Here is a 230,686-nt window from a genome sequence, read left to right as displayed (position 1 = left end):
CCGTAAATCCCGGAAACCACAGCAACACCGGAAACGCCGCTGCCTTTTAATTCCATCAGATTACTTTCTTTCACGCCTCCGATAGCTACCACCGGAATGGAAACGGCCCGGCAAATGGCCTGCAGCTCTTCTCTTGCAACAGGCTTTGCGTCCTTCTTGGTAGAAGTTCCAAATACAGCTCCCACGCCCAGATAGTCTGCACCCAGAGCTTCTGCTTTTCTGGCATCCTCCACAGTCCGGCAGGACACACCAATGAGTTTATCCGGCCCCAGTATTTCTCTGGCTTCCAAAAGCCCCATGTCCTTCTGCCCCAGATGAACACCGTCCGCCTGCACCTTCCTGGCAATTTCCACGTTATCATTAATCACAAAGGGAACTTTGTATTTTGCTGCTAACTGCCGGATTTTTACGGCTTCTTTGAAAAATTCTTCTTCTGCTAAATGTTTTTCCCTCAGCTGCAAAAAGGTAACTCCTCCTTCCAGAGATTCTTCCACCTGTTCTTCAAAAGACTTTTCTCCCACCCAGGTTCTGTCTGTCACTGCATAAAGCTGCATATCTTCTTTTTTACATTTCATGTCTTTTCCTTTCTTTCGGAGACGTAAAAACCGGGAAACGTCAGCACGTCTCCCGGTTTTCACATCTCCCTACGCTGGCATTACCCATATCAGGTTAAAGGGTCGAAGTTTGAGCACTTCCTCTCAGCCCGCCTACGGGCTCCCCTGACTGCATATGAAATTGTTTTTATGCATTTTCCAGCTTTTCTGTCCATTCTTTCTCCTTAAAGCCGGGAAGTGCAAAATCTTCGCCCACCAGAATCGGACGCTTCACCAGCATCCCATCTGTGGACAGAAGTTCCAACTGCTCTTCTTCTGTCATGGAAGGCAGTTTGTCTTTTAAATGAAGTTCTTTGTACTTATTCCCGCTGGTATTAAAAAATCTCTTTAAAGGAAGTCCGCTTTTTTCATACCATTCTCTTAATTCTTCCTTGGAAGGTCTGTCCTCCACAATATGGCGCTCTGAAAATTCCGGATTTCTCTCTTTCAGCCATTTTTTTGCTTTCTGGCAGGTGGTACATTTTGGATATTCCACAAATAATAACATAATTTTGATCCTTATAATCTCTCTGCATTCGATGCCATGAATTTGTACTCCGCTACAGAACGGTCAAAGCCTTTGATGTGGTCAAAGAGCCAGTCCACAACATTTTTCTGTACCTGTGCAACAAAAGCTTCTGTAGGACCTTCTTCCTCTTCCAGCATTTCCTGTAATTCTTTTACTGCTTTTTTGAATTCCGCATGTTTTTCCTTATGTTCTTTGATACCCGGATATTCCATTTCTTCCTGCAGTTTCTCCTCTGCACTAAAGTGAAATTCTGTATAGTCCAACAGGTAATCCAGCATTTTTACTGCTTTAATTTTACCCTGTCCGTCTTCACAGCTTTCCAGAAGCTGGTTAATTCTGCCAATCAGTTCTTTATGCTGAGAATCTATCATCTCATTTCCTGTTACTAATGTTTCATCAAATTCTGCTCTCATAGTCTTAAACCTCCTCTGTGATTAGCTATAGTGTACCACATTTTTTCCGGTTTTCCAATCTAAATTTCCTTTTCCAGAATCACTTTCTGACACCGAAGTCCATAATTTCTGTAAAATTCCAATACCGATTGATTGAAATTCCACGCTGTCAGTTCCAGTTTAAAAATATTCCTGCGTCTGGCTTCCGCTTCTGCCTCTATAAGCAGCAGTTTTCCGATACCCCGGTTTCTATATTTTTCGTCCACGCAAATTGCCTCCACATAGGCTCTCTGCCTTTTTCTGGTAATACTGCCTCCTCCGGCTGTATGATACTTTATCTCACACATGCCCACCATTTTTCCGCTTACGCTGGCTGCCAAAAACAGGATTTCCGGGTTAGCCATGTCTTCTGCAAACTGCTCCAATGTATAAAAATGCTGCACATCTTTATAAATATCCGGTCTGGCCTGGCTGTGCAAATCATGCACCTGCTACATAAATCCCGCGATTTCTCTGTAGTCCTCTTTCTCCGCCTTACGAATCTTTGGCTGTTCCTTCGTATCCTCCATATCTCTCCTGCTCCTTCCTCCTGCAAATTTCACCCCACTGGCAATGCCCGCAGATTCCCTCCCGTCTGCCTGGCTTCAGAATACTCTTCTCCACCAAATGAAAAAACTCTTCCCAGGAAATGACACAATTTTCTTCCAGTCCACATGCAAGCAGCACCTTTCGGTCATATTCTTCCACTTTATCCTGGCTAATGCAGATATCTTCCCTTAAATTTGGACATTTCTTACATAGAATATCCCCTGTTGTCACAATTTGCAAGATTGGATTCTGCTCCATGCCTGCCAGAACGTTTTCCATATGCGCTGTAAATCCGTCACTATACCCTTTTCCCTCAAAAAAAGCAAGGCACATACCATGATGTGCCCGCAATCTGAGAAGCCTTTCTTCTCTCATCTTCTGATAACGCCTCCCAGTCTCTTTGTCAAAACCATTGCCAACAAAATTTTCAGCAAATCCGGAATAATAAAAGGAATGACACACCAGCCTAATACTGCGCCGATTCCCACTGGACCTGTCTGGCTGGTATACACGACCAGAAACCACAGAGTTCCTACGGTATAGCAGGCCAACAGTCCTGCAAGCATGGAAAAGAACAGCGCTGCCTTTCCTCTTCCGAAGAATTTTTCCATCCCCCACATCACCAGTGCAGAAACCAGAAATCCCACAATATATCCTCCGGTAGTTCCTGCCAGAACTCCAATTCCTCCTGTAAATCCTGCAAACACCGGAATTCCTATGATGCCAAGCAATATGTAAATCAAAACCGCCATGCTGCCTCTTCTTCCGCCTAAAATTCCCACAGCAGTAAAAACTCCCATAGTCTGCAGTGTAAATGGCACCGCCGCCGGAATGGAAATCCAGGAGCATACTGCAATTAATACTGCAAAAATACTCACATAAACCAAATCTTGTGTCTTATTTCGTTCCCCTGCTATTGTTGTCATATTCTTTTTCCTTTCCTGTTGCTGTTTTTCAATTTTTCTTCCTACACTTTACCATAGGGTAGCAATAATTGTCAACCTTATTATACTTTTAAGTTTACAATATACTTTTTGTTTACAATAAATGTGGCACAAAACAGCTATGGAAAAGAAAATAGGAAAAGCATTTTCATTCTCCATATGGTTTCGTGCCACATCTTCCTCTTGTATTTCTTAGTAGTTCTCTTCGCTCCACTTCAGGAAGGAACCTGTATTCGCGTCAATTTCAAACTCATACTCTGTCTGCTGGTAAACAATATCTCCCTCGTAGATATATTGCCCGTCATCCAAATCCAGTTCCATGCGCAAATCTTTTTCCTCTGCTCCGGGAACACGTTCTAAAGCCGCTTTTTTCGCGTCTTCCTGGCTGACAGCTACCTGAACGTTCTGTGCATCTCCCTGGGAACTGCTTTCTGCTGTGTTCTGCTGGTTTGCTGTATCCTGTCCCTCTGTTGTCTGTGTACCGGAGGGTGTCTGTGTCTCATAAGAATCACGGACGTCTGTTTCCTCACTTAAAACGGCTCCGTCACTGGCCCCGATGTCATAACTGTACTCCTTCTCTCCTGCATCAAACTCCACTTCGTAAATACTTCTTCCGTCATCTCTGTCCTTGCTGACTTTTAATCTGGAAACCTCATCTTCCGTAACCCCTGCCTTCTCAAATGCAATACTTTTGGCAGATTCCTGTCCAATATCCTTTCCTTCTGCTGCTCCGCATCCTGCCAGCAAACCTCCTAAAACCAAAACAGCTGTTATCCTTGTATATTTCTTCATAAATAAAATCTCCTCTCTGTATTTGATGAAGTCAGTATACCCAGGAAAGATTAAAGAAACATTAAAACCAGAAAATATTTTACTTTTTTTCTCCACTTTCTTCTGTGGGCAGCCAAAAGGTAAACACACTGCCCTTGCCAAGAGTACTTTCCACCTGGATTTCTCCCTGGTGGGCCTGCACAATCCATTTCACCATAGGCAGCCCCAGCCCGGAATGACTGTCCTGTATTCTGGCCTTATCGACCCGGTAAAACCGCTCCCAGATATGAGGAAGGTCTTCCGGGGAAATTCCCTTTCCATCATCCTCTATACTTCCCCAAATTTGATTTTCCATACCCTGCAGACGGATTTTCACATAGCCCGGTCCTCCGTGATAAGCAATGGCATTGGAAACCAGGTTCACCACCATACGGAGGTAAAGACTCTCGTCCACTTCCGCAAAAAGATTTTCCTCTATCTGCATTTCCAGCCGGATATTTTCTTTCTCTGCCAACAGTTCCATCTCCAAAGCAGCCATTTCCGTCAATTCACTGAGGTTTACCCGCTCTTTTTGAATTTCCTGCCGTCCCTGGTCTGCCCTGGACAAAAACAGGAGGCGCGAAATCATGTCTGACATTTCAAAAGCTTTTTTCTGAATCCTTTGCAGCTGCGTTTTCTGCTCCCTCGTCAGATTTTCGTCTTCCAGCAACTCCTCACACTGCGCCAGAATCACTGCCGCCGGCATACGAAGTTCATGAGAGACATCCGAGGTAAACTGCTTTTCCCTCTGAAATCCCTCCTCTATCTGCGCCAACATTTTATCAAATGTTTCTGCCATCACATAGACTTCATCTGTGCCGCGGCCAAGACCTACTCTTCTGGACAAATCCCTGTCTTTCTGTATCTCCTGTACGGTTTCTGTAATCTGCCTTACCGGGCGCAGCGTCCTTCTAATGAAAAAATACCCCGCTGTTCCTGTAAGCGCTACCAGCAGAGGCAACAAAATCAGAGCCAGACGCTGAACGGTTTTCATACTGTTTTCTGCACGATTAATGGAACAGACACCCCGGATATACACGTCCTGAAATTCTCCCGGCCGATACTTGATATCAAAAACATACCACCGCGCGGCGCCTGTTCCCACAGTCTGCATACTCCCATCTGCAAACACCGTCTTTTCCTGAAAACCATAAGGCACTCTCCCAAAGAGAAAGGTTCCCGTTTCATCATATAAAGCCAGGTAAATGCCATCCTCCAAATCATAAAAATCCTGTTCCATATCCAGTTTACCATTTTGCACACTTACTTCATCCATACTTTCATATACCCGCTTTTCCAGTTGAGCCTGTACAGAACCTAAAATTTCCTGGCTACTGAGGGAAAACAACAGCCCCAGGGAAATGCAGGTTAAAAGCGTCATGAAAAAAGTAAACATAAGCGTCACTTTTATTTTCAAAGATATTTTTTTCATGCTTTCTCCTTCAGCACATATCCGGCGCCCCGTACAGTGTGAATCAGCTTAGAAGTAAAGCCCTCATCAATCTTTTTCCGCAGGTAGCGGATGTACACGTCAATCACATTCGAGCCTCCTGTATAGTCATAATTCCAGATATGCTGCTCCAGCTTTTCTCTGGACAGCACGATTCCCTGGTTCTGTATCATATAGCGAAGGAGGGAAAATTCCTTTCCGGAAAGTGTAATCTCCTTCCCGCCCCGCAGAACTTCATGGGTATCCAGGTGTACTTCCAAATCCGCCACACGGCACACGTTTTCCTTCTCTCCTGTTCCCCGGCGCAAAAGCACCCGGATACGCGCCAGCAGCTCTTCCAAAGCAAAAGGCTTCACCAGATAATCATTGGCCCCCGAATCCAGTCCCTTCACCCGGTCTTCAATGCTGTCTCTGGCTGTCAGAAGCAACACCGGAACCTGATTTCCCTCTTTTCTGATTTTTGTCAGCACGCTCAGACCGTCCAGCACCGGCATCATAATATCCAGAATCACTACATCATATTCTGCACCGGCCAGATAGTCCAGCGCCTCTTCTCCCTGAAAACAGGTATCTACACTGTAATGCTCTTTTTTTAGCCTGGATACTAAAATCGCATTCATATCTCTGTCATCTTCGGCTACCAGAATTCTCATAAAATCACGTCCTCCCTGTACTTTCTAAATGCCTTTTTTCATCTAAATGCACATTTTTCATAGCAACAATGAGCCATACAACAAACATATTTCTCTGCTCTTTACTCATTTTTTCTGTATCATAAAATTGTCTTTCGCGAAACAGTTCAGATTCATTTTCAATTAAATCTTCTGCAAGATAGTTTTATCAATGGATTATCTCCCCTTCCATATCATATAGTTCTGTTCTTCACTTTGATTATATCAAATATTTTTATTTCGTACATAAATTTCCGTTCAAATTTATCGATAAAAAATATGTTCTGAATACTATTGAATGGCAATCTAAAAATTTATTGGAAATAACTTATAGGGAGGGATAAGTTAATGAAGTACGCAAAAGGTATAAAATATTCTTTGTCATTTGTAGCACTTTTGTATATTTTAGGTATTTGCTTTGTTCCTTTTGTGAAGCCACTAAAATATAATTGGACTGCATGGTTAGTTTTTGGAATATATTTATTAAATCTTGTTTTTTTGTGGGCTATTGATGGAAAGAAAACAACTATAATGGATGACAAGGAAGAAGCAACAAAAGAGGCGAAAATATCTCAAGAATTATTAAGAGACAGAAATAAATGGATTGTATAATGTTACGTCTTGATAGTTCTATACTAAAAGTAAAGTGGAAACGGGGCGTTGCAAAATAGGTGAGTGAGTATCTATGGAGCAACCCCCTTTTTTTGATAAAGCATCAACCAGTTCCATTCAAAAATTCTCGAAATTTCTCGCTATGTTCAAAAACGGCATTATAACTGCCTGCCATTTCAATTCCACCATCTACAAGAAAGATAATTTCATCATATTCTTTTAAAAGCGGAGAATGAATATCATGCGTAATCGACAGTAATGTCACATTCTTCCTACTAAGAAGCCGTTTCTCTATATCATAAGCACTTTTCTTATCAATCGCCGACATTCCCTCATCAAGAATCAATATCGGCTTTTCATGATAAACAGCCCGTGCCAATGCTATTTTTTGCTTTTGCCCTCCTGACAAGTTTGCTCCATTCTCTTGTATTACCTGCTCCAGCCTACATTTCTGATCTTGTATCAATTCCAAGACTCCACTGATTGTGCAGGCATCCACCAAACGTTTTGCATCTTCCTTTTCCGTAAGTGTAATATTCTCTTGTACGGTTGAATGAAACAAAAAAGTATTTTGACCAACTGTTGCAAACAAATTGATATATTGACGATATTTGTTTTCAATACCGCATCCGTCTACCAGAATATTTCCTGCGTTCTGCTTATAAATACCGTTAATAAGATTGATTAATGTTGTCTTTCCTGCACCGCTGCCTCCTACTACTGCATATTTCTTACCTTTTCGTATTTTCAAATAAATTTCATGTAATATTTCCTTCTGCCCTTCATAAGAAAAACTGATATTACACAGTTCAATGTCTTTTTCAAAAAGAAGTAATGCAGATTCTTCTTTTTGGTTTCCCCTATCATTTTCATCTACAGTCAATATGCTTAAAAATCGTTCCTCTATTGCCCGGCCACCAGAAATCTTTGGCAAATTTGTCATAATGAGTATCAACGGCTGAACAAATGCACCTGTCAGCTGCATCACCGCAACCATTTCCCCGACATTTAATATATTCATAAACACAAATTGAGCCGACACAAACAGTACCAGCAATTCTGTCGCAACGGACAGAACGGAGGAAAATGTCTCACTTTTGGATAGATTTTTATCCAGTGAATTCTTTTTTTCATAATATTTTTCATTCGCAGAATCAAATTTTTCTCCTGCTTTTTCCTGATAATTGTATGTACTAATCACATAAAATCCTTCCAAATAATCTGACGCAGTCCCAGTTATAAGAGCAAGTCGTTTTGAAACCTTTTCCTGTGCCAGAGAAATCTTCTTATTAAAAAGACGTGGCAAAAAATAAATAATTACTGTACATGTAATAATCAGAAAAGTGATACTTATGTTTGTGCCCAATAGAGCCAGCAGTACAATTGTTGCTGATATGACATTTTGTACTACACAGAGTTTACTTCTCACTATTCCTTCCTGATAAATCTGAATATCATTTGTGAGAAGTGACAAATAATCTGATGTTGAAGATTTCCGAAAACCAACAAACGAATATGACATTATTTTTCGAAACAAAAGACTACGTAATTGTCCTATATAACGATTAATCATTCTCTGCATGTAAAAATTCCTTAGATAGTTAAATCCAAAATATAGCACTATAAAAATCAACGCACCAAAAACAATCCTCCTAAAGTCATCCATCTGCTCAGTACTTACTATATTAATTGTCAGTTCAATAATCAGTGCGATTGCCACGGATAAAACAGCTGTTATAATATTTAATACCATGTAAATAAACAAGGAGTTTTTAGAATGTCTGCAGTATTTATTCATCTAACTCCTCCTTCTCTTTCTCATTAACAGGAGCGGAAATGATTGAAATATTTCTGAGTTTTGCTCCCGGACTGTTTTTCCTATAATATTTCTGGCATAATTTTTCATGCTCTTGGATGAACTGCTGATATTCAGCATCCGTAAGCAATAAGTAATCTCTCCCTGCAAACAACATATCTTTTGTGGGATCAGGTTCCTTTTCGTAATACTTCTGGAAATCTGAAAGCAAAGATAATAAGAAAGTCAATATTGCATTAAAGTCATTGTTTTTAGCCACTTTTTTCAGCGAATATATCTTTTCTATGGTCCCTCGGATTCTATTTTCCTGCACCACTTCTATAATCTGATTCTGCTCAAGTAATCTAATATGATTATAAATGGATGCCTTTGAAACGGCTGGTAATGAAGATATAATCTCACTTGTGGTAGCTTTTTTGTGTATGCACAAATACTGCAAAATGCTTAATCTTACCGGATGTATTAATACTTCTGTTTTATTCATCCCTTCCCCTCCAGTCTACTTATTTTTATTATTATATTTATTTTTATTATTCTATTTATTTATAATATTACACTTGATTTATTCGTTTGTCAATAGATTTATGAAATCAGGAAATACAAACGGAAAAAGGAGACTGCCGCCAATACAGTCTCCTCTCACAAAAGGGCCTCTTCTGTTAGTTTCTTCTAGATTCCCAGTGCTGCTCTCTTCTCTTCAATCCGGGCAATCATGGCATCTCCCAGTTTTTCAATATCCTTTTCCACCGTGTAGGAAGCCTCTACCCAGTCCCGTACGCCTTCCGTCAGCCAGTAAACCATTTCCGAAGAACCGCTGACCTGAGGGTCTACGCCCAGAAAGGTATCAATACCGGTTGCCACAACATAGTTGCCAATGGACACTGCCTTTTCAGACATCCATTCCGGCGCGCAGCCTACCAGAGGCAGCTTGGAAACAGGAAGTCCGGAGTCTATGGACAGCTTAGAAGCCAGTACCATCATACGGCTGATATCCACACAGGAACCCATGTGCAGCACCGGCGGAATATCTGCCAGTTCACAGACTCTCTTCAACCCGTCTCCGCATAAGTCCTTGGCTCTTTTATCCATCAGGCCTGCTCTGGCTGCTGCCTGAGCAGAACAACCGGAAAGAATAACGAGAATATCGTTTTTAATCAGTTTTTTCATTAATTTTATATGCGCAGAATCCGGACGTACTCTGGGGTTATTACAGCCTACCATAGCTACTGCGCCTCTCAATACACCTGAGGTAATGCAATCCAGCAAAGGTTTGGTAGTGCCCAGCGCTTCTCCCTGTCCTGCTGCCACACCATCCAGTGCATGGATAATAGCCTCTACAGAATAACCGACTGTGGCTTTCTGCTTCATCTGGGGAATATGTACCAAATCCTGCTTTCTGTTGACAAAGTTTTCTACTGCCATGCGTACAATCTGCTTTGCATTTTCCCCTGCTGTCTTGGCATTAAAACGGATAAAATCAGAATCCGGCATCTGTGCGATGGGAGAAGTGGTGATAAATTTCGTATGGAAACATTTGCTCAATGGACCCAGGGCCGGAAAAATACACTGCATATCTACCACAATGGCTTCGCAGGCCCCCGTCAGTACCACGTTCTCCTGCTGCAGGAAATTTCCTGCCATAGGAACACCTCTTCGCATAGCGACTTCATTGGATGTACAACAGACACCTGCCACTTGAATACCCGTCGCTCCCAAAGATTTTGCAAGGGCAATCATTTCCGGGTCTTCTGCATATTCGCAAATCATTTCTGACAGACTTGGATCATGTCCATGAATAATGATATTGACCTGGTCTTCTTTCATAACCCCAAGATTTGCTTCCGTGTCCACTGCTTTTGGCGTGCCGAACAGCACATCGGAAAATTCCGTCCCGCACATAGAACCACCCCAGCCATCCGACATACCTGCACGCAGAGCCTGTCTTACCAGTGCTTCCGGTTTGGAGGAACAGCCCATATGGGTCATGTGCATAGCGGTAGAAACTTCCCGGTCAATGGCTCTCGGCTCCAGCTCTGCGGCCTGCCACAGTTTCCGGGTGTGTTCCGGCGCTCTGCTTAACCAGCGCTGTACGCCAAATGGCTTTCCGTACTCCAAAAGAGCCAGTTCGGACATCTCATGTGCCAAATCATAAATGTCTTTTCCCTCTGTTTCCACGCCCCATTCTTTTGCAATGCGCATAAGTTTTTCCGGATCTTTTACCTGGTAATTGCCATCCGGGGAAGCTGCGTGAAGGGTATGGCAGATTTCTCTTCCGTGATCTGAATGAGTTGCTGCGCCTCCGGCTGTAAAACGCAGAAAATTTCGTCCTGCAATACCGTGGGCATCACAGCCGCAGATACCTCTCGGTGCCTTTTTGGTAATACGGCATGGGCCCATGGTGCAGATACGGCAGCAGATACCCTCTTCTCCAAACTTACAGTGGGGCGTCTGGTTCTTCACTCTGGCCTGCCAGGAATCCGCCCCTACCTTCTGTCCTGTTTCCAGAAGTCTTTCCGTGGCCTGTTCAAATTCTTCAATGGTTGTCAATCTGAATATACTCATCTCTACCTCCAACTATTTTTGTTTGTCTATATTATAACAATCTCCGTCAAAGTTTCCTATCAACGGTTTATTGAAGGTATCAACCAATGATTGATACAAAAGTATTTGACTTTTTTCCGCTATACAGCCAACTGTCCCTTATGGTACAATAAGATATAAAAAGTTCAGGAAAAATAACTGCTTCGAGGAGGATTCAAAAACTATGCGATTGACCAATTATGTTGCGGCCATGGACTGCTGGAAAGGCCGGGTGGACAGCACCACAGATTACGATGCTTTCCGCTGGCATCAGTGGGTACAGCCATTAGATTTAAACGAAGTTACAGAAATAGAAAACGGGAAACTTGGATTTGCGTTTATAGGCTTTTGCAGTGAGCAGGGGGTAAAACGAAATAAAGGCCGTATAGGAACCGCTCTTGCACCGGATTTTATCCGGACACAAATGTCAAATTTCCCTTGTACATTTTCCCAGGAAGTAAAGTTCTACGATGCCGGAAACATTCTCTGTGAGGAGATTTGCATGGAGGAGGGACAGCGTCTTTTGGGACTTGCTGTGGAGAAAATTCTGGATATGAACCTGTTTCCCATTGTTCTGGGCGGCGGCCACGAAACCACTTTCGGGCACTTTCAGGGACAGTTCGCCGATTTGAAGAAAAAAAAGGAATCCCTGGATATGGGCATTATCAATTTTGACGCGCATTTTGATTTAAGACCTTATGAGCATGGCCCGTCTTCAGGCTCCATGTTCCGTCAGATTGCAGATATTTATAAAAAAGAACAAGCTGCTTATCACTATCTGCCTCTGGGAATCCAGGAACACAGCAACACGGTCAGCCTGTTCAAATACGCGAAGGAAATCGGAGCGGATTATATTCTGGCAAAGGAAATTCAAACCTCCAATTATTCGGTCGTTTTGGAGAAAATCGACACTTTCCTGTATGAATGTGATTCTGCTTATATTACCATCTGCACGGATGTATTTTCTTCTGCATTTGCGCCAGGCGTAAGTGCCACACAGACCCTGGGACTGGATCCGGAAGCGGTGCTTCCTCTGCTGAAACATATCCTGAGAACCCGCCAGGTCAGAGGCTTTGACATCTGCGAAATTTCCCCTCGGTTTGACCAGGATAATACTACGGCCAAGCTGGGGGCTGTGCTGATTTTTGCCGTGGTAAACACGCTGTGCAAGCTGAATAATCTGGCAATTGATGTACTTACCCATTAAGTATTTGTCCATACAGACACGGCAGGTTCTTAGAGGACTTATACAAAAAAGGAGAAGCTATTTCACTATAACAGTTTCTCCTTTTTCTTCATAATTTCAAGTGTACTACTATATTTTATTGTTTCACAATAAACCAGGCAAAGTCTGCATAATCCTGGCTTTCTTTTCCATAAGCGGAAGCATACATTCCCATTGTACACCCCACAAAACCGCCTGCGTATTCAGTACTATAAGGCCGTAAGTCCACTGCTTCCGCAACAGGCCGTGTCTCCCCGTTTTGTACTATGTAAATCCTTCCCACTTGTTCCTCTGCCTGAAACAGGATTTCTATCAGTCCTTCACAGATAGATGCAGTACCCAATACCCGTTCCTGCCCATCTATAGTTTCTATTACACTGATGGTACGCTCTTCATTCTCATTCCGTATTTCTGCCCTCAAAAAGTTCCGATGATTTTGGAACAATAAAACTCCGGCTCCACTATGGCTGTCCTTGGGTATAAATTCCAATCCTGCAGATACTGTGAAGGTATAGCCCATTTGCCGCACACCCAGATAAGTGCTTCTGGCTTTTTCCCCTACGTGATGTCTTCCTGCCTGTAAGCGCAGAAAACCTGGCCTTGCATGTAATGAATACATATGAGAATCTCTTCCGTAAATACTCACCAGTTCTTTCGGCAGTTGGTTTCCGTAAAATTGAAAAAACAGATTCTCTCCCGCCTCTCTTGGGAAACGCACAGGTTCTTGTGGCAGTTCCAACCACTCTTCCAATTTTCCAATACCTGGATTGATTACCGGCCAGCCATCTTCCCACTGGACTTTCGCCAGAAAAGTTTCCCTGCCCATGCTGCTGCATCCCTTGCATCTTCTGCAGGCCAGCATTACTATATACCAATTGCCCTTTCCATCATCTACTAAATCCCCATGTCCCGCACATGTTACAGGATAATTCCGTCCTAAATGCCGGTGGGTAAACACTGGGTTGCGGGGACATCCTTCAAAGGGCTTCTCAAGACTTTTAGTTCGTGCAACGCAAATACAGTGCTCCTCTGCTGTTCCTCCCTCAGCATGGAACAAATAATAATATTCCCCCATTTTATACAAATGAGGACCTTCTGGCCAAATAGCATTTTGCATGGCACCCTTCCAAATAGTTCTGCTTTCCCCTATAAGGCGCATATTTTCCAAATCTAATTCCTGAAGCCAGATTTCCCAGTCTCCGTTATATTGAACCCCATTGCTGTTTGGTCGTGTTCCCACATAATAACAGGTTCCATCTTCGTCAAAAAACAAACTGGGATCAATTCCTTTGGCGTTCTCTCCCAAATAAAAAGGATCAGACCATGGACCCTGTGGTGTCTTAGATGTAACCACAAAAGTTCCCCCCTGATCCACATTTGTAGTAATCATATAAAAAGTTCCATTATTCCAACGAATTACCGGGGCAAAAATGCCTCTGGAAATTTCTCCCCCGTCTAAGGATAATTGCTCCGGTCTGTCCAGAATATTTCCTATTTGTTCCCAGTGAGCCAAATCTCGGCTGTGAAATAAAGGAACTCCAGGAAAATAAGAAAAGCTGGAGTTTACTAAATAATAATCTTTCCCTACCCTACATATGGATGGGTCGGGATAAAAACCTTTTAAAATGGGATTATTGGTTTTCAGCATATGTACCTCCTAAATATTGACGCTTTATTTTACATAGCCGAACCCAAGAATGGTAAAATTCTTTCTTTCCTCTCCCTGTGCCGGCCGTATAGTTATGTTATGTGTTTTTGTCTCTTTCCCTTTAAAAAGAATGACTGCATTACAATGTGTCCAACCATTTTCGAGGGGATTTGCTGTGAGAATCTGTTTGTGATCCACATAAACCTCTGCCTTACCTGCATTGGTTTCCCCAGAATCTTTAAACACCAGAAGAAGGCTTTTACAGGTAATCTCCATGGTAAATGGAATCATCTCCCGTATAAGTTCTTCTCCTCTGTACTGCCAGTTATAGGGAAACTGGGGTGTGGGTGTAAGATCCAAATCCATTTCTACACACTGCAAATCACAGTCTGTACCATCAAAACTGCCACAGCAGATAACAGCATCCTGGCATAAGCTTTTCCGGTCTAAAAGTTGTACATCCTGAAAGTCGCAGCCTAAAACAGGAGTACATTTTTCCTGTAAGATACTGCTGTCTTCGCTTCCAGCCAAACTGTTATCTGCTGCTTCAAACAGATAATCCAGGCATTTTGCCATAATTAGGTGTCCCAGATTCGATGGATGAAACATATCATAGAAAAATTGATTTCTGGAAATCACCCCACCCTGCTCCTTTGGCAATCCAAATTGGGGAGATACTGCATCCCGGACACTGACCATAGGCAAATGATAATAATATCCCACCGGACTTAACCGCTCCTGCAGGTTCCAGTCATTTGCAAATACGGAAAACAACAAGATAACTGCCGGATTCCAGGGAAGCTGCAAAACCTTTCGTACCAGACTTTCATAGCATACACCCTTTGTCTCATCCCCTTCATCGTTCACGGCAAACTCTATGACAATCAAATCCGGCTTCTCCTGTTTCCTTAGCACATCTCTTTCAAACCGTATCATTCCCAGTTCCGAAGGAGTCCCCCCTACTCCTGCTTTCAGATAATGTACATTTTCCCCGACGCCAAATCTATCTTTGAAAGCACAGCAGGTCTTCCATGCATAGCATTCCCGGTGAATAGGCACCGCACCGGCCCCCTGAGTAATCGAGCCTCCTATAAAAGCCAGGGTGACATCCTCTCCCTGTTTTGCTTTTTCTATGACTTTTTTCATACGAAAAGGATTTCCCAGTGACAAAAGAGATCTGGCAATCATAGATTCTGCTGCTTCTCCTGTCAGATTCGGTGTAACTTCCTCACCTTGTTCTGGAACCTGGAATCCATTCTGTACATAAAGCATCACACTTACTTTCGCCTTTTGGCCTGGTTTTGGGAATCGAAACCGAATCTGCCCAGGTTCCTTGTCATCCTCAGACCATTTAATTTGCTCCAGTAAAATCTTCTGCTCTATGCCATTTCCCTTTAAAGATAGTTTTATAGCAGTCCCGCCGCCGTAAAGATTCTGTTTTCCATACATTTGAAATACAAATTCAATATCCTCTTCCGGTGTTTCGGCGTCTATGCTTACCCCAATACTATGCACCAGACTCCGAAATCCTTCTACACTTTTTAAACAGCTCAGCATTTCTTCGTCCTGTATATTTCCCACAATCCTGGCACTGTTTACTAATCTCCCATCTGATTCATATAAAAACTGGACGCCGCTTCCGTCTTCCTGAGGTGCGCCGAAAACTTCTTTTTCTCTCATAATATAAAAACCCGCCCGCTTTTTTTCCGGATTTTTTGGTGCCACAGGTCCTCTCATATTCCCATTCCTCATTTCCAAATACGATAATTTCCACTTAGTGCCATTAGTGCGAACAGATACAGGAAATTGTCATAATATCTCCTGTCTCCTGTTCGAAGGGGTGTGTTCCAGAATTTTTCCACACATTCCCTGGAATATGCCCCATCTGCTGCAAGAGATGCCTGAGCATTTACTGCAACTACAGCTACCGGATGCAGAGCTTTTTCTTCTAATCTTGTTCCATCGATAAGAAACACACCATCCCAGTGGCCTTTTTGCTTGACACAGTAAAATTCCTGGAAAGTCTGAGCAATTTCCTTCTGCCATGGGTCTTTCCCAAACCATAAGGTATCTAAACCAATGTTTGCTATCGTACGATAAGCATCACTATAGTACCAGTCGTGGCGCCCAAACTGTTCTACATGTCCGGTATGAGGTTCTCCATTGTATTCACCATATTCTGGTGACAATCCTGTATCCGGATGACAGGCACAATGAAGATATGTTCTGCTGGCCTGTGCTGCCTGTCTCCAAAACTCCCTGTCTTCTTTGTTTGCCCATAATGCAAATAATTCATAAAAATGTGGAAGATGGTAAGAGGGGTCTGTAAAGTCTACCCCTGGAATAAATTTAATCAATTTGTTTTCTCTATCCCACATAGGTTCTCCCAAATTTCCATTTTCTCCTTTGTGTACACATTCTTTTAAAATGTTTTTCGCTTCCTGGCTATAGTTAAAAATTCCTGTACCGTCACCCCAGCGGTGAGAAGCAAAAAATAATGACATAGCAAAGAATTCTTCTCCATCCGGAGCCGGGCCATCAGAATTCGGACTTCCCTCTGTGCTGCAGGACCAGCGGAAATAATAGCGTCCTGCGCCTTCGCTCATCCACATATAAGTTTTTACCCATTTCCAGATACGGTCAAATTCCTCTTTTTTATTTAACTGAACACAAACCATCATTCCATAAGACATTCCCTCTGTGCGGACATCATGATTTCCTGTATCTTCCAGATAGCCCATATCCTCCCCGACCTCATGATAAAACCGCTCTGCCTCCGTTCCATAAAAAACAGTTTCAAAAGCATCCTTCAATTTTTTCTCAATTTTTTCTTCCGGATAGCCATACTCTTTGAATAAATTTCTATAATTTTCTGTTTCAAACGCTCCTGACATCTTCCTGATTCCTTCCTACTCTGTAATCTGATGTTTATGTATAGATAAAATTGGTAAATCCAGCACTTCCCCCAGTAACACGTGTAGAATACATGAAAAGTGCAAACCGGCATCCGCAGAAGTGGTCCATTTTAAAATACAGCTTCTGTGTTCTTCCAATTTTCTTCCATCCTTTTGCTGTCTCATAAAAAAATTCTGCTTCATCTTTCTTATATTCAAAATCAATTGCTACCTTTAATCTCACATAATCTGACGGTATTCGTATTTTTTCATACTCTGTGCCTGCATCCCAGTTTTTCTTTCCATTCAGGGATTCATCCTCTTCCTGCTTTCCTACCATAACCAGAGACATATGATCTTCTTCTTTTTTCAATGCCACAAATCCGAAACATCCTAAAAATGCACTAATTCCGGCATAATCTCCCACATTCATGTCGCTTCCATTTATCGTCACTTCTGCTTCACACTTAGGATATCGTGTTCTCTGAGTAAGTGTGTTGACTGCCTCTTCCAGTTTTGTACAGAGTTTATCAGACTGGATTCGAAATTCCCCATCTGCAATTGACCAGTGCAAGGAGTCCGGCTGATGGTTAAATTCCCACACTTCCTTTAATGAAATTTTTCCATTTTTGTCTGGAAGATACTGAAAATCATCACTGGAAAATAAAGGAGTATATTGATATTCGGGCCTGCTACTTTTTGTTTCAATTCGTTCCGGTACTCTGCCATGTTTACCAAACACAGGAAAGTCATTTTCCCATTTCACAGGAACCAGTACCGGAATTCTTCCCACTGCACCTCTGTCCTGAAACAGAACCCCATACCATTCTCCATCCGGCGTATCCACAATTCCTCCTTGTGCAATACCCTGATGGCAATAGTTTAAATCATCTGCCAGAACATCTCCTCCGGTAAAGGTTCCTTCGATACTGTCCGATACAAAACAGGCCTCCCGTCTGAACCATTCTTCACCAGATGAATGTATGAGGAACACATAATATTTTCCATGAATCTTATAAAAATGCGCTCCTTCATACCCTAATCTATAGGTTCCCTGTTCTTTCACAATGATTCTGTCTATCCCATTCTCTTTCGGCCCTTTTAGATTTCTATCCAGTTCTGTTAAATGAATCTCTGTATTGCCGTATACAAGATACACTCTGTCATCATCATCAAACAACAGAGAACAGTCATGATAAAAACCTTCTATTTCTTGTTTTTTCCAATTACCGGAAATGGTGTGCGAGTGGTACAGATAGGTTTTCCCTGTGTCATTTGCCGCAAAACATACATAAAATTTATTTTTATGATACCGTATAGAAGCAGCCCACATACCTTTCCCATAAATACCTCTCTTATCTTGCAGACGCTGTCCTTTCGTACCATCCAGACTGTCATAAATATGGCCGGCAATCTCCCAGTTTCTTAAATCATAAGACCTGAGAATCACACATCCTGGCATAAAATGCATGGTGGTACTTACCATATAATAGGTATCCTCTACCCGAATCACATCCGGGTCTGGAAAATCCATGTTCAAAATAGGATTTATACTCATTATTTACTCCTTTACCCCGCCAATGGTAAGTCCTGTTACAAAATATCTCTGCAAAAACGGATACAGACAGATAATCGGTAGCATGGTTAAAATAGTAGCTGCCGCACGGACGGAAGTAGGAGTTACGGTTCCAATAGCATTTTTCATGGCTTCTGCTGAACTTCCTTGATTGGTTACAGAAGACAGCAGTTTCATTAACTCATACTGAAGTGTAGTAAATTCCGGACTCATTCTGTTATAGAGCATGGCATCAAACCAGGAATTCCATTGGCCTACTGCTACAAACAATGCCACGGTTGCATAAACCGGTTTGCATAATGGTGATATAATCTTCAGAAAAATAGTAGTATATCCTGCTCCGTCAAGTTGTGCCGATTCTTCCAGACTATCCGGTATGCCATTCATATATGTACGGATTACCAGCATATTAAATGCACTGAGCATTCCCGGGATTACATAAACCATAAAGCTGTTGGTCAAACCTAAATTCTTATACAGCAAGAAAACAGGAATCATTCCTCCATTAACATACATGGTAATAACCCAAAATAAAGAAAGGGAACGCTTAAACAAAAAGCGCTTTCTGCTAACAATAAAGGCCAGAATTGCATTACTAAACAGCGCCAGCATAGTACCAATAATAGTTCGCAGCACTGTAATATAAGCTCCTGTAATCAGATTATCTTTCTGCAAAATCGTAATGTAGTTTTTCAGCGTCCATTTTCTTGGCAATAAGTAGATACCTCCCCTAAGGGCGTCTGTTCCGTCATTGAGTGAAATTGCCAGTGTATTTAATACCGGATATAATGTTATGGTTACAAAGACAATCATAAAAATCGTATTCAAGACAACAAATACCTTATCCGCTGTCGATTTTTTCTTCATTTATTTATCCACCTCTTTCTGTCAGAATAATCGTTCTTCCCCGTGCCTTTTAGCAATTTGGTTGGCGATAACAATAAGAACAATACTTACAAGGCTCTTGAAAATACCTGCTGCCGTACCAAGTGCATAATTTCCCTGGCTGATACCCCATTTCAATACATAGATATCAATGGTCTGAGATACACTTTGTACTAATCCGTTTCCTAACAGATACTGGATTTCAAAACCTGCATTTAAAACATTTCCAACGTTCATGAGAAGCAAAATCATAATCGTTGGCTTAATGCCAGGCAGTGTTACATGCTTGATTTTTGCCCAACGTCCTGCACCATCCATACTGGCAGCTTCATACAAAGATGGATCAATGGCGGTAATAGCAGACAAGTAAATAATGGCGTTCCACCCTGTCTCTTTCCAGACATTTGCAAATGCTACAATAGGCCAGAAAAATTTAGGATGAGCGAAAAAGTTTAAAGGCTGATCCAAAATATTCAATCTCATAAGGATTTCATTTACAATTCCAGTCCCTGATAACACATCATGAAGGATACCAGTTACTACAATCCATGACAAAAAGTGAGGCAGGTAGGAAATGGTCTGCACTACTTTTTTGCCACCTTTTGCCTTTACCTCATTTAGCAAAATAGCAAATACAATCGCCATCACAAAGGTAGATGCCAAGTTAATGACTCCCATGGCCAGTGTATTCCGGATAACTCTCAAAAACGTTGCATCTGAAAACAAAAATTTAAAATTTTCCAGTCCTATAAACGCAGAATGAAACAGCCCGTCTTTTGGTTTATAATCCTGAAAAGCCATAATCCATCCGCCTAAAGGCAGATAGCAGAAAATAATTCCATATATTACAATCACCACTGACCATAAAAGCAGCACTTTTTGTCTCTTTATTTCTTTCCACGTAATCTTCGGAACCGGATCCATCACGTTTTCTTTTTTTCTACGTTTTGCCGCCGATGTCATAATGTCACTCCTTTTCTTTAAAGGTAAGGCTGTCACATTAAAGCGACAGCCTCTATGTTCTGTTTTCTATTTTTTATTCGTATTTTTCATGTTCTTCTATTCTACGTTCCAGTTCCGCCTGCATTTCATCTAAAAATGCCTGTGGATTGCAGTCTTCATAAACCTTCATATAATCATCCCATGCCTGATCGAAGTCTTCTGCCATCACAACTTTAGGTAAATACTCATGTTTGACCTCTCCCATCTTGGTCCATGCTATACCTCCCGGTGTGCTGGTTGTCAATGTACCACTAAAGGAATACAATGGATACCATGGTCCGGGAGCTTCGCTTGTTCCCAACATATCTACATAAGTTTCCGCTCCATATGCTTCAAAGCATTTTTTAACGTCATCATTTAATCCGTCAAAAAATTCTCTTGGCTGATTCTGTGGTGACATGGCATTGATGCCATCTCTGCTGGTTCCTGAATATTGTGGAAAATATGAATACGTGCACAAATGAGAGGCTTTATAAGCCGTATCAGAGGCCTGAGTCCTCATTTCTTCTGTGCGATAATATTCTCCATTCTCGTCTACATCATAATCTACACCTTCAACGCCCCAGTAACGTAAATCATGAACTTCCTGTCCTAAAAGGTCGTTAATAAACTGAAGCGCGCCTTCTACATCGTCACAGTCTGTTGTAATAGCCAGTCCGCTTGCCACATTGAGAACGCCTCCTGAGTTGTGCCACTGGTTTTTCATTCCTTCTTCAATGGTAATTGGAAGCGGTATGTAATCACAGCCCTGATCATTTAATCCCTGCTGCTTCAAAGAATCATTTACAGAGTATGCAAAATCCCACCACTGATCAATCATTCCCAGAACACGTCCCGTAGATAATTTTGCAATATATTCATCATAAGTCTGTGTAAAGGATTCCGGGTCTATAATTCCTTTTTTGTACTCTTCATTTAATTTCTGGAAATATTTTACAGCTGTGGGAGACGTATTATAATCCATAACCTGAAGTTTGTCTGTATCTACCATAACGCATCCATCATTTGGATAACCATCCAGGAACATTGGTGCATTTTCCAGGCAGAAATATCTCCAATCATCACAAAGAATGGTATATGGAATATTCTCCGTTCCATCTTCCATAGTAGGATTTGCTTCCTGGTATGCCTCAATTAAGTCAAAATACTGATCCATAGTTTTTACTTCTGGGTATCCTGCCCATTCCAGCACACGAGCCTGAATCCAGAATGCTTCATCATTATGGGTAGTTGCTTTTTCCTCTCCATAGATATGTCCGAACTGCTGAATCCAATAAATATGCCCATCATCTTTGCGAAGTTTGTCCCACTCCTCTTCTGTATAATATTCTTTGATATTAGGATAATCGTCTATGTAATCATCCAGTGGAACTAATGCTCCTGCTTCATATAACTGTTCCATGGCATCGCCACCGTCAATAAAGTCCGGATATTCCCCACCTGCAATCATGGTTCCAACTGCTTCTTCTGCTGTCTGTCCGGTAAGCCAGGTTTCTTTACATTTCGCCCCGGTAATCTCTGCGATTTTTTCCTGGATTTCATTATCATCATTGATTTCTGTACCAGGTACAGCGAAAAACGCTGTAAACTCTTTTATTCCTCCTTCTTCCTTTTCCTTGTCCTTTTTTTCTCCTCCACATCCAGCGAGAAGTGATGCTGCCATAGCAATTGTAAGTCCAAAGGCTAACATCTGTTTTCTTTTCATATTACGTTCCTCCTGTTTTTTGATACTCTAATTTTAACAGTTTTGTTTCTCCTTACAACCCGACAAACAACAGCAAAAAGCAGGACAAATTTCAGTTCTTTATAGAATCATGAAAATTTATCCTGCTTTTCACATACTTATACCCCACATTTTGCCTTTTTTCTATAGTTGGTAGGGGTACATCCCTTCACTGCAATAAATTTATTAATAAAATAATCTAAATCTCGGTAGCCTACCTTATCTGCAATCTGATAAATCTTATCATCCGTATGCAACAGACAGTCTGCTGCTTTTTCAATTCTATAATGATTCAGATATTCTTTAAAGGAGACCCCATATTGCTTGCGAAACATCTGCCCCAAATAAGCACTGTTGACAAAATATTTTTTACTGAATTCTTTTAAGGTAAGGTTCTCCTGATAACGTTCCCGTATTTCCTTTTCTACACATCCCAAAACTCCTCGTGAAGTGTTTTTTCGCAGTTCTCCTAAATATTCTCCATATTCCTGCATAAACCTCTGGAAATTTTCTTTCCCGCCTCTAAGTACACTGTTTTCAAATACATTTTTCTGGATATATTGTATAATTTCATCCTGATTCAGACTGTCATCCTGCCCCAATCCTAAATGAGCCAAATTTACCAGCAGATAATTCATATTCATCTGGGTCATTTCTAAATTCATATTCTGCTGATTTAGTTCTTCATATACAATCCTGGCTTTTTTCTCAATCTTCAAAGCATCATTTTCTTCTACTGCTTTTAATAATTCTTCAATACTAGCCTTATTAATAATCTTTCCACCAGCTTCTGTTTTTTCTTCTGAATAATACAGAATATTTTTATCCACTTGAAATACATGAAAGCTTCTGGCCAGAATAGCAGTCCGGAAAGATTCAGAAATGTCTTTCACCGAACTTACTGTATCCCCCACATAACTCCGAACCTGAATAGGCAAATCCTGGCTAATGTTCCCGAGAAAACTCCTTAAATATTCCTCTTCTTCCATTCCAAACTCATGAGCAATGCTTACGTCATATAAGAACCCAATATCCAGCCATTCCTTACGCCCTACAATATCCATAAACACCAAATCTTCTTTTTCTGGCCCCAGATAAGCTTTGCAATTCTGATACACTGCTTTTTGATAAGTCCTCATTTTCTGAAATTCCAGACTGTGTTCCTCATCTTCTAACTCCATGTGAATATACCGAATCCGGTCAGAAAAAGAGAGTTTTTTATTCACATAAACCAATGCCTCCTCATCTCCACGGCCCAACAGTAATGCCTGAATATATCTTACAAAATAGGCTCGGCCCATTTTTTTCTGCTCTATTTCTTTTCGTTTCTGTTTTTTATATAAAGTGCTCACTTTCTCCAAAAGCGAATATAGCTGTTGTCTCTGGATAGGTTTTAAAATATAGTCTGTACATTTATACTTAATAGCCTGCTGTGCATAAGCAAAATCTCCATACCCACTTAAAATAACAAAAAATGCCTCTGAAATTTCTTCCTCCCGGATTCTTTTCAAAAGCGTAATTCCATCCATAACCGGCATCTTAATATCAGACAAAATCAAATCCACCTGAGTATCCTGCAAAAAATCAATTGCATCCTGTCCATTATAAACAGTACCTGCAATTTCATATCCACAGCTTTCCCAGTCAATTAACATGGAAAGTCCTTGTGCAATATATTGCTCATCCTCAACAATCAGAACTTTTAGCATCTTTCTCTGCCTCCCTATTTAGAAATTGCACCGGAACGGAAATGGTCACTATGGTTCCCACATTTTCTTCACTTTCCAGCGTAAATTTTACATTTCCATCTGTAAACATTTTTAATCTGAGACATGCATTCACTACGCCCACTCTTCCGCTTTGCTTCAGCATTTCAATACTTGCATGTTCCATCCTGTCTCTGAGTGTGGAGAGGTATGCCTCTGAAATTCCACTTCCTGTATCTTCGATTTCCATATATAAATACTCTTGTTTTGTAAATACTTTTACAAAAATCCAACAATGCGCCGCCTTATCTTCAATTCCGTGGACACAGGCATTTTCTACAAACGTTACCAACGATAGTTTGGGAATCTTATATCCGCTGCATTCCTGCTGAATTTCAATAGAATAAGACAAACGGCTTCCAAATCGGTATTTTTGCAATTTTAAATACGATTCCACAAACTGACTTTCCTCTTGAATTGTCAGTAAATCGGTTCCCCACTCTACATACTGGCGCTCCATAATAGAAAGCTGCTCAATCATCTCTGCTGTTTCGTATTCCTGTTTTAATACACTTCTCATTCTTATATTTTCTAACACATTGAAAAGAAAATGAGGATTAATTTGACCATGAAGAGCTAAAAGTTCTGCCTTCTGTCTGGCAATATTAATTTCCTGCTGTTTCAAACGGCTTTTATATACGGTTTCTATAAGGTGATTATTTTCCTGCACCATACTGTTATAATTACGCATAAGAAATGCAATTTCATCTGTACCCTGAATCCCCTGAATTTCTTCTAATTTTCCTTGATTCCTATAGCTCAGGGTTTTGTTTAAAATTTCCAACCTGTCTGTAAAGGTTCTTCTAAGAGGCCGTAGCATAGCATAAGGTATAAGTATATTTAAAGAAATCAAAAGAGCAATCGCCGGCCAATGTCTATAAATCCCACGGAAAAAACTATCCTCCTGGGGTACTGCATAAATCTCTAATTCTTGTCCAAACAGAGAAAATTCTTCCACATACTCTTCTTCTTTTCTACGGACATCTGTGATTTTCTCAAAATCCTGCTGTGTGTTCATATCGTAACGATTAGAGAAAATAATCTTCTCACCATCACATACATATACCTCATCCTCATAATTTGACTGCACCAGATTTTCATTGATTCCTACATAGTCCAGGTCAATTTTAAGCAATTTCTCATACGGATCTCGTTTATAGCGGTTCAGTTTTCGTACAAAAGAAACCTTCCGAATAGACGCAAACTTTGTAATTTGAGAATTGTCATAGTAAAAATACATCTGCATTTCCTGCTGCGACTGTGTAAATTCCTGATACCAAGATTCATTCGTAATGCTTTCCATTTTCCAGAACTTCCCTCCGTTTACTACAGTCGGATTATCTGTATACATAGTAATCACAACATTGCTGATTCCCAGGGAACTTTCAAACAAAGAATCTTTTAAAAGTTCCTGGTATTGATTATAATAATCCAGCCCTGATGAAAATTCTTGATTCAGGAATTCGTTAATATATTTATTGAAATATATGTTTTCAGATAAGGCTGCTGCCTTATCTGCATCACCGCTTAACATATATTCCACGGATTTCACCATATTTTTCAGTCTGGTTTTTCTCCCCTCTTCTTCATCATGAATAAACATCCCGCAAATAACGGTGTCTGTAACAACTAGGGGAATCATTATACAATAGAAATAGAGGAGAAAAATCTTTTTCTTTATTTTTATGTTATTTAAGTACACATCTAATTTCTCTATTATCTTTTTCATCAAAACCCTTCTTTTTTATCTCAGTTAGGACATACAAAAACTCCTGCGTTTATTATTTCTCACCCCGTATAAGCCTCTTCCACAGTATTTTTAAAGTTTTGTTTTTCAAGCCACGCGCTCTCTTCCTCTGTTTCAGGAATATCAATTCTTTCAATTTTGAAAATAACCGGTCTGGTGCCATCATTACAGCAGGCAATCATCATTCGCTCATCGTTTGTCCATTTATGCATGATTGAACCACCCTGCAAAGCTGTGTACACATATCTGCTGATGGCATCCCATGCCTCGCCACAGAATTTCCCATTCATCAAATGATAAAAATCATCACGTTCACTGGTTCTTTTTAAGACAAAGGTATCTCCCTCTTTAAAGCAGGGACACGGGCCTGACCGGGGATTCGCCAGATATTTTTCCTGGTAATCTGTAAATACTTTTGTCTCTAATACTGTTATTTTACATTCATGCTGCATCTATAAGTACCTCCGTAAATTGAAAATTTTATCTCTTCTCCATAACAAAATTTGTAAGGAAAATCCCCTGTCTCTCTACCTGCTGCTCACGAACCACCTGAAAACCTCTTTTCTCGAAAAAAGGTTTTGCTGTAATCGAAGCATGGGTAACAATTTTTCCTGAAACGGCCTGCTCCAACTCCCGGCAAAGAGCCGCAGCAATCCCTTTTCTCTGATAGTCTGCGTGGACATATAAGTGGTCAAGATATCCCGTTTCATCGATATCTCCAAAACCTGTCTGAACTCCATTTCCCTCTGCAACCACGCTGTAATGCTCTTGAAATCTCTGATTCCATTCTTCTAAGTTTACCTGTCCTGTAGCCCATACGTCTAACTGTTCTTTTGTATAATCTTTCGCATTGATTGTGTGAACCGTATGATAGAATAACTCTGTCAGTTCTTTGCAGTCAGAGGGCTGATATTTCCGAATCACCATTTTCTTTTTCCTGCCATAATCTAACTTTTATCACTTGTTCGTGTATTGTATTATTGTTCTGATTATACCACACAGCCGCAGGATTTTGTAGCTATTCTTTCCGCAAATCGGCCACAATGACATCGCAGGATTCTTCGTTTTCGACGCATAAAGAAACCGCCGCCAATCCCGGCGGCAGTTCCTTTTAAGAAGTATATTATTTGTGAATTCCTCTTTATCCTATCATAGCCTTCCCTTTTTGATAAGCAACAAAGGGTTGTACCCCCTAAACAAATTCGTGATACCCCTTCTGCAAATTCCTGCGGCTATCGTATCAGTTTCTTCTCAGCTATCATTTTCAGCCAGCGCATGACATGATTGTGAAAGAGCAAAATATCAGGATTTGGCACACTTCCTTTCCGGGTGAGCATATAAGTAGACCAGAAATACTCCCCGTCTGAAAAGGGCAGCATGACTAAGGAATCCTGTTTCATGTCCTCAAAAATAAAATCTACGGTTACGGAAATCCCCTTGTTTTGCTGCACCATCTTATGGCACAGGCTGAAACCGCTGGTTTCAAACACAAGGTTCGGTTCAAACCCCGCCTCCCGGCATTTGTCCACAATCAGATGATGAATACTGAATTCCGGGCTTTCAAGATACAGACGCTCTCCCTTTAAATCCGCAATGCTCACAGATTCCTTTTTTGCAAGAGCATGCTCACGGTTTACCAGCAGCTTAATCTCAAACTTTTCCATAAAAGTAGCATCCATATATCCGGTGCTGGAATCTCCCACCGTAAACGCCACATTGCCCTCTCCCTGCAGGAAGCGCTGCTCAATGCAGCGGATTTCACTGCAGATATGATGGTAAGGTACAAGAAAATCTTCCAGATGTTCATACAGATATTCCCCGGATTTTGTCAGTGTAATACCGGAAGAAGTTCGATTTAAAAGCGTGGCCTCCAGTTCATTTTCAATATTTTTAATAATCTTGCTCAGTCCCTGGGGCGTCATATACAGGGCATGGGCTGCTTTGGTAATGCTTTTCTGCTGACACACCATTTTGTAGTATTCCAATTCCCGAATATTCATGATTCCTTTTCCTCCTTTACTGCCGTTCTGGCCTTCTGGGTAATCTCTTTTCCTCCTGCCGCATACCACTCTTTCACGAAAGTATCAAAATAGCCCACCGGTTTTTCTCCACATATAATCTGAATAAAAGTCTGCTGTTCCAGCTTCAGAAGGTCTTCCTCCGGTCCGGGATTTTCCCCTTGTAACGGCAGAGACTGAGCCGTTTCAAAACCGGAATCCGCCAAAAGCCCTACTGCTGTAATGCGTGAAGTATACGCCGCCCAGGCATTGGCTGTAGTCAGGCTGCCGTCCAGATAGGCTTTGCAGGTGGTGTAATAAGACTTTTCCAATCCGGACAACGCCTCCGGCTTTTTCTCTCCCTCAAGAGCTTCTCTGATATGCCTGGTGGTACGATACAAGGCATCTTTGTAATCCACATTGATATTCATGGGTCTTGCCGTAGGGTCTACGTTTAAGGAAAAATATTCGTTGACTTCATTTGCATTTCCATCATCATACCGGGAGTAATCAAAAATCACGCTGATATATTTTGCAGGAATCTCCGGATGTTCGTAGCCTTTTCGCACAGCTACATACAAAGTGTCATCATAAGTTTCGTATTCCTGCACCTGATTTTCGTCTTCCTCCGTGAGAAAATAAGGTTTCCACACGGCTTCCTTATCTCTGTCGTAGGACTGCATCAAAGGATTGTTAGGCGCCCACCACTTACCGAAAAAAGCGCCGCATTTTCCTTCGGCAATGAGTTCCGTCAGGTTGTCTTCTGTGCGCAGGAGAAACTTGCTGTCCAAAATTCCTTTTGTGTACAGACTGTTCATATAAGCCAGTGCACACTTGGTCTCTTCTGTAACAGAGCCATAGGTAATCTCTCCGCTCTCTCCTGCTATCCATTTCCTCGGCTTTGCGTGAAACATGGTGAAAATCCCATCTGCCGAATATTTGGCATTACTGCCGGTTACCAGCTGGGTGTTGCATGCCAGCCCGATGGTTTCCCCGTTTCCCGCCAGGTCTTTTTCTACAAATTTCCCAATACAGGCCATGGCGTCCTCCATGCTCTCCGGTTCCTGAAGTCCCAGCTTATCCAGCCAGTCTTTCCGCATCCATAACAACGTGGGACCATGGTCAATAACCGTGTCCGGAAAACCATACAAACGGCCTTCAAAGCGGGCAGAATCCAAAAGCCCATGGGAATAGCTTTCATACATTTCTTTGATTCTGGGAGTCGTACACGTCTCATACACAGCCGTCAGATCTTCAATCCGCCCTTCCCTGGCTAACTTCTGTAAGGTATCCCTGCCTTTTACCACCAGAATATCCGGCATGTTTTTGTCCTTAACTGCCATTTCCACAGCTTCCTCATACTGGCTGCCTTCCTCCAGTTCAAAAACATCTTCATTCTGAATATTCAGCATTTTTCTCAAATACCGGGTATAGCCATTGTCCTCATAGGTATCCCCTGCCGGAAGATTAGAATTATCCCGTCCCGAAATTTTTCCCAGGGTATAGTATACGGTTTCCGGATAAGCCCCATAAGGTGTGTGTGCAGCTTCTTCCCAGGATTTCTCCCTATCTTTTTCTGAAATTTCTGTTTCTTTCCCCTCTGCCTTTTCCTTTTTTAAGGAATCTTTCCAAAAGAAAAAACTGAAAAATCCAAGACACAACACGCCTGCGCCAAGTATCAAAAATTCACGAATTTTTCTGTTTTTATTCATACGTATGCTCCTCCCGGTCTGCCGGAAACCGGATTTCTACTCGGGTTCCTTCTCCTTTTTTGCTGTAAATCTTCAGCCCGGATTCTTCTCCATAGAGCAGCCGGATTCTGTCATGGACATTGCGCATGCCATAGCCTTTGGACTGATACGTCAGCATGGACTCCGCCTGTTCTTCTTCCATTCCTGCACCATTGTCTTCCACAAAAAACACCAAATCTCCCCCTTCTAAAAGCGCAGAAATTTTCAGCTTTTTCTCTTCTTTTTCCGAAACATCCAATCCATGTTCAATGGCATTTTCCACAAGAGGCTGCAGAATCAATTTGGGCACAGAACAGCTTAAAATCTTTTCCTCTACCTGCTTTTCCACCTGAAAACTGTCGTCATGCATGACCAGCTGAATGTGTAGATACGCCTCAATATTCCGCAGTTCATTGGCCGCAATGGTCATCGTTTCCCCTTTGTTCAGACTGGTACGGTAATAAGTGGATAAGGCCAGCGTTACCTGGCTGATTTCATCATTTCCCGCTTCAATGGCCTTCCAATTAATAATAGACAGGGAGTTATAGAGAAAATGGGGATTTATCTGTGCCTGCAAAGCCTGCATTTCTGTTTTCTGCAGATGGATTTTTGCCTCATACACCTGGGAAATCAGTTTATTAATCTCGTTCATCATTCTCCGGAATGTACGGATAAGCACGCCGATTTCATCTTTGGAATCGCTGACCACCGTTACCTGCCGAAGTCCCAGGTTAATCTGGTTCATATTCTCTGTCAACTGCTCCAGCCGTGCCACCATACCTCTGGAAAAGAAATATCCCAGCAGGAAAATCAGTACCAGACATCCGGCCAGTACAGGTACATTTCCCCACATTAAATTTGCCACTGCAGCATCTATCACCTGTTGGGACTGATAAAAGCAAAAGTTCCAGCCTGTAGTCTCCGCCCTTGCTTCGGTACACACATAATGTTCCTTCAGATAAATCAGAGAGGTTTTTTTTTCCGGCGTCAATGACGGTTCCATATCACGGCCGGAAAAAATCACATTTCCCTCTTCGTCTGTAATCAGTCCGCCCTGGTTATTTTCCAGCACAGAGGCAAAGGGTTCTAAAAGTTTGTCATAATCCAGGGTAATGACTAACAGTGCATGGATTTCTTCCTGCTTATAAAACTTCCGCACTGCCAGAATTTCTTTTGGATTTCCCTGGCGCACAATCCACTGTATGGTATCCTGAGGATATATCTGTGCATACCACTGCTGGCTTTGGGCGGTGGACAAAGGAGCCAGCGTAGAACCATGTTCTACCTGAATATTGGAGGCATACAGCGTAATTCCCCGGATTTCCTCATGATAGAGCTGAGGCATCGTAAGAAGAGGGTCTGCTGTTTCCGTATACTCCAGATAAGCCTCATAATCAGACTCGTACTGTTTCTCCATAATTCTGCGTAAATCTGAGGAATAGGCCAGATAATGCAGCAGATTCCCATAAATCTCTGCCTTATTTTCAATGCTCTCCATGGACTGGTTTACCACCTGCTGCAGGGTATCTTTCTCCTTTTCCCGCATCATATCCACCGTGCGCAACAGCGTATAAGCACTGATAACAGCAGCCGGTATCAGGCTGCATAAAATCATAATTACAGTAAGTTTATAGCGGTATTTTAAATTTTTATATTTCTGCAGCAGCTTCCTCATCTTTTCCCAATCCCTTCCTGCATGCTTCCGGAGTCATGCCAAAATGCTCCCGGAAACTTCTGCAGAAATAGGAGTTATTGGAAAATCCCACCTCTCTGGCTATCTGAGAAATCTTCTTCGGGCTGTATTCCAGCAGTTCTCTGGCCTTGTCCATACGGTAGCCTTTGATAAACCGGTTCAGGTTCATACCTGTCTCCTGTTTAAAGATACTGCTTAAATATCCGGGAGACAGATATACCTTTTCTGCCAGCATATCAATGCTTAAATCTTCCTGATAATTCTCATAAATATAATTTTTCACCTTGGTGACTTCGCTGCGGGTTCCTTTTGTATTTTCTGCCAGAAATCCCTCCAAATCTCCCACTGCTTTCTCTGTAATATCCAGCACATCTTTTAAGTGACGGCAGCGGTAAAGACGGTCAATTTCCCGGCTTAGCTTTTTCTCATCCGGCAAATCCATCACTTCATAAATCCCCTTCACAATACTGGAAAAGAGAAATTTCACATACATTTCCGAATAGGATTTTTCCGGATGATAGACTTCCCGAAGGGTTCGAAAATGCTTCTTCAAGTGCAGCATATCTTTGTTATGAATGTCTTCCAGAATCTTTTTCAGAAGTTCTGAATCCTGCAAAGAAGAGATGTCCTGCTGCTCTTTTTCCTGTGCTTCTAAAGAGAATATATGCTTTCCGGGCTGGTAAAACTGTTCTTCCAAAAGCTGCTCCAGGCCTGCAAACACCTGAGGAAACTCCTGAAAATTCTGGATTTCTTTACTTACAGCAAAGCAGCACTGCGCTTCATAATTCTGCCCAAAAAACTGATACAGCTGCCTGCACAGCAATTCATAATCACTGGATTTTTCCCGGAAAAAGAAGAGAGATTCCCCTGCATTTAGATTCAGATAATAAAAATTCCGATGAATTTCCGCTTTTAATTTTTCCCGAAAAATCTCTTCCTCCACCTCAAAAAAGCTGCTGGAGGTTTCTGCCAGTACCATGTAATGATACGGCTCCCATTCTTCTGTATTCCACTGTCCCTCGCCCTCAATTTTCCCGGTATACAGATAATTCTGAAGAAAAAAACGCTGCAGATAATCCTGTTGTCTGGTCTGTATCATCTGTTCCTTTCTCTGTCCGTTAATTTCTCCCACTGCCTTTTGTATGGTTCGGGAAAATTCCCCCGGATCTACCGGTTTTAAAATATAGTCAGACACCCCGTAGCGAATGGCGCTCTGTGCATAGGAAAAATCGCTGTAGCCGCTGAACATAATCATTTTCATGGCCGGGTGTTTCTCAGACACCTGCCGGGCCAGTTCCAGCCCACTCATATAAGGCATTTTAATATCTGTCAGAAGAATATCCGCCTTTTGTTTTTCTAAAATTCCCAGAGCCTCTCTGCCGTTGGATGCCTCCAGTATCTGAAATTCTTCTGCTTCTCTTTTCAAAAGAAATTTCATTCCGTTTCTCTCTATCTTTTCATCATCTACAATCAAAATCGTGTACATGGTTCTTTCCTTCCTTTTCTTTTCGCTAACGGAAAATACAGACAGAACCGACACAGAAAGCTGCGTCAGTCCTGTCTGTTTTATTGTAACATGATTTCCATTTCTGTCAACGCGTCAGCCCTTTACGGCTCCTGCCACCACACCCTCAATAATGTATCTCTGACAGAACAGATAAAATACAATAATCGGGATAATGGAGAGTACCAGCACGCCCATCATAGCCCCCATATCAATAGAACCGTATCCGCCTTTTAAGTACTGAATGGCAATGGAAATGGTCTTATATTTTTTCGTATCCAGTACCAGCACAGGCAGCAGATAATCGTTCCAAATCCACATGGCATCCAGAATGGCTACGGTAATGCAGGTTGGCTTCATCACCGGAAGCACGACCCTGAAAAAGCATTGCAGAGGCGTACAGCCGTCAATCATACTGGCTTCTTCAATTTCCAGGGGAATGGACTTCACAAATCCCGTAAACATAAAGACCGCCAGCCCGGCTCCAAAGCCCAGATAAATCATCACCAGCCCCCAGGGATTGTCTAGTTTCAGCATATTGGCGATTTTGGACAACGTATACATTTCCATCTGGAAAGGCACAACCATGGCAAAAAGGCACAGCGTATAAATGATTTTTGTCCCCCGTGTCTTCACCCGACTGATATACCAGGCACACATGGAGCAGCACAGAATAATCAGCGCCACAGAACACACCGTAATGAGCACAGTCCAGCCAAAGGCCGGCAGAAATCCTGTTTTTTCCAGTCCTCTTACGTAGTTTTCCAGCCCCACAAACATCCTATCTCTGGGAATCCGGAAAGGATACCGACTGATATAGGCTTTTTTCTTAAAGGAGTTTATCACAACCAGCACAATGGGATACAGATACAAAACACTGACAATGGAGAAAAACAGGGTAAGAATCCAGCCATGTTTCGCTTTTCTTGCATGGTTCATTACTGCTGCACCTCCTTTTTCCGGCTGATTCTGTTCTGTACCAGCGCAATGACGGCAACCAGTACAAAGAATACAACGGCCTTGGCCTGACCCACGCCTTCATAGCCTGTTCTGCCATAGAAAGTTCTGTAAATATTCAGAGCCAGCAGTTCCGACATATTGGAAGGCGCGCCGTTGGTCAGCGCCAGGTTCTGATCAAAAAGCTTAAAGCCATTGGTCAGCGTCAGAAAGGTACAAATTGTTACAGAAGGCATGACCATGGGAATGGTTACATGGCGCAGAAGCTGTCTCTTGTTTGCCCCGTCGATTTTTGCCGCTTCTATGAGTTCTCCGGGAATATTCTGAATGCCCGAAATGTAAATAATCATCATATAGCCCACCTGCTGCCAGCACACCAGAATCACCAGACCCCAGAATCCATACACGGAAGAATAGGTCAAGGTCTTTCCATACTGTGCCAGAATACCGTTTAGCAAAAGCTGCCAGATATAGCCCAGGATAATGCCGCCAATAAGGTTTGGCATGAAAAATACGGTACGGAACAGGTTGGTTCCCCGAATCCCCTTCGTAAGCAGCATGGCCACAGTAAAGGCCAGTACATTAATGAGAATCACGGATACAACGGTAAACAGTACCGTGTACCACAGTGCATGTATAAATTCTTTATCATTGCATATTTTCAGGTAATTGCTGATACCCACCCATCTGGCGTCTGTGACTGTGGTAAACTTGCAGAAGGAAAGATAAATTCCCAGTGCAAAGGGTGCCACAAATCCCAGAACAAAGGCCAGCATGGTAGGCAGTACAAAAACCGGAAAATATTTTTTAATGGTTTTTTCCACGATTTCTTCCCCCTTTTTCTAAGAAGGGCTTATTCTGCATGGGCTGCAGCGTATTCAGAAGCCCAGCCGTCTACAAAGGCCGTCCGAACTGCGTCCCAGTCACCGGTTCCCTGTGCGTATTCCAGCATAGCGGAGCCCACTTTGTTTTTCCATTCTTCAGAAGGCATAGTGGTAAAGTTCCAGCTTACCGGAGTTTTGCCTGCTTTCGTGTATTCATCGTTGGCTTTTACCAGAGGATTTTCCGGCAGATATTCATCAAAAGTAGTAAACGGTGTGATGAATCCCATTTCGTTTGCCAGCATGTCTCTTCCTTCATCGCTTTCCACAACCCAGGTCAGGAAGTCCAGAGTAGCCTGAATATCTTCTTCGGACGCTTTTTTATTTACACACCAGTAGTTTTCAGAACCGGTGCAAAGTCCCTGATTTTCCTCACCTTCGGCACCGATGTAGATGGGCAGCATACCCATGTCTTCGTCTGCCACCTCCATATCTTTGATATCGTTGTAAGCCCAGGTTCCGTTCTGATAGAATACAGCTTCCCCAAGAGCAAATTCGGAAGAGGCGTCCTCACCTGTTTTAGAGGAAATCATAGACGGTTCACAGGTGGAATCTTTCAGATACATATCCCAGACATTTTTGAAATTGTCCAGATAGGTTCCCTTTATTGCTTCTGATGAGGTCACGCCTTCGTCCTTGTATTCATAGTATACCGGCAGATTTGCCAGATGCGTTTTGAATCTCCAGTCAGAGGAAGAATCCATACCTGCGGAGGTAAAGGCTCCCATAACTCCTAAATCCTCTTTATGCTTCTGAATACCATCTGCTACTTTTTTCAAGGCGTCGAAACTATTTAGTTCCTCTATGGATTTGATTTCTGCATCCGGCAGTTCAAAATATTTTTTTAACAGTGCCTTGTTGTAAATAATGCCATACGTTTCAATGACATAGGCAATACCCTGTACTGCGTCTCCGTCTTTCAATACATAGTCATCACTGCTGACGTCTTTGTAAATCTGGGAATCGGATAGGTCATAGCAGTAGTCTTTCCAGGAAGCCAGCCCCACCGGACCGTTTACCTGAAACAGAGTCGGGGGCTCGTCCTTTGCCATTTCGGACTTCAAGGTAGACTCGTAGGTTCCGGAAGCGGCTGTCTGGACTTCCACGTCCACCCCTGTCTCATCTGTATACTGCTCCGCCAGTTCTGTCCACTGGTCTGCCTGTTCCGGTTTAAAGTTCAGATAATACACCTTACCGTCTCCGCCCTTTTTCGCTGTATTGCTGTCTTTTTCCGAAGACTTGTCCTCGCTTTTGGTTTCGGAGCTCTGGTCTGTGCCGCTTCCTCCGCAGCCGGCCAGCATGGATGTCATCATAGCAGCTGTCAGCAGCATTGCAAATACTTTTTTAAATTTCATATGTTTTACCTCCCTTATTGTAAAGCTCTCTTTTGTTTGTCTATATTATATCTATTCCTCTTTTCAAAAAATATGATAAAAAACCCGGAAACATGTTCAATTTCCATGTTTTCGGGTTTTTGTGTTTTCTTTTATTGGGAGAACTGCTTATACAATAATCAGATTCTGATAATTTGCATAGGTTTCGTCCGGCATACAGTCTGTAATAATCTGAGCTGCATGGAACTCACCGAAGCTCACCGGGCTGACCTGGTGAAATTTCCTGCTGTCACACAGCACATAAGGCCGCTGAGTGTGTTTCATGGCACACTCTTTTATCATGGCCTCATTGATGTCCGGGGTCGTAAATCCGGCCATGGGATTGACTCCATTGGCGCCCCAGAAGCCTTTTGTAAAATTGTATTTTTTCAGATTGACATAGGCTTCATTTCCCACAATCGCCTCCGTGGCTGCTTTTAATTCTCCGCCGATTAATATCACCCGGAAGCCGTTCTCTGCCAGCATCAGCGCATGGGAAACAGCATTTGTAACAAACATGGCCGTGCGTTCCGTCAAATAGGGAATCATGTAGCCCGTGGTGGTTCCCGCATCCAGATAGATAAAATCATCCGGCTCAATCAAAGATGCCGCATAGCGGGCAATCCGCAGCTTTTCTTCTCTGCTCTGCTCTTTTCTGAGAGCCACTTCCTCTTCCCTGGTGTTGATTCTGGATTCTGTCTGCACCGCACCGCCGAAAACTTTAATCAGAGCTCCCTTTTTATGGAGTACATTCAAGTCTCTGCGAATCGTGGATTCCGATGCCCCAAAGACATCTTTTAATTCCTGTACGGTCACACTGCCTTTCTGCTCCAACATCCGCAGTATTTCTTCCTGTCTTGTTTCTGTCAGCATTTTCTTTTCCCTCTGGAATTTCCATTCCTTCCTTTCCCCATCCTGCTAAAAGCATTGCTGCCCCTTTCCCTATATTCTACACAGAAAAAGGGATTGGGGCAACCGATATATTTTATAAAAATGTTTGTAAAAGCTTTTCTCTGTCTTCTTCCACTCTGGTTTCTCTGATAATCTTTCTAAGGGGCAGAACCTTGCCCGGAGATACGGACAGTTCATCTACGCCCATAGCCAGAAACAGACGGGTAAGTTCTGTATCGCCGCCCAGTTCACCGCAGATACCGCACCAGATGTTTTCCTTGTGCGCATTCTGCACCGTCTGGTAAATCATGCGGAGCACAGCCGTATGGTGCGCGTCATAAAAGCTGTCCAGTTCTTCATTCTGGCGGTCAATAGCCAGCAGATACTGGGTCAAATCATTGGTTCCGATACTGAAGAAGTCCACTTCCTTTGCCAGCAAATCGCTGATAATGGCCGCTGCAGGAGTTTCTATCATGATTCCCTGCTCGATTTCTCCAAAGGCCAGATTTTCCTGCTGCAATTCTCTTTTGACTTCTTCCACGATTTCTTTGATTCTGCGGACTTCCGCTACAGAGGTAATCATGGGATACATCACAGCCAGTCTGCCGTATGCGCTTGCCCGGAAAATAGCCCGCAGCTGGGTTTTGAAAATCTCCGGTCTGGTCAGGCAGATACGGATAGCCCGCAGTCCCATGGCTGGATTTTCTTCTTTCGCAAGCTGGAAGTAATCCGCCTGTTTGTCTGCCCCGATATCCAGGGTACGAATAATCACTCTCTTGCCTGCCATGGTCTCGGCAACCGTCTTGTAAATCTTAAACTGTTCTTCCTCTGTAGGGTAGGTATCGCTTTCCAGATAGATAAATTCACTTCTGAAAAGTCCGATTCCCTCTGCGTCATTTTGCAGCACCATAGCCAGATCCCGGCTGTTTCCGATATTTGCATAAGTCAGCACCTTCTGGTTATCCAGCGTAACGCTTTCCTTTCCCTTCAGGGTCAGAAGAAGTTCTCTTTTTTCCTTTTCCTCTGCCAGTTTGCCTTCCATAAGTTTCATGGTTTCTTCATCCGGCTCCACATAGATACAGCCCTGATTGCCGTCTACCACCGCCATTTTTCCGTCTATGGTGTCATCCAGGGGCAAATCTGTACCGATAAGTGCCGGAATACTCATGGTTCTGGCCAGAATAGCGGTATGAGAATTTACAGAGCCATGTACGGTAACAAAGGACAGCACCTTGTCCTTATCCAGCTGTACCGTCTGGCTGGGAGCCAGGTCGTCTGCCACAATAATCACCGGCTCCTCTGTCAGAATTTTACTCTTGTCCTCTCCCTTTAAGGCAGCCAGGACACGTTCGGAAATGTCTTTTACGTCTGCGGCTCTTTCCCGCATATAATCGTCATCCATAGCGGCAAACATAGCAGAAAAGTTATCGCTGGTAGCCGCCACTGCATACTCCGCATTGACCTCCTGGGTACGGATAATATTCTCAATGGATTCCAGATAATCCTCGTCCTCCAGCATCATCTGATGAATTTCAAAAATTGCCGCATTGGCTTCCCCTACTTCGGTGAGCGCCTTCTCATACAGTCCCTGAAGCTGCTCTATGGCCGTTTCACGGGCCTTGTGAAAACGTTGGATTTCTCCCTCTACGTCCATGATTTTGCTGCGCTTTACCTGTTGCTCATCTTTTTTGTAAACGCAGATTTTTCCTATGGCAATGCCGTTAAATACACTTTTTCCCTTGTATGTTTTCATGATTTTTCAGCCGCCCTCTGCTCTTATAAATTCTCTTTCAGGAAAGTTTCCAGTGCTGCTGCAGCAGCTTCTTCGTCTTCACCTTCCACATCAATTGTCACTTCTTCACCCTGTTTTACGCCAAGTCCCATAAGGCCGAAAATCTTCTTAGCGTCTACGGTTTTGCCGCCCTTTGTGATTTTTACAGAAGAAGCAAAGCCTTTTGCTGCTTTTACAAAGTCTCCTGCCGGACGTGCGTGGATTCCTTCTGCGTCTGTGATTACATACTGAAATGATTTCATAATTTTTTCCTCCTGAATGTACTTTTATATTTGTTTTATTCTGTTACTTTCTTTTTCAAAATGCCCAGAAGCAATGCTCCTGCTGCCGTACCTGCTGCCAAAGCTGCCAGGTAGAACAAAGCATGGTCTACAACCGGGAACACGAAAATTCCACCGTGAGGCGCCATCAGGGTACAGCCAAAAGCCATGGACAGCGCTCCCGCCAGTGCAGAGCCTATCATACAGGAAGGCAGTACACGAACCGGGTCAGAAGCTGCAAAAGGAATGGCTCCCTCGGTAATAAAGGCCAGTCCCATAATAAAGTTTACCGGACCGGATTCTCTTTCTTCTTTTGTAAATTTATTCTTAAACAACAAGGTAGAAAGTGCAATGGCACAAGGCGGAACCATACCGCCAATCATAACGGCTGCCATAATATCATAATTTCCTGCAGCAATGGAAGCTGTTCCAAATACGTAGGCGGCTTTGTTGAACGGGCCACCCATATCAATGGCCATCATGCCCGCAACAATAATTCCAAGTAATATTTTACTGGAACCGTTCATATTGGTCAATGCTGTATTTAACGCTGTGTTCAATGCGCCCACCGGAGGCTCAATGATAAAGTTCATAATCAGTCCCATAAGCAGGATTCCCACAAAGGGATACAAAAGCACAGGGGCGATTTTTTCAATGGCCTGAGGCAGTTTGTCAAACACCTTTCTCAAAAGCAGAATCAGATAACCTGCCAGAAATCCGGCTGCCAGCGCACCCAGAAATCCGGATTTGCCGTTTGCTGCCATCATACCGCCTACAAATCCCAAAGCCAGCGCCGGACGGTCTCCAATACTCATGGCAATAAAACCTGCCAGTACCGGAAGCATAAGTCCGAATGCAATGCCGCCGATTTCTTTCAGCATGGCAGCTACAGGAGTAATGGTACCGAAGTTTGCTCTCGCTTCTGCGGAAAGACTGTTCATATCCACACTTAAACCATCAATCAGAAAGGCCAGAGCAATGAGGATACCGCCGCCTACTACGAAAGGCAGCATATGGGAAACGCCGTTCATCAGCTGCATGTAAATCTTGTGTCCGGTTCCGCCGGAAGTCTTTACCGTTTCTGCCTTTCCTGCTGTTCCTGCCTGATAAACCGGCGCGTCTCCTTTGATAGCCCTTTCCACTAAAGCATCAGCCTTGCTGATACCATCTGAAACCTGACATTCAATCAGTTTCTTTCCGTGGAAACGTTCCATAGGCACTTTGGCATCTGCTGCTACAATGATACAGTCCGCCTCCTGAATTTCCTTTTCTGTCAGCACATTTTTTGCGCCGCCGGAACCTCTGGTTTCTACTTTGATAAAGCAGTTAGCTGCTTTGGCTGCTTTCTCCAGACCCTCTGCTGCCATATAAGTATGGGCAATTCCCGTAGGGCAGGAAGTAACGGCCAGTATTTTACACACCTTTTCGTCCTGAGCCGTTTCGCTCTGGGCTGCAAGCTGTTCGTTCAGATCCGGTTTTTCATCGTCTGCCTCATCCACCACCTGCAGAAATTCTTCCACATCTTTTGCATTTTTCAGTTTTTCCACAAATTCCTCATCCATCAGAAGCACGGACAGCTTGCTCAGTACGTCCAGGTGAATGTTGTCTTTTGTATTGGGCGCTGCAATGAGGAACAGCAGATGTACCGGCTCTCCATCCAGAGAATCAAAATCCACGCCGTCTTTGATGACCATGGCTGCCAGACCCGGTTTCTCCACGGCATCACATTTTCCATGGGGAATCGCAATGCCTTCACCGATTCCCGTAGTGCTCTCTTCTTCTCTTAAATAAACCTGCTTACGGTAAGCTTCCTCGTCCCGGATTTTACCGCTTTTTACCATTAATGCCACCGCTTCGTCCAGGGCTTCGCTCTTAGAATGTGGGCAGCTGTTTAACGAAATACTTCTTTTATCCAGCAAATCTGTAATTCGCATATTTTTTCTCCCTCTTTCCTGTTATTCTTCTTCCAGACGGTTATAAACCGCTTCTACTTCTTCTCTTGTGGCCAGAAACTCTGAAAAAGCACTGGCGCTTCCTGCGGAAACCCCCATTTTAAATGCATGTCCGTAATCTTTTTTCTCCAGCCATCCTGCCAGAAATCCGGCTACCATGGAATCTCCGGCGCCTACGGCATTGACCAGTGTTCCCCTAGGTGCAGGCAGCGCGTAAACCTGTCCATCCTCTGCTGCCAGCACAGCGCCTTGTCCTGCCATGGACACCAGTACGTTTCTGGCTCCTTTTTCCTGCATTTTTCTGGCATAAGGCACAGCCTCTTCTCTGGTACGGATTTCAACTCCAAAGATTTCTCCCAGTTCATGATTGTTGGGCTTAATGAGGAACGGTCTATATTGCAGAACATTTAACAGCAGCTCCCCTGTAGCATCTACTGCAAAGTGGATACCTTTTCCCTGCAGTTTTGCCATAATGTCACGGTAAATGGAATTGGGCAGGCTTTCCGGTATGCTGCCGGCCAAAACCAGAACATCTCCCGCTTTCAGCTTTTCCAGTTTTTCCAAAAACTGCTCCATATCTTCTCTGCAAATCCCCGGTCCTTTCCCGTTAATCTCCGTTCCGTCAAAATCCTTCAATTTCACGTTGATTCTGGAAAATCCTTCTTCTGCTTCAATAAAGTCACAGCAAAATCCCAGCTTCTCTACTCTGCGCTGAATCTCTGCTCCTGTAAACCCTGCGGTAAATCCCAGTGCAGTGTTTTCTATGCCCAGATTAGCCAGAACTGTGGATACGTTGATTCCTTTTCCTCCGGGAAGCATCTGTTCTGTCTGGGTACGATTGGTCATTCCCATCTGAAAATCTTTTACTGAAACAATATAGTCCAGAGAAGGATTAAAAGTAACTGTGTAAACCATTGTTTCTTTCCTCCTGCGTCCTTTGTTTTATAGCCCTATTATATAGTCATATTCCGTCAATTTCAATCATATTAATTTACAATTTTTTTCCTGTTTTCTTATGCAATTTTCACAATCAGTCATACTTATTCACTTTTTTATCCCCTTTCTTTCATATTCCGTCATTTATACTGTCTACCCTTTTCTCCTCTTTTTCCTTCCACAAAAAAAAGACACTCCTCCTTTTGAGAAATGTCTTTTGTGTCTAGTGTACAGTCTGCCCTTGATCTGCTTTTTTATACGCGTCAGACATGGAAGGCATCGATATCGATTTCCTCTTTTTGTTTGATTTCATCCAACACCCACCGTTCATTCCGGTACACAAACTTCCAATATTCAAAAAAAGCCTCGGGCCGGTTTTTTCCCCGGATAATTTCCCTGGTATTTTTATTTATGTAAAAACCCGTCATCTTTCCATGAATCAGATACCAGATAACATCCTGATCCTCTCCCTCTTCATCCTGCACGCCTACCGGGATGGCACTAAGAAGCTTCACTTTTTTCTGCACGACCTCTTCCCCACGCATATGCATCCACTGCAGTTTTACATTAAAATCCTTTTGCAGCCGTTCACTCATATAAGGCACGCCGTAAGTAACATCCATTCTTCTCCAGCATTCCTGAATCTGAAAATAGGATTCCTCCACCTGTTTCTGAACCTCTCGGTAATCCCAGTTTCTTCCGCTTTCGGAAAATACCGCCATGGCCCGGTGGGTACGGCGCCTTGCCCTGCGGGCTTTCAAAAGCAGCACTGCTGCACCGGCTCCTCCGCTTGCCACGAAAACTCCCAGTCCAAACTGCGCCGCAGACACAATATCAGAGGTTCCACCGCCGGAACTTCTACCGGAGTGATAGGAACTGCCTCCTGCACTTCCACCTCCTCCGCCTGAGCTTCCGCCTCCGCCGGCTCTTGCCCACACCGGCACGGCACAGAGGCAAAGAAGTATACACAAGATTCCCAATATCATTCCCTTTTTCTTCATACTAAAACCCTCATTGTGTTTCTGAAAACCCTGTTTTAAAGTACTCTGCAGGGGTGCGAAACTTCCATGGTTTCCACCTCCAAATCCGGTGTCATCTTCCGCAGCTCCTGTTTCATGTATTCCATAAAAATGTATTCGGTACCATAGTGACCTGCGTCGATGACCGCCACTCCCTGCGCCACCGCATCTATGGAGGAATGGTAATCCATATCTGCTGTCACATAAACCTGTGCCTTCTGTCGGAGTACCTCTTGCATCAGGCTCTTACCGGAACCGGTACAGACTGCCGCTTTGCGCACTTTCTGTTCCGGATTGCCATACAGCTTTACAAAAGGCAGGTCGTACTGCTCTTTCACAAATCTGCCGCATGCTTCCAAAGTCATCTCTTCGGGCAGCATTCCCACTCTTCCAATGCCTTCCCGGCGGTTCTCTTCTTCAAACGTAACCTCCAGTACCTGCCGCTTTGTGAGCTTCAGCAAATCTGCGCTGAGGTCTGCCATTCCCAGCACATCAAAATTCGTGTGCATGGCATAGTAACAAATGTGATTTTCTATGAGTTTCAAAATGCGTCGTCCGATAAAATCTCCGGCTGTTACCTGCTTCATTCCTGAAAAAATCAGAGGATGGTGGGTAATCATCATATCCGCCCCTGCTGCAATGGCTCTGTTTAAGGTTTCATCCGTCACATCCAGCGCCAGAAAGATTTTCTTTACCTCCCACTCTCTATCCCCTACAAGAAAGCCGGAATTATCCCAGTTTTCTGCAAAAGACACGGGATATTTTTCTTCTATTTTCTCTATAATTTCATTCGCCTTCATAATAAGCCAGCGCCTCTTTTCTCTGTGCAATTTCCTGCTGAAGTTCTGCAGTCCTCTTTTTTGCAGATTCTGTTTCTGATTTCTGCAGGCTTTCTAAAAGCTTTTCTGCCTTTTGCTGCTGCCCCTTCAGATACTGCTTCAAAACAGGGTGCTTCTGTCTTAGAAGTTCTCCGCCGTATACATATTCCACCTCTGTCTTCCAGGACATTTTCCCATGTACGGCTTTCATCATGGGATAATATTTTCCCTCTTCTTCTATCATGTCCTCCTGCACGATCCGGTATCCCTGCTGTGCCAGAAACTTGCGGAAATGGGCAATTTCGGACTGGGGCTGCAAAATCAGTTCCGAAATCTCCAAAAGAACCTCCCGTCCCTCCAAAAGAATCTTTTCCATTAAAGGACCGCCCATGCCAGCAATCACCACACTTTGGACTTCTCCTCTTTTCAGAGCCTGCACACCATCTGAAAGACGGGTTTCTATGTAATTTTCCAATCCCCATTCCCGAATATGAGCTTTTGCCCGCAGCAGAGGACCCTCGTTTACGTCCATGGCAATGGCCTTCGGAATCTGTTCCTTCTGCAGCAGATAAATGGGGATATAACCGTGGTCACAGCCTACGTCTGCCAGCACACAGCCCTTCCCCACAAATCCGGCAACGGCTTTCAGCCTTCTGGAAATTTGTAGTTCTCTCATACGATTCTTCCTTAATCCAGATAATCTTTCAGCTTGCGGCTGCGGCTCGGATGGCGGAGTTTTCTAAGAGCCTTTGCCTCAATCTGACGGATACGCTCTCTGGTAACGTTAAATTCTTTTCCTACTTCTTCCAGGGTTCTGGCTCTTCCGTCATCCAGACCGAAACGCAGACGCAGCACCTTCTGCTCTCTCTCTGTCAGGGTTCCCAGAACCTCTACCAACTGTTCTTTCAAAAGAGTAAAGGCGGCGGCATCTGCAGGAACCGGCACATTGTCGTCCTGAATAAAATCTCCCAGATGACTGTCTTCCTCTTCACCGATAGGGGTTTCCAGAGAAACCGGCTCCTGGGAAATTTTCAGAATTTCCCTTACACGGTCTACGGACATATTCATTTCCTTTGCAATTTCCTCAGGCTGAGGCTCTCTTCCCAGTTCCTGCAAAAGCTGGCGGGAAACACGAATCAGCTTGTTGATAGTCTCTACCATATGCACCGGAATACGAATGGTTCTGGCCTGGTCTGCAATTGCTCTGGTAATGGCCTGACGAATCCACCAGGTTGCATAAGTGGAAAACTTATATCCCTTACGGTAATCAAATTTTTCCACCGCTTTGATAAGACCCAGATTTCCCTCCTGAATCAAATCCAGGAACAGCATACCGCGTCCCACATAACGCTTTGCAATGCTGACTACCAGACGAAGGTTGGCTTCTGCCAGACGTTTTTTCGCACTTTCATCTCCGTTTTCCATTCTCTTGGCCAGAGTGATTTCTTCCTCTGCACTTAAAAGAGGCACTTTTCCGATTTCCTTTAAATACATACGAACCGGGTCTTCAATGCTGACGCCTTCCGGAACGGAAAGGTCAATGTTTTCCATATCTACTTCGTCTTCTTCGCTGAGATTCAAATCATCGTCATCCCCGATAATCAAATCGTCCATATCGTTGTCCTGAATCCGCAGCACGTCAATGCCGTTTGCTTCCAGGAAATCAAAGACCTTGTCCAAATGTTCCGGGTCCAAAGGAAAATCCTTAAAGAAATCATTGATTTCCTGATACTCCAGTACATTTTTCTTCTTTTTAGCCAGTTCCATGAGTTCTCCCAGTTTCTCACTGAATTTCGCCATGTTCATTTCCATAAATGTTCCATCCTCTCAATTCTTTACTCTATAAGTTTTTCCATGTGTTCTTACTTTTATCTGATTTTCTTCTATATGGTTTCCTCAATCAAAGGAAATATGCAGGGTAACTCTGCCCCGCTCCAAATCCTCCAGCCTCTTTCTGGCCTCTACGATTTGCTGCAGCCCTGCCAGGTCTGTCGGGGCCAGATGTTCATTCTTCCATGTAATGCTGTCCCTCTTTAAACGGCACACAGTTTCCAATACAGCCTTTCTGGCCTCTTCCTCCCCTTCCAAATGCAGGGTTGCATGAAAAAGGGCGGTGACTTCCTTCTGCTCCTCCGGGTCTGAAAACTGGTTCAGCAGTCTGGCGGGATTTACCTCTCCCTCCTCATGCTGCGCAAAGACCAGTTCGGCTGCCCGGTGATACAGAGGCGTGACAAAATCCTCCGGTGTGATGTAACCTGCAATGGTGTCAAACATAGAAGGATAAGAGGTCAGACAGGTCAGCATCAGCCGCTGGGCTTTGCGTCCGCCGTCCTCCCTGCTGTCCTTTTTCCCGCCTGTTTCCCGGATACGGGGTGTACGGGGCTGGGAAGACACAGCCGAAAGAGCCATATTGTTCACCATTTTTCGCAAGTCTTCAAATTTAATCTGATAAATACCGGAAAGACTTTCTATATAATTATTTCTCTCCAGTTCCTCCGGAAATTCCAGCAGCTTTCTGGCTATCTCCCGGAAAAATGCCGTTTTGCTCTCCGGGTCAGATAAATCATATTGTTTTTCTAAAACCCGTATTTCAAACAAAAACGCATTTTCTGCTTCCTCCAGGCGTTTCTCAAAGGTCTCTCTTCCCTCTGCTTTGATAAATTCATCCGGGTCTTTATAAGGGGTCAGATTGACCACTCTCGGCCGGATTCCTGCTGCCTTTAAAATCGGAATCCCCCGAAGGGCCGCCTTCTGTCCCGCCTCATCGCTGTCATAAGTCAGAAGCACCTCTTTTGTATACCGGCTCATGAGGCTGGCATGCCCCGAAGTCAGGGCCGTTCCCAGAGACGCCACTGCATTGTTGAAGCCAGCCTGATGCATGGCAATGACATCCATATATCCCTCACAGATGATGAGATAGGGTTTTCTGGAGGTTCTGGCAATATTCAGCCCATACAGATTCCGGCTTTTATCAAAAACCTTTGTCTCCGGAGAATTCAAATACTTTGGCTTGGCGTCTCCCATAACACGGCCCCCAAAGCCAATTACCCGGTTGTTCACATCCATAATGGGAAACATGACACGATTCCAGAACTTATCCTGCATGCCTCTTCGTTCCTCGATATGAAACAGCCCTGACTCCTTTAAAAGCTCGTCCGTATAGCCCTTGCTCTTTAAATATTTGTAAAGCGTACCGGAATACTTGGGGGAATAGCCCAGCCCGAACTTTTTAATGGTTTCATCGGAAAGCTGACGGTTTTTCAGATAATCCAGTCCCTGCCTGCCACTTTCCTGCCAAAGCTGATAATAATAAAAAGAAGCCGCCCGCTTCTGTATCTCCAAAAGCCGGGACTTCAAATCTGCAGACGCCCTGGCCTCTTTGGAAAATTCCTCTTCCGGAAGCCTCACTCCGGCCCGCTCTGCCAGATATTTTAATGCCTCTACAAAATTGTAGTTTTCATATTCCATAATGAAGGTGAAAACATTTCCTCCTGCCCCGCAGCCAAAGCAGTAATACATCTGCTTGTCCGGGCTGACGGAAAAGGAAGGGGATTTCTCATTGTGAAAAGGACACAGTCCGAAATACGAACTGCCCTTTCGCTGCAATTTCACATATCCGGAAATCACATCCACAATGTCATTTTTCATACGGACTTCCTCTATGATTTCATCGGAATAATACATACTGCTCCCTCATTTCTACTGCCCTTTTCCAGGAACGCTCCAGCCTCTGGGAATAAAGATATCCCGAAATTTTTCTAAAGAATACTGGTCTGTCATTCCTGATATATAATCACATACTACTCGCTCTTTCGGTTCCTCCTCATACAGAAGTTTCCGATATTCCTCCGACATTTTCTCCGGATATCTGCTGTAGTACAGATACAATTCTTCCACTACATGCTCTGCCTTTTCTTCCTCTCCCTTTGCCACAGGGTTCAGATACACATCCTGAAACATCAGGGCACGGATATCCCGAAGCCCCTCCTCGATTTCCGGTGACATGGAAATCCGGTCTTTTCCCTGACTGTGTTCCACAATGTCATGGACAAAGGTATTCAGCCGTTCCCTGGTGGTATATCCCAGCAGCATGCGAAGGGTAATAGGAATATCATCTTCCGTAATAATCCCCGCTCTCTGGGCATCGTCCATATCATGGTGAATATAGGAAATCTTGTCACAGTAGCGCACCACCTGTCCCTCCAGGGTGTGAGGCGTACCGCTGGTTCTGTGATTTAACATCCCGTCCCGGACTTCCCGGGTCAGATTTAACCCTCTGCCGTCCTTTTCCAGACGCTCCACCACCCGGACACTCTGTTTATAGTGGGCAAATCCCAGAGGGCATACCCGGTTCAGTGCCCGCTCTCCTGCATGCCCAAAAGGCGTATGACCCAAATCATGGCCCAGGGCAATGGCCTCTACCAAATCTTCATTTAAGCACAGCGCCTTTGCCACGGTTCTGGCTGTCTGAGAAACTTCCAGGGTATGGGTCAGACGGTTCCGGTAATGATCCCCCTGGGGCGCTAAAAACACCTGGGTCTTGTCTTTCATTCTGCGAAAAGACTTGCAGTGGACAATCCGGTCCCTGTCCCGCTGGTATACAGTTCGTATATCACATTCCGTCTCCTGCCGGTCCCTTCCCTTAGAACGGATACTGCAGGACGCATAGGGATTTAAAAACTGCAGTTCCCTTTGTTCCATTTGCTCGCGGATATTCATAGGCAGTCACCTGTCTTTCTTCAAAAGAATCTTTCACAATAATTATTTCCGATTCCTTGGCGATTTCCTTTTTTTCTTTTCAAAAAACCCATTATTCTTTATAAGCTTCCCGCAAAAGTGCAATTTCTCTGGCATATCCCTCTAAATCATTGGGCGTTTCCAGATAAAAAGGCAGATGCGAAAGGGCCGGATGGTTGATGACACGGACAATGGCTTCCAGCCCGATTTTCCCTTCCCCGATTCTGGCATGGCGGTCCTTGTGGCTGCTCAGGCCAAACATACTGTCATTTAAGTGAACAGCCCTTAGCCGGTTCAGTCCGATAACCTTATCAAATTCTGTCAGAACACCGTCCAAATCCGTTACAATATCATAACCGGCGTCATACACATGGCAGGTGTCCAGGCACACGCCCATTTTTTCCTGCAGTTCTACCCTGTCCAGAATTTCCCGCAGTTCTTCAAAATTTCTTCCCACTTCGCTGCCCTTCCCCGCCATGGTTTCCAAAAGTACCGTGGTACTCTGATCCTTTTTCAGCAGTTCATTGAGCATTTGGGCAATATAGGCAATGCCCGTCTCTGGCCCCTGTTTTACATGACTGCCCGGGTGAAAGTTATAGCAGTTTCCCGGCGTGTATTCCATTCTCTGCAAATCGTCCCGCATGGTGTTTACTGCAAATTCCCGCACACTCTCATCTGCGGAGCAGGCATTTAAGGTATAAGGCGCGTGGGCCAGAATCTGCGCAATCCCCTGCTCTTTTGCTTTTTTATGGAAAATTTTTACATCTTCGGGATTGATTTCCTTTGCTCTGGCGCCCCTGGGGTTTCTGGTAAAAAACTGAAAGGTATTGGCATGGATTTTCTCCGCCTCCTTTGCCATGGCGGTATAGCCCTTTGCTGATGATAAATGACAACCAATAGTCAGCATCTGATTCCTCCTTGTGTTGTTCGTTTTGTATTTACAGTTTCAGAAAGAAACAGAGCTTGCTGCAAAATGCAGCAGCTCTGTTTAGCTGCAGGGATTTACCCCCCCCCGCACATATTTATCTCGAAATCGGGAAAGACAAACGTATCCGCCCAGGTTTCAAACTCTTTTAAGGGCAGGGGTCTGGAAAAATAAAAACCCTGTATCACATCACAGTGCATGGAGTTCACATACGCCAGCTGCTCCTGTGTTTCAATCCCCTCTGCTACGGTTTTTATATGCTGGCTCTCTGCCAGTTCCTGAATACATGCGATGATACTTCTTGCCTTTTCGCTGTGCAAATCCAAGAAAAACGAACGGTCCAGCTTCAGTACATCAATGTCAAAATCCTTCAACATAGTGAAAGACGAATAGCCTGATCCAAAATCATCCAGAGAACAAAGAAATCCCTGCTCATGCATAATCCGGATTCCCTCCTCCACCCTGGACAAATGAGCATGCTCCAGAAACAGCGTCTCTGTGACTTCAAATTTCAAAAGTGATTTATCCACCCTATAATCATCTGCAATACGGATAAAATCTTCCATAAAATCTTCTCTTGCAAAATGACTTCTGGAAAGGTTTACGGAAACCGGATATAATTTTTTCTTCTCCCCTTCCCTCTGCTTCAGCCATCTGCAAACTCTTTCAAAAATATACTTTTCCAATGCCTGGATTTTTCCGCTGTTCTCCAAAAGAGGAATAAATTCCGAAAGCGGCAAAATCCCTCTTCCCGGATAATCCCATCTGACCAGTGCTTCAGCTCCCTTAATTTTTCTTTGCTGCAAGCTGACTTTGGGCTGCAGATATACCTGAAACTCTTCATCAGCCAGCGCTTGGACAAAGCGGTTATTCATTTCTCTTTCCCTCTGCTGCTTCTGTGCCACCTCACAATTATAAAAAGCGCACTTTCCCGCCTCTTTTGCGGTCTGGCTCTTTAATGCAGCTCTTGTCTGGTCCTGAATCACAGTGATATCTGTCCCGTTATCTTTCACAAAGCTGGCGCCCAGACGAAATTTCACTCTATACCTGGGCAAATCCGTATATTGAAAAGAATTGATTTCCCTTATAATTTTCTCCATCCGTTTCTGGAGCTTCTGTGGTTCTCTTTCCTTCAGGCAGAGAAAAAAATGATCCATTTCTGTACGGGCGGCAAACTCATATTCCTCTTTGTCCAGAAATTTTTCGATTACCGTGTAGAAATATCGCAGCATTTTGTCTCCATTCTGCTTTCCCAGGGTTTCATTAATCTGTTTAAAATCCACAGAATCCATGAAAACCAACGCATACTGATCAGCCTTTTGTTTTCTGCACAGTTCCTGATAGCGCATGGCAAACTCCATTTTATTAATGCCTCCGGTAATTTCATCTGAAAACGCCAGCTGCTCCAGTCTTTTTCCGCTTTCGTTATAACTCTTAAAAAGCAGAAAAAAGAGGATTCCAAAAACCAAAAAACTAATAGCCAGTACCCCTGTCATTTTCCCTATACAGGCCTCCTGCTTTCTCATATACAGCATACCGTATAAGCCATACCCTATAATTCCCAGCGCAAGAATACCCAGAACCCAGAGGTAGTACTTTATTTTCTTTCTTGCCCGGGAAAGTCTGTCCACATATCCCTTCCGCTGCTTTCTGTAAGATTTTATCTTTCTTCTGTCCTCTCCCGTCCATTTTGTGCGGAGCCTACTTTTTCAGGTTTTCTCCCAGACCGCTCTCTACTGCCTGCACAGCAGCCCGAAGGGCTTCCTTCTCGTCTTTTCCCTCACAGGTTATTTCAATCTCCTGTCCCTGGCGAACGCCGGCCGCCACAATACTCAACAGGCTTTTCAGATTCACCGTACCCTTTACATTATTTTTTTCATATTGAAACTGCACAAGCGCATCATATTTCAAAATACTGTTTGACAAAACCGTAGCTGTTTTCAAGTGCAGTCCTGACGGATTCAGGATTTTCACTTTCTGACTTACCATATGCCATCCCTCCTTTTCTTTTTCTTTCACAACCCTTTACCTGATGCCAAGGGCTGCCTTTGCCAGAGCATCCACTGCCTCGTTCAGTTCCACTCCGCTGTGTCCCTTTACCTTGTGGAAGACAACCTGCACGTTTTTTAAACTGTCGAAGTACGCTTTATAGCGGATGGTTCCCGGTCTATTGCGTTTCCACTCTCCCGTGGCCCAGGACTCAATGCCCTGATAATCGTAATACAGGTGCAGAAGGGGAATTTTGTGTTCCTCACAATATGCCATGGCTGCCATAGCCCCCTCCAGCTCTCCTGCCACATTTCTCATACTGATATCCTCAGTTCCATAAAAAGCCTTGCTCATTTCTATCTTTTTTCCCTGCCAGAGCAGAATACAGCCATAAGAATATCCCTTCTTTGCCGCATCAAAGCTGCCGTCCACATAAGCCGTACAGCCCTCGGATTCTTCCTGCTCTGCAGGGGAAACCTTTCCCGTCCCCTGCGTAAGATACTGCTCTGCTTCCTGCAAAGTGGGAAAACTTTTATACTGCGCTCCCGGAAATCCATTCACATTTTTTCTGCACTCCTCCCAGGTGAGAAAAATTCCCGTTGTCTTTCCTTTTTTTACTGCATAAACTTTTTTTGCCATGTGTCCTACTCCCGTCCATTCTCCGGCCGGAACCCTTCAAAAATCCAGGCGTCAAACTGTCCTCTGCAGCGTTCCAGCTGATTTTTGCTCTTTACGGTCCAGGCATAAGCCGGACACCGAAAGAGATGTCTGCATATCCATAAGGATACTGCATGCGGACTTCTGCAGTCATAAGCAATAAAGTCCGGTTTCGTAAGGAAATTTAAGAGCAAATGCCGCAGGATGTAATACTGCGGCTTGCGCCACCCTTCTTCCTTCTGGTAATTCATGGAAAGCTGTCCCCTGCACACCTGGGGCCTGTGTTTCCGATACCACAAAAGCACCTGGGGATGAAAGGATTCTATACAGTACGCTCCATGATACTGTTTCAATATTTCATCGGTCTTTTCACAGATTTTGCTCTTTTCTTTGTATTTCAGTTCAATAATCAGAGGTACTTTTCCATCTACCACCTTCAGCACCTCTGTCAAAAGAGGAATCCTCTCTTTTGAAAAAAAGATAGGGTACTGCTGCAGTTCTTCGTAAGTGCATGCGTCCACTTCTTTCTGCACATTGCAGTTTCTCCGCAGATGAAAGTCGTGGGTCACCACGACCTGGTTATCCCTGGTAAGCTGCACATCCAGTTCAATCCCATACCCTGCTTTCACTGCTTTTTCAAAAGCCGCAAGGGAATTTTCCGGCGCATTTCCGGCATTGTTGTGCAGCCCTCTGTGGGCATAATATGTCTCCCGGCTCTTCTGCGGTCTGTGAAATATTCTGGGCATAACAAGCGCCAGATAACCCAGTCCTGTATACCCCATAATCTTCTTTTTGTTCATATGCTAATCCTCCACATCAAAATGCTCTAAAACACTTTTCTTTTCCTGTGGTCTGCTGTCCCCGTGGTGTACCATACTCATGGTCACCATGGCCATGCAGGTGAAAATGCAGGCATAAGGGAAAAGTACACGGTAAGATATATGCTGCATGAAAAACCCCGAAAAAACAGGGGTAAATATCTGGGCAGCCATGGAAAAGGTGTAGTAGACACCTGTGTATTTCCCCACATCTCCCAGAGAGCAGATTTCCACTACCATAGGAAGGGAATTGACACTGACAGAAGCCCAGCCCATGCCAATCAGCACAAAGCCTATATTAATAGCAGGATGATACACCGGGAAAAAGGCTGCCCCCAGATAGCTGAGGAGCAAAAGCACCAGACCTCCCTGGATACACTTTTTCCTTCCGAATTCTTCCGACAGAAAGCCAATGGGAATATAGCTGACAATGGCTGCTGCGGTGGCTATCATCAGGCAGTCCGCAAACCCGCCGCCCTCCAGCTTCCACACCTTTACCGCATATCTGGAAAAGGCAGTCGTCACGGCATTATAAGCAGTAAACCAGAAAAAGATGGAAAGCAATATCATATACAGACTTTTCTTCACTGGTTTTGGAAGTTCGCTGGTATGGGCTGCAACAGCTTCTCCCTGTTCTTTTTCTTCCTGTATCTCTTCTGCTGCAATCTGTGCCGCCAGCTTTTTCTCTCTCACCGTAAGCAGCAAGAGCAAAACGGCCGCTGTCATAATAAAGGCTACGCCTGCAAAAACTCCCGTATAGTCCGGACGGCTGCCGTCTTTTACCAGAAAACGAATCAGCAGCAGCGTATACACACCCCCTACCGCTCCCATAAGATTAATCACTGCATTGGCCTTGCTTCGCAAATGCTTAGGTGTCAAATCCGGCATCAAAGCCACTGCCGGAGAGCGGTAAAGTCCCATGGAAACCAGCAGTACGGCCAGACAAACCACAAACACAAGAAAATTTTCTGTCCGGTCTGCCCCCGGCAGTATCATCAGAAAAACAATCGAGATACCCGTTCCTGCCAGTATAAAAGGCGTCCTCTTTCCCAGAGGCGTATCCGCCTTGTCCGAAAGAGTGCCGAAAAAAGGAAGCAGAAACACAGCCAGCACATTATCCGCGGCCATAATCATTCCCGTGAAAGTTTCATTCAAATGAAACGTATTCTGCAATATCAGCGGAATGATATTGTCGTACATCTGCCAGAAAGCACAGATGGAAAGAAAGGCCAACCCGATAAAAAAGGTGCGGCGGTAATTCAGTTTTTCCATAGTATTCCTCCCCCATAAATTCCCGAAAACAGGAATCCTTTTCTGTAATACGTTTATTTTATCATAGCAGGGCGAAAAAGCATAGAAATTTTTCTTTGCACAGCAGAAAAAGTGCAGCCTCTGTAAAAAGCTGCACTCTTTTGGTTACTTTCTGTATTCTGTTTTCTGTCTTATCAGATTCTTGCCACACCTGTTTTTTTAGCAGCTTCTGCTACAGCCTTTGCTACAGCCGGAGCTACTCTCTTGTCAAACGGATTCGGAATGATGTAATCCGGAGACAGTTTATCCTCTTCTACCAGCTCAGCGATGGCATAAGCAGCTGCCACTTTCATTTCATCGTTAATGTCTTTAGCACGCACATCTAAAGCGCCGCGGAAGATACCCGGGAATGCCAGTACGTTGTTAATCTGGTTCGGGAAGTCGCTTCTTCCGGTTCCCACAACAGCTGCACCTGCATTTTTCGCCAAATCCGGCATGATTTCCGGTGTCGGATTTGCCATTGGGAAGAGGATTGGTTTTTCTGCCATGTTTCTTACCATTTCTTCCGTTACTGTTCCCGGAGCGGATACACCGATGAAGACATCCGCGCCTTTTAATACTTCCTCCAGAGTTCCTTTTTCCATGTTCTGGTTGCAGATTTCTGCCATTTCCTGTTTCTCAGCGTTTAAGTTTTCACGACCTTTGTAGATAGCGCCCTGTCTGTCGCACATCACCACGTTTTTCAGTCCCAGGCTTACCAAAAGTTTGATAATGGCAATACCGGCTGCACCTGCCCCGGAGGTTACCACTTTAATTTCATCCAATTTTTTGCCTGTTAATTTCAATGCATTGATCAGCGCTGCTGCAGTTACCACAGCAGTACCGTGCTGGTCATCGTGGAAAATCGGAATATCACAGCATTCTTTTAATTTTCTTTCGATTTCAAAACATCTCGGTGCAGAAATATCTTCCAGGTTTACACCGCCAAAGCTGCCAGCCAGAAGACTTACGGTTTTTACAATGTCGTCTACATCTTTGGAACGTACACACAGCGGAAAAGCGTCTACATCGCCAAAAGTTTTAAACAGCGCGCATTTTCCTTCCATAACCGGCATACCTGCTTCCGGTCCGATATCACCCAGTCCCAGAACGGCGGTTCCGTCTGTGACAACGGCTACCATGTTGCCGCGGCGTGTGTATTTGTAAGACAAATCCACATCTTCTGAAATTTTCAGACATGGCTCTGCAACGCCCGGTGTATAAGCAACGGACAGTTCTTCCGGTGTCTCGATTTTTGCTCTGCTGATAACTTCAATTTTTCCCTGCCAGTCTTCGTGCTGTTTTAATGCAAATTCTTTTTTATCCATGGTTTTAATCTCCTTTTCTGATGTTTTACTGTTCTTTTACCTGTGCCCAGAAATCTTTCAAAAGCTCTACGGAACGGTTCATAGCTGCTTCTTCTTCCTCATTCATAGGAATTTTGAAAGCTGCTTCAATGCCTTCCCAGCCCACACGGCATGGAAGGGATACGGCAACGCCTGCCCACTTGCCAAAGCTTTCGTCCAGCATATGTGCTACCGGAAGAATTGCGCTGTTGTCCTTCATAATGGTTTCTACAATGGTGGAAACCGCCATGGCCACACCATAGAAGGTTGCGCCCTTTAAGCCAATAATTTCTGCACCGCCGTTTTTGGTATGTTCTGCCAGTTCCTCTTTGTCAAGAGTAATTCCAACCTGCCTTGCGTACTCTTCCAGAGGAAAGCCTCCTACCGTTGCAGAGCTTAACACAGCCACCTGGCTGTCTCCGTGCTCTCCTGTAATATAAGCCTTTATATCCTCTACATTTACATGCAGTCTGGAACTTAAATTATAGCGAAGTCTTGCGGTATCCAAAGAGGTTCCGCTTCCGATAACCCGGTTTGCCGGAAGTCCTGATGTTTCCAGAACCGCCATGGTAGTAATGTCTGCAGGATTGGATACCACCAGAATCAACGGATTTTCCGCACATTTCATAATGTTCTCTGTAATGCTCTTTACAATGGATACATTGGTTTTTGCCAGTTCCAGACGTGTCTGTCCCGGTTTTCTGGCAATTCCTGCTGTGATAATGATAATCTGTGCATCCCGGCATTCCTCATAACCGCCCTGTCTAACCCAGACCTGCTTGTGGAAACTGGTTCCATGGGCAATGTCAATGGCCGCTCCTTTTGCCCGGTCTTCATTGACATCAATCAGTACAATGTCGTTGGCCTGTGCTCTTACCATCAGGGTGTAGGCAATGGCCTCACCTACATTCCCTGCACCTACTACTACAATTTTGTCTCTATGCGTATTTTTCATTTTTCTCATGCGCTCCTTTTTCTTTTTATGCCCTGCCCTTTTCGCTGTGCTGCAAAAAAGGCGGCGCTCTTAAAGCGCTCCGTATAGTGCTGGTTTCCCTTGGCCGAATCCATCCGCAGTTCTGCTTACTATAGCTGCAGACCTCCTCTGGCTTCTTCCGTCCCCCCGCTTGCTGCCATACAGCCTGCTGCCCAAACGTAGCTTTCCCTTTTTTCACTCCGTAGAGGAGATGTTTTACATCTCGATGTACCAGAGCATGTCCTACAGGTCTCGTCCGTCGTTCCAATCCTTCTTCTGCGCTTTCCTGCTCTTTCGGCTGTACCGCACTGTCCTGTATACAAAAAATGGTGGTCTGTGCCAACAGAAACACAGAAAGAAATGTCCACGTCAGTACCTGTTTTCTGCCCTTCATGTGTCCACCCCTTTCTCTGCTTTTATGCACAACCACCAAATTCCTCTTTGTTAAAAAATTCACTTTTTAGGAAATTCTAACATAAAGTCTTGAGAGTGTCAATTCTTCTTTTTATTTATTTTACCCTTTATCTGCTCTCCAAATCTTTCTGTATTCCCTCCAAAAAAGGAACCATAATACTGCCTGTCCTCTGCAGAAACCACCGGGGCGAAAGTTCGCTGTATTTGAAGTGTTTCCTTCCCCCATTCTGCCCCCGTTCCCAAAAGGCATACATCTCTTGAAAAGGCATGTAATAGATTTCATCTCTGTGAGAAAAATAGAGAATCAAAAAAGCAATCCCCTGCTGCTTCTCAAAGTCTTTCATAAACTCCACCTGATGAGCATGAATATTCTGCAGGGGAAAATTATCTGTGCAGCACTCCTTTGCGTCAAAACACACTGGAATTCCCTGGACAGCCCCAATATAGTCCACCGTACTTTTCTGGTCAAAATAGGCCAGGGTAATGTGACGGCTGTTCTGGTCAATGCGCACCGGCGTAATGGGGGTGGGCACTTTCTGAATCAGCGCCAGCTTTTTCTCCCTGTACTGCTGACAGGTTCGGTTAATCAATTCCTCTAAGGTAGAGCCGCGAAGCCCTCTGGAACTCCATGTAGCCATAATGCCGCCTTTCTATTTCAGAACCTCAATGCCCGGAAAATACCGCAGCACTGCCTTTCCCAATATCTTTTCTTTCTTCACATAGGGATTGTCCCACATACGGGAATCCCTGGAATTATTCCGGTTGTCCCCCAGCATGAAATAACAACCCTCCGGTACAGTGTATGGTCCAAAGTTTCCCACAGGGGTTTCAGGGGTAAAGCTGTCATCCAAAGGCGTATCCGAACCATTGATATACACCTTTCCTTCCCGGATTTCCACGGTTTCCCCTGGCAGACCGATAACCCTTTTGATAAATCTCTGACTTTCATCATCCGGATACTTAAAGATTACAATATCAAATCTCTCCGGATCGTCAAACAAATAGGCCAGACGGTTTCCGAAAATCCGGTCCCCGGTCATAATGGTGTTCTCCATGGATTCTGAGGGAATCACCGCATTAATCAGCAGGAAATTGTCCACCACCAAAACCACAATGACAACAAAAAGTATCATTTTCACATACTCCCACAGTTCCTTCCACAAAGATTTTTTCTTAAATGGTTTGCTCATAGCTTCATCTCCCTTATGTTTATCCCTTTTAGCACCTGCTGAAACAAGTCGGGTACCGGTGCCGTCACTTCTTTTCCCGCCAGATTTTCCAATCTCTTTTCGGACTTTGGAAATTCCAGCTTCCAGGCATGCAAAAGCTGATACTGCACCCCATATTTTTGGCAATACTTCTCATTCACCCTGGCGTCCCCGTATTTAAAGTCTCCGATAACCGGATGCCCCGTACCTGCCAGATGGCTTCGGATTTGGTGGGAACGTCCGGTTAAAAGCTGCACCTTCAAAAGCGTATCCCCATTATCCCCCACAGCCAGCGGCTCGTATTTTGTCTCAATGGGCAGACTTCCCTCTCTTTTCCGGCTGCACAGGGTCACTTTGTTCCGCTTCTCATCTTTCCACAGATACCCCTTAATATGGGCTGCTTCCCGGATTTCTCCTTTTACCAGAGTCAGATAATATTTGTGCATACTTCTCTCCTGAAAACACCGGGACAATTCCTGCAGACCCTGTACGGTTTTCCCGGCCGCCACCAGACCGCTGGTATTTCTGTCCAGACGGTTGCACACACCGGGACGGAAAGTCCGCAAATCCTCTTTGGTAAGGCTTCCCGTCTCCAGCAGATATCCGGTGAGATATTCCACCAGAGAAACATCCTCCTTTTCTGCTTTCTGAGACAGCATACCCGCCGGCTTGTTCACAAAAAGTACCTGTTCATCTTCATAAACAATATCCAAAGCCGTTTTTTCTCCCTGTTTTACCTGTCCGCAAAATTTTTCCAGCGTTTCCTCGGAAAAAAACAGCTTCACCACATCTTCTGTTTTCAGTTTTTCGCTTCCGTCTGCCTTCTTTCCGTTTAAGGTAATATTTTTCTTGCGGAGCATTTTATAAATAAAACTTTTTGGAGCTTCCTTTAAATACTTACCCAGAAATTTATCCAGCCTCTGTCCGCTTTCCATTTCTTTTATGATTAACTGCTTCATACTTTCTCCTACAGGGAAATTGCGTGAATCACCCGCATGATTTTCCCGTTTCTCGTCAGATTGGGTTCTGCCGGGTCCGGACGGAATTTTATGTCTTTTTCCAGCGATTCCCTGTGTTCCCACATGGAATCCAGACGGGACGTGTAATCCCCAAGTCTGGTGAAAATTTTCACGCTGACATAAAAACCGTTCTGCCGCAGAATGTCCTGTATATGTTTTTCTGTAAAAGCCGTATCCGTCTTTGCTCTGCTGGTGTATCCCACAACCGTATTGCCGCACACAGCAATGGAATCCACGAAAGACTGTTTCTCATAGGCGGAAATCACCAGTTCATAGGAACAGGTCAGTCCCTTTTTATGCTTTTCTATCTGTTCGTAGTCTTCCCGTTTCATGGGCTTCTGCATATACATCATAATCATGCCCACAGCAAATTTGCACGCAGGAAGACAGGCAACTACAGCTACAACAGTAAAAACGGTATTTCTCGTTCTGTGAATATATAAACCTGTAAAAAATACCAGAAGGGGGGCAAGAAGCGCCAGTATCGTATACAGGGTCCTCTTTTTCTGCTGGCTTTTGATATAACCGTAATCGCCCTTCTGTATTTTCTGTTTTGTTTTACTCATGTTTTCTATGCTCCTCTTTTGTCTCCATACATACACCTCATAATCATCCTGTGCGGAACTATTTTGCAGAAAATTCTGGTAACCTTCATGGAAATGCCGTACACGGAAAGTTCTCTGCCTCTTTCAGCATCCTTTAAAGCTTTTTTTACCACCTTTTTTGCAGAAGCAATAAAGGGTTTCTTGTATGCAGGCATCTGCTCTTTTCCGCCCATCTTATCCAGAAACGGCGTATCCACCGGTCCGGAACACACTGCCGTTACTCTGGCGCTTCTCTTTAGTTCCACGTTCAGAGCCCTGGCAAAGCTGAGTACATAAGCTTTTGAAGCCGCATAAACCGCAAAACCCGGCTGCGGCACAAAAGCCGCGCCGCTGGCCAGTAAAAGAAGGTGCCCCTTTTTGCAGTAGGGAAGACAGAGTTTTGTCACCGCAGTAAGCGCCGTGCAGTTTAACTCAATCATGTTTTGCAAATCAGACAAACCGGTTTCTTCCACGGTTTTCTGCACTCCTGCTCCGGCGCTGCACACCAGCCAGGCTATCCTGGGACGTTCCTGTCTCAGAGCTGCTGCCAAAGTATCTAAATCCTTTGGACTGGTAATATCCAATGCAAAAACCCTCACCTTGGAAACCTCTCTTTGCAGTTTCTCCAGTGCTTCCCGATTTCTGGCTATTGCCCACACTTCTTCTATGAAAGGCTTCTGTTCTCCTATCTGCCGGACAAATTCCGTTCCCATGCCACAAGAGGCTCCGGTCACCACCGCAATGGTTTTTCCTGTTTCCATTTTCTCACCTTCCACCTGATTTTTTCTTATGCACATTTCGTATGGATTTTTTCTTTCTGCCGTTTTCCCTGCTGTTTACCTGTTTCTTCTGAAAATCCCGGACATGTTCTTTCTCCGGTTTGCCTTTTCCGCCTCTTGGCCGAATCAGACATTTTTTATCAAAACCAATCAAATCGCTTCTGCCGCTCTTTAAAAGGGCTTCTTTTACCAGTTCATAGTTTTCCGGATTTTTGTACTGGAGAAGGGCTCTCTGCATGGCCTTTTCCCTGGCGCTTTTCGGTACATAGACCTTTTCCCCGGTTCTGGGGTCCAGCCCGGTGTAATACATACAGGTAGACATGGTAGACGGTGTGGGATAGAAATCCTGCACCTGCTCCGGCATAAAGCCCATATCCCGCACATACTCTGCCAGCTTCACAGCCTCCTTTATGGTACAGCCCGGATGAGAGGACATGAGATACGGCACTACAAACTGTCTTTTCCCGGATTTCTCATTGGCCCGCTGGAATTTTTTCAGAAACTCTTCGTACACCTTATGTTCCGGTTTTCCCATATAGTACAACACCTGGTCGGATACATGTTCCGGCGCTACTCTTAACTGTCCGCTGACATGATAAGCAGCCAGTTCGTTTAAAAATTCCGGCGAAGGATCTGCATTGACATAGTCGAAGCGAATACCGGAGCGGATAAACACTTTCTTAATTCCCGGCAGATGGCGCAGCTTCCGAAGAAGTTCCAGGTAATCCCTGTGGTCTGCCTCCAGATTTTTGCAGGGCTTTGGAAACAGACACTGCCGGTTGGTACAAATCCCCTTTGTCATCTGCTTTTTGCAGGAAGGGTGACGAAAATCTGCTGTAGGGCCGCCCACATCGTGAATATACCCCTTAAAGTCCGGCTTCTCTCTATAACTTTCGGCTTCCCGCAAAATGGACCCGTGACTTCTGGTCTGGACAATCCTTCCCTGATGAAAAGCCAGAGCGCAGAAATTACAGCCGCCAAAGCAGCCCCGGTTGCTGGTGATACTGAACTGAATCTCTTCAATAGCCGGAATTTTCCCCTGCTTTTCATACATGGGATGATATGTTCCCATATACGGCAACTCATAGACCTCATCCATTTCCTTCTGTGTCAATGGTTTTGCAGGGGGATTCTGTACCACAAACCCTTTCGTTCCATAGGATTCTGCCATCACCTTTCCGGTAAAGGGGTCTGTATTCTCATACTGAATCCGAAAACTCCCGGCATAGGCTTCTTTTTTTGCAGATAACGCTTCAAAAGAGGGCAGCAAAATCCCCTCCGGCGCTTTTTTTGCCTTATACACCGTCCCCGGCACAAAAGTAATAGAACTTACAGGAATTCCCTTATCCAGAGCCTCGGCAATTTCCAGAATACTGTGTTCTCCCATACCGTAAGAAATCAAATCCGCTCCGGAATCCATAAGCACAGAACGTTTCATGCTGTCTGACCAGTAATCGTAATGGGCCAGTCTGCGAAGAGAAGCCTCAATGCCCCCCAGAATCACCGGCGTGTCCTTATACGTCTGACGAATCAGATTGCCGTAAACCGTCACCGCCCGGTCCGGGCGCAGCCCCATCTGTCCGCCCGGAGAATAGGAATCCTGCCTTCGGTGCTTTTTCGCCACGGTATAGTGGTTCACCATAGAATCCATATTTCCTGCAGAAACCAGAAAGGCCAGCCTGGGCTCTCCAAAAACGGAAATGCTCTCTTTTTTCCGCCAGTCGGGCTGGGAAATAATACCTACGGAATACCCCCGGCTCTCCAGAAGACGGGTAATAATGGCCGCTCCAAAGGAGGGATGGTCTACATAAGCGTCTCCGCTGATATAGACAAAATCCGGCTGCCAGATGCCTCTCTCTTCCATTTCCGCTCTGGTGACAGGCAAAAATTCTCTGCTCATACACACGCTCCTTTTTGTGCTTCATTTTCCAGAACTTCCAGATAATCCTGCACATACCAGTCCGCCAGTTCCCGCTTCTGTCTCTCCTGCTTTTTACTGTAAGCGTCTTCTATGGCACAGACTTTCATGCCCGCCCGCTTTCCGGCCAGGATTCCCATGGGAACATCTTCAAACACCAGACAGTCTTCAGGCGCTGCTCCCAATCCCTGAGCAGTTTTCAGGTATACATCCGGCGCAGGCTTGCTCTTTGGCACCTCGCAGCAGGTGGTAATACAGTCGAAATACGCTTCTATATTATGTGCTTTTAAAACCTCTGCAATCAGTTCCCGGCTGTTGCTGGAACTGATTCCCACAGAAATTTTCCGCTTCTTTAATTCTTTCAGAAATTCCAGAGCCCCCGGTTTTAGGGGAACCTCATGACAATATTTTTCCCTGGACATCAAAAGCCAGGTCTCCTTAATTTCTTCCAGGGAATCTTCTATCTGAAACCGCTCTTTGAAAAACTTTGCAGTTTCTGTAAATCCCATGCCTTCCAGTTCATCCTGAAAAGCCTCTAAATCTTCCGGTATGGAAACTTTTTTTGCCGCCAGATATTCCATGTCAATGGACTTCCACATCCACATGGAATCCACCAGTGTGCCGTCCAAATCAAAAATAACGGCCTTTATGTTCTCAAGCATGTTCCTTCAACCTCTCTATTTCTTCCTGAGTTAATTCCCGGTACTCTCCCGGCTGCAGCTTTTCGTCCAACTGCAGGCTGCCCATGGACAGCCGCTTCAAATACACCACTTCATTGTCCACAGCCTGAAACATTCGTTTCACCTGATGAAATTTCCCCTCCCGGATGGTCAGCAGTACCTGGTCTTTTTCTCCCTGATACCAGTTAGCTGCGGCAGGCAGAGTTTTCTCTTTTTCTCCAATATCCACGCCGCTTTCCAGCTGTTTTAATTCTTCTTCAGACACCGAATACCGCAGCTTTACCAAATAGGTTTTATCTACATGTTTTTTCGGCGCCAGCAGATTGTGAGCCAGTTCCCCGTCGTTGGTAATCAGCAGTAAACCTTCCGTATCCTTATCCAGCCGCCCTACCGGAAACAAATCCTTCCGTTTTTTGGAGACAAGCAAATCCAGCACGGTTTTGTCCCGCTTATCCTCTGTGGCAGACACCACGCCCTGAGGTTTGTGCAGCATATAGTAAGAAAACGTTTCATAAGCCAGACACTTACCGCCGGCCGCCACCCGGTCTTCTTCGATGTCAATTTTATAGTCCGGAGTCTTTACAATTTCCCCGTTTACCGTCACGCTTCCCTTGCGAATTTGCTGCTTTACCTGGGAGCGGGTGCCAAGACCCATATCTGCCAGATATTTATCCAGTCTTATTTTTCCCATTACTGTAATCTCCAACCTGCATAATACTTGTTCTTCAAAATGCCCCTGTCCAGCTTGCCAAAGCCCAGCGGAAAGCCGTCCACACACACTAACTGCCAGCCTTTTGCCTGTGCCGGCTCCTGCTCGGATACTTCTATGGTCTCTCCCTTTAAATACTTTACAGTACGTACATCGTCTCCGGAAAGCCAAATGCAGGAAGCAAAGGTTTCCGGAGAGAGAGCCATAGCCAGAGCCTGGCTGGGTTCAAAACGATTTTTCTTGATATCCCCCAGATACAGCCCGGTGCGCAGATAGCGAAGTCTGGGCATCTGCACCTCTTCTGGCAGGAAATACAGCCGGTCTTTTTCTATCTGAAAACGGCCCTTGTTAAAATCCAGAGATACCAGTTTTAAAAATTCCTCCACACAGGCAGGCAAGTCTGTTTTTTTCTTCTCACCTGCTGCCTTTGCACCATTCCTGTCCTCCTCTTTGAGTCCTTTTTTCCGCAAAAGCGCAGCAAAATGTCCTTCTCCCGGCATTCTATGAGGAAAAATACGGATACAGGAAGCCAACTGCCGATTCACTTCCTCCGAAACCTCTTCCAGAGGAAATCCATGGACAAAGCCTTCATACCATACCGGAGTAACCACCTCCATATCCTCTCTTCTGCTCAAAAGATGGGCAATCACTTCCTCATTTTCCTTTTTGGAAAATGTACAGGTGGAATACAGCAGCATACCGCCGGGACGCAGCATTTGGGCCCCCTGCTCCAGAAGTTTCTTCTGAATCTCAGCATAGTAAGCGGGCGGTTTTTCCTCCCAGTATTCTGCCATTTTAGGCTCTTTATGAAACATGCCTTCCCCAGAACAGGGGGCATCAATTAAAATCTTGTGAAAAAATTCCGGAAACTGCCTGGTAAGCTTTTCCGGGTCTTCGCTGGTAACGTAAATATTCGGAATTCCTGCCAGTTCCAGATTTTTAAGCAGCGCCTTGGCACGGCTGTTGCTGATATCATTGGCAAGCAAAAATCCTGTTCCCTTCAGCTTCGCTCCCAGTTCCGTGGCCTTTCCCCCCGGCGCGGCACACAAATCCAGCACATAGTCCCCAGCTTCTACGGGTAGACGGCTGGCCGGTGTCATGGCGCTGGGCTCCTGCAGATAGTAAAGCCCTGCAAAGTAATAAGGATGGCGGGAGGGCGGCTGACTGCTCTCCCTGTCTATGTAGTATCCGTTCTCTATCCAGGGTACCTGCTCCTTTCCAAAAGGAGTCATACTCTCCCACTTTTCCTTTGTCAGCTTATAAGTGTTCACTCGCATTCCCTGCCTGAGAGGCTGTTCATAAGTCTTCAGATACGCCTCAAATTCCTGCCCCAAAAGGCCTCGCATTTCTTCTTCGTAATCTTTCGGCAACTTTATCATTTTATTGCATTTCCTCTATTTCCTCGTATGTAAGCGCCTGAGCCCGGTACCCTTCCGCCAGAATATCCAGCTCCCTGTGGAACCGCTCCAGCTGCTCCAGCTCTCCGTTTTTGTAAATCCGGTAAAATTCATCCTGTATTTTCGCCACTTCCCGCTGATTCGAATAGTGGTACAGATTTTCTATGTTATTCAGAATATCCGCCACCAGATTGGACTGGTGCAGCATGGAATTCTGGGCGTCCATAACCTCGTTTCGCACGGAAGACATTTCCGCATCCAGCTGCAGAATGGAATCTGCAGCCCGGCTCAGCCTCTTCGCCAGATGAGGCGGCATATTGCCCTTGTATTTGTACTGCAAAGAGTGCTCAATGGTGGCCCAGAAATTCATGGCCAGTGTTCTTATCTGGATTTCTGCCCGGATTTCCTTACGTCCGTTTAAAGTTTCTGTGGCGTAGAGGATAATCATATGGTAACTGCGATAGCCGCTTTCTTTCATGTGAGTCACATAATCTTTTTCCTCCAGCACCTGCATATCACTGCGCCTGCGGATTAATTCAGCTACCTTCTCAATATCCTCATAAAACTGGCAGATAATACGGACGCCTGCAATATCCTCCACCTTTTCCTCCAATTCATCCCAGGAAATGTTTTTTTTCTGCATTTTCTCCAGAATGCTGTTAATGGACTTTACCCGTCCGGTCACCTGCTCAATAGGGGAATACAGGTCTTTTTCTTTGTGTTCTTTTTTCAGCTGATTAAATTTCATGACCAGTTCCTTCACTGCAAGCTCATAAGGAATCAGCAGTTCGCGCCATAAACGTATTTCCATAAAACATTACTCCTTAACTATATCCATAAAGTATAGCATATTTTTTTTCTTTTTAATAGAAAAAATTTTTCTGCCTTTTCTGTAAAAACTGCAGCACCGGATATGGATTCAACGCATGGTCTTCCTCTGTCTGTGTCCGCACATAAATACCCAGGTGCAAATGCGGTACAAATTTTCCTGCAGTTCCTTCTTCCCCGTATCCCGTATCACCCAGAAACCCCAGGACTTCTCCCGCCTTTATCTGCTCCCCTGTCTGAAATTCCCGCGCATAAGAAGACAGATGAGCGTAGTAGAAATAACCGCCTCCGGGACTTCGGATGCCGATTCTGTATCCGCCCAGAGGCAACCATCCCACCTTTTCCACGATTCCGTCAGTCATACTGAGAATGGGATAATATCCGCTTTTTTCCTCTCTGCCGAAAATATCACAGCCTTCGTGCAGCCGTTCTCCCTGAAATGTCCGCCTGGCATGCCAGGAATTTTCAAAGAAAAACTGCTGTCCCTGCACCTCTTTTCGCCCGGCTGCGGGAAAATACTGCAAATCTTCCCAGAAAATACCATAGAGCCTGATTTCTTCTGCCGGAATTTCCAGCCGCTCCAACATTCTCGTAGGAATCCCTCTGTCTCTCAAATCCTGCAAAGACGTTTTTTCTCTCAGATGCCCTGCCGTCTGCGTGTCCAGAAACAAAAGCAGGCACAGCCCCAGCAGCCATTTTCGCACAAAAATTCCTCCGTCTGCCCACAGTTTTACCTTACATATCATTCTATGTGCCTACGGAGGAATTTATGACTTTTTAAGCCCTTATTCTTTTTAATACTTCCAGAAGATACTTCCAGACCCTTTCCACTGAGGAAATGGACAGCTTCTCTTCTGTGGTGTGAATGTTCTGCATATCAGGTCCCAAAGACACGCAGTCCAGACCCGGAATTTTTTCATAAAAGAGACCACACTCTAAGCCTGCATGAATAACCTTGACCTCCGGCTCTTTTCCATACATTTCCCTGAATACCTCTGTCATAACAGGACGCAGGCTGGAATCCTGACGGTATTCCCAGGCCGGATAATCTCCTTCGATATCAAAGCTGCCGCCCAGAAATTCTGTAAGATATGCAATTTTATCTGCCAGAGCCTGTTTTGCGCTTCCCACGGAGCTGCGCACACTGGCAGTTCCGCACAACGCTTCCGGTGTCAGACTGGTGATTCCCAAATTACAGGAGGTTTCTACCAAATCCTCGATAAAACCGCACATTTTCTGGATACCGTTTGGATAATGCAGCAGAAAGAACAGCACCTTTTCCTGACTCACCGGGTGCAGAACCGGCTCTGTGCCTTCACCCAGAGCTTCCACGGTTACCGTAATACCTTCGTCACTTCCGGTGTATTCTCTGCGGAGTGTTTCCGTAAAGGTTTCCGCATAAGCACCCAGCGCTTTTCCGTCTTCTGCATCCGCCAATACCAGCGCCTCTGCCTTCCGGGGAATAGCATTGTCTTTCTGTCCGCCTGTAAGTTCCGCCAGGGCATACTCTGCCCCGCCTTCTGCCTCATGAAGAAATCTGGCCAGAAGAATGGTTGCATTTGCCCGGTTTTTATCAATTTCCGCACCGGAGTGCCCGCCTTTTAAACCGGATACGGTAACCTTCCACTTCTCATTTGTATACTCCTGATACCGTACGGGAAGTTTGGATACTGCTGTCATGCCGCCTGCACAGCCGGCCCACAGATATCCTTCCTCCTCCGAATCCAGATTCAGCAGATACTTTGCCTTAAGAGGCGCAGTATCCAGCGCTGCCGCGCCTAAAAGTCCGATTTCCTCATCCACAGTAATCACTACTTCCAGAGCCGGGTGCTGCAGTGTGTCATCCTCTAAAATTGCCAGGACATAGGCCACGGCAATACCATCATCCCCTCCTAAAGTAGTATCTTTGGCATAGATAAAATCGCCGTCAATTCCCAGCCGCAGCGCATCTTTGGCAAAATCATGACTGCTTTCCAGTTTTTTCTCACATACCATGTCCATATGTCCCTGCAGCATAACCACAGGCGCTTTTTCATAACCTTCTGACGCGTCCTTAAAAATTACCACATTGTTGCTTTCGTCCTGTATATAGCGAAGTCCCCGCTTTTTCGCAAATTCCACCAGATAATCACTGATTTCCTTTGTATTTCCCGAACCATGAGGAATTTTTGTCAGTTCCTCAAAATAATAAAAAACTCTCTTTGGCTCTAAATTTTCTAAAACTGCCATTTCTGTTACCTCCTGCTGTTTTTCTATGATTCATTTTTACACATTCTGGGACAAATAGCAAGTCCCATTCCCATTTCGGACATAGCCGGATTTTCTGGTTCATATAGTAAGACAAAGAAGCATCCCAACTTTTTCGGGGGATTTTTATGAAACGTGCCTTTTCTTTTCTTCCTTTTATTCTTTTTTTCTGTCTGCTCCTGTTCTTTCCCAGGCAGTCCCTTCTGGGGGCAAAGACCGGGCTGATGTTGTGGTTCTTCACACTCCTGCCCTCCATGCTGCCCTTTCTTATCCTGTCCTCTCTGTTTGTGCACCTGGAGGTTTTGGAGAAACTCTTTGGCCGGGGCGCTTCTTTCTGGCGCAGGGCATTCGGACTTTCTCCCCAGGGAACTTACGCCCTCTTTATGGGGATTTTCTGCGGTTATCCCATGGGAGCCAAAGTCACGGCTGATTTGTACCGAGGCCAGCGTATTACCAGACAGGAGGCTGATTATCTGCTGACCTTTTCCTGTCATCCGGGCCCCTCCTTTCTCTCTGCCTATCTCTGTGTGGAAATTCTCGGAAGGGAAGACGTGACCGGATGGACTTATCTGGTGATTTACCTGTCCTCTTTTCTGTGTTCCCTGATGTTTCGCCCTTCCCGCAGGCGACAGTCTGTACCGGAAACCCCGGCTGTTTCTGCACCTTTCCGGGAAAACTTAAAAAAAGAGACATCCGCCTCCCTGTCTCTGGGAGAAGCCCTGGATGCCTCTATCTTAAATGCATTCCTATCCATCACCAAGCTGGGAGGATATATGATTTTGTTTTCAGTTTTACAAAGTTTCCTGAAGACATGGCTTCCAGCAGTTCCCTGTATCCGTTATCCGGTACTGGGACTTATGGAAATCACCACCGGGCTTTCTGCTCTTTCCCAAAGCCGGCTGCCCTTTTCCCTGCTCTACATTCTCACCGTATCCTTTACTTCATTTGGCGGTCTATGCGTAGCAGCCCAGACAAAATCCATGCTGGCCGATACAGATTTGTCTCTTATCCCTTATCTGAAAGGAAAGCTTTGCTGTCTTACCATTACTCTGGCTCTGACCTTTTTCTTAGTCGAAGTCGTCAAAGTCATCGTCTAAATCATCATCGTAATCATCCGGTTCATAGGAATCCGCCTGTGCAGGGGACGGTGCTGCAGCCTCTTCCTGTACAGGCGCACTGCCGCCCTGTGTAAGCTGCGGAGAAAGCTCTGCACGGTTCTGTTTGATAACATCTACAGAAGCCTGCAGGGTACGGACAAATTCATTGTACTTAGCAGCCGCATCCTCTAACATAGAAGAAGCAATCTGTCCCATATTTGCCATCATTTCATCCGTATAGGAAACTGCGCTGAGACGCAGATTGTTTGCGTCATTGGTTGCTGCATCAATGATAGCCTGTGCCTGCTGGTTTGCACTGTTTACAGTCTCATTGGCCTGTGCATACGCCTGCTGCATGACTTCAGATTCTTTTACCATTTCCTGTACCTGTTTCTTGGTATCTTCAATGATATTATCTGCCTTTGCCTGGGCGTCCTGCAGAATTGCATCCTTGTTGCTGATGATTTTCTGGTATCGTTTAATTTCATCAGGAGTTTTCAGACGCAGTTCTCTTAAAAGTTCTTCGATTTCTTCTTTATTCACAATGATTTTCGTTGTGGATAAAGGCTGATATTTACAACTCTCTACATATTCTTCAATTTCTTCAATAATCTGTTCAATTCTGCTGCTCATTTCTTAATTCTCCTTATCGTATCTCATTCTGTTTTTTCCGAATGTCTGTTTCTGTATTTTTCTTCCACCCTCTGCACCACATATTCCGGCACAAATTTGGAAATATCCGCCCCAAAAGAAGCTGCTTCCTTTACCGTGGTGGAACTTAAATAGGCATACTGGAGACTGGTAGTCAAAAACATGGTGTCGATATCCATTGCCAGTACCCGGTTTGTCTGCGCCATCTGCAGTTCATATTCAAAATCTGTAATTGCCCGCAGACCGCGGATAATAACCTTTGCTTCGCAGCTCCGTGCAAAATTCACGGACAAACCGTCGAAAGACTGCACCTTTACATTTGGTATGTCTTTTGTTATATACTCTAATATATTAACACGTTCCGCAACAGAAAACAACGGACTTTTTGCAGAATTATTCAAAACTGCCACAATTACCTCGTCGAAAAGCTCTGCCGCCCTTTTTATAATATCTAAATGTCCATAGGTCGCCGGGTCAAAGCTTCCCGGATAAATTGCTCTTGTCATTTTGGTGCCTTTCTTATGAAAACATGCTGATTTGTCTTATACTGTTTCACTTTTTCCGTGAAAAATCCGTACTCTTCCAGATAATCGAATTTTGTAGAAAGAGAAGCTTCCACAATAATCCGTGTGTTCTCATCCACACAGGCTGCCCCGCGCAGCTGCTCCAGTACCTGCTTCTCCAGTTCCCTGTCATAAGGAGGGTCCATAAAAATACAGTCAAAAGGCTCTGCCTCCTGCAGAGAAGACAGAACACCAAAAACGTCCTGGCTGTATACCTGGGCTTTGGACGCAAGTCTGGTAAATTTCAGATTCTCCTCTATAACAGCGGCTGCTCTTCTGTTTTTTTCAATAAAGGCACAAAAGTCTGCCCCTCTGCTTAAAGCTTCAATCCCAATGCCCCCGCTGCCTGCAAAAATATCCAGAAATCTGCACTGGCAAAGATAGGGCTGCAGCATATTAAACAGCGTCTCTTTAATACGGTCTGTGGTGGGGCGGGTCTCCAGCCCCGGAATGGTTTTAAGCGGCATACTTTTTGCACTGCCTGCAATTACTCTCATATCTTCTGTCCTTTTTTCAAAGTATCACATTTAACGATTCAGGCGATAATCCAAATCGCCCTGGTCCAGTCCCAGAATCAGGGACTCTGCGGTTGCAATATTGGTCGCAATGGGAATGTTGTACTGGTCGCAGCATCTGGAAATCTGATACACGTCCGGCTCTTTTGCATCTATCATAGCCGGATTGTAGAAAAAGATTACCATATCAATATCGCCGCGCTCAATCATTTCCGTAAACTGCTTATCTCCGCCCATGCTTCCCGGAAGGAATTTGTGAACCCGAAGATTTGCAGCTTCTTCGATACGCCTTCCTGTGGTTCCCGTAGCATAGATTTCATGTTTTGCCAGTATATTTTTATAGGCAATACAAAAATCCTCAATCAGGGCTTTCTTACTGTTATGTGCTATAATTCCAACGTTCATCTACATCAATCCTTATTTTTTATAATAGCAACAATGCCGGGTTCTGTACCACCTGGTATTGTAGTCCAGAGTCATTATAGCAAAAACACCAAGTTTTTGCAATTATTTTTTGTCCATTTATACACTTTTTACAAAAAGTCTGATGCTTTCACCTCATAAATGCTCTGATTATGAAACTCGATTTCATATTGTAATACAATTCACAAAATTTGTCAAAACTTGAAAGAACTTCTAGGCTAAAATCTTTTCAAATTCACATAATAGCATTGTAACACAAAATCATATTTCAAAGGAGGAACAAAAAATGTCTAACAACAATTCTTCTTCAAACAGAGCAGCTGTACCAGAAGCAAAAGGAGCCTTAAACCGTTTTAAATATGAAGTAGCCAACGAATTAGGTGTACCTCTTACAGACGGATACAACGGAAACCTGACTTCCAAACAGAACGGTTCCGTAGGCGGTTATATGGTCAAAAAAATGATTGAAGCACAGGAAAGACAGATGAGCGGAAGCGGCTCTACACAGCAGTTCTAAAAGAACCATTCCTGCTTTCACGGAAAAGAGGGCTTTTTACAGGTCCTCTTTTCTTTGTGCAAATTTCCAATATTTTCCTCTGGACATTTCTTTTTCAGGGGTGTATGATAGGAAATACAAAAACATACGTTTCCCTTTCAAATGTCTGTTGCTTCCCGGTATGCAACGAAAAGATACCCGGGCTCAAATGTCCGTTGCTTCCTGGTATGCAACCCAAAGATAACCAGGCTCAAATACAGCCCCTTCTTAAAGCATATCCAAAATCATATCAGTCCAATCAAATCTTAGGAGAATCTATGACAAATCATCATTTTTATTTCATTTCAGACGAGTATTTTCAAAAATTTCACGACCGATACCTAATGCAAAACAAAGAATCCACAAAAGAAAAGAGCCACAACCGCCCCTGCTACTGTGCTTTTCAGGACAGACAGCACCCGGAGCTCTACTGGTTCATTCCTTTTTCTTCCCAGGTGTCCAAATTCCGAAAAGTATACAAAAGCAAACTGGCCCGGTACCAGCGGTGCAATACCATTGTATTCGGCCAGGTGCTGGGACATGAAAAGGCTTTCCTGATTCAAAATATGTGTCCGGTCACCAGACGCTACATCACCATGGAATACATGGATTCCGCCTCCCAAAACCCTGTACAGATTTCCCACAAAACCCAGCGGCAGCTTCTGAAATACGCCCGTGAAGTTATCGAACAACTTCGCCGGGGCAACACTTCTCTTATTTTTCCCGACGTACTCTCCATCGAAAAGCAGCTTCTGAAAGAAGTGCAGCAGGAAGTCCAGAAAAAAAGAACCTCTTTTACAACAAATCATAAAAGAAGTTCTCTCCCTGTTTCAAAAAAGCCTGTCTTATAAGTCTATTTTTCTTCCACCTTCTACGAATTCACCATTTACTACATAGTAAGCAGCGTTTTCTTCCGGTTTTACATAAATCTGTACGTCTTTAATGTCACTTTCTTTTTTACCTGTCTCTGCTACCCATGCTTTTCTCACATTTGCCTTGATGATTTCCGTATCCAGTTCTTTTCCCGCAAACTGTAAAAATACGCTTTCCTTTGCAGCAGCCGGTGTTGTCTTTGCAGTTCTCGTCTTTGTGGCAGTTGCTTTTTTTGCAGCCGCTTCCTTCTTTGCCGCCCCTCTTTTTACCGGCGCTTTCTTTGCAGCTGTTTCGATTTTTGTTTCTTCTGTCTTCGCTGGAGTCGTCTTTACAGCGGCAGCCTCTGCTGCAGCCTTTGTGGTTGTCTTTCTAACTGACATTTCTATCTCCTCCTTTGTCACTTGCAACTTTAAATGTCCTGTTTATGATACCTCTTTTGCTAAAAACTTTCAAGTTTTTTCATTGAAAAAGCAGTCAAGCCACCCTTCTACACCATAGTCTCCCATTTTTATGTTTTATAGTTTATTTCGAATCCCCTGCATTTTCAGGTCCAATTCCGCACTTTGATTTGCACAGTACAATAATTCCTCTGCCAACTCCCTCTGCAAGTCATCTGAAAGATTTTTCTTATATCTGATTTTATGCTCCAGACTTGCCCAAAAATCCATAGCGATTGTCCGAAGCTGTACTTCTACTTTCATATCCCGCTTCTCATCTTTAAGAAAAATCGGCACCGAAATAATTAAATGTAAAGAACGATATCCGTTTGGTTTCGGATTTTTAATATAGTCTTTCATTTCTATAAACGTAATGTCGTCCTGCTTGAGCAAACAATCTGCCAACATATAAATATCTTCACAAAACGAGCATATGACTCTTACTCCTGCAATGTCATTGATGTTTTCCTCAATCGCATCTATAGACAGCGGAATATTCTTATCCCTAATTTTGTCTCAACTTCCATAATCGCGCAGCGATAATACGCCATTATAGTGTCTCTTGGTTTCATATTTTTATGAATCAAATCCATAACTTCATCTGACATAAGATGTTTCATCGCAACTTGCGGTGCTCTGTTTTGTAGTATTTTCTTAATCTCCATATTGTAATTCTCCCACTCTCTTCAAACATTTTGAAGATGTTTGAATGGATACTTATAATGATTCAAAACTCTTTTTAGGCACATACGTAGCAATCTCTCCCTTTTCGTTTTGCCTGATATAATAGTTCATCTGCTTTTTCTATCAGTTCAAAGATATCTTCCCCATTATAATAAACCGCATATATTCCCATACTGACCGTCAAGCGGTCAGACACTTTCGACTTCTCATGAGAAATATGTTTATCTGCCAGATTCTTTCTGACTCGCTCTGCCATATCCTTGGCACAGTCTGCTGTTGTTTCCTGAAGTATCACAAGCATCTCTTCCCCGCCGTATCGTATCACCAAATCTTTTTTCCGAACAGATTCCGCCAGAATCTCTGCAAGTGCTTTAATCCCATTGTCTCCTTGCACATGTCCATAATAATCATTGTACTGTTTGAAATAATCAATATCCATCATAAGCAGGGGCAAGGGCTTGCCCGCCAGTTTCTTTTTATTTTTTCTCATGCACCTTGTCAAATACTCACGGTTATGCAATTTGCTCATAGGGTCGGTATAGCTCTTTTTTCGCCATTTTATCAGCCAAAATACAATATCCGCTAATATCATAATTCCTATGACGCTTATAACTGCAATGATGATTTTTCTGATTTGATGCTGTTCCGTCAAAGAATAATACTGATGAACTTTTTCCGAATATTCCATATAATCCGTACCTTACTGCTGATTTTTGAGTTCAATCACCTCCACATATTGTTCACGGGTTTCGATATATGCATTCATATTATTTTCCTGCATATAAATATCTGCCCTATCAGAATAAGCATTTTTTTCGAGTCCGAGCCCCGCATCTGCTGAACGTGTGACAATCTGCCGATATAACTCCAATGCTTCATCAAATTTTCCCTGTTCCTTATACAATCTTGCATAGGAATAATCTAAATACACATCCTTATTCAACGAATATTCCACATCATCTGTGTTCAGCAACTCCTTTGCAGCCTCCAGTTCATACTCTGCCTGTTCAAGATTGCCCTCATTCATATACAGCTGTGCTCTCAGATTTCCCCACAGAATTTGGATATCATCTTTCTGGGATTCCGGTATTTTAGGTATCAGTTCCTCCAATTCATCCAACACAGAAAGCACTTTTTTATGCTGTCCCAGTTCAAGATATGCGGCTCCTTCATTGACCAAAGCAAGACTGGCATCCGCCAACAAATCATCATCCTCTCTCTTTTGGAAAATCTCCAAAGACTGCTCATAATATTCGATTGCTGTTTGATACTGTTCCAACCCATAAGCATTGTCTCCAAGCACTGCCAAAAATTTTGACATATATTTGGAACGATTGGGAATCAGAGGAGAGGATTCCAATAACTCAAGTCCACGCCAACAATATTGTAAAGCAACAGAATAATCCCCGTCTATCGAATATAATTGTCCAATATTTCCATACAGCCTAACCTTGCTTTCCGCTTTCAGTCCCTTCACATTTGTCACATACTCTTCTAAAAGTCTGGCACCTTGCTTGTTATTCTCTTGGTTTTCCAAAAATATGGATGCAATCCTCCAGCATAAATCAACATTATTTCTATACTCTTTTGATTGCGCCATATAATTCAACGCTTTTTGACTGTTTTCTGCGAAATCTTCTGTTTCTCTTTCATCATATTGAAGCGATTCATTCAGTAGAACGTATGTATATATTTTGATAAAATCATCGTCTTGTTCTTGAATCCTTTCCGCTGCTGACATAAACTCTTTCGCCGCCGTTCCATAATCCCCCTGTGCATAAGCAGTTACTCCTGCCAAAAAATCATGCTGACTGTTTTCTTCTGAAGACTGAAGATATGTTTTTATCTCATTATATTGCTTTGTTTTTATTTCTTGCCCTTCTACCATAATCTTTGCATAAGCCAAAAGAGATTCTGTTTCACTCTCATGCTGTTTCCTGATAAGCAGAACAATTACCAACAACATTACTATTCCTACTATCAAAAATCTAATTTTCTTTACCATTCGTATCTCCTGGCAATTTTTCATTCATTTTGTATACTCCCTCCATTTGTCACAAGCCCGGTGTTTCTATTCGATTTTTCGTATAGGACTGCAGACAGTCCCTAAGACGGGCGTTCTGCGGAAGAGACAAATCCCTGTCCAGTGCCAGAATAGCACCTGCAGCTTCACTGGCCTCTTTCAAAATCTCTGCGTCCTGAAAGATGTCTGCAAGCCGGAATTCCAAAAGACCGCTTTGTCGTATTCCAAACAAGTCTCCCGGTCCTCTCAGCCTTAAATCTTCCCCTGCAATATAGAAGCCATCATTGGACTTTACCAGAATCTCCAATCGCTCCTTCGTCTCTGCGTCCTGTCCTCCCTGTACAAAAATACAGTAGGACTGGTGTTCGCCCCGCCCTACCCGGCCGCGGAGCTGATGAAGCTGTGCAAGCCCAAAGCGTTCTGCATTTTCCACCATCATCACAGTAGCATTGGGCACATTGACTCCTACTTCAATAACCGTGGTAGATACCAGCACCTGGATTTCATTGGCTGCAAACTGTTCCATGATTCTGTTTTTTTCTGCTGCTTTCATTCTCCCATGGAGATAAGCCACCTGAATATTTCCGGGAAGCGCTTCCTTTAATTTCTGGCTGTAATCCAGTACATTTTCCGCTTCCAGCCCCTCACTCTCTTCTACCATGGGACAGATAACATAGACCTGCCGCCCCTCCTGTACCTGTTTTTGAATAAAGCTGTATGCTTTTGGCCGATAGGATGTATCCACTACGCAGTTTTTAATGGGAAGTCTTTTTGCGGGAAGTTCGTCCATAACAGAGATATCCAGGTCTCCGTAAAGAATAATCGCCAACGTTCTGGGAATGGGCGTAGCACTCATAACCAGTACATGGGGCTTTGTTCCTTTTTTCGACAAATTCTCTCTCTGTCCGACCCCAAAACGGTGCTGTTCATCTGTAATTACAAGGGCCAGATTTTCATAAATAACCTTTTCCTGAATCAAAGCATGCGTTCCTACAACAAGACGTGCTGTTCCGGATACAATTTTTTCATATCGTTCCCTTTTTTCCCTGGCTGTATTAGAACCTGTAAGCAGCACAGCTTCAAAAGGCATCCCCTGCTTTTCCAGCAGTTTACACAACTCCTCATAATGCTGTCTGGCCAGCACTTCCGTAGGCACCATAAGCGCTGCCTGATACCCGTTTGCCGCTGTCAGTATCATAGAAAGAAACGCAATGATCGTCTTTCCGCTTCCCACGTCTCCCTGTACCAGTCTGGACATCCGTGTGTGTCCAGTCATATTGGTTTCAATCTCGTTCCAAACACGCTTCTGTGCATTGGTCAAAGGATATGGCAGATTTTCTATCACATTTTCAGTCTCCCACACTGGTTTCATGGCAAAGGCATTCCGGGAATCCATATTTTTTTCTTTCATCATGCGAACAGACAGAATAAAAAACAGAAATTCATCAAAAACCAGCCTTTTGCGCCCTATGACCAAATCTTTCTTATCTTTTGGAAAATGCGTATGGGACAAGGCATAATTGTATTCTGCCAGCTGATAATGATTCCTATATTCCTCCGGCAGATATTCTGCTGTAATTTCCCGGCTGTCCAGAATCTGATGCATGGTCTTGACCATGAGTTTGTTCGTCAGACCCTTTGTCAGACTGTATACCGGATACAGGGTATGAAGCATAGCCTCATAATCCTCTCTGCCAAAGATTTCCGGCTGTTCCATGGTGAGCCGCCCACCCTTTTTCACAACGATTCCACGAAAAATATAAAGTCCCCCTGACCGCAGAGTATTCCTAAGGAACGGCATATTATACCAGGTTAGTTGCAGACTGCTTCTCTCATCCCGCAGGGAAACCGTCACTACAGTTCTTTTTCCGGTATTGCTCATACCTACTCTTCCTGCAATCCGCCCCAGAACGGCTGTTTTCTTTCCCTCTTCTGCCTCTGATACAGATACCGGTTCTTTATATTCATCATAATCTCTGGGATAATACCGCAAAAAATCTCCCACTGTGACAATTCCCAGTTTTGTGAAAAGCTTTTCTGTTTTTTCCCCAATTCCTTTTATGCTTCGTATGCTGTCCTGCTCTCTCATATTCCTCTGCTCCTACTGCCTTTTCTCTCTCTGTTCTGTCCGGCTTTGTCTTGCCGTACAGGAAAAGGCTGCGGCACACACGGTATGAAACACACCGCTCTGTGCCGCAGCCCCGTTTTCTTACAGGGGTTTCCAAAAGTTTATTCCACGGAAAGAATATAGTAGTAAATTGGCTGTCCGCCGTTATGAATTTCAATATCAAAATCAGGATACTGCTCTTCCAGACGTTCTGCCAGATGTTCTGCATCTTCTTCGCTTACATCCTGTCCATAGTATACACTGATAATTTCTGAATCTTCATCTGTCATTTCCTGCAGGGCCGCTACAGTAATATCTTCAATACCGGTTCCCACTGCCAGAAGGCCATGATCGCCGATTCCCATAATATCCCCCTGACGGATTTCCTTGTCATCAATCTTTGTATCACGGACAGCATAAGTAATCTGACCAGTCTTTACATTTCCCACTGCTTCCATCATTTCCTCTGTATTCTGTTCTACCGTCTTATCCGGTACATAGGAAATCAAGGCGGTAATTCCCTGAGGAATGGTCTTGGTCGGAATGACAATGATATTTTTGTCCTCAGTCAAATCTCTGGCCTGATTTGCTGCCAGAATAATGTTCTTATTGTTTGGGAAAATGAAAATATTCTTTGCATTGACCCGTTCAATAGCCTGCAGCACGTCTTCGGTACTGGGGTTCATGGTCTGTCCGCCCTCAATCAGGTAATCCGCACCCAGTTCTTTAAAGATTTCTCCCATACCGGCTCCAACGGATACGGAAATAAAACCAACCTCTTTTTCCGGTTCTGCCGCCGCCTGCTGTGCAGCCATTTTTTCTGCTTCTTTGATAACCTTTTCGTGATGTTCCAGACGCATATTGTCAATCTTCATGTTGGATAACTGTCCATACGTCAGAGCCCGCTGGATTGCCTCACCAGGATCGTTGGTATGTACATGGACTTTGACAATCTCATCGTCCGCTACCACAACCAGAGAATCTCCAATAGACATCAGATATTCTTTAAACTCGTGCTCGTCTTTTTCCGTAAACTGCTTTTCCAGCATAATGATAAACTCTGTGCAGTATCCGAATTTGATATTGCTTTCTTCTGCAGAAACCGGCTTGCCTGACACGGCTGTTTTGGGTTTTTCAAAATTTAAGTCAATTTCTTTGCCCATATATCCGTCAAAAGCGCCCTTCAATACTTCCAAAAGACCCTGTCCGCCGGAATCCACTACGCCTGCTTCCTTCAGCACGGGAAGCATGTCCGGAGTTCTGGAAAGCACCAACTCTGCCTCTGCAATTACATCGGTAAAGAAGGTTTCCAGACTGTCACTTTCTCCGGCAATTTCCAGGGCTTTTTCTGCCGCCCCTCTTGCCACAGTCAGAATGGTTCCTTCTTTTGGCTTCATAACCGCTTTATACGCAGTCTCCACACCTTTTTCAAACGCTCTGGCAAAAATAACAGCGTCTACGGTATCGTAATGTTCGATGACTTTTGTAAATCCTCTTAAAAGCTGAGAAAGAATAACACCGGAGTTTCCTCTTGCACCTCTTAAAGAACCGGAAGAAATAGCCTTTGCCAAAGCTTTCATACTGGAATCAGACAGCGCGCTCACTTCGGAGGCTGCTGACATAATCGTCAGAGTCATATTGGTTCCGGTATCTCCATCAGGAACCGGAAAGACGTTCAATTCATTAATCCACTCTTTTTTCGCTTCCAGATTTTTGGCCCCGGAAAGGAACATTCTGCCAAGCATCTTCGCATCAACGGTATTGGTATTCAAAACAAGTTTCCTCCTTATTAATCAATTACTCTTACGCCTTCTACGAGGATATTGATTTTCTCTATAGTCAGGCCTGTAAATTCTTCTACTTTGTACTTCACGTTGCTGATTAAGTTGTCAGAAACGGCTGAAATACTAACTCCATAGGCAACAATCACATGAAAGTCCAGAGTAATTTTGTTATCGGCAATGGTGACATTGATTCCATGCTTCAGGCTGTCTCTTTTTAATAATTTTACAAGTCCGTCTTTCATGCTCACGGCAGCCATACCTACAATCCCAAAACATTCTACTGCTACACTGCCCGCATAAGTGGCAATCACATCGGTATCAATCGTAATTTTTCCTAATCCTGTATCAACAAATCCATTCATGCACGGATACCTCCATACTTTTTTATAATATGTATTCTACCATATCTTTTCCAAAAACGAAATAATAATTTAAATTTTTTATAATTTTACTTGCAAAAGTGTATATCATCTGCTAAAATAGTCAGTGTTGTGAGTTTGTTACACGGACTTATTATATATTTAAGGAGGTGCTACCATGGCAAAGTGCGCAATTTGTGAAAAAGGTGCTCATTTTGGAATCAGCGTGAGCCATTCTCATAGAAGGTCAAACAAAATGTGGAAATCCAACATCAAATCTGTAAAAGTTAAAACAGACAACGGAAACGCAAAGAAAATGTATGTTTGTACTTCCTGTTTAAGAAGTGGTAAAGTGGAAAGAGCTTAATACTGATTGACACATTGACAGACCTTGTCGAAAAGACAAGGTCTGTTTTTTGTTTGTTTTAAAAATGGCAGCTGCAGAACAGATTGTACCCTATCAGCAGGCACAAAGCTGCCACAACCACCATGAAGAGCGTCTTGGGAAAAATCAAAGCAATAAACAGTCCCATTCCGAATGCAAACAGAAACAATCCACATACACGGCTCATGCTCTGCTCTCCTTTGCCTTTTCCCTATTAGTATATGCAAAGCCGCTTCCTTTCTATTCTGTTTTCCCTGTTTCCTGGGCTTTGTCTTCTGTTTTTTCCTCTTTTTTTTCTTCGGTATGAATCACAACTTCAGATTCTTTCTTACCCTCTGTAAATTTATTCAGGAAATCCGGCACCATATCCAAAACCTTAGTAAGACCGTCCTGATTCTTGATATTCACCAGTTTTGTCACACCGCCGGAAATGACCAGCACCGCACTGGGAGAAATCTTTCCTCCCATAGCGCCGCCGCCGTTGTTTTTCTTTTCTTCGGCAAAAGCACCTGCCCCTACGCCAAAAGAAACATCCACCAAAGGCAGAATAATGGTATCTCCCACGGTAATCGCTTCTCCTACCACTGTTTTTGTAGTAATAAAGCTGTCCATTCCCTTAAACAAAGATTCTACTGTAGTCCGAAAATTATTCTCTGCAGCCATGTCTGCTTCCTCCTTAAAAATATGTTCTTATTTTTTTCACCAGATACCGGATATCCCGGCTCCAAAACAGGTTCCATGCCAGAAGCACAAAGTGAATTCCGTAAATCCACCCCTTAATACCGATTCTTCCCTGGAAAAGATTTCGGTCAAAATAAGGTTCTATGGTAAAGTGTTTCCCATAAAGAGGGTAAAATATGCCCGCCGCGCCCAAAAGTTCACCGGCCAGACACGGATCTTCCAGTCCAAATTTCACATGTCCCTCCACTTTGCCGGGACGTATGCGGCGAAGAAACTTCTTTACTTCTGCAAAAAGCAGTGACTTTCCATTTTGAAACTGTTCTGATTTCAAAAGTTTTTTGATGGATTCCATTTTAGCACAGATTTTCTTCCATGTTAACCGGAAATTTTTCAGTGCTTTGAAAAATCTGCTTGGCAGCTCCCACAATTTTTTCAGAAAGTTCCATGCTTTTTTTAACCATGACTCCCTTGGGGGAGTGTGCTTCTGCTTTTTTTGTTTGTTCTCCTCTGTTGTTTCCGGCTTAGGTTCTGTTTCCTGCACCTGTTCTTTTGATGCTTCTGCGAGAAAAGAAACAGTGTTTTTGCTGTTTTTCCTGCGCTCCCGTCTTTTTTCCAGGGGAATTCCAAACAGTCTCACCGTACATTGCATTTCCCCGGTGCTTCCGCTGTAGGTTCCCTTCACAGATACCAGATGAAAAAGCCAGGATATCTTTGCCGTTCCTCTGCATCCTGCCTCATCTTTTTCCCCTTGTATCCCATAGCCTACCGGACAGAACAGCAGAGAGAATATGAGCAGCAGAAGCAGTCCCAGAAGTATCAGCAGAAGGATACCCACTGCTTTTAAAATTCCCAGTAAGATATGTAGCACAATCATAATGTCACCTGCTGCTCTCCTCTCCAATCTGATGTTCCAGCCACTGCCGCACCTGGGCTGTACCGGTCTGTTCGTATGTTTTTCGCACCAGCATTTCTGTCATCTCCAGGGCTTCCCCATAACCTCGGCAGAGTCCTATAATCAAGGGACAATGTTTTCTTCTGGCTCTTTGCTTCAGTTCATTGGCCGAAAAAATATCCAGCTGGTTCCTTGGATTGGATGCCAGGGTAATGAGATAAACATCCACCACCCCTGCGCCCATACTGATTTTCCGTATCAGCTGTTTTTTCTTCTTTCTTGCATTATCACCAACATACAGTTTCTTATACCAATTCAACATAACGATTCCTTTTTTTCCTTTTTCAAACGCTCCTCTAAAGCCTCTGCCACGGTTTCCAGAACCTTGATTCTGGCATAGTATTTTTGATTTCCTTCCACAATTATCCATGGCGCCTGTGAGGTAGATGTACGGATAATCATTTCATTGACGGCCTCCTCATAGAGATCCCATTTTTCCCTGTTCCGCCAGTCTTCCTCCGTAATTTTCCACTGTTTCTTCGGATTTTCCATTCTGGCATCAAAGCGCCGCTTCTGTTCTTCCTTGTCAATCTGCAGCCAGAATTTCAGCACAATGGCACCCCCATGAACCAAAGACTCCTCCATTTCGTTGATTTCCCGGTAAGCCCTCTGCCATTCTTCTTTTGTACAAAAACCTTCAATTCGCTCTACCATAACTCTGCCGTACCAGGTTCTGTCAAAAATAGCAATATGTCCGGCTTTGGGCATATTTCTCCAAAATCGCCAGAGATAGTGATGGCTTTTCTCCAAATCACTGGGAGCAGCCGTAGGGTTCACCACATACCCTCGGGGGTCCATAGGTTCTGTCAGACGTTTAATGGCTCCGCCTTTCCCAGCCGCATCCCAACCTTCAAACCCCAGTACTACCGGAATCCTCCTGCGATAAATTTCACTGTGAAGAAGTTCTATGCGGCTCTGCAGTTTTTTCAATTTTTGTTTGTATTCCTTTTCTGTATAAGAAAGAGATAAATCCACCTTACTCAAAACCGAAGACACCAACGAACATTCCGGCAGCACACTTGGCGCTCCATCGTCTGTCTTTGTATTTTTTTCTTCTTCCTTTTTCTTAGCCCGCACCGCCTCTTCCAGACGGCGGATAACCTCTGTGTAAATCTTTACAGTAGCAAATCTCCGGTTCTCTGCCTCCACAATAACCCAGGGCGCACAGGCTGTTTCTGTCTTTTCCAGCATTTCTTCATTTATACTTTTATATCTGCGGTAATTCCTGTTTCTCTTTTCGTCCTGCCTGCTGACCTTCCAGGCGGTTTCTTTTGAACCCAGCATTTTATCAAACCGTTTTCTCTGCTCTTTCTGGCTGATATAGAGAAAAAACTTGATAAGCACATTGCCGTCGTCTGTCAGAGTTCGCTCAAAACTATTAATTTCCTCGCAGGTATGCAAAAACTCTTTTTCCGGAAAGTTTTTTTCAAACCGTTCTGTGGAAAGCCGCCTATACCAGCTGGTATCAAAAATAGCAATTCTTCCCTTCTCCGGAATCTTTGTCCAGAATCGCCAGAGAAAGGGGTGCAGTCTTTCCTCTTCGTTTGCCTCCTTAATGGCAAAAACCTGAAACCCTCTGGGGTCTAACGGGTGAATCAGATGATTAATCTGTACCCCTTTTCCAGAGGCATCCAGTCCTTCAAAAACAAGTATGACCGGAATCCCCAGGCTTCTGCACTCTCTCTGCAGGCCGGCCAGCCGCTCTTTTAGACTATCTATGCCTTCCTGATAAGCTTCCTTTGTCATTTTCTTTGTAAGGTCAATCTGTTCCAGCATATTTCTTCCTCCTTTTGCACCTTTGCCAAAAAGGCTGCCGCACGAAGCATGCACTCCCGAATGTGCCGCTCATGGGACAGCCCTGATTAGAAATACTTCCGATTTCCCCACAGATTTGCTTTTTTCAAATCCAGGTATTCACTATAAGCCTTTTCCAATATCTGCTTTTCATTTGAAAAACGTAAAAGATGGTAAGCTTCATGGAATTTGTAAAAACCGGAGTCCACAAAATACTCTTCCCTCTGAGGCCTGCTGTAATAGCTTCCGGCAGACATCAGATACCAGTAGACATCCTTTTCTACAGTATCCTCCGGTATGCAAAAACTATACTGACTTTTTCCTACATATTTAATAATATTGGCATTTACTCCGGCTTCTTCCCTGACTTCCCTCAGCGCCGTATCCTTATAGTCTTCGCCTTCCTCTACGGTTCCCTTGGGCAGTACCCAGCCTTCGTATTTATGCTTGTAGGACTTGTACAAGGTCAGTATTTTTCCTCGATATATTACCACCCCGCCACAGCTTGTTGCTTCAATCATTTTGCACAATCCTCCTGCTTAAAGCACCTACGGTGCCTGCGTTGTGTTTCTTTATTGGTAGTATACCTCTTTTTTCGGACAAGTGCAACAAATTTAACAAACTATAGCGGTAAAATTTGTGGACTTTGTTAAGTTTTCCCTGTTTTTAGCCATAATAGAAGGCATTAAAAATTTCATGAGCCACCGGAACTGCTACCGAGCTTCCGGTTCCTGCGCCTTCTGCAATGACAGCCACCACCAAATCCGGGTCTTCCACATTGGAAAATCCAATAAACCAGGAGTGAGTCTTAATGCTTCCGTCTGCACCGTAGTATTCCGCAGAACCTGTCTTTCCTGCCGCAGAATAACTCTCCCCGGAAAGCTGAGTTCCGGTTCCCCGGTTCACCACCTCTGCCATAAGGTTTTTCAGAGTAGCTGCTTCGCTTGCTGTCATCAGTTCCTTATAAACCGTTGGCTTTGTACTTTTTACCTTTGTGCCGTTAATTGTTTCCACCCGGTCAATGTAATACGGCTGCATCAGTTTTCCATCATTAGCTATTGCACTGGTAATCAGCGCCATATGCATAGGAGATACCAGGGTATTCCCCTGTCCGATGGAAGTCTGCATCAAAAGCGGATTGCCCGGTGTACTGCCCAGGTCGAATTTGCTCTTGGTATAATCAATGGGAATGGGCAATTTCTTATTAAACAGCAAATCTTCCGCCGTCTTCTGCAGATTGCTGCCTCCCAAATCCAATCCTATCTGGGTAAAAGCCGTATTGCAGGATTCTGCAAAAGCAGTTGTGAAGTCTTCACTGCCATGCACTTCCCCGCCAAAGCAGGGAATGGTATGGTTATCCACTGTAATACTGCCTGTGCAGTTATAGGAGAAATTGTCAATGGTTCCGTTTTTCCGCATATATGCCAATGCATCTACTACCTTAAAAATGGAGCCCGGCGGATATGCACCCTGCGTAGCCCGGTTCAAAAGACTGCTGTTGCTGGAATCGCTGACCAGATAGTCCCAGTCTGCGCTTAAAGTGTTGGGATTAAAGTCCGGTTTGCTCACAGAGGCCAGCACCGCCCCTGTTTTAGGATCCATAACCACAACTGCACCATTATATCCGCCCAGGGCATTGTAAGCCCTTTCCTGCAGCTTGGTATTCAGTGTAGTCACCACATTGTCCCCCGGATTCTTGTTTTCCAGAATCTCATTTTTCACCTGATCAATATAGTCACTGTGTGAAGTCATAAGAGAATAGTTAGCCAAAGCCTCCACACCATTCTTCCCATGACTGTCATATCCCACCACATGGGCAAACATATTTCCATACGGATAAACTCTCGTCTCGTTTCCCGCTTCATCTGTCTCTGTTCTGGCCAGTACCTGTCCGTCTGCGGAAAGAATACTTCCTCTTAAAATCCGCTCTTCCATCTGATTCTGGCGGGTATTATAAGGGCTGCTGATAACCGCCTCCCGCTTTGCCACATTAAAATAGACCATATAGCCAATCAGGGAGAGAAAAATCACTACAAAAAAATAACTGATAATGGTATACTCCCTGTTCCGGGCCCGTTTTGCTTTTTTTCTTTTTTTATTTTTATTTTTGCTTTTCAAGTTCCTCGTCCTCGTCTTCTCTTAAAATATACAAGCCCTGAATAATGGCCAGCATAATAATGGTACTCAGTGCAGAACTTCCTCCGTAGCTGACCAGGGGAAGGGTAATTCCCGTCATGGGAATAAACTTGCTGACACCTCCAATGGTAAGAAAAACCTGAAAGGCGTATTCTGTCCCAAGCCCCAGGGCAATGAGTTTATAGAAACGTTTTTTAATGCGCAGAGAAATGTTCACTACCAAAAGGAACATACTCATGCAAATGAGAATCATACATATGGCAAACAGGCCGCCCAGCTCCTCGCAGATAGCTGCAAACATGTAGTCCTGTTTCACAAAAGGAATCATTTCCGGGGAACCCTGGCAAAGCCCCATGCCAAACCAGCCTCCTGCCCCAATGGCAAACAGACCTTGAACAATCTGGTAGCCAGAACTCTCATACACAGAAAAGGGCGCTTTCCAGGCTATAACCCTCTGCTGCACATGAGAAAAGAGAAAATAGGCAACTATAGCCGCCAGAGCGCCGCTTCCCAGGCCGGCCACAAGATATACAGGCTTTTTAGTCGCCACATACAGCATCACCACATAAGTGATGAAAAATACCACGGCGCTTCCCAAATCCCTGGATAGCACCAGCACCAGTACATGTACCGCCGCCACAATGGTAGTAATCACATGATCTTTAAACTGTGCACTTTTCTTATACAGCCTGCTGGCCACAAAAAACACAAAAATAATCTTTACAAATTCTGAAGGCTGAAAAACGAAAGAACCCAGGTTGATGTTGATTTTTGCCCCGTTGACATTGGCCCCAAAAATCAGTACCACCAGCAAAAGCCCCAATCCCGCGGCTGCATAAAACCATGTCCACATCTTCAGAAAATACATTTTTTTAATGAGAATCGGCACAATCATGGCAATGACCGTAGCCGCTGCCACAATGATGAACTGCCGCTTAGCCGAATCCGGAGACAGCCTTGCCAGCATAATAAAACCAATGGACAAAAGCATACACATATGATTTAGAAGAAGGATGGACGCCTTCTTATAACATAGCCGGTACAGCCCCTGCACAACCACCAGATACAACAACAGCGCACCGAACAGATACACTATTTCCAGCTTTTCTTCCTTCAGAAAGATTACCAGAAAAGCCGTAAAATCCATAAATACAATCAGCAAAAGCTGTTTTCTTAAAATATACCGTTTGTCGTAATCGTCCTCATACTTAAAAACTGTAAAGCTCTCTAAGGTATAGAGTGCAATCAGTATCAGTATGAGGTATTTTGAAAGTTCAATAATGATATTAAGCACTTTTTCACCTACTCCACTCCACGTTTAAAATGTCCTTTCGTAACACCGGATATTTGAAACGCGTCTTTCTTTTTCCCTTTGTTTTCCTCTGCCAGATAAGCCGCCGCAAATGCATTTAACAATTCTTTCATCCTTTCCGGCCCTTCGGATGTGAAATTCATCCGCAGCGCCAAAAATCCCATGTCTCTTATCTGTTCTGCCTCCTCCAAAAGCCCGGTGGGCACACTGTTGTAAATCACATTATAACAGAAATCGCAGAAGCATTTTGTCGTAAACTGCTGACCATACCGGTCTTTTATCTGTAGTTCCCCTGACTTATGGTCGCAGCAGCCGCAGGTCTTTTTCACGCACTGGGCAGAAACCATCATGGGATAAAAGCCGTATACAATCATCTCGCTGTTTTCATGACGTCTGTGCCGGATTTCACTGCTATTTAATTCCAGCGGAACCGTGGTTCTCTTCACCTGTAGATTTTCCAGAAATTCTTCCGCAAGGTCATTAAAACTGTACACGGAATAGTCTGTGACTGCTTTAAAGAGCAGCCCCAATTTTTTCAGATATCCCAGTTCTTCCAGATTTCTCACCAGAAATCCCTCGGTCTTTTCTGCGATTTGGGTTATTTCCCGCTCCATGCCGTCCATTCTTCCCTCTCGCAGCATATAAGGCAGCGCCAGATAAAATTCTTTGCCCGCCCTGTGGGTTTCCTCTGCAGCCCAAAGCACCTCTTTTAGAAATTCCTTTCGTTTAAACATGGACATGCTGCAAAAAATTCCAGTGACCTCCCTCTGCTTTAAAGCAGTCTCCCACTGTTCTCTCTTTTCTACAGACACATAGAATTTCACCGCTTCTGCCTGCGCCCTTTTCTCTTTTGCCAAAGACGGTTTCTGTTCTGTTTCCGGCTTTCGAAGCGTTCTTCGATACCCGGCCAGATACTGCTGCTGCAGTTCTTCCAGTCCCCGCCGCCGCAGTTCATTAAGACTCTGCATAGGGAGAAAGCCTGCCTCATCTGTGAGAATTTCCAGAGAATCAAAGACAAAGGGCGTCTGTCCCGTCTTCTCCATCTGCTGCCTTACACGTTCTGCCAGAAGGGGTCTTTTCTGGGCTCTTTCTACCAGGTCTCCCTGTACCTGCACATGGATGTCCTGAAAGTCTAAATCCAGTATAGCAGGTGTATCGGCAAACAGGATTAAATTCCCATTAATTTTTTCTTGTTTTTTTGTGTCTAAATATTGCTTTTTCAGTCTGGCAAAAAGCGCCTCATTTCGCTTTCCAACCGTCCCCTGCTTCCGGCTCTGCTCCTTTTCATTGACCGTGGCCATCATTTCCGGGCCATTGTGCATATGATAATAGCCCTTGTGAAAACCGTCTCTCTGATACAAATCCAAAAGCTCCTGCCGGTCCGCCTTTTCCACCTCATAAGCCTGTCCTGTACGCAGGTACAAATCCAGATATTTTCTATATATGGCGGTCACTCCGGCTGCATACTCCGGTTTCTTCATTCTTCCCTCGATTTTCAGAGAGTAAACTCCTGCCTGCAGAATTTCCGGCAGAATATCCACTGTGCACATATCCTTGGGGCTAAGCAGATAGGACGGCTCTGTACCGCTTACGGCTTTTCCCTTTTCCAATGCTGTGTATGGCAGACGGCAGGGCTGGGCGCACCGTCCCCGATTGCCGCTTCTTCCCCCCAGCATACTGCTGAAAAGACACATGCCGGAGTAGCAATAGCAAAGAGCCCCATGGACAAAACTCTCTATCTCCACCCCTGTTTCCTGATAAATCCGGTGGATTTCTTCCAGAGAAAGTTCTCTTGCCGTCACAATTCTGGACGCACCTGCTTCCTTTAAAAGCCCGGCGCTTTTTGGTCCTGTAATGGCCATCTGGGTGCTGGCGTGAATGGCAAGCTCCGGAAATTCCTTTTTCAAAAAGGACAGCACACCCAAATCCTGTACAATCACTGCGTCCACGCCCTGCTCATAATAAGGCGCCAGAAACTCGTATAACTGCCGATATAGTTCCTGATTTTTTAAAAGTGTATTTACCGTCAGATATATCTGTTTCCCATGTATGTGGGCATAATCAATGGCTTCCAGCATTTCCTCCTTCCGGGGATTTTTGGCATAGGCCCTGGCGCCAAACATGCTTCCTCCAATGTATACTGCGTCTGCCCCTGCCTTAACCACAGCCTGCAGTCCCTCAAAAGAACCTGCCGGCGCTAATAATTCTGCTCTCATATAATTCCTTTCCTGCAAAACACAAAGGGGCGAAACAAAAATGCCCACCCCTTCCATCTTTCCTTCTTTTATTCCTTTAAAAGCTCGTCCAATTCCTGCTCCAGTTCTGCAATCTTCGCCTCTAAAGACCTTATCTGCAGAGTACTTTCCTGGGTTTCCTTCTGAGCCCGCTCCAACTCCACCTGACCATTAATCAAATCATGTTTCAAATCGTACATTTCCCGGTCCTTGGCTTCCAGTTCTTCCTCGAACATTTCAGCCTGCCGTTTTGCCTTAAAATAGTCATCGGCAATATTCAGGCTTAAAAGCGTATGTCTGGTCTCCTGAGCCTGCCGGTTGTATCCCGGAATCTGTCCCAGTTCTGTCATCTTGCTGTTCATATAATTTGCAACCTTCTGCAGGTATTCTTCACTTTCATAACCACTCAATGTGATGATTTTACCGCCAATCAGCACCTGGGTTGTATTCTTCACTGCCATCTGGTTCCTCCTGCCTTTTCTACATTCCTATGTCTATTATAATCGAATTTTCGGGAAAAACAACCATTATTTTATTCCCAGATGATGATAGGTCAGCTCTGTTACAGCTCTTCCCCTTGGAGTACGCAGTAAAAACCCGTTTTTAATCAGGTATGGTTCATATACATCCTCAATGGTTCCCGCATCCTCTCCCACGGCTGCAGCCAGCGTATCCAGACCTACCGGGCCGCCGGAAAACCGCTCAATAATCGTAGTCAGAAGCAGTCGGTCGGTCTGGTCCAGACCATACTTGTCCACTTCCAGCAAATCCAGGGCAAAATCCGCCACTTCTTTTGTAATTTTCCCGTTGTATTTTACCTGTGCAAAATCCCGTACTCTCTTTAAAAGCCGGTTTGCCAGACGGGGCGTACCTCTGGAACGCTTGGCCATTTCCAAAGCCCCGTCCCGGTCAGTCTCTACCCCCAGCACCTTTGCTGAGTGAAGGATAATGGTCTGCAATTCCTCTTCCGTATAAAATTCCAGATGATGTACCACACCAAAACGGTCTCTTAAAGGCGCAGTCAGAAGCCCCGCTCTGGTGGTGGCTCCTACCAGGGTAAACTTCGGCAAATCCAAACGGATAGAGCGGGCCGTTGCCCCTTTTCCTATCATAATATCAATGACATAATCCTCCATAGCAGGATACAGAACTTCTTCCACCTGCCGGTTCAGACGATGGATTTCATCTACAAACAACACGTCATTTTCCTGCAGATTGTTGAGAATAGCTGCCATCTCTCCCGGTTTTTCAATCGCCGGACCACTGGTAACTTTCATATGTACGCCCATCTCATTGGCAATAATTCCCGCAAGAGTGGTTTTTCCAAGACCCGGAGGACCGTAGAAAAGCACATGGTCCAGGGCATCACCTCTTTGCTTGGCCGCTTCAATATAGATTTTCAGATTGCTCTTTGCTTTCTCCTGACCGATATAGTCAGAAAGAAACTGCGGACGCAGATTGCCTTCTGTCCGCAAATCCTCTTCCATGACGTCGGTAGTAATAATTCTCTTTTCCATGACATTCTCCGCCTCTTAGAACATATTTTTCAAAGCTGCCTTTAAAAGCGCCTCTACGTTCATATCTGCTGTAAGTTCCACTTTTTTCACAGCCCGCAGGGCATCTGCGCCGGAATATCCCAGGGCAGTCAACGCCTCTACCGCTTCTTTCCGCATACCGGACAGGTCCGCCGTATCGCTGCCTGTTTCCTGCACATGCTGAGTCTTTAGCTGGAAAGCCTCCTGCAAATCCAGCTTATCCTTTAATTCCAAAATCAGCTTCTGGGCTGTCTTCTTTCCAATACCCGGCGCTTTCGAGATGGTTTTTACATCATCAGCCAGAACTGCAAACCGCAGTTCGTCTGCTGAAAGTCCGGATAAAACCCCAAGAGCCGCCTTAGGTCCAATACCATTAACACTCAAAAGCAGCTTAAAAGTATTCAAATCGTCTTTTGTGAGAAATCCGAAAAGCTGCATGGCATCTTCCCGGACATTGAGATAGGTGTATATCTTTGCCTCTTCCCCCGTGTGCAGCGCAGTATCCACACTGGCCATAGGCATAAAAATATTGTACCCCATGTTCTGGGACTCCAAAATAATTCTGTCCTCCCAAATTTCTGCCACAACACCTTTTATATATGCTATCATATTGATTTCCTTCCTGTCGTTCTCTTTAAAATTTCTCCTGTCACAATCCCGATAAGCGCCCCGGTTACCAGACCGGAAATCAAAAGCGCCGGAAAGTAGTAAAATACATTGCCGTTTTCTACCACAAGAGCCGCCACTATAAGCTGCCCCAGATTGTGGGTCACACCGCCTAAAATGCTGACTCCCACTATAGACAGCCCCGAAAACCGCCTGGCTGCGGTCATACACAAAAGACTCAAAGCCGCTCCTGCCAGACTGTACAGAATAGAAAACAGATTGGCAAAGAGAAAACCAATCACTACAATGCGGATAAGGGATATAACTGCCGCTTCTTTTGCACGATACCTGTACAGCACAAACACGGTTACCAGGTTCGCCAGCCCCAGTTTCATACCGGGAACTACGAAAAATACAGGCAGAAGCATTTCCACATATCCAAAAATAATTGCCAGAGCCGCCATAAGCCCCAGCCATGCGATTTTTCCTGTTCTTGTATAAATAATGATTTCTCCTTTGCTCTTATTTCACCACTGCGTCCAGGCCGTCTTCTTCCCCGTCCTTGGACACAATCTCCAGCACCACTTTATTAGGCAGGCACACCACGGTCTCTCCCGGTGCGTCAATCGTTCCCTGCCGGATACACACATGGTCCGGACAACTTGCCTCTGTCATCTTTACTTTTCCATCTTTTATTTCACACACATTCGTATCCTGAATCTTTATGACCTGGTTTTTTTCCAAGGAATAAGTTCCATAAACCTCTCCGGCAACAGTAATTTTAAGTTCTGTTTCTTTGTTCCCGTCAACCAGACGCAGTCCCTTTGGCACCAACCAGCAAAGAAGGGCAAGGATTAAAATTCCTCCTACCAGAAATATATCTTTTTTCTTCATAAACATCTCCTGTTTCGTTTTCTGGGTTTTATCTTATCACAGGAAAGCCGAAAATGCAAATGTGTGTTCGTGAAATGCTCGCATCACAACACAACCCCCTTTCAAGGTTCCACAAGTTGAAACTTGAAAGGGGGTTGCACATTTCATATTTTTACAAAATAATCTTTCTCGGACACGTCTTCTTGCAGATACCACAGTTGACGCATTTCTCAGAATCAATATGCGCCACATTATCCACCACGGTAATGGCATTTTTCGGACATTCCTTCTCACATTTCTTACAGCCGATACAGCCCACCTGACAGGCGCTCATCACTGCTTTTCCCTTATCCTTGGAATTACAGGACACCGCCTGCTTCTGTTTGTAAGGAATCAGCTCAATGAGTTTCTTCGGACACTCGGCCACGCATTTGCCGCAGGCCTTACATTTCTCTTTATCTACTACAGCAATTCCATTGATAATATGAATAGCGTCAAATCCGCAGGCCTTCACACAAGAGCCATAGCCCAGACAGCCATAAGAACAGGTTTTGGAACCGCCGTTCTGCATGAGCGCAGCCATTTTACAATCCTGCACTCCTGTATAATCATAACTCTGTCCTGCTTTTTCGCAGTCCCCTGCGCACTTTACAAACGCAGTCATACGGACAGCTTCTCCCGCTTCCTGACCCATAATAGCCGCAATCTTTGCTGCTGCGGCAGAACCGCCTACCGGACAGGCATTTACAGGCGCCTCACCTTTTGCAATAGCTGCAGCCAGACCATCACAGCCCGGATATCCACAGCCGCCGCAGTTATTGCCCGGCAGCTCTTCTCTGACCTGAATTTCTTTTTCATTTACTTCCACTTCAAATTTCTTTCCGGCAACTCCCAGGAAAAGTCCAATAAAGAGACCTACACCGCCTACCAGGACTGCCGCAATGATAATACCTGTTATCATAGTCTATGCCTCCTTAAATAATTCCTGAAAAACCGAAAAACGCAATGGCCATTAAGCCTGCCGTCAAAAGTACCATAGGAAATCCCTGAAAATATTTCGGTACATCGTTGTATTCCATTTTTTCACGAAGACCTGCCATCAGCACAATGGAAATGGTAAAACCAAGAGCTGTGGCAAATCCGTTAACCGTTCCCTGCAGTACATTGTAAGATTTCTGCACATTGATAACCGCAACACCCAGTACTGCACAGTTGGTAGTAATCAGAGGAAGGTACACACCCAGACTCTCATACAGAGCCGGCATGGACTTCTTCAAAAACATTTCCACAAACTGTACCAGAGCTGCAATAACCAAAATAAATACTATGGTCTGCATATACTCCATATTCAGCGGAGTCAGAAGAAACTGATAAATCAAACTGGTTACCAGTGAAGACAAGGTGATAACGAAAATAACTGCGCCGCCCATGCCTGCTGCTGTCTCAATCTTCTTAGAAACACCGAAGAAAGGACAAAGTCCGAGGAACTGACTCAGAACAACATTGTTTACCACGGCTGCTCCTACTGCTATAATAAGTAATTCTTTCATGTTCTGTCCCCCTTACTTTTTCACCGTATTGTCATAAAATTTTCCGCTGCAGCCTTCATTTCCACAGGAAGCACAGCCGCCTTCCATGCAGTGTACCGGTTTCTGTTCTTCCTTCGGCTTTTTATCCTGCAGTTTTGCACGGATAGCCGCCAGAAAGGCCAGTACGAAAAAGGCACCCGGCGCCAGAATGAAAATGGTAGCCGGTTCGTACGCAGAAGGCATTACCTGAAATCCGAATACGGTTCCCGCACCGATAAGCTCACGAAATGCTGCCAGAATGGTAATGGAAAGGGTAAATCCCAGTCCCATACCGATACCGTCGAAGATAGAGGATACCGGACCGTTTTTAGAAGCATAGGATTCCGCTCTTCCCAGAATAATACAGTTTACTACAATCAGAGGAATATAAATTCCCAGAGCATCATAAAGCGCCGGAATAAAACCCTGCAGCAGAAGCTGTACCATGGTTACGAAGGACGCAACAATGACGATATAAGCCGGCATACGCACCTTGTCGGGAATCACATTTCTAAGGAGTGAAATAAACAAGTTGGACAGAGCCAGAACCACCGTAGTCGTCAGCCCCATACCGATACCGTTGATAGCTGCTGTGGTAACGGCCAGTGTCGGACACATACCCAGCACCAGAACAAAAGTCGGGTTTTCTTTGATGATACCATTATAAAGACGTTCACCAGGTGAATTTGCTTTCATCTTATTTTCCCTCCTTCACATATTCAAAGGCACAAAGCCCTGCATTGACGCCGCCTGTTATGGCTTTCGACGTAATGGTAGCGCCGCTGATGGCATTGATTTCATTGTCAGACGCTGCGCCTGATTTTGTCACCTCAAAAGCATCCACCTGCTTGCCGGCAAACTGTCCCTTAAACTCATCTTTTGTGGCGTTCATACCAAGACCTGCAGTCTCGTTAATATCCAGAATGGAAATTCCGTTTAAGGTACCGTCCAGTGTTACACCCATGGAAAAACTGATGTCACCGCCATAGCCTTCCGAAGTTGTCATATTCAGCGCATAGCCAATGGTTTCTCCGGACGCATCCTTGGCCTCCATCACTTCATTGACCGTCTGTGCCTCAAAACCGTTTTCTGTCAGATAAGCAGCCAGGTCTGCATCGTCTGCCTCCACGCATACCTCAAAGGAATCCGCGTCTTCAAACACGGCCTTGTAAGCCTCCTGCTTTTCCTTTTCAGCCTGCTGGGCAATGGGCTCTTTTGTCACCTCATATACCATACCCAAAAGACCGCCCGCTACCAGAGTAATCAGGGTCAGTATCAGGGTATCTTTTATAATTGTATTCTTTTTCATGCTTTTTTACCTCCCATTCCGAAGGCTGCCGGCATTGTAAAACGTTCAATCAGCGGCACCAACAGGTTGCAGAAAATAATAGCATAGGAAACTCCTTCTGCAGAACCGCCGAAAATACGGAAAAGTCCGGTAAAAATACCAAGACACACGCCATATACCAGCTGTCCCTTCTTTGTAATCGGAGTTGTCACATAATCCGTTGCCATAAACCAGGCGCCCAACATCAGACCGCCGCCGAATAAGTGGCACAGCAGATAGTTCAAATCCAGACCATGGCCGCCGAACAGCAGCACAAATACAGCAAAGGTGCCAATATAAGTCAGCGGAATCCGCAAATCAATGATACCTCTTGCCAGAAGAATTGCTGCACCGATTAAAATGGCAAGCGCAGAAGTCTCCCCAATGGTTCCCTGTATATTACCAAAGAACAGGCTCACCCAGTCTACACTTTCTCCTGCTTTTAAGGCAGCAAGAGGTGTAGCGCCGGATACGGTATCCACAATGTTCCCCCATGCATTATCCGGCACAGTAAAATCTGTCATTCTTCCTGTAAAGGAAATCAAAAGGAAACATCTGGCTGCCAGAGCAGGGTTCATAAAATTCTGTCCCAGACCGCCAAACAGCTGTTTTACAATAAGAATAGCAAACACACCGCCGATAACGGGAATCCACCAGGGAGCCTTCGGTGGCAGATTCAGTGCCAGCAAAAGTCCAGTAACGGCTGCGCTATAGTCCTTGATTGTCAGTTTCTTATGTACGATTTTTTCATAGATTGCTTCTGTTGCCACGCACACAGCAATGGAAATCAGAATCAGCAAAAGCGCGTGGGGTCCGAAATTATAAACGCCCACCAGCGCTGCAGGCATCAATGCCAGAAGTACCGTAAGCATAATGCTGCCGGTATCCACCTTCGACCTTACATGAGGGGAAGATGAGACGTGTAATAAGTCACTCATGATTTTCTCCTCCTATTTCGGTTTTCTGCGGTTAGCCAGAACCATTTTTCTCATAGAACGCATAGACTGGGTCAGCGGGCGTTTTGCCGGACAGACAAAACTGCAGCAGCCACATTCCACACATTCCATACCATGATATTTTACAAACATCTCTTCCCGGCCGTTCTCCGAATACGTTGCCAGTCTGGAGGGTACCAGTCTGGCCGGACAGGCCGTGACACATCTGCCGCAGTTGATACATGCGGCAGGTTCCTGGGCAGAAACCTCATCTTTTGTCATGCACAGCAGCGCAGAAGAAGTCTTTACTACCGGCACATGATAATCAAACATAGCAAATCCCATCATAGGACCGCCGGAAATCATTTTTTCCGCAGGCTGCTTCAAACCGCCTGCCGCTTCCAGAAGCTCCGCAAAAGACGTACCTGTGCGTGCCTTTAAATTACAGGGCTCTGCTACGGCATCTCCTGTAATGGTAACAATACGGTCCATAACCGGTTCGCCTTTCATAACAGCCCGGTATACCGCACATACGGTATCCACATTGTCTACTACGCAGCCCGCGTCTGCCGGAAGCATGGAAGAATTGATTTCCCTGCCGCTGACTGCCGCAATGAGGCAGCGCTCTGCGCCCTGAGGATATTTGGTCTTTAAGGTGCTGACCTCAATTCTCGGCTCATCTTTCACCAGCTCGCTGATTTTTGCAATACAATCCGGCTTGTTGTCTTCAATACAAATATAGCCTTTGGCATTGTCAAAAAGCTTGAGAATACATTTCAAACCATTGATAATCCACTCCGGCTGTTCCAGCATACGGCGGTAATCAGAAGTCAGATAAGGTTCACACTCTGCACCGTTTACCAGTACATATTCAATCTTATCCGGTTCTTTTGGAGAAAGCTTTACATGGGTAGGGAAACCTGCTCCTCCCATACCTACTACGCCGCCCTCTTTGATTCTGGCTATAATTTCCTCTTTTGTGAGACTTTCCAGAGACTGCGCCGGCTGAAACTCTGCGGTTTCATACTTTTCATCATTTTCAATGACAATGGCATCTACCATAGCGCCTACATTATTTCTGACTTTCTTTATTTCTTTCACAGTTCCTGACACAGATGCGTGAACAGGCGCAGAAACGAAGCCTCCCATTTCTGCAATTTTCTGGCCCGCCAGAACGTAATCCCCTTTTTTCACAACAGGCTGTGCCGGAGCACCAATATGCTGTGAAAGCGGATATACCAGTTCTTTCCCGGGCAAAAATTCCCGGACAGGCTTTTCTTTGGACAGTTCTTTTCCATCGTAAGGGTGAACGCCACCCCTAAAGGTTAAAAACGCCATAATTTGTCCCTCCTTTATCTATCGATAATCAGATGTTTCTGATTATACTCCTGCTATTAGTCTGTCTTTTTTTTCTGATGCTTTTCTCTGTAAGTTCTAAACTGACTTTTCAGTTCAGGATACGCGCAGACCATACGTTTCCTGATACGGCTCTGTTTTTTGCGGATATCGGTATATTTTTTTACATATTCGTCCAGACGCTGTTCCAATTCCCGTTTTTTCTCCATATAACTCTCTGCATCCAAGAGGCGTCTGTCCTGTACCAGACTTTCAAAGCGTTCCAGAATTTCCTGCTTTCTGCCGGACAGCCCTTCCAGAGAATCCTGTAACCGCCGGTAATTTCTGACAGATTCCAGCTTCTCCCGAATCTCCTCTTTCGTCTCATAGATCCTGGTACCCTGCAAATACACAGTAAGATCCTCCAGCATATCCTCCGCTTTGGCAAAGGCCTTGCTCAGACCAGAAGCTGCGGCTGCCGATGAAATAAAGTCCACAAGATACAAAAGAGTCACAATCAAAAGTACAATTTTTCCCACAGACTGCGGATACAATCCAGTCAGCCAGGACACAAACGGGTGAAGTACCTGGAACAGTAAAACGGTAAATACACCCCAGCCCAGGGAAGCCCCGACACAAATGTACCCATGAAAATTAAACTTCTGTTTACTGTAATCCCACCATCTGGTATGGAAAATTTTCTCCATCAGCCAGCCGGTTACCAGTTCCAGAAGTGTGGCCGTTACAACCCCGCCGGCATAGAGAATCAGCAGATTCCCGTCAAAAGGCTTTAAAATCAGATATACACTGACTGCACCTGCGCCATAAATAGTACACAGTGGGCCATTGATAAATCCTCTGTTTACGGGTTTTCCTTTTTTCACAGATACATATGCGGATTCCCATACCCAGCCTAAAAAACTGTAGATAAAAAACCAACTTATGATATAATATAGAGATATCCCTGCTATTGTAATATCCATGCTTTTCTCCTTCGTTATATAATATAACATTTTTTTACGAAAATCACTAGAATTTTTTAGTGATTTTTCGTACTATTTCAAGAACAATTTGAAAGGATTTTGTTAAAATGATAACAAATAAACAAATTATCTATACATTATCACCAGAACTGAAATCCGGATTTTTTTCACCCGATTCCAATCCTTCGGATTTCCTGTTTTTCGACATTGAAACTACAGGACTGAGTCCGAAAAACAGCCGTGTTTTTCTCATAGGGCTTCTCTTCCAAAGAGAAGACGCCCAGGACTTTGAACTCTGCCAGTTTCTGTCAGAGCACAGCGATGATACATCAGAAAGCCTGCTTTTAAAGGAATTCTGCCGCATAGCTTCCTCTAAAAAATATCTGGTACACTTTAACGGCGCTTCCTTTGATGTCCCCTATCTGGCCAACCGCTGCAAAGCTTTGCAAATTCCCCAGACTTTCTCTGATATGCCTCAGATAGATTTATACCGGGAGCTCCTCCGCATGCCCTGTTTTTTCCGTCAAATGCCCGGCCACAGACAAAAAGATTTTGAAAATCTGGTTTCTTATCCCAGAGAAGACCTGTTATCCGGCAAAGAAATGATAAAAATTTATCAAAACTATGTAAAATCTCCTGATACACAGAGCCAGAAACTTCTTCTGCTACACAACAGCGATGACCTCAAAGGTATGGCAGCCCTCCTTCCCCTGGGCGGGCTGCGCCAGCTTTTAAACCGGGAATATACCATAGAAAAAGCCGAAGAGCTCACAGAAAACAGCCCGGAAGGAACTCCCCTTCGGAAACTTCTGTTTACTCTTTCCATGAAACATTCGGTGTGCGCTGCTCTTTCTGCAGCTTTGCCTTTTTGTTACATTACTGTATTAAATACTACAGCCAAAATAAAAATGCCTCTCTACCAAGGCACCCTGAAATATTTCTACCCAGATTATCAAAACTATTATTATCTTCCCTATGAAGATGAGGCGGTACACAAAAGCATAGCTCTTTATCTGGACAAAAGCCGACGGCAAAAAGCAAAGGCTCACAACTGCTGCAAAAAAGTATCCGGCTGCTTTGTCTATGCTCCCGGCTCTCCAAACCTTCCTCTTCTCCAGGAGGACTATCATGCCAAAGAAAAATATGCACTCTGGCCCTTTGAAAACGCTTCCCAGGAAACCCTTCTCTCTTATGTCCATGGAATTTTAAAAACAGCCATCACTAAAAAGTGAGGGCTGTTTTTAATAAAAAAGATTTTTTATTATTCTTCTACTGTCTCTTCTGCTTCGTCCTGAGCTGGCTCAAGAACTTTCATGCTGAGGCTGATTTTCTTTTCTTCTTCGTTGAAATCAACAACTTTTGCAGAAACAACCTGACCTACTTTTAATACATCAGATGGTTTTTCTACATGTGCTCTGGAAATCTGAGAAACATGAAGAAGAGCGTCTACACCTGGCTCTAATTCAATAAATGCACCAAAATCTGTCATGCGGGCAATTTTGCCTTCTACAACATTTCCTACTGCATATTTTTCAGCTGCATGCAACCATGGATTCTGGTCTTCAAATTTCAGGCTTAACGCAATCTTATCCCCGTTGATTTCTTTAATCAGGACAGTAATCTTATCCCCTGCTTTGAATACTTTTTTCGGGTTTTCTACTCTTCCCCATGACATTTCAGAAATGTGAAGAAGACCGTCAGCGCCGCCAAGGTCAATAAATGCACCAAAGTCTGTAACGTTTTTGATAGTTCCTTCTACAACATCTCCTGCATGGATTTTCTCGAAAAGTTCTTTCTTCAGTTCTTCTTTCTTAGCTACCAGAAGCTGTTTTCTGTCACCGATAACACGGCGTCTTTTTGGATTGAACTCTGTGATAACAAATTCAATTTCCTGATCCTGATATTTTGTCAGGTCTTTTTCGTAAGTGTCGGACACCAGACTTGCAGGAATGAATACTCTTGCTTCTTCTACAAGTACGCTTAAACCGCCGTCTAATACCTGGTTTACTTTTGCTGTCAGCACTTCTTTATTTTCAAATGCTTCTTCGAGTCTCTTGTTGCCTTTATCAGCAGCCAGTCTCTTGTATGTTAAGAGAACCTGTCCGTCTCCGTCGTTTAACTTCAGGACTTTTGCTTCCATAGTGTCACCTGGCTGAGCAACAGTTCTAAGGTCTAAGTTCTGGTCATTAGAATATTCACTTCTGGTAATGATACCGTCAGCTTTATAATCAATGTTCAGAATAATCTGGTCTTCTTTCACATCGATAACTGTACCTTCGACTACCTCTCCATTCCTAATTGTTTTAAATGTTTCATCCAGCATTTGTTCAAAACTTAATTCTGACATGTTTTGAAACCTCCTCAATTATTTTATTTGGGGTTGATGCCCCTGCTGTAATACCTACACATTGAACGGATCGGAAACTATCAGAATCCAAGTCAGCAAGTGTCTGTATATAATAAGTATTTTCACATTCGCTTTTACAAATTTCATATAGCTTCTGAGTATTGGAGCTATGTCTGCCTCCCACGACAATCATGGTATCTACTTGCTTAGCGATTTCTTCTGCTTCAGACTGTCTGTCTTGTGTTGCATTACAAATCGTATTTATAACAAGCCTATCATAACGCTTTTCGCCCAAAATTTCAACTATTTCTTGAAAATTATTGTAATTAAATGTCGTCTGGGATACAATACACACCTTTTCATGGCCTTCTTCCAGGAATTTTTTTGCCTCTTCCTTTGTCTTAATCACCGTGCAGGGACCTTCACACCAGCCCTTAATTCCCACCACTTCCGGATGGTCCGCATTGCCTACAATGACGATGTGGCGGCCTTTCAGGCTTTCTTCGGCCACAATCCGATGAATTTTCAGAACAAAGGGACAGGTAACGTCCACACAGGCTATCTGCTTTTCCTTCAAAAGGTCATAAATATATTTCGGCACACCATGAGACCGGATAATCACTGTGCCATCCTGCAGATTTCTCAGTTCTTCTTCGGACTCTAAAACCCGGACGCCTTTTTTCTCCAAATCCGACACCACTTCTTCGTTGTGAATAATGGGTCCATAAGTATAAACCCCGCCGGCGGTCTGTTCTGCCACTTCATAGGCTTTTTCCACTGCCCGCTTTACGCCAAAGCAAAAGCCCGCGGTTTTTGCAACTTTTACTTCCATATGCCTCTCCCCCGCTTTCTTTACTTCCGGCTTTCCCGGTAGAGACGGATAATGGCCTCTTTTACTTCCTCAATGGACATTTCAGAGGAGTCTACCAGCACAGCGTCTTCGGCCTTTCTAAGGGGAGAAATCTCTCTGGTCATATCTCTGTAATCTCTGTCGTTAATGTCTGCTTCAATTTCTTCCAGCACACAGGAGACTCCCTTTTCTTCCAGTTCCCGGCACCTTCTCAGGGCTCTTGTGCGGGCGCTGGCCGTAAGATAAATTTTCACATCTGCATCCGGCAAAACGCAGGTGCCGATATCGCGTCCATCCATAACCACATCGGTCTGGGAAGCCAGAACACGCTGCAGTTCCACCAGTTTTTCCCGGATACGGGGTCTTGCAGAACTGACGGAAGCCATATTCCCCACTTCCTCCCTGCGCAAATCTCCGGTCACATTCTCGCCGTTTAACAGCACCTGTTGGGCGCCGTTTTCATATACAATGGAAATTTCTGCATTTTCACAGGCTGCATCCATCTGCGCTTCTTCCCCGGGAACAATCCCCTGGCGCAGAAGGTGCAGCGCCATAGCGCGGTACATGGCGCCTGTATCCACATAAATAAATTCCAGTTCTTTTGCCACAGCCTTGGCTATGGTACTTTTTCCGGCACCTGCCGGACCGTCAATGGCGATATTTACTGACATATCTTTTTCTCCTTTGCTGTTTATTCAAAACTTTCCTCTGCTGCCGCTTTGGCTGTAGACCAGGCAATCTGCAGGTTAAACCCGCCGGTTACGGCATCTAAATCTAATACCTCACCAATAAAGAAAAGCCCTTTCACCTTTTTCGACTCCATGTTTTTTGGCTGAATGTCTTTTACGGTGACACCGCCCTGAGTGATAATGGCCTCCCGAAATCCCCTGAGGGACGTAAGCGTCAGAGGGAAGTGCTTTATCACTTGGATGAACTCCCGCCTTTCCTCTTTTGTAATTTCGTTGACTTTCTTTTCCGGAGGAATCCCTCCCAGAGAAAGCATGACTGGATACAGCTTTGCCGGAAACATGCCGGTTATGACGTTTTTAAACTGTTTGTTCTTTCCGTTTTCAAACTCCCGCAAAAGCCTTCCGTCCAACTGCTCCTCTGACAAGGCTGCCTTCAAATCCAGAAAAGCCTGAAGTTCCTTTTTTTCCAGCTTCTTCCCAATGCGGGAACTGGCTGTCAGCACTAAAGGACCGGAAATCCCAAAGTGGGTAAAAAGCAGTTCTCCAAAATCATCATACAGCACTTTCTTTCCGTCTTTTACAGTAAAGCGGACATTTTTTAAAGCCAGCCCCTGCATGTCTTTTACATATTCTTCCTTTGTCTCTATCGGAACCAGAGCAGGACGCAGTTCCGTCACTTTATGATTGGTTTCCCTTGCAAAGGTATAACCGTCTCCCGTAGAGCCCGTGGCCTGATAAGAACAGCCTCCTGTGGCTACAATGACTCTGTCCGCCAAAATTTCGGCTCCGTTTTCCAAAAGTACGCCCCGTATCTTCTCTTCCCCCTCCAGGGAGTTTTCCGTCAACACTTTTTCCACTCTGCTTTTTAAATGTATCTTCACATCCAACGCTTTCATCCGCTGCTCCAAAACCTTAATCACATCAGAGGAATGGTCAGATACCGGAAAAATTCTGCCGCCCCGCTCTTCTTTTACAGCCAGTCCCAGACTTTCAAAAAAAGCGATGACATCCCGGTTTGTATAGCCGTAAAAAGCGCTGTAAAGAAACTTAGGGTTACTGACAACAGATTGAAAAAAAGTCTCCTCATCACAGGAATTGGTGATATTGCAGCGTCCCTTTCCTGTAATAAACAGCTTTTTCCCAAGCTTTTCATTTTTTTCAAAGAGGTGTACCTGATGGTTCTGTTCCCCCAGAAAGACCGCCGCTGCCATTCCGGCGGCGCCTCCTCCTATAATTATTATTTTAGCCATAAAACACTCCTTTAATCCCTGGATTTCCGGGGTACTTCTGTCTTTTTTAACTCAATGTCATGGTTATCTGCCACATTAATCTCATCTTTGTTGTATACCTGGTATTCATCCCAGATTTTTTCCAGGGATCCCAGGGTTTCCACGACATCCTTCTGCTTCCGCATACTGAGCGCCACCACCAGGGCATTAATCACGCTCAGAGGCGCAACCAGGGAGTCTACAATGGACGCCATATCACTTCTGGCAATAAGATTGCAGGAGGAGTACAGATTCATAGGAGAATGAATACTGTCTGTCAGCGTAACAACCTTGGCATTTCTGTTATTGGCAAATTCCAGTGCCTTTAAGGTTCTCATGGAATACCGGGGGAAACTGATACCAATAATCACGTCCTCTTCGCCTATCCGAATCATCTGTTCAAACAACTCGCTGGAACTGTTGGTATTCAAAAGATGTACCCCGTCACAGATGAGATTCAGATAAAAAGCCAGAAAGCCCGCCAGAGGCGCACAGCTTCGGATTCCTACAATATAAATATTCCGTGCCTTTAAAATCGTCTCAATAGCCAGTTCAAAAGCCTCATGATCTACGGCTTCCAGTGTCATCTTAATCTTTTCAATATCTGAATGAAGGACCGTATCTAAGATTTCAGACTGCGGCACCTTTCCATAGGTAACCTCCATTCTCTGTATGGAATTTAATTTGTTGCGTACCAGTTCTTCCAATTCCCTCTGAAACTCCGGATACCCCTTATATCCCAGATAAATAGCAAAACGGACCACCGTGGACTCACTGACTCCTACGGTTTCTCCCAGCTTTGCAGCCGTAAGAAAGGCGGCTTTATCATAATTTTCCCGGATATAGGCCGCCAGCTTTTTCTGTCCTTTACTGAAATTTTGATATTGTTGGTTCATTTTACTGAGCAAATGCTCTGTATTGTTCATCTTCTGACCCCTCTTTGCTGATTCTTTCACATGTACCCTATCATAGCACAAAAAAGAAAAAGTTTCAGCAAAAATTTTCTTTCTGTTGACTTTTTTCCTTCTCTCCTCTATACTGTTTCCAACTCAACCCCTTTTTCAGAGAAAAATACATACCTAGGAGGCACTGACTTATGATGAATCCTTTGAAGCTTATGGAACTTCGCCGTATGAAAAATACCATTGAGAAAAACCATCCAAAGCTCTCCCCTTTTCTGAAAGCTGTTTCCAATCACGCGGCCCAGGAAGGCACTGTCATTGATGTGCAGGTCACCTGTCCGGACGGAAAATCCTATAAAACCAATCTAAAGGTCACAAAATCTGACCTTGAAGTATTGAAAAAAGCGAAGGCCCAGATGTCCCGTTAAGGACTTCTGAGCCTTCGCTTTTCTTGCTCTGCTTGGACAATGCTATTTTATACCGGATAAGCTCCGTTTTTCGTATCTGCTTCCTTAGGGTCTACCTTTGTCTGCTGTGCTTCTCTGTATTTGAAGAAGTCTGTAGCAACCTGTGGGAACAGTGCGTAAGAAAGTACGTCTTCTTCCTGTTCGGACCACTGAGCCATTTCGCCTCTTAAGGTATCCAGTTCAGGCTGAATCAAATCAGCCGGACGGCAGGTAATGACTTCTGTGTCACCGATACATTTCTTCTGTACCTCTTTGTCAAACGGTTTTACAGTTACACCGTATTTTCCGCTTAATACATCTTTGGTTTCTTTTGTCACCATCTTGTAACGCTCGCCCATGATGACATTAAATACAGCCTGTGTACCCACAATCTGAGAAGATGGAGTAACCAGCGGCGGTTCACCAAGGTCTTTACGCACTCTTGGCACTTCTTCCAGCACATCGTAGAATTTGTCTTCTGCGTGCTGTTCTTTTAACTGGGATGTCAGGTTGGAAAGCATACCGCCCGGTACCTGATATAACAGTGTTTTGATGTTTACACCCAGGTTCTTCGGATTCAGAAGACCGCTGTCTAAAGCCTCGTCACGGATTGGACGGAAGTAGTCTGCGATTTCTGCCAGTAATTTCTGGTCAAAACCTGTGTCGTATGGAGTTCCCTTGAAGGTCTCTACCATAACTTCTGTAGCTGGCTGGGAAGTTCCCAGAGCGAACGGTGACATAGCAGTATCAATAACGTCTACGCCTGCTTCTACGGCTTTTAAGTAAGTCATGGAAGCAACACCGGAAGTATAGTGTGTATGCAGCTGAATCGGAATATCTACAGCTTCTTTTAAAGCTGTTACCAGTTCGGTTGCTGTATACGGAAGCAGAAGACCTGCCATATCCTTGATACAGATAGAATCTGCACCCATATCTTCTACTTTCTTTGCCATTTCTACCCAGTAGTCCAGAGTATAAGCATCACCCAGAGTATAAGACAGCGCCACCTGTGCGTGTCCTTTCTCTTTATTGGCTGCTTTTACTGCTGTCTGCAGGTTGCGAAGATCGTTTAAACAGTCAAAGATACGAATGATATCAATACCGTTTGCAATGGATTTCTGTACGAAATATTCCACTACGTCGTCTGCATATGGACGGTATCCCAGGATATTCTGTCCGCGGAATAACATCTGCAATTTTGTATTTTTAAATCCATCACGGAATTTACGAAGTCTTTCCCATGGATCTTCCTTTAAGAAACGCAGGGAAGCATCAAAAGTTGCTCCACCCCAGCACTCTACGGAATGGTAGCCGACTTTATCCAGCTTTTCCACCATAGGCAACATCTGCTCTGTTGTCATTCTAGTAGCAATCAGAGACTGATGTGCGTCACGCAGAATTGTTTCAGTAATTTTTATTGGTTTTTTTACTACGTCTGCCATCTTTTTTTCCTCCATTTATATTTCTTGGTTTATACACCAAAGATAGCCATGAAAGTACCAGCTGCTACGGCTGTACCGATAACACCGGCCACATTTGGTCCCATTGCATGCATGAGCAGGAAGTTGGTCGGGTCTGCTTCTGCACCAACCTTCTGGGATACACGGGCAGCCATAGGTACTGCGGATACACCGGCAGAACCAATCAGCGGATTAATCTTGCCGTGGGTCAGCTTGCACATCAGTTTACCCAGAAGCACACCTCCGGCTGTACCGAATGCAAACGCTGCCAGACCTAATGCTACAATTTTCAGCGTATCCAGTTTCAGGAAAGCCTCAGCACTTGTTGCAGCTCCTACGGAAGTACCCAGCAGAATAACAACAATGTACATAAGAGCATTGGAAGCTGTCTCTGTAAGCTGTTTTACAACCCCTGATTCACGGAACAGGTTACCCAGCATCAGCATACCAACCAGTGGTGCTGTGGTAGGCAGAATCAGACAAACAACAACGGTAATGATAATCGGGAACAGGATTTTTTCCAGTTTGGATACGGGACGAAGCTGTTCCATTTTAATTTTTCTTTCCTCTTCTGTAGTCAGAAGCTTCATAATCGGCGGCTGAATAATCGGCACTAAGGACATATAGGAATAAGCCGCTACGGCAATAGCTCCCATAAGTCCCGTCTGTCCCAGCTTTCCTGCCAGGAAGATAGAAGTCGGGCCGTCAGCACCACCGATAATAGAAATAGCTGCTGCTGCTTTTCCGTTGAATCCCATAAAGATAGCCAGGAAATAGGCAACATAAATACCCAGCTGTGCTGCTGCACCCATTAAGAAACTCTTTGGATTGGCAATCAAAGGACCAAAGTCTGTCATGGCACCTACACCAAGGAAAATCAAAGATGGGAGCACACTCCATTCATCAAGAATATAGAAAATATGAAGAAGTCCGGCTACTCCATTGGACGTTTCTTCTGCGCTGGCCATAATATCCGGGTAGATATTTACCAGCAGCATACCAAAAGCGATTGGCACCAGCAAAAGCGGCTCAAATCCCATTTTAATAGCAAGGAATAAAAAGACAAATGCTACTAAAATCATAATCAGATTGCCCCATGTCAGATTCATAAAAGCTGTCTGCCCAATCAGGTTTGACACTGTATCTGCAATGTTAGACATTTTTTTACCTCCCATTTATTTCGTTATTCACAGGTATCTGTACCTGTTTCTTGGGAATTTACACTGTATGCAAATTCTAGTTCATGGATGCCAGTACAGCACCGTTTTCTACTGCATCGCCTACAGCTACGTTAATGCCTGCAAGTGTACCATCCTGAGGTGCAACAACCGGAATTTCCATTTTCATGGCTTCCAGAATGACAATCGGGTCACCGGCTTTTAAAGCCTGTCCTACGTTTGCTTCGATTTTGCAGACTTTACCAGGAACAGATGCTTTTACTTCAATCGCCCCTGCTGCCGCTGCTGCAGGTTTTGCAGCCGGTGCTGCTTTTGGAGCAGCTTTCGGTGCTGCCTTAGGTGCTGCTGCAGGTGCAGCGTTTCCGCTTCCTTCTTCTACGGTTACATCATATGCAACGCCATTTACTGTAATTGTATAAGATTTCATATTTCTTTCCTCCTACCACTAAAACTTATTTCCAGCTTCTTTTGTTTGATTTTCTGATAGAACGTACCACAAAGCTGTCTGTGGACGTATTTTCTGCTGCTGCAATAGCTGCGGCAATAACCGCCACCAAAGCGCCGTCATCTGCCAGTTCTTCCTGTACCGGTGCAGGCGCTGGTGCGCTGTTGACTGCTGCAATATTGTCTTCCTGTGCAGGTACCGCTTGGTTGGAATCTTTCTTCTTTGTCAGAGCTGCTTCCAGCTTTGGTACATATTTCATCAGAGAAATCACAAAGCTTAAGAAAATCAGCATGATAAATACGGTTGCAAGACCTACAATGGCGTTCATAACCGCATCAAGCATTTTTTCTTTCATGCTGTAGTCTGCACTGAATCCCACGCTTTCTGCGTTCAGCTTGCTGTCGTATACCATTTCTACCACAGCGTCCCTGTTTTCAAACTCTGCCTCTAAAGTGATGACATACTGGCTTCCGTCTTTCTTTACGGCCTCTTCCGGTGTTGTTTCTTTAAATTCCTTAAATGCACCCAGTTCTTCGGAAGAATCTCCCCAGGAAACAAATGCATTCTTGGTAAAGTCGTCCATGTTCGGATTTTCTTCTATGGACTGTTCCATTGTCGCCTTGTCATACTGCACCAGAGACTGTACCGTAGCAACAGTAGTCTGATAGAGATTATTCTGTACCGTACTGTTGATTTCATCTTTCGTCTGACCGCAGGCGGACAGAGAAAATACCAGAACACCGATTGATACTAAACTGCCTATTTTTTTCCATCTCTGTTTCATATCATCTCCCCCTCGCTTAAACTGTGCCATGTTTCTTGCTTGGGCGGTCTTCTCTCTTAGTGAACAGCATTTCAAATGCGCCAATTACATATTTTCTTGTATCTTCTGCTTCAATGATAGTGTCCACATAACCCCTCTTTGCTGCAGAAAGAGCGCTGGACTGCAGCATTGCATATTCTGCTGCTTTTTCATTAATAGTAGCTGCGTCTGCGTCTGCATACATGATTTTGGCAGCCAGTTTCGCGTCCATCATACCAATCTGTGCGTTTGGCCATGCAAATACCATATCCGCGCCTGTAGATTTGCTGTTCATAGTCAGGTAAGCGCTTCCGAAAGCTTCGCCAATTACAATGTTTACCTTTGGAACCGTTGCACTGATGAAAGCATTTGTCAGTTCTGCTGCGTTTCTTGCCATATTGGACTCAGAGCATTTTGTCGCTTTGTATCCTTTTACATTGGTAAGAGTCAGAACCGGAATTTCAAATGCATCACAGAATTTCACAAATTCAGCCGCTTTCTTGCAGCCTCTTGCGGATAATACGTTTTCAAAAGTTTCTGTCTTTTCGCCTTCTTCGTTGTAAACTTCGCTTCTGTTTGCAACACAACCTACCGTTGCACCGTTTAAGCGGATGAAACCTGTTACCATATCTTTTGCATAAGCTGCTTTTACTTCAAAGAATTCCTGGTTGTCTGCAATCTGAGAAAGTGCAATAGAAGTATCTCCCACACAGTTTTCCAGTTCCGGGCAAACACGGTTTAAATCATCTGCACACTCTATATAGGAAGAATTATCTTCAAAATTGGACGGAAGCATGGAAATCAGAGTTCTCATCTGTCCTAAAATTTCTTCTTCACTTCCCACAACATCTACCAAGCCTGCATGTTCGCTCTGGTATGCAGCGCTTGAAGTATCACACTTGGAAATTTCGTTTCCTTCCAGTGCATTCGGGGAATTTACAAACAGTCTTCCCTTTGTGTCTTCCATGAAAGTAAAGTCTGTCAGTGCAGGAACCACTGCAAGTCCGCCGCCGCAGGTACCGAAAATTCCTGTAATCTGAGGAATTACGCCAGAGGCCATAACCTGTTTTGTGTAGATTTCACCAAAAGCATTTAATGCATCCGTTGCTTCCTGCAGTCTTAAGCCGGCACAATCAAGCAGACCGATAATCGGTGCGCCTGTCTTCATGGCCAAATCGTACAGATTTGCAATTTTTTTCGCATGCATTTCACCAATGGAACCGTTTAACACGGAGGCGTCCTGGCTGTACACATATACCAGGCTGCCGTCAATGACACCGTATCCGGTAACGACGCCGTCTGCCGGTGTTTCTTTTTCAGATAAGTTGAAGTCTGTGTTTCTGGCTGTTACATAGCCGCCGATTTCAACAAAGCTGTTCTCATCAAGTAAAGAATTAATTCTTTTACTTGCTAAGGTTTGTGCTGTACTACTCATTGTTCAGCCCTCCATCTTAAATTTATTTTTCACAGCAGAAAAAATCTGCCTGCTGCTTACCGGGATTTCCGCACTGTTACCGCACGCCTCATCCGGTTTTCGCGCAGAAATCATCTCCGGTTCACTGCATTACATTACAATAGTAAAACCAATCTCTGCCAATTATAATTGTACCTTGTTTCGGTTTTTTTTTCAATAGTTTTTGACAATTTTTTAACAGCTTTAACAGAAGATTTTTACTATTTTTTAGATTTTCTTTTGAAAAGGACTTTTGTTTCTGACACTCTGTCTATAGAATGTGCCTTTTTTCCTTTTTTATTTCGTTTTTTCACTTTCCAGACAACTCTCCCACATCTTTTGACAGGTTTTCATACAGCCGTACAAAAGGGGATACGTCCCATTTTTCTCTATCTGCACCCCCAATTCTTCTGCAAACAAAAATTCCATACATAAATAACTGATTCCCATACAGCGTTCTCGTTTTTTCTCCCCGGCCCGCTGACAGAGCACCTGAAAAGTAGTTCGGGGAATGTTTTTGAAAAAGCAATAGGTCTCCTGGAATCCTTTGTAAATCAGATACCAAAACCCAATCCAAGCCAGTTCTGCCCGTTCTTCCTCATCCCCCCGGATATCCTCCAAAAGTCCTAAAACTGCTTCTGCACATATTTTTTCCTCTCCTGACAGGCTGTCCCAGAATCCTTCTCCCTGATAGACACTGTTTCCTGCCCTCTCCCGGAGATACTCCAGCCACTGCGTTTCCATATCCTGCACCATCTCTCTGCACATCTGGTTCTTGCTTATAATGTAAAGGAGAAAATAGGTGACATCTGCATATTTTTTTTCCGTCTTTTGATACGGTTTTCTCTTCTCATAGTAAAAGCCTTCCTCCTCCACAAAATCCAGTCTTTGCCTTTCTTGTATACAGAGACCTTGAAACAAAATTCCCTCTTTCTTCATAAGACAGCCTCTTTCCGTCTGCACCTGCACAATGGGAATGTTTCTTCTTTTTACTACTTTATCCGGGAAATAAAAGAATCTGATGAAAACGAAGATAAAATGAAAATAAGAATGAAATAGAATCCAATAGAAAATGTATACACGCCGAATGGAATGCAGCGCAGACTTTTTTGATTTAGCTTTATTCTACTACAAACACTGAGAGAAGACAATATCATTTTATAAAACTATACGAGAAATCTTTTGTGGAGGGCGTGACTCAAAATAAATCGCGCCCTTCCTTTCATAACTTAACAGATGCTGGTCAGTGCACCGGTAACAGAATCCATGATAAAGCCTTGTATAGTTACATCTTTCGGCATCAGAGGATGGTTTTTCAGCGCCGCAGTTGTTTCACGGACAGATTCTTCAGAAGAAGAGAAACCTCCCAGCCATTGATTCAGGTCAATTCCGCTCCGCCGGACAATATCAATGTGTTCTTTCGGTATTCCCCGGTGTGTGAGCTTTTCCAGCATTTCTTCAGCATCCATTCCCTGAACACCGCAATCTGTATGACCAATGACCATAATTTCCTGCACACCAAGTTTCAGGAGTGCAACCAGAAGACTGCGGACAACACTTCCATAGGGATGGGTAATGACACCGCCAGCATTTTTGATGATTTTAGCATCTCCATTCCGGATACCAAGTGCTGCCGGCAGAAGTTCTGTCAGCCGGGTATCCATACAGGTAAGAATCGCCAGTTTTTTGTCAGGGTATTTGCTGGTAATATAGGGTTTGTAGCTCTCTTTTTTTACAAATTCTCGGTTATATTCGATAATCTGCTGAATCATAGGTGGGAAACCTCCTTTTATTCTGTTGCTGTTTCATAAGACTGATTATAATTTCAAGAATCCGGTTATGCAAGAAATTCTTTTTGCTACAAGGCTCCTTCTTTTTACGCCATAGTTACTTTTCTGAAGTTTTTCTTCCCTTTTTTCAATACAATACCTTCACCCTGCAGTTTTTCTCCTGCAAGCAGGTATTTGATATCTGTAATTTTCTCTCCGTCCACGGACACACCGCCCTGCTCAATGGCGCGTCTGGCTTCGGAACGTGTATTGGCCAGTCCGCTGTTTACCAGAAGAGAAATTAAGTCTATGTTTCCGTCTGTCAGCGCGCTTTCCTCAATTTGTGCAGAAGGCATATTTGCCGCATTTCCGCTGGTGAATAATGCTCTGGCTGCTTCCTGCGCCTTTTCTGCTTCTTCTTTTCCGTGTACCAGTTCGGTCAGCTCGTAAGCCAGGATTTCTTTAGCTTTGTTTAACTGGCTGCCTTCCCAGCTGTCCATTTCATCAATCTGCTCTAACGGCAGGAAGGTGAGCATACGGATACATTTCAGTACGTCTGCGTCTGCCACATTTCTCCAGTACTGATAGAAATCGAAAGGAGAAGTCTTGTTGGGGTCTAACCATACAGCGCCGGACTGTGTCTTGCCCATTTTCTTGCCTTCGGAGTTCAAAAGCAGGGTAATGGTCATGGCACAGGCATTTTCACCCAGCTTTCTTCTGATTAACTCCGTTCCGCCCAGCATATTGCTCCACTGGTCATCTCCGCCGAACTGCATGTTACAGCCGTATTTCTGGTACAGCATGTAGAAGTCGTAGCTCTGCATAATCATGTAGTTAAATTCCAGGAAGCTGAGTCCCTTTTCCATACGCTGCTTGTAGCATTCAGCAGTAAGCATACGGTTTACAGAGAAATGCGGACCCACTTCTCTTAAAAGTTCCACATAATTCAAATCCAACAGCCAGTCTGCGTTATTCACCATCAAAGCTTTTCCTTCAGAGAAATCAATGAAACGTTCCATCTGCTTTTTAAAGCAGTCACAGTTGTGCTGAATCATTTCCGGGGTCATCATAGAACGCATATCGCTTCTTCCGGAAGGGTCGCCGATGTATCCGGTTCCGCCGCCGATAAGGGCAATGGGCTTATTGCCTGCCATCTGCAGACGTTTCATCAGACACAGAGCCATAAAGTGTCCCACATGAAGACTGTCTGCAGTCGGGTCAAAACCAATGTAAAACGTTGCTTTTCCGTTGTTCACCAGTTCTCTGATTTCTTCTTCGTCCGTTACCTGAGCAATCAATCCTCTGGCAACCAGTTCGTCATAAATTTTCATCTCTGTATTCTCCTTTTCTTCTGCTTTTTCCGGAAAGGAGAGGTTTTTTGAAAATCAAAAAGAGCCCTCGTCCTTTCTCAATTTATAAAAGGACGAGAACTCTGAAATTCCCGTGTTACCACCTTTATTCACAGCCAGTTCGCACTGGTCTGCCTCTGCAAGTACAGCGTAAGCGATACTCATGGTGTTGTAACGTACACCCATCCGTCACAGCCTACTCATTGCTTTTCGGTGTGAAGCTCAGGGAGGTATTCATCTGTCAGATTCCCACGCGCCTCTCATCTGCCGGCTGCTTTCTGTCCGTTCCTCTGCAAACTACTTGTTCCCGTCTTTGCCTTTGACTCATACAAGGACAGTATACAAATCCCGCCTGCTTTTGTCAAGCCATGTTTCACCCGCTTTTGCAACTCACATTAACGCAGTGTTCCACTGATACTCTCCGTTTTCTTTCATTCCGTAAAAATCTCCGAAGTTCAGAGCGAAAATATCTTTCTCAATGGTATCTACCGGAATACCGTTCTTAATCAGATACTGCCAGATACCGCCATGGGAAATATCTCCCTGCAGAAGCACGCCTGCAACCTTACCGTCTCTTAAGATTACGCGTTTGTAGCTGCTTGCCCCTTCTCTGGCTATTACAGTATCTCCCTCTTCAGGCACAATCAACCCCACGCACATGGAAACCAATCCGAAGAAATTTATGGTATTTTTCATGGCATACCGGTCTGTATAGGCCACTTTGCTTCCGCACATATTAAGGGCTGCGGTTTCCCCCTGTTTCTGGGCATTCGGCCAGATTCCGGAAAGTCCTGTCACATCGCCTGCTGCGTAGACATCTGCGGCTCCGGTTTCCAGATATTCATTTACCTGAAGGCCGCGGTCAATGACAATGCCTTCGCCGTCCATGCCTGCCACTGCAGAGCGCACACCTGCTGCCACAATCACCAAATCACAGGGAATCTCTGTACCGTTGTCCAGCACCAAACGGGTAATCTTTCCCTCTGCATTCATAATAGTATCCGCAGCTTTTCTTCCCAGATAAAAGGCAGCACCTGCCTTTTCAAAACGCTTCTGGTATTCATATGCGCCCGTCTTGTCCAGCTGAATGGGCAGAATTTGCTCTGCCATCTCGATAACCGACACTTTTTTGCCTGTTTCCATTAAGCCGTAAGCTGCGTCCAGACCTACCAGACCGGAACCGATAATAGCAATGTTTTCTGCCTTTTTTGCCATGGCATCAATAGCCTGTGCGTCCTTTAAATGGCGCAGTCCAAAAACGTTGTTTGCCTCTCTTAAATTTCCCACCGGAGGAATAAAGCTTTCCGCCCCTGTGGCAATGAGCAGCTTGTCGTAAGAGATTTCCTCTCCCTTGTCCGTCATTACTTTTTTTGCAGCAGTATCCAGCTTTGTCACCGTCACACCCGGTTTCCAGTGGATTCTGTTTTTCTCAAAAAAATCTGTCTCTGCAAAGTTCAGCCCTTCTGCGGTTCTTTCATGGCTTAAAAATTTGTGCAGCATACAGCGGGAATGTACCTGTGTATCTGTGGAAAGCATGGTAATGTTCCCCTGAGAATCTGCTTTTCTGATGATCCTTGCCGCAGTGATTCCTGCTGCTCCGGCTCCTAAAATCACATATTCCATCTGCTACACCTCCTCAACCCAGATAGCCTGCTTTGGACAGGCCTTTACACAGCTTGGCTCTTCGCCTTTTTCAATACAGAAATCACATTTGATGACTTTCATATGTGTACTGTCGTCGGGTTTTAACACCCCATATGGGCAGTTCATCACACACATAAAACAGGAACCGCATTTTTTCTCATCATACTGCACATGCCCTGTCTGCTCGTCCTTGGTAAGCGCGCCGCTCATGCAGGACATCACGCACTCCGGCATGTCACAGTGTCTGCAGAAAACCGGCGTATAGCTTCCGTCTGGATTTTTGTAAATATAGTTGCGGGATTCATTGGCAATGTCTGTCAAGTCCAGAGTATATACATTGCCTTCGTCCTTTCTGTGTGCCTGCATGCATGCGATGGAGCAGCTTTTGCACCCATCGCATTTGGCAGCATCTATCATTATTCTTTTCATGAGATACCCCCGTTGATTTTAGATATTCAGTCCTGCACGTTTTTCTTCAATAATCTTGTCCAGAATGTCTGCGCTTTCCTTTGCGTCTCCATTGATGATAACCTGTCCGCCTGTGAGGTTCTTCATATCCTCTGTAAGCAGTTTTACGGCTGTTTTGCTTCCTGTTACGAATGGAGGCAGTCCCAGGTGCAGGGGCAGTCCCAGAGCCAGACCGAAGCAGCCGTCTGCCAAAGCCTGTTCTTCCAGCCACTGTGCAGCGGAAAGCACTAATGGAAGCTGAGGAATATCCACACCGATAGCTTCTGCCAGTTCAGTAGCCACGATTTCCAGACGTCCGATAGCCAGACATGGACCAAAGTTTAATACCGGAGGAATGTTTAATTTTTCACAAACTGCGCGAAGCTTCGGTCCGGCCAGTTTTGCTGCTTCCGGTGTCATAAGACCGCAGTTTTCAATACCGCCTGAAGAACATCCTGCTGTCAGAACCAGAATATCTTTTGCAATCAGTTCTTTCGTAAGTTCTACGGAGAGTACGTCATGGCCGCCTGCAGTCAGGTTGGAACATCCCACCACGCCAGCAATACCTTTAATATCTCCGGATACAATGAGGTCAATGAGCGGTTTCCAGTTGCCACCCAGGAAATCTTTTAAAGAGCCTTCGGAAACACCGGTTAACGTGTGGTCATTTCCGTGTTCCGGCATCAGATTCATGGGAACACTTCCCCTTCTTGCCTTGTATGCCTCTACGATTTCATCAATGATTTCTTCGCTCTGTTTTTCTCTCTCTTCAAATACGAATGGTTTCAATTCTGCATTGGCTTTCTTTGCCACATCATCCAGGCAAATCTGTTTGATTTTCAATTCTTCACAGATGGGCTCAATCCCCGGAAGGGTACAGTTAAATTCAGAAAGTACAGCGTCAATACCGCCTGTAGCCAGAACCGCTTCACTGGTGTAGTTGTTTCCTGCATGTCCGTCAAAGACTTCCTCATAGTGTGCGCCGCGAAGCTGTAAATCCTGACCTACGCAAGTGCAGCCTACCAGCTTGAAGCCTTTCGCGCCTGCTGCTTTTGCCTTTGCAACAGCGGCTTCGGAAGTCAGTCTTTCCTGTAAATCCACGAAAATGGTGTGCTGATGTCCGGTAATCATGATGTTGATGTAATCCGGGTCAATCACACGCAGGCCTACCGGCGCCATACGAAGTTCCGGTTCGCCTAAAAGTACATCATTTAACAGATTGGTAAGTGTAAGGCCGTATAAACCGGTGGAAATACCCAATTTCAGACAGTCTGTATACATATCAACCGGGTCGGAATTTAAGTTTGTGGAACACTTTACCACGCCGTGGAAGACTTCGCTCTTTGCGCCGCCCGGCAAAATGCCCAGCTCCTGCCATTTTTTGAAACGCGGTGCATAAGCCATTTTCTCTACCAGTTCCATTTTTTCATATTCCGGTTTATATAAGTCATCCAGAACCTTCTGGGCTACCTGTTTTGCAGTATCCCATTTGTCTGTTCCCTGTACACCGAAGATTTCAGCCAGTCTTGCCAGGGATTTTTCACCTTTAATCTCCCCTTTGATTTCTGCTGTTTTCTTTACGTTTAATGCAGTATTTTCCACAATATGAATGTAACAGCCGGAACCGCTTGCCACTGCGCGCAGGAAGTTGCGGGCCACAATCACGTCTGCCGTTGCGCCGCAGATTCCTCTTGGTGCTTTCGGTGTGATACGGCACGGTCCGTTGGCACACAGACGGCAACAGACACCCTGCAGACCAAAGCCGCATTTGGTACTCTGACCTTCTACTCTGTGATGAGAAGTTTCCATTGGCAATTCACGGATAAATCCTTCCAGCGGTTTATCTGCGCTGGCGCAGGTGTTGCAACCAAAACACTGATTCATTCTTGTTTCCTCCTGATATGTACTTTCCTTTTTATTTGTTAAGATTATAACAATTCTTGACTAAATTAGTCAAGAATAACTTACAAATTTTTCCTTTTTTCTTTTAAATCTGCTTTTGAAAATCCTGAATTTCTTTCTTTAAGGCTTCTTCCGCTTCACTGGCCAGCAGGATTTCTCCCTCTTTGAGGTAAGTTTCACAGCCATGCTGCCGGATAAAGGCCATAATCTCTTCATTGCCGGATAAATGGGTCAGAAACAGAGCCAGTTCCTGGCCTTTGGCGCACACTTCTTTCATAAAAGTAATGCTGTATTCCAGCGCGTCTTTGACTTCCTCTTCTGCTCTTTTCAGTTTCAGCGTCTCCCTGTAAAACGTTTCTTTCAGCCAGGGAAAACTGGGGGCTTCTGTCTGTCCCTCCAGAAGTTTCCTTTCCTGCCGCTTTTCCTGAAGCCACCGGGTAACCCGCTGCCGAATTTCCCATTCTTCCCCGGAAAGCAGCCCCTGGTCTTTGAGGATAGCATCCCGCTCTTTTTTCCCGCAGATACAGGATTCCAAAATCTCATCAAATGCCCTGCCGCCCGCAGCCTCTTTCTTTATCCTGGCAAGTTCTTCGTAAATCCCGTTCATGTAGGCTTTCTCCAAAAGACAAGTCTTGACCCGTTCTGTAAGCCCCTGCTCCAGTCCATTCATCAGCAGAAGCTTTTCATCCAGCCCGGCCCCTTCTAAAAGTTTTGCCTTTTCTGTTGGATTTTCCCGGTTTTCCAGAGAAAATAATCTGTCCGGTTCCCATTCTTTTTCGTATTTCCTGCAAAGCTGATAAAACCCTGCAAAGTCTGCGGCAATTTCCCCGTCCCGGATATATTCTTCTGCCAGTTCCTTTGTCACGGGAATCTCCAGTTCCTCATACACCTGCAGAATCCGGGATAAATCTTCCCAGCCTCTGGCTGTGACAAAGCAGCTTCCTTCCTGTTTTTCCCGTATCTGATAAAAATTTTCCTGTTTTAAATCCAGATATGCCAAAACGGCGGTATGTATCTGCCTCTTTTGGGCATACGCTCTCCAGACTTTATAGTCTGCTTCAATTTCCATACTCCGCACCCGGTCTAAAGTCACCATATCAAACTCCCGGACAGATTTGTTGTATCTTTCCGGATTTCCTGCTGCCACAATCACCCATCCCGGGGGAAGACGGTGCGTTCCAAAGGTCTTGTTCTGTAAAAACTGCAGCATGGTAGGCGCCAAAGTTTCCGATACACAGTTGATTTCATCCAGAAACAAAATTCCCTCGGAAACCTGCTGCTGTTCCATACACTGGTACACAGAGGCAATGATTTCACTCATGGTATATTCGGTTACCGTGTACTCCTTCCCGCCAAAATTTTTCTTTTTCAGAATGGGCAGGCCCACGGCACTCTGACGGGTGTGATGGGTCAGCGTATATTCCACCAGTCCGATTTTCTCTTCCCGGGCAATCTGCTTCATAATAGCGGTCTTACCGATGCCCGGCGGTCCCATAAGCAGCATGGGGCGCTGGCAGACCAACGGAATCTTATAGTTTCCCTTTTCATCTTTTGCCGTATAAGCCTGTACGGTGTGGATAATCTCCTCTTTTGCCTGTGCAATGTTTCTCATGTCTTATCTCCCTGATTTCTTTCATCCATGTACATTATCTGAATCCACGAAGGTATCCTTGTTTCCTTAGGCGGCTGGCGGGTCAGCAGAAATACTGCCTCATAATCTGTTTTCTCTGTGGGATAAATCCCGTCGCCGTCTGTATAGTAAAGAAGCGCTTTTAAATGCTTCAGTTCTCCCTTCTTCTGCAGCTCCTCCACATACCGGAACACAGGACGGAAATCCGTACCGCTCCTTCCCTGTATTCGGATTCGTTTCAGATATTCCTTCCATTCTTTTTCACTGGTTATCACGGCTGCTTCCTGAACGAGACAGTCGCACTGCAGGATGTAAAGTTTCATCTTTTTGAAAAAATCCTCTCTGCGGCTGAGTACCCCGTAAGTTTCCTCCAGAAACCGCTGTACCACAGGGCGGCTGCAGGAGCCGGACGTATCAATGGCAATCACCAGTTCCTCCAGTTTTCGGGCATCTGTGTATTCCAAAGGTTCCAAAAGCGGAAGATTTCCGTACCTGGCCAGTCCCATCAAGTATGGAAGATAATCAAAACTCTCCAGGTCCAGCTGCAATTCCTCTCTTTCTACCGCAAATTTTCTCAAAAATCGGTAATAATCCCGTTTTCTTTTGGCCTGTACCTCATACCACTCTTGCTGTTCTCCTGCCTCACTTCCCCGCCTTCCGGAACCATCCTGTCCCTGTGACTGGCTGCCCTTTTCAAGGTTCTGTGCAGCCTGTCGGATTTCTCTGACACGCCCGGGCTTCAGGGGTTTCCAAAAGCTATGGCTGTCCCTGCGAAAAAAAGCCCTTCTGCAGGCTTCTTTTCCTTCCTTTTCATAGCGGTTTTTCAGTTTGTCATAGACTTCTTTCACAGATAAACTGCTCTCTTTCTCCCACAATTTCCTGCATAATCCTTTTTCTGCTTCTGACATGGTGCCTGTCAGTCTCTCCATGCCCAGACAATCTATGGTGTATTCCACCACAATATCACAGGCCAGGTGATAAAATTCTTCTTCATAACACTCTTTTTTCACATTCATATGGAAATACAGCACATGAAAAAGGCTGTGAAGAAAGAAACGGAGAACCCCTTTATTCCCTTCCCGGCTGTAGAGAGAGAAAAATTTCTCCAAAGAATAGTAAAATCTGCTCCCATCCGTACCCGACAGATTTTTCTCTTCCATACCGAGAAAGATTCCGGTAAACGTTCCGTAAAGTCCCGGACTTTCGCAGCACAATCTGGTAAGGACCGTCCGCTTTAGTTTCTCCCAGAGCATTGTTTGTTCTTTCATACTTTTACAATTCCCAGCTTTCCTCTTGAAATCCCTGCACTTCTCTCTTTTTCTGCAAAAGAAGAAGCTGCGCCTCTGTGTTTTTATATTTTTCCGCTTTTAAAAGAAGATCCTCCAGTACAGCGCCATCCACCGGAAATGCTTTCAGGAAACGTTTCAGCGTACGGTTTTCGCCTTCCCGAATCAACTGCTCCCCCGCCGGGCGGATACGAAGAGAAAGATAAGATGCATATTTCATTCCCCCTTCAAAGTAGCGTTTCAGGGCAATGTCCAGCTTCAGGCTTTCCTGTTTGCTGGAGAGAAATTTTTCATCCAGTTTTCTGCTCTCTTCCTCACAAATCTTCTGCATTTCCAGTGCTTCCTGCAAACAGTTCCACAACGCTGCGTTGGTTCTGCGGTTGATTTTCAAGTCTTCCTCTTTCGGCGGCAGAGCTGTATCCTGAGGGTTTTCTCCGCAGACATCCACACCCAGAATCCTCCGGTGGGCAAAGGCCAGCTTTATCCAGTTTAACAGCTGCTTTAGAGAAACCTGTCCCTGGTCCCAGTTGGTTCTGGCCTCTTCTTCTGCCAAAATATCTTTGTCAATGGAGAGATACAGGGGAAGCTGACTGCTTTTCAGCCAGTCCAGCAGCTTTTCTTCTCCGTTTTGGGAAAGTTCTTCTTCGGCTACAGCAGTCACACCTCTTTCCTCTGCCTGACACTCTGCAAAGGCTGACAGGGAAGGGCCTGCAATACACACATCCCTCAGATTTTCGTTGGTATCCAACACCTCTCTCACCCAGCTTCCGCAGGAAAGCAGGCCGAAAAAGGCGGCCTCCTGCATATCGGTATGATGATCAAAGACCAGCAGAGCAAAAGGCTTCTGTATTTTTTCCAGCCAGAATTTACTCAGATAATGATAGTTTCCCGAATCCAGAAAATGAATTCCCTCCCCTCTGAACTTCCGGATACGCTGCCGTATGATTTCTCCTGCTTCCTCCGTACAGTAGCAGTTCACGCCTTTTAAATCTGTCATATCCAACCAGGTTCCCTGTTCTTTAAAGCAGTCCTCCTGGGGATAAATACCGGAAAAATTCATCAAAACTGTTTTATTCCACATAATGTACCGTCCCGATTTTCTTTACCTCCTGCTTTGGCTGTGCTTTCGCATACCCAAGAGCCGCTATGCCGAACACCTGATGGTCATCGGGAATCTCCCAGCCTCTCAGTATTTCCCGGATTTCCTTCTCTTCACATACGTCTCTCAACTGATTAATCCACACAGAACCCACACCGAAAGAATGGGCTGCCAGAAAGATATTTTCCAGTGCGCAGGCATTGTCCTCCATGGCATGAGGATTGTCCTTTTTATTGGAAGGTATCAAAAGTACCTGGGGCTGATACATGTCGTAATGTTCTCTTTTCAGCTTCTTTCCTATCATTTCTGCAAGCTTCTGTATTTCCTCTTTGCTGGTCACAACTGTAAATTTCCAGGTCTGATAGTTATGTCCGCTGGGAGCGTAAAGTCCTGCCTGCACAATCTGTTCCAGTTCTTCCTTCGGAATTTCTTTTTCCTGAAATCCCCGGATACTTCTTCTTGTCAGAATATTTTTCATAATTTCGTTCATAGCCAGATTTCCTTTCTTTTGTGCTTTTTTTGTTTGCTTCTTTTATTTTACCATGTCCCGGCTTTTTTTCAACCGGCTGCAAATCTTTTTACGGTTTGCTTCAGGCACCAGTCAAATGTGATTTTATCTACATCTTCCTTTGCCGTAATGTCTTCTGTTTTCCATATCCACCCCTCTGTGGCATAGGTAAGCCTGCCGATGGTCTCCCCTCTTTTTACCGGGGCCGAAAGACCAGTCGCCCCTTCATAAGTGACTTCAATGGTTTCTCCCTCTTTTAGAAGCACCTGCCGGTCTTCTCCCTGGCTGCATACCAGGGGAACCTCTCTCATTTCTCCCAGAATCCGGCTTTGTCCGTTCTCCACCGGCAATTCTTCCGGAACAGAAGGTTTTGCGGCTTCAGAGAGGGGGTGCAGGGTATAATTCTTCAGACCATACTCCATAAGTTTTCTGGTGTCTACCCATTTATACCCTTTGTTGTTGGGCCAGCCACAGCCTAAAAGCGCCACAATAAAGGTTCGGTTATCCCGTTTTAAGGCCCCTACATAGCAATAGCCTGCTTTGGCTGTAAAACCTGTTTTCCCGGTGAGGGCGCCCTCCATCATAGTAAGAAATGCATTGTGGTTCCTGCAGGAAAACGTCCGTTTCCCATCACAGTCTGAAAAATCATAGGAAGGCGTTCCCGTGATTGCAAGAAACTCTTCCCTCTTAGGAGATTCGCTGATACAATAGCGCAGAATCCGGGCCAGGTCTGCTGCCGTAGTGCTGTGTTCCCGGATGCCTTCTTTCGTCTCTTCCTCTGCGTCCAGACCGTTTGGCGTAATAAACCAGGTATCTTTACACCCGATTTTTTCCGCCTTTTCATTCATAAGAGCTGCAAATGCCTCTACACTGCCTGCCACATGTTCAGCCAGCACCACGGCCGTATCGTTGTGACTTTCCAGCATAAGCGAATAGAGCAAATCTCCTGTCAGATACCGCTCCTTAGGCTGTACCCCCAAGCGGACTTTGGGCATGGAAGCCGCATAAGCGGAAACCTCTGCCGCTTCATCCAGGCGGCTGTTTTCCAGAACCAGAATGCAGGTCATGATTTTCGTAGTGCTGGCCATGGGCCTTTTTTCCTCACCGTTTTTTGCGTAGAGAATCCGTCCGGAATCTCCGTCCATCAATACGGCAGACAGCGCGTAAAGATTTCCTACCTCTTTTGCTTCTGTATCTGCATAGCATACCGTTCCAGTCAGAAAGAACTCCATGCAGAAAGCAACTGTCAACAATAAAAGAAAAGGGTGTCTGCTTTTTTTCATAGTCCTGTCTCCTCTTCTTAAAACTTATGTCCAGGTACAAAAAAAGATACCACAAACCCCCGTTGGTTTTGCAATATCTTTTCTGTTTCTTTATACATTCAGCTGCAGCTGAATCTCTTCTTCTGCTTCTGCCTTGAAATCCTCCATCTGTACCGGGTCGATTTCCGGCAGTTCGTCCAGTCCCTGCACCCCGAAGTTTCTCAAAAACTCCTCTGTGGTTCCCAGAAGGATAGGCCTTCCCGGCGCGTCCAGACGGCCTACTTCCTGCACCAATCCGTATTCCATCAGCTTGGCAATGGCATGGTCACACTTTACGCCCCGGATTTTCTCGATTTCCAGCTTGGTCACAGGCTGCTTATAGGCAATGATAGACAAGGTTTCCAGCATGACATCGGAAAGCACAGCTTTTTTCGGCTGAAGCGCCATTTTCACCAGATAATCATAATACTCTTCCTTGGTACACATCTGAAATGCGTTCTCCAGTTCAATAATCTTAACGCCCCGGTCTTCCTCCCGGTACTTAAGCATCATATTCCGTACGATTTTCGCTGTGGTCTCTGTATCGTGTCCAATGGCCTTAGCCAGTGCACTTACTTCCACGGACTCTCCCATGGCAAACAGCAGCGCTTCTATGGCCCCTTCCAGTTTTTTCAGTTCCATGTTCTATCCTTCCTCCTGAAGGGCTTCTATTTCTATTTCGTCAAAAATATATCTCTGGCTAATGTGAATAATGCCCATTTTCATCAGTTCCAGAATAGCCAGAAAGGTAACAATAACCTGCACCTTGCTGGCCTGCCGGCTGAGTAAATCCCGGAAACCGAAATGTCTGTGTACTCTGGCATATTCTCTGACCTCTTCCATCTTATCCGGCAGACTGACCTCTTCCTTCTCGATTTTTCCAAATTTGCTTCGGATGGGGTCTACCTTGTCTTCCTGCCTGCGGATGACGCTCTGAAAAATCGTATTCAGTTTCTTCAGGGTCAGTCCGGACAGCAAATCTGTAGTATCCACCGGTTCCCGATAAGCCAGCACTTCCTCCGGAATGGTTGGCAGTTTGTATACATTTCTTGCTGCCGCAGCCATACGGTCCCGCAGTTCATAAGACATATATTTGTACATTTTATATTCCAGAAGCTGGCGCACCAGTTCTTCTCTGGGGTCTTCCTCTTCCCCTTCTTCATTGACCTCTCTTGGCAAAAGCATTCTGCACTTAATGGAAATCAGCGTTGCCGCCATAACCATGAATTCGCTCATAATATTTAAGTCTTCCCGTTCCATGGCATGAATGTATTCCATGTACTGGTCTGTAATCTCTACAATGGGAATATCATAAATATTCACTTTGTTTTTCTCAATCAGGTGAAGCAAAAGGTCCAGAGGTCCTTCAAACACCTGCAGTTTTACCGGGATTCCCATATTGTTCTACCTCTTCCTGCTTTTTACCGCTGAAAGCCATTTTACACTATTTCCCTCCAAAAGTCCACCCTATCCCCGACTTTTGGGCAGACAGTCTATGAGCAATAGCTCCCTGGGATTAAAAATCCGCAGCGGAATGGTATGCTCGCCCAATCCGGCGCTTACCACCAGATGACTTTCCTCTTTCTGGAAATGTCCCCGGCAGTATTTTGGGAAAAGACGGAAATCCGGACTGATGACACCACCTAAAAAAGGCAGTCTCATCACGCCTCCATGGTAATGTCCTGCCAGAATCAAATCCCCGCCCCAGTCCAGATAAGCGTCTCCATACTTAGGCGTATGGGTCAGCAGAATATGAAACCACTCTCTGGAAGATTTCCCTACCAGACGGTTTATATCCCGCTTTTCAAGCTTCTTTTTCCCTCTCTTGTCATAATAGGAGTAAGGCAGCATCAGTCCGGAAAGGAGCAGCTTTTCCCCTTTGATTTCATATGCTTTCGTGGCATTTTCCAGCATAATCACGCCCAAGCGCTGAATCTGCTTCTCAAACAGCAGATAATCTCTTCCGAAAACCTCCGGTTTCTGCTTCATACGCTGCTCATGGTTGCCCAGCCCATAAAACACAGGGGCAATCTTCACGGCCTGACGAAGGAAATCATAAGCAGCCCTGACAGAGGCCTCTTTTTTTCCCAGAACCATATCGCCTGCAAGCAGCAGCATATCCGGCTGTTCTTCTTCCAGTTTTTGGAGCAGTCGCTGATTTTTCTCCCCAAATTCCACATTGTGCAAATCACTGATAACAGCAGCGCGAAAGCCCTGCTGTTTCAGTTTGTCAGATTCTATTTCATACTTGACCGTTTTAAATTTCTTAAGCAATATATTTCTCCTGATGTTTCATAATTTTGAAGTACATGACCAGCAGAAGTCCTCCTGCCAGCACCCAGGCAAAGGGACTGGCCAAACAGGCTCCCAGATAGCTGTGTCTCTGAGCAGCAATCATAGCAACGACACCTCTGCCCACCAGTTCTGCCACACCTGCCATCATAGGAAGCAAACCGTAGCCCATACCCTGAATTCCATTTCGGTATACATTGACAATGGTAAGAGGAATCAGGAAAATACCCACACATTTCAGATAAATGTCTGCCTGCCCCATAATGCCGGACACATCTCCGGACACAAAGAAGTACACCAGATATTTTCCCACCGTCACAACAGGGACTGCCAGAATTACACTGTAAATACTGCCGATGATGGTAGCTGCCCGGAATCCCTGGCGAATTCTCTTCACTTCTCCTGCTCCCATGTTCTGAGCACAGTAGGTCGCCATGGTCGTTCCCAGCGCCACATAAGCCTGGGTTCCCAGCTGCTCAATCTTGTTAGCCGCAGTAAAGGCTGCCACGGACATAGAGCCCAGCAGATTCAGAGCAGACTGCACCATCATGGTTCCAATGGCTGTAATAGAATACTGCAGCGCCATAGGAAGCCCGATAGCCAGCTGCATTTTCGCCATATACGGTTCTACCTTAAAGTCGCCTCTGTGCAGCTTCAAAAGCGGCACTTTTTTTATAATATACAGCAGACACCCGATACCGGATACTGCCTGGGAAATCACGGTAGCATAGGCTGCGCCAGCCGCCCCCATATGAAATACAATAATCAGCAGCAAATCCAGCCCTACATTTAAGGCCGCCGATAAAATCAGAAAATACAATGGTGTCTTGCTGTCTCCTAAAGCCCTTAAAATACCGGACAGCAGGTTGTAAAGTACCGTAGCCGCAATTCCTGCACAGATAATCATAATGTAGGCATAGGCATCCTGGAAAATATCATCCGGTGTGTGCATAAATACCAGAAGTGGTTTCATCGTCAGCATACTTCCCGCTGTCATCACCACTGTGATTCCCAGAGAAAGCACTGCAGCCGTTCCCACGGTTTTCCGCATGCCGTCCATGTCCCCTGCGCCGAATCTCTGGGCCGTCAGCACGGAAAAACCAGCCGTCAGTCCCTGCAGAAACCCCAAAATCAGAAACATAATCGTTCCTACGCTTCCCACCGCAGCCAGGGCTTTTGTCCCCACAAACTTCCCTACAATGACCGTATCCGCCATACTGTAAAGCTGCTGAAACATATTTCCGATAAAAATAGGAATGGTAAAATCCAAAATGATTTTCATCGGACTTCCTGCTGTCATATCTGTCTGTACATGTTCTCTTGCCAAAGTAAACCCCTCTCTCAAATTAAAATCATTTTTCGGTAACTTTGGCTTATTATAGTATAAAGCAATCCGACTTTCAACATGTTTTTTATTTCTTTTCAGAAATATTTTTTTCCCTTCCCTGCAGGAAAATTTTACAGATTTTCTCAAGATAATCCCGGTATTTTGCCTTTTTTACATTCCTGTCAAAGACAAGGTCCACGCTTCCGATTTTCTTTCCATCCAGATAATAATCAGCCCTTCCCGCCTTCTCTCCCTTCTTCACTGGCGCCTCTGCGGTTTTCTTCATATGGATTTTCTTTTGAATGGAATCTGTATTCGCTCCTTTGGTATCCAGATAACAAAATTTCTCTTTATAGCTGCAGGATATTTCCTCTAAAACTCCGCCCTTTATTTGTACAGTCCCCGGGGACTTCGTATTCTCGTCCGTATAGAGTTTACAGCTTCCAAAGCCCAGATTCAGCATGGCAGCCGCATCTTTGAAACGCACCTTGTAATCCGGCGCTGTCATCACTACGCTGATAAGAGTAATTCCGTTTCGCCTGGCCACCGCAGACACACAGTATTTTGCCACGCTGGTACTGCCGGTTTTCAGCCCCACACAACCATCATAGCTGCGCACCAGTTTATTGGTATTGGTAAGTCCGAACTCACTGCTTCCCTTATACGTGACATGGGTAATGTTTTCCATCCACACAGAAGAATATTCCAGAATCTTCGGGTATTTCGTCACCAGTTCTCTGGACATCTTCGCCACGTCATGGGCGCTGGTATAGTGATTATCCGACTCCGTAAGACCACAGCAGTCCTCAAAATGGGTATTTTCCATTCCAAGTCCTGCTGCTCTCTCGTTCATCCGCTTCACAAATTCACTTTCACTGCCTGCAATATGCTCGGCCATAGCCACACTGGCGTCATTGCCCGAAGCAATGACAATACACTTTATCATGGTTTCCACACTCTGCTTTTCGCCCTCTTCCAAAAATACCTGGGAGCCTCCCATAGACTTGGCATAAGCGCTGGTCACCACCTGGTCTTCCATATGTAAATTTCCCTTTTCCAACTCATCAAAAATCAGAAGCAAGGTCATAATCTTGGTGATACTGGCCGGTTTTACTCTGGTATCCATGTCCTTTTCATAAATAATTTTTCCGGTAGATGCCTCCATCAGCACACCATGAGGCGCTGTAATCAATTCTCCCTCCTCTGCCAGAATTCTTTCTGGAAATCCAGTCAGCCAAACGGAGAAAATCAGCACCCAACTTAACAATACCGCCGCTTTTCTGCCCATTTTTATCCTGCCTTCACATTTACTCTTATAGCATTGTAAGCAAAAACTCCGGCATTTATGACAACAGAGCCTTATCTCCAGCGGAAAGCCAGAATTCCCTCTTTAAACTCCTGGAAAGAATCGGGAATACAGTCTTTTTTCTTCTGGTACAGTGCATAGGCAAAATCCACAGCAAAAATCAGCAGCAGAATTCCACCCAGTCTTGTTCCTGTCTGAAAGGAATAACTCTCCACTACCCGTTCCACTCCTTTGTGAAGGAAAAGAAACAGTCCCAGCGTATAAAAACCCCAGGCAACGGTACTTTCCAGACACAAAATTCCTTTATAGTTAAAAGGCTTCTGGGAATAATCCCACCAGACCTCTCCAAAAATCTTCAGCATCAGAAGCGCTGTTCCATACTCCAACAGCGTAGGAATAATACATCCCATAAGGTACAGCAGATACAGATTATGGTCTACCGGACGCAGCAGAAAATATACCGTCAGTGCGCCCACACCGTAAATAGGGCAGATAGGACCTCTTACAAATCCCCGGTTGGTTAATTTTCGATTGCAGATAGACATATAGATAGACTCTACAACCCAGCCTAAAATACTGTAAATCAAAAACCATTGGATAATATGGTAAACATCCGTCCCCAAAACCGCTTTTGTCCACAACATAATTTTCTCCTTAAAAATAAAATCTTCTCCTGTAAACGTCTGATAAGTATGTCTACTATATCATGATATCCCCTGTTCGTCTATTCCCATTTGACAGAAACTCTAAAATTTTCATAAATTTTACAGCATGGGAGCAAACAGACGGAGAATGCTCTGCATACCTCTCTGCAGCACATTCTGCCGTCTGCACACATCCAGAGTAATCTCCTTACAAACGGAAAACGTCTCCGTCATATCTTCTTTTACCTGGGCCACTGCGCTGCATTTATACAGCCAGGCCGCACATTCAAAGTGCAGATACAGACTTCTGTAATCCAGATTAATGGTTCCCACTACCGCCAGTTCGTCATCACAGACAAAATTTTTGGCGTGAATAAATCCTGGCGTATATTCATAAATCCGTACCCCGGCGCTTAAAAGCTGCTGATAATAAGACTGCGTCAACAGAAAAACCAGCTTTTTATCCGGAATTCCCGGTGTGATAATCCGCACATCCACCCCTTTTTTAGATGCCAGACAAAGAGCCGTCATCATCTCATTATCAATAATCAGATAAGGCGTGGCAATATACACATATTTTTGGGCCTGATTGATGATATTTAAGTAAACATTTTCTCCTACCACTTCTCCGTCCAGCGGTGAATCTCCATAGGGCTGAACAAACCCGTCGCTTTCAAACTCTTCGGGATGGTACACATACGGTCCATAGGCAGGCAGATGGGTCTTCATTCTGGTAATCACACTCCACATCTGCAGAAACATCACCGTCAGATTCCAGACTCCCTCTCCTACAAGACGTACTCCGGTATCCTTCCAATGTCCGAACCTCATTTTCTCGTTGATATATTCATCTGCCAGATTGACGCCTCCCGTATAGCCGGTATGTCCGTCAATCACCAGAATTTTTCTGTGATCCCGGTTGTTCAGCACAATATTTAAAATGGGACGCACCGGATTAAAGGCTGCACACTTAATGCCTTTGGCCTGCAGCTTCTTATAATATCGTGTGGGAAGTGTGGTTACACAGCCCATATCATCATAAATCAGGCGCACATCTACTCCCTGCTTTACCTTCTCTTCCAATACGTCTAAGATGGCATTCCACATTCTTCCCTCATGGATAATGAAATACTCCAGAAAAATAAAATGCTCTGCTTTTTTTAAATCTTCCAGCATGTCAATAAACATGTCGTCTCCCACTGCATAATACTTGGTTGTGGTATTGGTATGCACCGGGAATCCGGCGCAGTTCCTTATATAAGCAGACTGATTGGAAGCGCCCGTATCCTCCGCCGAAAGGGCTTCTCTGGTCTCCCTGCTTTCCCGAAAATAATTGGAAATCTCTTTCATTACTGCTTCGGATTCCTGGGTCATTTTTTTTGCCACACGGGATTGTCCGAATAAAAGGTAAATAATGACGCCAAACACCGGAACCGCAAGAATGAGAATGGTCCACGCCAGCTTATACGAGGGGTTGATTTTTTTATTTACAATCCAGAGTACCATAAGCACACTAAGCAGGCTGATAAGATTCATAATATGCCCGGAAAAGGCACCCACGCCCCAAAGCACGGCAAAAATCCAGATAAGCTGCAAAAGCACAGCCGCTATGGTAACAAACAGTCTGCTGGATATAATATCAATAATCTTTTTCATACATTTCCTTTAGAATTGTCCTATATGCAGATGTTGTAAAAAAGCCTCTGGTCTTTCCAGAGGCTTTTACTGCACATTAATTATATTTACGTTTTCTAGCTGCTTCAGATTTTTTCTTACGACGAACACTTGGTTTCTCGTAATGCTCTCTTTTACGGATTTCCTGCTGAATACCTGCTTTTGCACAGCTACGCTTGAAACGACGTAAAGCGCTATCTAAAGTCTCGTTTTCTTTTACGATTACATTTGACATAAGCTCACACCTAACCTCCCTCCAGCTGCAAATTGTGCATAATACAACTGTCTGGGTATTTTTATTGCACAAATGATATTATAGCAGATTTTTGTCATTCGTCAACTGTTTTAATCAAATTTTTCAAGTTTTTCTGAATTTTTTTCAGGATTACTGCCGACATGATCCCTGCCAGCACCAATCTCCCTCAATGCTGTCTCTTTTATGACAATTCCAGCTTACCTGTATAAAGCTGATAGTAAGTTCCCTTCATCTTAATAAGGTCTTCATGGTCTCCTCTTTCGATAATCTTTCCGTGGTCCAAAACAATGATGGCATCACTGTTGCGGATAGTGGACAGACGATGGGCAATGACAAAAACAGTACGTCCTTTCATCAGGTTATCCATACCCTTCTGCACAATGCTTTCTGTTCGTGTATCAATACTGGAGGTCGCCTCGTCCAGAATCAGTACCGGCGGATTCGCCACTGCAGCTCTTGCAATGGAGAGCAGCTGTCTCTGTCCTTGGGAGAGTTCTTCCCCGTCACCGCTTAACATGGTCTGGTATCCGTTTGGCAGCATTTGAATAAACTGGTCTGCATGAGCCAGGCGGGCTGCCGCATACACTTCCTCATCCGTTGCATCCAGCTTTCCGTAACGGATGTTATCGATAATGGTTCCGGTAAACAGGTGAGTATCCTGCAGCACGATTCCAAGGGAACGGCGTAAATCATCCTTTTTAATCTTTGTAATATTAATGCCGTCGTAACGAATCTTACCTTCCTGAATATCATAGAAACGGTTAATCAGGTTGGTAATGGTAGTTTTTCCAGCTCCTGTAGAGCCTACAAATGCAAGCTTCTGTCCCGGCTTTGCATAGAGACTGATGTTCTTTAAGATGACCTTATCTTCATTGTAGCCAAAGGTTACATTCTCAAATACCACATCGCCGGTAAGCTCTGTATAAGAAACGGAACCGTCTGCGGAATGAGGATGTTTCCATGCCCACATACCGGTGCGCTCTTTGCACTCCACAAGATTGCCCTTTTCATCTTTTCTGGCATTTACCAGTGTTACATAGCCTTCATCTTTTTCCGGTTCCTCGTCAATCAACTGGAAAATACGCTCTGCTCCGGCAAGAGCCATAACAATGGAGTTAAACTGCTGTGCTACCTGCATGAAAGGCTGTGTAAAGCTCTTTGTAAACTGCAGATAGGAAGCCATGACGCCAAGGGTAATTCCCCCTACGCCCAGAACAGAGAGGAAACCGCCCAGAACTGCAGTGAGTACAAACTGCAGATTTCCGATGTTTCCGATTACCGGTCCCATCATATTGGCAAAGGTATTGGCTCTGGATGCGCTCTCAAACAGCGCCTCATTAAGCTCATCAAACTCTTCTTCTGATTTTCTCTCATGATTAAACACCTTTACCACTCGCTGTCCATTCATACGTTCTTCCACAAAACCAGTCACATCTGCCAAAGACATCTGCTGTCTGACAAAGTATTTCCCGCTGTTTCCACCGATTTTTCTTGTAACAAAAATCATTACAAAAATAACCACAACGGCCAGAACTGTCAAAAGCGGGCTGAGTACCAGCATGGAAATAAAAGTTACAATAATCGTGAAAAAGGACATCAGCGCCTGAGGAATGGACTGGCTAATCATCTGACGCAGTGTATCTGTATCATTGGTATAAAGACTCATAATCGAACCATTGGTTCTCTGGTCAAAGTAACGGATAGGCAGGGTCTGCATATGCTCAAACATATCATCCCTCACTCTTTTTAAAACACCCTGTCCGATGTAAACCATCATCCTTGTGTAAATAAAGGTAGAAATAACTCCCAGAAGGAAAATACATCCCAGAACACTGAGTGCACTATAAAGTCCTGCAAAATCCGGATTCTGCTGTCCAATCAGTGGAATAATAAAGTCATCCAGCAGGAATTTCAAGGACAGGGATACGGAAATCGTCGCCACAGAACTGATTAAAATGCAGATAAAAACCAGAATGAAACGTACTTTATAGGTTTCTGTTACATATTTCAAAAGACGTTTTGCAGTCTTCAGTGTATTTTTTGAGATTCTTGACTTTTTGTTTTCCTGTTTACTCATGCTCTTCACCTCCTCTGACCTGAGATTCGTATACTTCTCTGTAAATTTCATTTGTTTTCAGAAGCTCCTCGGAAGTGCCTACTCCCACAACAGAACCTCCGTCCAGAACAATAATCTGGTCCGCGTCCTCAATAGATGCCACTCTCTGCGCAATGATAATCTTTGTGGTATCCGGTATTTCTTCGCGGAATGCCTTACGAATCAGGGCGTCTGTCTTGGTATCTACTGCACTGGTAGAGTCATCCAGAATTAGAATCTTCGGTTTCTTTAAGAGTGCTCTGGCGATACAAAGTCTCTGTTTCTGTCCTCCGGAAACATTGTTTCCGCCCTGAACAATCTGGGTATCATAGCCTGCCGGGAATTCATTGACAAATCCGTCTGCCTGAGCCAGTCTGCACACTCTCTGCACTTCTTCGTCGCTGGCATGCTCATTTCCCCAGCGGATATTTTCATAAATCGTACCGGAAAACAGCACGTTTTTCTGAAGCACCATGGATACCTGGTCGCGAAGAGCCTCTAAGTTATAGTCACGGACATCTCTGCCTCCGACCCTTACGCTTCCCTCTGTTACGTCATAAAGACGGGGAATCATCTGAACCAGAGTGGATTTGGCACTTCCGGTTCCTCCGATAATACCAATGGTCTGTCCTGATTTAATATGAAGGTTAATATCTTTTAAAGAAAGATTGCCGCCTTTTCCGCTGTAGCTGAAATTCACATGGTCAAACACAATTTCTCCATTTGGAACCTCTTTTACAGAATCTTCTTTATCCTTCATCTCCGGAACTTCGGTAAGAACCTCTGTAATACGGTCTGTAGATGCCTCTGCAATCATAATCATAACAAACACAAATGTAACCATCATCAAGGACATGAGAATCTGAAGGGCATACACAATCACACTGGTAAGTTCTCCTGTCGCCATAGTTCCTGTCACAATACTCTTTCCGCCGATTGCCACAAGCAACAGTACAACAACATACATGGTAAATTGCATAACAGGGGAGTTCCATGCAACAATTTTTTCTGCCTTTGTGAAAAGATTGTACACATATCCTGAAATTCCGTGGAATTTGCTGATTTCAAAATCCTCTCTTACAAATGCCTTTACCACGCGGGAGGCATTTACATTTTCCTGAACGGAATTGTTTAATACATCATACTCATCAAATACTTTGATAAAATGAGGATGCGCTTTTTTTGCAATAAAAATAAGCGTTCCGCCAAGCAGCGGGATGACAATCAGAAACAGAAGGGCGATTTTTACGTTAATCAGCAGAGTCATAACCCAGGAAAGAAGCACCATAATGGGGGCTCTGGCCAGAAGTCTTATACTCATCATATACGCCATCTGTACATTCGTAATATCGGTTGTCATTCGGGTAACAAGTCCCGAAGTGGAAAACCTGTCAATATTTTTAAAAGAAAATTCCTGTACCTTGTAAAAAATGTCATGCCGCAGGTTCTTGGCATAACCGGCCGCACCTATAGCAGCCATCTTTCCTGCAATCGCACCAAACCAAAGAGCCAGCATGGCCATGACTACAAGAATCAGTCCCCGCTGTACAATGTAGGTAAGATTGCCTTCGGCAATGCCGGTATCAATAATCTTTGCCATTTCCATGGGGATGAGAACTTCCATCAATACCTCAAGGATTACAAATAACGGGGCCAGTACCGACTGTTTTTTGTATTCCCGGACTGATTTTAAAAGTGTCTTATTCATTTATCCTGTCTACCTCCTTATTTTCCCTGTTTTTTTCTGCAAGATTCTGACACATCTGATAAAGAGTTTTTTTGCACAGAAAAAGCTGCTCCTGGGAAATCCCCCGGGTCATACGAACCTCTGTTTCATGAATATGCTCCAGAATGCTGGGACGCATGGCCTCTGCTTTCTTTGTGGGAAGAATCCGCTTAAGTCTGGCATCCTCCTTCACACTCTCCCGGTATATGAAACCGTTTTTTTCCATGAGTTTGAGAATTCCTGACGCTGTGGATTTTCTGATGTTAAACTCTTCCTCTATATTCTTCTGATAAATATCTCTGTGGAGAGTTTCCAGCAAAATGTGTTTCAGCACATGTCTCTGCATGGGGGTAAGTTCATTCTCTTCCGGAGTTTCCACGGGTTTATGCTCTCTCTTTAACTGATGGTTGAGTATTCTCACCAGTCTTCCTGTATGCATGTTTCTTATTTTTTCATCCATATCCTGCATCATTTGCACCTCGCTTCTTTTAGTTAGCTTCCTAACTTTTTCATATTATACAGACCATTTTTTTTAATGTCAACACTTTTTTCTTTTTCTCCTTTTCTATCTTTCTGTGCTGGAGTATAATATGGATTGTCTATCAGGTTTTTCCTGAAACTTTATTTTAGAAACGGAGGAAACAGAACATGCGACGTCTCGCTGTCTACTTGAAAAACTACAAAAAAGAAAGCATACTGGCTCCCTTTTTCAAGTTTCTGGAGGTAGTATTTGACCTGCTGGTTCCCGTGGTCATCGCCCGTATGATTGATGTGGGAATTGCGGGAAATAACCGGGAGGTTATCATTCAGAATTTTTTTATCCTGCTTCTCATGGCTGCTGCCGGTCTGACTGTCAGTATTACAGCCCAGTTTTTTGCCGCAAAGGCAAGCACCGGCTTTGCTGCCGAGCTTAGACAGGCTGTCTTTGACCATGTACAGAGTTTTTCCTTCTCCCAGCTTGACAGGCTGGGAACAGATACTCTGATTACAAGGCTTACCGATGACATTAACCAGGTACAAAACGGCCTCAACATGGGGCTCCGCCTGCTGCTGCGCAGCCCTTTTATTGTCCTTGGTTCCATGGTCATGGCCTTTACTGTCAATGTGCGCTGCGCCCTGATTTTTGTTGTAGCCATTCCTGTACTTTTTCTGGCCGTCTTTCTCATTATGTATCTCAGCATCCCCCTGTTTCGGAACGTGCAGGGGAAACTTGACAAGGTCACCGGACTTACCAGAGAAAATCTCACCGGTGTCCGGGTCATTCGGGCCTTTTGCCGCGAACAGGAATCTGTGGCAGAATTTGACCTGCACAACCGGGAACTGACAAAGCTCAACGAATTTGTAGGGAAATTGTCCGCTCTTTTGAATCCGCTTACTTATGTCCTGATTAACCTTGCCACCGTTATTCTCATCAGCAGAGCCGGAATCCAGGTCCATTTAGGCAATATGCAGCAGGGCGAAGTGGTTGCGCTTTATAACTATATGGCTCAAATGATTATTGAACTGATTAAGCTGGCCTCTCTGATTATCACGCTGAACAAATCAGCAGCCTGCGCCGGCCGTGTGGCTGATATCCTGAAAATCACACCTGCTATGGACTATCCGGAAGAAACCGCAGCGCACACTCCCTCTGCTTGTGCCGTTGCTTTTGAACATGTGACCTTCTCTTATCCGGACACAGGCGCTCCCAGTCTTTCTGACATCAGCTTTTCTGTAGAAAAGGGACAGACTGTAGGAATTATCGGAGGAACCGGAAGCGGAAAAACAACCCTTGTAAACCTGATTGCCCGTTTTTATGATGCCACAGAAGGTCAGGTGCTTCTGGACGGACAAAATATTCGCAATTATACCCAAGATGTACTCCGGGAAAAAATCGGGGTTGTTCCTCAAAAGGCAGCGCTCTTTAAGGGAACCATCCGCGAAAATATGAAATGGGGACGGGAAGATGCCACAGATGAAGAAATCTGGGCAGCACTTTCCATGGCCCAGGCCAGAGAGATTGTGGAGAAAAAAGAGGGACAGCTTGACTTTCATCTGACACAGAACGGAAAAAATCTTTCCGGAGGCCAGCGTCAGCGTCTTACGATTGCCCGTGCTCTTGTGAAAAATCCTGAAATTCTCATTCTGGATGACAGCGCCAGCGCCCTTGACTTTGCCACAGATGCAGCCCTGCGAAAGGCACTTCATGCACTAAGGGGAAATGTGACTACCTTTCTGGTTTCCCAGCGTTCTGCCAGTATCCGTCATGCAGAACAGATTCTCGTTCTGGACGATGGCCTCCTGGTGGGAAAAGGCACCCACGACCAGCTGGTAGACTCCTGTGAAACATACCGGGAAATCTTCTTCTCACAGTTTCCCGAAGAACGCACAAAATATACAGAAAACCACAAAGCCGAAAGCTTTCCGGCATCCAAAAGGGAGGGAAACCCATGAGTATTTCAAAGAAAACAAAGAGCAGCAGTATGGAAACCTTTAAAAAGGTACTCCGCTTTATCGGAAGATACCGGTTTCTGCTGATAGCCAGTATCGTGCTTGCCGCAGTTTCCGTAATCCTTCAGCTTTATGTTCCGATTCTTTTCGGAAACGCCATTGATGAAATCGTCGCCAGGAATCAGGTGCATTTTTCCAAAATGTGGCAGTATCTATGGCAAATTCTCATATTGGCCGCTCTCTCCGGCGCCGCGTCCTGGGTCATGAACCTCATCAATAACCGCATGACCTACCGTACCGTACAGGACATCCGCACAAAAGCTATCCGCCATATTCAAGTGCTTCCCCTCTCCTATCTGGACAGACACAGCACCGGAGATATCATCAGCCGGGTGATTGCCGATGCAGACACCCTTTCAGACGGTTTGCTTTTAGGCTTCACACAGCTTTTTTCCGGTGTTGTCACCATTATGGGAACCCTGGTATTTATGTTTTCCAAAAACGTATTTATCACTCTTCTGATCATTGTGCTGACCCCTCTCAGCTTTTTTGTGGCAAAGTTTATTTCCTCCCATTCTTTTCAGATGTTCCGGAGACAAAGTGAAGCCAGGGGAGCACAGACTGCCCTGATTGAGGAAATGATTGGAAACCAAAAGGTCGTTCAGGCCTTTGGTTACGAAGAAAAATCTTCTGCCCGTTTCTCCCGGATAAATGAAGAGTTAAAAGAAGCCAGTCAACATGCTATTTTCTACAGCAGTCTGACGAATCCTGCTACAAGGTTTGTCAACAACCTCATTTATGCGGCAGTTGCCCTGACCGGTGCGCTTCTGATTCCCAAAGGGGCTCTGACCGTAGGCGGTCTCTCTGTTATGCTGGCTTATGCAAACCAGTATATGAAGCCCTTTAATGACATCAGTTCCGTTATCACAGAACTGCAGAATGCACTGGCCTGCGCTTCCAGGATTTTCTCTCTTTTAGAAGAAGAACCGGAAAGTTCTGACGCTTCCGGCACTCTCTCAGATGTAAAAGGGAACGTTGCCATTGAACACGTGTCTTTCCGTTACGTACCGGATAAGCCTCTGATTGAAGACTTTAACCTGAAGGCCGCGCCGGGCAGAAGAATTGCTCTGGTAGGGCCTACCGGCTGTGGAAAGACAACCTTTATCAACCTGCTGATGCGGTTCTATGACGTGGATTCCGGAACCATTTCTGTAGACGGAAAATCCATCCGCCAGGTTTCCCGCCATGCCCTCAGAAGCAGCTATGGCATGGTGCTGCAAGACACCTGGATAAAAAGCGGCACGGTTCGGGAAAATATTATTATCGGCAAACCGGAAGCCTCGGAGGAGGAAATCATACAGGCAGCCAAAATGTCCCATAGCTGGGAATTTATCCGCCGCCTTCCCGACGGCCTTGACACAATCCTGAAAGAAGACAGTCTCAGCCAGGGACAGAAGCAGCTTCTCTGTATCACTCGTGTTATGCTCTGTCTGCCGCCTATGCTGATTCTGGACGAAGCCACTTCCAGTATTGACACCAGAACGGAACTGATGATTCAGAAAGCATTTGACCGTCTGATGCAGGGACGCACAAGCTTTATTGTAGCCCACAGGCTTTCCACTATCCGGGGTGCAGATGAAATTCTGGTTATGAAGGATGGAAGTATTATCGAACAGGGTACTCACGAAAAATTAATGGAAAAGGGCGGTTTTTATAAGACACTGTACAACAGTCAGTTTGTCAATACAGCCGAATAGAGAGAAAAAAAGGGGGCCTATCAAACAGCCTCCTTTTTCTAAAAACAAATTTTTTATTTAATCTGGTCTGCCAGTATATCTGCTGCTGCTTTTAAGGCTTCCGGTACTTTATCCGGGTTTTTGCCTCCGGCCTGAGCCATGTTGGGGCGTCCGCCTCCGCCTCCGCCTACAAGGGCAGCCATGCCTTTCACCAGATTTCCTGCATGAGCACCTGCTTTCTGCGCTTCCTCTGTCACCATAGTCAGAAGGCTTACCTTTCCTCCTGCTACGCTGGCCAGCACTACCACACCTTCGCCCAGTTTTTCCTTTAACTGGTCGCCTAAGTCACGCAGTCCGTTCATATCCACATCATCCAAGGAAACTGCCAGAAGCTTCACACCTTTGATTTCCTGTACCTGGCTCATAACGTCGCCTACTGCGTCTTTTGCCATTTTGGCCTTCAGTGCTTCATTTTCGCTGTGCAGATTTTTCACCTCTGCCTGGAGATGTGCGATTTTTTCTTCGATTTCTGCCGGAGAAGTCTTCAGCATTGCTGCGATTTCTGCCTGGCGTTTCTCGATTTCTTTATAGTAAGCAAATACACCGTCTCCGGTAAGGGCTTCGATACGGCGCACACCTGCCGCAATACCTGCTTCTGCTACAATCTTAAAGGCTGCAATTTCTCCTGTGTTGGCTACATGGGTACCGCCGCAGAGTTCTTTTGAGAAATCCCCCATAGAAACCACACGGACTTTTTCTCCGTATTTTTCGCCGAACAGAGCCATAGCGCCTGTCTTCTTGGCTTCCTCAATAGTCATAACATCCGTTACAACCGGAAGTCCTGCACGGATTTCCCGGTTTACCATATTCTCCACCTTTTCCAGTTCTTCTGCCGTCATGGCCTGGAAATGTGCAAAGTCAAAACGCAGTCTGTCCGGAGTTACCAGAGAACCTTTCTGCTCTACATGGGAACCGAGAACCGTCTTTAAGGCTTTCTGCAGCAGGTGGGTAGCGCTGTGGTTCTTACAGCAGTTGGCTCTTCCTGTCTCACATACTTTTAAGGTTACGGTATCGCCCACTTTTATCATGCCTTTTGTGAGAACACCAACATGTCCTACTTTTCCGCCTCTTAAATGAATGGTGTCTTCCACCTTAAATTCTGCGTCACCGCAGACAATCACACCTTTATCACCCTGTTGTCCGCCCATGGTCGCATAAAACGGCGTCTGCTCTGTAAAGAGGGTTCCTCTCTGGTCTTCGGTCAAAGCCTCCACGATTTCCTCTTCTGTGGTCAGAACCGTTACTTTAGCATCACATACCAGTTTGTCATAACCTACAAATTCTGTGGTAACGGCTATATCAATTTCATCGTAAACCGTTGCGTCCGCACCCATATAGTTGGTGGTTTCTCTGGCTGTTCTTGCCTTCTCCCTCTGTTCCTGCATAGCTTCCTGGAAGCCTTTCTCATCAATGGTATAACCCTTTTCTTCCAAAATTTCTTTTGTCAAATCCATCGGAAAACCATAGGTATCATACAGCTTAAATGCATTTGCGCCGGAAAGCTCCGTTGTGCCTTCCTTCTGCATAGCCTCTTCCATTTCTCCCAGAATGTGAAGCCCCTGGTCAATGGTTTTGTTAAACTGTTCTTCTTCTTTTGTCAGCACCTGGAAAATAAAACTCTTCTTTTCATCCAGTTCCGGATAACCGTCTTTGGAGCCTTCAATGACAACGGCGCCTAACTCTGCCAGGAACTTGCCTTCGATTCCCAGAAGACGTCCGTGGCGGGCTGCACGGCGGATAAGACGGCGCAGTACATAGCCTCTTCCTTCATTTGTGGGCATAATACCGTCAGAAATCATAAAGGTTGCAGAACGGATATGGTCGGTAATCAGACGAATGGAAACGTCTTTTGTCTCATCCTTCTTATATTCGGTGTGAGCCAGTTCACAGACCTTGTTTCTCAAAGCGCACAAAGTATCTACATCAAAAATAGAATCCACGTCCTGGACTACAGAAGCCAGACGCTCCAGACCCATACCGGTATCAATGTTTTTCTGTACCAGTTCCGTGTAATGGCCTTCCCCGTCATTTTCAAACTGGGTAAATACATTGTTCCAGATTTCCATGTAACGGTCGCACTCGCAGCCTACGGTACAATCCGGACTTCCACAGCCGTATTTTTCGCCGCGGTCATAGTAGATTTCAGAACAGGGACCGCAGGGACCTGCGCCGTGTTCCCAGAAGTTGTCGCCCTTGCCGAAACGGAAAATACGCTCTGCAGGAATTCCCATTTCCTTATTCCAGATTTCAAAAGCCTCTTCATCTTCTTCATAAATAGAAGGATACAGGCGGTTCGGGTCCAGTCCCACAACCTCGGTCAAAAATTCCCAGGACCAGGCAATGGCTTCACGCTTAAAATAATCTCCGAAAGAGAAGTTTCCCAGCATTTCAAAAAATGTGCCGTGACGTGCTGTCTTCCCTACGTTTTCAATATCACCTGTACGGATACATTTCTGACAGGTTGTCACCCGGCGTCTGGGCGGGATTTCTGCGCCTGTAAAGTATGGCTTTAAAGGCGCCATACCGGAATTAATCAAAAGCAGACTCTTGTCATTGTGAGGAACAAGAGAAAAGCTCTTCATAGCCAGATGTCCTTTGCTCTCAAAGAACTCTAAAAACATTTTCCTAAGTTCGTTTACTCCGTATTTCTGCACGGTTTTTCCCTCCTGATGAGTATAATCACTGTTCTTAATGATAGCACAGGATTTTACTGATTTCAAGAAAAATCCTGTACGCTGTCCGTCTGACTTCTTTCGGATACGGCTCTCTTCATTTTCTGCACATATTCCGCCACAGAGAGAACCGCGTCTTTTCCATATTCTTCGATTATTTTCACAATAGCGCTTCCCACAATGGCGCCGTCTGCTATCCCTGCCATCTCCTTTGCCTGCTGCGGTGTGGAAATACCGAAGCCTACCGCGCAGGGAGTATCTGTCACCTGGCGCACCAGTTTCACCATACCTGCAATGTCCGAGGTAATCTCACTTCTCACTCCCGTAACACCAAGAGAGGAAACACAGTAAATGTACCCCTGTGCCCCTTCTGCAATTTTCTGTATGCGCTCCTTTGAGGTCGGCGCAATCAGAGAAATGATTTCCACTCCATAATCGGCGCACACAGGAGCCAGCTCCCCTTTTTCCTCAAAAGGCATGTCCGGCACAATCAGCCCGTCAATGCCGCACTCTACACATCTTTTCATAAACCTTTCTTTCCCATAAGTATAAATGGGATTGACATAAGTGAGAAATACCATGGGAACCCGGACTTTTTTTCTGGCCCTTTTTATGGTATCAAACAGTTTATCCGTGGTACAGCCTGCCTCTAACGCACGTTCATTGGCTTTCTGTATCACCACGCCCTCAGCGGTGGGGTCGGAAAAGGGAATTCCGATTTCAATCAAATCTGCCCCTGCCTCTTCCATGGCATAAAGCAGACGTTCTGTAATTTCCAAAGAGGGGTCTCCCCCTGTGATAAACGGAATAAATGCTTTTTTGTTCTGAAATGCTTCCTGGATTCTATTCATAAATGTCCACTCCTCTGTATCTGGCAATGGCTGCCACATCCTTATCTCCTCTGCCCGAAATGTTTACTACGATTATCTGGTTTTTCTCCATGGACGGGGCCAGCTTTCTGGCATAAGCCACAGCATGCGCGCTTTCTATGGCAGGAATAATACCTTCCGTTCTGGAGAGGTATTCAAAGGCCTCTACTGCCTCTGTATCTGTAACCGGCACGTACTCTGCCCTTCCGGTTTCCGCCAGATGTGCATGCTCCGGTCCGATTCCCGGATAATCCAGTCCTGCGGAAATGGAATACACCGGTGCAATCTGTCCATATTCATCCTGACAGAAAACGGATTTCATGCCATGGAAAACCCCGGTTGTCCCCCGGCTGATGGTGGCTGCATGTTTGGCCGTATCTACCCCCAGCCCTGCCGCTTCGCAGCCAATAAGCCGCACCTCTTTATGGGGGAGAAACTCATAAAAAGCCCCCCATGGCATTGCTTCCTCCTCCTACACAGGCAATGACTGCATTGGGAAGACATCCTTCCTTTTCCATAAGCTGCTCTTTGATTTCTTTTCCTATGATTTTCTGAAAATCACGGACAATCATGGGAAAAGGATGCGGCCCCATGACAGAGCCCAGGACATAGAGGGTATCGTCCATGCGGCGGCTCCACTCCCGCATGGTTTCGTTTACCGCATCTTTTAAAGTCTGGGTTCCGCTGGTTACGGCATGTACCTTTGCCCCCAGAAGTTCCATGCGAAAGACATTTAAAGCCTGACGGTCTGTGTCCTCTTTTCCCATAAAAATTTCACATTCCATGCCCATAAGAGCTGCCGCCGTAGCGGTGGCCACCCCATGCTGTCCCGCCCCGGTCTCTGCAATGACTCTTGTTTTTCCCATTTTCTTGGCCAAAAGCACCTGCCCCAGCACATTGTTAATCTTGTGGGAGCCGGTATGGTTTAAATCCTCCCTTTTCAGGTAAATTCTGGCTCCTCCCAGGTCTTTTGTCATTTTTTCGGCATAGTAGAGGAGAGAAGGTCTCCCCGCGTAATGTTTCAGCAAATCCTCCAGTTCCCTTTGAAATTCTTCGTCTTTGCTGTATTTTTCATAGGCCGCTTCCACCTCCTGTACCGCCTGCATTAAGGTCTCCGGTATATACTGTCCTCCGTAAATCCCATATCTTCCTTTACTCATATTTCTGTACCTCTCTTACCTTTTTTAGAAATTTGCGTACCTTTTCCTCTGATTTTCTTCCCTGCTCTTCCACTGCACTGCTGACATCCACGGCAAAAGGGCAGCACCGTGAAACTGCCTTTTGTACATTTTCTCCATTCAGTCCTCCTGCCAGGAAAAAGGGCTTTTTCAGCATTGGAATCAGCTTCCAGTCAAAGACTTCCCCACAGCCGCCATATGCCCCTGCCCTGTAAGTATCCAACAGGAGATAATCACAGGGCAGTTCCTCTCCTCTTAAAATATCCTCCCGGTTTCGAACTCTTATGGCTTTTATGACCGGAAGCCCTGTCTCCGCCTTTATCTGCTGCACATATTCCCAATCCTCGTCTCCATGAAGCTGAAGCAAATCTACAATCCCCAGACTGGCCGCCTGCAGCACTTCCTCCTTCGGAGCATTGACAAACACACCCACGCTTTTGATTTTCGCAGAAAGGTTCTGCTTCATGGCAATGGCCTGTGAAAAAGAAATCTGCCTTTTGCTCTTTGCAAACACAAAACCCACATAATCCGGCAGCAGATCATTCACCATACGAATCTCCTCCACGGTTTTCAGTCCGCAGATTTTCACCCTGCTCATCGCTTCCCTTCTTTCAGTTCCTGGAGCATTTTCCCTTTATTTCTGCTCCTCATCAGAGTTTCTCCAATTAACACGGCCTGTACCCCTCCTTTTTTCAGCTTTTCTATGTCTTCCCCGGTGCGTATCCCGCTTTCCGCTACAAAAATTACGTCTTCCGGAACCTGCTGGCGAAGCCGCAGACTGTTTTCCACATCTACCGTAAAATCCTTCAAATTCCGGTTATTGACTCCTAAAATCCTGGTGCCTGCCCTGAGCGCCTTTTCTATTTCCCCCTCATCATGAGCCTCCACCAAAGCCGACAGCCCCAGACTGTGCGCAAGTTCCACATAAGCACGCAGAGTTTCCTCCTCCAAAAGACTGCAGATAAGCAGTACGGCTGAGGCGCCTAAAACCTTTGCCTCATATACCTGATAGCTGTCCACTGTAAAATCTTTGCGAAGCACCGGAATGTTCACCTTAGAAGCAATCTCCCGCAAATACCGGTCCTGTCCCAGAAAGTATTTTGGCTCCGTCAGACAGGAAATCGCAGAAGCACCTGCTTTTTCATACTCCTCTGCAATTTGCAGATAAGGAAACACAGGGGCAATCACCCCTTTGGAAGGAGAAGCCCTCTTCACCTCGCAGATAAAAGACATCTCTTTTCCCGCAAGAGCTTTCTCAAATGGAAATTCCCCAGTATTTTCACAAGCCAGGGCCTTTTCTCTGATTTCTTCCAGCGGGCATGCCTCTTTCTTTTTCGCCACCCGGATTTGGGTATCTTTTGCAATCTGGTCTAATATCATCTTCTACTCCTCATACTTTCCTGTCGCCGCCACAAATTCTTCCAGTTTCGCCAGAGCTTTTTTACTGTCAATCAACTCTCCTGCCATATGAATCCCCTCCTCAAGAGAAATGCCGTCAATCCCCAGATACAGGCTCATACCTGCGTTTAACAGCACCACATCCCTTTTAGGCCCCCGCTCTTTCCCTTCCAGAATGTCTCTGGTAATCCGGGCGTTTTCCTGTGGGCTGCCTCCGGTTAATTCAGAAAGTGTACACCGCTTCAGTCCAAACTGTTCCGGGGTAATGGTGTAGCTGGTAATTTCTCCGAAACGAATTTCGCACACCAGTGTTTCCCCTGTCAAAGTAATTTCGTCCAAACCGTCTGCGCCGCACACAGCTACCCCTCTGGTTACCCCCAGATTCCCCAGCACCCGGGCAAGAGGCTCTGCCAGCTTTTTGTCATAAACGCCCAGAAGCTGCATGGTGGCTGCCGCCGGATTGGAAAGAGGACCCAGAATGTTAAAAACGGTCCGTACTCCCATTTCTTTTCGCACCGGAGCCGCATACTTCATAGAAGAATGGTACACCGGAGCAAAGAGAAAACACATCCCCGTCTGGTTCAGCACCGTTTCATTCTGCTTTGCGTCCAGGGAAACATTGGCCCCCAGATGTTCCAGTACATCTGCTGCCCCACTTTTGCTGGACACACTGCGGTTTCCGTGCTTTGCCACCGGAATCCCTCCCGCCGCCACTACAAAAGCTGCCGTTGTGGAAATATTAAAGGTACCCGCCTCGTCCCCTCCGGTTCCCACAATGTCCATGACTTCTCTCTGGGGACGGATTTTCACGCCTTTTTCTCTCATGACTTCTGCAAAAGCGGTAATCTCGTCAATACTTTCCCCCTGCATCCGCAGCGCCGCCAAAAAAGCTCCCATCTGCGCCTGTGTGGCTCTGCCTTCCATCATCTCCTCCATAACCGCCTTTGCGGTGCCGTAATCCAAATCTTTCCCGTCCATCAGTGTGTGAATGGCTTCCTTTATCATGAGCGTTCTTTCCTTTCTTCCCTGTATTTTTAAAAAGTTTTCCAGAAATTTCATTCCCTGCTCCGTAAGTATGGATTCCGGGTGAAACTGCAGTCCGTACACCGGATAGTCCCGGTGCTCCACGGCCATAACCTCTCCGTCCTCCGCCAAAGCCGTCACCCGCAGACAATCCGGCAAGGTTTCTCTCTTTAACGCCAGCGAATGGTATCTGGCTCCCCGAAATGCTCCATCTATTCCTTCAAACAAAGGACTTACACCCTTTGGAAAAATCTGACTGGTTTTCCCGTGCATCAGATGGGAAGCAGGAGCAATCTCTCCGCCGTATACCTCACAAATGGCCTGATGCCCCAGACAAATTCCCAGAATGGGAATCTTCCCCTGAAAATGCCGGATAACCTCTTCACAGATACCTGCGTCTTTGGGATATCCCGGTCCCGGTGACAAAATGATATGGGTGGGATTTTTTTCTTCGATTTCCTTTAAGGTAATCCTGTCGTTCCGCACCACTTCCAGGTTTGGCTGCAGACTCCCCAGATACTGCACCAGATTGTAGGTAAAACTGTCATAATTATCAATAAATAAAATCATATATCTAACCCCTTTCCTGCCCTTATCACTGCCTGCATAACGGCCGCCGCCTTATTGGCGGATTCCTCATATTCCTTTTTTGGCACACTGTCTGCCACAATACCGCCGCCTGCCTGTACATAAACCGTATCCCCCTTTTTCACCGCCATGCGGATAGCAATACAGGTGTCCATATTCCCGGTAAAATCCATATAACCTAAAGCGCCGCCGTAAATGCCCCTGGGTGTCTTTTCCAGTTCTTCAATAATCTGGCAGGCCCGGATTTTAGGCGCTCCGGAAAGGGTTCCTGCCGGAAGAACTGCCTCAATAGCGTCAAAAGCATCCCTGTCTTCCCGGATATTTCCTTCCACCTGGGAGCAAATGTGCATAATTTTTGAATATTTATGCACCATCATATATTCTGTGACCTCTACAGATTCAAATTTGCTGATTTTCCCCAGGTCATTCCTGCCCAAATCCACCAGCATATTGTGTTCTGCCAGTTCCTTTTCATCCTGCAAAAGTTCGCTCTCCATTCTCCGGTCTTCCTCTGTTGTTTTCCCTCTGGGTCTGGAACCTGCCACCGGAAACGTCACCAGCCTGCCGTTTTTCAGCCGCACCAGGGTTTCCGGGGACGTGCTCATCAGTTCTTCCTCCTCTGTGTGCAGATAGACCATATAGGGAGAAGGGTTGGTGGTTCGCAAAATCCGATAGGCAGGAAACAGACTTTGCCTCATGGTTCCCTCAAACTGCCGGGAAATGACTGCCTGAAAAATATCTCCGCTGTGAATATAGGCTTTTGTTTTTTCTACAGTCCTGCAATATTCTTCTTCTGTTGTATTGCAGGTAAAAGTAATGTTTTCCGGCTCTCGCGGCTTTTCTTCCGGCAGCTCCCGCTGCAGCAGCTGGCACAATTCCTCGATCTGTTTCCCGGCTGTCTCATAATTTTCCTCCAACCGTCTGGTTTTCACATTTACAATAACAAAAATTTTTTGTTTCAGGTGGTCATAAGCCATCACCTTGTCAAACAACATCAAATCAAAATCCGCAAATGCACTCTCTTTTATGTTTAAAACAGGTTCTGCATAGCCTATCATAGAGTATGCAAAATATCCCACCAATCCTCCGGTAAAAGGCGGCAGTTCCGGAAATACCGGCGTACGGTAATCCCTTAAAATCTCCCGTAAAACATGCAGCGGTTTTTCCGTCCTTTCCGTCTTTGTCCCACCTTTGCTTTCCACCTTCACAATTCCGTTTTTGCAGGTGACCCGGCAGACAGGGTCACATCCCAGAAACGAATATCTGCCCCACCGCTCCTGTGCCTCCACACTTTCCAGCAGAAAATATCTCTTCTTTTTCTGCGACAGCTTTCGCAAAATGGCAATAGGCGTTGTACTGTCTCCCTGCAGTTCCCTGTAAAGAGGAAGCACGGAGTACTTCTCTGCAAACTTTTTTGCGGTTTCATAATCTGGTTTTAACATCTTTGTTTCCTCCCTTTTTCAGAAAGAGCACCTGTGGATTTCGAATTGAAAAAAGCCCCTGCCCCACTGGAATCATTTCCAAATGGGACAGGGGCTTCTTTGCCTCTGCGGTACCACCCAAATTGCCTGTGTCCGGCGCTTTCCTAAACATATGGAAACTGCCGGACACAAAACCACTCTTTCATGTACTGACATACATTCCCAACGGATAACGGGCTGGTTTCCCCGTCAGCGTCTACTCTCTTCCCTGAAGATTTCAAGCTGCCCTCACAAGTCCATTCAGCAAAAACTCTTGCTGCCCCGCTCCCACCATCCGCGGCTCTCTGAAAACAAATATCTCTGCTTACTCTTCTTATTCATCGGTTTAAAGTTTTAATTTGTTACAGAGTATAAGGGGGATTTTGGGATTTGTCAAGCATTTTTTTCGGCGGCTGTATTCTTTTCTTTCTGCTTTCCCACTTCCGGTTCCGCTCCTGTTTCCTTTGCATACATTCCAAATCTATTTCATAAATGGTGTTGCCTTCCTCCACCAATCTGGTTTTTTCATCATTCATAGGAAATTTCTCCTTTCGTAATAGGATATGCAGAAAAAATTTCTGTGTTCAGAAACATATCCCACCCTCTTTTCGCATATAGTGATAGAAACTCAAGAATTGGAGCCTGCATATGGATTCTCAGAATTTGTTAGATGAGATGGTAAACGGAGATTCCGTACAGATTTTAAAGGCTGCGCTTCCCTATCTGCCGTCTTCGGGGCAGTCTGTGGTATCTGTATTTGCCAAGTTTCTGGAATTGCAGAACACCATACATTTTTTCCATTCTTCCAAAGGAAACATGGAAATCTGTTCCAGACAGAAAAGCGACCCGGTAGAAATGCTGACAGCCTGCAGCAATGCCTGCCACGGCCCTGCAAAAGAAAAACTGAACAATATGATTAACACACTTTTAATGCTGCAGATGTTGGAACTGTCCCAGAAACCCCTGCCCCCGGAATTTCATACGGACGGCATGTATGCGCAAGGAGGCGAACATAGCTATGAATAATCAAAACGAATCCTGGATGAACAATCCCAAACTTTCCGGCATGGATATGTCCAAACTGGCTATGCTGGGACAACTGGCAGAACAGGGAAAGGGCAAAAGCCCACAGGAGCTTCTGCCCTTTCTCATGTCCGCCGCTTCCCGAAACAAAGAAAGCAACCTGCAGTTTTCTTCTCAGGAAATGGAAACTATCATTCAGGTCCTAAAAGCCGGAAAATCCCAGGAAGAAATCCAGCGCATGGACCGTATGCTTCAACTGATAAAAATGATGCGCTGAACCACTATTTTCCGCTTTTCTGTTCAAAATTTTTCAGAATACACTCCCGGAGCAGCACCAGAGCCTGGGTGACTGCCTGTTCTCTTACGCTGCTTCGGTTTCCTGTAAAATGGCATTCCTTTACTCTTGTCTGGTCTTTCACGGTGCAGCCAATAAACACGGTTCCTACCGGAAATTCTTTTGTACCGCCCTCCGGACCTGCAAATCCGGTAACCGACAGTGCCGTATCTGCACCAGACGCAAAGGCGCCGCCCTTTGCCATTTCTCTGGCACAGGGCTCACTGACAGCGCCGTACTTTTTCAGCGTGTGCTTCTTTACCTTGACCGCTTTTCTTTTCGCTTTATTGGAATAGGTCACAAAGCCCTGTTTCAGCACATCCGAAGCCCCCGGCACATTGATAATTCTGGCGGCAAGTGCGCCTCCTGTACAGGATTCTACCGTGGTCAGCGTCAAATCCTGCTTCTTCAGAAGCTCCACCACTGCGGTTTCCAGATTTTTATTTTCCTCTGTGGTATAGATATCAGCTCCAAAACGAACCTTCAGTTCCCGGATAACCGGTTTTAAAAGGTTTTTAGCTGCCTTTTTGGTTTCCCCGTATGCCGCTGCACAAATATGCACCTCCCCCGGATAGGAAAAGACTTGCAGCACGGGATTTTGCTTTTCTTCCTGCAGGTCTCTGATTTTTTCCCGAATTTCCTTTTCTTCCAGACCACAAAGCTTCACAGTGTCACAGCAGACTGCCCCTGCCTGTTTTTCTTCCAGACAGCAGGCAAGCCTCTCTTCCAATACTACAGCCATTTTCTCCTCTTCCTGCGGAAGAAGAATCAGCCCCTTTTCCTGTGTCAGAGTCTTTGGCAGACCTTCCAAAAGTTCCCCGGTCTTCGTACACACAAAAACCAAATCCGAACGTTTCAGCCCCGCCTTTACAGTCTCTGTCACCTGCTTTTTATCTTCTCTTACAAGGCTTATCCCATTGAAAGAAAATCCAAATCGTTTACACTTTTCAGCCAGATACCGGCTGCCGTCCTTGGCCGCTTCCTGTTCCAGCAAATCCATTCCTATAAAAATCAGTTCCGCAGTCATGCTCTCCACTCCCTTTTAATCCTGCATGCTCAGTACACTTTTGTTTTTTGCAATATAGTCAACCAGAGAAATAATCGTCAGAGCCACTGCAATGACTACAAACAGTGTAAGAATCCCCTGGAAAACCGTATTCTGGATATCCATAATCATCAGAATAATCATAATCATCTGGGAAACCGTCTTAAACTTGCCCCAGTAGCTTGCCGCAATGACAATGCCATTATCTGCCGCAATGAGACGGAAACCACTGATGATAAATTCTCTTGCAATAATGACAATGGTAATCCAGGCTGCCAACTGTCCTGTGGAGGTAAAGCAAATCAGGGCAGAACATACCAGCAGCTTATCCGCCAGAGGGTCCATAAACTTGCCGAAATTTGTTACCAGATTGTGTTTTCTGGCCAGATAACCGTCCAGAGTATCCGTAAGGCTGGCAATGACAAAAATAGCCAGGGCAATCCATTTGTCTGCACTTCCTGTAATATCATACATTAAAAAAGCTACGAAAAAGGGAATCATAATGACTCTCGCAATGGTTAATTTATTCGGTGTATTCATCTTCCAACTCTCCTATCAAATCATACTCCAACGCACCTGTGACATGCACGCGCGCAAAATCGCCTGACATCAGTTCCGTATCTGTGTTCACGAAAATATAGCCGTCTACCTTGGGCGCATCCCCGTAAGTACGTCCCACATAGGCATTTTCATCTGCGACCTTTCCTTCAATCATCACTTCTACCACAGCGCCGATTTTATCATTTCCCTTATCCATGGAAATCTCCTGCTGCAGTTCCATCAGTTCCGCCTGTCTGTCCAGCTTCACTTCCTCGTCAATCTGGTCCGGCATCAGGGCTGCAGGGGTATCCTCTTCTGCAGAATAAGTGAAAACACCCAGACGGTCAAATTCCAGTTTGTCAATGAAATCCAGCAGTTCCTCGTGGTCTTCCTGCGTCTCTCCCGGAAATCCGGTAATCAGTGTGGTTCTAAGAATGATGTCAGGAATCTCTTTTCTCAGAGTCTGTACAATGTCTATGAGCTCCTGCTTGGTGGTTCTCCTTCCCATTCTTTTCAGAATCCGGTCACTGCAGTGCTGAATGGGCAAATCCAGGTAATGACAGATTTTCGTTTCTTCCTTCATAGTCTGTATGAGTTCCGGATAAATTTCCTCCGGATAACAGTAAAGAATCCGAATCCACTGAATCCCCGGTATTTTGCACAGTTCTTTTAACAGCTTGTGCAGAGATTTCTCCCCGTAAAGGTCTTTTCCGTAAACCGTTGTTTCCTGTGCCACTAAAATCAGCTCTTTCACACCCTGCTCTGCCAGATAGGCAGCCTGGGACAGCAGCTGCTCCATTGGCACGCTTCTGTAATTCCCCCGGAGTTTTGGAATAATACAGTAAGTACACCGCTTGTCACATCCTTCGGCGATTTTCAGATATTCAAAATATCCGCCGGTGGTAATCATTCTCTTCTTGCTGTTTGCCGGAAGCACATTGATATCCTTAAACTCTTCATACCGCTCTCCCTCAAACACCTTGTCCAAAGCTGTAATGATTCCGTCATAGCTGGTGGTTCCCAGCACTGCGTCTACCTCCGGGATTTCCTTCATAATTTCGTCTTTGTACCGCTGAGCCAGACATCCCGTAACCAAAAGGGCTTTTAAAACCCCTTCTTCCTTATATTTCGCCATTTCCAGAATACTGTTGACACTTTCTTCCTTGGCATCATGAATAAAGGCACAGGTATTCACTACAATCACCTCTGCCTCTGTCTCGTCATTGGTAATTTCATAACCATTTTCCACCAGTATTCCCAGCATTTCTTCCGAATCCGCCAGATTCTTGTCGCAGCCCAGGGAAATAAACAATACTTTCCTCATGCATCCTCCTTATTGCACAAAGGACTGCCGCCAAAGCCGGTCAGCAGTCCTTTCTATTTCTTATTCCATTGTTTCTGTTGTGTCTTCTTCTGTTGCAGGCTCTTCCTCCAATTCTGCGTCTTCCGGCAGAATATGAACCTTGCCCTTATAAATTTCTTCTACAGCAGTGGAAAGCGGCTTTTTCCCATAGCTTGGCACCATGGCATCTTTTCCCGCAATAAGCTGTCTTGCTCTTTTGCTGGTAGCAAGCACTACGGAGTAACGGCTGGTTACTAACGGTTCGTCCTCCATTTCTGCACCTTCATTGATAGCTTCCATTAATTCTGTGTAAGATGGGTGTATCATACTTCTTCTCCTTTCTTAAATACAGCAACTTCCTCTGTCATTTTCTCTATAAAAGACTCACGGTTTTTGACCGTGTCATGCTGGCTCTGAATAATGCTGTGCATGGTATCTACGCACTCTTCAATCTCATCGTTAATCAAAATATAGTCATATTTCGGCATTCCCTCTGCCTCTTCTGCTGCTCTGGCCAGCCTGGACTCAATGACTTCCAGACTCTCTGTGCCTCGGTTAATCAGACGGCGTTTCAATTCCTGGGCACTTGGCGGAGTTACAAAAAGCAGAAGGGTTTCCGGCATTTTTTCCTTCACCTTTAACGCACCCTGGATTTCAATTTCCAGAATCACATCTTTTCCCGCATTTAACTGCTTCTCCACGTAAGCCTTAGGCGTTCCGTAATAATTGTCCACATACTGGGCATACTCTATCAGAGCGTCCTGCAGAATCAATTCTTCAAATTCCTGCTTTGTATGGAAAAAATATTCCCTGCCGTGTTCTTCTCCCGGTCTTGGCGCTCTGGTGGTCGCAGACACAGACAACGCATAATTGTCATACTTTTCCAGCAGACGTTTCATCAGTGTTCCTTTTCCGGCACCGGAAAATCCGGATACCACTACTAAAATTCCTTTATCAGCCATCATATTCCCCTTTTGCTTCATTTTCTGAAAATGTACCAAAACGCTTTGCTATGGTTTCCGGCTGCAGGGCAGACAGCACCAGCATATCTCCGTCTGTAATCAGCACGGCCTTGGTCTTTCGGCCCTGGGTCGCGTCTACAGACCGCCCCGACTCTTTAGCCGCCTGCACCAGTCTCTTAATGGGGGCCGCGTCCGGGCTTACCACAGCTACTATCTTATCCATATTCACAACATTTCCGAATCCGATATTTAAAAGCTTTGCCATTGCTTTTCCTGCCTTTATTCAATATTTTGAATCTGTTCCCGGATTTTTTCGATTTCCGTCTTCAAATCAATGGCCAAATTGGAGGTTTCCAAGTCATTCGCCTTAGACAGAATTGTGTTTGCTTCCCGGTTCATTTCCTGGGCAATAAAATCCAGCTTTCTGCCAATGCCGTCATCTTCTGAAAGCACCTGCCCCATATGTGCAATGTGGCTTTTCAGGCGTACCGTTTCCTCATCCGTACAGATTTTATCTGCAAAAAGTACCACCTCTGCGGCAATGCGGCTCTCTTCGATATGCGTATCCGCCAGCAGTTCTCTGACCTTTGTCTCCAGTTTTTCTCTGTATTCTTTAATAATATCCGGGTATCTTTTCTCCACCCCGGCAACCTTTTCGTCCATGTCCGCCAGTTTTTCCAGAATATCCCGTCTCAAATGGGCACCTTCCTGGCTTCTGGTCTCCACAAACTGCTCTGCTGCCCTGCGAATGGTATTTTCCAACGAACTCCAGAGTTCCTTTTCGTCGCTTTCATGTTCTTCCATGGTCAGAACTTCCGGATATCTGGAAAGCGCAGCAGCGTCCACTTCTTCGTCCAACTCAAAGTCCTCGCCTATCTGCCGCAGACATTCCATGTACTGTGCCGCAATATCCCGGTTGTATTTCACAGCCATTCTGCCCTGGGTATAGTCTTCACAGGTAATGAATAAGTCCACCTTTCCCCTCTGAATGTACTCCTTTAAAAGAGAACGGATAGAAGCCTCAAAAATGCTGAATTTCTTGGGCATTCTCATATTTACGTCCAGATAGCGGTGATTAACAGACTTCATTTCCACTGTAATTTTCTTTTCTTCGTCTAACAATTCGGCTCTGCCAAAGCCGGTCATGCTCTTTATCATCTCTGAACTCTTTCTTATGTCTTTGATTTACCGTAAGGCATAAACATACATGGTTATTATAAGCCAATCCCCAAGAGCCGTCAAATATTTTTTTGCTTATGGTGGAAATTTATGATAGAATGAACTTTAATTCATATGCCTTTTGCATATTCAAAAGAAAGGAGACTCATTATGGCTTTTGACGGAATTACCATTGCCGGCATGGTGAAAGAATTTAATGAAACCATTGTTGGCGGAAAAATCAACAAAATTGCCCAGCCCGAACCTGACGAGCTGCTGATTACCATAAAGAACAATAAAACCCAGTACCGGCTTCTGATTTCTGCCAGTGCTTCTCTTCCGCTTATCTATTTTACAGATAGGAACAAAACCAGTCCCTTAACGGCGCCCAATTTCTGTATGCTTTTGAGAAAGCATGTGGGAAACGGAAAAATCACGGCAGTAACCCAACCGGACATGGAGCGTGCCATTGAATTTCGCATCGAACATTTAAACGAACTGGGGGATTTGTGTTTTAAAACTCTGGTTGTAGAAATCATGGGCAAACACAGCAATATTATTTTCCTGAATGAAAATCGCATGATTCTGGACAGTATCAAGCATGTGTCCTGTAATGTCAGTTCTGTCCGGGAAGTTCTGCCCGGAAGAGACTATTTTCTTCCAAAAACTCAGGAGAAAGCAAATCCACTGACCATGACCCAGGAAACCTTTTACAGCATGGTATATACCAAACCTACGGCCATAGCCAAAGGAATTTATACCTCCCTGACAGGTATCAGCCCCTGTATTGCTGAGGAAATCTGTTTTCGCGCTTCTGTGGACGGAAGTCTCTCTCCCCAGGCCCTCAGCGAAACTGCACGGGAACACCTGTTTCACACCTTCACCCGTGTCATGGAGGATATAAAAAACGGCGATTTTCAACCTAATATTGTATACAATGAAAAAGGGGAACCTCTGGAATATGCAGCTATTCCTCTGACTAAGTACACCACAGCGGAAAAAAGAGACTTTCCTTCCATATCCACTGTGTTGGAACAATACTACGCACAAAAAGACCAGATTACCCGAATCCGCCAGAAATCCGCCGACCTGCGCCGAATTGTCCAGACCGCTTTGGAACGCAACCGCAAAAAATACGATTTGCAGACAAAGCAGATGAAAGATACAGAGAAAATGGATAAGTACAAAGTCTATGGGGAGCTGATTAATACCTACGGCTACAATCTGGAAAGCGGCTGCAAATCCTTCCAGGCTTTGAATTACTACACCAACGAAGAGATTACCATTCCGCTGGACAATACTCTGACACCCCAGGAAAATGCCAAGAAATATTTTGACCGTTATAACAAACTGAAACGAACTGCCCAGGCTTTGGAAGAACAGTTAAAAGAAACCCATGAAGAAATCCTGCATTTGGAGTCTGTCAGCACGGCTCTGGATATTGCACTGACAGAAAGCGACCTGTCCCAGATTAAAGAAGAACTGACCGAGTGCGGTTATATTAAAAAGCATTACACCAAAAAGAAAAAAGCCCTGGAAAAATCCAAGCCTCTTCACTATATTTCCAGTGACGGCTATCATATTTATGTAGGAAAAAATAACTACCAGAACGAAGAGCTGACCTTTAAGTTTGCCACCGGCAATGACTGGTGGTTCCACGCAAAGAAAATGGCGGGCTCCCATGTTATTGTCAAAAGCAACAACGAAGAACTGCCGGACAGAACGTTTGAAGAAGCAGGACGACTGGCTGCCTACTACTCCAGCGGACGCACAGCTCCCAAAGTGGAAATCGACTATATTCAGAAGAAACATGTGAAAAAGCCAAACAGCTCAAAACCCGGATTCGTGGTGTATTATACCAACTATTCCCTGATGATAGAGCCCGACATTTCCGGTATCCAACTGGCAAAAAACGACTGATTTCACCAAATAAAGACCCTGTGACGCCGCTGCTTTTTCCGGCAGCTTCGTCATAGGGCCTTTTCTTATTCTTGAAAACTTTATAGTGTCCATGGAATTTTAATTCCCTGGGTATAATCCCACCTGCCTTTACATTGGTTTTTCCAACTCCAAAAGGGCCTGTTTCATGGGAATACCGCCTGCATAACCGGTTAGTTTTCCATTTGCGCCAACCACACGATGACAGGGAACCACAATCCCAATGGGATTCCGATGATTCGCCATGCCTACAGCTCTGCTGGCTTTGGGATTTCCAATTTTTTCTGCTATCTCTTTGTAGGAACGGGTCTCCCCATAAGGAATTTCTCTCAAAGCTTCCCAGACTTTTTTCTGGAATTCTGTTCCCCGCAAATCTAAAGGCACAGTAAATACCTTCCGGTTTCCGGCAAAATATTCCTCCAACTCTTTGATGGTCTGTTGGACAACAGGGTTATTTTCTTTATCCTCTGCAGATTCCTGCTCTTTCCGAACCCCCAAAGACAGCAATGCTGTTTCTGTACATACAATAAGCAATTCTCCTACCGGGCTTTTATATACAGCCCGACTTAACTTTTCTTTTGTCATTGCATACTCCTTTCCCTATCCCTTAAACGTAAAAACGAAATCACATCCACATCATAAGCGCAAAGCAGTAAATTCCGCTATAATACAGCCCAAGCGCCAGATAGTGAATCCCTTTTGTCTGCTCGTGGAAAAAACTTTTTCCCACCATCATATCGGAAACTGCAAACAAGCCTGCCCCCAAAGCTATCCACCCGTACTCCTTTCCCAAACGGAAAGGCAGAGAAAGAGCCAGCACTGTCATTCCCATCAAAACAGCAGGATACAACAACATGGCATACTGTTTTGGATTTTCCCTCGCACCTTTTACTTCTTCCCGGAAAAGAAACAGGCAAATCCCCATAAGTATCAGCCAAAGAATAATTTCCGCCAGATAGAATCTGCTTTTGGACAAAATCCAGCCTATCAAAAATATATGTCCTGCTGCAAAGGCGCCCATTCCCCAGAAAAATTTCACTTTCAGCAAGGCGTCTGCCAGAAGAAACAACAGCAGTGCAGACAAAATCCACTGCTTTCCCATTGTATGCATATCTTCTGTCTGGCAGAGTCCCCATACTCCGGTAAATACGACCATCCAGGTAGACAAACATTTCGGCAAAATATTCCAATCTTTCTTTTCCCAATCCTGCAATTTCCGATGTAAAAGAATCCCTGTTCCTATAACAGGTACTGCAAACAACGTCCATAGAACAAGCATACGCCACCTTCTCCCTAGATTTTACTTCCTTCCCCATATATTTCATACGCTGTATAAGGACAGTCCAAATGATACCCCAGCTTTTCTGAAAGTGCCAGAGAATTTTCGGTGTGGGCGTCCCAAGAGGGATATCGCCCTGTTTCCAGACAAGCCAATATCAGTCGGGCACAGCAGGCAGAGGCCAGCCCTTGCCTTCGATATTCCTCTTTGGTATCCACTTCTATTTCAATGCCGCCCTTCCAGGCTGAATACGAAGACGCCCCGGAAACAAGCTCTTCCCCTTTTAGAGCCAACACCCCCATTCCAAAGGTACAAAAACTCTCATAATCAGCAAACTGAGCCGTAAAATCCCGGCTCCATTCTTCTTCTCTGCACCGATTGTAAAATTCTTCCTCTATCCACTTAAAAGTATACCCTTTTGGAAGCCGGGCCACTCGTTTCAGGCTGTCTGTATCAAAAGTATTCGGCTCCTTTTTCATGCGGTAACGCATAATTTTCCGGCTTCGCCCCCGGTAACAGTCCTCAATGAGCCTCCCCCACGCTTCATCCGGTGGAACCAGAATTCGAAACTCTGGTTTGCTCTCCTTTGGCAGATATTCCACCAACGCCCTGTCCGGTTCTCCGTCGAAAAATGTGAAGTCTCCCAACACAGCCATAAGAGATTTAAAGTTTCTCTCTCTGGCATAAAAATTCCCCATAATCCCCTGCTTACAAGACCAAAGAAAGGATTCCTGCGTATCTTTGAAAAAGCCAGAAATATCTTTATACTTAACGGAGACCATAAGCTTTCTCCAATAATACCGGCTGTATTTCCGGATACGTCCAGCCCGTCGGCAAATCTTTAAAAAGCCGAATTTCTTTTATCTCTGATTCTTCCGGAATTTCTTCAAACTCCAGAATTTCACATCTACATAACAGGCCGAAATCTTCCCTTTCTTCCTGCTTTACAGAATAAATCCCCACAACGGAAAGTTCATATTCTACCGCCCCCGTTTCCTCATACAATTCTCTTCTTGCAGTATCTAAAATATCTTCCTGTACTTCCCGGTGTCCACCTGGGCATTCATAGGTTGTTCTGTCTTTATGCCTGCAAAACACCCATTGTCCGTTATATCTGGAAACAATGACTGCAAATTTGCACTTCTCCTTTTCTGCCTTATTTACAACCTGGGAAAAATTCACCTGTATCATACATTACTCCTTTCTCTCCCATAAAACAAATACGCACACCATACCTGCCGCAAATATACCAAGTCCTGTAAAAGCTGCTGCAATGGAATATTCTTTGGCTATCCATCCGGCCACCGGACTTAATACAACCATAAACACACTGTACAGCATACTGCTTACTGATACCATTGTAGCACGTATTTCGCTGGAAAACATCTTCTGATTTTCATTTTCTATACGCAGCATCAACATTTCCTCAAGCCCATGAGCAAGTCCTGCTGCCAGAACAGAAACTATCAATACAGAACTGCCGCTTGCAGAGATAAAAAGACAGGTCAGCAAACCGCCAAAAAACAGCAGTTTTCTCAAATTTACCCTTCCCATTTTTTCTCCCAGAGTTGCCCCTGCCATACTGAAAAGCGAAAGAACCAGCAGCGGAATTCCAACCCATTTAGCGCTTAATCCGCACTCTACCAAATGCTCCTGCATCATCATATAGACAATATAGCATCCGGCAGAAACAGCACCGCAAACCAGCATACGCCTGCAAACCAGAGAATTTTCAACTAAAAATCTTATACTCTCCACAGAATAATTTTTAAGTTCCCTTCCCATATCAGCCAGTGTCAGCTTTTCTTTCTTTTTTTCTCTTCCGATTTTTGTTTCTGAAAGCCGCCAGGCTACAGCAGAACACAGAAGTCCCTGTACCACAGAAATAAGATAGGCTTTTCGATACCCCAGCGTCACCGTGACTACCGTGAGCAGATTCGTCAGCGCGAAAACTCCAAGATAAATGTTTTCCTGTATGCACGACACCTTCAAATACCGTTCTTCCTGTCCGCTTTCCAAAAGACTGTCATAAGTCAACGCTTCCCTTGTACCGGATACCAGATTATAGCTGAACGCATTCAGACCCATGGCAACTAAAATCACGCCAAACCAGTCTGTGGCAATCATGCACAAGGAACCTGCAGCCGATACAAGACCTGCCAGAATCAGTGTCTTTTTCCGCCCTATCATATCCGAAAGCATACCACTTGGGATTTCACAGCACATACTGACCACATGAAAGAATCCTTCTGCAATCCCTGTCTGGGCCAGAGAAAAGCCCCGGCTCAAAAGGAGTAAAACCCATACTGCATCTACAATTTGAAGTCCGCTGATAATTTCATAAAGATATAAATTCTGAAGTTGTTTTTTGATATTCATATTGCACCACTCTTTTCTTATATTTTGTAGAATGATGCCCACTTTTAGAGTTGAAAACGACAAAACTCAACGAGTTTTCAGACAAATATTCCTAAAAATGGGCGCACTTATAGCCTGAACACCAAAAAAGTTTCCTTTTTGAATCATCAAATAAGGTGTTTTCCAGCCCATTTGTGCGCCTCCTTTTTTCAAAACTGCTTACAATATACCATAAATTTCTTAAAAAGTAAATCTGCTTTTACTTGTTTTTTGCATGCGCACTAAGCCTGTTCTCTCCCCACGGAGAACTCAGCAGTGTCTCCCCGCCTACAATTCCGGCCTGCAAAACCTCCACGTCCTCCTCCATTTCCACAAGTGTCATACCTTCCAGCCGGACATACTGCAGAAACTCTTCCAGTGTCCCATAGACATCCTCATCAAACACAAAACGAATGTCTTCTTTCCGCGGTTCCTCGTCCAGAGGAATGGTACAGGAGCCCATACGGTGTACGGTACCCTTGTAACAAAAATCTATGAGTTCAAAGGTACTCTCTTTCTCATAATCCTCCCGCATAATCTTCAAAATGTCCTGCATGGAAATCCATAAGGTTTTCGGTTTTTTCCTTCCAAATCCAAACATATTGCGCCTCCTCCGATTAAAATCTGAAAAAAGTTCTTGACTTAGAGTTTACTTCAAGGATTATTCTATATAGCAAAAGAAATAACACAGATAGACAGCAATGTCAATAAAAAAACAGGAGGTTTTTGTATGTCTAAGAAAGTTCTTATTATCAGTACCAGCCTGAGAAATCAGAGCAATTCGGAAACTCTGGCTCATGCCTTTGCCGAAGGGGCCGAAGCTGCAGGAAATGTAGTGGAACAAATCACTTTAAGGGATAAGCAGATTGCATTCTGTAAAGGCTGTCTGGCCTGTCAGAAACTGCATAAGTGTGTCATTTCTGACGACGCTGCCCCCATTACAGAGAAAATGCAGCAGGCAGATGTAATCGTATGGGCAACCCCTATCTATTACTATGATATCAGCGGTCAGATGAAAACCCTGATTGACCGGGCCAATGCACTTTATTCCTCTGATTATGCGTTCCGCGATATTTATCTGCTTTCCACTGCCGCAGAGGAAGAAGAAGGCACTGATAAAAGAGCCATCAGCAGCCTGGAGGGCTGGATTGACTGCTACGAAAAAGCGCGGCTGGCCGGCGTTGTCTTTGCAGGCGGTGTGGATGACCCCAATCAGATGCAGGGGCATACCGCTTTGGAAAAAGCTTACTCCATGGGCGCTTCTATCAGATAAGAACAACCATATTTTAAAAGAAAGAAGGAATTTCTATGATAAAACAAACAGCAGGCAGAGATGCCCTAAACGATTTCGCACCGGAATTTGCACGTTTAAATGATGATGTACTCTTTGGAGAAGTCTGGTCCAGAGAAGACCAGCTTGCCCCCAAACTGCGCTCCATGATTACGGTTACCGCTTTAGTCAGCAAAGGGATTGTGGACAGTTCTTTGCAGCACCATCTTGCTTCTGCCCGTAAAAACGGTGTTACCCACACAGAAATGGCAGAACTTCTCACACATCTGGCTTTTTATGCCGGCTGGCCCAATGCATGGGCAGCCTTTCGTATGGCAAAAGAAGTCTATGCAGAAGATGTCCCAACAGAAGCTCACGGCGGCTTTTTCGGTCAGGGCGAGCCAAATACGGCATTTGCCCAATATTTCACAGGAAACAGCTACTTAAAGCCTCTTACGAATCCCCAGAACTGCCCTGTCTTCATTGCCAACGTCACTTTTGAGCCGGGCTGCCGCAATAACTGGCACATTCACCGCGCTGACAAAGGCGGCGGACAAATTCTTCTGTGTGTAGACGGCGAAGGCTGGTATCAGGAAGAAGGCAAAGAGGCGCAGTCTTTAAAACCCGGCGATGTCATTACGATTCCGGCTAATGTAAAGCACTGGCACGGCGCCAAAGCTCACAGCTGGTTCAGTCATCTGGCTATGGAATGCCCCGGAGAAAACACTTCCAATCAGTGGCTGGAAGCAGTAAGCGATGAAGTCTATGAAAAACTCACGGACGAACACCATAAGGAATATCCAATAGAATAGAAGCCCCAAAAAAAGATACCTCACTTAAGCAAATCCTTATTATTGACAAACTTTTTCAGATAGTCAATAATAAATCTATCAACGAAAGTGAGGTATTTTCTTTATGACCATAAAAGATATTGCAAATTTGGCCGGTGTTTCCATATCCACAGTTTCCAAAATTGTGAATAACAAAGCCGAAAATATAAATATTGAGACCAAAAACCGGGTTCTGAAAATCGTAAAGGAATACAACTATACCCCTTACGGGGCAGCCAAGAGCATTTCTTCCGCCAGAACCTTCCTCATCGGTGTTCTTCTGAAACGAACTTCCCAGATGCATCTGATGCTGAACGGTATCCTGCAGACAGCCCAGAAACACGGCTATAACGTTTTAATCTGTGACAGTGCAGATAATCCCAAGCAGGAATTAAAACACATCACAGCACTGTGCAGACACAAGATTGACGGAGTTCTCTGGGAACCTGTCTGCGAAGAAAGCCTTTCCCAGGCACGACATTTCAAAGAGCAGAACATTCCCATTTCCTACATCAACAGCTCTTTTCCTCAGGAAGCCTGCTGCCTTGATTTCTCCCAAATGGGATATGCCGCTGCCAAAAAGCTTTTGGATTACCGTCATACCCATATCTGCTGTCTTACAAAGCCCGGCAGCCTGCGCTCAGATATGGTGTTTGAAGGCTTTAAAAAATGTCTGTTTGACCATGAAATCCCCTATACCGAAGACAGAAAAATTTCTGTTTTTGACCCGGATTTCTATACCCAAATATCCCGGCAGGGCTTTACAGGAGTGGTCAGCACACATTTCGAGTCAGCCCTTTCTCTTTATGAAAAAGTGGACAGCTTTCACTATCACATTCCTTCTGACTTATCTTTGGTCAGCCTGCGGGAAGACGGCAGGGAAGCCATTTGTTTTCCCCGAATCTCCTCTATCCGTATTCCTTATGAGCGTTTCGGAGAAAAGGCATGTGAGTCTTTGATTGCCCGCTGCGAAGAACAGTCCGAACCGGAGTTTGCCCTTTTTGAATTCGGAGATTTGCTCTTTGACCATGAAGAAAGTATCAGCGAACCGCCTTCCTGCCGCTACAAAAAACTGGTATCTGTAGGCAGTATTAATATGGATATTACTTTAAATGTAGAAGAACCTCCCAGTTCCGGCAGCACGATTATCACCACGTCTTCCTGTATGGCACTGGGCGGCAAAGGAGCTAACCAGGCCATTGCAAGCGCCCGCCTGGGAAGGGAAGTGACCATTATCGGAAAGATTGGAAATGACTACGATTCCACCATGATTTACGACTCTTTAAAGAAAGAACAGGTTCTGACCCTGGGGCTTCGGAGAGATTCCGCTTCCATTACCGGAAAGGCTTATATCCATGTGCAGAAAGACGCAGAAAGCAGCATTACCATTCTTCCGGGAGCCAACCAAAATCTTTTCCCGGAAGATATTTCCTCCCGGGAGCATTTGTTTGCGGGCTGCGGTTACTGCCTGATTTCTACAGAAATTCCTGTGGAAACCTGTATCTGTGCTGCCGAAACGGCCCGGAAATATGGGGCACAGACCATTGTGAAGCCTGCAGCATTAAAGACTCTTCCGGATAAACTCTTGAAGAACACGGACATCTTTGTTCCAAACCGGAAGGAAGCTGCTCTTTTGTGCCCTCAGGAAACGGAAGTGGATAAGCAGGCTGCGTTTTTCTTTTCCCTGGGCTGTCCGGTAGTCATTATTACCCTTGGCCATCGGGGCTCTTATTTAAGAACGAAAGATATGGCATGTGCCTTTCCGGCCGCCGCTTTTCCCTCTGTGGATTCTACCGGCGGTGCCGACGCCTTCATCGCAGCCCTGGCTTCTTATCTGACAGAAGGCTGTCCTCTGGAAAAAGCAATTCCCATTGCCACTTATGCCGCTGGATTCTGCGTTTCCAGAACCGGGGTTGTTCCTGCCCTTGTAGACAAAGCGTCTCTGGAAAACCATATCCGCATTGCAGAACCGGAACTATTAAACTTTCGAGTATAAAAGAATTGGCCCTTTTACGCTGCTGCAAGCGCTGCTCCAAGTGCTTTGCAGGCAGCCACGGCCTCTTCATCCGGTGCGTCGTTGCAGATGACACTGTCGCAGACAAGCACGGCTCCATCTGAGCGGCAGGTATCCTCCCAGTTTCTCATCCATTCGCCGTCTCCCCAGCCATAGGAGCCAAACAGAGCAATTTTCTTTCCTTCCAGTCTGCTCTCACACGCTTCAAACATAGGCGCAAATTCCTCTTCTTCCAACTCTTCGGCTCCCATAGACGGGCAGCCAAAAGCTATCGCATCATAATTCTCTGTCATAGAAGCGTCAAACGCTCCACTGGTCAGCAAAACGGCTTCTGCTCCTGCCGCCTTTGCCCCATCTGCAACGGCATTCGCCATCTCTTCTGTATTTCCGGTTCCACTCCAATATACAACTGCGATTTTACTCATTACTTTTACACCTTTCTTTCCTTTAGGATATTTTGCTTACAGCAATTTTAGTTAGTCTTTCCTAACCTTGTTTTAAAGTAACACTTTTCCAGAATTTTGTCAACCCTGAAATCATAAAAAAACAGCCCCTGTCAAGAGCATATTCTCCTAACAGGGACTGCATTTTTCGCTGCAGTCTTTTCCTTTTCAGGTTTACTGTCTTTCTGTGACCTCATTTCCGGTGATTTCTCCTTTTTCAAAAGCCACGGCATTGTCCAGCGTGGTCTGAGAAATGGCCGCCAGGGCTTCCTCTGTAAAAAATCCCTGGTGAGACGTAATCATAACATTGGGGAAAGACAAAAGTCTGGCTGTTGTGGAGTGTTCCAGGATTTCATCTGAACGGTCTTCAAATACGTTCTTTGTCTCTTCCTCATAAACATCCAGTCCTACACCGAAGAACTTTCTGGCACGGATACCGTCAATCAGGTCATTGGTTTTTACCAGACCGCCTCTGGAGGTATTTACCAGAATTACCCCATCCTTCATTTTCGCAATGGTGTCTTTATTAATCAGATGATAGGTATTGTCCATCAGCGGGCAGTGCAGGGAAATCAAGTCACTGGAAGCCAGCAATTCATCTAAGGTTACATAGGTTACAAAATCAGCCAGTTCCGGGTTCTGATATACATCATAGGCAATGACCTTCATGCCAAAGCCACGACAGATTTTCGCCATAGCTGCACCGATTTTTCCTGTACCCACGATTCCGGCCGTCTTCTGGTAAAAATTCATCCCCATCAGTCCGCCAAGGCTGAAATCATTTTCCCTCACTTTTACATACGCTTTGTGAATACGGCGGTTTGCTGCAAGGGCCAGAGCCATTGCATGCTCCGCTACGGCTTCGGGAGAATATCCCGGCACACGCATAACCTCAATATCGTATTCTGCTGCTTTTTCTAAATCCACATTGTTAAATCCTGCGCAGCGCATTAAGACCAGACGAACTCCCGCTTCGTGAAGCGCATCCATGGTTTCGCTTCCCACATCAGAGCTTACAAAAGCGCAGACTGCGTCATATCCTTTGGCCAACGGCGCTGTCTTGGGTGCCAAATCCGTTTTTAAATAATCAATTTCTATACCAGGATAATTTCCTGTCTGTTTTTCAAACGATTCCTTATCATAAGTTTTTGTGTCAAAAAATAAAATCCTCATTCTGCATTCCTCCTGTTCTGTACTTCTCAGGATTTTAATCACTATGCTTCTTTATCATAGTAATAATATCTACTATATTTGTCAAGTACCTGTTTTTCTTCATATCATAATGATATATACCACCAGGAGGATTGATTTTATGGGCGAACCTCTTTTAAATGTAAATGACATCAGTTATGCCTACCACACAAAATCCGGGGAAACACCTGCCCTTTCTCATATATCTTTTTCCGTATCCAGAGGAGAATTTACTGCCATCGTAGGTCCCTCCGGGTGCGGTAAATCTACGTTTCTGGATATGCTTTGCGGCCTCTTACATCCGGAAAAAGGCGAAATTCTTTTAGCCGGAAAACCTTTACAGGAAAAAACTGCCAGCATTGGATACATGCTGCAAAAAGACCATCTTTTTGAATGGCGGACCATTTACAGCAACATCCTGCTGGGGCTGGAAATTCAAAAAAGACTTTCCCCGGATACCAAAGCACGCGCCGAGCAGCTTCTGGCAGACTATGGACTGGACAAATTCAAAACCGCAAGACCCTCCCAGCTTTCCGGAGGTATGCGGCAAAGGGCGGCACTCATCCGCACTCTGGCTTTAGAACCGGAACTGCTGCTTCTGGACGAACCCTTTTCTGCTCTGGATTATCAGACCCGTTTATCCGTAAGTGATGACATCGGAACCATTATCCGCCGGGAAGGAAAAACCGCTATTTTAGTCACACATGATATTTCTGAAGCCGTCAGTATGGCAGACCGGGTGATTGTATTCAGCCAGAGACCTGCGCACATACAAAAAATCATTCCCATTACTTTTTCCATGCCTGTGCGTACCCCTATGGCTTCCCGCAATGCCCCTGAATTTAAAACTTATTTTAATGAAATATGGAAGGAGCTGAATCATCATGATGTATCCTCTCAATCCCTCTGAGGAGCAGAAAAAATATCTGAAAAAGCTGAAACAAAATGCCATGCTCATACAGTTTTTCCGATTTTTTCTTTTCTTTGCTTTTCTCTTTTTATGGGAAATCTGTGCCCGAACAGGCACGATAGACTCTTTTATTTTCTCCAGCCCCTCCCAGATAGCTGAGAAAATGGCGGAACTTTTTCACAACGGCACGCTCCTTCGGCATATTTCTGTCACGCTCACAGAAACGCTCATCAGTTTTCTTCTGGTCACACTGCTGGGTATTGTGTGCGCGGTTCTTTTGTGGGCCTTTCCCAGACTGTCTGCCGTACTGGAACCGTATCTTGTGGTTTTAAACAGTCTGCCGAAATCCGCTTTGGCTCCGCTTCTCATTGTGTGGCTAGGCAGCAATATGAAAACCATCATTCTTGCCGGAATTTCCGTCGCCGTCTTCGGCGCCATCATGAATCTGTATACCGGCTTCTGCGAAACAGATCCGGATAAATTAAAACTTATAAAAACGCTGGGTGGCACAAAAAAAGATGCGCTCTTGAAAGTGATTCTTCCGGGGTCTGTCCCTCTGATTTTAAGCGTTATGAAGGTAAATATCGGACTGTCTTTGATTGGAATTGTCATTGGAGAAATGATTGGAAGCAAAAGCGGACTTGGTTACCTGATAATCTATTCCAGCCAGGTCTTCCAACTGACCACTATGCTTATGTCCATTGTAATTTTATGTATCATTGCCATTTTTTTATATGGAATGATTTCTTTTTTGGAAAAACGTTATCTGAAAAGCCATAAATAGATGCTGCTCATGCTTGAAAAAGAGGCTGCACCCCGCAGCCTCTTTTTATCATAAAAACAATTCATTTGCCTTGCGCTCTGTACAAGTCTTTTTCATCTTCGCAGAAGCAAGTTTCACTTTTAATTTACTTATATTTCTTGCCTTCTGAGGGCAGACCTGGACGCAGCGCATACAGGAAATACATTTGGATTTATCCGTCTTCTTTGGATTGTCACCGGGAATTGCACCAGCCGGACAGACTCTGGCGCACAGGCCGCAGGCTGTACAGTGTTTATCTGCCTTTGGCTTTAACGGCACACCTTGATACGTTCTGTAAGGCTTGCTGCCCGGCAGAGCCAGCTTTTCATAAGTCTCTGCAGTATGGAGTTTCTGCCGGATTTTCTCTCCAAAGGCTTTCAGTTCGCTCTTATCCTTCCGATCCGGTCTTCTTGTGGCAAACTGGTGCATAATGGAATGTTCTGCAATAGCTGCCACAGCAGCAGCACACACAAATCCCTGTTTTTCCACTTCTTCCTGCAGCTCCAGAAGGGTGTCTTCATAGGCCCGGTTTCCATAGGAAGGCACACCAAAGAAACAAATATCCTGCGCCTTAAAAGCCGCAATATTTTTTTCCGCTTTCGGCTTGCACAAGTCTATTTCCTTATATGCGCCAAAGGTTTCTGTCAGTATCTTGACGATTTTCTCTGTCCCCCTGGTTGGGCTGAAATAAATGGCATATACACTCATTTGCGTATCCTCTCTTCCTTCTGTATAGATATAGAGTTCTCTTCTGCATTTTTCTGCGTAAGGAACATTATAGCTCTTTTTGCCAGAGGATACAATGACAAAATGTCTTTATTCTGCTTCAATTCCGGCAGTTTCAATAACAAATTTCACTTTTCCGTCCACATTCTCAGACTGTCCGTCAAAGGCTTTGTAAGACTTATCTGCATTTTCTACTGCTTTCAGTCTGTCCAGAACTGTTTTCACATCACCGTTTACCATATCCGCAAGCTTCTGTACACCTTCTTTATCAAATTTCTCCATACCATCCCTTAGCTGCGTGGAACCATCTTTTAATTTTGCAGTTCCGCCCTTTAACTCTTTTCCCCCTGCTGCCAGCTGGGACGTTCCGTCTTTTAAGGCTGCTGCTCCGTCTGCTAGTTGGGAAATGCCGTCGCTTAACACATTTCCTCCTGCCGCCAGTGCACTGCCGCCCTTTAAGAGTTCCGAACTGCCCTGGGCTAACCCGGCTGCCCCGCTGTTTAAGGAATCATTCTTTGCTGTCAATGCATTTACACCTGTTTGAAGCTGCTGCGTTCCCGCCTGTAAAGCGCTGCTGCCCTGGGTCAGCTGAGCAATACCGCCGCTTAACTGGCCTGCACCTTCTGACATCTGCTGCAGTCCTGCATTTAAGGACGAAGCCCCGGAAGCTACAGATACGGCGCCTGCATTTAGCTCTGTATTCTTAGCAGTCAGTGCTTCACTGCCTTTTTTCAATTCTCCCACTGCCTTCTGCAGTTTTTCAGAAAGAGAAGTCAAATTCCCCATAGAACCTGCCGCCTCTTTCAAAGACCAGGCGCCTTTCTGTAAAGTTTCTGCTCCGGCTGCAGCACTGGCTGCTCCTTCTTTCATGGTATGAAGCTGTGCTTCTGCTTCTGAAAGTACTGCTTCTGCCTCTGGTATCTGTCCATTTACTGCTGTCATTGCCCCCTGTATCTGCTGCAATCCCTGGATTGTATCTGCCGCACCGCTGTTGTCACCGTAAGTCACCGGTACCTTCACATCCACAGATACTCCGATACCGCCCAGATTTGCCAGTACGGCCTGTTTTTCTTCTTCCGATACACCTGCAGCATCCAAAGCTGCCGCCACGTTGTTATACTGCTGTTCATTCGCCTGGGCACTGGCCTGTTCGTTTACTGCATTGGTATCTACGCTTGGTGTTGTCTGGCTGTTTACAAAGTTCTCAATCATACCTGCCGCCTGACCGCTTAAATCTCCTACTGTCTGCGCCGCAGTTTTCAATCCTGTTACACTGGCTCCCAACTTTCCGGCCGCCCCTTCTGCCTGTGTCATGCCTTCTTTTAAAGTTTCTGCTCCCTGTATCAGCTGTCCGGCTCCGTCTGTGAGACTCTGAATGGCCTCCGGAAGTTTAGATGCCTGCCCCACAGAACCGCCGAGTTCACTCTGTAGCTTTCCAAGACCTGCATCCAACTGGGCCGTCCCTGCCGTGTAAGCCTGCACACCCTGTTTAAGGCTTTCGCTTCCCGCAGCCAGCTGTGTTCCTCCTGCGCTTAACTGACCGATACCGTCAAGCAGCGTTCCCTTTTTCTCGTCAAGGGTTTCCATACCGCTGTTAAGCGCTGCCGCGCCGTCTGCCACCTGGGTAATTCCGCTGCCCAGCTTAGAAGTGCCATCCGTATAAGCACTGATGCCATCCCTTAATTGTCCGGCTCCGCCTTCCAGTGAATTCATACCTGCAGTCAGCTGAGCAATCCCGTCCAAAAGTTCCCCTTTGCTGTTATTCATGGTATCAATGCCGTTTTTCAGCTTTCCGGCGCCGTCATCCGCACTGTTTAAGCCGTTTACAAAAGTATCTGCAGAACTGTCCAGAGCGGCAATGCCTTCCTGCAGTTCTTTGCTGCCCTTTACCAAAGCCGTGGAAGAATCAGTGAGCGTATCCAGTTTTTTCTTTAAATCGTCAGTGTTGGCAGTCTCTCCCAGATTCAAATCTTCTAAAAGACCTGTGGCAGCTATGGTAGCCGTCATTCCCAGAGAAAAATCTTTCACATCTGCCGTCAGTTCCACATAGTCCGGAATTTCCATATCGTCCAATTCTTTCATATCTGACAGCTTCAGGCTGTCTGACAGACCCGGAAATCCATACCCTACTGCAATATCATTCGTTCCGTCGGAAAGCACCTTGCCATTTGTGATTTCTACATTGGTAAAAGTATCAGCTGGAAGAATCATGGCCGTCATCATCATAAACGGCGTATAGATTTCTTCTTTTTTTCCATTGACCTCTTCGGTCCGTTTTTCTGTATTTTCATAGTCGATTCTGATTTTTACCTTACCGCTTTTTCCTGCCAAATCAGAAGCCTGGATTTCCTTACCGTCCAGATAATACGTCAGCTTTACAGAAACCGGCAATTTTTTGCCTGTGGTTCCCTGATAATAAATATCTCCGCCGTCCGTATTCCAGGTAAGTGTTCCGTCTGAGTTCTGTTTAAAAGTTTCATCACCTTTCACATTCTCAATGTCTGTCAGACTGCTTTTATCTTTCAGGGTTTTCTCTTTTCCCTTGTTTTTCAGCCAGTTGCTGACAATCACATTTTCTGAATTTCCATTTTCATCTGCAGTTACATAAACGGTCTGCTCCTTCTCTGTCTGTGTGTTTTCTGCTGCCAGTATGGGCGATGTGGGCAGAATCACCGACATCATCACAGCCATACCCACCAGAAGCGCCTGCACATTTTTCCTCTTCATAGCCAAAACCTCCTATTTCCTAACCTTGAAATTTTTACTTGTTGCACAAATAACTTTGTCAAATATCCAATACATGGCAGGCAGAAACAGCAGCACTGCGCACATACTGATTAATGCGCCCCTTGCCATAAGAAGACAAAGAGAACTAATCATATCAATCTTCGAATACACACCAACCCCAAAGGTTGCCGCAAAAAAACTGAATGCTGATACCATAACGGGACGGATACTGCTCTGCAGGGCAATACTGATGGATTCCTTCTTACTCTTGCCGCCTCCTCTTTCCTGCTCATAACGGCTGGTCATCAAAATAGCATAATCTACCGTTGCCCCAAGCTGAATGGTTCCGATAACAATGGAGGCAATGAACGGCAGCTCTGTTCCTGTGAGATACGGAATTCCCATGTTAATGAAAATTGCCCCCTCAATAACCAGTACCAGAATCACCGGAAGGGTCATGGATTTGAACACAAACAGGATAATCAGAAAAACGGCCACGATGGAAACTGCGCTGACTACCTTAAAGTCATGGTCTGTGATTTCAATCAAATCCTTGGTACAGGGTGCCTCACCTACCAGCATGCCGTTTTTATCATAAGATTTCAGAATTTGATTCAATTCGTTAATCTGGTCATTGACTTCTTCGGAAGCTGTCTGATACTCATTGGTAATGAGCATTAGTTCATAGTTGTCACTTTCCAGAATGTCCTTAATCTCCTTTGGTATCATGCTTTCCGGCAGAGACGGTCCGATAATGCTCTCCAGTCCCAGCACTTCTTTTACACCATCTGCCTGCTCCATTTCCTTTATCATTTTGTGTTTTTCCTTACCGGAAATGTTTTTATCCATGAGAATCATGTGGGCCGCACCCATATCATAATCCTTCTGCAGTTTTTCATTGGCCATAATGGATTCCAAATCCTTTGGAAGGCTGGCATCCAGGTTATAATATACTTTTGCATTTGCCTGAAAATAGGCAAACGGTATAAACAGAGCCACGCAGAGAAACGCAAAGGTTTTATGATGCCTGACCAGAAATTCTGAGACTTTCGGAAAATCCGGTATCAACTGTCTGTGCTTTGTCTTTTCCAGAGGTTTGTCAAAAATCATTATCATAGCCGGAAGCACGGTAACGCAGCAGAGAACGCCAAATACCACACCTTTTGCCATGACAATTCCCAAATCCATACCCAAAGTAAAACTCATAAAGCAAAGCGCCACAAAGCCTGCAATGGTAGTAACCGAACTTCCCACTACGGATTTAATGGTAGCAGCTATGGCCTGGGCCATGGCTTCCTTGCGGTTCTCTCTATAAGTTTCCTTCTGTTCCTGATAGCTGTGCCACAGGAAAATGGAATAATCCATGGTAACACCCAACTGTAAAACTGCACTTAACGCCTTGGTAATATAAGAAATTTCTCCTTTGAAAATATTCGTTCCCATATTATAAACAATGGCAATACCGATACTGGCCAGAAACAGAAACGGAATCAGATAGGATTCCATGGCCAGCGCCAGAACGATACAGGACAGTACAACGGCAATCAGTACATAAATAGCCACCTCCGACTCTGCCAGATTTTTGGTATCTGTTACAATGGCCGACATGCCGCTGACAAAGCACTGCTTTCCCGCCAGCTTTCTGATATCTCCTATGGCGTCCATAGTTTCATCCGCTGATGTAGTCGTATCAAAAATAATAAACATCATGGTGGAATTTTCTGAGAACAGAACGCTTCGTATTTTCTCCGGCAGCATTTCTGTCGGAAGACTTAAATCCGCAAAACTGTCGTACCACACCACCTGCGAAACGTGCTCTACCTCCTCTATTTTTTCTTTCAGAGCCGCCACATCTTTATTTGGCATGCCTTCACATACGAACATGGAATACGCACCGGTTCCGAATTCATCCACCAGGATATTCTGTCCCTTCATCGTTTCAATATCATCCGGCAGATAGTACAGCACATCATAATTCACTCTGGTGTTTATATATCCTATCACGGATGGTATCAACAGCAGCAGGCTCAGAACAAAAATCGGAACCCGGAATTTGACAATTTTCCTTCCCAGCTTTACCATTTCCTTTCCTCCCTTTCCCGTTTTTGCTAAACATATGCAGACATAGCGTCTTCATATTCTTATTTTTATGACCTTTGGTCATTAATTGTTATAACGCAAAACTGACCTTTAGTCAATATTACTTATGACCAAAAGTCAGTTTTCGTTTTTATGCAATATGCAGAATTCCTCATTTCAGACATTTGAGGTTTGACTTTTCCCCTCTTTTCTCTCTATAATTGTGGGGAAGGAGGCAATACCAATGAGTAAGATAGAAACTAATAAAGAGCAGAAAAGAAACTCCCTTCTGGATTCTGCTTTCACTTTGTTTATTGAAAATGGGTTTAACAAGACCTCCATTGCAGATATCGTTAAAAAAGCAGGAGTGGCAAAGGGAACTTTCTATCTGTATTTTAAGGATAAGTATGATATCCGCAATCATTTAATCAGTCACAAGGCCAATCAGGTTTTTCAGACAGCCTATACAGAACTTAGAAAACATAAGGAAATTGAAGATTTTGAAGAACAGGTCTTGTTTATCATTGACAACATTTTGGACCAGTTTGCCCAGAACCACAATCTGGTGCTGCTGATTTCCAAACATTTGAGTTGGGGATTTTTCAAAGATTTTTTAAGTGTTGCGCCAAGCAAAGATACGCCCGCTATTTTCACCATTTATGAAACCATGCTGGCCCATGCTTCCCATACCTACCGCACACCGGATTTGATGATGTATATGATATTAGAATTGGTCAGCGGCACCAGCTACAATACCATTCTTTATGAACAGCCGGTGCCTTTAGACCAGATAAAGAAGCCTCTTTATGAGGTTATCAGAGGAATTTTCAGTCAATACAGAGAATAATCTTTTGGGGAACTGCCGCAAAGAACCGTTCCCCGTTTTCTACCTGCACACTTCCACCCAGGCTATCTCCATGCCTGCCTTCACGTCCTGCAGCGCCGCCTGATAGTCTCCCGGTTCCAGATAGATGTTCTCCAGCTTTATCAGATTCCACTCGTTTCCGGTTCCATTGGTCTGTACGGTAGCTACAGGCTTTCCGTTCAGCAGCAGATTACAGGACGACTGGGCCTGCTGAGAAAGTCCGGAACGCAGCTTCACAAAAAACTTATACCGTCCGGTGTGCTCTATAGACAGCCGCATAGTTTCCTCTTTTTCGGGAATCAGCTTCACTGGCACAAAAGCAAAGCTTCCGGCTTCCTTTTCCAGTTCTTCCGGTGTCTTTAAAGGCCTTTTTGCCACCGGGCTCTCCAAAATAAAGCGACAGATATTCATGGCGCATCTCTGCAGTTCTCCTACACTCAGGTTTCCGCTTTCCAGCGCTTCCAAGGTATTATCTTCATAGATATTTTCCTCGGAACCGCCGTTTCCAACAACCATGTACAGGTCATTCTGTGCCCGAACCATAGCGGCCGTATTCTTCATATCCCCTTTTCCCCCTTCTACAGGGTCGTTCATCTTGGCCCACCAGTCTGTCATGACAATGCCTTCATATCCCCACTCTCCCCGCAGAACAGTGGTACACAAATCATAATTAGAAGCAGTCCAGTGTCCGTTTAAAGGATTGTAAGACGTCATCAGAGAGCGTGCCTTCCCTTCTTTTACTGCCATTTCAAAGCCTTTCAGATAAATTTCCCTTAAAGCCCTCTGGGACACTACAGAGTCTGCCGTGGTTCTGCCTTTTTCCTGATTGTTGCAGGCAAAATGCTTAATGGTAGCAGCTGCTCCGGTTTTCCCGATACCTCTTACCGCTGCCGCCGCACATGTTCCGGTCAGATAAGGGTCTTCTGAAAAATATTCAAAATTTCTTCCGTTTAAAGGGCTTCTGTGTATATTCATGCCCGGTCCTAAAAGGGTATCAATCTGATTTCTTAACAGTTCTTTTCCTTCCCATTCGTATAATTCTTCCATCATCTCAGGATTCCAACTGGCCGCCAGCATGGTTCCGATGGGCATTTGTGTGGCCTGAAGACCGCTGTCCATACGGATTCCGGAAGGTCCGTCTGCAGTGCAGGCTGCTGGAATTCCATAGCGGTAAAGGCTTGGGGCTGTTCCGCCAAAAGCAGAGGCTGTTCCCGGTGTCACCATAGGATTGCACATGCCTTCTCCTCTTACAATTCTCGCCAGTTGTTCTTTGGTAAACTGTGCTACAAATGCCTCTAAGGATGTTTTCTCTTCCTGCACCATAGAAAAAGTAATCCCTCTGTCTCCGGTAATCTCCATTTCTTCCGGCAGATTTTCTGCAATCCGCGCCTTTAAAGAAACGCTCTGTAAAGGCACATCTTCCTCTGTCTTTTCATATATCCCCTGTTCGGACAATCTGCCCGGACGAAGTCTCTGAAAAGCTTCTGCAGGCGCCAGCACCTCCTGTAAGCTCTGCACAACCACACAGGAAGGAATCTTCAGACCCTTTCCCTCTGCAAAAAGCGCCTGTCCGGCATTTCGCACGTCGGTTCCCACATAAAAACCATACGTCCCCTCCTCCAGCACATACGCATTTTTGTATCCTGTCACGCCACTGTCATCGTAAGAAGCCAGCTGACATGCCTTGATGGTAAAGGTCAGCTTCTGGCTTTCTCCCGGCGCCAAAAGTCCGGTCTTTTGAAAAGCTGCCAGCTGACGTACCGGCTGTCCCAGTTTTCCCTGAGGGGCTTCATAATAGACCTGCACAACCTCTTTGCCGCTGTATACGGCGCCTGTGTTGGTCACACAAGCCTCTATTACAGCAACTGCTTCCTTTCCCTCTCCATGCACTTTGGCTCTTGTCACCTGAGTCTGAAATTCTGTGTAAGACAAACCGAAACCAAAGGGAAACTGCACTTTTTCCGGTGCAAAAGTTTCAAAATAACGGTAACCCACATAAATATCTTCCGCATAATAGTTTCTCTCTTCGTCTCCGAAGTTTTCTGTGCTGGGATAGTCTGCGATATCATAGGCAATGGTATCCGGCAGCTTGCCGCTTGGAGTCACTGCTCCTGTCAGCACATCTGCACTGGCATTTCCGGCTTCAATACCGCCCTGCCAGGTGTAAAGCACACTGCAAACATGTGCTTTGTTCTGTATGGTTTCCAGCCAGCTCATATCTATAATGTTGGAAACATTCAGCACCACGGCTGTCTTTTCAAAGCACCCTGCCACAGTTTCAATAAGTTGTCTCTCTTCTTTTGTTAAAAGATAACTGCCTTCCACGGGAGCATTGTCCTGGTCTTCTCCTGCGGTTCTTCCGATTACCACAATGGCTTTATTGGAAGTTTCTCCCGCTTTTCTTGCCATCTCTTCCGACACCGGCATCTCTTTCTGGTACCAGGGTTCCCCTGCCCAGACACCGCCTCCGTCATCAAAAGGATTTTCTTTTACCCAGTTTTCATAAATCTGCACCAGTTCTTCGTTTAAGGAAATCTCCTTATAACGGCGCAGACCCTCCACCAGATTGGTGGTATAGGCTGTATGTACCGCACCGCCTGAACCGGTTCCGCTTTTATAATAATTTATCTGACATCTGCCAAAGATGGCCACATGGTCCTCTTTTGTCAGCGGAAACATCTGTTTCTCATTTTTCAGAAGGACCATTCCTTCTGCTGCCGTCTCTCTTACCTTATCGCCGAAGCCCTCTAAGGGCACGCCCATTTTTGTACACTCCATTTTTTCCTTTCCTTTCTGTTTCCCTGTGGAATTTTCTGGCTTTATTATAGACGTTTCCCGGATTTGATGCTATAATTTTCATGCTCAAAAATAATAAAATTTTGTCATAGAAGGACTTTGCCATGGAATACATGAAAGAAAAAAAGCCCTGCATAGACGGTATTCCCTTACAGTATGTATGCCACTTGCAGGATATGAAAGGAACGGGGATGGTCTACCCTGCCCACTATCATGAATATATTGAAATTTTATTCGGTCGGGAAGAAACCTTTGAGATTTACCTGGGGAACTCCTATCACCGGTTCGGCCCCGGAGATATGGTTCTGATTCCCGCCAATGCAGTACATCTCATTAACAGCCTGTCGGAAAACGGAGGAACTTACTATGTCATACGGTTTCTCCCCCAACTGGTCTATAACGGACTTTCTCAGAACGGTTCCGAAATCCTTTATCTTCTGCCTTTTCTCACAGACAGTCAGATACAGGAAAAAGTCATTCCCCATAACGTTCTTGCACAGACGGAAATTCCCGAGCTCATAGATGCCTTGTTTCAGGAAGACGCGCAAAAGCCTTACGGCTATCCTCTGGCCATCCGAAACCATATCAGCAGCATTTTTCTCTGGGTATTGCGCTACTGGCACCAGAAAGGCACCGCACAGCCTGTTGAAGCGCCTTTTCAGGCCGAACTGGCCGCACAGCTTACCCCGGCTCTTTCCTACGTCCAGGAACACTGCGATATGCCGCTGAAAGCCTCTGAGGCAGCCCGGCTGTGCGGCATGAGTTCCAGCTATTTTTCCCGCTGCTTCAATCACCTTCTGCACATGAGTTTCAGCGATTACGTCACCCGTATCCGGCTCACAGAAGCAGAAAAACTGCTGGTTTCCTCTACACTCCCGGTAACAGAAATTGCTGCCTCCTGCGGCTTTGGCTCTACCAGCTACTTCATCCGCCTGTTCCGGCAGCACAAAAAACGCTCTCCCCTGCAGTTTCGGAAAGAATTTATGAAAAAAGAAACAGCATCCGGCTAAGGAATTTTCTCTGGTTCCTTAACCGAATGCCTGCACCTGTGATCTTTTACTATTTTATTGCTGTCACTTGAAAGCCGGCTCCTTCCACCGCTCTTCGCAGTTCTGTATCTGCCACTGTCCGGTCATAAGCCACAGCAGCCTGCTTCTTTTTCAGATTTACTCTTGCAGAAACCCCATCCATGGCATTCAGCGCTTTTTCCACACTCTGTCTGCAATGGTCACAGGTCATGCCTTCTATAGAGATTGTCTTTTTCCCAACAATGGGATTGGAAAGTTTCTTTTCTGTTTCCTTTATCAGACCCTTGCTCCCGCCGCAGCAGGAACACTCTCCCCGGAAATGTTTCACTGTACTTTTTACTGCCAGAATCAAAACAGCAAGAACTAAAACTAAAATAATTCCATTTATCATATGCTTCCTGCCTTTCTTTTAAATCTGCTTTTTCGAATTGTAAGGTTCTGCATGACTGCAGCCATGACAACTGCTGCAGCAGCCGCTGCACCCTGCCTTTGGATTTTTACGGTTTTTTATCTGCCGGTAAATCACATAACCGCAATACAGGCCAATGCCGCCTGCCAATACAATATCTGCGAACATATTCTTTCACTCCTCTCTATACAAATACAGCCTGAAGCAAACACTTTGGAAAGTGCCTGTTCAGGCTGTTGTTTCTATTTTTTACCTTGCTGCCTGCACAGAGCTCTTTGCATAGGTTTTTTTATGTTTATATGGGTCTGGCCGGAATAACATAAACAGCATGACTGCCGCTACCAGAATCCCTGCCGCAGAGCCTGCGGTAAATCCTCCTCCTGTCACCAGAAGACCAATCTGATAAATACTCAGGCACACCATGTAAGCAAACACATTCTGGAATAAAATTGCAAACCAGAACCATTTTCTGGACTGCATCTGCTGCGCCATCGTCGCAATGGCTGCCAGACAGGGAGAATCCAGAAGGTTAAACAGCAGGAAAGAAAATGCTGCCAATGCGCTTGGAAACCAGGACTGGATAGCTGCCCCTACGGTGATAGGGTCTTCAGACATACTGCTGCTGACATTTGCCAGGACACCCATGGTAGAAACAATGGCTTCCTTTGCGGTGAATCCGGAAAGTGAAGCAGACACTGGCTGCCATTCTCCAAATCCAAGAGGTGCAAAAATCGGTGCAATAACTCCGCCGACAGCGGCCAGAAGACTGTTGTTGCTGTCCTCTACCATACCGAAACCGCCATTGGTAAATCCAAATCCGCCCAGGAACCACATAACTACACAAGCCAGGAACAGAATCGTACCTGCTTTAATCATAAATCCTTTCAGTCTCTCCCATACATGAAGCAGTACAGTCTTTGCAGAAGGAATGTGATACTGAGGAAGTTCCATAACAAATGGCGCCGGTTCGCCGGAAAACGGTTTTGTTTTTTTCAGCATAATGGCAGATACCAGAACAGCCACAATACCCAAAAGATACATAAACGGCGCCATCAGACCGCCCGCTTCATAGCTGCCTGTTGTATAGCTTACCATAACACCGCCCATAAGTGCAATAACCGGAAGTTTGGCACCGCAGGGAATAAAGGTTGCTGTCATAATGGTCAAACGTCTGTCATTGTCATTTTCAATGGTCTTAGACGCCATAATTCCCGGAATACCGCATCCTGAAGAAATCAGAAGCGGAATAAAACTCTTTCCGGAAAGTCCGAAATGGCGGAAAATACGGTCCATAACAAAAGCGATACGAACCATGTAACCACAGTCTTCCAAAACAGAAAGAAACAGGAATAAAATTGCCATCTGAGGAACGAATCCCAGCACAGCTCCCACGCCGCCGATAATACCATCAGAAACCAGACTGATAATCAAATCATTGGCGCCTGCCGAAGCCAGAAATCCGGAAACCGCGTCCTGAATGGACACTACAAAGGTGTCATTGGTCCAGTCGGTTGCCATGCTGCCGGCTGTCGTTACGGAAACATAATACACCAGCCCCATGACCAAAAGGAAAATCGGAAGACCTAAAATACGGTTGGTGACAATTTTGTCGATTTTATCGGACATAGTCAGCTTATTTGCCGTCTTCTTTACTGCATCTGCAACAACTTTCTGGATAAAAGAGTAACGCTCATCTGTGACAATACTTTCCATATCATCATCTTCTTTTTTCTCCAGACGTTCTGCCTCTGCCTCAATCTGTTCTCGCACCTTGGCATCTAAAGACAGTTCTTCCAAAACCTTGCTGTCTCTTTCCAGAAGCTTCACAGCATACCATCTCAGTTTGCTTTCTTCGGCAACATCCTGCAGCCAGCCCTCAGCCTGTGCAATGGCGCTTTCCATATCCTTACCGAAGATTTTCTTCGGCAGCTCCTGTTTTCCCTGCTTTGCACAGTGAACCGCTTCTTTCACCGCCTCTTCCAGTCCGGTGCCTTTTAGGGCAGAAGTTTTCACCACCGGGCAGCCTAAGAGAGTCCCGAGACGCTTTACGTCAATCTTAATCTCATTTTTTTCCATTAAATCTGCCATGTTCAGCGCAATCACCACAGGCACTCCTGTTTCTATCAGCTGTGTGGTCAGATACAGGTTTCGTTCGATATTGGTTGCATCTACCAGATTTAAAATTACATCCGGATTTTCTTTCAGAAGATAATCACGGCTCACAACCTCTTCCAATGTATAAGGAGAAAGGGAGTAAACACCCGGCAGGTCCGTCACGATGATTTCTTCCCCGTTTCCTTTCTTTCCTTTGATTTTTCCCTCTTTCTTTTCCACTGTAACCCCCGGCCAGTTTCCAACGTACTGGTTTGCCCCGGTCAATGCGTTAAACATGGTCGTCTTTCCACAGTTGGGGTTTCCGGCAAGCGCAATCTTAATTGCCATTTTTCATTCCTCCTGGTTAGTTAGATTTAACTTTAGTCCAAAAAAATTTATCGAAGCTGTATGCACTGGGCATCCTGCTTTCTCAGCGAAAGTTCATATCCCCGAACGGTAATCTCTACCGGGTCACCAAGAGGGGCTACCTTGCGGATAAAAATTTCACAGCCTTTTGTGATTCCCATATCCATAATGCGGCGTTTATAAGCACCGTCACCCTCAATTTTGGAAACCACCACTGTGGTACCTACTTTTGCATCTTTCAGTGTCATTTCACTTCTCCTCCCTGTCTTTGATAAAATATTTCATAACAAACGTTGTTCATCCCTATACCATAATACGTTTTGCCATATCCTCGTTAATTGCTACTCTGGAATCCTTGATATTGACAATCATGTTTCCATTCAGCTTGGAAATGACACTGATTTGAGCCTGTTCTACAAATCCCAGATTCGCCAGAAACCTTTTCGTTTCCGCAGCACCGCCTATTCGTCTGATTGTTGCCTGCTCTCCGTTTTGTAAAAAAATCAATGGCTGCATAGAATCCCTCCGTTCATCAAATATTTAGTGCCTTCTAACTTTTCTTAGTTTTCACTAACTTCATTGATTAGAATACGCTAACTTTTTCAAAATGTCAATAGTAAATTTTATAAAATTTACTTGTTCAACAGCAACCAAAGCACCAACTCCTCCGAGCGCGAGCATTGCTGCCGTTGAACTCTTTAAACCACAAAAAGCGGCTGGGGCCTATGAAAACGAACCATACGTTTCATAATTAGACGACTGATAAAATCTCATGTTTCTTCCCATTTCGATAAAATAAGTTTTACGAGATTGTCCACTATATAAAAGACAATATGTCCTCTGACTGTATTTTTGATTTTTATCTTGGGTAGAATTATCCATTTCCCCGGTTATGCCACTGCACATAAGCATGGAAAATCATCTTATACTGTTTTCCTATCTGCCAGTTCCTGAACCTCTTCCAAAGGCAAATCCGTTATCTCTGCAATTTCCTCTATCGAATAACCCTTTTTCAGCATCTTCAGCGCAGTACTCACGGCCTTGTTATAAGTAGCTTCAACCGTAGCTTTTTCGGTAGCTTCATTTCTCATCTCTTCTAAAAGTTTGCACATCTGGCTTCGACCTCCTTCTGTCTCTTTTAAGTATCTGACTTCTTCTGCAAGTAATGGATTTACAATATCCTTTGCCTCTTTGTAATTGAAATCATGGATCATCCAGCTCCGTAATCTTTCTTTCCACATGATACAGCGGAATCCCCATACCAAATTTATCATTTTCCGTAATGAAGATTACATAGGTATCAACCAAATCTTCAAAATCCTCTCCTTTACTGAGAAGTGTGCGGTCTATCATACTGCTGTGAAACCTGGCCCTTTTCACCCCTGAGCCCCTGTCGGAACGCTGGATTTCTATATCCATAATCTTCCCATCCAGAGCCTCTGAAAAAAAGTCATCATCCATCAGGCGAAGTTCTTTTATCCTTTGTAAGTCTTTTTCATTCATTACATTCCGTTTCGTTTTCTGCACATTAACACCTCGCTTATTTTAAATTAAAAGCTTATCATCAATCATCATCGTAATTGATATCGTGTCATCTCATGTACTTTAAAACCTTGTAGCCATACAACCGCATCGTAAGACATTTACATCTCCCCCTGTTCTATATTTTCATTATAAAGAACCGTACCTCAAGAATCAAGTTACTTCCAAATTTTCTCCTTTTATGCAACGAGAGCCACACCTGCACAAGCGGGAGTTTGACAGTTGCTTACTTTGTTGCCGTTTTTCTTCTCCAACTGTCAAAGATGGGATAATACAACATTTCTATGTATTTTTCATCTGTTTTTTACAAAATAATTAATTTTTTTCATTTATTACGTTATACCCCTCTTTTACAACGAAAAAAAGAGAAGCTATACAACCATTCATGTTGTGTTCACTTCTCTTTTATCTGAAATCTGACTAAATTTCAATATTATTCAGTTCTTCATCATTCTCTGTCACTTCATGCTTATACCCCACGGTTCCCGCCACCACATATTCGCGGAACTTAGGCTCATAGTAAAATTCCTTCACCAGAGAGAAATTTACAATCTTCCCAGTGCTTTCCACATGCATCAGCGGTCCGGTACAGGGGATGATTTCGTCCCCGATTTTGATATGTTCCTCATCATAAGGTACGATAGGCAAATCCTGGCGAATCAAATCCAGAATTCTTCCCTCGATTTGTTCCAAATCAAAAGCAGGCTTGTCTGCATAATTAATCATAAATCCATGCTTAATACCGGAACGGGTCGAACGGGGACGCTCAATATCCCTGACGCAGTACCCAAACAAATCCTCCGCGCTGTGGGCCATTTTCCGGTAAACCAGAGACTTAAAAACAATGTCCGCAATGTTTCCCGGCAAAGGTCCAAAAAGAGACGGTCTTGTGACAATCACTTCTTCCCCGATTCCAATGAGCAAGTCCGCATTTCTTTTTAGCACCGGATACAGGATTTCAAAATGCTCTACAATCACCCGTTTCTGCTGGCTGGTCACATGATGGACCGCCTCGGCAATCCGCTCCAGAGACACATATTTCATAGCTGCACGCACATCCACATGAAAGGTTCTGGGTGTGTAAAAACCTACATCTTCTGAATTCAGAAGCGGCATGTCCAGAATATCGTATTCGTCATCTGATTCTACTGTCTGAATCCCGGGAAACATGCCTTTAATGAGCATACTCTTTCCCGAATCCTTGGCGCCGATAATGCCGATAATCCGGTCAAATGGATTCAAATACATCTGGGTAATCTTCATGCCCAACTCCATAACCCTGCGGTTTCCCCTCGGCGCAAAAAAGAAATTATAAAGGTTACATTCATGTCTTACATTGTTATAAATCATAGAAATACCCTCATTCCATTCCCAATTAATAGTTATCTCTATTTTACCACAAATCAGACAAGAAAGCGTCTATTATTTCCAGTTTTTATTTCAGGAATCCGCTGATAATCTGTTCTTCCGCCTCTTCTTCTGTCAGTCCCAGTGTCATCAGTTTCACAATTTGTTCCCCTGCAATTTTGCCGATGGCAGCCTCATGAATCAACGCCGCGTCTGAATTGTTTGCTGTGATTTCCGGAATAGAACTGATTTTTGCATTGCCCACAATAATCGCATCGCACTCCGTATGTCCGCTGCACTTTGCATTTCCGTTTAACACGGACTGGAAAAGCTGATGGGATTCATCCTTTGCCACGGAACGGGAAATAATGTTGGCTCCGGAATCTTCCCCGTTTAAATCCACGATAAAACGGCTTTCCGCTTTCTGCGTTCCATGCGTCATCAGTCTTTCCATGACTTTCATGCTGGCATGTGCTCCCAGTTTTGCTGTTGTCTTGCGAATCGTGGAATCCACACCTTTTATCTGGGCAGTATCCATTTCCATATAACTGTTTTCTCCGATTTCCACAATGGTCTCCGGATTCATAATACGCTGTCCTTTGCCGTCTCCGCTGCCATAATGCTTCTCCACATATTTCACCTTGGAATTTTTCCCGATAAAAAAGCTGTGGATACCGTCATGCTGGCTGGAATCATCGGTTCCGCAGTGGATACCGCAGCCTGCAATAATGGTAACATCACAGTCATCTCCAATATAAAAATCATTGTACACTGTTTCTTTTAAACCTGCCTGGCTTAAAACCACGGGAATGTGAAGACTCTCGTTTTTTGTTCCCGGCTTGATTTTAATGACAATACCGTCTCCGCTCTCTCTGGGGATAATTTCAATATGCTCCGTGCTGTTTCTGGCTTCCGTCTTGCCGTTGGTCCGGATATTATATGCACCTACAGGGATTTCATGCAGCCCTGACACTGCCTCTAAAAGTTCTTTTTGTATGGTATCCATTAGTTCTGCACTCCCTTCTGCCAGATACTGCAGCCCGTATCTGTCTCTGCTGCGCTTAATAATGCCGGAAGCACTTCATCCTTGCTTCCTCTGCGTACCAGTTTCCCGTCTGCAATGACCAGAATTTCATCTGCTGTATTTAAAATTCTCTCTTGGTGAGAAATAATCAGAATGGAGCCGCTTTGCTGTTTATGCATATTTTCAAACACATGAATCAGGTTCTGAAAACTCCACAAATCAATACCAGCCTCCGGTTCATCAAAAACAGACAGCCTGGTTCCTCTTGCCATCACCGTAGCAATTTCAATACGCTTCATCTCACCGCCGGAAAGACTGCTGTTTACTTCCCGGTTAATGTAATCTTTGGCACACAGCCCCACTTCGGAAAGATACTGACAGGCGCCGGACAGGGAAATGTCCTTTCCTGCCGCCAGATTAATTAAATCAAAGACCGTTACTCCCTTAAAACGCACCGGCTGCTGGAAAGCATAACTGATACCGTGCCTGGCCCTTTCGGTAATACTCCAGTCTGTAATATCCTCCCCGTCAAAGAAAATGCGTCCCTCTGTGGGCTTTTCAATTCCTGCGATAATTTTTGCCAGCGTGGATTTTCCTCCGCCGTTTGGTCCTGTAATGGCAACAAATTTATTGTCCTCCAGGGTGAAACTTACATGCTCCAGAATTCCCTTTTCTTCCTCTTTGGAATCCTCCGGAACACGAAAGGACACGTCCTTTAATTCAAGCATGGTTTTTCCCTCCGTTCTATGTCATGAAATTGTTCTTTGGCTCAGCCAAATATTAACAATTTTCGTCCGTTTTCTATTATATAAGGCTGTTTTCTTATTGTAAAGGGATTTTCATAATTTTGTCCTTCCGGAGACGGTAACAGGTTCCCCTGGCCGTTGCTTTGTGGTATAATGAATATTATTTTACAAAACACAGACAAATGGAGAACACACCTATGGATATGAAAAATTTAAATCTCACCGTAGAAGAATTGAAAATCCTCGCAGAAAACGGACAGCGGGATTTTATTTACGGTGTGGGCTATTATTATGAAAACGGTATTCGTACTTCTGTGGACTATGCTCAGGCAGCACAGTGGTATGAAAAAGCAGCAAAAAAAGACCATATAGAGGCCGCTATGCATCTGGCGCTTCTCTATGCCCAGGGCAGGGGTGTGGAAAAAGATGACAAAAAAGCCCTTTTCTACATGAACCAGGCTGCAAAGAGCGGAAACATGAATGCCCAGTACAACATGGGACGCTGTTACGAAGAGGGGATTGGCACAAAACCCGATATTTCCAAGGCCTTTGACTGGTATAAAAAAGCTGCCGCCCAGGGAGATTTCCGGGCTATGTGCTGCATGGGCGCACAGTTTCTCTCAGGAGAAACCATTCCCTATGAACCAGCAAAAGCCTTTCAGCTTTTTGAAAAAGCCGCAAACGGCAATATTCCGGCAGCCCAGTATAACCTTTCTGTCCTCTACCGCTATGGTGAAGGGGTAGAAAAAGACGTTGAAAAAGCGGATTTCTGGCGCATGAAAGCTGCACAGAACGGTTTCCGCCTGGCTATTGATGAGCTGGAACACCCGGAAAAAGAAAATTCTTAAAAGCACAACTCCCCGCAAAGACAGCATTTCCGTCTTGCGGGGAGTTTTTCTATTCCTTCAATCCTGCATGTTTTAAAATTTCCCGGATTTTGCCGGTCTCTTCCTCTGTAGCCGGCAAAAGGGGCTGGGCGCACACCGGTTCCATCTGAATACCGCGCACTGCCATGGCCTTTTTAATGGTAGGAATAAACTGCGGTGCCACATCATAAATAGCCATCAGGCTGTCAATTTTCTGCTGACACTGTGCCATTTTCTCCAAATCATCATTTCTGGCTGCATTGGCATAAGCGGAAGCTACTTCCGGAGCAAAATTAGACAGACCAGCCACACAACCGTCTCCTCCGGAAAGTACGTTGTGTCCGAAAAACTCGTCAAATCCAGAATACACCATAAAATTGGGAAACTCTTTTTTCACCTTCTGAATAATAGCTCTGGTATGCCCCATAGTGGCCACCGTATCTTTAATGCCCACAATATTTTCATGTTCAGACACCAGCCGGTATATCAGTTCCGGGGAAAGGTCGTGCCCTGTACGGTCCGGAAAATTGTACAAAAGTACAGATCCCTTCACCTGCTCTGCCAATGTATCATAGAAATGCAGAATCGCACTGTCCGGCAGATTGAAATAGTAGGGAGAAATCACCATCACGCCGTCAGCTCCCTGCTCTATGGCATAATTAGACAATTCCATACAGGTCTCAAATTCCATATGACAGGTTCCCACATAAAGTGTGACTCTATGACGAATGTGTTTTACAGCCTCCCGAATCATGATTTTCTTTTCTTCCAGGGAAAGTGCAAAAAACTCTCCGATACTGCCAAACAGCAAGATACCGTCCATACCGCCGTCTATGAGAAAATCATAAATCCTTTTATTTGCTTCGATATCTATATGCCCCTTTTGGTCCAGGGCTGTCACTACCGGTGTAATCCATTTTGCCTTCATAATGTTCCTCCCTACTCTTCGTATCCTGCCCCCTCCATGGCGGAAAGTGCATGTCTGGTATAACGTCCAAACAGCCCTTTCCGTTTAGGACGGGGGATAATACCTGCCTGGCTTCGTTCCTTCAAAACTTTCTGAATCTCTTCCTCGGGTAATTCCTGTCCCTGGATTCCCACAACGTTCAGATAACGTTTTTCCACACTGTACTTCAAAATGTCACCCGTTTCAATAAAAGCCAGCGGGCCTCCTGCTGCTTCCGGAGATACATGTCCAATAGCCGCTCCTCTGGTAGCACCGGAAAAACGCCCGTCTGTAATCAAGGCCACGGAACCATTGAGCCGTTCATCGCAGACAATGGCCTCTGTTGTCATCAACATTTCCGGCATTCCGCTTCCTCTTGGGCCTTCATAACGGATAACCAGCATATCTCCGGGATTTACCCTGCCCTCTACCACGGCCTGATAAGCTTCCTCCTCGCTGTTATACACTTTTGCCGGTCCTTTGCGTTCCCGCATTTCCTGCGTGCAGGCAGAATATTTGATAACTGCCCCGTCTGGCGCCAGATTTCCCCGTAAAACAGCCACAGAACCTTTTTCTTCTGCTTTTTCCACCGGGAAAATAACTTGCCCTCTGTGCAAACCATAATTGTGCAGATAACCGATATTGCGTTCAAAAAAGCCCTCCTTTTGAATCTCTTCCAGATTTTCTCCCAGCGTTTTTCCGGTTACGGTCATCACATCCAAATGCAGCATATCTCTCAGTTCCAGTTCCACCATAGGAATGCCTCCTGCAAACCAGAAGGCTTCGGTTAAATGCTCTCCACTTGGAGTAATATTTCCCAAATGAGGAACCCTATGGTTGATTTCATCGAAAAGCTCCGGTTCCAGATAAATTCCCAATTCTCTTGCAATAGCAGGCAAGTGCAGAGTGGCATTGGTAGAACCCCCAATGGCGCTGTGTACCACAATGGCGTTCTCCAGTGCTTCTTTTGTGAGAATATCACTGACTTTTATATCTTTTTCTACTAATTTCATAATCTGGCGTCCTGCTTTTCTGGCACAGGCCAGAATATCCCGCATGGTAGCCGGCATAAGCGCTGAACCGGGAAGCGCCAGTCCCAATGCCTCAGCCATACACTGCATAGTACTGGCTGTTCCCAGAAACGTGCAGGCTCCACAGGAAGGACATCCTGTTTTCTTATAATCCCGGATTTCCTCTGGCGTAATGGCATCTTTTCTCTTTTGACGCAGGGAAATATCCCCTGCCACTAAGGAAGTTGTCATATCAGGTCCGGGGCGCATACTGCCGCCAGGTACAAAAATAGCAGGAATATCCAGACGGGCAGCCGCCTTTAACTGGGCAGGAATGGACTTGTCACAGGAGGCAGACAAAATCATTCCGTCCCAGGGATACACACTGCCATGCACCTCTATCATATCACAGATAGCTTCCCTGGAAGCCAGAATATAATTCATACCGTCATGTCCCTGGGCACAGCCGTCACAGATATCCGTGGTGTGGTACTGAGCGGGAAATCCACCTTTTTCAAAGACTCCGTATTTGGCCTGTTCCATAAGCCCTGCCAGATGAACACTGCCGGGATGACTGTCTCCAAAGACATCCTCCAACAATATCTGAGGTTTTTGAATATCCTCTTCGTCCCAGCCGGAGCCCATCTGCAAGGCATCAAACTGCGCCCATAAAAGCCGCTGGGGTGCACTTTTCTGTTTTTTATTCATACTTATCCGCTCCTTTATACAGGTATCCATGTATCTTACTTCACCAGATATCCGCCATCCACCGGAATCACAGCGCCGCTTACATAGTCGCTGGCATGAGAGGCCAGGAAAATAGCTGTCCCCTTCATATCCTCTCCGGTTCCCCAGCGATGTGCCGGGATTCTCTCTGAAATAGAAGCAAATCTGGGATTTTCAGGGTCTAACAGAGCTTTGTTCATCTCGGTTGCCATATAGCCAGGGGCAATGGCATTGACATTCACCCCTCTGGCCAGCCAGTCATTGGTCAGCTCTTTGGTCAGCTGCGCCACGCCGCCTTTTGCTGCTGCATAGGCCGGAATGGTCTGCCCTCCAAAAAACGAATTCATAGAAGCAATGGTGATAATCTTGCCATATCCCTTTTTCAGCATAAGTTTCCCTGCTTCCTGACACAGAATAAAAACGGAAGTCAGATTCACACCAATCACCTCATCCCACTCTTCCATGGGAAACTCTTCTGCGCTGTGTCTTCTCTGTATGCCGTGAGCCGTCAGCAAAATATCCAAATCACCGCCCAGCTTTTCGACACATTCCCGGAATACCCGATAAACATCTTCCCGCTCTCCCAGGTTTCCTTTTACGCCGTAGCAGGAAAAACCTCTTTTTTGGAAGTCTTCTGCCACCTCATACACTTTATCTGAAGTTCCTACAATAGCCACCTCACAGCCGGCTTCCAGAAAGCCCTCTGCCATACCATAGCCAAGCCCTCTGGTTCCTCCTGTGACAATGGCTTTTTTCCCTGTAATATCGAACAGATTCATTATTTCATGTACCCGCCTTTCATAGGAGAAACTGCATGTTCTGAGAATATTTTCAATACACCTTTGTCATATTTTAATGGCTTCGGTGTCCAGTTTTTCTTACGTTCTTTTAAAATTTCCTGGATTTCTTCTTCTGTCTTCTTTTCTCCTGCAATTCCCACAATACGGAGTACACGGTTTGGAATATTCACCTCAATCAAATCGCCCTCTTCTACCAGAGCAATCGGGCCGCCCTGGGCTGCTTCCGGAGAAATATGTCCAATAGCCGGGCCCTTGGATGCGCCGGAAAATCTTCCGTCTGTCAAAAGTGCAATAGAAGCTCCCAATTCTCCGTCAGAAGCAATCGCTTCTGTGGTATAGAACATTTCCGGCATTCCGCTTCCTTTCGGTCCCTCATAGCGGATAATCACAGCGTCCCCCGGTTTAATTTCATGAGTCAGTACCGCATGAATAGCGTCTTCTTCGCAATCAAAGGGGCGGGCCTTTAAGGTCGCCTCAAACATTTCTTTTGGAACAACTGTGTGTTTCACCACTGCTCCGTCAGGACACAGGTTTCCGTAAAGAACGGCAATGCTTCCGTCTGTACCGAAAGGCTTATCAAAGGGACGAATGACGTCTTCTCTCTTTAATCCCACTTTTGCCAGATAGGCATCGCATTTGTCATAGAATCCATTCTTCTTTAAATCTTCCAGATTTTCCCCCAGTGTTTTTCCGGTAACGGTCATCACATCCAGATGCAGCATATCTTTAATTTCTTCCATAATTGTCGGCACACCGCCTGCATAGTAGAAATACTGTGCAGGCCACTCTCCTGCCGGACGGATATTCAGAAGGTAATGAGCTCCTCTGTGGAGTCTGTCAAAGGTATCTCCGTCAATTTCAATACCAAATTCCCTGGCAATGGCCGGCAGATGAAGAAGAGAGTTGGTGGAACCGGAAATGGCTGCGTGCACCATAATTGCATTTTCAAAAGATTTCATCGTAACAATTTTATCCGGTGTCAGATTGTGCTCTGCCAGCCATACTGCCTGTTTTCCGGCTTCTTTTGCCACTTTTCTTAAATCCGGGCTGGTAGCAGGCATCAGGGCGCTGCCCGGCAGCATTAATCCCAGGGCTTCTGCCATAATCTGCATGGTAGAGGCTGTTCCCATAAAGGAGCAGGCGCCGCAGGATGGGCAGGCGTGCTGCTTATAGTAAGTCAGCTTCTCTTCTGTGATTTCTCCACGTTCACACATTGCGCTGTATTTTCCAATCTGTTCCAGTGTCAGCAGGTCCGGACCCGCATCCATAACGCCGCCTGTCACTACAATAGAGGGAATATTCACTCTTCCCACACCCATTAAGTGTGCCGGCATACCCTTATCACAGCTTGCCACAAACACAGCACCGTCAAAAGGCGTCGCATTGGCATGAATCTCAATCATATTGGCAATCATATCTCTGGAAGCCAGAGAGTAATTAATACCATCATGTCCCTGAGCTTCTCCGTCACAGATATCTGTTGTAAAGTATCTGGCCCCATGGCCGCCTGCCTCTGCGATTCCTTCTCTGGCCTCTTCCACCAGTTCCAGAAGATGTCCGCTGCCCGGATGGCTGTCTCCGAAGGTACTTTCAATCATAATCTGAGGTTTTGACAAATCTTCTACCTTCCAGCCTGTTCCCAGACGAAGAGGGTCTAATTCCGGTGCAATTTTTCTTAATTCCTGACTTCTTAATTCCATAATCATTCTCCTTTTCCATAAGTATTTGGAAGTTTTTTATAAGGTTTCTCTCTTTTGTTTTAAGACATCATACGTCATATCTATTTGTATTTTAGCACTATTTTCTCCTTGCGTCAAGAGAATGCCTTCCCGAAATCTTACTTTTTTCACAGGAAAATTCCATAATCCAAAACAATTCCCGGCATTTCCTCTAATAGAAAAAGCCGCCGCATTACTGCGACAGCTCCTTCATTTCCTCAATCTTCTCTTTGTTATTCCGTAAATGTTCAATCATGGCTTCTCTGGCTTTTTGAGAATCATGAGCACGAATGGCATCCACAATCATCTGGTGGGTTCGGATAGTGTCCAGGGCCAGCGACAGGTCTGTAACATGAATAAACACAGACACACCTGCCTGAATCACCGGAATCAGCTTTGGCGTTACAGAATTTTTGCTGTATTTTGCTACTTTTTCATGGAACTCAATATCCTTTTCCATGTGCTGCTTTCTCTGTCTGCAAAGCACTGCCACCTCATCCGCTGTTTTCTGTAGTTCCTCTACTTCTTCTTCTGTGGCTCTCTCTGCCGCCAGCGCAGCAATCTCAGGCTCAATAATCATACGGATTTCGCATAAATCCATAGCCAGCTTCTTTTTGTCTTTTACAAAAGCAAAACCAAAAGGATCATCGACCACACCCGGATGATGGCACACGAAAGTACCTCTTCCTCTTTTTATCTCTACTACATTTCTGGATACCAGAATTTTTACCGCTTCCCGGATAGTGCCTCTTCCCACACCAAGCTGTTCTGCCATTTCAAATTCATTTGGCAGTTTATCACCAGCGTGCAGAGCTCTGTCGGTAATCAGATTAGCAATCTGCTCAGATACCTGCTCCGGCAACAGTTTGTTATTATTTTTCACTGACTCTAACATATATTTTTCCTCAATTTCCTATAACTGTATACCTATGCGAGTTCTTATTATAGCAGTCTGCAAATGAAAAGTCTACTTTTACTCTGCAAAAACAGGAAAGAAACGGTTTACATCATCAATCCCGTAAGGACCCCCTGGAACAAGGATAAAATGGACACAAAAATCAAAATAGCCGCACCCGCATGGCTGTAGCAGACGGTGGAGATTTGATAATTCTCACACCCGGGGTCAAGTCCTTTGGTGAAAACGAGGAAATGGACCAAATGACCAGAACATATGGATATAAAGGACGGGACTATGTATTAGAACTGTTCCGAAAAGGTGTCTTTGAAAACCGTATTATGGCGGCTGCCCACTTAATCCAAGGTTCATCCGACGGCAGATTCCGTATCACTTACTGTACCAGACCGGAAAATCTCAGCAAAGAAGACATCAACCGCGTTGGTTACGACTGGATGGATTATGAAGAAGCGGCAAAGCTATACAATCCGGAGATACTTAAGGAGGGGTGGAATACCCTGGAAAACGGAGAAGAAATCTACTTTGTGAAAACACCTGCATTGGTGCTTTGGAAAGCAGACGGTGTCTCTCCAAAATGTCTGTGAAAACCCTGATAAAGTTCAGACTTTGACAGCCATACCCCTGCCTGCTCCAGACCATCTCGCACAACATTCCCGAAGTACCATATCTCAAAAGAGAAAACAGGTGAAATTCCTGTTTTCTCACTGAAAAGCCAGCCAAACCGTTCCAAAAACCATGCAGCCCAGACCAAACGCCGCTTTCTTTGACAATTTTTCCCCAAATACCACTGCGGAAAACAAAATAGTAACCAGAATACTCAGTTTATCAATGGGCACCACTACACTGGCAGGCCCTTCCTGCAAAGCCCGATAATAGCACAGCCAGGAAACTCCTGTAGCCAGACCGGACAGCATCAGAAATCCAAACTCCCCTTTCTCTATCTGCTTAACCTCCCTCTGTTTTCCGGCAGCAAACACCTTAATCCACGCCATAAACAGCACTACTGTGGTTCGGATGGCTGTGCCCAGATTGGAATCTACATGCTGAATTCCAATTTTCCCAAGAATGGCTGTCAAACTGGCAAATACTGCGGACAGAACAGCATATGCCAGCCACTCTCTGCCCTTTGTATGATTTTCCTGCCCTTCTGCTGCCTTTGGCGCAATCATCAGCAGCGTTCCTGCGCCAATCAAAATTACGGACAGCGCTTTCTTCCAGCTCATTCCTTCTCCCAGAAATAGCAGAGCCAGCACAATGGTCAGCACCGTGCTGGATTTGTCAATGGGAACCACCCTGTTTATATCCCCTTTTTGCAGTGCATGAAAATAGCACAGCCAGGAGGCCCCCGTGGCCAGACCGGACAGAATCAGAAATAAAAATGTTCTGCTGCTGATTTGTACCATTCCTGTTTCTGCCCCTGTAAGAAAAACCATAAGCCAGGAAAACAGCAGTACCACTATGGTACGAATGGCCGTTGCCACATCGGTATCCGTCTTTCGGATTCCGCATTTGGCAAGAACGGCTGTCACTCCGGCAAAAAAGGAAGAACCTATTGCATAAAATATCCACATATTCCTGTCCTCCCAAACAGTTTTATATCTTCTCGGAATCTTCAGCCCTGATTTCACATAGCTTCCAGACCCCTGTTTCAAAAAATCTCCCACTTTTTTAAAAAAACGCTTGACAAATCGTCAAAAATTTGCGGCGAAGACGATTGATTATAGTTTATTTCAATCGAGTAATAAATCATCTCATGAGCATCCTGGTTAGTATTTATATCTCAGGATATCAGGCAGGACATATGTCCTGCCCGCCTTTCCTATTATAACATTGTTCCTCGGCTCCTACAACGCAATCCATTTTTGATTTTTTCCTATTTTAATAAGCTACCAGTCCATATCCCAAGATGGACTGGGAATTCACCGGGTTGTCATTAATCGATACAACTGCGCATTCTTCGGAAAGCCAGTTCATCCCGGTCTGTGGTTGCCTGATTCAAAAGGATCAAAAACTCACTGTTTGCCAGCATCAGCCTTGCTGTATCCGGCTCCCCATTAGTAATTTACATATGATTTCTTTTCCCGCATCTGGCAGGATGACGAAGACAACCTTTCACCCAAATACCGTTTCCCTAAAGTGAAGCCGCCAAAGGGGAACAACATCACAGAATCATGCTCTGCATAAAAAACTCCAGCTTATCAACCTGATGGGAAATGTTGGAAATTATGGATTCCACTTCTTCCCGTGTAAGAATCTCCATCCCCTTTTTCATCCTGTTTTTTCTATATTACATCATAGCATTTATGTTTTTCCCGGTTAAAGGGTAAAAGTCGTTAAAATTTAAACAATTTTTATAAAATCTATATTTTTTTTATTGATTTATTGAGGTAAATATGTATAATAGAAAAGAGAACCAGGTTACTGGTTTCTCTGAAAAGGAATATCACGGAAGCCTGTTTTTCAGGCTGAATTCCGGTGATTATTATGAAAGAAAAGAGAGGTACATGTAAGATGGCAGAATTGAATTTAAGCAAGTACGGCATCACAGGAACGACTGAAATCGTTCACAATCCTTCTTATGAATTATTATTCGCTGAAGAAACAAAACCGGAACTGGAAGGTTTTGAAAAAGGTCAGGAAAGTGAACTTGGCGCAGTGAACGTAATGACAGGTGTATACACCGGACGTTCTCCTAAAGACAAATATATTGTTATGGATGAGAACTCCAAAGATACTGTATGGTGGACTTCTGACGAATACAAAAATGATAACCATCCGGCTTCACAGGAAGCATGGGCTACTGTAAAAGACCTGGCTATCAAAGAACTTTCCAATAAAAAACTGTACGTTGTAGACGCTTTCTGCGGCGCAAACAAAGATACCCGTATGGCTATCCGTTTCATCGTAGAAGTTGCTTGGCAGGCTCACTTTGTTACAAATATGTTTATCCAGCCTACAGCAGAAGAACTGGAAAACTTTGAGCCTGATTTCATCGTATACAACGCTTCCAAAGCAAAAGTAGAAAACTACAAAGAATTAGGATTAAACTCCGAAACAGCTGTTATGTTTAACATTACAAGCCGTGAGCAGGTTATCGTAAATACATGGTACGGCGGAGAAATGAAAAAAGGTATGTTCTCTATGATGAACTACTACCTGCCGTTAAAGGGTATCGCTTCCATGCACTGCTCTGCAAACACAGACTTAAACGGTGAAAACACAGCTATCTTCTTCGGTCTTTCCGGAACAGGTAAAACAACTCTGTCCACAGACCCGAAACGTCTTCTTATCGGTGATGACGAACATGGCTGGGATGACAACGGCGTATTCAACTTTGAAGGCGGCTGCTACGCAAAAGTTATCGATCTGGATAAAGAATCCGAACCAGATATCTACAACGCAATCAAACGTAACGCTCTTCTTGAAAACGTTACTCTGGATTCCGAAGGAAAAATTGACTTCACAGATAAGAGCGTAACAGAAAATACTCGTGTATCTTATCCGATTAACCATATTGAAAACATTGTTCGCCCTGTTTCTTCCGCACCGGCAGCAAAAGAAGTTATCTTCCTGTCTGCAGATGCATTTGGCGTACTGCCTCCAGTATCTATCCTGACACCGGAACAGACTCAGTACTACTTCCTGTCTGGATTTACAGCAAAACTGGCTGGTACAGAACGTGGAATCACAGAGCCTACACCAACTTTCTCAGCTTGCTTCGGCCAGGCTTTCCTGGAACTGCACCCAACAAAATATGCAGAAGAGCTTGTTAAGAAAATGGAACAGAGCGGCGCAAAAGCATACCTGGTAAATACAGGATGGAACGGAACAGGAAAACGTATCTCCATCAAAGATACTCGTGGTATCATCGATGCTATCTTAAACGGAGATATCTTAAACGCTCCTACTAAGAAGATTCCTCACTTCAACTTTGAAGTACCTACAGAACTTCCTGGTGTAGATTCTAACATCCTTGACCCACGCGATACTTATGCTGACGCTTCCGAATGGGAAACAAGAGCAAAAGACCTGGCTCAGAGATTCGTTAAGAACTTCGCTAAATACGAAGGAAACGAAGCTGGTAAAGCATTAGTTGCTGCTGGTCCTCAGGAATAATTTCTGAATGATTTAAAGTTCTTAGAAAAAGGCTGCTGCGGCAGTCTTTTTCTGTTTGTGTAAAAAGTCTGTTCAAAAAAGGAATCCATAGACAGCTTCTTTTCTTCTGCTGTCTTGGATTCCTTGTTCTTTTTTCATAACCTGAGATTATTTCATAAGCACTTCTCTATATTTTTCCACCATATCCGCATACTCTGTTTCTGTCAGAGTTTTTTCAGCAGGATTCATGGCAAAGGTTCCGCCCCATTCATACTGGTCTTTATATTTCGGTACCAGATGAAAGTGCAGATGATGCCCTGTATCTCCGTACGCTCCGTAATTCACTTTATCCGGATGGAACAGCTGATGTACCGCCTGGGCTACTTTGTTAATATCTTCCATATAAGCTGCTCTCTCTTGTGCTGTCAGTTCTGTAATTTCGCTCACATGTTTCTTGTGGGCTACAATCACTCTTCCCGGATGGCTCTGTTCTTTAAACAAATATACTTTAGAAGTCTCCAGTTCACATATTTTAATTCCGAAGGCATCTACTAGTGTTCCCTCCATACAGTACGCGCAATTTGTATCTTTCATACTTGTCTCCTTTTCTCCTTACATTCTCTCCGGGGCGTCAAATCCCAGCAAATCAATACAGGTTTCCAGAACCTTCTCTGTCAAGGCCAGCAGACGAATCCAGGAAGTCTGTTTGCTTTGGTCTTCCTCTGCCAGAATTCTGGTGTTGTGATAAAAGCTGTTAAAAGCATTTGCCAAATCATAAATATAGGAGCAGATTCTATGAGGCGCTTTTTCTTCAAAAGCAGGTTCAATAATGGAATTGAATCTGGAAAGTTCCAGCATCAATGTCTTTTCACTGTCGCTGACTGCGCCCTGAATGCTTCCCTGTTTCGGATTTTTGCCTTCTTCTGCGTAACGGTTTAAGATAGACTTGATACGCACAATAGTATACAAAATATACGGACCCGTATTTCCTTCAAAAGAAGTGAAACGGTCAATATCAAATATATAATCCTTGGAAGCCTGGTTAGACAAGTCTCCATATTTAATGGCAGATAAGCCAACCAGCTGCGCCGTATGCTCTGCATTTTCATCTTTTACACTGCGGTTTTCCACAATTTTTTTGTACATTTCTTCATTGATTTCCGCAATGAGACGTTCCAGACGCATAACACCGCCTTCTCTTGTCTTGAAAGGCTTTCCGTCTTTTCCATTCATGGTGCCAAATCCCACAAAGGAAAGCTTTGTATCTTCATCCACCATGTTCGCTTTCTTTGCACAGCGGAACACCTGTACAAAATGCAGTTCCTGACGTTTATCCACCACATAAATGATTTCATCCGGATGAAAATCTTCCATACGCTGCACAATCGTTGCCAAATCGGTAGTATTGTACAGAGACGCACCGTCCGATTTTAAAATCATACACGGCGGGATTTCTTTTGTGTCAGACTCCTCTTTCACATCTACCACCAGGGCGCCCTGGTCCATATACGCATATCCGTTGTCCTTCAGGTATTTTACCATATCCGGAATGTAGGCGTCTGCGTCAGCCTCACCTTTCCAGAGGTCAAAATCTACTTTTAATTTGGCATAGTTCTTCTTCAAATCTGCCACAGACACTTCCATAATGTGTTTCCACAGGGCACGATACCCTCTTCTGCCCTGCTGCAGCTGCAGAGTCGCTTCTAAGGCTTCACTTTTATAAGCTTCATCTTCTTTGGATTTGCCGCTGGCTGTTGGATAGATTTCCTCCAGTTCGCTTACGGTAAATGGTGGTTCTTTAGGATATTCTCCTTCATAGCTTTCATCAAAGTACACCAAATCCGGCTGTCTTTTGGACAGTTCTGTAATAATCAGCCCCATCTGCAGACCCCAGTCTCCCAGATGTACATCACCAATCACTTTATGTCCCAGAAAACGTCCCATTCTCTTAATACTTTCACCAATAATTGCGGAACGCAGATGTCCTACATGAAGCGGTTTTGCCACGTTTGGTCCGCCGTAGTCGATGACAATGGTTTTGGGCTCTTTACTCTCTTCTACAGACAGTTTGTTATCTTCCAGCATGTCATTTAAATACCCTGCCAGATAGTTTTTGCTTATCTTGATATTGATAAATCCCGGATTGACAGCCTCTATGGTTTCAAAGATTTCACTGTTCTGCAGTTTTTCCACCACATCGTTTGCAATCATAATGGGGGCTTTTTTATATGTTTTCGCTGCCGCCATGGCGCCGTTGCACTGGTATTCACAGAGGTCCGGACGATTGGAAACCGTTGCCTTTGCAAATTTTTCATCATATCCGGCTGCCAGAAATGCCTCTTTTAATACTGCTTCTATATGTTCAACAATTCTCTTCATGTACTTTTACTCCACTTCCACTTTTTTTGAAACTGCTACCGCAAGAGCGCCCTGTCCAATATGGCAGGCTACGCTTAAAGACAGAGGGTCCATATGCACAGGCATACCGGGGAACTGCTTTTCCAGCTCTTCCTTCCACTCCAGCGCTTCCTCGGGATTTCCCGCATAAGCCGCTTCCAGACACATCAGCCCTTTTTCCGTATATTGGCGGAATCTGCCTTCCAGGTCTGCCTTCATAGCCTGCAGCATGGTACGCTTCGCCTGCTTCTTTCCTCTGGCTTTTGAAAACGCATCCAGCTTGTCCCCCTGAATCTGCAGAACCGGCTTTAAATTCAGCACGGTACCAAGGGCTGCCGCCGCAGGTGTGATTCTGCCGCCTTTTTTCAAATATTTCAACGTTTCCAGGGTAATATAAATACTGGATTCTCCCGCTTCCCTTTCCAGAACTTCCTTAATCTCTGCCGCACATTTTCCGGCCTTTGCCAGAGCCATGGCGTCCATAACCGACTGTCTCTGGGTTACAGAAATGCGCTGATTATCCACCACCTGCACTTTTCCGTTAAATTCCTTTGCCAGAACAAAAGCGGTCTGACAGGAATTGCTCAGCCCGCTGGACATGGGAATATGCACGATTTCTTCACAGTCTTTCAGCAGTTTTTCCCATGTTTCCATAACATCTGCAGGAGAAGGCTGAGAGGTAGAAATAGCCGCATCCTTCTCCAGATGTCTGTAAAATTCCTCCTGGGTAAGTGTGATATCTTCAAAATATAATTGTTCATCAATATAAAATGGCATGGCAAGCACGGTAATTCCCAGTTCCTCTGCCTGTTTCTGGGTAATGCCGCTGTTGCTGTCCGTTACAATTTTGACTCTTGTTTTCTCCATGGTTTTGAGCTCCTTTTCTATTTTAAGTCGCTAGTTCTAATGATACCATAGAGCCTGTTTAAATACAATCCTTTTTTACATTCTCCGCAGGGCTTCAATAGGACTTAAATTCGCCGCTTTAATGGAGGGAAGCAGTCCGAATACGATTCCGATAACCGTGGAGAACACCACGGCACCTACGGCTGCCGGAATACTGATAACCATGGGAGTTCCGGACATTTTAGCAATTCCTGCCGCCAGAATAATTCCCGCAAACACGCCTAAAATTCCACCGATACTGGTCAGCACCGAGGCTTCTGTAAGAAACTGCCCCAAAATTCTGCATTTATTGGCTCCAATAGCCTTTTTCAAACCGATTTCACCCGTCCGCTCCGTCACAGACACCAACATAATATTCATAACGCCGATTCCTCCTACCAGAAGGGAAATGCTGGCAATCCACAAAAGCTGACGATTGGTGCTCTCGCTAATCTGCTGCAGGCCTTTGGCCTTTTCCATCATATCCTTTGCTTCGTACTTTATGGTACCTGTGGACGAGGTAATCGATTCATTTAAAATTTTAGCTGTTTTCTTTCCGGCTGCGCTCATCTCTTCCGGAGAAGGCGCTTTAACGGAAACTATCTGCGGCTCATCATACTGATATACCACCGGCCAGGCTGCAGACGGCATAAGAACCACGCCGCCGCTGCTGCTGTAATAGGTATTATATTCTTCTATACTGTTAATCACAGGCTCAAATTCTTCCACTTTCTTAATAATGCCTGTTACCGTAAAGGGTTCTCCCTGAATTTCCACGGTTTTCCCTACTTCTTCTCCCTTTTCAAAGAGACTGCCTGCTGCGGTTTCATCCATGAGAATCACTTTGCTGTATTTTTCATAATCCTTATCTGAAAATCCCCGTCCGCGAATCACCTGATACCCACAGGTATCCAGATAGTCTTTGTCAATGCCCAGTACATTTCCGCCATTGATGCTTTTATCCTTATAATAAATCCCGCTGGCATACTGCCTTGACTGATAAAGCGTTGCATTTTCCACTTCTTTTAAATCCAGAATTTTTTCCTTTTGTTCCTGCGAAATCACAGGCACGCCTTCCGGGATTCCCTGATATTCAATCTGATATTCACTTCCGTTATCACTCAGATAAATATCAACCACATTATCCCCTTCACCGATAAGATTTTTCTTAATCTGCTCATTGGTTCCTTTGATGGTAGACACAATGGATATCAAAGAGGCAATGCCGATAATAATACCCAGCATGGTCAAAAAGGAACGCATTTTATGTGCCCAGATTCCCTGGAACGACAATCTTATATTTTCAATCATGTATCTGCTTTCCTTTCTTAATACATATTATAAAGCTCTGAAATTTCACTTCTCTTTACTTTTGCCCCGTCTTTTACCTTTTTCCCATAGGGAAATGCCAGATAGTCTTCTTCGGTAATGCCTTCTTTGATTTCCACCAATTCTCCATAGAAAATCTGGCCGGTTTTCACTGTCTGCTTTTCCAGTTTTCCGTTTTTCCCTTCTTTGTATACAAAGTCTTTTCCGTCTTTGTTTCGGATAAACTGTTTACTGATAAAAATCCCCTGAATACTGTTGTCTTCCTGAGGAACATCCAGGCTTACCATTTCGTTATCCTTTAACCCTGTGCTGTCCTTGATAAACGCTGTAAATGGATAATAAGACATTTCCCTGTCGCCGCCCATAGAATAATTATCCTGGGGATAAGGAGAAACTTCTTTCACTTCTGCCTCAAATCCCATCATGGATTCATATCCCATTCCGGTCAGTATCTGCCCCGCTTTTACCTTATCCAGTACATTTTCGGCCACCACACCCTGTATGTAAACGCCGCCGCTGCTTTCTACTACCATAAAGGGTTCTCCGTCAATTTCCCCCTTTGCAGGGTCTCCTACTGTTTTTACCACACCGTTTACCGTACTTTTCACGGTTTCTTCCTGAAGCTGCTGTTCCACCTTCTGAATTTTCAGTTGGGCTTCTTTAATATCCAGCGCTGCTGTGGAAATTTCTCTTTCTTTTTCTCCAATGGCTTTTTCCAGTTCTTCTTTGGAATAACCGCCGATAATGTCTTCTTCCGGCATCATATTTCCCATACCATCAGGCAGTTCTTCCCAGGTATCATCCTGGGGCTCCTGCGGAAGCAATTCTTCCCACTGATTCTTCCCAAGGCTGGTAGCAAACCAGGCAGACGGCTCTACACTGTTTTCCAAAACGCTTCCATCCAGTGTCATAGAAGCCAGCAGCACACCATCTGTACAATCCTCACTGCGCACTTCTAAAATACAGGAATACGGGTCTCTCACCCGTTCTCCGGATTCATCAAAGCCTGCAAGCTGATTGAGAAAAGCTCCCTGAATCAGCACATTCTGTTTACACAGATAAACGTCATAAGCGCTGTTTTCTCCCATTCTTTTATAGGGAATGGCATTTTCTATAATGGCATCGTCATCGGGAAATTCGGTGCTGGGAAGTGTCACATCACGATAAAGCCGCTGGTAAGCACCGGAAGGTTTTTCTGTATCCGGCGTTTCCTGGTTCGCTCCGTTATCCGGAGTCTCTTCCCCATTTGGAGGTGTGACGGTTTCTCCGCTTCCCTCTTCTCCCTGCTCCCCAGGCGGATTCTCTCCCGGGGGTGTGGCCGTGCCGTTATCTGTTCCATTTCCTGCCCCGGTATCTTCCCCTTCCGAATTTTCCGGGTTGGAAGGCTGCTCTGAAGTCTGGTTCAGAGGCTGCAATTCATAACTTTTCTTTGTGGATGCCATCTGGCTTTTATCTTCTTTTAACTTCTGCAGTTCCTGCTCCAGACCCTTTTTCTTAATTTCCAACTGCTGTTTATTTAACTTTTCCATTTCCAAGTCCAGATTTACCAGCGTCATATCATAAGATAAAAGAGGGTCGCCTTCTTTTACTTCCTGCCCTTCTTTCACAAAAACCTGGGATACAATCTGTTTGTCTGCAAGATGCACCTGCTGGGATACGTTGGAGGAAACAGAGCCTTCCAGACTGGGCATATCTCCGAATACAGACTGAGAAAGCTCATTCATAGAATACACACTGACCGTTGCTTTCTGCAGCTTTGTCACTCCAAACCAGATACCTGTCCCGGCTAACAAAATACCTGCCGTACTGATGACCGCTATTTTTATTTTCTTTTTATCCATAGCTTTCCCCTTTCTTTCAGATTCCCGGAAGGAAATTTGATTCCTTTTGTAAGCCACCTAATGCTACATCGTTTCCTTCCTCTGAAGTTTCTGCCGGCTGTTCTTCACCCTCCGGTACTGTTTCGCCTTCCGGAACCATTTCGCCTTCCGGCAATACTTCTCCCTCCGGAACGGATTCTCCCTCCGGCAGAACTTCTCCGCCCGTATCGCCGCCCATGGTGCTGTTTTCTATCTCATGGGTGGTTTTCATACCTTCTTTTAAAAATTCCTGGGGATAAGCCACATAATCTGAACTTTTCAGACCTTTTTCAATCTTATACTGCATCATATTCTCATCATAGGTTCCAAGCACCACGGTTCTTTTCTCCAGTGTGCCTTTCCCGGTCTCTGCCCATACATAAGGCTTCTTATCTATATCCGCAATAAAAGCTTCATCCAGCCAAATGCCTTTTTCCCTTTCTTCCAGTCCGTTGTCCTGCTCAATATACACATGCTGTCCCAAAAGCAGTCCTTCCGAAGATTCCAGTTCTACATAGAAGGGATAGGAAGTTGAGGTATTCTGGGAGGCTTCCTCTGAAGACATTCCATACATCATGTTATTGCTGCTGTTATTGGGATTTTTCGTATCCACCGCTGTGTATGTCCCTCTCCAGGTCATATTTTCATCCACACGGGAACGGATAATGGCCGGCTGTCCCTCTACAACCTGAGAAACATTCTGCTCATTGACCTTTCCTTTGATACGGTATTGTCCCGTAGCCAGAATTGTCATAAAAGCCTGGCTGGAATCGCTGTACATGTTGCTGTTGGAACTATTTTCATTGTTTACAGATTTTACAACGCCTTTCATATCACTTTTCACGGTAGAATTCTGTATCTGGCTCTGGAGGCGGTTGATTTCTACCTCTTTTGCTTTTCTCTCATATTCGCTTTTTTTCAAGTCCATTTCCCCGGATTGTATCTGGGTCGTATAAGAAAGCTGTTCATCCTCTGACGCATTTTCTTTATCTTTTTGCAGTTGGGCAATCTGGGCTTTCAGATTTGCCATATCATTATCTGCTCTTTCCAAATCCAACTGGGCCTGCTGCAAATCAGCTTCCAGTTTTTCTGTATCATATGTAAACAATGCGGTTCCTACATCCACCTCATCTCCTGCCTTTACCAGGACTTCTTTTACTTCTCTTTCCGAATCTTTTTGAATATCCTGGGTTTTCTGGGATTCTACCACGCCGGACATCCGCTGGATTCCCGCCATTTCATTCATAGAGGAAACGCTCATGACATAAGCCAGTTCTTTCCCGTCTTTTTCTTTCTTATTGTGGCTGAAAAAAATTCCTGCTGCCAGCCCTCCGATGCATACTGCTGCACAGACACCTGCTATGATTTTCTGTTTTTTCTTCATATGCTACCTCTTTTCTTTTTCAGATTTTTTATTGCATATCGTTAATTTCGTCCGTTTATACCCCTAGTATATCAAAAAATAGCCGGGATGTCCCCGGTTTTTTTCTTAAAATTTACGCATTATTTTACATTTTTCTTACGATTCTATGGATTTCTGTTCCTGCATTGTGTTGCAAGTTATACACAATTTTGATAAACTAATGAAATACACTTGAAACATCCTATTTCAGGTTATACTACAAAAGAAAAAGAAAACATGGAGAACTGATATGACCCCCAGAAAAACAACGCTTTTTTTATGCGTCTGCTGCTGCCTGATTCTATTCTTCCTTTCCGGCTGTGATTCCAAAGAGGAAAAAAATGTGAGAAAAGCCTTGGAAACAGAATTGAACCAGTTGAAGGACTCTGATTCGGAGATGGCCCGGCAGTATATGCAGACAGAAGATATGGCTTTGGTCTTCCAGAATGAGGACGGCCTTTCGGAAGACATTGCGTATATTTTCCAGCTCTTTTATAAAGACTTCTCTTATAAAATCGGGAAAATTTCCATTACAGAAAATAAAGCCGTTGTTCATACAAAATTAAAGATTATGAACAGCCAAAAACTGGCCAAAGATTTTGCCCGGCTTTCTCTGGAAAAGAATATCGAACAAGAGGCCAGCCCCAGTGAAGTACAAACTTCTGCTGCAGATTCCTACACGCTTTTAAGAGAATTATTGGAATCCAAAGATTATAAAACCCAGTCTGTTTCCGCAGACATTTCTCTGAAAAAAAAAGGAGACACCTGGAAGGTTATCCATACCGCCAAGTTAGATGAAACTCTGACGGGAAATTTCTTTTCCTATGTCACCAGTTCCAATCTCCTCTCTCCTTCTGAAATTGTAGAAACACATTTCCATACAATGAAGGAGTTTGATTCGGAACAATTAAAACATTATCTGTCTCTTGACACTCTGACAGACACAGAAGATTCTGAGAAGAACACCTTGATACAGGCTGTCACGGAACAAATTCATCAGTCTTTTGACTTTAAAATCAAAAAAGAAACCATTGACGGTACTTCTGCGGTTGTACAGACTGCCATTACCAGTGTGGACTTTGAACAGATTCTGCAGACTTATCAGGAAGAACTTTCCAAGTGGCTGAAAACTTCTGCAGCTCTTGCAGGCGGTTCTGAGGGAAGAAGACAGAAAGAATACGAACTTCTGCTTTCCTGTATGGAACAAAATAAGGCCGTAGTTTCTCACGATGTAGAAATTCCTTTGGTAAATGATGGAGTAAACTGGAAAATTCAAATGACTCCTGAGGTTTCTCAGGCTGTTTTTGGAGATGTGCAGAACGCACTGAATACGGTTTCGGAAAGCAAAAACTAATTGCCCAAAATGAAAAACATAAGAAGAGAGTCCCGCCAGGCGCAGCCATCATGGCCACATCCAGAGGGACTCTCTTTTTCTGTTCTTTTATTCTGCTGCTTCTTCTTCCTGTACACGAATGGCAATGCCCAGTTCTTCCAACTGCTTTTCGTCTACAATATCCGGCGCCTCTGACATGAGGCAGGAAGCGTCTTTCACCTTCGGGAAGGCAATGACGTCACGAATGGAATCTACCTTTGCCATAAGCATAACCAGACGGTCCAGACCGTAAGCCAGTCCTGCGTGAGGCGGAACGCCATACTTAAAGGCATCTAACAGGAAACCGAACTGCTTCTGCGCTTCTTCCTTTGTAAAGCCCAGAGCTTCAAACATTTTTTCCTGAATGTCGTCCTGATGGATTCGCACAGAACCGCCGCCGATTTCATTGCCGTTCAAGACAATGTCATAGGCTTTTGCACGAACTCTGCCAGGGTCTGTATCAATATACTGCAAATCCTCTTCCATAGGCATAGTAAACGGATGGTGCATAGCAGTAAATCTCTGGTCGTCCTCTGACCACTCTAAAAGTGGGAATTCTGTAATCCATACGAAACGATATTCGTTTTTATCCAGAAGGTTCATCTGTTTTGCCAGTTCCAGACGCAGTGCGCCTAAAACATCCCATACCAGCTTTGTCTTATCTGCGGCAAAGAGCAGAAGGTCGCCGTTTTCTCCCTGCATAGCAGAAATCAAGGCTGCCATTTCCTCTTCCTTCATGAATTTGGCAAAAGAAGATTTCACTGTGCCGTCTTCTCCAATGGCAATATAAGCCAGACCTTTGGCTCCGTAGCCTTTGGCAAATTCTACCAGCTTATCAATTTTCTTACGAGGCATAGCTCCCTGTCCCTTGGCATTGATACCACGCACACTGCCGCCATTTTCCAAAGCGCCTTTAAACACTGCAAATTCACAGTCTTTTACCACTTCGGAAACATCGGTCAGTTCCATGCCAAACCGCAAATCCGGCTTGTCAGAACCAAAGCGGTTCATGGCTTCCTGCCAGGTCATTCTCTGAATAGGCAGCTGTACTTCTATATCCAGAACCTCTTTAAACAGGAACGCCAACATTCTTTCGTTTACGTCCAGAACATCTTCCACATCTACAAAAGACAGTTCCATATCAATCTGGGTAAATTCCGGCTGGCGGTCCGCACGCAAATCTTCGTCACGATAACATCTGGCCAGCTGGAAATAACGGTCATAACCGGAGCACATCAAAAGCTGTTTAAAAATCTGGGGAGACTGCGGAAGCGCATAAAAACTTCCCGGGTGCACGCGGCTCGGCACCAGATAATCTCTGGCTCCCTCCGGCGTACTCTTAATCAGAGTCGGTGTCTCAATTTCCAGAAACCCTTCTTTTGCCAGGAACTGACGAACCAGGGTAGACACCTGAGAGCGCAGCATCATATTTCTCTGCAAATCAGGTCTTCTCAAATCCAGATAACGGTATTTTAAGCGCACTTCATCTCTGGTTTTGCTGTTTTCTTCAATAGGAAACGGTGGTGTCTCCGCTTCAGATAAAACACGAAGTTCCGTAGCCCGCACTTCAATTTCTCCGGTAGCCAGATTGGTATTTACCGCACCGGAACGTGCCTCTACATGGCCTTTTACCGCAATCACAAACTCACTTTTCAAGCGTCCTGCCTTTTCAAAGCCCTGCTCGTCAATATCTTCGTTTTCAAAAATAATCTGCATGATACCGGAACGGTCTCTTAAATCTACAAACACAATTCCGCCTTTATTCCGGCTTTTCTGCACCCAGCCCATTAAGGTTACGGTGCTTCCGATATCCGCTTTCGTCACTTCTGCACATCTATGGCTTCTTTTCAGCCCATTCATTGATTCTGCCATGATAGTATCTACTCCTTCTGCTGTTTCCGATTCTTATAATTCGGAATCGTTGTATACTTCTTCTATAATAGAATATCCTTCTTTTTCCAGCTGCTCTTTCTGGAATTTCTTATTCTTCTTTGCATAGACAATATTCACGCTCTGTCCGGCAGCACGCTCTTCTCCGGCTTTTTTCATCACTGCCAGAATCTTGTCAGAGGACAGCTTTTTGTCCAGAAGGTAAACCTTCTTCTCTTTTGTTCCCGGAACTTTAAAGCCTTTCTCCATCAGCAGCATAACAATACGCTCAAATCCAATGGAAAATCCCGTTGCCGGTGTTGGTGTTCCTGTGAACTTGCCAATCATCTCATCGTAACGGCCGCCGCCGCCTACGCTGCCTGCAAAACCGTCAATGGAAATTTCAAAAATCGGTCCGGTATAATAGGACATACCGCGTACCAGCGTGGGGTCGAATTCCAGATTAAAGTTGGCTGTCTTAGCCTGCATGACACTCTCGATAATCGTGGTCAAATCCTCTGCCACCTTCGGATCTAAAAATCCTTCCAGCTTTTCCTTGCAGTAAGCCACACCGTCAACGCCGGCACCCATAGCCTTGAACAAATCCATATATTTTTCTACGCCTGCCTGGTCAAAACCGGATTCCACCAGCTCTGCTGCCACGCCGTCCATGCCGATTTTATCCATTTTATCCAGAATGATAAATACCTGGGTAAAGGATTCCTCCGGAAAACCGCTGTAAGCTGCCATGGCCTTTAAAATTCTTCTGTCGTTGATACGAATGGTAAAGCTGTCGAAATCCAGCTTTCCTACCAAAGTGGAAGTTGCCAGAATAACATCAATTTCAGCCAGGAAAGTCGGCTCGCCCAGAATATCAATATCACACTGCATAAACTGACGGAAACGGCCTCTCTGAGGACGGTCTGCACGGAATACATTTCCGATGTGCAGAGCCTTGAATGGCTGCGGCAGTTCATTGGCATTGTTGGAATAGAAACGGCACAGTGGAACGGTAAGGTCATAGCGCAGACCACTGTCCACCAAATCATTTTCTTCCTTGGCCTCACTGATTTTCAGCTTTTCTCCTCTTTTCAGAATACGGAAAATCAGTTTTTCATTGTCCCCGCCCTGCTTACTGGTCAGATTCTCAATGTGTTCTACGCAGGGTGCTTCCATGGAGGTAAAACCAAACTGTTTGTAAGTTTCCTTAATCAGTCCGATAACATAATCGCGGATTTCCATTTCCTGAGGTAAAATATCTTTCATTCCTGTTACTGGTTTTTTCTTTAACTGCATCTCTTTTTCTCCTCTCTTTTATGATTCATGGACGACTCTCTGAAATGCAAGAAATATCTGCATATCAAAATTTTTCACTTCATCTATCATCATCCTGACAGCCGTCTGGCTGTCAAAGGCGTCCCGGTAAGGGCGTTTCTCCGTAAGGGCTGCATAAGTGTCGCATACCCGCAGAATCCGGCTTCCCAAAGGGATTTCCTCTCCCCGCAGATTTTCCGGATAACCGCTGCCGTCAAAATTCTCATGGTGGTAATAAACTGCTTCCAGAACAAAGGAAGAATATCCTTTGTTTTTCAGTGCTTCATATCCCAGCTGGGTATGTCTGCGGACATATTTGATTTCTTCAATTACCAGGGGATTTTTATCTCCGGACACATACCGGGAAAGCCGCAGCTTTCCGATGTCATGAAGCATGCCTGCCACAGCCAGTTCATAGCACACATCTTCTGCAAGGCTCATCTGCCTTCCCGTCTTATAAGCCAGATTGCTGACCTGTATCCCATGATTGATTTCTGTCTCCAGGTCATAGCGGATAATCTTTTCACTCATTTCAGCCATGTCTCGATTCCGACTCTTTTCCGTTCTATCATTTCATCGATGCGGCTGATGTAGCCTGCCACATCTTTTACATTTTCCGTCCGTTCAATACGCGCTCCGTGCTGGAATACATATTTGGTAGACGCACCGGCACCGGCCGCCAGAATCGATTGTTTCTCCTCCATTATAAGTATATTGTAAATTCCGGCTTTGTCAACTTTTGCATAGCCGGTATTTTCCAGATTTCCGCACATATTTTTCTGACGGTACAGATAATAGGGAGACATCTCACAGGATCTGGCGTATTCCATAGTCATATCCATGATTTCCTGATTGTTCTCCAGTCCCATTTCCCGGTACTGCTCCTGAAACAGCTTCAGCCGTGCCGCTCGTTTTACTGCCAGTGAATGGACGGTAAGACTGTCCGGATTCAGCTTTTTCACTTCTTCCAGTGTATGCCGTACGTCTTCCTTCTGTTCTCCCGGAAGACCGACAATTAAATCCATATTGATGTTATCAAATCCACATTCCCTCGCCAAAGCGAAGGCGTGTCGCGTATCCTCCACCGTATGCTTTCTTCCGATAATATCCAAAGTCACCTGGTTCATGGTCTGGGGATTTACGGAAATTCTGGTGATGGGAAACTTCCGGATGGCCTCCAGTTTCTCTCTGGTAATGCTGTCCGGACGCCCGGCTTCAATGGTGTATTCTTTTACCTGATGTACCGGAAATTTTGCCTGAATATGTCCGAGCAGCCTGGTCAGCTGATAAGGCACTAAGGTTGTTGGCGTTCCTCCTCCGATATAAATGGTATCCAGCACTCTGTCCTTCATGGCTTCGGCAATAAAGTCCAACTCTTTCAAAAGAGCATCCAGATAACTGTCTACTTTTTCCCGCCATCGCTCTAATGGAGAGGAACTGAAAGAACAGTACAGGCAGATACTGGGGCAGAAAGGAATCCCCACATACAGACTGTAGCCCTTTTCATAGTCAATATCCTTCAAAATATCACGTTCCCGATTGGCAATGGCAATGGCCAGCGCTGTCTTTTCGTTGCTGGTAAAATAGGTATTTCTCATATATTCTGCGGTCTGTGCATTGCTCATACCGGACTCTATCAGCCCCATAGCAATCTTCGTGGGACGGATTCCTGTCAGATTTCCCCAGGGAAGCGCCTGTCCCGTTTCCTGCACCAACAGCTTATAGAGCACCTGTTTTAATTTATTTTTTCTTGTTTTTCTGTCTTCTGTTTCATCGTAAGGCAAAAAATCTTCCTGCTCTTTTCCGGCAAACTTCAGACGGATTTTCACCTTTTCTCCATATTCTATGGAAATCAGCCTGTCATATGCCCTGGTTTCCTCCTCCGCGGTACAATACATCTCTATGTCTTCCTGGGGATAAAAGGCCTTCACCAGGGTATAGGCATCATATTCAAATTCTCTTTGATTAAACGCAATTCCAATCATATACGTTGGTCTCTTTCTCTCTATTTTCTACAGATAAGGATTATTCTTTCTCTCAAATTCTGCATCTGTAGCTTCTCCGTGTCCCGGATAAATTTCTGTGCTGCCCGGAAGAAGATGAAGCAGACGGTTTAAACTCTGCCGCATGCTGCTCATACTGCCTCCCGGCAAATCGGTTCTGCCGCAGCTTCCGCAAAAAACAGTATCACCGCTAAGACAGACACCCTCGTCTTCTATCCAGTAACAGCAGGAACCCGGTGTATGTCCCGGAGTCAGCAGCATTTTTACAGAAAAGCCGCCTGCCTCAAAAACAGCGCTGTCCTCCAGGTACACATCCGCCTTTACCGTATACGGCACGCCTGACCAGTCTGCAGACAGATTGCTGTATGTATCTGCCAACAGCCCTTCCTCTGCCTTCGCTGCATAAACCGGAATTCCGTAATGCTCTCTCAGTTCATTGGCTGCACAGATATGGTCATAATGACCATGGGTAAGCAATATGGCCGCTGGCTTTCCCTGCAGTTTTTCCAGCGCATAAATAATTCTCTCCGCTTCGGCTCCCGGGTCTGCAATAACAAGTTCCCCTGTTTCTTTATGTTTCAGAAAATAACAGTTGGTCTGTACCGGTCCAACCACGATTCCTCTCAATATCAGATTCTTCATACAAAACTCCTTAACCGGCAGTACGCTCAATATCCTTAACGCTGTCTATCTGCCTGATTTTCTCAATCAAACTGTTCAGCTCTTCCTTGCTTTTGACTTCAAAACAAATATTAATCGTTGCCACTCCCTGTTTGCTGGTTCTGGTATTCAGCGCCGAAATATCAATTTTCCGCTCTGTAAAAATCTTGGAAATATCCACAATCAATCCGGTGCGGTTATAGGCAAACACATTTAAATCTGCCATGTAACGCTCTTCCGTCTCTTGTTCCGGCACCTGCCATTCCGCATCAATCAGACGGTTCCTATCCTCTGCAGACATATTCATCACATTGATACAATCGGTTCGGTGAATGGTTACCCCACGGCCTCTGGTTACATATCCCACAATTTCATCTCCCGGAATGGGGTTGCAGCATTTGGAAAACCGCACAGCCACATCGTGAATACCTTTTACCACAATACCGCCTTTGGCCTTTCCGATATGCAGCTTCTCTTTATGCTCTGCCGTAGCCTCCAGCACCTTTTCGTCTGTCAGCTCTGCCTTATGGTCCTTATTATAGACTTCCAGCAGCTTGTTGATAATCTGACCTTCCTTTAAGCCTCCATGACCTAAGGCTGCCAGCACAGAATCCCAGTCTCTGAAACCGTATTTCTTCATAACCGCTTCCTGGTATTTGGGTTTTTGAATTTCCCCCAGAGCAACTGCTTTTACTTTTGCGTACTGTATCAGCATTTCCTTGCCCTTCAGGATATTATCTTCTTTTAATTCCTGCTTGAACCACTGGTTAATCTTATTCTTGGCCTGGGTGCTTTTTACTACTTTCAGCCAGTCCCGGCTGGGACCTTTGGAATTCTGGGAAGTGATAACTTCCACCCGGTCTCCGTTCTTAATCACATATTCAATGGGTACCAGTTTGCCGTTCACTCTCGCCCCTACCATCTTATTGCCCACTGCGCTGTGTACACTATAGGCAAAGTCAATAGGCGTAGAGCCGTTTGGCAGAGTCTTTACATCCCCTGCAGGGGTGAAGCAATACACACTTTCGGAAAATAAGTCCAAATCACTCTTTAGCAGACTTAAAAACTCCTTATTGTCAGACATATCTCTCTGCCATTCCAGAATCTGCCGAAGCCAGCTCATTTTTTCTTCTTCCGACTGTGTAACACTGACTTTTCCGTTATTGGAAACCTCTTTATATTTCCAGTGGGCCGCGATACCGTATTCTGCAGTCCGGTGCATTTCAAAGGTCCGAATCTGAATCTCAAAAGGCTGTCCCGTAGGACCGATAAGTGTGGTATGCAAAGACTGGTACATATTGGGCTTCGGCATGGCAATATAGTCTTTAAACCGGCCGGGAATAGGCTTATACATTTCATGGATAAGCCCCAGCGCTGCATAACAGTCCCTCACCGTGTCCACAATAATGCGGACCGCAAACAAATCGTATATCTGGTCCAGGGTTTTATCCTGATTCACCATCTTCTTATAAATACTGAAAAAATGTTTGATTCTGCCATCTATCTGCGCATGAATACCCGCGTGGTCAATATGGCTGCGTACATCGCCCACAATCTGGTCAATAAAAGCCTGCCGTTCGCTCTTCTTCAGATTGATTTTTTCCACCAGTTCATAATAGACTTCCGGGTGCAGGTATTTTAAAGACAAATCATCCAGTTCGATTTTCACCTTGGAAATACCCAGCCGCTGAGCAATGGGTGCATAGATATCCATGGTCTCTCTGGCTTTTTCCTTCTGCTTATGAGGCGGCATATATTTCAACGTCCGCATATTGTGCAGACGGTCTGCCAGCTTAATCAGGATAACGCGGATATCCTTTGCCATGGCTAAAAACATCTTACGCAGATTTTCCGCCTGTACTTCCACCTTATCTGCTGAATAATTCAACTGTCCCAGTTTTGTAACGCCATCCACCAGAAGTTCCACCTCTGCACTGAATTCTTCTCGTATCTGCTCAGAAGTCATAACCGTATCTTCTACTACATCGTGGAGAAGGCCCGCCACAATGGTTTCTTTATCCAGTTCCAAATCTGCCAGGATAATTCCCACACAGAGCGGATGAATGATATAAGGTTCTCCGGATTTACGCACCTGTCCTGTATGGGCATTATTGGCAATGTTAAAGGCTTTTTCTATCATGGAAATGTCCGTAGACGGATGGTATTTCCTGACACTGGAAATCAGTTCTTTATACAGAACCTCCGGACTGGTAAAATCCTCCATTGTCTTTACATTGGCGTCTGCCTGTCTGATTTTTTCTACTTCCTCTTCTCCCAGGGTGGACTCTCTTTTCTCTTCCATCACGCAACCATCACCTCTCGTTCATCACCTGATTTTATTTTCCTTCATAACGAATAACTGATGCAACATTATATTTGCTCAGACGTTCTCTTCCCTTTAATCCTGCCAGTTCCATAAGGAAGACAATTTTCACAACTTCGCCGCCCAGTTCTTCTACCATATGCGCTGCTGCTTCAATGGTTCCGCCTGTGGCAATCAAATCATCTACAATGGCTACCTTCTGTCCCGGTTTGATGGAATCCTTATGCATCTCCACCACGGCGCTGCCGTATTCCAGTTCATAACTCTGCTCAATCGTTTCACAGGGCAGTTTTCCTTTCTTCCGAACCAGCACCAGAGGCTTATGTAAATTATACGCAATGGGTGCTCCAAAAATAAATCCTCTGGACTCCGTTCCCACAATGACATCCACTTTGCTGTCCTCCAGCAGCTTCTGCATGGAATCCACAGCCAGAGCAAAACCGTCTGCGTCCTGCAAAATACTGGTAACATCCCGGAATATCACACCTTCCTCCGGAAAATCCGGAATACTTCTTACATACTCTTCTATTTTCTTTTCTTTACAATTTTCCATGTTCTCTCCCTGCCCTTTATATCGAATCCTGTCATATATCAGATTTTTATGTGGTTTAGTATATCATCTTTTTCTGGCAGAATCAAATTTTATTTTTACCGAATATTCTGAATCACCATTTCTATACTTTCCCGTCCCCGAAATACATTCACAGACGGATAATAAATCACATCCCAGCACTCTTTTTCCCGGAGTTTTTCCAGAAAGCCATCCCCATCGCCAAACCAGATACACTCTGCTGTAAATCCAAATTCGTCTTTCCCCTGCATTTTTACCACATTTCTGTTTTTCCCGAATACTCTGCAATCTGCAAAACGCAGCTTCTTCTGTGCGAACACCGGCTTTGTATTGCCTTTTCCAAAAGGCTCCAGCTGGGAAAGCTGACGAATCAGAGGAATCGTCACATAAGACATGGGCATAGGCACGTCAATGACAATTTTTTCTATCATATCCTCCTGGGTCAGCACACAGTTTTCATTTAATTTTCTGCGAAAGGCTTCCACATTCTCTTCCGGCAGGGAAAGGCCTGCAGCCATAGGGTGTCCTCCGAATTTTGTCAGCAGTTCTTTACACTTTACCATTTCCTGAAACATGTGATACGCTTCAATGGAACGCCCGGAGCCTTTCACCCCCTCTTCCGCCCGTGTTAGTACAAATACCGGCCGTGTGTATCTCTCCCGGATTCTCCCGGCAATAATCCCGGCCAGGCTTTCATGACAATCCGGCAGATAGATAACCAGCACCCGGTCATAAAGCAAATCCGTAGTTTCCACCAGTTCCACTGCCTGTTCAACCCCTTTTGCCGTCATATCCTTCCGGCTGTCGTTGAGATTCTTCAAATCTTCCGCCAGTACAGAGGCTTCTTTGACATCCTGAGAAAGCAGAAGCTGCAATGCCCTTTTTGCTGTGCTCAGCCGGCCGCTGGCATTCATGCAGGGACCCAGAACAAATCCGATGTGATATGCCGTGATTTCTCTGTTTTCCAGATTATTGACCCGTATCAGAGCTTTTAAACCTTCATTTTCCGGATTCTGCAGTCTTCTGAGTCCATCCTTCACCAAAATCCTGTTTTCATCCACCAAATCCATCACATCCCCTACCGTGGCAATGGCTGCAAAAGGAATCAGTTCTTCCGCTTCTTTAAAAGGAATTCCCAGTTTTTCATAAAGGCCGCAAATGACTTTAAAAGCTACCATGCCTCCGCAGATTCCCTTAAAAGGATAACCGCAGTCCTCCTGTTTGGGATTGACAATGGCATCTGCATCCGGCAGAAACGTACGGATACTTCCGTCTTCCTGTTCTTCATAAGGTACCTCATGATGGTCCGTCACCAGCACCGTCATGCCCAGCTCTTTTGCATAGGCAATCTGCTCTATGGCGCTGATACCGTTGTCGCAGGTAATAATCGTATCTGTTCCGGCTTCCTTTGCCAAATCAATCAGTTCCCGGCTGATACCGTAGCCGTCTTTCATCCGGTCCGGTATATCCACATCCACTGCTGCCCCGGCCCGCTTCAGCCCCTTTAGAAGAATATAAGTAGAGCAAACACCATCAATATCATAATCTCCGATAATCCTGATTTTTTTCTGCTCTTTGATTTTTTCTGTCAGGATGTCCAGAAGAGACTCCATTCCTTTCAACAGCTTCCAGGAATGAAGCTCCGTTATTTTCCCGTGCAGATACGTATCGATTTCCTCATCGGTAATCTGTTCTCTGTTCCGGATAAGTCTGGCCACCACCGGGTCTATCCCAAATTTATTTGCAATCTGCTGAAAGTCCGCCTTCTTGGCAGACACTACCCATTTTTCCATAAATTCCTCCGCTTCTGTATTTTCTAAACAGGAAAGAGACTGCCGCATTTCCTGCAGCAGCCTCCCGTCTGAAATTCTATTTCTGTTTCTTTATTTTTGTCTTCATCACATACCACAGGGCTCCTGTAATACATACGGAAGAGTAACCGCCGCATACAATGCCTACCATCAGAGGCAGAGCAAATTCGCGGATAGAAGAAACTCCCACAATAAACAGCAGGAATACCATAATAAACGTGGTCAGTGAAGTGTAAATACTTCTGGTAAGCGTCTGTGTAATGCTGGCGTTTACCAGAGTTTCCAAATCTTCTTTCTTTCTTCCTGCAGCCAGATTTTCCCGGATACGGTCAAAGATAACAATCGTTGCATTGATAGAGTAACCCACAATAGTCAGCATACATGCAATAAAAGTATTGCCCACGGATACTCTGGCAATGGCATAAAATGCAAACACAACCAATACGTCATGTATCAGGGCAAGAACCGCACTGCTGGCAAAACGGATATCCTTGAAACGGAACCAGATATACAGCAGCATCAGCACCGTTGCCATAATTACCGCTTTTGCCGCGTCTGTACGCATTTCGCTGCTGACCGTAGAAGAAATACTCTCTGATGTAATCTTTTTGGCGTCTACGCCAAATTCATCTACCAACGCATTTTCCAGACGTTCTCTCTGTTCTACGTTCAAAGTCGTTGTTTTGATAATGACCTGATTGCTGTCCACGACTTTTGTAGCCTGTACATTTTTGTCTCCCGTTATTTCTTCTACCAGAGGCGTTACCTGGGAATCGATGTCCGCAATAGACATATTCTCATTAAAGGTTACGTTTGTAGAGGTACCGCCCTTAAACTCCAGACTGTATTTCAGCGCTTCTCCTGTGCTTCCCTTAAAGGCCATCATGGCAATGGGACCGCTTACAATCATGAGGATTGAGATTGCAAAAAAGACTTTCTTTTTCTGCAGGAAGCGGATAGGCGTTCTCTCTTTTCTCTTTCCGTAGAATTTCTCATCTTTGATTCCTACTGCATAAGCCGCGTACATCACATACCTGGAAATCACCAGTGCAGTAAACATGGACAGTACAATACCAAGAGCCAATGTCTGTGCAAATCCCTTGACAGAGCCGGAGCCCATCCAGTTTAAGACAAAAGCAGCGATTAATGTAGTAATGTTTCCGTCAAAAATAGCGGAAAATGCCTTTTTGAAACCGTTCTGCAGCGCGGTTCTCACACTTTTCCCCGCTGCAATTTCTTCCTGGATACGGGCATAGATGATAACGTTTGCATCCACAGCCATACCAATGGAAAGAATAATACCCGCAATGCCCTGCAGCGTCAGTGTCAGGTCAAAGGCATTTAAGGCAATCAAATCCAGACACACATAAATAATCAGGGCAATACCGGACACCAGACCCGGAATCCGATACACAACAATCATAAAGAGAATAATCAAAGCAAGACCAATGGCTGCCGCAAGCAAACTGGTGGAAATAGCTTCTTCCCCCAACTGTGCTGCAACCACACTGGAACGCAGTTCCGTCAGTTCCAGTTTCAGACCGCCGATACGAATGGTAGAAGCCAGATTTTCTGCTTCCTCTGCACTGGCCATACCATCAATCTGTGCATTTCCGTCTTTGATTTCAGACTGTACATTGGGAACGCTGACAAAACTTCCGTCATAATAAATACCAATACTGTCTTTTCCCGCTTCATATGCACTTTTCGTAGCTTCGGCAAATTTCTTTGTTCCCTCTTTTGTAAAAGAAAGACTGACCACATTCACCTTATTGCTCAGGTCATCCTGAGATACAGCTGCTTTAGCGTCCTTTACATCTGTACCGGTCAGAACAATACCGCCGTCTGCCTCAATCTCTTCGATGGTTTTGTTCAGCTTATATTCTCCCGTTGCAGCGTCATAACTATAGTTTTCGTTGCCCTCAGAATCCTTGTGGGCAATAAAATACAGGGAACCTGGTTTTCCAAGTTCTTCCAGAATCTTATTGGCATCTGTTACACCGGGAATTTCCACGATAATGCGGTTATCCCCTTCTTTGTAAACCTGCGCCTCTGTACTGTACTGCTCCACACGCTTCTGGAGTTTATAAATAGTATCTGACATTTCGTCTTCCGTAGGTGATTCTTTTGACGCCTGATAAGTAATGCTGACACCGCCGGACAAATCCAGACCTGTCTTAATATTCTTTGCGGCACCTGTACCCGTAGGACCAAAGCCCACTGCAGTGGTAAAAATCAGAAGCGCCGTAACGATAACAGTCAGCACCAATACCAGTACTCCTCTGCTTTTCTTCATTGTTTTTCCCTTCTTTTTCTTAGATTTTATTCTGCTTCTTCTGCCTCTGCCGCTTTCAGCATAATGGCGCATTCCACTCGTTTTCTCTGTAATTCACAGCCCAGTTCATAGACGTCATTGATGGAACCGTGGAAATTGTAGGAGTTTGCCGCACAGCCGCCGCTGCAGTAGAATTTTGCAAAACAGTTCTGGCATTTTTCCTTTGCGTATACATTGCACTCTTTAAACTCACTGCAGATATCCGTGCGCTTTACACCATCCCACACATTGCCCATAAGGAATTTTTCTTCTCCTACGAACTGATGGCAGGGATAAAGATCCCCCCACGGAGTGACAGCCAGGTATTCCGTACCGGAACCACAGCCGGATAAACGCTTGTACACACAGGGACCGCCTGTTAAATCTATCATAAAGTGGAAGAAATTAAATCCTTTGCCTTCTTTCTTCCGTTTTATCATTTCTTTTGCCAGCTTGTCATACTCTTCACAGATTTTCGGTACATCTTCCCACTGCAGAGCATATGCTTCTTTCTCGTCTGCCACCACCGGTTCCACAGAAATCTGGTCAAATCCCAAATCTGCCAGGTGCAGCACGTCTTCTGAAAAATCCAGGTTATGACGGGTAAAGGTTCCTCTTGCGTAATAACTCTTTTCCCCTCTGCTCTTGGCAAATTCCTGAAATTTCGGCACCACTAAATCATAGCTGCCTGCCCCTTTGCGGAACGGACGCATGAAATCGTGAACCTCTTTTCTTCCGTCAATACTCAAAACCACATTGGCCATTTCTTTATTGGCAAATTCCATAATTTCGTCATTTAAAAGGACGCCGTTGGTTGTCAGTGTAAAACGGAATTTTTTATTGTGAAGTTCTTCCTGTTCTCTTCCGTATTCTACCAGCCGCTTTACCACATCCCAATTCATCAGCGGCTCTCCGCCAAAGAAATCAACTTCCAGGTTCTTTCTGTTCCCGGAATTGGCAATCAGGAAATCCAGAGCCTGTTTTCCTACTTCATAGGACATCATAGCTCTGCGTCCGTGGTATTCCCCTTCTTCCGCAAAGCAGTATCTGCAGGCCAGATTGCAGTCATGGGCAATGTGCAGGCACAGGGCCTTTACCACCGTTTCTCTTTCCTTGAAATGTTCAATGGCGTTTCTGTAAATATCCTCTGTAAAAAGCATACCTGCGTCTTTCAGCTCCCGAATCTCGCCGCAGGCTGTGCGGATGTCTTCTTCCTTATACGTGCTTTTTAAGGCTTCTAAAATTTCTGTTTCCTGTTTTCCCTGGTCTAACAATCCGATTATCTCATAGACCAACTCATCTACTACGTGTACGGAGCCGCTGTTGACGTCCAGTACAAGATTGTAGCCATTATTTTTATAACGATGAATCACCGTGTTTCCCCTTTCTCTTGTCTTCTGCTCTTAAAATTTTGTCCCTGCAAAAAATGAGCAGCGGCTTTTATACCGCTGCCCTCATTCGCTCCTCGCATGTAAAAGCTGCCTGAGTCCTCTGATTATTTGTGTTCGCAGCTCTGGTTTCCTACTGTACAGGATGTCTTGCATGCGGACTGGCAAGATGTCTGACATTCTCCGCATCCACCTTTTTTCACGGTGTTCTGTAAGCTTTTTGTATTTAATGTTTTGATATGTTTCATCACATATTCCTCCATATGTATTAGATTTTAAGATATAATATACATCTGGCAGTATTATAGCATAGCTGGTATCGCCAGGCAAGTGTTTCTTTCCCGGATTCTTTCAGGCCTTTCAGGAAAGCATACCGCCCAGAGCTCCCCCAATGGTGCAGAGAAAAAACAGCAGCGCCATTTCTTTCATGTCGCCCCGCATCTGGTGCTCTGTGAGAAAAGTTACAGCTGTCAAAAGACAGGCATATCCCACGCCCAGACCCATGCCCCATAAAAATCTTCGGATTTTCACCTTTTTTCCCATATAAAAGCCGCCCAACAGGCTGGACAATATGTATATCACCATAATTCCCAGGTTTACCTGGCTCTCTCCAAGCCCCAGCTTATACAGGAGAAAAGCCAGCACAAGCAGCAGTATCCCTGTTACAGCATAAGCCAGCACAAGAGCCTTCATCATCAGCAGAGGTTTTGCATTTTTTGACATTGTCTGTTCCATAGAGAAACCCTCCCATATGTTAAATATATGGAAGGGTTTGAAAAACATGACTCTTTGTCACACTCTATTTTTTCTTTTTTCCCAGAATAATAGCTATCACTGCCAGTACAACTGCCGCTCCTCCTGCCAGGAGATATGTCATAATGTTATTTTCATCGCCTGTTTTTACCGTACGGATAACCTTGGTATTGCTCTTCTTTGCAGTAGAAGCTGAAGACTGTGTATTTGTATTTGCAGCCGTGCCCGTTGTTCCGGAATTCTGCGTTGTCTGGGTTGTCGTTGTCCCTCCTGCAGTACTTCCGGAAGAGCCTGCAGCAGTACCTGTGGAAGGCTTGTGATTATTGCTGCTGGTTCCCGGACCTACAATCTGATGTCCCCCTACATTGAAGGGGCTGAAAGAGGCCGTCTCAAAGGAAAGGTACTCTTTTCCATCCACTTCCTCCACAGACATATTTCCCACTTTTCCGTCACGGTCAAATACGAAATATTCGTATTCATTATTCCCCAGATAATGGGCAATAGACAACTCTGAATAGCAATTTGCATTTTCCGGAAGCGGAATCAGCACTTTTACTTTTTCTCCTTCCGGAAGTTTATACTCTTCGTTTTCCTTTAAATCCCAGAGTTTTAATTCATATGCGGAAAGAATTTCTCCGATTCCCGCATCCGGCAGCTCACTGACTGCGTCATTATAGGAAACCTGCAAATCCACATAAAACGGAAGGAAATCTCCGGATACCTGTACCCCTGTGGCTTCATCTATCAGACTTCCCACCGGAACTGCCTCCGGTGCTTTATCGGCTACTTCTCCTGTCTTGCCCTGTTCTGCGCTGTAGTCCACGTTTTCTTCGGTTGTTTCCTCTTTCTCCGGTGCTTTTTCCTCTTCTACAGGAGTAATGACAACCTTGTCAGAATCTTCTTTGCCTTCCTGTTTATCCTCACTGTCTGTCTTATCTGTTTCGTCTGTTTCGTCTTTTTCCCCGTTGTCCTGGGGAGTTTCCGGCTTTTGAACCTCATCTTCTTTATCTGTGCTGTCTTCCGGTTTTTCGGTGTTTCCTTCATCGGTACCGCTCTCCGGATTTTCGGTATCCTCTTTGTCAGCACTGTCTCCCGGCTTCTCTGTATTGTCCTCAGGCTTGGTTTCCGATTCCGGATTTTTCAGTTCCTCGGTTACCACCTTCACGGTTCTGACAACGGTCTTTGTCTCTTCATTCCAGCCGGATACCTGGCTGTAATCTTTTTCCTCTGTATCGGAAGGGGTAAATACAACTTTTCTCTCTGTCTCATAAGCTTCCGGTTCCGCCTGATTTTCCCAGGCAAAGCTTCCGGTTCCCGTAAAGCCGGCTGCTGCAAAATCAAAGGCTGTCCACTCTGCCTTTTTCTGCAGATTCACCTGCGCCGGTATGGTAACCGCCCCCTCCTGTTTTTCCTGGGGCTTCAGTTCCTCTATTGTTACTTTTACGGTTTTGACCACTGTCTTTGTATCTTTATCCCACCCGGATACCTGCGTATAGTCATACTGCTCTGTGTCCTTTGGCGTAAAAACCACCTGCAGGGAAGATTCATAAGCAGAAGGTTCTGCTTTATCCTGCCATGCAAAGGTTCCCTCTCCTGAAAATCCGGCTGCAGAAAACTGAAAGTTTTTCCATTCTTCCAAAGAAGCCACCGTTACCTGAGATGGTATCTCCACAGTACCTTTCTTCTTTGTCTCTTCTGCCTGTCCCGTCACAAAGGCATTTTTGCCGGCTTCTGCTGCGGAAGTATCTACATCAGAAGCTGAGAGCTGATTTCCCACAACCGTCAGTCTGCCCTTTCCGGTTACTTTCACCAGTGGGCCGGTAAAGCCCTCTGCGCGCTTGATGGAAACACCTGCCGGAATGATAAGTTTTTGCTCTGTATTGACCGTTACGGTACCGCACACCAGAACAGTGCCTTTGTCCCCCGCAAGGCTCAAAGCTTTTTCCAACGAGGAAACTGCATTTTTCTTTGTACTGCCGTCTGCTTTCTCATCTGCCGCTGCCTCTCCGTTTACATATACGGAAGCTGCTGCTGTTTTTTCCTTTTCCTGTGTCTGCTGGGCAGCAAATACCGGCACTGTCACATCCGTTACCGCACCTGCCGCTACTACAGAAGCCAACGTAAGTCCCAGTACATTGGCTGTTACTTTTTTATGTAAATTCTTTTTATTTCTGTTCATTTACCTGTTCCCTTCTGCTTCTCTGTTTTCATGATTCTGAAGGCATTTCCTGTTTTTTTCCTTATTTTGATAAGTATAGCACAGTTTTTCCTTTTCCGACACCCCCTAAAAGTAACTTTTTTCTCCCTTTTCTTGCATTCTATTTTAAAATCATGTATATTAGTTTTAATAGCTGGTTAAGCTGTAATTTATTTTAAAAGGAGTTGAAACTATTGGATTCCAGTGACGCCATACAGTTTCTGATTCTGATTCTTTTGATTTGCCTTTCGGCATTCTTTTCATCAGCAGAAACTTCTATGACAACCGTAAACAAAATTCGTATTCAGTCTCTTGCTGAGCAGGGTGACAAAAAAGCCCAGACACTTCTCAAGGTGATAGAAGATTCCGGCAAGCTCCTGAGTTCAATCTTAATCGGAAACAATATCGTAAACATCACAGCCTCCTCTCTGGCCACGACCATTACCATGCGTCTGTTCGGCAATGCGGCAGTGAGTATCAGTACCGGTATTATTACTCTTCTGGTTTTGATTTTCGGAGAGATTACGCCCAAAACTCTCGCCACCCTTCATGCAGAAAAAATGGCTCTTGCCTATGCCAGAATCATTCGTCTGCTTATGATTATTCTCACACCCGTGATTTTTATTATAAACGGCCTGGCCCACGGTGTATTGACGCTGATGCGGGTAGATGACAGTGTAAAAGGAAACACCATTACGGAACACGAACTTCGTACGCTGGTAAATGTAGGCCATGAAGAAGGTGTCATTGAAAGCGAAGAACGACGCATGATTTACAATGTATTCGACTTTGGTGACTCTCAGGCCCAGGACGTTATGATTCCCCGTATTGATGTAACTTTTGCGGATGTTAACAGCAGCTATGAAGATTTAATTCAGCTGTTCCGTGAAGAAAAACATACCCGTTTTCCTGTTTTTGAGGACACCACGGACAATATTATCGGTATCATTAATATGAAAGACCTTCTGCTTACAGAAAAAAAGGGATTTTCTGTACGAAAACTTTTAAGAGAAGCTTATTTCACCTATGAATATAAGAAGACATCCGAACTTCTGATGGATATGAAGGCCAATTCCGTATCCTTTGCCGTAGTTCTGGACGAATATGGTGCAACCTCCGGTATTGTTACGCTGGAGGACCTCATTGAAGAAATCGTAGGAGATATTCACGATGAATACGATACAGAAGAGGAAGAGGATTTAACAGAAATTATTCCTCATCAGGAATATGTGGCTCTTGGCTCTGCAAGGCTGGATGATTTAAATGAAACTCTGCACCTGGACATCGAATCCGAAGATTACGATTCCATAGGCGGCTACATAATTGAACAACTGGACCGTTTCCCCGAACAGGGAGAATCTCTTACTACAGAATCCGGCATACGACTGGTAGTGGACAAAGCGGAACGAAACAGAATTGAATCCGTTCATATTTATCTTCCGCCCAAAAAAGAACAGGTTTCTGAATCTGACAACAATTTAAGAAAGGATTGACATTATGAGCAGTTTTTTTAACATGGACAGCCCGATTATGCGGTTTTTGTCCCGTATATGTGACTTGATGATTTTAAATATTTTATGCATTATCTGCTGCCTTCCTGTGGTGACAGCAGGCGCTTCTATCACCGCCCTTTACACCATTACACTGAAAATGGTACGCGGAGAAGAATCCTATATTTTCAAAGGATTTCTCAAAGCTTTTAAGGAAAACTTTAAACAGTCTACCATTCTGTGGCTGATTATGGCTGTTTTGGGACTGTTTATTTTTGTAGATTACCGTGCAGCTTCTTTTCTGCCTGAAAACATGAGTACTATTTTCCGTATTCTCATTGGGGCCCTTCTGGTTTTATATCTGATGGTGCTGACTTATGTTTTCCCCTACACGGCAAGATTTGAAAATAATATCAAAAACACTTTCAAAAATGCTCTGCTGATTTCTATTTTGAATCTGCCCTGGACACTGGTTCTGGTTGTCTGTCCGGCAGCCCTTGTATTTGTAACCTTCCTTACGCCTTCCACTCTGGTGTACGGCAGTATGCTGTGGATGCTTCTGGGATTTGCTGCAGTTGCGTATGTTTCTTCCATTATTTTCCGCAAAATATTTGCAAAATATGAGCCGCAGGAAGAAGAGAACACATCCAATCCAGATGCTTTCAGTCTGCCTGAAGAACCTGCAGATTCTGAAGAAAATTAAATTATCTTGATACTGGAAAAACAATGAAAATGCCGCATGAAAAGCAATCCGGAATATGCAGATATTCCCGGTGTGCACGAAATGCGGCATTCTTTTTTTGCTCATATTTTTCCGATTGTATGGAATAATAAACATGGTATTACCTTGACTTTTTAAGTCCAATATTATAGAATCCACATATAACAGAAAAGTTATTTGCAACTAACTACAAGATATAGGAGGTTATACTATGCTCAAAGAATGGGAGTCTTTCCAGGGAGGCATCTGGGAAAAGGAAATCAATGTTCGGGATTTTATCCAGAAGAACTATGTGCCTTATGACGGAGATGATACTTTCCTGCAGGGACCTACACAGGCAACACAGGATTTATGGCAGCAGGTTATGGACTTAACAAAGCAGGAGCGGGAAAAAGGCGGTGTCCTGGATATGGATACCAAAGTAATCTCCACCATTACTTCTCATGGTCCCGGTTATCTTGATAAAGCAAAAGAAACCATTGTGGGATTCCAGACCGACAAACCTTTTAAACGTTCTCTGCAGCCATACGGCGGTATCCGCATGGCTATGAAAGCCTGCGAGGACAATGGATATAAAGTAGACCCGGAAGTGGTAGAATTTTTCACCAAACACCGCAAAACACACAACGACGGTGTTTTCGATGCCTACACACCGGAAATGCGCGCCTGCCGTTCCAGCCACATCATCACAGGTCTTCCCGATGCATACGGAAGAGGCCGCATCATTGGTGATTACAGACGTGTGGCCCTTTACGGCGTAGACCGTCTGATTGAAGACAAACAGAATCAGAAGGACAGCACCAGAACCATTATGTACTCTGATGTAACCAGAGAAAGAGAAGAACTTTCCGAACAGATTAAGGCTTTAAAGGAATTAAAAGAGCTTGGCCATATTTACGGCTACGATATTTCCCGTCCGGCACAGAATGTCCAGGAAGCAATCCAGTGGCTGTATTTCGGCTATCTGGCTGCCATCAAAGAGCAGAACGGCGCTGCCATGTCCCTTGGACGTACTTCTACTTTCCTGGATATTTATGCAGAAAGAGACTTGAAAAACGGCACTTTCACAGAAGAACAGATTCAGGAGTTTATTGATCACTTTATCATGAAGCTGCGTCTTGTAAAATTTGCCAGAACACCGGAATACAATGCCCTTTTCTCAGGTGACCCCACCTGGGTTACCGAGTCCATTGCCGGTATGGGAATTGACGGACGCCACATGGTAACCAAAATGTCCTACCGTTATCTCCATACACTGGAAAATCTGGGCACAGCGCCGGAACCAAACCTGACCGTACTCTGGTCCACCAGACTGCCGCAGAACTTCAAACGTTTCTGTGCAAAAACTTCCATTGCATCTTCTTCCATCCAGTATGAAAATGATGACTTGATGCGTGTTACACACGGAGATGACTATGCAATTGCCTGCTGCGTGTCTTCCATGAAAGTGGGAAAAGAAATGCAGTTCTTCGGTGCAAGAGCAAACCTGGCCAAGTGCCTGCTCTACGCTATCAACGGCGGTGTAGACGAAATTTCCAAAAAACAGGTAGGACCGAAATACCGCCCCATCACTTCCGAATATTTGGACTACGAGGAAGTCATGGAACGTTTCCAGGATATGATGAAATGGCTGGCCTGCGTATATGTGAACACTTTAAATATCATCCACTATATGCATGATAAATACAGCTATGAAAGACTGCAGATGGCTCTCCACGACAAAAAAGTAACCCGTTGGTTTGCCACAGGAATTGCCGGACTTTCCGTTGTTGCCGATTCTCTTTCCGCAATCAAGTATGCCAAGGTAAAACCAATTCGTGACGAAAACGGTATTGCCATTGATTACGAAATTGAAGGAGATTTCCCAAAATACGGAAACGACGATGACCGTGTAGACGATATTGCATACGATATCGTGCACCAGTTTATGCAGTATATCAAAGGAAATCACACTTACCGAAACGGAATTCCAACAACTTCTATCCTGACCATTACCTCCAATGTGGTATATGGAAAGGCAACCGGTTCTACTCCGGATGGAAGAAAAGCGGGACAGGCCTTTGCTCCGGGTGCAAACCCTATGCACCACAGAGACCGTCACGGCGCTGTGGCCTCTTTAAATTCTGTTTCCAAGCTTCCTTTTAAGGACGCACAGGACGGTATTTCCAATACCTTCTCCATTATCCCCGGTGCGCTGGGAAAAGATGATGCTATCCTGTTTGATGACATTACTTTCGAGCTGGAACCGGATTGCGCCTGCTGTGAACCTAATGCACAGCTTGATTAATCTCTGAAGACAAAAACTTTTCATAAAAAATTTAACGGAGGTAGAAATTATGAATATCAGTGACGCTCAGATTGACAACCTTGTAGGTTTATTAGACGGTTATGCCGAAAAAGGCGGCCACCACTTAAATGTAAATGTATTTACAAAAGAAACTCTTTTAGATGCACAGGAACACCCGGAAAAATATCCTCAGCTGACTGTTCGTGTATCCGGATATGCGGTAAACTTCAATAAGCTGACAAAAGAACAGCAGGACGAGGTTATTTCCAGAACTTTCCATGATGGAATGTAAAGAAACCGGTTATATCCATTCTCTGGAAACCTTTGGCACGGTAGACGGTCCCGGAATACGCCTTGTGGTGTTTTTCCAGGGCTGCCCTATGCGGTGCCTGTACTGCCACAATCCGGATACCTGGGCACCGAAAAAGGGCCAGACAATGACCGTAGATGAGATTCTGGATATCTATGAAAAAAATAAAGGCTTCTATTCCAAGGGTGGTATCACAGCTACAGGGGGGGAACCTCTTATGCAGCTGGATTTTCTCATTGCCCTCTTTGAAGGTGCAAAAAAACGGAAGATTCATACCTGTCTGGATACATCGGGAATTCTCTATCGGAAAGAAAAAGACGAAGCGTACAGACGGCTTTTTGCCTCTACAGACCTTCTTCTCCTGGATTTAAAACACAGTCAGGCAGATACCCATAAAACCCTTACCGGGCAAGCCCTGCAGTCTGTTCTGGAGTTTCTCGACGCTGCTGACAAATCTGGGGTTTCTGCAATTATCCGTCATGTAGTGGTCAAAGGCTACACCGATACCCCAAAAGAATGGGACGGCATCGGAAAAATCATTGCAGAGCATAAAAATGTCAAAGGTCTGGAAGTGCTCCCTTATCACAATATGGGAGAAATCAAGTATAAAGAACTGGGACTTTCCTATCCTCTTCAGGGAATGGAAAATCTTTCAAAAGAACTGGCACAGAAAGCCCGGCAGACCATTTTACAAAGTATCCGAAAATACCGCAGCCAGAATCATCTCTCCTAAAGCCTTTTCAACCGGAAAACAGAGGATTCGTCTCTGTCTTCCGGTTCATTTATCTATTGGCTCTTCTTTTCGTATTTCCCCTATGATTTCATGAAACTGTATGCCAATGCGTTCCATTTCTCCCAAAACCACCTTTGTCCCCTGCTCAGTCTGATACCAGTTGTCCTTTCGGATACTGCTTTCTTTTACCGGACAAACCAGAAAACGGGTATCCGGGTACAAAAGCTGATAATACAAAAGACTTCTTCTGGCATGATAAGGCTTGCAGCAAAGAATGGCCTGCCGAATCTCCAGACGAGCCTTGTCTGTTACTTTTCTGGAATAAATCGCATTTTCATAGGTATACGTGGCTTTTTCTTCCTTTAAAACAGCTTCTTTGGGAACCCCGTTTTCTATCAAAACACGGCTGAGAAATTCCCATTCCGTATGGTACTTTCCCGGATAAAGCGCTTCCTTTTCCTGTACACCACCAAAGTGTCCCTGTGTAATACTATAACGCCCGGACGGAAGAATATAAGGCGCAAAACCTTTCTTATAAAGCTGTGCCGCCTCTTCTGCAAGCTGCGGAAAGCCGCTGCCGGGGATGAAAATAATATCCGCTTTTTCCGGTTCATTCTCCACAAAAACAAAATCTGTAATCTGCTTCAAAAATGCTGCATGTTTCATAAGTTTCTGTCTTCCTTTTCCAAACGTTCTTTTATTCCTGTATGATGTGCTGAAATTCCTTATGACGCGCAAACCAGCCTTTTGCATACGAGCAGGTAAGCACTGCTTTCTTCCCCTGTCTGGAAATTTCTTCTGCCGCAGCCTGCATCAGTTTCCCTGCCATACCGGTTCCCCGGAGAGAGGGAGAAACAAAGGTATGATTAATCTCCACGGTATGCTCATCCAGTTTCGGAAATGTTACCTCTGCGTTTTTTTCCCGGTTTTCATCCATATAATAAATGGCATTTTCTTCCACGATAAAATTCATATTTCCATTCTCCTTTTTGCAAGTTTTTTTCATGCCTGTTGTTCATCCTTCCTGGATTCTAAACGTTTAATTTTTTCCTGAAGCTCTGCAATTTGCCTTTCCCGTTCTTCCATTTCCTTCTTTGCTCTTTCCTCCGCTGCTTTTCTCTCCTGTTTCTCCTGTTCTGCCCTTTCCTCCGCTGCCTTTACTTCTGCCTCCAACTCTTCAACCATATAACTCACTGTGTTCCGGTCCATTTCCTCCAGTTCTTTTGAAAATAAACTCATAATACCCTCCACATTTCTGCACATCTGGTACACTTCTTCATATATTTCACGAAACTCAGGATACTTTTCCAAAAGTTCCATGATTCTTTCCGGCTCATCGCTGCTGAGTAAAAACAGCCAAGCCTCCAGTTTGTTTTCTATAGACCTATTTTCTATATTTTTCCGAAAAATGTCAAGAGCTACCAATACACTTTTCTGAAGTGTTTCCAGCTTTAGTCCCGTATCATAGATGTGCTCCCCATAATGGAGATACTTATCTGGAATCTCATGAAATTCTCTTGTACTTTTCTCAAATAAAACAATTGTATATACTTTCTTTAAATCCCTGTAATTAAACTTTTTATTTTCGCTCCTCTTCCTGTCCTTCACTCTCTTGTATTGTCTGAGCAACAAATCTGCGGAGTAGCACGCTGTCCTCTGGCCAGGAAAAGCATAACCTATCTTCTGTATTTCCAAATTTGCAATTCTTCCATCCTCGGTCTCTATTACAATATCTGTAATGAGCAGGGTATATTCATCTGCCAGACGAACGGAATCATTGGGCAAAATTTGTTTAATACGGATTTTTGTCTCCAGCAAAAGACTTAACAGCTCTTCCAGTCTTTCTGCATGATATTCCGGATTGAAAATTTCTTTAAAAAAAGAATCATACAGAATCTTTACTCCCTTTACTCCTGTACAAAAATCCAGAAACTCCTCCTGCTGTTCTTCGCTCCAGCTCTCAAACAAATTTGTCAGTTTCTCTTTCTCCCCAATCAGGTTCAGCACTTCTTCTCTTGTGCGGATGATTGGAAAATACGTTTTCAGTAAAGTGTCCATAAACATCTACCTCCCTGTTTGCTTTATTTTACATTTTTGAAATACCGCTTCAGAAAAGAAGCTATAGAAAAAAGACGTTTAGACATAAGATGATATAAGTTTTCTTAGTCTGAATGAATGATGTATAAAGATATGTTATCATCTTTGTTTTACAGATACAAGCACTATTTTCCGCATAAAGGAAATCCGTTTATCTGATTCGCATGATATCTTCTTTGTTATGACTCGCATAAATTCAACACCAGAAAGGGTCAGTTCTTTCCATTGTCCTTTGTTCCGGTAATCTTTTACAGAAAAAGTAACGTTTTCATCGTCCATACAGATGATGCGGTGATTGCTGATGGCAAT

At 44.8% G+C, this 230,686-nt stretch carries 222 protein-coding genes, 1 pseudogene, 1 riboswitch and 1 other annotated feature (1 of these 225 cut by a window edge); of the genes and pseudogenes, 29 read left to right on the top strand and 194 right to left on the bottom strand.

Translation table 11 applies throughout. From position 1 onward, the window contains the following. The 9 genes from thiD to WBS51_RS02415 form a co-directional block, all read right to left on the bottom strand. A protein-coding gene (gene thiD, locus WBS51_RS02455; protein ID WP_173749879.1) for a bifunctional hydroxymethylpyrimidine kinase/phosphomethylpyrimidine kinase crosses the window boundary here: on the bottom strand, window positions 1-575 show its 5' end (the start). 895 nt of this gene lie to the left of the window's left edge; the window shows 575 of its 1,470 coding nt (coding positions 1-575); it begins with the start codon at window positions 573-575; its stop codon lies off the left edge, out of view. A 49-nt stretch (window positions 576-624) separates the two neighbouring features. Further along, a riboswitch (TPP riboswitch) is annotated at window positions 625-731 on the bottom strand. Window positions 732-741: 10 nt separating this feature from the next. Further along, window positions 742-1,101, bottom strand: a complete 360-nt coding sequence (locus tag WBS51_RS02450; RefSeq protein WP_173749878.1) for an arsenate reductase family protein — start codon at window positions 1,099-1,101, stop codon at window positions 742-744. Window positions 1,102-1,112: 11 nt separating this feature from the next. Continuing rightward, the gene (locus WBS51_RS02445; RefSeq protein ID WP_173749877.1) at window positions 1,113-1,535 is read right to left on the bottom strand and encodes a bacteriohemerythrin; all 423 of its coding nucleotides are present in this window, start codon (window positions 1,533-1,535) and stop codon (window positions 1,113-1,115) included. A gap of 59 nt (window positions 1,536-1,594) precedes the next feature. After that, a complete protein-coding gene (locus tag WBS51_RS02440; protein ID WP_173749876.1) occupies window positions 1,595-2,002 on the bottom strand; it encodes a GNAT family N-acetyltransferase in 408 nt (135 codons plus the stop codon). 46 nt (window positions 2,003-2,048) lie between these two features. Beyond that, the gene (locus WBS51_RS02435) at window positions 2,049-2,477 is read right to left on the bottom strand and encodes a DUF1284 domain-containing protein (protein WP_173749875.1); all 429 of its coding nucleotides are present in this window, start codon (window positions 2,475-2,477) and stop codon (window positions 2,049-2,051) included. Next, entirely contained in the window at window positions 2,474-3,028 is a 555-nt protein-coding gene (locus WBS51_RS02430) for a biotin transporter BioY (RefSeq protein ID WP_173749874.1), read from the bottom strand. Before WBS51_RS02430 ends, WBS51_RS02435 begins: the two co-directional genes overlap by 4 nt. A gap of 210 nt (window positions 3,029-3,238) precedes the next feature. After that, window positions 3,239-3,838 carry a PepSY domain-containing protein gene (locus WBS51_RS02425; protein WP_173749873.1) on the bottom strand — a complete coding sequence of 200 codons (600 nt, stop codon included), beginning with the start codon at window positions 3,836-3,838 and terminating at the stop codon, window positions 3,239-3,241. A 79-nt stretch (window positions 3,839-3,917) separates the two neighbouring features. Then, the gene (locus WBS51_RS02420) at window positions 3,918-5,288 is read right to left on the bottom strand and encodes a sensor histidine kinase (RefSeq protein WP_173749872.1); all 1,371 of its coding nucleotides are present in this window, start codon (window positions 5,286-5,288) and stop codon (window positions 3,918-3,920) included. Further along, on the bottom strand, window positions 5,285-5,959 hold the full coding sequence (locus WBS51_RS02415; RefSeq protein ID WP_173749871.1) for a response regulator transcription factor: 675 nt from the start codon (window positions 5,957-5,959) through the stop codon (window positions 5,285-5,287). Before WBS51_RS02415 ends, WBS51_RS02420 begins: the two co-directional genes overlap by 4 nt. Window positions 5,960-6,325: 366 nt before the next feature. Between WBS51_RS02415 and WBS51_RS02410 the strand changes: the two genes are divergently transcribed. Then, window positions 6,326-6,589 carry a hypothetical protein gene (locus tag WBS51_RS02410; protein WP_173749870.1) on the top strand — a complete coding sequence of 88 codons (264 nt, stop codon included), beginning with the start codon at window positions 6,326-6,328 and terminating at the stop codon, window positions 6,587-6,589. A gap of 103 nt (window positions 6,590-6,692) precedes the next feature. Here WBS51_RS02410 and WBS51_RS02405 read toward each other — a convergent pair whose 3' ends face one another. The 3 genes from WBS51_RS02405 to cooS (WBS51_RS02395) form a co-directional block, all read right to left on the bottom strand. Then, entirely contained in the window at window positions 6,693-8,387 is a 1,695-nt protein-coding gene (locus tag WBS51_RS02405) for an ABC transporter ATP-binding protein (RefSeq protein WP_173749869.1), read from the bottom strand. Continuing rightward, window positions 8,380-8,889 carry a helix-turn-helix domain-containing protein gene (locus tag WBS51_RS02400; protein ID WP_173749868.1) on the bottom strand — a complete coding sequence of 170 codons (510 nt, stop codon included), beginning with the start codon at window positions 8,887-8,889 and terminating at the stop codon, window positions 8,380-8,382. Before WBS51_RS02400 ends, WBS51_RS02405 begins: the two co-directional genes overlap by 8 nt. Window positions 8,890-9,074: 185 nt before the next feature. Next, window positions 9,075-10,967 (bottom strand): anaerobic carbon-monoxide dehydrogenase catalytic subunit, encoded by a 1,893-nt coding sequence (cooS, locus tag WBS51_RS02395; protein ID WP_294460922.1) that lies wholly within the window; start codon window positions 10,965-10,967, stop codon window positions 9,075-9,077. 202 nt (window positions 10,968-11,169) lie between these two features. Between cooS (WBS51_RS02395) and hutG the strand changes: the two genes are divergently transcribed. Then, window positions 11,170-12,192, top strand: coding sequence for a formimidoylglutamase (gene hutG, locus WBS51_RS02390; RefSeq protein ID WP_173749866.1), 1,023 nt, complete (start codon window positions 11,170-11,172; stop codon window positions 12,190-12,192). A 115-nt stretch (window positions 12,193-12,307) separates the two neighbouring features. Here hutG and WBS51_RS02385 read toward each other — a convergent pair whose 3' ends face one another. The 50 genes from WBS51_RS02385 to WBS51_RS02140 form a co-directional block, all read right to left on the bottom strand. Beyond that, on the bottom strand, window positions 12,308-13,858 hold the full coding sequence (locus WBS51_RS02385) for a glycoside hydrolase family 43 protein (protein ID WP_291682119.1): 1,551 nt from the start codon (window positions 13,856-13,858) through the stop codon (window positions 12,308-12,310). 24 nt (window positions 13,859-13,882) lie between these two features. Continuing rightward, on the bottom strand, window positions 13,883-15,595 hold the full coding sequence (locus tag WBS51_RS02380; protein WP_291682121.1) for an SGNH/GDSL hydrolase family protein: 1,713 nt from the start codon (window positions 15,593-15,595) through the stop codon (window positions 13,883-13,885). Between the two features lie 11 nt (window positions 15,596-15,606). Further along, on the bottom strand, window positions 15,607-16,752 hold the full coding sequence (locus tag WBS51_RS02375; protein ID WP_173749863.1) for a glycosyl hydrolase family 8: 1,146 nt from the start codon (window positions 16,750-16,752) through the stop codon (window positions 15,607-15,609). Window positions 16,753-16,786: 34 nt separating this feature from the next. Beyond that, complete coding sequence (locus WBS51_RS02370) at window positions 16,787-18,310, bottom strand: glycoside hydrolase family 43 protein (RefSeq protein ID WP_173749862.1); 1,524 nt, start codon at window positions 18,308-18,310, stop codon at window positions 16,787-16,789. 3 nt (window positions 18,311-18,313) lie between these two features. Next, window positions 18,314-19,195: a carbohydrate ABC transporter permease gene (locus tag WBS51_RS02365; RefSeq protein WP_173749861.1), complete on the bottom strand. Its 882-nt coding sequence runs from the start codon at window positions 19,193-19,195 to the stop codon at window positions 18,314-18,316. 21 nt (window positions 19,196-19,216) lie between these two features. After that, complete coding sequence (locus WBS51_RS02360) at window positions 19,217-20,176, bottom strand: ABC transporter permease (RefSeq protein WP_173749860.1); 960 nt, start codon at window positions 20,174-20,176, stop codon at window positions 19,217-19,219. A 73-nt stretch (window positions 20,177-20,249) separates the two neighbouring features. Further along, entirely contained in the window at window positions 20,250-21,920 is a 1,671-nt protein-coding gene (locus tag WBS51_RS02355; RefSeq protein ID WP_294460929.1) for a type 2 periplasmic-binding domain-containing protein, read from the bottom strand. 137 nt (window positions 21,921-22,057) lie between these two features. Continuing rightward, window positions 22,058-23,647 carry a response regulator transcription factor gene (locus tag WBS51_RS02350; RefSeq protein WP_294460933.1) on the bottom strand — a complete coding sequence of 530 codons (1,590 nt, stop codon included), beginning with the start codon at window positions 23,645-23,647 and terminating at the stop codon, window positions 22,058-22,060. Beyond that, a complete protein-coding gene (locus WBS51_RS02345) occupies window positions 23,625-25,346 on the bottom strand; it encodes a sensor histidine kinase (protein ID WP_342694038.1) in 1,722 nt (573 codons plus the stop codon). Before WBS51_RS02345 ends, WBS51_RS02350 begins: the two co-directional genes overlap by 23 nt. Before the next feature lie 146 nt (window positions 25,347-25,492). Beyond that, window positions 25,493-25,903, bottom strand: a complete 411-nt coding sequence (locus WBS51_RS02340; RefSeq protein ID WP_173749091.1) for a TIGR04076 family protein — start codon at window positions 25,901-25,903, stop codon at window positions 25,493-25,495. 28 nt (window positions 25,904-25,931) lie between these two features. After that, window positions 25,932-26,378 (bottom strand): GNAT family N-acetyltransferase, encoded by a 447-nt coding sequence (locus tag WBS51_RS02335; RefSeq protein WP_173749092.1) that lies wholly within the window; start codon window positions 26,376-26,378, stop codon window positions 25,932-25,934. A gap of 305 nt (window positions 26,379-26,683) precedes the next feature. Next, window positions 26,684-27,451: a LysR family transcriptional regulator gene (locus tag WBS51_RS02330; RefSeq protein ID WP_173749093.1), complete on the bottom strand. Its 768-nt coding sequence runs from the start codon at window positions 27,449-27,451 to the stop codon at window positions 26,684-26,686. Continuing rightward, window positions 27,448-29,160: an extracellular solute-binding protein gene (locus WBS51_RS02325; RefSeq protein ID WP_291682131.1), complete on the bottom strand. Its 1,713-nt coding sequence runs from the start codon at window positions 29,158-29,160 to the stop codon at window positions 27,448-27,450. Before WBS51_RS02325 ends, WBS51_RS02330 begins: the two co-directional genes overlap by 4 nt. Beyond that, window positions 29,153-30,853, bottom strand: a complete 1,701-nt coding sequence (locus WBS51_RS02320) for a sensor histidine kinase (protein ID WP_294460944.1) — start codon at window positions 30,851-30,853, stop codon at window positions 29,153-29,155. The genes WBS51_RS02325 and WBS51_RS02320 overlap by 8 nt, the downstream gene beginning before the upstream one ends. Continuing rightward, window positions 30,828-32,357: a response regulator transcription factor gene (locus tag WBS51_RS02315; RefSeq protein ID WP_294460947.1), complete on the bottom strand. Its 1,530-nt coding sequence runs from the start codon at window positions 32,355-32,357 to the stop codon at window positions 30,828-30,830. Before WBS51_RS02315 ends, WBS51_RS02320 begins: the two co-directional genes overlap by 26 nt. Before the next feature lie 114 nt (window positions 32,358-32,471). Continuing rightward, window positions 32,472-33,314, bottom strand: a complete 843-nt coding sequence (locus tag WBS51_RS02310) for a carbohydrate ABC transporter permease (protein WP_294460950.1) — start codon at window positions 33,312-33,314, stop codon at window positions 32,472-32,474. After that, a complete protein-coding gene (locus WBS51_RS02305) occupies window positions 33,314-34,156 on the bottom strand; it encodes a carbohydrate ABC transporter permease (protein WP_173749098.1) in 843 nt (280 codons plus the stop codon). Before WBS51_RS02305 ends, WBS51_RS02310 begins: the two co-directional genes overlap by 1 nt. Before the next feature lie 29 nt (window positions 34,157-34,185). Further along, window positions 34,186-35,568 carry an ABC transporter substrate-binding protein gene (locus WBS51_RS02300; RefSeq protein WP_291682133.1) on the bottom strand — a complete coding sequence of 461 codons (1,383 nt, stop codon included), beginning with the start codon at window positions 35,566-35,568 and terminating at the stop codon, window positions 34,186-34,188. A 147-nt stretch (window positions 35,569-35,715) separates the two neighbouring features. Then, window positions 35,716-36,459, bottom strand: coding sequence for a DeoR/GlpR family DNA-binding transcription regulator (locus WBS51_RS02295; RefSeq protein WP_173749100.1), 744 nt, complete (start codon window positions 36,457-36,459; stop codon window positions 35,716-35,718). 112 nt (window positions 36,460-36,571) lie between these two features. Then, complete coding sequence (ptsP, locus tag WBS51_RS02290) at window positions 36,572-38,230, bottom strand: phosphoenolpyruvate--protein phosphotransferase (RefSeq protein ID WP_173749101.1); 1,659 nt, start codon at window positions 38,228-38,230, stop codon at window positions 36,572-36,574. A 23-nt stretch (window positions 38,231-38,253) separates the two neighbouring features. After that, entirely contained in the window at window positions 38,254-38,511 is a 258-nt protein-coding gene (locus WBS51_RS02285) for an HPr family phosphocarrier protein (RefSeq protein WP_173749102.1), read from the bottom strand. A gap of 35 nt (window positions 38,512-38,546) precedes the next feature. Beyond that, window positions 38,547-40,463 carry a PTS fructose transporter subunit IIABC gene (locus tag WBS51_RS02280; protein WP_173749103.1) on the bottom strand — a complete coding sequence of 639 codons (1,917 nt, stop codon included), beginning with the start codon at window positions 40,461-40,463 and terminating at the stop codon, window positions 38,547-38,549. Window positions 40,464-40,484: 21 nt separating this feature from the next. Further along, on the bottom strand, window positions 40,485-41,396 hold the full coding sequence (gene pfkB / locus WBS51_RS02275) for a 1-phosphofructokinase (RefSeq protein ID WP_173749104.1): 912 nt from the start codon (window positions 41,394-41,396) through the stop codon (window positions 40,485-40,487). 284 nt (window positions 41,397-41,680) lie between these two features. Further along, entirely contained in the window at window positions 41,681-42,418 is a 738-nt protein-coding gene (locus WBS51_RS02270) for a TIM44-like domain-containing protein (protein ID WP_173749105.1), read from the bottom strand. 35 nt (window positions 42,419-42,453) lie between these two features. After that, window positions 42,454-43,236: a Nif3-like dinuclear metal center hexameric protein gene (locus WBS51_RS02265; RefSeq protein ID WP_173749106.1), complete on the bottom strand. Its 783-nt coding sequence runs from the start codon at window positions 43,234-43,236 to the stop codon at window positions 42,454-42,456. Further along, window positions 43,223-43,930 carry a tRNA (adenine(22)-N(1))-methyltransferase gene (locus WBS51_RS02260; protein WP_173749107.1) on the bottom strand — a complete coding sequence of 236 codons (708 nt, stop codon included), beginning with the start codon at window positions 43,928-43,930 and terminating at the stop codon, window positions 43,223-43,225. The genes WBS51_RS02265 and WBS51_RS02260 overlap by 14 nt, the downstream gene beginning before the upstream one ends. Before the next feature lie 11 nt (window positions 43,931-43,941). Continuing rightward, window positions 43,942-45,066 carry an RNA polymerase sigma factor RpoD gene (gene rpoD, locus WBS51_RS02255; RefSeq protein WP_173749108.1) on the bottom strand — a complete coding sequence of 375 codons (1,125 nt, stop codon included), beginning with the start codon at window positions 45,064-45,066 and terminating at the stop codon, window positions 43,942-43,944. 84 nt (window positions 45,067-45,150) lie between these two features. Continuing rightward, window positions 45,151-46,938, bottom strand: coding sequence for a DNA primase (gene dnaG / locus WBS51_RS02250; RefSeq protein ID WP_173749109.1), 1,788 nt, complete (start codon window positions 46,936-46,938; stop codon window positions 45,151-45,153). Window positions 46,939-46,953: 15 nt separating this feature from the next. Beyond that, window positions 46,954-47,973 (bottom strand): deoxyguanosinetriphosphate triphosphohydrolase, encoded by a 1,020-nt coding sequence (locus WBS51_RS02245; RefSeq protein WP_173749110.1) that lies wholly within the window; start codon window positions 47,971-47,973, stop codon window positions 46,954-46,956. Between the two features lie 91 nt (window positions 47,974-48,064). Continuing rightward, the gene (locus tag WBS51_RS02240; protein ID WP_173749111.1) at window positions 48,065-48,898 is read right to left on the bottom strand and encodes a deoxyribonuclease IV; all 834 of its coding nucleotides are present in this window, start codon (window positions 48,896-48,898) and stop codon (window positions 48,065-48,067) included. 95 nt (window positions 48,899-48,993) lie between these two features. Beyond that, window positions 48,994-50,547 (bottom strand): putative bifunctional diguanylate cyclase/phosphodiesterase, encoded by a 1,554-nt coding sequence (locus WBS51_RS02235; RefSeq protein ID WP_294460967.1) that lies wholly within the window; start codon window positions 50,545-50,547, stop codon window positions 48,994-48,996. Window positions 50,548-50,617: 70 nt separating this feature from the next. Beyond that, complete coding sequence (locus tag WBS51_RS02230) at window positions 50,618-50,905, bottom strand: HPr family phosphocarrier protein (protein WP_173749113.1); 288 nt, start codon at window positions 50,903-50,905, stop codon at window positions 50,618-50,620. Between the two features lie 36 nt (window positions 50,906-50,941). After that, a complete protein-coding gene (locus tag WBS51_RS02225) occupies window positions 50,942-51,544 on the bottom strand; it encodes a ribonuclease H family protein (protein WP_291682145.1) in 603 nt (200 codons plus the stop codon). A gap of 5 nt (window positions 51,545-51,549) precedes the next feature. Continuing rightward, window positions 51,550-52,362: a glycerophosphodiester phosphodiesterase family protein gene (locus tag WBS51_RS02220; RefSeq protein WP_173749115.1), complete on the bottom strand. Its 813-nt coding sequence runs from the start codon at window positions 52,360-52,362 to the stop codon at window positions 51,550-51,552. Window positions 52,363-52,365: 3 nt separating this feature from the next. After that, a complete protein-coding gene (locus tag WBS51_RS02215) occupies window positions 52,366-53,652 on the bottom strand; it encodes an MFS transporter (RefSeq protein ID WP_173749116.1) in 1,287 nt (428 codons plus the stop codon). Between the two features lie 173 nt (window positions 53,653-53,825). Then, on the bottom strand, window positions 53,826-54,998 hold the full coding sequence (locus tag WBS51_RS02210; protein ID WP_173749117.1) for an NAD(P)-dependent malic enzyme: 1,173 nt from the start codon (window positions 54,996-54,998) through the stop codon (window positions 53,826-53,828). A gap of 25 nt (window positions 54,999-55,023) precedes the next feature. After that, window positions 55,024-55,980, bottom strand: a complete 957-nt coding sequence (locus WBS51_RS02205) for an L-lactate dehydrogenase (protein WP_342694037.1) — start codon at window positions 55,978-55,980, stop codon at window positions 55,024-55,026. Window positions 55,981-55,996: 16 nt separating this feature from the next. Next, window positions 55,997-56,383, bottom strand: coding sequence for a hypothetical protein (locus tag WBS51_RS02200; RefSeq protein WP_291682151.1), 387 nt, complete (start codon window positions 56,381-56,383; stop codon window positions 55,997-55,999). A 127-nt stretch (window positions 56,384-56,510) separates the two neighbouring features. Next, window positions 56,511-57,041 carry a Holliday junction resolvase RecU gene (locus WBS51_RS02195; protein ID WP_173749120.1) on the bottom strand — a complete coding sequence of 177 codons (531 nt, stop codon included), beginning with the start codon at window positions 57,039-57,041 and terminating at the stop codon, window positions 56,511-56,513. A gap of 12 nt (window positions 57,042-57,053) precedes the next feature. Then, window positions 57,054-57,593, bottom strand: a complete 540-nt coding sequence (gene lepB, locus WBS51_RS02190) for a signal peptidase I (RefSeq protein ID WP_291682152.1) — start codon at window positions 57,591-57,593, stop codon at window positions 57,054-57,056. Then, window positions 57,590-58,570, bottom strand: a complete 981-nt coding sequence (locus WBS51_RS02185; protein ID WP_173749122.1) for an RluA family pseudouridine synthase — start codon at window positions 58,568-58,570, stop codon at window positions 57,590-57,592. Before WBS51_RS02185 ends, lepB begins: the two co-directional genes overlap by 4 nt. Window positions 58,571-58,578: 8 nt before the next feature. Beyond that, window positions 58,579-59,196, bottom strand: coding sequence for a hypothetical protein (locus WBS51_RS02180; protein WP_173749123.1), 618 nt, complete (start codon window positions 59,194-59,196; stop codon window positions 58,579-58,581). Between the two features lie 5 nt (window positions 59,197-59,201). After that, window positions 59,202-60,011, bottom strand: a complete 810-nt coding sequence (locus WBS51_RS02175) for an SDR family NAD(P)-dependent oxidoreductase (RefSeq protein ID WP_302702693.1) — start codon at window positions 60,009-60,011, stop codon at window positions 59,202-59,204. Beyond that, window positions 59,980-61,893, bottom strand: coding sequence for a YgiQ family radical SAM protein (locus WBS51_RS02170; protein ID WP_291682155.1), 1,914 nt, complete (start codon window positions 61,891-61,893; stop codon window positions 59,980-59,982). The genes WBS51_RS02175 and WBS51_RS02170 overlap by 32 nt, the downstream gene beginning before the upstream one ends. Further along, window positions 61,890-62,573: an HAD family hydrolase gene (locus WBS51_RS02165; RefSeq protein WP_173749126.1), complete on the bottom strand. Its 684-nt coding sequence runs from the start codon at window positions 62,571-62,573 to the stop codon at window positions 61,890-61,892. Before WBS51_RS02165 ends, WBS51_RS02170 begins: the two co-directional genes overlap by 4 nt. After that, the gene (locus WBS51_RS02160; protein WP_173749127.1) at window positions 62,566-63,282 is read right to left on the bottom strand and encodes a pseudouridine synthase; all 717 of its coding nucleotides are present in this window, start codon (window positions 63,280-63,282) and stop codon (window positions 62,566-62,568) included. Before WBS51_RS02160 ends, WBS51_RS02165 begins: the two co-directional genes overlap by 8 nt. Beyond that, a complete protein-coding gene (locus WBS51_RS02155; RefSeq protein WP_420314201.1) occupies window positions 63,282-64,676 on the bottom strand; it encodes an RsmF rRNA methyltransferase first C-terminal domain-containing protein in 1,395 nt (464 codons plus the stop codon). Before WBS51_RS02155 ends, WBS51_RS02160 begins: the two co-directional genes overlap by 1 nt. Window positions 64,677-64,680: 4 nt before the next feature. Continuing rightward, window positions 64,681-65,508, bottom strand: a complete 828-nt coding sequence (locus WBS51_RS02150; RefSeq protein WP_173749129.1) for a GTP pyrophosphokinase — start codon at window positions 65,506-65,508, stop codon at window positions 64,681-64,683. Between the two features lie 52 nt (window positions 65,509-65,560). Further along, window positions 65,561-66,271 (bottom strand): M23 family metallopeptidase, encoded by a 711-nt coding sequence (locus WBS51_RS02145; protein ID WP_173749130.1) that lies wholly within the window; start codon window positions 66,269-66,271, stop codon window positions 65,561-65,563. Between the two features lie 31 nt (window positions 66,272-66,302). Beyond that, window positions 66,303-67,754, bottom strand: a complete 1,452-nt coding sequence (locus WBS51_RS02140; protein ID WP_173749131.1) for an aminoacyl-histidine dipeptidase — start codon at window positions 67,752-67,754, stop codon at window positions 66,303-66,305. A gap of 146 nt (window positions 67,755-67,900) precedes the next feature. On the opposite strand from WBS51_RS02140, the gene WBS51_RS02135 reads away from it, so the two are divergent. Next, window positions 67,901-68,869 (top strand): sporulation protein, encoded by a 969-nt coding sequence (locus tag WBS51_RS02135; RefSeq protein WP_173749132.1) that lies wholly within the window; start codon window positions 67,901-67,903, stop codon window positions 68,867-68,869. Here the strand turns inward: WBS51_RS02135 and WBS51_RS02130 are convergent. From WBS51_RS02130 to WBS51_RS02115, 4 genes are read right to left on the bottom strand one after another with little or no spacing between them, the layout of a single operon-like run. Beyond that, window positions 68,840-69,502: an ATPase gene (locus tag WBS51_RS02130; protein ID WP_173749133.1), complete on the bottom strand. Its 663-nt coding sequence runs from the start codon at window positions 69,500-69,502 to the stop codon at window positions 68,840-68,842. The two genes, WBS51_RS02135 and WBS51_RS02130, sit on opposite strands and share 30 nt — an antisense overlap. Window positions 69,503-69,525: 23 nt before the next feature. Then, window positions 69,526-70,026, bottom strand: a complete 501-nt coding sequence (gene coaD, locus WBS51_RS02125; RefSeq protein ID WP_173749134.1) for a pantetheine-phosphate adenylyltransferase — start codon at window positions 70,024-70,026, stop codon at window positions 69,526-69,528. Next, entirely contained in the window at window positions 70,023-70,580 is a 558-nt protein-coding gene (rsmD, locus tag WBS51_RS02120; RefSeq protein WP_173749135.1) for a 16S rRNA (guanine(966)-N(2))-methyltransferase RsmD, read from the bottom strand. The genes coaD and rsmD overlap by 4 nt, the downstream gene beginning before the upstream one ends. Window positions 70,581-70,610: 30 nt before the next feature. Next, on the bottom strand, window positions 70,611-71,003 hold the full coding sequence (locus tag WBS51_RS02115; protein ID WP_173749136.1) for a methylglyoxal synthase: 393 nt from the start codon (window positions 71,001-71,003) through the stop codon (window positions 70,611-70,613). Window positions 71,004-71,307: 304 nt separating this feature from the next. On the opposite strand from WBS51_RS02115, the gene WBS51_RS02110 reads away from it, so the two are divergent. Further along, a complete protein-coding gene (locus WBS51_RS02110) occupies window positions 71,308-71,538 on the top strand; it encodes an alpha/beta-type small acid-soluble spore protein (protein WP_173749137.1) in 231 nt (76 codons plus the stop codon). Between the two features lie 296 nt (window positions 71,539-71,834). Beyond that, the gene (gene cptIN, locus WBS51_RS02105; RefSeq protein WP_173749138.1) at window positions 71,835-72,407 is read left to right on the top strand and encodes a type III toxin-antitoxin system CptIN family toxin; all 573 of its coding nucleotides are present in this window, start codon (window positions 71,835-71,837) and stop codon (window positions 72,405-72,407) included. Here cptIN and WBS51_RS02100 read toward each other — a convergent pair. The 8 genes from WBS51_RS02100 to WBS51_RS02070 all read right to left on the bottom strand — a co-directional run bounded on the left by WBS51_RS02100 (window position 72,402) and on the right by WBS51_RS02070 (window position 79,826). Continuing rightward, on the bottom strand, window positions 72,402-72,809 hold the full coding sequence (locus WBS51_RS02100; RefSeq protein ID WP_173749139.1) for a DUF6465 family protein: 408 nt from the start codon (window positions 72,807-72,809) through the stop codon (window positions 72,402-72,404). The two genes, cptIN and WBS51_RS02100, sit on opposite strands and share 6 nt — an antisense overlap. Before the next feature lie 135 nt (window positions 72,810-72,944). Further along, a complete protein-coding gene (locus tag WBS51_RS15215) occupies window positions 72,945-73,319 on the bottom strand; it encodes a GTP pyrophosphokinase (RefSeq protein ID WP_330606095.1) in 375 nt (124 codons plus the stop codon). 26 nt (window positions 73,320-73,345) lie between these two features. Further along, window positions 73,346-73,531, bottom strand: coding sequence for a hypothetical protein (locus tag WBS51_RS15210; RefSeq protein ID WP_330489615.1), 186 nt, complete (start codon window positions 73,529-73,531; stop codon window positions 73,346-73,348). A 74-nt stretch (window positions 73,532-73,605) separates the two neighbouring features. Then, entirely contained in the window at window positions 73,606-74,142 is a 537-nt protein-coding gene (locus tag WBS51_RS02090; protein ID WP_342694039.1) for a diguanylate cyclase, read from the bottom strand. Window positions 74,143-74,250: 108 nt separating this feature from the next. Then, window positions 74,251-75,555, bottom strand: coding sequence for a tetratricopeptide repeat protein (locus WBS51_RS02085; protein WP_291683475.1), 1,305 nt, complete (start codon window positions 75,553-75,555; stop codon window positions 74,251-74,253). Between the two features lie 49 nt (window positions 75,556-75,604). Beyond that, window positions 75,605-77,662 carry an ATP-dependent DNA helicase RecG gene (gene recG / locus WBS51_RS02080; RefSeq protein ID WP_294461584.1) on the bottom strand — a complete coding sequence of 686 codons (2,058 nt, stop codon included), beginning with the start codon at window positions 77,660-77,662 and terminating at the stop codon, window positions 75,605-75,607. 140 nt (window positions 77,663-77,802) lie between these two features. Next, window positions 77,803-79,452, bottom strand: coding sequence for a DAK2 domain-containing protein (locus WBS51_RS02075; protein ID WP_294461587.1), 1,650 nt, complete (start codon window positions 79,450-79,452; stop codon window positions 77,803-77,805). Window positions 79,453-79,469: 17 nt separating this feature from the next. After that, window positions 79,470-79,826 carry an Asp23/Gls24 family envelope stress response protein gene (locus tag WBS51_RS02070; protein WP_291683472.1) on the bottom strand — a complete coding sequence of 119 codons (357 nt, stop codon included), beginning with the start codon at window positions 79,824-79,826 and terminating at the stop codon, window positions 79,470-79,472. Between the two features lie 175 nt (window positions 79,827-80,001). Here WBS51_RS02070 and rpmB point away from each other — a divergent pair, with 175 nt between their 5' ends. Further along, entirely contained in the window at window positions 80,002-80,190 is a 189-nt protein-coding gene (gene rpmB / locus WBS51_RS02065; RefSeq protein WP_173749145.1) for a 50S ribosomal protein L28, read from the top strand. Between the two features lie 58 nt (window positions 80,191-80,248). Here the strand turns inward: rpmB and WBS51_RS02060 are convergent, their stop codons facing one another. The 21 genes from WBS51_RS02060 to WBS51_RS01960 all read right to left on the bottom strand — a co-directional run bounded on the left by WBS51_RS02060 (window position 80,249) and on the right by WBS51_RS01960 (window position 98,479). Further along, window positions 80,249-80,395 (bottom strand): hypothetical protein, encoded by a 147-nt coding sequence (locus WBS51_RS02060; RefSeq protein ID WP_173749146.1) that lies wholly within the window; start codon window positions 80,393-80,395, stop codon window positions 80,249-80,251. Window positions 80,396-80,448: 53 nt separating this feature from the next. Beyond that, on the bottom strand, window positions 80,449-80,871 hold the full coding sequence (locus tag WBS51_RS02055; protein WP_173749147.1) for a GerW family sporulation protein: 423 nt from the start codon (window positions 80,869-80,871) through the stop codon (window positions 80,449-80,451). Between the two features lie 13 nt (window positions 80,872-80,884). Then, window positions 80,885-81,763 (bottom strand): DUF2953 domain-containing protein, encoded by an 879-nt coding sequence (locus tag WBS51_RS02050; RefSeq protein ID WP_294461593.1) that lies wholly within the window; start codon window positions 81,761-81,763, stop codon window positions 80,885-80,887. A 4-nt stretch (window positions 81,764-81,767) separates the two neighbouring features. Beyond that, entirely contained in the window at window positions 81,768-82,103 is a 336-nt protein-coding gene (locus tag WBS51_RS02045) for a hypothetical protein (protein ID WP_173749148.1), read from the bottom strand. Next, window positions 82,097-83,617 (bottom strand): polyphosphate:AMP phosphotransferase, encoded by a 1,521-nt coding sequence (gene pap, locus WBS51_RS02040; RefSeq protein WP_173749149.1) that lies wholly within the window; start codon window positions 83,615-83,617, stop codon window positions 82,097-82,099. Before pap ends, WBS51_RS02045 begins: the two co-directional genes overlap by 7 nt. Before the next feature lie 86 nt (window positions 83,618-83,703). After that, the gene (locus WBS51_RS02035; RefSeq protein ID WP_173749150.1) at window positions 83,704-84,156 is read right to left on the bottom strand and encodes an NUDIX hydrolase; all 453 of its coding nucleotides are present in this window, start codon (window positions 84,154-84,156) and stop codon (window positions 83,704-83,706) included. A gap of 145 nt (window positions 84,157-84,301) precedes the next feature. Beyond that, window positions 84,302-85,639: a peptidoglycan D,D-transpeptidase FtsI family protein gene (locus WBS51_RS02030; RefSeq protein ID WP_226853570.1), complete on the bottom strand. Its 1,338-nt coding sequence runs from the start codon at window positions 85,637-85,639 to the stop codon at window positions 84,302-84,304. Between the two features lie 97 nt (window positions 85,640-85,736). Beyond that, on the bottom strand, window positions 85,737-87,065 hold the full coding sequence (locus WBS51_RS02025; RefSeq protein ID WP_173749152.1) for an FtsW/RodA/SpoVE family cell cycle protein: 1,329 nt from the start codon (window positions 87,063-87,065) through the stop codon (window positions 85,737-85,739). An 8-nt stretch (window positions 87,066-87,073) separates the two neighbouring features. After that, the gene (locus tag WBS51_RS02020) at window positions 87,074-89,299 is read right to left on the bottom strand and encodes a U32 family peptidase (RefSeq protein ID WP_294461600.1); all 2,226 of its coding nucleotides are present in this window, start codon (window positions 89,297-89,299) and stop codon (window positions 87,074-87,076) included. Between the two features lie 68 nt (window positions 89,300-89,367). Continuing rightward, window positions 89,368-89,778 carry a cell division protein ZapA gene (locus WBS51_RS02015; protein WP_173749154.1) on the bottom strand — a complete coding sequence of 137 codons (411 nt, stop codon included), beginning with the start codon at window positions 89,776-89,778 and terminating at the stop codon, window positions 89,368-89,370. A gap of 66 nt (window positions 89,779-89,844) precedes the next feature. Further along, on the bottom strand, window positions 89,845-90,834 hold the full coding sequence (gene ruvB / locus WBS51_RS02010) for a Holliday junction branch migration DNA helicase RuvB (protein WP_294461608.1): 990 nt from the start codon (window positions 90,832-90,834) through the stop codon (window positions 89,845-89,847). Window positions 90,835-90,849: 15 nt separating this feature from the next. Next, window positions 90,850-91,461, bottom strand: a complete 612-nt coding sequence (ruvA, locus tag WBS51_RS02005) for a Holliday junction branch migration protein RuvA (RefSeq protein WP_173749156.1) — start codon at window positions 91,459-91,461, stop codon at window positions 90,850-90,852. Then, on the bottom strand, window positions 91,458-91,922 hold the full coding sequence (locus WBS51_RS02000) for a Gx transporter family protein (protein ID WP_291683468.1): 465 nt from the start codon (window positions 91,920-91,922) through the stop codon (window positions 91,458-91,460). Before WBS51_RS02000 ends, ruvA begins: the two co-directional genes overlap by 4 nt. 58 nt (window positions 91,923-91,980) lie before the next feature. Next, a complete protein-coding gene (locus WBS51_RS01995; protein ID WP_173749158.1) occupies window positions 91,981-92,352 on the bottom strand; it encodes a NusG domain II-containing protein in 372 nt (123 codons plus the stop codon). A gap of 151 nt (window positions 92,353-92,503) precedes the next feature. Beyond that, window positions 92,504-93,292 (bottom strand): RnfABCDGE type electron transport complex subunit B, encoded by a 789-nt coding sequence (locus tag WBS51_RS01990; protein ID WP_173749159.1) that lies wholly within the window; start codon window positions 93,290-93,292, stop codon window positions 92,504-92,506. 13 nt (window positions 93,293-93,305) lie between these two features. Further along, window positions 93,306-93,881 carry an electron transport complex subunit RsxA gene (gene rsxA, locus WBS51_RS01985; RefSeq protein ID WP_173749160.1) on the bottom strand — a complete coding sequence of 192 codons (576 nt, stop codon included), beginning with the start codon at window positions 93,879-93,881 and terminating at the stop codon, window positions 93,306-93,308. Window positions 93,882-93,893: 12 nt separating this feature from the next. Beyond that, entirely contained in the window at window positions 93,894-94,595 is a 702-nt protein-coding gene (gene rsxE, locus WBS51_RS01980) for an electron transport complex subunit RsxE (protein WP_291683465.1), read from the bottom strand. Between the two features lies 1 nt (window position 94,596). Beyond that, window positions 94,597-95,208, bottom strand: a complete 612-nt coding sequence (locus WBS51_RS01975; protein WP_173749162.1) for an RnfABCDGE type electron transport complex subunit G — start codon at window positions 95,206-95,208, stop codon at window positions 94,597-94,599. After that, the gene (locus WBS51_RS01970; RefSeq protein ID WP_173749163.1) at window positions 95,205-96,164 is read right to left on the bottom strand and encodes an RnfABCDGE type electron transport complex subunit D; all 960 of its coding nucleotides are present in this window, start codon (window positions 96,162-96,164) and stop codon (window positions 95,205-95,207) included. The genes WBS51_RS01975 and WBS51_RS01970 overlap by 4 nt, the downstream gene beginning before the upstream one ends. 12 nt (window positions 96,165-96,176) lie before the next feature. Then, the gene (rsxC, locus tag WBS51_RS01965; protein ID WP_173749164.1) at window positions 96,177-97,499 is read right to left on the bottom strand and encodes an electron transport complex subunit RsxC; all 1,323 of its coding nucleotides are present in this window, start codon (window positions 97,497-97,499) and stop codon (window positions 96,177-96,179) included. A gap of 56 nt (window positions 97,500-97,555) precedes the next feature. Then, window positions 97,556-98,479: a putative ABC transporter permease gene (locus tag WBS51_RS01960; RefSeq protein ID WP_291683463.1), complete on the bottom strand. Its 924-nt coding sequence runs from the start codon at window positions 98,477-98,479 to the stop codon at window positions 97,556-97,558. Between the two features lie 107 nt (window positions 98,480-98,586). Between WBS51_RS01960 and WBS51_RS01955 the strand changes: the two genes are divergently transcribed. Next, complete coding sequence (locus WBS51_RS01955; protein WP_173749166.1) at window positions 98,587-99,711, top strand: ribonuclease H-like domain-containing protein; 1,125 nt, start codon at window positions 98,587-98,589, stop codon at window positions 99,709-99,711. 29 nt (window positions 99,712-99,740) lie between these two features. On the opposite strand, the gene rpsA is transcribed toward WBS51_RS01955, so the two are convergent. From rpsA to WBS51_RS01930, 5 genes are read right to left on the bottom strand one after another with little or no spacing between them, the layout of a single operon-like run. Beyond that, on the bottom strand, window positions 99,741-100,826 hold the full coding sequence (gene rpsA, locus WBS51_RS01950) for a 30S ribosomal protein S1 (protein WP_173749167.1): 1,086 nt from the start codon (window positions 100,824-100,826) through the stop codon (window positions 99,741-99,743). Beyond that, complete coding sequence (gene ispH / locus WBS51_RS01945) at window positions 100,807-101,658, bottom strand: 4-hydroxy-3-methylbut-2-enyl diphosphate reductase (protein WP_173749168.1); 852 nt, start codon at window positions 101,656-101,658, stop codon at window positions 100,807-100,809. The genes rpsA and ispH overlap by 20 nt, the downstream gene beginning before the upstream one ends. A gap of 20 nt (window positions 101,659-101,678) precedes the next feature. Beyond that, on the bottom strand, window positions 101,679-102,347 hold the full coding sequence (cmk, locus tag WBS51_RS01940; RefSeq protein ID WP_173749169.1) for a (d)CMP kinase: 669 nt from the start codon (window positions 102,345-102,347) through the stop codon (window positions 101,679-101,681). 20 nt (window positions 102,348-102,367) lie between these two features. After that, a complete protein-coding gene (locus WBS51_RS01935; protein WP_173749170.1) occupies window positions 102,368-103,615 on the bottom strand; it encodes a BaiN/RdsA family NAD(P)/FAD-dependent oxidoreductase in 1,248 nt (415 codons plus the stop codon). Window positions 103,616-103,626: 11 nt separating this feature from the next. Beyond that, complete coding sequence (locus tag WBS51_RS01930) at window positions 103,627-104,559, bottom strand: MurR/RpiR family transcriptional regulator (RefSeq protein WP_173749171.1); 933 nt, start codon at window positions 104,557-104,559, stop codon at window positions 103,627-103,629. Window positions 104,560-104,729: 170 nt separating this feature from the next. Here WBS51_RS01930 and WBS51_RS01925 point away from each other — a divergent pair, with 170 nt between their 5' ends. Next, entirely contained in the window at window positions 104,730-104,963 is a 234-nt protein-coding gene (locus tag WBS51_RS01925) for a hypothetical protein (RefSeq protein WP_294461622.1), read from the top strand. A 47-nt stretch (window positions 104,964-105,010) separates the two neighbouring features. On the opposite strand, the gene WBS51_RS01920 is transcribed toward WBS51_RS01925, so the two are convergent. The 28 genes from WBS51_RS01920 to WBS51_RS01785 form a co-directional block, all read right to left on the bottom strand. Then, window positions 105,011-106,423, bottom strand: coding sequence for an oxaloacetate decarboxylase subunit alpha (locus WBS51_RS01920; RefSeq protein WP_173749172.1), 1,413 nt, complete (start codon window positions 106,421-106,423; stop codon window positions 105,011-105,013). 29 nt (window positions 106,424-106,452) lie between these two features. Continuing rightward, on the bottom strand, window positions 106,453-107,601 hold the full coding sequence (locus WBS51_RS01915) for a sodium ion-translocating decarboxylase subunit beta (protein ID WP_173749173.1): 1,149 nt from the start codon (window positions 107,599-107,601) through the stop codon (window positions 106,453-106,455). Between the two features lie 76 nt (window positions 107,602-107,677). Then, complete coding sequence (locus WBS51_RS01910; RefSeq protein ID WP_173749174.1) at window positions 107,678-108,046, bottom strand: biotin/lipoyl-containing protein; 369 nt, start codon at window positions 108,044-108,046, stop codon at window positions 107,678-107,680. 25 nt (window positions 108,047-108,071) lie between these two features. Continuing rightward, on the bottom strand, window positions 108,072-108,848 hold the full coding sequence (locus WBS51_RS01905; protein WP_173749175.1) for an OadG family transporter subunit: 777 nt from the start codon (window positions 108,846-108,848) through the stop codon (window positions 108,072-108,074). Window positions 108,849-108,864: 16 nt separating this feature from the next. Then, window positions 108,865-110,301, bottom strand: coding sequence for an acyl-CoA carboxylase subunit beta (locus WBS51_RS01900; RefSeq protein WP_173749176.1), 1,437 nt, complete (start codon window positions 110,299-110,301; stop codon window positions 108,865-108,867). Window positions 110,302-110,616: 315 nt separating this feature from the next. Next, entirely contained in the window at window positions 110,617-111,258 is a 642-nt protein-coding gene (locus tag WBS51_RS01895) for a hypothetical protein (protein ID WP_173749177.1), read from the bottom strand. Window positions 111,259-111,548: 290 nt separating this feature from the next. After that, window positions 111,549-112,091 (bottom strand): beta-class carbonic anhydrase, encoded by a 543-nt coding sequence (locus WBS51_RS01890; protein WP_173749178.1) that lies wholly within the window; start codon window positions 112,089-112,091, stop codon window positions 111,549-111,551. A gap of 104 nt (window positions 112,092-112,195) precedes the next feature. Then, window positions 112,196-113,419: a tyrosine--tRNA ligase gene (gene tyrS, locus WBS51_RS01885; RefSeq protein WP_294462698.1), complete on the bottom strand. Its 1,224-nt coding sequence runs from the start codon at window positions 113,417-113,419 to the stop codon at window positions 112,196-112,198. A 54-nt stretch (window positions 113,420-113,473) separates the two neighbouring features. Continuing rightward, window positions 113,474-113,623: a hypothetical protein gene (locus tag WBS51_RS01880; RefSeq protein ID WP_173749180.1), complete on the bottom strand. Its 150-nt coding sequence runs from the start codon at window positions 113,621-113,623 to the stop codon at window positions 113,474-113,476. A 204-nt stretch (window positions 113,624-113,827) separates the two neighbouring features. Next, window positions 113,828-115,060, bottom strand: coding sequence for an NAD(P)/FAD-dependent oxidoreductase (locus tag WBS51_RS01875; protein ID WP_294462696.1), 1,233 nt, complete (start codon window positions 115,058-115,060; stop codon window positions 113,828-113,830). 3 nt (window positions 115,061-115,063) lie between these two features. Next, complete coding sequence (locus WBS51_RS01870) at window positions 115,064-115,510, bottom strand: 4Fe-4S dicluster domain-containing protein (protein ID WP_173749182.1); 447 nt, start codon at window positions 115,508-115,510, stop codon at window positions 115,064-115,066. An 18-nt stretch (window positions 115,511-115,528) separates the two neighbouring features. Then, window positions 115,529-117,412, bottom strand: a complete 1,884-nt coding sequence (gene cooS, locus WBS51_RS01865; RefSeq protein ID WP_173749183.1) for an anaerobic carbon-monoxide dehydrogenase catalytic subunit — start codon at window positions 117,410-117,412, stop codon at window positions 115,529-115,531. Between the two features lie 103 nt (window positions 117,413-117,515). Continuing rightward, window positions 117,516-119,042 (bottom strand): ATP-binding protein, encoded by a 1,527-nt coding sequence (locus tag WBS51_RS01860; RefSeq protein WP_294462693.1) that lies wholly within the window; start codon window positions 119,040-119,042, stop codon window positions 117,516-117,518. Then, complete coding sequence (locus tag WBS51_RS01855; protein ID WP_294462691.1) at window positions 119,039-120,328, bottom strand: vWA domain-containing protein; 1,290 nt, start codon at window positions 120,326-120,328, stop codon at window positions 119,039-119,041. Before WBS51_RS01855 ends, WBS51_RS01860 begins: the two co-directional genes overlap by 4 nt. Window positions 120,329-120,332: 4 nt before the next feature. After that, window positions 120,333-121,427 (bottom strand): arginase family protein, encoded by a 1,095-nt coding sequence (locus WBS51_RS01850; RefSeq protein ID WP_173749185.1) that lies wholly within the window; start codon window positions 121,425-121,427, stop codon window positions 120,333-120,335. Beyond that, a complete protein-coding gene (locus WBS51_RS01845) occupies window positions 121,417-121,935 on the bottom strand; it encodes a nitroreductase family protein (RefSeq protein ID WP_173749186.1) in 519 nt (172 codons plus the stop codon). Before WBS51_RS01845 ends, WBS51_RS01850 begins: the two co-directional genes overlap by 11 nt. A 68-nt stretch (window positions 121,936-122,003) precedes the next feature. Then, a complete protein-coding gene (locus WBS51_RS01840) occupies window positions 122,004-123,236 on the bottom strand; it encodes a D-alanyl-D-alanine carboxypeptidase family protein (RefSeq protein ID WP_294462688.1) in 1,233 nt (410 codons plus the stop codon). 90 nt (window positions 123,237-123,326) lie between these two features. Next, entirely contained in the window at window positions 123,327-123,896 is a 570-nt protein-coding gene (scpB, locus tag WBS51_RS01835) for an SMC-Scp complex subunit ScpB (RefSeq protein ID WP_173749188.1), read from the bottom strand. 3 nt (window positions 123,897-123,899) lie between these two features. Continuing rightward, window positions 123,900-124,652 (bottom strand): segregation and condensation protein A, encoded by a 753-nt coding sequence (locus WBS51_RS01830; RefSeq protein WP_294462685.1) that lies wholly within the window; start codon window positions 124,650-124,652, stop codon window positions 123,900-123,902. Between the two features lie 69 nt (window positions 124,653-124,721). Beyond that, window positions 124,722-125,528: a metallophosphoesterase gene (locus tag WBS51_RS01825; protein WP_173749190.1), complete on the bottom strand. Its 807-nt coding sequence runs from the start codon at window positions 125,526-125,528 to the stop codon at window positions 124,722-124,724. After that, window positions 125,521-126,846, bottom strand: a complete 1,326-nt coding sequence (locus tag WBS51_RS01820) for an MATE family efflux transporter (protein WP_294462702.1) — start codon at window positions 126,844-126,846, stop codon at window positions 125,521-125,523. Before WBS51_RS01820 ends, WBS51_RS01825 begins: the two co-directional genes overlap by 8 nt. Window positions 126,847-126,958: 112 nt before the next feature. Beyond that, complete coding sequence (locus WBS51_RS01815) at window positions 126,959-128,161, bottom strand: D-alanyl-D-alanine carboxypeptidase family protein (RefSeq protein WP_173749191.1); 1,203 nt, start codon at window positions 128,159-128,161, stop codon at window positions 126,959-126,961. Between the two features lie 71 nt (window positions 128,162-128,232). Next, window positions 128,233-128,820: a putative ABC transporter permease gene (locus WBS51_RS01810; RefSeq protein WP_173749202.1), complete on the bottom strand. Its 588-nt coding sequence runs from the start codon at window positions 128,818-128,820 to the stop codon at window positions 128,233-128,235. Between the two features lie 123 nt (window positions 128,821-128,943). Then, complete coding sequence (cls, locus tag WBS51_RS01805) at window positions 128,944-130,479, bottom strand: cardiolipin synthase (protein ID WP_294462682.1); 1,536 nt, start codon at window positions 130,477-130,479, stop codon at window positions 128,944-128,946. Window positions 130,480-130,555: 76 nt separating this feature from the next. Further along, window positions 130,556-130,732, bottom strand: coding sequence for a 30S ribosomal protein S21 (gene rpsU, locus WBS51_RS01800; protein ID WP_004222305.1), 177 nt, complete (start codon window positions 130,730-130,732; stop codon window positions 130,556-130,558). 202 nt (window positions 130,733-130,934) lie between these two features. Further along, window positions 130,935-132,830, bottom strand: a complete 1,896-nt coding sequence (locus tag WBS51_RS01795) for an ABC transporter ATP-binding protein (protein WP_173749193.1) — start codon at window positions 132,828-132,830, stop codon at window positions 130,935-130,937. After that, a complete protein-coding gene (locus tag WBS51_RS01790) occupies window positions 132,823-134,556 on the bottom strand; it encodes an ABC transporter ATP-binding protein (RefSeq protein WP_173749194.1) in 1,734 nt (577 codons plus the stop codon). Before WBS51_RS01790 ends, WBS51_RS01795 begins: the two co-directional genes overlap by 8 nt. After that, window positions 134,549-135,034: a MarR family winged helix-turn-helix transcriptional regulator gene (locus tag WBS51_RS01785; RefSeq protein ID WP_308781650.1), complete on the bottom strand. Its 486-nt coding sequence runs from the start codon at window positions 135,032-135,034 to the stop codon at window positions 134,549-134,551. The genes WBS51_RS01790 and WBS51_RS01785 overlap by 8 nt, the downstream gene beginning before the upstream one ends. A 188-nt stretch (window positions 135,035-135,222) precedes the next feature. Between WBS51_RS01785 and WBS51_RS01780 the strand changes: the two genes are divergently transcribed. Both WBS51_RS01780 and WBS51_RS01775 read left to right on the top strand, forming a co-directional pair. Then, complete coding sequence (locus tag WBS51_RS01780) at window positions 135,223-137,007, top strand: ABC transporter ATP-binding protein (protein ID WP_173749195.1); 1,785 nt, start codon at window positions 135,223-135,225, stop codon at window positions 137,005-137,007. Further along, entirely contained in the window at window positions 137,004-138,761 is a 1,758-nt protein-coding gene (locus WBS51_RS01775; RefSeq protein WP_173749196.1) for an ABC transporter ATP-binding protein, read from the top strand. The genes WBS51_RS01780 and WBS51_RS01775 overlap by 4 nt, the downstream gene beginning before the upstream one ends. A gap of 53 nt (window positions 138,762-138,814) precedes the next feature. Here WBS51_RS01775 and alaS read toward each other — a convergent pair whose 3' ends face one another. From alaS to WBS51_RS01735, 8 genes and pseudogenes are all read right to left on the bottom strand, one after another. Next, window positions 138,815-141,454 (bottom strand): alanine--tRNA ligase, encoded by a 2,640-nt coding sequence (gene alaS / locus WBS51_RS01770; protein WP_294460070.1) that lies wholly within the window; start codon window positions 141,452-141,454, stop codon window positions 138,815-138,817. A 62-nt stretch (window positions 141,455-141,516) separates the two neighbouring features. After that, window positions 141,517-142,323 (bottom strand): tryptophan synthase subunit alpha, encoded by an 807-nt coding sequence (gene trpA, locus WBS51_RS01765; RefSeq protein WP_294460073.1) that lies wholly within the window; start codon window positions 142,321-142,323, stop codon window positions 141,517-141,519. Then, window positions 142,316-143,501: pseudogene (trpB, locus tag WBS51_RS01760) on the bottom strand (tryptophan synthase subunit beta). Before trpB ends, trpA begins: the two are co-directional and overlap by 8 nt. Further along, on the bottom strand, window positions 143,494-144,117 hold the full coding sequence (locus WBS51_RS01755; RefSeq protein ID WP_173750007.1) for a phosphoribosylanthranilate isomerase: 624 nt from the start codon (window positions 144,115-144,117) through the stop codon (window positions 143,494-143,496). The pseudogene trpB and the gene WBS51_RS01755 overlap by 8 nt, the downstream one beginning before the upstream one ends. Then, a complete protein-coding gene (trpC, locus tag WBS51_RS01750; RefSeq protein ID WP_173750006.1) occupies window positions 144,114-144,899 on the bottom strand; it encodes an indole-3-glycerol phosphate synthase TrpC in 786 nt (261 codons plus the stop codon). Before trpC ends, WBS51_RS01755 begins: the two co-directional genes overlap by 4 nt. A gap of 3 nt (window positions 144,900-144,902) precedes the next feature. Beyond that, complete coding sequence (locus WBS51_RS01745; protein ID WP_173750005.1) at window positions 144,903-146,510, bottom strand: bifunctional anthranilate synthase component II/anthranilate phosphoribosyltransferase; 1,608 nt, start codon at window positions 146,508-146,510, stop codon at window positions 144,903-144,905. Continuing rightward, window positions 146,507-147,970 carry an anthranilate synthase component I gene (gene trpE / locus WBS51_RS01740; RefSeq protein ID WP_173750004.1) on the bottom strand — a complete coding sequence of 488 codons (1,464 nt, stop codon included), beginning with the start codon at window positions 147,968-147,970 and terminating at the stop codon, window positions 146,507-146,509. Before trpE ends, WBS51_RS01745 begins: the two co-directional genes overlap by 4 nt. Window positions 147,971-148,050: 80 nt before the next feature. Continuing rightward, window positions 148,051-148,339 (bottom strand) — a binding site (T-box leader). An 11-nt stretch (window positions 148,340-148,350) separates the two neighbouring features. Then, window positions 148,351-148,524 (bottom strand): hypothetical protein, encoded by a 174-nt coding sequence (locus WBS51_RS01735; RefSeq protein ID WP_173749962.1) that lies wholly within the window; start codon window positions 148,522-148,524, stop codon window positions 148,351-148,353. 112 nt (window positions 148,525-148,636) lie between these two features. Between WBS51_RS01735 and WBS51_RS01730 the strand changes: the two genes are divergently transcribed. Continuing rightward, window positions 148,637-149,014, top strand: a complete 378-nt coding sequence (locus WBS51_RS01730) for a hypothetical protein (protein ID WP_173750003.1) — start codon at window positions 148,637-148,639, stop codon at window positions 149,012-149,014. Next, a complete protein-coding gene (locus WBS51_RS01725; RefSeq protein WP_173750002.1) occupies window positions 149,007-149,288 on the top strand; it encodes a hypothetical protein in 282 nt (93 codons plus the stop codon). Before WBS51_RS01730 ends, WBS51_RS01725 begins: the two co-directional genes overlap by 8 nt. Window positions 149,289-149,292: 4 nt before the next feature. On the opposite strand, the gene WBS51_RS01720 is transcribed toward WBS51_RS01725, so the two are convergent. From WBS51_RS01720 to WBS51_RS01690, 7 genes are read right to left on the bottom strand one after another with little or no spacing between them, the layout of a single operon-like run. Further along, window positions 149,293-150,372 (bottom strand): nicotinamide-nucleotide amidohydrolase family protein, encoded by a 1,080-nt coding sequence (locus WBS51_RS01720; protein ID WP_173750001.1) that lies wholly within the window; start codon window positions 150,370-150,372, stop codon window positions 149,293-149,295. A 15-nt stretch (window positions 150,373-150,387) separates the two neighbouring features. Next, a complete protein-coding gene (gene pgsA, locus WBS51_RS01715; protein ID WP_173750000.1) occupies window positions 150,388-150,930 on the bottom strand; it encodes a CDP-diacylglycerol--glycerol-3-phosphate 3-phosphatidyltransferase in 543 nt (180 codons plus the stop codon). Next, the gene (gene rimO / locus WBS51_RS01710; protein ID WP_173749999.1) at window positions 150,914-152,254 is read right to left on the bottom strand and encodes a 30S ribosomal protein S12 methylthiotransferase RimO; all 1,341 of its coding nucleotides are present in this window, start codon (window positions 152,252-152,254) and stop codon (window positions 150,914-150,916) included. The genes pgsA and rimO overlap by 17 nt, the downstream gene beginning before the upstream one ends. A 60-nt stretch (window positions 152,255-152,314) precedes the next feature. Then, on the bottom strand, window positions 152,315-152,599 hold the full coding sequence (rpoZ, locus tag WBS51_RS01705) for a DNA-directed RNA polymerase subunit omega (protein WP_173749998.1): 285 nt from the start codon (window positions 152,597-152,599) through the stop codon (window positions 152,315-152,317). After that, window positions 152,596-153,234 (bottom strand): guanylate kinase, encoded by a 639-nt coding sequence (gene gmk, locus WBS51_RS01700; protein ID WP_173749997.1) that lies wholly within the window; start codon window positions 153,232-153,234, stop codon window positions 152,596-152,598. The genes rpoZ and gmk overlap by 4 nt, the downstream gene beginning before the upstream one ends. Beyond that, window positions 153,227-153,499, bottom strand: a complete 273-nt coding sequence (locus WBS51_RS01695; RefSeq protein ID WP_173749996.1) for a DUF370 domain-containing protein — start codon at window positions 153,497-153,499, stop codon at window positions 153,227-153,229. The genes gmk and WBS51_RS01695 overlap by 8 nt, the downstream gene beginning before the upstream one ends. Before the next feature lie 14 nt (window positions 153,500-153,513). After that, window positions 153,514-154,392 carry a YicC/YloC family endoribonuclease gene (locus tag WBS51_RS01690; protein ID WP_173749995.1) on the bottom strand — a complete coding sequence of 293 codons (879 nt, stop codon included), beginning with the start codon at window positions 154,390-154,392 and terminating at the stop codon, window positions 153,514-153,516. Between the two features lie 171 nt (window positions 154,393-154,563). Here WBS51_RS01690 and WBS51_RS01685 point away from each other — a divergent pair, with 171 nt between their 5' ends. After that, window positions 154,564-156,312: an Rqc2 family fibronectin-binding protein gene (locus WBS51_RS01685; protein ID WP_173749994.1), complete on the top strand. Its 1,749-nt coding sequence runs from the start codon at window positions 154,564-154,566 to the stop codon at window positions 156,310-156,312. 129 nt (window positions 156,313-156,441) lie between these two features. Here WBS51_RS01685 and WBS51_RS01680 read toward each other — a convergent pair whose 3' ends face one another. The 6 genes from WBS51_RS01680 to WBS51_RS01655 form a co-directional block, all read right to left on the bottom strand. Continuing rightward, complete coding sequence (locus WBS51_RS01680; protein ID WP_173749993.1) at window positions 156,442-156,915, bottom strand: methylated-DNA--[protein]-cysteine S-methyltransferase; 474 nt, start codon at window positions 156,913-156,915, stop codon at window positions 156,442-156,444. A gap of 40 nt (window positions 156,916-156,955) precedes the next feature. Further along, window positions 156,956-157,609, bottom strand: a complete 654-nt coding sequence (locus WBS51_RS01675; protein WP_173749992.1) for a lysoplasmalogenase family protein — start codon at window positions 157,607-157,609, stop codon at window positions 156,956-156,958. A 14-nt stretch (window positions 157,610-157,623) separates the two neighbouring features. Further along, a complete protein-coding gene (locus WBS51_RS01670; protein ID WP_173749991.1) occupies window positions 157,624-158,391 on the bottom strand; it encodes a GNAT family N-acetyltransferase in 768 nt (255 codons plus the stop codon). Then, on the bottom strand, window positions 158,378-158,800 hold the full coding sequence (locus WBS51_RS01665; protein ID WP_173749990.1) for an NUDIX hydrolase: 423 nt from the start codon (window positions 158,798-158,800) through the stop codon (window positions 158,378-158,380). The genes WBS51_RS01670 and WBS51_RS01665 overlap by 14 nt, the downstream gene beginning before the upstream one ends. A gap of 3 nt (window positions 158,801-158,803) precedes the next feature. Then, complete coding sequence (locus tag WBS51_RS01660) at window positions 158,804-159,988, bottom strand: MFS transporter (protein WP_173749989.1); 1,185 nt, start codon at window positions 159,986-159,988, stop codon at window positions 158,804-158,806. Between the two features lie 238 nt (window positions 159,989-160,226). After that, complete coding sequence (locus tag WBS51_RS01655) at window positions 160,227-160,607, bottom strand: hypothetical protein (RefSeq protein WP_173749988.1); 381 nt, start codon at window positions 160,605-160,607, stop codon at window positions 160,227-160,229. A 129-nt stretch (window positions 160,608-160,736) separates the two neighbouring features. On the opposite strand from WBS51_RS01655, the gene WBS51_RS01650 reads away from it, so the two are divergent. The 3 genes from WBS51_RS01650 to WBS51_RS01640 all read left to right on the top strand — a co-directional run bounded on the left by WBS51_RS01650 (window position 160,737) and on the right by WBS51_RS01640 (window position 164,102). Beyond that, on the top strand, window positions 160,737-161,279 hold the full coding sequence (locus tag WBS51_RS01650) for a flavodoxin family protein (protein ID WP_173749987.1): 543 nt from the start codon (window positions 160,737-160,739) through the stop codon (window positions 161,277-161,279). A 29-nt stretch (window positions 161,280-161,308) separates the two neighbouring features. Continuing rightward, window positions 161,309-162,088: a carboxymuconolactone decarboxylase family protein gene (locus WBS51_RS01645; RefSeq protein WP_334295090.1), complete on the top strand. Its 780-nt coding sequence runs from the start codon at window positions 161,309-161,311 to the stop codon at window positions 162,086-162,088. A gap of 103 nt (window positions 162,089-162,191) precedes the next feature. Then, window positions 162,192-164,102: a PfkB family carbohydrate kinase gene (locus WBS51_RS01640; protein ID WP_294460118.1), complete on the top strand. Its 1,911-nt coding sequence runs from the start codon at window positions 162,192-162,194 to the stop codon at window positions 164,100-164,102. Window positions 164,103-164,116: 14 nt separating this feature from the next. On the opposite strand, the gene WBS51_RS01635 is transcribed toward WBS51_RS01640, so the two are convergent. Both WBS51_RS01635 and WBS51_RS01630 read right to left on the bottom strand, forming a co-directional pair. Beyond that, window positions 164,117-164,545, bottom strand: a complete 429-nt coding sequence (locus WBS51_RS01635; protein ID WP_291683273.1) for a flavodoxin — start codon at window positions 164,543-164,545, stop codon at window positions 164,117-164,119. Between the two features lie 192 nt (window positions 164,546-164,737). Continuing rightward, the gene (locus WBS51_RS01630; protein WP_173749983.1) at window positions 164,738-165,736 is read right to left on the bottom strand and encodes a 2-hydroxyacid dehydrogenase; all 999 of its coding nucleotides are present in this window, start codon (window positions 165,734-165,736) and stop codon (window positions 164,738-164,740) included. A gap of 139 nt (window positions 165,737-165,875) precedes the next feature. On the opposite strand from WBS51_RS01630, the gene WBS51_RS01625 reads away from it, so the two are divergent. Continuing rightward, a complete protein-coding gene (locus WBS51_RS01625; protein ID WP_173749982.1) occupies window positions 165,876-166,664 on the top strand; it encodes an ABC transporter ATP-binding protein in 789 nt (262 codons plus the stop codon). Then, on the top strand, window positions 166,639-167,448 hold the full coding sequence (locus WBS51_RS01620; protein WP_330489597.1) for an ABC transporter permease: 810 nt from the start codon (window positions 166,639-166,641) through the stop codon (window positions 167,446-167,448). The genes WBS51_RS01625 and WBS51_RS01620 overlap by 26 nt, the downstream gene beginning before the upstream one ends. A gap of 48 nt (window positions 167,449-167,496) precedes the next feature. Here WBS51_RS01620 and WBS51_RS01615 read toward each other — a convergent pair whose 3' ends face one another. The 3 genes from WBS51_RS01615 to WBS51_RS01605 all read right to left on the bottom strand — a co-directional run bounded on the left by WBS51_RS01615 (window position 167,497) and on the right by WBS51_RS01605 (window position 173,001). After that, complete coding sequence (locus tag WBS51_RS01615; protein ID WP_173749981.1) at window positions 167,497-168,174, bottom strand: 4Fe-4S binding protein; 678 nt, start codon at window positions 168,172-168,174, stop codon at window positions 167,497-167,499. 108 nt (window positions 168,175-168,282) lie between these two features. Continuing rightward, on the bottom strand, window positions 168,283-170,919 hold the full coding sequence (locus WBS51_RS01610) for a coiled-coil domain-containing protein (RefSeq protein ID WP_173749980.1): 2,637 nt from the start codon (window positions 170,917-170,919) through the stop codon (window positions 168,283-168,285). Window positions 170,920-170,931: 12 nt separating this feature from the next. Continuing rightward, window positions 170,932-173,001 (bottom strand): efflux RND transporter permease subunit, encoded by a 2,070-nt coding sequence (locus WBS51_RS01605; protein ID WP_173749979.1) that lies wholly within the window; start codon window positions 172,999-173,001, stop codon window positions 170,932-170,934. A 241-nt stretch (window positions 173,002-173,242) separates the two neighbouring features. Here WBS51_RS01605 and WBS51_RS01600 point away from each other — a divergent pair, with 241 nt between their 5' ends. Further along, window positions 173,243-173,845 carry a TetR/AcrR family transcriptional regulator gene (locus WBS51_RS01600; protein ID WP_173749978.1) on the top strand — a complete coding sequence of 201 codons (603 nt, stop codon included), beginning with the start codon at window positions 173,243-173,245 and terminating at the stop codon, window positions 173,843-173,845. 39 nt (window positions 173,846-173,884) lie between these two features. On the opposite strand, the gene WBS51_RS01595 is transcribed toward WBS51_RS01600, so the two are convergent. Then, a complete protein-coding gene (locus tag WBS51_RS01595) occupies window positions 173,885-176,641 on the bottom strand; it encodes a glycoside hydrolase family 3 protein (RefSeq protein WP_294460130.1) in 2,757 nt (918 codons plus the stop codon). Window positions 176,642-176,763: 122 nt separating this feature from the next. Between WBS51_RS01595 and WBS51_RS01590 the strand changes: the two genes are divergently transcribed. Then, window positions 176,764-177,669, top strand: a complete 906-nt coding sequence (locus WBS51_RS01590) for a helix-turn-helix domain-containing protein (protein ID WP_294460133.1) — start codon at window positions 176,764-176,766, stop codon at window positions 177,667-177,669. Between the two features lie 49 nt (window positions 177,670-177,718). Here WBS51_RS01590 and WBS51_RS01585 read toward each other — a convergent pair whose 3' ends face one another. From WBS51_RS01585 to WBS51_RS01540, 10 genes are all read right to left on the bottom strand, one after another. After that, window positions 177,719-178,078 (bottom strand): heavy-metal-associated domain-containing protein, encoded by a 360-nt coding sequence (locus WBS51_RS01585; RefSeq protein WP_173749975.1) that lies wholly within the window; start codon window positions 178,076-178,078, stop codon window positions 177,719-177,721. An 18-nt stretch (window positions 178,079-178,096) separates the two neighbouring features. Further along, entirely contained in the window at window positions 178,097-178,264 is a 168-nt protein-coding gene (locus WBS51_RS01580) for a FeoB-associated Cys-rich membrane protein (protein ID WP_173749974.1), read from the bottom strand. Window positions 178,265-178,345: 81 nt separating this feature from the next. Beyond that, window positions 178,346-180,538, bottom strand: coding sequence for a ferrous iron transport protein B (feoB, locus tag WBS51_RS01575; protein ID WP_173749973.1), 2,193 nt, complete (start codon window positions 180,536-180,538; stop codon window positions 178,346-178,348). Between the two features lie 47 nt (window positions 180,539-180,585). Next, window positions 180,586-180,804: a FeoA family protein gene (locus WBS51_RS01570; RefSeq protein WP_173749972.1), complete on the bottom strand. Its 219-nt coding sequence runs from the start codon at window positions 180,802-180,804 to the stop codon at window positions 180,586-180,588. Between the two features lie 55 nt (window positions 180,805-180,859). Next, window positions 180,860-181,072: a FeoA family protein gene (locus WBS51_RS01565; RefSeq protein ID WP_173749971.1), complete on the bottom strand. Its 213-nt coding sequence runs from the start codon at window positions 181,070-181,072 to the stop codon at window positions 180,860-180,862. Between the two features lie 407 nt (window positions 181,073-181,479). Continuing rightward, window positions 181,480-181,797, bottom strand: a complete 318-nt coding sequence (locus WBS51_RS01560; protein ID WP_294460143.1) for a hypothetical protein — start codon at window positions 181,795-181,797, stop codon at window positions 181,480-181,482. Continuing rightward, on the bottom strand, window positions 181,760-182,059 hold the full coding sequence (locus WBS51_RS01555) for a hypothetical protein (RefSeq protein ID WP_302702691.1): 300 nt from the start codon (window positions 182,057-182,059) through the stop codon (window positions 181,760-181,762). The genes WBS51_RS01560 and WBS51_RS01555 overlap by 38 nt, the downstream gene beginning before the upstream one ends. A gap of 459 nt (window positions 182,060-182,518) precedes the next feature. Continuing rightward, complete coding sequence (locus WBS51_RS01550; RefSeq protein WP_173749970.1) at window positions 182,519-183,448, bottom strand: alanine-tRNA synthetase second additional domain-containing protein; 930 nt, start codon at window positions 183,446-183,448, stop codon at window positions 182,519-182,521. Between the two features lie 85 nt (window positions 183,449-183,533). Next, window positions 183,534-184,451 carry a SufB/SufD family protein gene (locus tag WBS51_RS01545; RefSeq protein WP_173749969.1) on the bottom strand — a complete coding sequence of 306 codons (918 nt, stop codon included), beginning with the start codon at window positions 184,449-184,451 and terminating at the stop codon, window positions 183,534-183,536. Further along, complete coding sequence (locus WBS51_RS01540) at window positions 184,451-185,197, bottom strand: ABC transporter ATP-binding protein (protein ID WP_173749968.1); 747 nt, start codon at window positions 185,195-185,197, stop codon at window positions 184,451-184,453. The genes WBS51_RS01545 and WBS51_RS01540 overlap by 1 nt, the downstream gene beginning before the upstream one ends. 215 nt (window positions 185,198-185,412) lie before the next feature. Here WBS51_RS01540 and WBS51_RS01535 point away from each other — a divergent pair, with 215 nt between their 5' ends. Continuing rightward, window positions 185,413-186,063 (top strand): tetratricopeptide repeat protein, encoded by a 651-nt coding sequence (locus WBS51_RS01535; RefSeq protein WP_173749967.1) that lies wholly within the window; start codon window positions 185,413-185,415, stop codon window positions 186,061-186,063. 49 nt (window positions 186,064-186,112) lie between these two features. Here the strand turns inward: WBS51_RS01535 and WBS51_RS01530 are convergent, their stop codons facing one another. From WBS51_RS01530 to WBS51_RS01510, 5 genes are all read right to left on the bottom strand, one after another. Then, window positions 186,113-187,009 (bottom strand): dihydrodipicolinate synthase family protein, encoded by an 897-nt coding sequence (locus WBS51_RS01530; RefSeq protein WP_294460150.1) that lies wholly within the window; start codon window positions 187,007-187,009, stop codon window positions 186,113-186,115. 11 nt (window positions 187,010-187,020) lie between these two features. Continuing rightward, window positions 187,021-188,745, bottom strand: a complete 1,725-nt coding sequence (gene ilvD, locus WBS51_RS01525) for a dihydroxy-acid dehydratase (protein ID WP_294460152.1) — start codon at window positions 188,743-188,745, stop codon at window positions 187,021-187,023. Between the two features lie 35 nt (window positions 188,746-188,780). After that, on the bottom strand, window positions 188,781-189,542 hold the full coding sequence (locus WBS51_RS01520) for an SDR family oxidoreductase (RefSeq protein ID WP_291683300.1): 762 nt from the start codon (window positions 189,540-189,542) through the stop codon (window positions 188,781-188,783). Next, window positions 189,542-191,263, bottom strand: coding sequence for a dihydroxy-acid dehydratase (ilvD, locus tag WBS51_RS01515; protein ID WP_294460156.1), 1,722 nt, complete (start codon window positions 191,261-191,263; stop codon window positions 189,542-189,544). Before ilvD (WBS51_RS01515) ends, WBS51_RS01520 begins: the two co-directional genes overlap by 1 nt. A 211-nt stretch (window positions 191,264-191,474) precedes the next feature. Beyond that, a complete protein-coding gene (locus WBS51_RS01510; protein WP_302702690.1) occupies window positions 191,475-192,164 on the bottom strand; it encodes a FadR/GntR family transcriptional regulator in 690 nt (229 codons plus the stop codon). A gap of 194 nt (window positions 192,165-192,358) precedes the next feature. Here WBS51_RS01510 and WBS51_RS01505 point away from each other — a divergent pair, with 194 nt between their 5' ends. Then, window positions 192,359-192,781, top strand: coding sequence for a thioredoxin domain-containing protein (locus WBS51_RS01505; RefSeq protein ID WP_302702689.1), 423 nt, complete (start codon window positions 192,359-192,361; stop codon window positions 192,779-192,781). 117 nt (window positions 192,782-192,898) lie between these two features. Here WBS51_RS01505 and WBS51_RS01500 read toward each other — a convergent pair whose 3' ends face one another. Beyond that, a complete protein-coding gene (locus tag WBS51_RS01500) occupies window positions 192,899-193,768 on the bottom strand; it encodes an EamA family transporter (RefSeq protein ID WP_294460164.1) in 870 nt (289 codons plus the stop codon). A gap of 940 nt (window positions 193,769-194,708) precedes the next feature. On the opposite strand from WBS51_RS01500, the gene pckA reads away from it, so the two are divergent. Continuing rightward, window positions 194,709-196,313 carry a phosphoenolpyruvate carboxykinase (ATP) gene (pckA, locus tag WBS51_RS01495; protein WP_294460167.1) on the top strand — a complete coding sequence of 535 codons (1,605 nt, stop codon included), beginning with the start codon at window positions 194,709-194,711 and terminating at the stop codon, window positions 196,311-196,313. A gap of 147 nt (window positions 196,314-196,460) precedes the next feature. Here pckA and WBS51_RS01490 read toward each other — a convergent pair whose 3' ends face one another. The 6 genes from WBS51_RS01490 to WBS51_RS01465 form a co-directional block, all read right to left on the bottom strand. Then, a complete protein-coding gene (locus WBS51_RS01490; RefSeq protein WP_173748748.1) occupies window positions 196,461-196,886 on the bottom strand; it encodes an HIT family protein in 426 nt (141 codons plus the stop codon). Between the two features lie 18 nt (window positions 196,887-196,904). Continuing rightward, window positions 196,905-198,671, bottom strand: coding sequence for an arginine--tRNA ligase (gene argS / locus WBS51_RS01485; protein WP_294460173.1), 1,767 nt, complete (start codon window positions 198,669-198,671; stop codon window positions 196,905-196,907). Window positions 198,672-198,677: 6 nt separating this feature from the next. Continuing rightward, window positions 198,678-199,556: a DegV family protein gene (locus tag WBS51_RS01480; protein WP_173748750.1), complete on the bottom strand. Its 879-nt coding sequence runs from the start codon at window positions 199,554-199,556 to the stop codon at window positions 198,678-198,680. 75 nt (window positions 199,557-199,631) lie between these two features. Further along, window positions 199,632-200,885 (bottom strand): ABC transporter permease, encoded by a 1,254-nt coding sequence (locus WBS51_RS01475; protein WP_173748751.1) that lies wholly within the window; start codon window positions 200,883-200,885, stop codon window positions 199,632-199,634. A gap of 17 nt (window positions 200,886-200,902) precedes the next feature. After that, window positions 200,903-202,744, bottom strand: coding sequence for a biotin/lipoyl-binding protein (locus WBS51_RS01470; protein WP_294460178.1), 1,842 nt, complete (start codon window positions 202,742-202,744; stop codon window positions 200,903-200,905). A gap of 16 nt (window positions 202,745-202,760) precedes the next feature. After that, window positions 202,761-204,146, bottom strand: coding sequence for an efflux RND transporter periplasmic adaptor subunit (locus WBS51_RS01465; RefSeq protein ID WP_173748753.1), 1,386 nt, complete (start codon window positions 204,144-204,146; stop codon window positions 202,761-202,763). Between the two features lie 268 nt (window positions 204,147-204,414). Here WBS51_RS01465 and WBS51_RS01460 point away from each other — a divergent pair, with 268 nt between their 5' ends. Next, the gene (locus WBS51_RS01460; RefSeq protein ID WP_294460181.1) at window positions 204,415-205,518 is read left to right on the top strand and encodes a hypothetical protein; all 1,104 of its coding nucleotides are present in this window, start codon (window positions 204,415-204,417) and stop codon (window positions 205,516-205,518) included. An 87-nt stretch (window positions 205,519-205,605) separates the two neighbouring features. Here WBS51_RS01460 and aspS read toward each other — a convergent pair whose 3' ends face one another. From aspS to WBS51_RS01395, 13 genes are all read right to left on the bottom strand, one after another. Next, window positions 205,606-207,408, bottom strand: a complete 1,803-nt coding sequence (gene aspS, locus WBS51_RS01455; protein WP_294460183.1) for an aspartate--tRNA ligase — start codon at window positions 207,406-207,408, stop codon at window positions 205,606-205,608. 33 nt (window positions 207,409-207,441) lie between these two features. Next, complete coding sequence (gene hisS / locus WBS51_RS01450; RefSeq protein WP_173748756.1) at window positions 207,442-208,701, bottom strand: histidine--tRNA ligase; 1,260 nt, start codon at window positions 208,699-208,701, stop codon at window positions 207,442-207,444. Window positions 208,702-208,719: 18 nt separating this feature from the next. After that, window positions 208,720-209,259, bottom strand: a complete 540-nt coding sequence (locus WBS51_RS01445) for an HD-GYP domain-containing protein (protein WP_173748757.1) — start codon at window positions 209,257-209,259, stop codon at window positions 208,720-208,722. Then, window positions 209,247-210,704: a coproporphyrinogen dehydrogenase HemZ gene (gene hemZ, locus WBS51_RS01440; RefSeq protein ID WP_294460189.1), complete on the bottom strand. Its 1,458-nt coding sequence runs from the start codon at window positions 210,702-210,704 to the stop codon at window positions 209,247-209,249. Before hemZ ends, WBS51_RS01445 begins: the two co-directional genes overlap by 13 nt. 27 nt (window positions 210,705-210,731) lie before the next feature. Next, window positions 210,732-211,364, bottom strand: coding sequence for an MBL fold metallo-hydrolase (locus tag WBS51_RS01435; protein ID WP_173748759.1), 633 nt, complete (start codon window positions 211,362-211,364; stop codon window positions 210,732-210,734). A 10-nt stretch (window positions 211,365-211,374) separates the two neighbouring features. Further along, on the bottom strand, window positions 211,375-213,684 hold the full coding sequence (locus tag WBS51_RS01430; protein ID WP_173748760.1) for a RelA/SpoT family protein: 2,310 nt from the start codon (window positions 213,682-213,684) through the stop codon (window positions 211,375-211,377). 34 nt (window positions 213,685-213,718) lie between these two features. Further along, window positions 213,719-214,258, bottom strand: a complete 540-nt coding sequence (locus tag WBS51_RS01425; protein WP_291681185.1) for an adenine phosphoribosyltransferase — start codon at window positions 214,256-214,258, stop codon at window positions 213,719-213,721. 95 nt (window positions 214,259-214,353) lie between these two features. Then, window positions 214,354-216,069: a single-stranded-DNA-specific exonuclease RecJ gene (gene recJ / locus WBS51_RS01420; RefSeq protein ID WP_294460194.1), complete on the bottom strand. Its 1,716-nt coding sequence runs from the start codon at window positions 216,067-216,069 to the stop codon at window positions 214,354-214,356. Between the two features lie 76 nt (window positions 216,070-216,145). After that, window positions 216,146-218,383 (bottom strand): protein translocase subunit SecD, encoded by a 2,238-nt coding sequence (gene secD, locus WBS51_RS01415; RefSeq protein ID WP_173748763.1) that lies wholly within the window; start codon window positions 218,381-218,383, stop codon window positions 216,146-216,148. A gap of 26 nt (window positions 218,384-218,409) precedes the next feature. Then, window positions 218,410-219,774, bottom strand: a complete 1,365-nt coding sequence (gene scfB / locus WBS51_RS01410) for a thioether cross-link-forming SCIFF peptide maturase (RefSeq protein ID WP_173748764.1) — start codon at window positions 219,772-219,774, stop codon at window positions 218,410-218,412. 122 nt (window positions 219,775-219,896) lie between these two features. After that, window positions 219,897-220,037: a six-cysteine ranthipeptide SCIFF gene (gene scfA / locus WBS51_RS01405; RefSeq protein WP_022461131.1), complete on the bottom strand. Its 141-nt coding sequence runs from the start codon at window positions 220,035-220,037 to the stop codon at window positions 219,897-219,899. A gap of 112 nt (window positions 220,038-220,149) precedes the next feature. Then, window positions 220,150-220,524, bottom strand: coding sequence for a TIGR04086 family membrane protein (locus WBS51_RS01400; RefSeq protein WP_173748765.1), 375 nt, complete (start codon window positions 220,522-220,524; stop codon window positions 220,150-220,152). A gap of 64 nt (window positions 220,525-220,588) precedes the next feature. Next, window positions 220,589-222,721 carry an LPXTG cell wall anchor domain-containing protein gene (locus tag WBS51_RS01395; RefSeq protein ID WP_173748766.1) on the bottom strand — a complete coding sequence of 711 codons (2,133 nt, stop codon included), beginning with the start codon at window positions 222,719-222,721 and terminating at the stop codon, window positions 220,589-220,591. 212 nt (window positions 222,722-222,933) lie between these two features. Here WBS51_RS01395 and WBS51_RS01390 point away from each other — a divergent pair, with 212 nt between their 5' ends. The 5 genes from WBS51_RS01390 (at window position 222,934) to pflA (ending at window position 228,280) form a co-directional block, all read left to right on the top strand. Beyond that, window positions 222,934-224,232 carry an HlyC/CorC family transporter gene (locus WBS51_RS01390; RefSeq protein WP_173748767.1) on the top strand — a complete coding sequence of 433 codons (1,299 nt, stop codon included), beginning with the start codon at window positions 222,934-222,936 and terminating at the stop codon, window positions 224,230-224,232. A gap of 4 nt (window positions 224,233-224,236) precedes the next feature. Further along, window positions 224,237-224,932 carry a YesL family protein gene (locus WBS51_RS01385; RefSeq protein WP_173748768.1) on the top strand — a complete coding sequence of 232 codons (696 nt, stop codon included), beginning with the start codon at window positions 224,237-224,239 and terminating at the stop codon, window positions 224,930-224,932. 229 nt (window positions 224,933-225,161) lie between these two features. After that, a complete protein-coding gene (gene pflB, locus WBS51_RS01380; protein WP_173748769.1) occupies window positions 225,162-227,237 on the top strand; it encodes a formate C-acetyltransferase in 2,076 nt (691 codons plus the stop codon). A 49-nt stretch (window positions 227,238-227,286) separates the two neighbouring features. Beyond that, window positions 227,287-227,529 carry an autonomous glycyl radical cofactor GrcA3 gene (grcA3, locus tag WBS51_RS01375; protein ID WP_173748770.1) on the top strand — a complete coding sequence of 81 codons (243 nt, stop codon included), beginning with the start codon at window positions 227,287-227,289 and terminating at the stop codon, window positions 227,527-227,529. Continuing rightward, window positions 227,516-228,280, top strand: coding sequence for a pyruvate formate-lyase-activating protein (gene pflA / locus WBS51_RS01370; RefSeq protein WP_294460238.1), 765 nt, complete (start codon window positions 227,516-227,518; stop codon window positions 228,278-228,280). The genes grcA3 and pflA overlap by 14 nt, the downstream gene beginning before the upstream one ends. 45 nt (window positions 228,281-228,325) lie before the next feature. Here the strand turns inward: pflA and WBS51_RS01365 are convergent, their stop codons facing one another. The 4 genes from WBS51_RS01365 to WBS51_RS01350 form a co-directional block, all read right to left on the bottom strand. Continuing rightward, window positions 228,326-228,946, bottom strand: a complete 621-nt coding sequence (locus tag WBS51_RS01365) for a YdcF family protein (protein WP_173748772.1) — start codon at window positions 228,944-228,946, stop codon at window positions 228,326-228,328. 31 nt (window positions 228,947-228,977) lie between these two features. Then, entirely contained in the window at window positions 228,978-229,253 is a 276-nt protein-coding gene (locus tag WBS51_RS01360) for a GNAT family N-acetyltransferase (RefSeq protein WP_291681192.1), read from the bottom strand. A 29-nt stretch (window positions 229,254-229,282) separates the two neighbouring features. Continuing rightward, window positions 229,283-230,338, bottom strand: coding sequence for a PD-(D/E)XK nuclease family transposase (locus WBS51_RS01355; protein WP_294460242.1), 1,056 nt, complete (start codon window positions 230,336-230,338; stop codon window positions 229,283-229,285). A 138-nt stretch (window positions 230,339-230,476) separates the two neighbouring features. Then, window positions 230,477-230,680 carry a transposase gene (locus tag WBS51_RS01350; protein ID WP_462904596.1) on the bottom strand — a complete coding sequence of 68 codons (204 nt, stop codon included), beginning with the start codon at window positions 230,678-230,680 and terminating at the stop codon, window positions 230,477-230,479. Window positions 230,681-230,686: the final 6 nt, after the last annotated feature.

It is taken from the genome of Blautia acetica (genome assembly GCF_038739805.1).
Taxonomy (GTDB): Bacteria; Bacillota; Clostridia; order Lachnospirales; family Lachnospiraceae; genus Blautia.
This window is presented reverse-complemented; position numbering and strand designations above follow the sequence as displayed.

What these genes read in the sequence shown, in the direction of transcription:
- WBS51_RS02450 (WP_173749878.1), bottom strand. Translation starts at nt 1,101, where the DNA reads ATGTTATTATTTGTGGAATATCCAAAATGTACCACCTGCCAGAAAGCA.
- WBS51_RS02445 (WP_173749877.1), bottom strand. Translation starts at nt 1,535, where the DNA reads ATGAGAGCAGAATTTGATGAAACATTAGTAACAGGAAATGAGATGATA.
- WBS51_RS02435 (WP_173749875.1), bottom strand. Translation starts at nt 2,477, where the DNA reads ATGAGAGAAGAAAGGCTTCTCAGATTGCGGGCACATCATGGTATGTGC.
- WBS51_RS02430 (WP_173749874.1), bottom strand. Translation starts at nt 3,028, where the DNA reads ATGACAACAATAGCAGGGGAACGAAATAAGACACAAGATTTGGTTTAT.
- WBS51_RS02425 (WP_173749873.1), bottom strand. Translation starts at nt 3,838, where the DNA reads ATGAAGAAATATACAAGGATAACAGCTGTTTTGGTTTTAGGAGGTTTG.
- WBS51_RS02420 (WP_173749872.1), bottom strand. Translation starts at nt 5,288, where the DNA reads ATGAAAAAAATATCTTTGAAAATAAAAGTGACGCTTATGTTTACTTTT.
- WBS51_RS02415 (WP_173749871.1), bottom strand. Translation starts at nt 5,959, where the DNA reads ATGAGAATTCTGGTAGCCGAAGATGACAGAGATATGAATGCGATTTTA.
- WBS51_RS02410 (WP_173749870.1), top strand. Translation starts at nt 6,326, where the DNA reads ATGAAGTACGCAAAAGGTATAAAATATTCTTTGTCATTTGTAGCACTT.
- WBS51_RS02405 (WP_173749869.1), bottom strand. Translation starts at nt 8,387, where the DNA reads ATGAATAAATACTGCAGACATTCTAAAAACTCCTTGTTTATTTACATG.
- WBS51_RS02400 (WP_173749868.1), bottom strand. Translation starts at nt 8,889, where the DNA reads ATGAATAAAACAGAAGTATTAATACATCCGGTAAGATTAAGCATTTTG.
- cooS (WP_294460922.1), bottom strand. Translation starts at nt 10,967, where the DNA reads ATGAGTATATTCAGATTGACAACCATTGAAGAATTTGAACAGGCCACG.
- hutG (WP_173749866.1), top strand. Translation starts at nt 11,170, where the DNA reads ATGCGATTGACCAATTATGTTGCGGCCATGGACTGCTGGAAAGGCCGG.
- WBS51_RS02385 (WP_291682119.1), bottom strand. Translation starts at nt 13,858, where the DNA reads ATGCTGAAAACCAATAATCCCATTTTAAAAGGTTTTTATCCCGACCCA.
- WBS51_RS02380 (WP_291682121.1), bottom strand. Translation starts at nt 15,595, where the DNA reads ATGAGAGGACCTGTGGCACCAAAAAATCCGGAAAAAAAGCGGGCGGGT.
- WBS51_RS02375 (WP_173749863.1), bottom strand. Translation starts at nt 16,752, where the DNA reads ATGTCAGGAGCGTTTGAAACAGAAAATTATAGAAATTTATTCAAAGAG.
- WBS51_RS02370 (WP_173749862.1), bottom strand. Translation starts at nt 18,310, where the DNA reads ATGAGTATAAATCCTATTTTGAACATGGATTTTCCAGACCCGGATGTG.
- WBS51_RS02365 (WP_173749861.1), bottom strand. Translation starts at nt 19,195, where the DNA reads ATGAAGAAAAAATCGACAGCGGATAAGGTATTTGTTGTCTTGAATACG.
- WBS51_RS02360 (WP_173749860.1), bottom strand. Translation starts at nt 20,176, where the DNA reads ATGACATCGGCGGCAAAACGTAGAAAAAAAGAAAACGTGATGGATCCG.
- WBS51_RS02355 (WP_294460929.1), bottom strand. Translation starts at nt 21,920, where the DNA reads ATGAAAAGAAAACAGATGTTAGCCTTTGGACTTACAATTGCTATGGCA.
- WBS51_RS02350 (WP_294460933.1), bottom strand. Translation starts at nt 23,647, where the DNA reads ATGCTAAAAGTTCTGATTGTTGAGGATGAGCAATATATTGCACAAGGA.
- WBS51_RS02345 (WP_342694038.1), bottom strand. Translation starts at nt 25,346, where the DNA reads ATGATTCCCCTAGTTGTTACAGACACCGTTATTTGCGGGATGTTTATT.
- WBS51_RS02340 (WP_173749091.1), bottom strand. Translation starts at nt 25,903, where the DNA reads ATGCAGCATGAATGTAAAATAACAGTATTAGAGACAAAAGTATTTACA.
- WBS51_RS02335 (WP_173749092.1), bottom strand. Translation starts at nt 26,378, where the DNA reads ATGGTGATTCGGAAATATCAGCCCTCTGACTGCAAAGAACTGACAGAG.
- WBS51_RS02330 (WP_173749093.1), bottom strand. Translation starts at nt 27,451, where the DNA reads ATGAATATTCGGGAATTGGAATACTACAAAATGGTGTGTCAGCAGAAA.
- WBS51_RS02325 (WP_291682131.1), bottom strand. Translation starts at nt 29,160, where the DNA reads ATGAATAAAAACAGAAAAATTCGTGAATTTTTGATACTTGGCGCAGGC.
- WBS51_RS02320 (WP_294460944.1), bottom strand. Translation starts at nt 30,853, where the DNA reads ATGAGGAAGCTGCTGCAGAAATATAAAAATTTAAAATACCGCTATAAA.
- WBS51_RS02315 (WP_294460947.1), bottom strand. Translation starts at nt 32,357, where the DNA reads ATGTACACGATTTTGATTGTAGATGATGAAAAGATAGAGAGAAACGGA.
- WBS51_RS02310 (WP_294460950.1), bottom strand. Translation starts at nt 33,314, where the DNA reads ATGAACCATGCAAGAAAAGCGAAACATGGCTGGATTCTTACCCTGTTT.
- WBS51_RS02300 (WP_291682133.1), bottom strand. Translation starts at nt 35,568, where the DNA reads ATGAAATTTAAAAAAGTATTTGCAATGCTGCTGACAGCTGCTATGATG.
- WBS51_RS02295 (WP_173749100.1), bottom strand. Translation starts at nt 36,459, where the DNA reads ATGCTGACAGAAACAAGACAGGAAGAAATACTGCGGATGTTGGAGCAG.
- ptsP (WP_173749101.1), bottom strand. Translation starts at nt 38,230, where the DNA reads ATGAAAACATACAAGGGAAAAAGTGTATTTAACGGCATTGCCATAGGA.
- WBS51_RS02285 (WP_173749102.1), bottom strand. Translation starts at nt 38,511, where the DNA reads ATGAAATCATTTCAGTATGTAATCACAGACGCAGAAGGAATCCACGCA.
- WBS51_RS02280 (WP_173749103.1), bottom strand. Translation starts at nt 40,463, where the DNA reads ATGCGAATTACAGATTTGCTGGATAAAAGAAGTATTTCGTTAAACAGC.
- pfkB (WP_173749104.1), bottom strand. Translation starts at nt 41,396, where the DNA reads ATGGTTTACACAGTTACTTTTAATCCTTCTCTGGACTATATTGTTTCA.
- WBS51_RS02270 (WP_173749105.1), bottom strand. Translation starts at nt 42,418, where the DNA reads ATGAAGAAAAAGGGAATGATATTGGGAATCTTGTGTATACTTCTTTGC.
- WBS51_RS02265 (WP_173749106.1), bottom strand. Translation starts at nt 43,236, where the DNA reads ATGAAGGCGAATGAAATTATAGAGAAAATAGAAGAAAAATATCCCGTG.
- WBS51_RS02260 (WP_173749107.1), bottom strand. Translation starts at nt 43,930, where the DNA reads ATGAGAGAACTACAAATTTCCAGAAGGCTGAAAGCCGTTGCCGGATTT.
- rpoD (WP_173749108.1), bottom strand. Translation starts at nt 45,066, where the DNA reads ATGGAAATGAACATGGCGAAATTCAGTGAGAAACTGGGAGAACTCATG.
- dnaG (WP_173749109.1), bottom strand. Translation starts at nt 46,938, where the DNA reads ATGTATTATTCCGATGAAATCATAGAGGAAGTCCGTATGAAAAATGAC.
- WBS51_RS02245 (WP_173749110.1), bottom strand. Translation starts at nt 47,973, where the DNA reads ATGAATATCCGCGAGCAAATGGAACAAAGGGAACTGCAGTTTTTAAAT.
- WBS51_RS02240 (WP_173749111.1), bottom strand. Translation starts at nt 48,898, where the DNA reads ATGCTGACTATTGGTTGTCATTTATCATCAGCAAAGGGCTATACCGCC.
- WBS51_RS02230 (WP_173749113.1), bottom strand. Translation starts at nt 50,905, where the DNA reads ATGGTAAGTCAGAAAGTGAAAATCCTGAATCCGTCAGGACTGCACTTG.
- WBS51_RS02225 (WP_291682145.1), bottom strand. Translation starts at nt 51,544, where the DNA reads ATGGCAAAAAAAGTTTATGCAGTAAAAAAAGGAAAGACAACGGGAATT.
- WBS51_RS02220 (WP_173749115.1), bottom strand. Translation starts at nt 52,362, where the DNA reads ATGAACAAAAAGAAGATTATGGGGTATACAGGACTGGGTTATCTGGCG.
- WBS51_RS02215 (WP_173749116.1), bottom strand. Translation starts at nt 53,652, where the DNA reads ATGGAAAAACTGAATTACCGCCGCACCTTTTTTATCGGGTTGGCCTTT.
- WBS51_RS02210 (WP_173749117.1), bottom strand. Translation starts at nt 54,998, where the DNA reads ATGGATAAAAAAGAATTTGCATTAAAACAGCACGAAGACTGGCAGGGA.
- WBS51_RS02205 (WP_342694037.1), bottom strand. Translation starts at nt 55,980, where the DNA reads ATGAGAAAAATGAAAAATACGCATAGAGACAAAATTGTAGTAGTAGGT.
- WBS51_RS02200 (WP_291682151.1), bottom strand. Translation starts at nt 56,383, where the DNA reads ATGAAGGGCAGAAAACAGGTACTGACGTGGACATTTCTTTCTGTGTTT.
- WBS51_RS02195 (WP_173749120.1), bottom strand. Translation starts at nt 57,041, where the DNA reads ATGGCTACATGGAGTTCCAGAGGGCTTCGCGGCTCTACCTTAGAGGAA.
- lepB (WP_291682152.1), bottom strand. Translation starts at nt 57,593, where the DNA reads ATGAGCAAACCATTTAAGAAAAAATCTTTGTGGAAGGAACTGTGGGAG.
- WBS51_RS02185 (WP_173749122.1), bottom strand. Translation starts at nt 58,570, where the DNA reads ATGAAGCAGTTAATCATAAAAGAAATGGAAAGCGGACAGAGGCTGGAT.
- WBS51_RS02180 (WP_173749123.1), bottom strand. Translation starts at nt 59,196, where the DNA reads ATGAGTAAAACAAAACAGAAAATACAGAAGGGCGATTACGGTTATATC.
- WBS51_RS02175 (WP_302702693.1), bottom strand. Translation starts at nt 60,011, where the DNA reads ATGTGCATAAGAAAAAATCAGGTGGAAGGTGAGAAAATGGAAACAGGA.
- WBS51_RS02170 (WP_291682155.1), bottom strand. Translation starts at nt 61,893, where the DNA reads ATGAGCAGAGAATTTTTGCCTGTCACCAGAGCGGAAATGGAAGAGAGA.
- WBS51_RS02165 (WP_173749126.1), bottom strand. Translation starts at nt 62,573, where the DNA reads ATGCTTGAGAACATAAAGGCCGTTATTTTTGATTTGGACGGCACACTG.
- WBS51_RS02160 (WP_173749127.1), bottom strand. Translation starts at nt 63,282, where the DNA reads ATGGGAAAAATAAGACTGGATAAATATCTGGCAGATATGGGTCTTGGC.
- WBS51_RS02150 (WP_173749129.1), bottom strand. Translation starts at nt 65,508, where the DNA reads ATGGAAATACGTTTATGGCGCGAACTGCTGATTCCTTATGAGCTTGCA.
- WBS51_RS02145 (WP_173749130.1), bottom strand. Translation starts at nt 66,271, where the DNA reads ATGATATGTAAGGTAAAACTGTGGGCAGACGGAGGAATTTTTGTGCGA.
- WBS51_RS02140 (WP_173749131.1), bottom strand. Translation starts at nt 67,754, where the DNA reads ATGGCAGTTTTAGAAAATTTAGAGCCAAAGAGAGTTTTTTATTATTTT.
- WBS51_RS02135 (WP_173749132.1), top strand. Translation starts at nt 67,901, where the DNA reads ATGAAACGTGCCTTTTCTTTTCTTCCTTTTATTCTTTTTTTCTGTCTG.
- WBS51_RS02130 (WP_173749133.1), bottom strand. Translation starts at nt 69,502, where the DNA reads ATGAGCAGCAGAATTGAACAGATTATTGAAGAAATTGAAGAATATGTA.
- coaD (WP_173749134.1), bottom strand. Translation starts at nt 70,026, where the DNA reads ATGACAAGAGCAATTTATCCGGGAAGCTTTGACCCGGCGACCTATGGA.
- rsmD (WP_173749135.1), bottom strand. Translation starts at nt 70,580, where the DNA reads ATGAGAGTAATTGCAGGCAGTGCAAAAAGTATGCCGCTTAAAACCATT.
- WBS51_RS02115 (WP_173749136.1), bottom strand. Translation starts at nt 71,003, where the DNA reads ATGAACGTTGGAATTATAGCACATAACAGTAAGAAAGCCCTGATTGAG.
- WBS51_RS02110 (WP_173749137.1), top strand. Translation starts at nt 71,308, where the DNA reads ATGTCTAACAACAATTCTTCTTCAAACAGAGCAGCTGTACCAGAAGCA.
- cptIN (WP_173749138.1), top strand. Translation starts at nt 71,835, where the DNA reads ATGACAAATCATCATTTTTATTTCATTTCAGACGAGTATTTTCAAAAA.
- WBS51_RS02100 (WP_173749139.1), bottom strand. Translation starts at nt 72,809, where the DNA reads ATGTCAGTTAGAAAGACAACCACAAAGGCTGCAGCAGAGGCTGCCGCT.
- WBS51_RS15210 (WP_330489615.1), bottom strand. Translation starts at nt 73,531, where the DNA reads ATGGAGATTAAGAAAATACTACAAAACAGAGCACCGCAAGTTGCGATG.
- WBS51_RS02090 (WP_342694039.1), bottom strand. Translation starts at nt 74,142, where the DNA reads ATGATATTAGCGGATATTGTATTTTGGCTGATAAAATGGCGAAAAAAG.
- WBS51_RS02085 (WP_291683475.1), bottom strand. Translation starts at nt 75,555, where the DNA reads ATGGTAAAGAAAATTAGATTTTTGATAGTAGGAATAGTAATGTTGTTG.
- recG (WP_294461584.1), bottom strand. Translation starts at nt 77,662, where the DNA reads ATGAGAGAGCAGGACAGCATACGAAGCATAAAAGGAATTGGGGAAAAA.
- WBS51_RS02070 (WP_291683472.1), bottom strand. Translation starts at nt 79,826, where the DNA reads ATGAATGGATTTGTTGATACAGGATTAGGAAAAATTACGATTGATACC.
- rpmB (WP_173749145.1), top strand. Translation starts at nt 80,002, where the DNA reads ATGGCAAAGTGCGCAATTTGTGAAAAAGGTGCTCATTTTGGAATCAGC.
- WBS51_RS02060 (WP_173749146.1), bottom strand. Translation starts at nt 80,395, where the DNA reads ATGAGCCGTGTATGTGGATTGTTTCTGTTTGCATTCGGAATGGGACTG.
- WBS51_RS02055 (WP_173749147.1), bottom strand. Translation starts at nt 80,871, where the DNA reads ATGGCTGCAGAGAATAATTTTCGGACTACAGTAGAATCTTTGTTTAAG.
- WBS51_RS02050 (WP_294461593.1), bottom strand. Translation starts at nt 81,763, where the DNA reads ATGATTGTGCTACATATCTTACTGGGAATTTTAAAAGCAGTGGGTATC.
- WBS51_RS02045 (WP_173749148.1), bottom strand. Translation starts at nt 82,103, where the DNA reads ATGTTGAATTGGTATAAGAAACTGTATGTTGGTGATAATGCAAGAAAG.
- pap (WP_173749149.1), bottom strand. Translation starts at nt 83,617, where the DNA reads ATGCTGGAACAGATTGACCTTACAAAGAAAATGACAAAGGAAGCTTAT.
- WBS51_RS02035 (WP_173749150.1), bottom strand. Translation starts at nt 84,156, where the DNA reads ATGATTGAAGCAACAAGCTGTGGCGGGGTGGTAATATATCGAGGAAAA.
- WBS51_RS02030 (WP_226853570.1), bottom strand. Translation starts at nt 85,639, where the DNA reads ATGGTCTATTTTAATGTGGCAAAGCGGGAGGCGGTTATCAGCAGCCCT.
- WBS51_RS02020 (WP_294461600.1), bottom strand. Translation starts at nt 89,299, where the DNA reads ATGAGAGCAGAATTATTAGCGCCGGCAGGTTCTTTTGAGGGACTGCAG.
- WBS51_RS02015 (WP_173749154.1), bottom strand. Translation starts at nt 89,778, where the DNA reads ATGGCAGTGAAGAATACAACCCAGGTGCTGATTGGCGGTAAAATCATC.
- ruvB (WP_294461608.1), bottom strand. Translation starts at nt 90,834, where the DNA reads ATGGAAAAGAGAATTATTACTACCGACGTCATGGAAGAGGATTTGCGG.
- ruvA (WP_173749156.1), bottom strand. Translation starts at nt 91,461, where the DNA reads ATGATAGCATATATAAAAGGTGTTGTGGCAGAAATTTGGGAGGACAGA.
- WBS51_RS02000 (WP_291683468.1), bottom strand. Translation starts at nt 91,922, where the DNA reads ATGGCGGCTCTGGCAATTATTTTTGGATATGTGGAAATGCTTCTGCCT.
- WBS51_RS01995 (WP_173749158.1), bottom strand. Translation starts at nt 92,352, where the DNA reads ATGAAGAAAAAAGATATATTTCTGGTAGGAGGAATTTTAATCCTTGCC.
- WBS51_RS01990 (WP_173749159.1), bottom strand. Translation starts at nt 93,292, where the DNA reads ATGATAACAGGTATTATCATTGCGGCAGTCCTGGTAGGCGGTGTAGGT.
- rsxA (WP_173749160.1), bottom strand. Translation starts at nt 93,881, where the DNA reads ATGAAAGAATTACTTATTATAGCAGTAGGAGCAGCCGTGGTAAACAAT.
- rsxE (WP_291683465.1), bottom strand. Translation starts at nt 94,595, where the DNA reads ATGAAAGCAAATTCACCTGGTGAACGTCTTTATAATGGTATCATCAAA.
- WBS51_RS01975 (WP_173749162.1), bottom strand. Translation starts at nt 95,208, where the DNA reads ATGAAAAAGAATACAATTATAAAAGATACCCTGATACTGACCCTGATT.
- WBS51_RS01970 (WP_173749163.1), bottom strand. Translation starts at nt 96,164, where the DNA reads ATGAGTGACTTATTACACGTCTCATCTTCCCCTCATGTAAGGTCGAAG.
- rsxC (WP_173749164.1), bottom strand. Translation starts at nt 97,499, where the DNA reads ATGGCGTTTTTAACCTTTAGGGGTGGCGTTCACCCTTACGATGGAAAA.
- WBS51_RS01960 (WP_291683463.1), bottom strand. Translation starts at nt 98,479, where the DNA reads ATGGATATTACAATAGCAGGGATATCTCTATATTATATCATAAGTTGG.
- WBS51_RS01955 (WP_173749166.1), top strand. Translation starts at nt 98,587, where the DNA reads ATGATAACAAATAAACAAATTATCTATACATTATCACCAGAACTGAAA.
- rpsA (WP_173749167.1), bottom strand. Translation starts at nt 100,826, where the DNA reads ATGTCAGAATTAAGTTTTGAACAAATGCTGGATGAAACATTTAAAACA.
- ispH (WP_173749168.1), bottom strand. Translation starts at nt 101,658, where the DNA reads ATGGAAGTAAAAGTTGCAAAAACCGCGGGCTTTTGCTTTGGCGTAAAG.
- cmk (WP_173749169.1), bottom strand. Translation starts at nt 102,347, where the DNA reads ATGTCAGTAAATATCGCCATTGACGGTCCGGCAGGTGCCGGAAAAAGT.
- WBS51_RS01935 (WP_173749170.1), bottom strand. Translation starts at nt 103,615, where the DNA reads ATGGCTAAAATAATAATTATAGGAGGAGGCGCCGCCGGAATGGCAGCG.
- WBS51_RS01930 (WP_173749171.1), bottom strand. Translation starts at nt 104,559, where the DNA reads ATGAACAATACAGAGCATTTGCTCAGTAAAATGAACCAACAATATCAA.
- WBS51_RS01925 (WP_294461622.1), top strand. Translation starts at nt 104,730, where the DNA reads ATGATGAATCCTTTGAAGCTTATGGAACTTCGCCGTATGAAAAATACC.
- WBS51_RS01920 (WP_173749172.1), bottom strand. Translation starts at nt 106,423, where the DNA reads ATGGCAGACGTAGTAAAAAAACCAATAAAAATTACTGAAACAATTCTG.
- WBS51_RS01915 (WP_173749173.1), bottom strand. Translation starts at nt 107,601, where the DNA reads ATGTCTAACATTGCAGATACAGTGTCAAACCTGATTGGGCAGACAGCT.
- WBS51_RS01910 (WP_173749174.1), bottom strand. Translation starts at nt 108,046, where the DNA reads ATGAAATCTTATACAATTACAGTAAATGGCGTTGCATATGATGTAACC.
- WBS51_RS01905 (WP_173749175.1), bottom strand. Translation starts at nt 108,848, where the DNA reads ATGAAACAGAGATGGAAAAAAATAGGCAGTTTAGTATCAATCGGTGTT.
- WBS51_RS01900 (WP_173749176.1), bottom strand. Translation starts at nt 110,301, where the DNA reads ATGAGTAGTACAGCACAAACCTTAGCAAGTAAAAGAATTAATTCTTTA.
- WBS51_RS01895 (WP_173749177.1), bottom strand. Translation starts at nt 111,258, where the DNA reads ATGAAGAAAGAGGGAATTTTGTTTCAAGGTCTCTGTATACAAGAAAGG.
- WBS51_RS01890 (WP_173749178.1), bottom strand. Translation starts at nt 112,091, where the DNA reads ATGATTCAGCAGATTATCGAATATAACCGAGAATTTGTAAAAAAAGAG.
- tyrS (WP_294462698.1), bottom strand. Translation starts at nt 113,419, where the DNA reads ATGAAAATTTATGACGAACTGGTTGCCAGAGGATTGATTGCTCAGGTA.
- WBS51_RS01880 (WP_173749180.1), bottom strand. Translation starts at nt 113,623, where the DNA reads ATGGGTGTACGTTACAACACCATGAGTATCGCTTACGCTGTACTTGCA.
- WBS51_RS01875 (WP_294462696.1), bottom strand. Translation starts at nt 115,060, where the DNA reads ATGGAATATGTGATTTTAGGAGCCGGAGCAGCAGGAATCACTGCGGCA.
- WBS51_RS01870 (WP_173749182.1), bottom strand. Translation starts at nt 115,510, where the DNA reads ATGAAAAGAATAATGATAGATGCTGCCAAATGCGATGGGTGCAAAAGC.
- cooS (WP_173749183.1), bottom strand. Translation starts at nt 117,412, where the DNA reads ATGAATCAGTGTTTTGGTTGCAACACCTGCGCCAGCGCAGATAAACCG.
- WBS51_RS01860 (WP_294462693.1), bottom strand. Translation starts at nt 119,042, where the DNA reads ATGAGAAACATTGCACAGGCAAAAGAGGAGATTATCCACACCGTACAG.
- WBS51_RS01855 (WP_294462691.1), bottom strand. Translation starts at nt 120,328, where the DNA reads ATGAAAGAACAAACAATGCTCTGGGAGAAACTAAAGCGGACGGTCCTT.
- WBS51_RS01850 (WP_173749185.1), bottom strand. Translation starts at nt 121,427, where the DNA reads ATGTGGAATAAAACAGTTTTGATGAATTTTTCCGGTATTTATCCCCAG.
- WBS51_RS01845 (WP_173749186.1), bottom strand. Translation starts at nt 121,935, where the DNA reads ATGAACGAAATTATGAAAAATATTCTGACAAGAAGAAGTATCCGGGGA.
- WBS51_RS01840 (WP_294462688.1), bottom strand. Translation starts at nt 123,236, where the DNA reads ATGAAAAAAAGCAGACACCCTTTTCTTTTATTGTTGACAGTTGCTTTC.
- scpB (WP_173749188.1), bottom strand. Translation starts at nt 123,896, where the DNA reads ATGGAACTGAAAAAACTGGAAGGGGCCATAGAAGCGCTGCTGTTTGCC.
- WBS51_RS01830 (WP_294462685.1), bottom strand. Translation starts at nt 124,652, where the DNA reads ATGGGAATCCCGGTAAAACTGCAGGTGTTTGAAGGACCTCTGGACCTT.
- WBS51_RS01820 (WP_294462702.1), bottom strand. Translation starts at nt 126,846, where the DNA reads ATGACAGCAGGAAGTCCGATGAAAATCATTTTGGATTTTACCATTCCT.
- WBS51_RS01815 (WP_173749191.1), bottom strand. Translation starts at nt 128,161, where the DNA reads ATGGGCAGAAAAGCGGCGGTATTGTTAAGTTGGGTGCTGATTTTCTCC.
- cls (WP_294462682.1), bottom strand. Translation starts at nt 130,479, where the DNA reads ATGAAAAAGATTATTGATATTATATCCAGCAGACTGTTTGTTACCATA.
- rpsU (WP_004222305.1), bottom strand. Translation starts at nt 130,732, where the DNA reads ATGTCAAATGTAATCGTAAAAGAAAACGAGACTTTAGATAGCGCTTTA.
- WBS51_RS01795 (WP_173749193.1), bottom strand. Translation starts at nt 132,830, where the DNA reads ATGAGTAAACAGGAAAACAAAAAGTCAAGAATCTCAAAAAATACACTG.
- WBS51_RS01790 (WP_173749194.1), bottom strand. Translation starts at nt 134,556, where the DNA reads ATGAATAAGACACTTTTAAAATCAGTCCGGGAATACAAAAAACAGTCG.
- WBS51_RS01785 (WP_308781650.1), bottom strand. Translation starts at nt 135,034, where the DNA reads ATGGATGAAAAAATAAGAAACATGCATACAGGAAGACTGGTGAGAATA.
- WBS51_RS01780 (WP_173749195.1), top strand. Translation starts at nt 135,223, where the DNA reads ATGCGACGTCTCGCTGTCTACTTGAAAAACTACAAAAAAGAAAGCATA.
- WBS51_RS01775 (WP_173749196.1), top strand. Translation starts at nt 137,004, where the DNA reads ATGAGTATTTCAAAGAAAACAAAGAGCAGCAGTATGGAAACCTTTAAA.
- trpA (WP_294460073.1), bottom strand. Translation starts at nt 142,323, where the DNA reads ATGAATAGAATCCAGGAAGCATTTCAGAACAAAAAAGCATTTATTCCG.
- WBS51_RS01755 (WP_173750007.1), bottom strand. Translation starts at nt 144,117, where the DNA reads ATGAGCAGGGTGAAAATCTGCGGACTGAAAACCGTGGAGGAGATTCGT.
- trpC (WP_173750006.1), bottom strand. Translation starts at nt 144,899, where the DNA reads ATGATATTAGACCAGATTGCAAAAGATACCCAAATCCGGGTGGCGAAA.
- WBS51_RS01745 (WP_173750005.1), bottom strand. Translation starts at nt 146,510, where the DNA reads ATGATTTTATTTATTGATAATTATGACAGTTTTACCTACAATCTGGTG.
- trpE (WP_173750004.1), bottom strand. Translation starts at nt 147,970, where the DNA reads ATGTTAAAACCAGATTATGAAACCGCAAAAAAGTTTGCAGAGAAGTAC.
- WBS51_RS01735 (WP_173749962.1), bottom strand. Translation starts at nt 148,524, where the DNA reads ATGAATGATGAAAAAACCAGATTGGTGGAGGAAGGCAACACCATTTAT.
- WBS51_RS01730 (WP_173750003.1), top strand. Translation starts at nt 148,637, where the DNA reads ATGGATTCTCAGAATTTGTTAGATGAGATGGTAAACGGAGATTCCGTA.
- WBS51_RS01725 (WP_173750002.1), top strand. Translation starts at nt 149,007, where the DNA reads ATGAATAATCAAAACGAATCCTGGATGAACAATCCCAAACTTTCCGGC.
- WBS51_RS01720 (WP_173750001.1), bottom strand. Translation starts at nt 150,372, where the DNA reads ATGACTGCGGAACTGATTTTTATAGGAATGGATTTGCTGGAACAGGAA.
- pgsA (WP_173750000.1), bottom strand. Translation starts at nt 150,930, where the DNA reads ATGAATACACCGAATAAATTAACCATTGCGAGAGTCATTATGATTCCC.
- rimO (WP_173749999.1), bottom strand. Translation starts at nt 152,254, where the DNA reads ATGAGGAAAGTATTGTTTATTTCCCTGGGCTGCGACAAGAATCTGGCG.
- rpoZ (WP_173749998.1), bottom strand. Translation starts at nt 152,599, where the DNA reads ATGATACACCCATCTTACACAGAATTAATGGAAGCTATCAATGAAGGT.
- gmk (WP_173749997.1), bottom strand. Translation starts at nt 153,234, where the DNA reads ATGGCTGATAAAGGAATTTTAGTAGTGGTATCCGGATTTTCCGGTGCC.
- WBS51_RS01695 (WP_173749996.1), bottom strand. Translation starts at nt 153,499, where the DNA reads ATGGCAAAGCTTTTAAATATCGGATTCGGAAATGTTGTGAATATGGAT.
- WBS51_RS01690 (WP_173749995.1), bottom strand. Translation starts at nt 154,392, where the DNA reads ATGATAAAGAGCATGACCGGCTTTGGCAGAGCCGAATTGTTAGACGAA.
- WBS51_RS01685 (WP_173749994.1), top strand. Translation starts at nt 154,564, where the DNA reads ATGGCTTTTGACGGAATTACCATTGCCGGCATGGTGAAAGAATTTAAT.
- WBS51_RS01680 (WP_173749993.1), bottom strand. Translation starts at nt 156,915, where the DNA reads ATGACAAAAGAAAAGTTAAGTCGGGCTGTATATAAAAGCCCGGTAGGA.
- WBS51_RS01675 (WP_173749992.1), bottom strand. Translation starts at nt 157,609, where the DNA reads ATGCTTGTTCTATGGACGTTGTTTGCAGTACCTGTTATAGGAACAGGG.
- WBS51_RS01670 (WP_173749991.1), bottom strand. Translation starts at nt 158,391, where the DNA reads ATGGTCTCCGTTAAGTATAAAGATATTTCTGGCTTTTTCAAAGATACG.
- WBS51_RS01665 (WP_173749990.1), bottom strand. Translation starts at nt 158,800, where the DNA reads ATGATACAGGTGAATTTTTCCCAGGTTGTAAATAAGGCAGAAAAGGAG.
- WBS51_RS01660 (WP_173749989.1), bottom strand. Translation starts at nt 159,988, where the DNA reads ATGAATATCAAAAAACAACTTCAGAATTTATATCTTTATGAAATTATC.
- WBS51_RS01655 (WP_173749988.1), bottom strand. Translation starts at nt 160,607, where the DNA reads ATGTTTGGATTTGGAAGGAAAAAACCGAAAACCTTATGGATTTCCATG.
- WBS51_RS01650 (WP_173749987.1), top strand. Translation starts at nt 160,737, where the DNA reads ATGTCTAAGAAAGTTCTTATTATCAGTACCAGCCTGAGAAATCAGAGC.
- WBS51_RS01640 (WP_294460118.1), top strand. Translation starts at nt 162,192, where the DNA reads ATGACCATAAAAGATATTGCAAATTTGGCCGGTGTTTCCATATCCACA.
- WBS51_RS01635 (WP_291683273.1), bottom strand. Translation starts at nt 164,545, where the DNA reads ATGAGTAAAATCGCAGTTGTATATTGGAGTGGAACCGGAAATACAGAA.
- WBS51_RS01630 (WP_173749983.1), bottom strand. Translation starts at nt 165,736, where the DNA reads ATGAGGATTTTATTTTTTGACACAAAAACTTATGATAAGGAATCGTTT.
- WBS51_RS01625 (WP_173749982.1), top strand. Translation starts at nt 165,876, where the DNA reads ATGGGCGAACCTCTTTTAAATGTAAATGACATCAGTTATGCCTACCAC.
- WBS51_RS01620 (WP_330489597.1), top strand. Translation starts at nt 166,639, where the DNA reads ATGATGTATCCTCTCAATCCCTCTGAGGAGCAGAAAAAATATCTGAAA.
- WBS51_RS01615 (WP_173749981.1), bottom strand. Translation starts at nt 168,174, where the DNA reads ATGAGTGTATATGCCATTTATTTCAGCCCAACCAGGGGGACAGAGAAA.
- WBS51_RS01610 (WP_173749980.1), bottom strand. Translation starts at nt 170,919, where the DNA reads ATGAAGAGGAAAAATGTGCAGGCGCTTCTGGTGGGTATGGCTGTGATG.
- WBS51_RS01605 (WP_173749979.1), bottom strand. Translation starts at nt 173,001, where the DNA reads ATGGTAAAGCTGGGAAGGAAAATTGTCAAATTCCGGGTTCCGATTTTT.
- WBS51_RS01600 (WP_173749978.1), top strand. Translation starts at nt 173,243, where the DNA reads ATGAGTAAGATAGAAACTAATAAAGAGCAGAAAAGAAACTCCCTTCTG.
- WBS51_RS01595 (WP_294460130.1), bottom strand. Translation starts at nt 176,641, where the DNA reads ATGGAGTGTACAAAAATGGGCGTGCCCTTAGAGGGCTTCGGCGATAAG.
- WBS51_RS01590 (WP_294460133.1), top strand. Translation starts at nt 176,764, where the DNA reads ATGGAATACATGAAAGAAAAAAAGCCCTGCATAGACGGTATTCCCTTA.
- WBS51_RS01585 (WP_173749975.1), bottom strand. Translation starts at nt 178,078, where the DNA reads ATGATAAATGGAATTATTTTAGTTTTAGTTCTTGCTGTTTTGATTCTG.
- WBS51_RS01580 (WP_173749974.1), bottom strand. Translation starts at nt 178,264, where the DNA reads ATGTTCGCAGATATTGTATTGGCAGGCGGCATTGGCCTGTATTGCGGT.
- feoB (WP_173749973.1), bottom strand. Translation starts at nt 180,538, where the DNA reads ATGGCAATTAAGATTGCGCTTGCCGGAAACCCCAACTGTGGAAAGACG.
- WBS51_RS01570 (WP_173749972.1), bottom strand. Translation starts at nt 180,804, where the DNA reads ATGACACTGAAAGATGCAAAAGTAGGTACCACAGTGGTGGTTTCCAAA.
- WBS51_RS01565 (WP_173749971.1), bottom strand. Translation starts at nt 181,072, where the DNA reads ATGCAGCCATTGATTTTTTTACAAAACGGAGAGCAGGCAACAATCAGA.
- WBS51_RS01560 (WP_294460143.1), bottom strand. Translation starts at nt 181,797, where the DNA reads ATGTGGAAAGAAAGATTACGGAGCTGGATGATCCATGATTTCAATTAC.
- WBS51_RS01555 (WP_302702691.1), bottom strand. Translation starts at nt 182,059, where the DNA reads ATGAATGAAAAAGACTTACAAAGGATAAAAGAACTTCGCCTGATGGAT.
- WBS51_RS01550 (WP_173749970.1), bottom strand. Translation starts at nt 183,448, where the DNA reads ATGATTTATAACAATGTAAGACATGAATGTAACCTTTATAATTTCTTT.
- WBS51_RS01545 (WP_173749969.1), bottom strand. Translation starts at nt 184,451, where the DNA reads ATGGATACCATACAAAAAGAACTTTTAGAGGCAGTGTCAGGGCTGCAT.
- WBS51_RS01540 (WP_173749968.1), bottom strand. Translation starts at nt 185,197, where the DNA reads ATGCTTGAATTAAAGGACGTGTCCTTTCGTGTTCCGGAGGATTCCAAA.
- WBS51_RS01535 (WP_173749967.1), top strand. Translation starts at nt 185,413, where the DNA reads ATGGATATGAAAAATTTAAATCTCACCGTAGAAGAATTGAAAATCCTC.
- WBS51_RS01530 (WP_294460150.1), bottom strand. Translation starts at nt 187,009, where the DNA reads ATGAAGGCAAAATGGATTACACCGGTAGTGACAGCCCTGGACCAAAAG.
- ilvD (WP_294460152.1), bottom strand. Translation starts at nt 188,745, where the DNA reads ATGAATAAAAAACAGAAAAGTGCACCCCAGCGGCTTTTATGGGCGCAG.
- WBS51_RS01520 (WP_291683300.1), bottom strand. Translation starts at nt 189,542, where the DNA reads ATGAATCTGTTCGATATTACAGGGAAAAAAGCCATTGTCACAGGAGGA.
- ilvD (WP_294460156.1), bottom strand. Translation starts at nt 191,263, where the DNA reads ATGGAATTAAGAAGTCAGGAATTAAGAAAAATTGCACCGGAATTAGAC.
- WBS51_RS01505 (WP_302702689.1), top strand. Translation starts at nt 192,359, where the DNA reads ATGGCTGTAGCAGACGGTGGAGATTTGATAATTCTCACACCCGGGGTC.
- WBS51_RS01500 (WP_294460164.1), bottom strand. Translation starts at nt 193,768, where the DNA reads ATGTGGATATTTTATGCAATAGGTTCTTCCTTTTTTGCCGGAGTGACA.
- pckA (WP_294460167.1), top strand. Translation starts at nt 194,709, where the DNA reads ATGGCAGAATTGAATTTAAGCAAGTACGGCATCACAGGAACGACTGAA.
- WBS51_RS01490 (WP_173748748.1), bottom strand. Translation starts at nt 196,886, where the DNA reads ATGAAAGATACAAATTGCGCGTACTGTATGGAGGGAACACTAGTAGAT.
- argS (WP_294460173.1), bottom strand. Translation starts at nt 198,671, where the DNA reads ATGAAGAGAATTGTTGAACATATAGAAGCAGTATTAAAAGAGGCATTT.
- WBS51_RS01480 (WP_173748750.1), bottom strand. Translation starts at nt 199,556, where the DNA reads ATGGAGAAAACAAGAGTCAAAATTGTAACGGACAGCAACAGCGGCATT.
- WBS51_RS01475 (WP_173748751.1), bottom strand. Translation starts at nt 200,885, where the DNA reads ATGATTGAAAATATAAGATTGTCGTTCCAGGGAATCTGGGCACATAAA.
- WBS51_RS01470 (WP_294460178.1), bottom strand. Translation starts at nt 202,744, where the DNA reads ATGGATAAAAAGAAAATAAAAATAGCGGTCATCAGTACGGCAGGTATT.
- WBS51_RS01465 (WP_173748753.1), bottom strand. Translation starts at nt 204,146, where the DNA reads ATGAAGAAAAAACAGAAAATCATAGCAGGTGTCTGTGCAGCAGTATGC.
- WBS51_RS01460 (WP_294460181.1), top strand. Translation starts at nt 204,415, where the DNA reads ATGACCCCCAGAAAAACAACGCTTTTTTTATGCGTCTGCTGCTGCCTG.
- aspS (WP_294460183.1), bottom strand. Translation starts at nt 207,408, where the DNA reads ATGGCAGAATCAATGAATGGGCTGAAAAGAAGCCATAGATGTGCAGAA.
- hisS (WP_173748756.1), bottom strand. Translation starts at nt 208,701, where the DNA reads ATGCAGTTAAAGAAAAAACCAGTAACAGGAATGAAAGATATTTTACCT.
- WBS51_RS01445 (WP_173748757.1), bottom strand. Translation starts at nt 209,259, where the DNA reads ATGGCTGAAATGAGTGAAAAGATTATCCGCTATGACCTGGAGACAGAA.
- hemZ (WP_294460189.1), bottom strand. Translation starts at nt 210,704, where the DNA reads ATGATTGGAATTGCGTTTAATCAAAGAGAATTTGAATATGATGCCTAT.
- WBS51_RS01435 (WP_173748759.1), bottom strand. Translation starts at nt 211,364, where the DNA reads ATGAAGAATCTGATATTGAGAGGAATCGTGGTTGGACCGGTACAGACC.
- WBS51_RS01430 (WP_173748760.1), bottom strand. Translation starts at nt 213,684, where the DNA reads ATGGAAGAGAAAAGAGAGTCCACCCTGGGAGAAGAGGAAGTAGAAAAA.
- WBS51_RS01425 (WP_291681185.1), bottom strand. Translation starts at nt 214,258, where the DNA reads ATGGAAAATTGTAAAGAAAAGAAAATAGAAGAGTATGTAAGAAGTATT.
- recJ (WP_294460194.1), bottom strand. Translation starts at nt 216,069, where the DNA reads ATGGAAAAATGGGTAGTGTCTGCCAAGAAGGCGGACTTTCAGCAGATT.
- secD (WP_173748763.1), bottom strand. Translation starts at nt 218,383, where the DNA reads ATGAAGAAAAGCAGAGGAGTACTGGTATTGGTGCTGACTGTTATCGTT.
- scfA (WP_022461131.1), bottom strand. Translation starts at nt 220,037, where the DNA reads ATGAAACATATCAAAACATTAAATACAAAAAGCTTACAGAACACCGTG.
- WBS51_RS01400 (WP_173748765.1), bottom strand. Translation starts at nt 220,524, where the DNA reads ATGGAACAGACAATGTCAAAAAATGCAAAACCTCTGCTGATGATGAAG.
- WBS51_RS01395 (WP_173748766.1), bottom strand. Translation starts at nt 222,721, where the DNA reads ATGAACAGAAATAAAAAGAATTTACATAAAAAAGTAACAGCCAATGTA.
- WBS51_RS01385 (WP_173748768.1), top strand. Translation starts at nt 224,237, where the DNA reads ATGAGCAGTTTTTTTAACATGGACAGCCCGATTATGCGGTTTTTGTCC.
- pflB (WP_173748769.1), top strand. Translation starts at nt 225,162, where the DNA reads ATGCTCAAAGAATGGGAGTCTTTCCAGGGAGGCATCTGGGAAAAGGAA.
- grcA3 (WP_173748770.1), top strand. Translation starts at nt 227,287, where the DNA reads ATGAATATCAGTGACGCTCAGATTGACAACCTTGTAGGTTTATTAGAC.
- pflA (WP_294460238.1), top strand. Translation starts at nt 227,516, where the DNA reads ATGATGGAATGTAAAGAAACCGGTTATATCCATTCTCTGGAAACCTTT.
- WBS51_RS01365 (WP_173748772.1), bottom strand. Translation starts at nt 228,946, where the DNA reads ATGAAACATGCAGCATTTTTGAAGCAGATTACAGATTTTGTTTTTGTG.
- WBS51_RS01360 (WP_291681192.1), bottom strand. Translation starts at nt 229,253, where the DNA reads ATGAATTTTATCGTGGAAGAAAATGCCATTTATTATATGGATGAAAAC.
- WBS51_RS01355 (WP_294460242.1), bottom strand. Translation starts at nt 230,338, where the DNA reads ATGGACACTTTACTGAAAACGTATTTTCCAATCATCCGCACAAGAGAA.